Annotated in this window: 269 protein-coding genes, 7 tRNA genes, 1 other RNA gene and 15 pseudogenes (2 of these 292 running past the window's edge); 183 read left to right on the top strand and 109 right to left on the bottom strand. The window is 36.6% G+C overall.

Annotated elements, in window-relative coordinates; all coding sequences use genetic code 11:
* The 3 genes from recG to CVPH_RS07075 all read right to left on the bottom strand — a co-directional run.
* Window positions 1–420: the beginning of an ATP-dependent DNA helicase RecG gene (recG, locus tag CVPH_RS07085; RefSeq protein ID WP_201341076.1), read on the bottom strand. Its footprint begins 1,647 nt before the window's first position; 420 of the gene's 2,067 nt are visible here — the first part of the coding sequence; it begins with the start codon at window positions 418–420; its stop codon lies off the left edge, out of view.
* Window positions 421–497: 77 nt separating this feature from the next.
* Window positions 498–905 (bottom strand): RidA family protein, encoded by a 408-nt coding sequence (locus CVPH_RS07080; RefSeq protein WP_201341075.1) that lies wholly within the window; start codon window positions 903–905, stop codon window positions 498–500.
* A gap of 217 nt (window positions 906–1,122) precedes the next feature.
* A tRNA-Leu gene (locus tag CVPH_RS07075) sits at window positions 1,123–1,209 on the bottom strand.
* A gap of 85 nt (window positions 1,210–1,294) precedes the next feature.
* On the opposite strand from CVPH_RS07075, the gene CVPH_RS07070 reads away from it, so the two are divergent.
* The 5 genes from CVPH_RS07070 to CVPH_RS07050 are packed head-to-tail and all read left to right on the top strand — an operon-like array spanning window position 1,295 to window position 5,465.
* Window positions 1,295–1,504: a PP0621 family protein gene (locus tag CVPH_RS07070; protein ID WP_201341074.1), complete on the top strand. Its 210-nt coding sequence runs from the start codon at window positions 1,295–1,297 to the stop codon at window positions 1,502–1,504.
* 3 nt (window positions 1,505–1,507) lie between these two features.
* Entirely contained in the window at window positions 1,508–2,158 is a 651-nt protein-coding gene (locus CVPH_RS07065; RefSeq protein ID WP_201341073.1) for an inner membrane-spanning protein YciB, read from the top strand.
* Window positions 2,155–3,234: a glycine cleavage system aminomethyltransferase GcvT gene (gcvT, locus tag CVPH_RS07060; protein WP_425353131.1), complete on the top strand. Its 1,080-nt coding sequence runs from the start codon at window positions 2,155–2,157 to the stop codon at window positions 3,232–3,234. Before CVPH_RS07065 ends, gcvT begins: the two co-directional genes overlap by 4 nt.
* Before the next feature lie 42 nt (window positions 3,235–3,276).
* Window positions 3,277–3,651 (top strand): glycine cleavage system protein GcvH, encoded by a 375-nt coding sequence (gcvH, locus tag CVPH_RS07055; RefSeq protein ID WP_201341071.1) that lies wholly within the window; start codon window positions 3,277–3,279, stop codon window positions 3,649–3,651.
* A gap of 8 nt (window positions 3,652–3,659) precedes the next feature.
* A complete protein-coding gene (locus CVPH_RS07050) occupies window positions 3,660–5,465 on the top strand; it encodes an RNB domain-containing ribonuclease (RefSeq protein ID WP_201341070.1) in 1,806 nt (601 codons plus the stop codon).
* On the opposite strand, the gene CVPH_RS07045 is transcribed toward CVPH_RS07050, so the two are convergent.
* Together CVPH_RS07045 and CVPH_RS07040 are read right to left on the bottom strand one after the other, a co-directional pair.
* Window positions 5,430–6,146 carry a UDP-2,3-diacylglucosamine diphosphatase gene (locus tag CVPH_RS07045; protein ID WP_201341069.1) on the bottom strand — a complete coding sequence of 239 codons (717 nt, stop codon included), beginning with the start codon at window positions 6,144–6,146 and terminating at the stop codon, window positions 5,430–5,432. The genes CVPH_RS07050 and CVPH_RS07045 overlap by 36 nt on opposite strands.
* Complete coding sequence (locus CVPH_RS07040) at window positions 6,146–6,634, bottom strand: peptidylprolyl isomerase (protein WP_201341068.1); 489 nt, start codon at window positions 6,632–6,634, stop codon at window positions 6,146–6,148. Before CVPH_RS07040 ends, CVPH_RS07045 begins: the two co-directional genes overlap by 1 nt.
* 124 nt (window positions 6,635–6,758) lie before the next feature.
* Here CVPH_RS07040 and rplU point away from each other — a divergent pair, with 124 nt between their 5' ends.
* From rplU to fabG, 4 genes are all read left to right on the top strand, one after another.
* Complete coding sequence (gene rplU, locus CVPH_RS07035; protein ID WP_201341067.1) at window positions 6,759–7,070, top strand: 50S ribosomal protein L21; 312 nt, start codon at window positions 6,759–6,761, stop codon at window positions 7,068–7,070.
* A gap of 11 nt (window positions 7,071–7,081) precedes the next feature.
* Window positions 7,082–7,339 carry a 50S ribosomal protein L27 gene (gene rpmA / locus CVPH_RS07030; protein WP_201341066.1) on the top strand — a complete coding sequence of 86 codons (258 nt, stop codon included), beginning with the start codon at window positions 7,082–7,084 and terminating at the stop codon, window positions 7,337–7,339.
* A gap of 88 nt (window positions 7,340–7,427) precedes the next feature.
* Window positions 7,428–8,360, top strand: coding sequence for an ACP S-malonyltransferase (gene fabD, locus CVPH_RS07025; RefSeq protein WP_201341065.1), 933 nt, complete (start codon window positions 7,428–7,430; stop codon window positions 8,358–8,360).
* Window positions 8,357–9,103, top strand: a complete 747-nt coding sequence (gene fabG, locus CVPH_RS07020; protein ID WP_201341064.1) for a 3-oxoacyl-ACP reductase FabG — start codon at window positions 8,357–8,359, stop codon at window positions 9,101–9,103. The genes fabD and fabG overlap by 4 nt, the downstream gene beginning before the upstream one ends.
* Window positions 9,104–9,117: 14 nt before the next feature.
* Here fabG and tadA read toward each other — a convergent pair whose 3' ends face one another.
* Both tadA and guaA read right to left on the bottom strand, forming a co-directional pair.
* Window positions 9,118–9,591, bottom strand: a complete 474-nt coding sequence (tadA, locus tag CVPH_RS07015; protein WP_201341063.1) for a tRNA adenosine(34) deaminase TadA — start codon at window positions 9,589–9,591, stop codon at window positions 9,118–9,120.
* Window positions 9,582–11,156: a glutamine-hydrolyzing GMP synthase gene (gene guaA, locus CVPH_RS07010; protein WP_201342444.1), complete on the bottom strand. Its 1,575-nt coding sequence runs from the start codon at window positions 11,154–11,156 to the stop codon at window positions 9,582–9,584. The genes tadA and guaA overlap by 10 nt, the downstream gene beginning before the upstream one ends.
* 45 nt (window positions 11,157–11,201) lie before the next feature.
* Here guaA and lptG point away from each other — a divergent pair, with 45 nt between their 5' ends.
* From lptG to CVPH_RS10560, 7 genes are all read left to right on the top strand, one after another.
* On the top strand, window positions 11,202–12,284 hold the full coding sequence (gene lptG, locus CVPH_RS07005; protein WP_201341062.1) for an LPS export ABC transporter permease LptG: 1,083 nt from the start codon (window positions 11,202–11,204) through the stop codon (window positions 12,282–12,284).
* A gap of 1 nt (window position 12,285) precedes the next feature.
* On the top strand, window positions 12,286–12,585 hold the full coding sequence (gene clpS / locus CVPH_RS07000; protein ID WP_201341061.1) for an ATP-dependent Clp protease adapter ClpS: 300 nt from the start codon (window positions 12,286–12,288) through the stop codon (window positions 12,583–12,585).
* A 7-nt stretch (window positions 12,586–12,592) separates the two neighbouring features.
* Window positions 12,593–14,815 (top strand): ATP-dependent Clp protease ATP-binding subunit ClpA, encoded by a 2,223-nt coding sequence (gene clpA, locus CVPH_RS06995; RefSeq protein ID WP_201341060.1) that lies wholly within the window; start codon window positions 12,593–12,595, stop codon window positions 14,813–14,815.
* 24 nt (window positions 14,816–14,839) lie between these two features.
* Window positions 14,840–15,583: a 5'/3'-nucleotidase SurE gene (surE, locus tag CVPH_RS06990; RefSeq protein ID WP_201341059.1), complete on the top strand. Its 744-nt coding sequence runs from the start codon at window positions 14,840–14,842 to the stop codon at window positions 15,581–15,583.
* Window positions 15,562–15,846 carry a hypothetical protein gene (locus CVPH_RS06985; protein WP_201341058.1) on the top strand — a complete coding sequence of 95 codons (285 nt, stop codon included), beginning with the start codon at window positions 15,562–15,564 and terminating at the stop codon, window positions 15,844–15,846. Before surE ends, CVPH_RS06985 begins: the two co-directional genes overlap by 22 nt.
* Before the next feature lie 71 nt (window positions 15,847–15,917).
* Complete coding sequence (locus CVPH_RS10565) at window positions 15,918–16,553, top strand: sulfatase-like hydrolase/transferase (RefSeq protein WP_201341057.1); 636 nt, start codon at window positions 15,918–15,920, stop codon at window positions 16,551–16,553.
* Window positions 16,504–17,178, top strand: coding sequence for a sulfatase-like hydrolase/transferase (locus CVPH_RS10560; RefSeq protein WP_201341056.1), 675 nt, complete (start codon window positions 16,504–16,506; stop codon window positions 17,176–17,178). The genes CVPH_RS10565 and CVPH_RS10560 overlap by 50 nt, the downstream gene beginning before the upstream one ends.
* Before the next feature lie 353 nt (window positions 17,179–17,531).
* Here CVPH_RS10560 and CVPH_RS06970 read toward each other — a convergent pair whose 3' ends face one another.
* Both CVPH_RS06970 and CVPH_RS06965 read right to left on the bottom strand, forming a co-directional pair.
* A complete protein-coding gene (locus CVPH_RS06970) occupies window positions 17,532–17,894 on the bottom strand; it encodes a hypothetical protein (RefSeq protein ID WP_201341055.1) in 363 nt (120 codons plus the stop codon).
* Between the two features lie 15 nt (window positions 17,895–17,909).
* Entirely contained in the window at window positions 17,910–18,224 is a 315-nt protein-coding gene (locus CVPH_RS06965) for a hypothetical protein (RefSeq protein ID WP_201341054.1), read from the bottom strand.
* Window position 18,225: 1 nt separating this feature from the next.
* Here CVPH_RS06965 and CVPH_RS06960 point away from each other — a divergent pair, with 1 nt between their 5' ends.
* Entirely contained in the window at window positions 18,226–18,393 is a 168-nt protein-coding gene (locus CVPH_RS06960; RefSeq protein ID WP_201341053.1) for a hypothetical protein, read from the top strand.
* Here CVPH_RS06960 and CVPH_RS06955 read toward each other — a convergent pair.
* Window positions 18,390–19,190 (bottom strand): O-antigen ligase family protein, encoded by an 801-nt coding sequence (locus CVPH_RS06955; RefSeq protein WP_201341052.1) that lies wholly within the window; start codon window positions 19,188–19,190, stop codon window positions 18,390–18,392. The genes CVPH_RS06960 and CVPH_RS06955 overlap by 4 nt on opposite strands.
* A 171-nt stretch (window positions 19,191–19,361) precedes the next feature.
* Complete coding sequence (locus CVPH_RS06950; RefSeq protein WP_201341051.1) at window positions 19,362–21,020, bottom strand: glutamine--tRNA ligase/YqeY domain fusion protein; 1,659 nt, start codon at window positions 21,018–21,020, stop codon at window positions 19,362–19,364.
* 369 nt (window positions 21,021–21,389) lie between these two features.
* Between CVPH_RS06950 and CVPH_RS06945 the strand changes: the two genes are divergently transcribed.
* Together CVPH_RS06945 and CVPH_RS06940 are read left to right on the top strand one after the other, a co-directional pair.
* A complete protein-coding gene (locus CVPH_RS06945; RefSeq protein ID WP_201341050.1) occupies window positions 21,390–22,184 on the top strand; it encodes an O-antigen ligase family protein in 795 nt (264 codons plus the stop codon).
* Between the two features lie 349 nt (window positions 22,185–22,533).
* Window positions 22,534–22,935, top strand: a complete 402-nt coding sequence (locus CVPH_RS06940; protein WP_201341049.1) for a hypothetical protein — start codon at window positions 22,534–22,536, stop codon at window positions 22,933–22,935.
* A gap of 16 nt (window positions 22,936–22,951) precedes the next feature.
* Here CVPH_RS06940 and CVPH_RS06935 read toward each other — a convergent pair whose 3' ends face one another.
* From CVPH_RS06935 to CVPH_RS06915, 6 genes are all read right to left on the bottom strand, one after another.
* A complete protein-coding gene (locus CVPH_RS06935; RefSeq protein ID WP_201341048.1) occupies window positions 22,952–23,998 on the bottom strand; it encodes a glycosyltransferase in 1,047 nt (348 codons plus the stop codon).
* A complete protein-coding gene (locus CVPH_RS06930) occupies window positions 23,998–24,798 on the bottom strand; it encodes a glycosyltransferase family 25 protein (protein ID WP_201341047.1) in 801 nt (266 codons plus the stop codon). Before CVPH_RS06930 ends, CVPH_RS06935 begins: the two co-directional genes overlap by 1 nt.
* 1 nt (window position 24,799) lies before the next feature.
* Window positions 24,800–25,540: a hypothetical protein gene (locus tag CVPH_RS06925; protein WP_201341046.1), complete on the bottom strand. Its 741-nt coding sequence runs from the start codon at window positions 25,538–25,540 to the stop codon at window positions 24,800–24,802.
* A gap of 85 nt (window positions 25,541–25,625) precedes the next feature.
* A complete protein-coding gene (locus CVPH_RS10810) occupies window positions 25,626–25,760 on the bottom strand; it encodes a hypothetical protein (RefSeq protein ID WP_281064627.1) in 135 nt (44 codons plus the stop codon).
* A gap of 57 nt (window positions 25,761–25,817) precedes the next feature.
* Window positions 25,818–26,150: a glycosyltransferase family 25 protein gene (locus CVPH_RS06920; protein WP_201341045.1), complete on the bottom strand. Its 333-nt coding sequence runs from the start codon at window positions 26,148–26,150 to the stop codon at window positions 25,818–25,820.
* Window positions 26,150–26,878 (bottom strand): glycosyltransferase, encoded by a 729-nt coding sequence (locus CVPH_RS06915; RefSeq protein WP_201341044.1) that lies wholly within the window; start codon window positions 26,876–26,878, stop codon window positions 26,150–26,152. The genes CVPH_RS06920 and CVPH_RS06915 overlap by 1 nt, the downstream gene beginning before the upstream one ends.
* Before the next feature lie 392 nt (window positions 26,879–27,270).
* Between CVPH_RS06915 and CVPH_RS06910 the strand changes: the two are divergent.
* Together CVPH_RS06910 and CVPH_RS06905 are read left to right on the top strand one after the other, a co-directional pair.
* A pseudogene (locus tag CVPH_RS06910) lies at window positions 27,271–27,438 on the top strand (sugar phosphate nucleotidyltransferase); the annotation flags it as partial.
* Window positions 27,428–28,190 (top strand): annotated as a pseudogene (locus tag CVPH_RS06905) (polysaccharide biosynthesis protein); the annotation flags it as partial. The pseudogenes CVPH_RS06910 and CVPH_RS06905, both read left to right, overlap by 11 nt.
* Window positions 28,191–28,256: 66 nt before the next feature.
* On the opposite strand, the gene galU reads toward CVPH_RS06905, so the two are convergent.
* Genes galU through glmS form a run of 3 tightly spaced genes read right to left on the bottom strand, consistent with a single transcriptional unit; the run spans window position 28,257 to window position 32,176 of the window.
* Window positions 28,257–29,087 carry a UTP--glucose-1-phosphate uridylyltransferase GalU gene (gene galU, locus CVPH_RS06900; protein ID WP_201341043.1) on the bottom strand — a complete coding sequence of 277 codons (831 nt, stop codon included), beginning with the start codon at window positions 29,085–29,087 and terminating at the stop codon, window positions 28,257–28,259.
* Window positions 29,084–30,319 carry a glucose-6-phosphate isomerase gene (locus CVPH_RS06895; protein WP_201341042.1) on the bottom strand — a complete coding sequence of 412 codons (1,236 nt, stop codon included), beginning with the start codon at window positions 30,317–30,319 and terminating at the stop codon, window positions 29,084–29,086. The genes galU and CVPH_RS06895 overlap by 4 nt, the downstream gene beginning before the upstream one ends.
* A 9-nt stretch (window positions 30,320–30,328) precedes the next feature.
* Window positions 30,329–32,176, bottom strand: coding sequence for a glutamine--fructose-6-phosphate transaminase (isomerizing) (gene glmS / locus CVPH_RS06890; protein WP_201341041.1), 1,848 nt, complete (start codon window positions 32,174–32,176; stop codon window positions 30,329–30,331).
* Window positions 32,177–32,257: 81 nt separating this feature from the next.
* On the opposite strand from glmS, the gene CVPH_RS10260 reads away from it, so the two are divergent.
* Genes CVPH_RS10260 through alaS form a run of 4 tightly spaced genes read left to right on the top strand, consistent with a single transcriptional unit; the run spans window position 32,258 to window position 36,345 of the window.
* Window positions 32,258–32,770 carry a PHP domain-containing protein gene (locus tag CVPH_RS10260; protein ID WP_225879672.1) on the top strand — a complete coding sequence of 171 codons (513 nt, stop codon included), beginning with the start codon at window positions 32,258–32,260 and terminating at the stop codon, window positions 32,768–32,770.
* A gap of 9 nt (window positions 32,771–32,779) precedes the next feature.
* Entirely contained in the window at window positions 32,780–33,100 is a 321-nt protein-coding gene (locus CVPH_RS10255) for a PHP domain-containing protein (protein WP_225879671.1), read from the top strand.
* Window positions 33,085–33,699 (top strand): L-threonylcarbamoyladenylate synthase, encoded by a 615-nt coding sequence (locus CVPH_RS06880; protein ID WP_201341040.1) that lies wholly within the window; start codon window positions 33,085–33,087, stop codon window positions 33,697–33,699. The genes CVPH_RS10255 and CVPH_RS06880 overlap by 16 nt, the downstream gene beginning before the upstream one ends.
* Window positions 33,700–33,747: 48 nt before the next feature.
* A complete protein-coding gene (gene alaS, locus CVPH_RS06875; protein ID WP_201341035.1) occupies window positions 33,748–36,345 on the top strand; it encodes an alanine--tRNA ligase in 2,598 nt (865 codons plus the stop codon).
* A gap of 18 nt (window positions 36,346–36,363) precedes the next feature.
* Here alaS and CVPH_RS06870 read toward each other — a convergent pair whose 3' ends face one another.
* Window positions 36,364–36,654 (bottom strand): TusE/DsrC/DsvC family sulfur relay protein, encoded by a 291-nt coding sequence (locus CVPH_RS06870; RefSeq protein WP_201341033.1) that lies wholly within the window; start codon window positions 36,652–36,654, stop codon window positions 36,364–36,366.
* Between the two features lie 151 nt (window positions 36,655–36,805).
* On the opposite strand from CVPH_RS06870, the gene prmA reads away from it, so the two are divergent.
* The 7 genes from prmA to CVPH_RS06845 all read left to right on the top strand — a co-directional run bounded on the left by prmA (window position 36,806) and on the right by CVPH_RS06845 (window position 41,148).
* A complete protein-coding gene (prmA, locus tag CVPH_RS06865) occupies window positions 36,806–37,684 on the top strand; it encodes a 50S ribosomal protein L11 methyltransferase (protein ID WP_201341025.1) in 879 nt (292 codons plus the stop codon).
* A 2-nt stretch (window positions 37,685–37,686) separates the two neighbouring features.
* Window positions 37,687–38,733, top strand: a complete 1,047-nt coding sequence (locus CVPH_RS06860) for a tRNA (5-methylaminomethyl-2-thiouridylate)-methyltransferase (protein ID WP_201341023.1) — start codon at window positions 37,687–37,689, stop codon at window positions 38,731–38,733.
* Between the two features lie 469 nt (window positions 38,734–39,202).
* On the top strand, window positions 39,203–39,586 hold the full coding sequence (locus CVPH_RS06855) for a hypothetical protein (RefSeq protein ID WP_201341021.1): 384 nt from the start codon (window positions 39,203–39,205) through the stop codon (window positions 39,584–39,586).
* Window positions 39,587–40,011: 425 nt separating this feature from the next.
* Window positions 40,012–40,170, top strand: coding sequence for a hypothetical protein (locus CVPH_RS10250; RefSeq protein WP_225879670.1), 159 nt, complete (start codon window positions 40,012–40,014; stop codon window positions 40,168–40,170).
* A 107-nt stretch (window positions 40,171–40,277) separates the two neighbouring features.
* Window positions 40,278–40,625 (top strand): hypothetical protein, encoded by a 348-nt coding sequence (locus CVPH_RS06850; RefSeq protein WP_201341020.1) that lies wholly within the window; start codon window positions 40,278–40,280, stop codon window positions 40,623–40,625.
* Window positions 40,626–40,818: 193 nt separating this feature from the next.
* Window positions 40,819–40,950 carry a hypothetical protein gene (locus CVPH_RS10805; protein ID WP_281064626.1) on the top strand — a complete coding sequence of 44 codons (132 nt, stop codon included), beginning with the start codon at window positions 40,819–40,821 and terminating at the stop codon, window positions 40,948–40,950.
* 9 nt (window positions 40,951–40,959) lie between these two features.
* Entirely contained in the window at window positions 40,960–41,148 is a 189-nt protein-coding gene (locus tag CVPH_RS06845) for a hypothetical protein (RefSeq protein ID WP_201341018.1), read from the top strand.
* Between the two features lie 69 nt (window positions 41,149–41,217).
* Here CVPH_RS06845 and thiS read toward each other — a convergent pair whose 3' ends face one another.
* Both thiS and CVPH_RS06835 read right to left on the bottom strand, forming a co-directional pair.
* Window positions 41,218–41,418, bottom strand: coding sequence for a sulfur carrier protein ThiS (gene thiS, locus CVPH_RS06840; protein ID WP_201341016.1), 201 nt, complete (start codon window positions 41,416–41,418; stop codon window positions 41,218–41,220).
* Window positions 41,415–41,684 (bottom strand): heavy-metal-associated domain-containing protein, encoded by a 270-nt coding sequence (locus CVPH_RS06835; RefSeq protein WP_201341014.1) that lies wholly within the window; start codon window positions 41,682–41,684, stop codon window positions 41,415–41,417. The genes thiS and CVPH_RS06835 overlap by 4 nt, the downstream gene beginning before the upstream one ends.
* A 118-nt stretch (window positions 41,685–41,802) precedes the next feature.
* Here CVPH_RS06835 and carA point away from each other — a divergent pair, with 118 nt between their 5' ends.
* From carA to CVPH_RS06805, 6 genes are read left to right on the top strand one after another with little or no spacing between them, the layout of a single operon-like run.
* The gene (gene carA, locus CVPH_RS06830; protein WP_201341012.1) at window positions 41,803–42,924 is read left to right on the top strand and encodes a glutamine-hydrolyzing carbamoyl-phosphate synthase small subunit; all 1,122 of its coding nucleotides are present in this window, start codon (window positions 41,803–41,805) and stop codon (window positions 42,922–42,924) included.
* Entirely contained in the window at window positions 42,921–43,607 is a 687-nt protein-coding gene (locus tag CVPH_RS06825) for an MlaA family lipoprotein (protein WP_201341003.1), read from the top strand. Before carA ends, CVPH_RS06825 begins: the two co-directional genes overlap by 4 nt.
* A 22-nt stretch (window positions 43,608–43,629) precedes the next feature.
* A complete protein-coding gene (gene carB / locus CVPH_RS06820; protein WP_201341001.1) occupies window positions 43,630–46,839 on the top strand; it encodes a carbamoyl-phosphate synthase large subunit in 3,210 nt (1,069 codons plus the stop codon).
* A complete protein-coding gene (gene greA, locus CVPH_RS06815) occupies window positions 46,839–47,315 on the top strand; it encodes a transcription elongation factor GreA (RefSeq protein ID WP_201340994.1) in 477 nt (158 codons plus the stop codon). Before carB ends, greA begins: the two co-directional genes overlap by 1 nt.
* Before the next feature lie 60 nt (window positions 47,316–47,375).
* Window positions 47,376–48,110, top strand: coding sequence for a phosphocholine cytidylyltransferase family protein (locus CVPH_RS06810; RefSeq protein WP_201340993.1), 735 nt, complete (start codon window positions 47,376–47,378; stop codon window positions 48,108–48,110).
* A complete protein-coding gene (locus CVPH_RS06805; RefSeq protein ID WP_201340992.1) occupies window positions 48,110–48,760 on the top strand; it encodes a CDP-alcohol phosphatidyltransferase family protein in 651 nt (216 codons plus the stop codon). The genes CVPH_RS06810 and CVPH_RS06805 overlap by 1 nt, the downstream gene beginning before the upstream one ends.
* A 230-nt stretch (window positions 48,761–48,990) precedes the next feature.
* Here the strand turns inward: CVPH_RS06805 and CVPH_RS11280 are convergent, their stop codons facing one another.
* The 4 genes from CVPH_RS11280 to rplS form a co-directional block, all read right to left on the bottom strand.
* Window positions 48,991–49,167, bottom strand: coding sequence for a M15 family metallopeptidase (locus tag CVPH_RS11280; RefSeq protein ID WP_201340991.1), 177 nt, complete (start codon window positions 49,165–49,167; stop codon window positions 48,991–48,993).
* 68 nt (window positions 49,168–49,235) lie between these two features.
* Window positions 49,236–49,961: a hypothetical protein gene (locus tag CVPH_RS06795; protein WP_201340990.1), complete on the bottom strand. Its 726-nt coding sequence runs from the start codon at window positions 49,959–49,961 to the stop codon at window positions 49,236–49,238.
* A 734-nt stretch (window positions 49,962–50,695) separates the two neighbouring features.
* A complete protein-coding gene (gene xerD, locus CVPH_RS06790; protein WP_201340989.1) occupies window positions 50,696–51,577 on the bottom strand; it encodes a site-specific tyrosine recombinase XerD in 882 nt (293 codons plus the stop codon).
* Window positions 51,578–51,651: 74 nt separating this feature from the next.
* Entirely contained in the window at window positions 51,652–52,005 is a 354-nt protein-coding gene (gene rplS / locus CVPH_RS06785) for a 50S ribosomal protein L19 (RefSeq protein ID WP_201340988.1), read from the bottom strand.
* 168 nt (window positions 52,006–52,173) lie between these two features.
* On the opposite strand from rplS, the gene CVPH_RS06780 reads away from it, so the two are divergent.
* The 16 genes from CVPH_RS06780 (at window position 52,174) to CVPH_RS06710 (ending at window position 66,337) form a co-directional block, all read left to right on the top strand.
* Complete coding sequence (locus CVPH_RS06780) at window positions 52,174–53,607, top strand: glutamate synthase subunit beta (RefSeq protein WP_201340987.1); 1,434 nt, start codon at window positions 52,174–52,176, stop codon at window positions 53,605–53,607.
* Window positions 53,604–53,735, top strand: coding sequence for a hypothetical protein (locus tag CVPH_RS10800; protein WP_281064624.1), 132 nt, complete (start codon window positions 53,604–53,606; stop codon window positions 53,733–53,735). Before CVPH_RS06780 ends, CVPH_RS10800 begins: the two co-directional genes overlap by 4 nt.
* Before the next feature lie 143 nt (window positions 53,736–53,878).
* Window positions 53,879–55,180 carry a dissimilatory-type sulfite reductase subunit alpha gene (gene dsrA / locus CVPH_RS06775; RefSeq protein WP_201340985.1) on the top strand — a complete coding sequence of 434 codons (1,302 nt, stop codon included), beginning with the start codon at window positions 53,879–53,881 and terminating at the stop codon, window positions 55,178–55,180.
* A 72-nt stretch (window positions 55,181–55,252) separates the two neighbouring features.
* Window positions 55,253–56,326 carry a dissimilatory-type sulfite reductase subunit beta gene (gene dsrB / locus CVPH_RS06770; RefSeq protein ID WP_201340977.1) on the top strand — a complete coding sequence of 358 codons (1,074 nt, stop codon included), beginning with the start codon at window positions 55,253–55,255 and terminating at the stop codon, window positions 56,324–56,326.
* A 12-nt stretch (window positions 56,327–56,338) separates the two neighbouring features.
* Window positions 56,339–56,740 (top strand): sulfurtransferase complex subunit TusD, encoded by a 402-nt coding sequence (tusD, locus tag CVPH_RS06765; RefSeq protein WP_201340974.1) that lies wholly within the window; start codon window positions 56,339–56,341, stop codon window positions 56,738–56,740.
* Window position 56,741: 1 nt separating this feature from the next.
* Window positions 56,742–57,146, top strand: coding sequence for a sulfurtransferase complex subunit TusC (gene tusC / locus CVPH_RS06760; RefSeq protein ID WP_201340966.1), 405 nt, complete (start codon window positions 56,742–56,744; stop codon window positions 57,144–57,146).
* A 12-nt stretch (window positions 57,147–57,158) separates the two neighbouring features.
* Window positions 57,159–57,455, top strand: a complete 297-nt coding sequence (gene tusB, locus CVPH_RS06755; RefSeq protein WP_201340959.1) for a sulfurtransferase complex subunit TusB — start codon at window positions 57,159–57,161, stop codon at window positions 57,453–57,455.
* A 26-nt stretch (window positions 57,456–57,481) separates the two neighbouring features.
* The gene (locus tag CVPH_RS06750; protein ID WP_201340097.1) at window positions 57,482–57,805 is read left to right on the top strand and encodes a TusE/DsrC/DsvC family sulfur relay protein; all 324 of its coding nucleotides are present in this window, start codon (window positions 57,482–57,484) and stop codon (window positions 57,803–57,805) included.
* A gap of 74 nt (window positions 57,806–57,879) precedes the next feature.
* The gene (locus tag CVPH_RS06745; RefSeq protein WP_201340951.1) at window positions 57,880–58,653 is read left to right on the top strand and encodes a respiratory nitrate reductase subunit gamma; all 774 of its coding nucleotides are present in this window, start codon (window positions 57,880–57,882) and stop codon (window positions 58,651–58,653) included.
* 1 nt (window position 58,654) lies between these two features.
* Complete coding sequence (gene dsrK, locus CVPH_RS06740) at window positions 58,655–60,256, top strand: sulfate reduction electron transfer complex DsrMKJOP subunit DsrK (RefSeq protein ID WP_201340948.1); 1,602 nt, start codon at window positions 58,655–58,657, stop codon at window positions 60,254–60,256.
* A 21-nt stretch (window positions 60,257–60,277) separates the two neighbouring features.
* Window positions 60,278–62,242 (top strand): NAD(P)-binding protein, encoded by a 1,965-nt coding sequence (locus CVPH_RS06735; RefSeq protein ID WP_201340946.1) that lies wholly within the window; start codon window positions 60,278–60,280, stop codon window positions 62,240–62,242.
* Between the two features lie 28 nt (window positions 62,243–62,270).
* Window positions 62,271–62,654 carry a sulfur reduction protein DsrJ gene (locus tag CVPH_RS06730; RefSeq protein WP_201340944.1) on the top strand — a complete coding sequence of 128 codons (384 nt, stop codon included), beginning with the start codon at window positions 62,271–62,273 and terminating at the stop codon, window positions 62,652–62,654.
* Window positions 62,651–63,382: a sulfate reduction electron transfer complex DsrMKJOP subunit DsrO gene (gene dsrO, locus CVPH_RS06725; protein WP_201340942.1), complete on the top strand. Its 732-nt coding sequence runs from the start codon at window positions 62,651–62,653 to the stop codon at window positions 63,380–63,382. The genes CVPH_RS06730 and dsrO overlap by 4 nt, the downstream gene beginning before the upstream one ends.
* A gap of 25 nt (window positions 63,383–63,407) precedes the next feature.
* Window positions 63,408–64,610, top strand: a complete 1,203-nt coding sequence (nrfD, locus tag CVPH_RS06720; RefSeq protein ID WP_201340941.1) for an NrfD/PsrC family molybdoenzyme membrane anchor subunit — start codon at window positions 63,408–63,410, stop codon at window positions 64,608–64,610.
* A gap of 12 nt (window positions 64,611–64,622) precedes the next feature.
* Window positions 64,623–65,999, top strand: a complete 1,377-nt coding sequence (locus CVPH_RS06715; RefSeq protein ID WP_201340940.1) for a cobyrinic acid a,c-diamide synthase CobB — start codon at window positions 64,623–64,625, stop codon at window positions 65,997–65,999.
* Window positions 65,996–66,337, top strand: coding sequence for a HesB/IscA family protein (locus CVPH_RS06710; RefSeq protein ID WP_201340939.1), 342 nt, complete (start codon window positions 65,996–65,998; stop codon window positions 66,335–66,337). Before CVPH_RS06715 ends, CVPH_RS06710 begins: the two co-directional genes overlap by 4 nt.
* Before the next feature lie 10 nt (window positions 66,338–66,347).
* Here CVPH_RS06710 and CVPH_RS06705 read toward each other — a convergent pair whose 3' ends face one another.
* The 3 genes from CVPH_RS06705 to CVPH_RS06695 all read right to left on the bottom strand — a co-directional run bounded on the left by CVPH_RS06705 (window position 66,348) and on the right by CVPH_RS06695 (window position 68,949).
* Window positions 66,348–67,475, bottom strand: a complete 1,128-nt coding sequence (locus tag CVPH_RS06705) for an N-acetylmuramoyl-L-alanine amidase (RefSeq protein ID WP_201340938.1) — start codon at window positions 67,473–67,475, stop codon at window positions 66,348–66,350.
* 65 nt (window positions 67,476–67,540) lie between these two features.
* A complete protein-coding gene (gene tsaE, locus CVPH_RS06700) occupies window positions 67,541–68,011 on the bottom strand; it encodes a tRNA (adenosine(37)-N6)-threonylcarbamoyltransferase complex ATPase subunit type 1 TsaE (RefSeq protein ID WP_201340937.1) in 471 nt (156 codons plus the stop codon).
* A complete protein-coding gene (locus CVPH_RS06695) occupies window positions 67,996–68,949 on the bottom strand; it encodes a calcium/sodium antiporter (RefSeq protein WP_201340936.1) in 954 nt (317 codons plus the stop codon). The genes tsaE and CVPH_RS06695 overlap by 16 nt, the downstream gene beginning before the upstream one ends.
* Window positions 68,950–69,008: 59 nt before the next feature.
* On the opposite strand from CVPH_RS06695, the gene CVPH_RS06690 reads away from it, so the two are divergent.
* From CVPH_RS06690 to CVPH_RS06680, 3 genes are read left to right on the top strand one after another with little or no spacing between them, the layout of a single operon-like run.
* On the top strand, window positions 69,009–69,602 hold the full coding sequence (locus tag CVPH_RS06690; protein WP_201340935.1) for a hypothetical protein: 594 nt from the start codon (window positions 69,009–69,011) through the stop codon (window positions 69,600–69,602).
* A 3-nt stretch (window positions 69,603–69,605) separates the two neighbouring features.
* Window positions 69,606–70,352 carry a uroporphyrinogen-III synthase gene (locus CVPH_RS06685; RefSeq protein ID WP_201340934.1) on the top strand — a complete coding sequence of 249 codons (747 nt, stop codon included), beginning with the start codon at window positions 69,606–69,608 and terminating at the stop codon, window positions 70,350–70,352.
* 36 nt (window positions 70,353–70,388) lie between these two features.
* Window positions 70,389–70,832: a hypothetical protein gene (locus CVPH_RS06680; protein WP_201340933.1), complete on the top strand. Its 444-nt coding sequence runs from the start codon at window positions 70,389–70,391 to the stop codon at window positions 70,830–70,832.
* A gap of 28 nt (window positions 70,833–70,860) precedes the next feature.
* Here the strand turns inward: CVPH_RS06680 and metF are convergent, their stop codons facing one another.
* On the bottom strand, window positions 70,861–71,682 hold the full coding sequence (metF, locus tag CVPH_RS06675) for a methylenetetrahydrofolate reductase [NAD(P)H] (protein WP_201340932.1): 822 nt from the start codon (window positions 71,680–71,682) through the stop codon (window positions 70,861–70,863).
* 170 nt (window positions 71,683–71,852) lie between these two features.
* Between metF and infA the strand changes: the two genes are divergently transcribed.
* The 10 genes from infA to CVPH_RS06625 all read left to right on the top strand — a co-directional run bounded on the left by infA (window position 71,853) and on the right by CVPH_RS06625 (window position 78,179).
* Entirely contained in the window at window positions 71,853–72,071 is a 219-nt protein-coding gene (gene infA / locus CVPH_RS06670) for a translation initiation factor IF-1 (protein ID WP_201340931.1), read from the top strand.
* 7 nt (window positions 72,072–72,078) lie between these two features.
* Window positions 72,079–72,163, top strand: a tRNA-Leu gene (locus tag CVPH_RS06665).
* Between the two features lie 24 nt (window positions 72,164–72,187).
* On the top strand, window positions 72,188–72,430 hold the full coding sequence (locus tag CVPH_RS06660) for an OadG family protein (protein ID WP_201340930.1): 243 nt from the start codon (window positions 72,188–72,190) through the stop codon (window positions 72,428–72,430).
* A gap of 6 nt (window positions 72,431–72,436) precedes the next feature.
* Complete coding sequence (oadA, locus tag CVPH_RS06655) at window positions 72,437–74,266, top strand: sodium-extruding oxaloacetate decarboxylase subunit alpha (RefSeq protein WP_201340929.1); 1,830 nt, start codon at window positions 72,437–72,439, stop codon at window positions 74,264–74,266.
* 15 nt (window positions 74,267–74,281) lie between these two features.
* Window positions 74,282–75,412 carry a sodium ion-translocating decarboxylase subunit beta gene (locus tag CVPH_RS06650; protein ID WP_201340928.1) on the top strand — a complete coding sequence of 377 codons (1,131 nt, stop codon included), beginning with the start codon at window positions 74,282–74,284 and terminating at the stop codon, window positions 75,410–75,412.
* A 9-nt stretch (window positions 75,413–75,421) separates the two neighbouring features.
* Window positions 75,422–75,793, top strand: coding sequence for an aspartate 1-decarboxylase (panD, locus tag CVPH_RS06645; RefSeq protein ID WP_201340927.1), 372 nt, complete (start codon window positions 75,422–75,424; stop codon window positions 75,791–75,793).
* Window positions 75,794–76,061: 268 nt separating this feature from the next.
* On the top strand, window positions 76,062–76,442 hold the full coding sequence (locus tag CVPH_RS06640) for a hypothetical protein (protein WP_201340926.1): 381 nt from the start codon (window positions 76,062–76,064) through the stop codon (window positions 76,440–76,442).
* Window positions 76,414–77,457, top strand: coding sequence for an AMP-binding protein (locus CVPH_RS06635; RefSeq protein ID WP_201340925.1), 1,044 nt, complete (start codon window positions 76,414–76,416; stop codon window positions 77,455–77,457). Before CVPH_RS06640 ends, CVPH_RS06635 begins: the two co-directional genes overlap by 29 nt.
* Before the next feature lies 1 nt (window position 77,458).
* Window positions 77,459–77,806, top strand: coding sequence for a hypothetical protein (locus tag CVPH_RS06630; RefSeq protein WP_201340924.1), 348 nt, complete (start codon window positions 77,459–77,461; stop codon window positions 77,804–77,806).
* Window positions 77,757–78,179, top strand: a complete 423-nt coding sequence (locus CVPH_RS06625) for a hypothetical protein (RefSeq protein ID WP_201340923.1) — start codon at window positions 77,757–77,759, stop codon at window positions 78,177–78,179. The genes CVPH_RS06630 and CVPH_RS06625 overlap by 50 nt, the downstream gene beginning before the upstream one ends.
* Before the next feature lie 145 nt (window positions 78,180–78,324).
* Here CVPH_RS06625 and CVPH_RS06620 read toward each other — a convergent pair whose 3' ends face one another.
* From CVPH_RS06620 to CVPH_RS06610, 3 genes are read right to left on the bottom strand one after another with little or no spacing between them, the layout of a single operon-like run.
* The gene (locus CVPH_RS06620) at window positions 78,325–78,858 is read right to left on the bottom strand and encodes a hypothetical protein (RefSeq protein WP_201340922.1); all 534 of its coding nucleotides are present in this window, start codon (window positions 78,856–78,858) and stop codon (window positions 78,325–78,327) included.
* Window positions 78,859–78,868: 10 nt separating this feature from the next.
* The gene (lolD, locus tag CVPH_RS06615; RefSeq protein WP_201340921.1) at window positions 78,869–79,549 is read right to left on the bottom strand and encodes a lipoprotein-releasing ABC transporter ATP-binding protein LolD; all 681 of its coding nucleotides are present in this window, start codon (window positions 79,547–79,549) and stop codon (window positions 78,869–78,871) included.
* On the bottom strand, window positions 79,542–80,777 hold the full coding sequence (locus CVPH_RS06610; protein WP_201340920.1) for a lipoprotein-releasing ABC transporter permease subunit: 1,236 nt from the start codon (window positions 80,775–80,777) through the stop codon (window positions 79,542–79,544). The genes lolD and CVPH_RS06610 overlap by 8 nt, the downstream gene beginning before the upstream one ends.
* Window positions 80,778–80,861: 84 nt before the next feature.
* On the opposite strand from CVPH_RS06610, the gene CVPH_RS06605 reads away from it, so the two are divergent.
* The 7 genes from CVPH_RS06605 to CVPH_RS06575 are packed head-to-tail and all read left to right on the top strand — an operon-like array spanning window position 80,862 to window position 84,328.
* Window positions 80,862–81,023, top strand: a complete 162-nt coding sequence (locus CVPH_RS06605) for a hypothetical protein (RefSeq protein ID WP_201340919.1) — start codon at window positions 80,862–80,864, stop codon at window positions 81,021–81,023.
* A gap of 11 nt (window positions 81,024–81,034) precedes the next feature.
* Window positions 81,035–81,256, top strand: coding sequence for a phosphate-starvation-inducible PsiE family protein (locus tag CVPH_RS06600; protein WP_201340918.1), 222 nt, complete (start codon window positions 81,035–81,037; stop codon window positions 81,254–81,256).
* Between the two features lie 6 nt (window positions 81,257–81,262).
* Entirely contained in the window at window positions 81,263–82,210 is a 948-nt protein-coding gene (gene lpxK, locus CVPH_RS06595) for a tetraacyldisaccharide 4'-kinase (RefSeq protein ID WP_201340917.1), read from the top strand.
* Window positions 82,207–82,386 (top strand): Trm112 family protein, encoded by a 180-nt coding sequence (locus CVPH_RS06590; protein WP_201340916.1) that lies wholly within the window; start codon window positions 82,207–82,209, stop codon window positions 82,384–82,386. The genes lpxK and CVPH_RS06590 overlap by 4 nt, the downstream gene beginning before the upstream one ends.
* Window positions 82,386–83,120 (top strand): 3-deoxy-manno-octulosonate cytidylyltransferase, encoded by a 735-nt coding sequence (gene kdsB / locus CVPH_RS06585; RefSeq protein ID WP_201340915.1) that lies wholly within the window; start codon window positions 82,386–82,388, stop codon window positions 83,118–83,120. Before CVPH_RS06590 ends, kdsB begins: the two co-directional genes overlap by 1 nt.
* Window positions 83,121–83,123: 3 nt before the next feature.
* Window positions 83,124–83,957, top strand: coding sequence for a bifunctional methylenetetrahydrofolate dehydrogenase/methenyltetrahydrofolate cyclohydrolase FolD (gene folD / locus CVPH_RS06580; protein ID WP_201340914.1), 834 nt, complete (start codon window positions 83,124–83,126; stop codon window positions 83,955–83,957).
* Complete coding sequence (locus CVPH_RS06575; RefSeq protein WP_201340913.1) at window positions 83,954–84,328, top strand: glutaredoxin domain-containing protein; 375 nt, start codon at window positions 83,954–83,956, stop codon at window positions 84,326–84,328. The genes folD and CVPH_RS06575 overlap by 4 nt, the downstream gene beginning before the upstream one ends.
* 3 nt (window positions 84,329–84,331) lie before the next feature.
* Here CVPH_RS06575 and CVPH_RS06570 read toward each other — a convergent pair whose 3' ends face one another.
* From CVPH_RS06570 to CVPH_RS06555, 4 genes are read right to left on the bottom strand one after another with little or no spacing between them, the layout of a single operon-like run.
* Entirely contained in the window at window positions 84,332–85,423 is a 1,092-nt protein-coding gene (locus CVPH_RS06570; protein WP_201340912.1) for a 5-(carboxyamino)imidazole ribonucleotide synthase, read from the bottom strand.
* Window positions 85,424–85,426: 3 nt separating this feature from the next.
* Window positions 85,427–85,915, bottom strand: coding sequence for a 5-(carboxyamino)imidazole ribonucleotide mutase (gene purE, locus CVPH_RS06565; RefSeq protein WP_201340911.1), 489 nt, complete (start codon window positions 85,913–85,915; stop codon window positions 85,427–85,429).
* Window positions 85,830–86,666, bottom strand: a complete 837-nt coding sequence (locus CVPH_RS06560; protein ID WP_225879667.1) for an alpha/beta fold hydrolase — start codon at window positions 86,664–86,666, stop codon at window positions 85,830–85,832. The genes purE and CVPH_RS06560 overlap by 86 nt, the downstream gene beginning before the upstream one ends.
* Entirely contained in the window at window positions 86,653–87,762 is a 1,110-nt protein-coding gene (locus CVPH_RS06555; RefSeq protein ID WP_201340910.1) for an aminotransferase class I/II-fold pyridoxal phosphate-dependent enzyme, read from the bottom strand. The genes CVPH_RS06560 and CVPH_RS06555 overlap by 14 nt, the downstream gene beginning before the upstream one ends.
* Window positions 87,763–87,836: 74 nt before the next feature.
* Here CVPH_RS06555 and CVPH_RS06550 point away from each other — a divergent pair, with 74 nt between their 5' ends.
* The 5 genes from CVPH_RS06550 (at window position 87,837) to CVPH_RS06530 (ending at window position 89,953) form a co-directional block, all read left to right on the top strand.
* Window positions 87,837–88,157 (top strand): DUF6172 family protein, encoded by a 321-nt coding sequence (locus CVPH_RS06550; protein WP_201340909.1) that lies wholly within the window; start codon window positions 87,837–87,839, stop codon window positions 88,155–88,157.
* A gap of 328 nt (window positions 88,158–88,485) precedes the next feature.
* Entirely contained in the window at window positions 88,486–88,686 is a 201-nt protein-coding gene (locus CVPH_RS06545; protein WP_201340908.1) for a hypothetical protein, read from the top strand.
* 34 nt (window positions 88,687–88,720) lie between these two features.
* Entirely contained in the window at window positions 88,721–89,356 is a 636-nt protein-coding gene (locus CVPH_RS06540; RefSeq protein ID WP_201342443.1) for a beta-propeller domain-containing protein, read from the top strand.
* The gene (locus tag CVPH_RS06535; protein WP_201340907.1) at window positions 89,357–89,734 is read left to right on the top strand and encodes a hypothetical protein; all 378 of its coding nucleotides are present in this window, start codon (window positions 89,357–89,359) and stop codon (window positions 89,732–89,734) included. It begins immediately after the preceding gene.
* A gap of 3 nt (window positions 89,735–89,737) precedes the next feature.
* Entirely contained in the window at window positions 89,738–89,953 is a 216-nt protein-coding gene (locus CVPH_RS06530) for a prolyl oligopeptidase family serine peptidase (RefSeq protein ID WP_281064680.1), read from the top strand.
* Window positions 89,954–90,524: 571 nt separating this feature from the next.
* Here CVPH_RS06530 and CVPH_RS06525 read toward each other — a convergent pair.
* The 6 genes from CVPH_RS06525 to trpC all read right to left on the bottom strand — a co-directional run bounded on the left by CVPH_RS06525 (window position 90,525) and on the right by trpC (window position 93,280).
* Window positions 90,525–91,307, bottom strand: a complete 783-nt coding sequence (locus CVPH_RS06525; protein WP_281064679.1) for a thiazole synthase — start codon at window positions 91,305–91,307, stop codon at window positions 90,525–90,527.
* 20 nt (window positions 91,308–91,327) lie between these two features.
* Window positions 91,328–91,419 (bottom strand) — tRNA-Ser (locus CVPH_RS06520).
* A gap of 47 nt (window positions 91,420–91,466) precedes the next feature.
* Window positions 91,467–91,871, bottom strand: coding sequence for a hypothetical protein (locus CVPH_RS06515; RefSeq protein WP_201340905.1), 405 nt, complete (start codon window positions 91,869–91,871; stop codon window positions 91,467–91,469).
* On the bottom strand, window positions 91,859–92,080 hold the full coding sequence (locus tag CVPH_RS06510; RefSeq protein ID WP_201340904.1) for a hypothetical protein: 222 nt from the start codon (window positions 92,078–92,080) through the stop codon (window positions 91,859–91,861). The genes CVPH_RS06515 and CVPH_RS06510 overlap by 13 nt, the downstream gene beginning before the upstream one ends.
* Window positions 92,073–92,486, bottom strand: coding sequence for an OsmC family protein (locus CVPH_RS06505; protein WP_201340903.1), 414 nt, complete (start codon window positions 92,484–92,486; stop codon window positions 92,073–92,075). The genes CVPH_RS06510 and CVPH_RS06505 overlap by 8 nt, the downstream gene beginning before the upstream one ends.
* Entirely contained in the window at window positions 92,483–93,280 is a 798-nt protein-coding gene (gene trpC, locus CVPH_RS06500) for an indole-3-glycerol phosphate synthase TrpC (protein WP_201340902.1), read from the bottom strand. Before trpC ends, CVPH_RS06505 begins: the two co-directional genes overlap by 4 nt.
* A gap of 68 nt (window positions 93,281–93,348) precedes the next feature.
* Between trpC and kdsA the strand changes: the two genes are divergently transcribed.
* Entirely contained in the window at window positions 93,349–94,182 is an 834-nt protein-coding gene (kdsA, locus tag CVPH_RS06495) for a 3-deoxy-8-phosphooctulonate synthase (RefSeq protein ID WP_201340901.1), read from the top strand.
* 270 nt (window positions 94,183–94,452) lie between these two features.
* Here kdsA and CVPH_RS06490 read toward each other — a convergent pair whose 3' ends face one another.
* Complete coding sequence (locus CVPH_RS06490; RefSeq protein WP_201340900.1) at window positions 94,453–94,683, bottom strand: RNA polymerase sigma factor; 231 nt, start codon at window positions 94,681–94,683, stop codon at window positions 94,453–94,455.
* A gap of 440 nt (window positions 94,684–95,123) precedes the next feature.
* Window positions 95,124–95,507 carry a cytochrome b gene (locus tag CVPH_RS06485; protein ID WP_225879666.1) on the bottom strand — a complete coding sequence of 128 codons (384 nt, stop codon included), beginning with the start codon at window positions 95,505–95,507 and terminating at the stop codon, window positions 95,124–95,126.
* Window positions 95,508–95,831: 324 nt separating this feature from the next.
* On the opposite strand from CVPH_RS06485, the gene CVPH_RS11045 reads away from it, so the two are divergent.
* The 21 genes and pseudogenes from CVPH_RS11045 to CVPH_RS06405 all read left to right on the top strand — a co-directional run bounded on the left by CVPH_RS11045 (window position 95,832) and on the right by CVPH_RS06405 (window position 105,423).
* Complete coding sequence (locus tag CVPH_RS11045; protein ID WP_342590432.1) at window positions 95,832–96,173, top strand: DEAD/DEAH box helicase; 342 nt, start codon at window positions 95,832–95,834, stop codon at window positions 96,171–96,173.
* 199 nt (window positions 96,174–96,372) lie between these two features.
* Window positions 96,373–97,251 carry a RecQ family ATP-dependent DNA helicase gene (locus CVPH_RS11040; protein ID WP_342590431.1) on the top strand — a complete coding sequence of 293 codons (879 nt, stop codon included), beginning with the start codon at window positions 96,373–96,375 and terminating at the stop codon, window positions 97,249–97,251.
* Entirely contained in the window at window positions 97,245–97,628 is a 384-nt protein-coding gene (locus CVPH_RS11035) for an HRDC domain-containing protein (protein ID WP_342590430.1), read from the top strand. Before CVPH_RS11040 ends, CVPH_RS11035 begins: the two co-directional genes overlap by 7 nt.
* Window positions 97,612–97,803, top strand: a complete 192-nt coding sequence (locus CVPH_RS06475; RefSeq protein ID WP_201340899.1) for a hypothetical protein — start codon at window positions 97,612–97,614, stop codon at window positions 97,801–97,803. Before CVPH_RS11035 ends, CVPH_RS06475 begins: the two co-directional genes overlap by 17 nt.
* Before the next feature lie 516 nt (window positions 97,804–98,319).
* Window positions 98,320–98,634: a hypothetical protein gene (locus CVPH_RS10245; protein WP_225879665.1), complete on the top strand. Its 315-nt coding sequence runs from the start codon at window positions 98,320–98,322 to the stop codon at window positions 98,632–98,634.
* 48 nt (window positions 98,635–98,682) lie between these two features.
* A complete protein-coding gene (locus tag CVPH_RS06465; RefSeq protein ID WP_201340898.1) occupies window positions 98,683–98,871 on the top strand; it encodes a type II toxin-antitoxin system Phd/YefM family antitoxin in 189 nt (62 codons plus the stop codon).
* Window positions 98,872–98,900: 29 nt separating this feature from the next.
* Window positions 98,901–99,035 (top strand): PIN domain-containing protein, encoded by a 135-nt coding sequence (locus tag CVPH_RS10795; protein WP_281064623.1) that lies wholly within the window; start codon window positions 98,901–98,903, stop codon window positions 99,033–99,035.
* A gap of 58 nt (window positions 99,036–99,093) precedes the next feature.
* A complete protein-coding gene (locus CVPH_RS10240; RefSeq protein WP_225879664.1) occupies window positions 99,094–99,270 on the top strand; it encodes a PIN domain-containing protein in 177 nt (58 codons plus the stop codon).
* Window positions 99,271–99,274: 4 nt separating this feature from the next.
* On the top strand, window positions 99,275–100,018 hold the full coding sequence (gene dapB, locus CVPH_RS06455) for a 4-hydroxy-tetrahydrodipicolinate reductase (protein WP_201340896.1): 744 nt from the start codon (window positions 99,275–99,277) through the stop codon (window positions 100,016–100,018).
* Window positions 100,019–100,023: 5 nt separating this feature from the next.
* Window positions 100,024–100,182 (top strand): hypothetical protein, encoded by a 159-nt coding sequence (locus tag CVPH_RS10235; RefSeq protein WP_225879663.1) that lies wholly within the window; start codon window positions 100,024–100,026, stop codon window positions 100,180–100,182.
* A 92-nt stretch (window positions 100,183–100,274) separates the two neighbouring features.
* Complete coding sequence (locus tag CVPH_RS10790) at window positions 100,275–100,463, top strand: DUF2238 domain-containing protein (RefSeq protein ID WP_281064622.1); 189 nt, start codon at window positions 100,275–100,277, stop codon at window positions 100,461–100,463.
* Window positions 100,445–100,660 (top strand): DUF2238 domain-containing protein, encoded by a 216-nt coding sequence (locus CVPH_RS10230; RefSeq protein WP_281064621.1) that lies wholly within the window; start codon window positions 100,445–100,447, stop codon window positions 100,658–100,660. The genes CVPH_RS10790 and CVPH_RS10230 overlap by 19 nt, the downstream gene beginning before the upstream one ends.
* Window positions 100,661–100,667: 7 nt before the next feature.
* Window positions 100,668–100,967 (top strand): YciI family protein, encoded by a 300-nt coding sequence (locus tag CVPH_RS06445; RefSeq protein ID WP_201340895.1) that lies wholly within the window; start codon window positions 100,668–100,670, stop codon window positions 100,965–100,967.
* Entirely contained in the window at window positions 100,964–101,215 is a 252-nt protein-coding gene (locus tag CVPH_RS11030) for a hypothetical protein (protein ID WP_342590429.1), read from the top strand. The genes CVPH_RS06445 and CVPH_RS11030 overlap by 4 nt, the downstream gene beginning before the upstream one ends.
* Window positions 101,167–101,607: an MBL fold metallo-hydrolase gene (locus CVPH_RS11025; RefSeq protein ID WP_342590428.1), complete on the top strand. Its 441-nt coding sequence runs from the start codon at window positions 101,167–101,169 to the stop codon at window positions 101,605–101,607. Before CVPH_RS11030 ends, CVPH_RS11025 begins: the two co-directional genes overlap by 49 nt.
* A 63-nt stretch (window positions 101,608–101,670) precedes the next feature.
* On the top strand, window positions 101,671–101,919 hold the full coding sequence (locus CVPH_RS06435; RefSeq protein ID WP_201340894.1) for a hypothetical protein: 249 nt from the start codon (window positions 101,671–101,673) through the stop codon (window positions 101,917–101,919).
* Window positions 101,919–103,163, top strand: a complete 1,245-nt coding sequence (locus CVPH_RS06430) for a TlpA family protein disulfide reductase (RefSeq protein WP_201340893.1) — start codon at window positions 101,919–101,921, stop codon at window positions 103,161–103,163. Before CVPH_RS06435 ends, CVPH_RS06430 begins: the two co-directional genes overlap by 1 nt.
* Complete coding sequence (locus tag CVPH_RS06425; protein ID WP_225879825.1) at window positions 103,157–104,350, top strand: BaiN/RdsA family NAD(P)/FAD-dependent oxidoreductase; 1,194 nt, start codon at window positions 103,157–103,159, stop codon at window positions 104,348–104,350. The genes CVPH_RS06430 and CVPH_RS06425 overlap by 7 nt, the downstream gene beginning before the upstream one ends.
* Window positions 104,351–104,371: 21 nt before the next feature.
* A complete protein-coding gene (locus CVPH_RS06420) occupies window positions 104,372–104,569 on the top strand; it encodes a hypothetical protein (protein ID WP_201342478.1) in 198 nt (65 codons plus the stop codon).
* 310 nt (window positions 104,570–104,879) lie between these two features.
* On the top strand, window positions 104,880–105,104 hold the full coding sequence (locus CVPH_RS06410; RefSeq protein WP_201340890.1) for a hypothetical protein: 225 nt from the start codon (window positions 104,880–104,882) through the stop codon (window positions 105,102–105,104).
* Between the two features lie 20 nt (window positions 105,105–105,124).
* Window positions 105,125–105,423, top strand: a pseudogene (locus CVPH_RS06405) (DMT family transporter).
* Between the two features lie 638 nt (window positions 105,424–106,061).
* Here the strand turns inward: CVPH_RS06405 and CVPH_RS06400 are convergent.
* Complete coding sequence (locus CVPH_RS06400; protein WP_201340889.1) at window positions 106,062–106,643, bottom strand: malonic semialdehyde reductase; 582 nt, start codon at window positions 106,641–106,643, stop codon at window positions 106,062–106,064.
* A 32-nt stretch (window positions 106,644–106,675) separates the two neighbouring features.
* Between CVPH_RS06400 and CVPH_RS06395 the strand changes: the two genes are divergently transcribed.
* The 5 genes and pseudogenes from CVPH_RS06395 to CVPH_RS06375 all read left to right on the top strand — a co-directional run bounded on the left by CVPH_RS06395 (window position 106,676) and on the right by CVPH_RS06375 (window position 110,303).
* On the top strand, window positions 106,676–107,095 hold the full coding sequence (locus CVPH_RS06395) for a hypothetical protein (protein WP_201340888.1): 420 nt from the start codon (window positions 106,676–106,678) through the stop codon (window positions 107,093–107,095).
* A 9-nt stretch (window positions 107,096–107,104) separates the two neighbouring features.
* Window positions 107,105–107,407 carry a hypothetical protein gene (locus CVPH_RS06390; RefSeq protein WP_201340887.1) on the top strand — a complete coding sequence of 101 codons (303 nt, stop codon included), beginning with the start codon at window positions 107,105–107,107 and terminating at the stop codon, window positions 107,405–107,407.
* Between the two features lie 2 nt (window positions 107,408–107,409).
* Window positions 107,410–108,537, top strand: coding sequence for an NAD(P)/FAD-dependent oxidoreductase (locus tag CVPH_RS06385; RefSeq protein WP_201340886.1), 1,128 nt, complete (start codon window positions 107,410–107,412; stop codon window positions 108,535–108,537).
* A gap of 135 nt (window positions 108,538–108,672) precedes the next feature.
* Window positions 108,673–109,056 (top strand): AraC family ligand binding domain-containing protein, encoded by a 384-nt coding sequence (locus CVPH_RS06380; protein ID WP_342590477.1) that lies wholly within the window; start codon window positions 108,673–108,675, stop codon window positions 109,054–109,056.
* 415 nt (window positions 109,057–109,471) lie between these two features.
* A pseudogene (locus tag CVPH_RS06375) lies at window positions 109,472–110,303 on the top strand (nuclear transport factor 2 family protein).
* A gap of 72 nt (window positions 110,304–110,375) precedes the next feature.
* On the opposite strand, the pseudogene CVPH_RS06370 reads toward CVPH_RS06375, so the two are convergent.
* The 3 pseudogenes from CVPH_RS06370 to CVPH_RS06360 form a co-directional block, all read right to left on the bottom strand.
* Window positions 110,376–111,348: pseudogene (locus CVPH_RS06370) on the bottom strand (dimethyl sulfoxide reductase anchor subunit family protein).
* Between the two features lie 12 nt (window positions 111,349–111,360).
* Window positions 111,361–111,766 (bottom strand): annotated as a pseudogene (locus CVPH_RS06365) (hypothetical protein).
* Window positions 111,766–113,726 (bottom strand): annotated as a pseudogene (locus CVPH_RS06360) (molybdopterin oxidoreductase family protein). Before CVPH_RS06360 ends, CVPH_RS06365 begins: the two co-directional pseudogenes overlap by 1 nt.
* Before the next feature lie 244 nt (window positions 113,727–113,970).
* Between CVPH_RS06360 and CVPH_RS06355 the strand changes: the two are divergent.
* From CVPH_RS06355 to dnaE, 27 genes are all read left to right on the top strand, one after another.
* The gene (locus CVPH_RS06355) at window positions 113,971–114,309 is read left to right on the top strand and encodes a histidine triad nucleotide-binding protein (protein WP_201340884.1); all 339 of its coding nucleotides are present in this window, start codon (window positions 113,971–113,973) and stop codon (window positions 114,307–114,309) included.
* A gap of 108 nt (window positions 114,310–114,417) precedes the next feature.
* Entirely contained in the window at window positions 114,418–117,231 is a 2,814-nt protein-coding gene (gcvP, locus tag CVPH_RS06350; RefSeq protein WP_201340883.1) for an aminomethyl-transferring glycine dehydrogenase, read from the top strand.
* A 309-nt stretch (window positions 117,232–117,540) separates the two neighbouring features.
* The gene (locus tag CVPH_RS10225) at window positions 117,541–117,735 is read left to right on the top strand and encodes a hypothetical protein (RefSeq protein WP_225879662.1); all 195 of its coding nucleotides are present in this window, start codon (window positions 117,541–117,543) and stop codon (window positions 117,733–117,735) included.
* A complete protein-coding gene (locus CVPH_RS10220; protein ID WP_225879661.1) occupies window positions 117,722–118,033 on the top strand; it encodes a hypothetical protein in 312 nt (103 codons plus the stop codon). The genes CVPH_RS10225 and CVPH_RS10220 overlap by 14 nt, the downstream gene beginning before the upstream one ends.
* Before the next feature lie 24 nt (window positions 118,034–118,057).
* Window positions 118,058–118,267 (top strand): hypothetical protein, encoded by a 210-nt coding sequence (locus tag CVPH_RS06340; RefSeq protein WP_201342477.1) that lies wholly within the window; start codon window positions 118,058–118,060, stop codon window positions 118,265–118,267.
* A gap of 131 nt (window positions 118,268–118,398) precedes the next feature.
* Window positions 118,399–118,674 carry a hypothetical protein gene (locus CVPH_RS06335; RefSeq protein ID WP_201340882.1) on the top strand — a complete coding sequence of 92 codons (276 nt, stop codon included), beginning with the start codon at window positions 118,399–118,401 and terminating at the stop codon, window positions 118,672–118,674.
* A 35-nt stretch (window positions 118,675–118,709) separates the two neighbouring features.
* Window positions 118,710–119,930, top strand: a complete 1,221-nt coding sequence (locus tag CVPH_RS06330) for a malic enzyme-like NAD(P)-binding protein (protein WP_201340881.1) — start codon at window positions 118,710–118,712, stop codon at window positions 119,928–119,930.
* A gap of 95 nt (window positions 119,931–120,025) precedes the next feature.
* Window positions 120,026–120,110: transfer RNA gene (locus tag CVPH_RS06325), tRNA-Tyr, on the top strand.
* Window positions 120,111–120,127: 17 nt separating this feature from the next.
* Window positions 120,128–120,201: transfer RNA gene (locus CVPH_RS06320), tRNA-Gly, on the top strand.
* 15 nt (window positions 120,202–120,216) lie between these two features.
* Window positions 120,217–120,292 (top strand) — tRNA-Thr (locus CVPH_RS06315).
* 39 nt (window positions 120,293–120,331) lie between these two features.
* The gene (gene tuf, locus CVPH_RS06310) at window positions 120,332–121,522 is read left to right on the top strand and encodes an elongation factor Tu (protein WP_201340880.1); all 1,191 of its coding nucleotides are present in this window, start codon (window positions 120,332–120,334) and stop codon (window positions 121,520–121,522) included.
* A 75-nt stretch (window positions 121,523–121,597) separates the two neighbouring features.
* Window positions 121,598–121,673 (top strand) — tRNA-Trp (locus CVPH_RS06305).
* 16 nt (window positions 121,674–121,689) lie between these two features.
* A complete protein-coding gene (secE, locus tag CVPH_RS06300) occupies window positions 121,690–122,061 on the top strand; it encodes a preprotein translocase subunit SecE (protein WP_201340879.1) in 372 nt (123 codons plus the stop codon).
* Between the two features lie 10 nt (window positions 122,062–122,071).
* The gene (nusG, locus tag CVPH_RS06295; protein ID WP_201340878.1) at window positions 122,072–122,605 is read left to right on the top strand and encodes a transcription termination/antitermination protein NusG; all 534 of its coding nucleotides are present in this window, start codon (window positions 122,072–122,074) and stop codon (window positions 122,603–122,605) included.
* Window positions 122,606–122,712: 107 nt separating this feature from the next.
* Window positions 122,713–123,141: a 50S ribosomal protein L11 gene (rplK, locus tag CVPH_RS06290; RefSeq protein WP_201340877.1), complete on the top strand. Its 429-nt coding sequence runs from the start codon at window positions 122,713–122,715 to the stop codon at window positions 123,139–123,141.
* Between the two features lie 4 nt (window positions 123,142–123,145).
* The gene (gene rplA / locus CVPH_RS06285; protein ID WP_201340876.1) at window positions 123,146–123,841 is read left to right on the top strand and encodes a 50S ribosomal protein L1; all 696 of its coding nucleotides are present in this window, start codon (window positions 123,146–123,148) and stop codon (window positions 123,839–123,841) included.
* A 231-nt stretch (window positions 123,842–124,072) separates the two neighbouring features.
* Window positions 124,073–124,597 (top strand): 50S ribosomal protein L10, encoded by a 525-nt coding sequence (rplJ, locus tag CVPH_RS06280; protein WP_201340875.1) that lies wholly within the window; start codon window positions 124,073–124,075, stop codon window positions 124,595–124,597.
* Window positions 124,598–124,619: 22 nt separating this feature from the next.
* On the top strand, window positions 124,620–124,997 hold the full coding sequence (gene rplL / locus CVPH_RS06275; RefSeq protein WP_201340874.1) for a 50S ribosomal protein L7/L12: 378 nt from the start codon (window positions 124,620–124,622) through the stop codon (window positions 124,995–124,997).
* Window positions 124,998–125,166: 169 nt separating this feature from the next.
* Entirely contained in the window at window positions 125,167–129,249 is a 4,083-nt protein-coding gene (gene rpoB / locus CVPH_RS06270; protein ID WP_201340873.1) for a DNA-directed RNA polymerase subunit beta, read from the top strand.
* 13 nt (window positions 129,250–129,262) lie between these two features.
* Window positions 129,263–133,456, top strand: a complete 4,194-nt coding sequence (gene rpoC, locus CVPH_RS06265; protein ID WP_201340872.1) for a DNA-directed RNA polymerase subunit beta' — start codon at window positions 129,263–129,265, stop codon at window positions 133,454–133,456.
* A gap of 99 nt (window positions 133,457–133,555) precedes the next feature.
* Window positions 133,556–135,010, top strand: coding sequence for an anthranilate synthase component I (trpE, locus tag CVPH_RS06260; protein WP_201340871.1), 1,455 nt, complete (start codon window positions 133,556–133,558; stop codon window positions 135,008–135,010).
* A 363-nt stretch (window positions 135,011–135,373) separates the two neighbouring features.
* A complete protein-coding gene (soxX, locus tag CVPH_RS06255; RefSeq protein ID WP_201340870.1) occupies window positions 135,374–135,721 on the top strand; it encodes a sulfur oxidation c-type cytochrome SoxX in 348 nt (115 codons plus the stop codon).
* 10 nt (window positions 135,722–135,731) lie between these two features.
* Window positions 135,732–136,175: a thiosulfate oxidation carrier protein SoxY gene (soxY, locus tag CVPH_RS06250; RefSeq protein WP_201340869.1), complete on the top strand. Its 444-nt coding sequence runs from the start codon at window positions 135,732–135,734 to the stop codon at window positions 136,173–136,175.
* Window positions 136,176–136,207: 32 nt separating this feature from the next.
* Window positions 136,208–136,510, top strand: coding sequence for a thiosulfate oxidation carrier complex protein SoxZ (gene soxZ, locus CVPH_RS06245; protein ID WP_201340868.1), 303 nt, complete (start codon window positions 136,208–136,210; stop codon window positions 136,508–136,510).
* 27 nt (window positions 136,511–136,537) lie between these two features.
* Entirely contained in the window at window positions 136,538–137,353 is an 816-nt protein-coding gene (soxA, locus tag CVPH_RS06240) for a sulfur oxidation c-type cytochrome SoxA (RefSeq protein ID WP_201340867.1), read from the top strand.
* Between the two features lie 9 nt (window positions 137,354–137,362).
* Entirely contained in the window at window positions 137,363–137,683 is a 321-nt protein-coding gene (locus CVPH_RS06235; protein ID WP_201340866.1) for a hypothetical protein, read from the top strand.
* Window positions 137,684–137,914: 231 nt separating this feature from the next.
* On the top strand, window positions 137,915–141,349 hold the full coding sequence (gene dnaE, locus CVPH_RS06230) for a DNA polymerase III subunit alpha (protein ID WP_201340865.1): 3,435 nt from the start codon (window positions 137,915–137,917) through the stop codon (window positions 141,347–141,349).
* On the opposite strand, the gene CVPH_RS06225 is transcribed toward dnaE, so the two are convergent.
* The 5 genes from CVPH_RS06225 to ribD form a co-directional block, all read right to left on the bottom strand.
* Window positions 141,346–141,516 (bottom strand): hypothetical protein, encoded by a 171-nt coding sequence (locus CVPH_RS06225; RefSeq protein ID WP_201340864.1) that lies wholly within the window; start codon window positions 141,514–141,516, stop codon window positions 141,346–141,348. The genes dnaE and CVPH_RS06225 overlap by 4 nt on opposite strands.
* Before the next feature lie 209 nt (window positions 141,517–141,725).
* Complete coding sequence (locus CVPH_RS06220) at window positions 141,726–142,652, bottom strand: ComEC/Rec2 family competence protein (RefSeq protein ID WP_201340863.1); 927 nt, start codon at window positions 142,650–142,652, stop codon at window positions 141,726–141,728.
* A 59-nt stretch (window positions 142,653–142,711) separates the two neighbouring features.
* Complete coding sequence (locus CVPH_RS06215) at window positions 142,712–142,936, bottom strand: hypothetical protein (RefSeq protein ID WP_201340862.1); 225 nt, start codon at window positions 142,934–142,936, stop codon at window positions 142,712–142,714.
* A 499-nt stretch (window positions 142,937–143,435) separates the two neighbouring features.
* On the bottom strand, window positions 143,436–144,629 hold the full coding sequence (coaBC, locus tag CVPH_RS06210; RefSeq protein ID WP_201340861.1) for a bifunctional phosphopantothenoylcysteine decarboxylase/phosphopantothenate--cysteine ligase CoaBC: 1,194 nt from the start codon (window positions 144,627–144,629) through the stop codon (window positions 143,436–143,438).
* The gene (gene ribD, locus CVPH_RS06205; protein WP_201340860.1) at window positions 144,626–145,675 is read right to left on the bottom strand and encodes a bifunctional diaminohydroxyphosphoribosylaminopyrimidine deaminase/5-amino-6-(5-phosphoribosylamino)uracil reductase RibD; all 1,050 of its coding nucleotides are present in this window, start codon (window positions 145,673–145,675) and stop codon (window positions 144,626–144,628) included. Before ribD ends, coaBC begins: the two co-directional genes overlap by 4 nt.
* Before the next feature lie 66 nt (window positions 145,676–145,741).
* Between ribD and recA the strand changes: the two genes are divergently transcribed.
* The 6 genes from recA to CVPH_RS06175 are packed head-to-tail and all read left to right on the top strand — an operon-like array spanning window position 145,742 to window position 150,751.
* Entirely contained in the window at window positions 145,742–146,776 is a 1,035-nt protein-coding gene (recA, locus tag CVPH_RS06200) for a recombinase RecA (protein ID WP_201340859.1), read from the top strand.
* Window positions 146,742–147,188 carry a regulatory protein RecX gene (locus tag CVPH_RS06195; protein WP_225879660.1) on the top strand — a complete coding sequence of 149 codons (447 nt, stop codon included), beginning with the start codon at window positions 146,742–146,744 and terminating at the stop codon, window positions 147,186–147,188. The genes recA and CVPH_RS06195 overlap by 35 nt, the downstream gene beginning before the upstream one ends.
* Window positions 147,181–147,555, top strand: coding sequence for a hypothetical protein (locus CVPH_RS06190; RefSeq protein WP_201340858.1), 375 nt, complete (start codon window positions 147,181–147,183; stop codon window positions 147,553–147,555). The genes CVPH_RS06195 and CVPH_RS06190 overlap by 8 nt, the downstream gene beginning before the upstream one ends.
* Window positions 147,545–149,338 (top strand): ABCB family ABC transporter ATP-binding protein/permease, encoded by a 1,794-nt coding sequence (locus CVPH_RS06185; RefSeq protein WP_201342440.1) that lies wholly within the window; start codon window positions 147,545–147,547, stop codon window positions 149,336–149,338. Before CVPH_RS06190 ends, CVPH_RS06185 begins: the two co-directional genes overlap by 11 nt.
* Window positions 149,328–150,437: a tRNA guanosine(34) transglycosylase Tgt gene (tgt, locus tag CVPH_RS06180; protein WP_201340857.1), complete on the top strand. Its 1,110-nt coding sequence runs from the start codon at window positions 149,328–149,330 to the stop codon at window positions 150,435–150,437. The genes CVPH_RS06185 and tgt overlap by 11 nt, the downstream gene beginning before the upstream one ends.
* Window positions 150,434–150,751: a hypothetical protein gene (locus CVPH_RS06175; protein ID WP_201340856.1), complete on the top strand. Its 318-nt coding sequence runs from the start codon at window positions 150,434–150,436 to the stop codon at window positions 150,749–150,751. The genes tgt and CVPH_RS06175 overlap by 4 nt, the downstream gene beginning before the upstream one ends.
* Here CVPH_RS06175 and mrdA read toward each other — a convergent pair.
* From mrdA to CVPH_RS06155, 4 genes are read right to left on the bottom strand one after another with little or no spacing between them, the layout of a single operon-like run.
* Complete coding sequence (gene mrdA, locus CVPH_RS06170) at window positions 150,731–152,578, bottom strand: penicillin-binding protein 2 (RefSeq protein ID WP_201340855.1); 1,848 nt, start codon at window positions 152,576–152,578, stop codon at window positions 150,731–150,733. The two genes, CVPH_RS06175 and mrdA, sit on opposite strands and share 21 nt — an antisense overlap.
* Window positions 152,566–153,033: a rod shape-determining protein MreD gene (gene mreD / locus CVPH_RS06165; RefSeq protein WP_201340854.1), complete on the bottom strand. Its 468-nt coding sequence runs from the start codon at window positions 153,031–153,033 to the stop codon at window positions 152,566–152,568. Before mreD ends, mrdA begins: the two co-directional genes overlap by 13 nt.
* 2 nt (window positions 153,034–153,035) lie before the next feature.
* Window positions 153,036–153,830 (bottom strand): rod shape-determining protein MreC, encoded by a 795-nt coding sequence (gene mreC, locus CVPH_RS06160; RefSeq protein WP_201340853.1) that lies wholly within the window; start codon window positions 153,828–153,830, stop codon window positions 153,036–153,038.
* 35 nt (window positions 153,831–153,865) lie between these two features.
* The gene (locus tag CVPH_RS06155) at window positions 153,866–154,897 is read right to left on the bottom strand and encodes a rod shape-determining protein (RefSeq protein ID WP_201340852.1); all 1,032 of its coding nucleotides are present in this window, start codon (window positions 154,895–154,897) and stop codon (window positions 153,866–153,868) included.
* A 79-nt stretch (window positions 154,898–154,976) separates the two neighbouring features.
* Here CVPH_RS06155 and CVPH_RS06150 point away from each other — a divergent pair, with 79 nt between their 5' ends.
* Together CVPH_RS06150 and rnpB are read left to right on the top strand one after the other, a co-directional pair.
* Complete coding sequence (locus tag CVPH_RS06150; RefSeq protein ID WP_201340851.1) at window positions 154,977–156,467, top strand: fumarate hydratase; 1,491 nt, start codon at window positions 154,977–154,979, stop codon at window positions 156,465–156,467.
* A gap of 85 nt (window positions 156,468–156,552) precedes the next feature.
* Window positions 156,553–156,892: RNase P RNA component class A (gene rnpB, locus CVPH_RS06145), an RNA gene on the top strand.
* A gap of 300 nt (window positions 156,893–157,192) precedes the next feature.
* On the opposite strand, the pseudogene CVPH_RS11275 reads toward rnpB, so the two are convergent.
* From CVPH_RS11275 to CVPH_RS11260, 8 genes and pseudogenes are all read right to left on the bottom strand, one after another.
* Window positions 157,193–157,512, bottom strand: a pseudogene (locus CVPH_RS11275) (TRAP transporter large permease subunit); the annotation flags it as partial.
* A 140-nt stretch (window positions 157,513–157,652) separates the two neighbouring features.
* A pseudogene (locus tag CVPH_RS11270) lies at window positions 157,653–158,042 on the bottom strand (TRAP transporter large permease subunit).
* A gap of 5 nt (window positions 158,043–158,047) precedes the next feature.
* Window positions 158,048–158,542, bottom strand: a complete 495-nt coding sequence (locus CVPH_RS11265; protein ID WP_425353111.1) for a TRAP transporter small permease subunit — start codon at window positions 158,540–158,542, stop codon at window positions 158,048–158,050.
* Window positions 158,543–158,668: 126 nt separating this feature from the next.
* Window positions 158,669–159,703: pseudogene (locus CVPH_RS06130) on the bottom strand (TRAP transporter substrate-binding protein).
* Between the two features lie 62 nt (window positions 159,704–159,765).
* Window positions 159,766–160,557, bottom strand: coding sequence for a peptide chain release factor N(5)-glutamine methyltransferase (gene prmC / locus CVPH_RS06125; protein WP_201340850.1), 792 nt, complete (start codon window positions 160,555–160,557; stop codon window positions 159,766–159,768).
* 3 nt (window positions 160,558–160,560) lie between these two features.
* Window positions 160,561–161,094, bottom strand: a complete 534-nt coding sequence (locus tag CVPH_RS06120) for a rhodanese-like domain-containing protein (protein WP_201340849.1) — start codon at window positions 161,092–161,094, stop codon at window positions 160,561–160,563.
* Between the two features lie 89 nt (window positions 161,095–161,183).
* Window positions 161,184–161,825: an electron transport complex subunit E gene (locus CVPH_RS06115; RefSeq protein ID WP_201340848.1), complete on the bottom strand. Its 642-nt coding sequence runs from the start codon at window positions 161,823–161,825 to the stop codon at window positions 161,184–161,186.
* Window positions 161,826–161,842: 17 nt separating this feature from the next.
* Entirely contained in the window at window positions 161,843–162,007 is a 165-nt protein-coding gene (locus tag CVPH_RS11260) for a hypothetical protein (RefSeq protein ID WP_425353110.1), read from the bottom strand.
* A gap of 230 nt (window positions 162,008–162,237) precedes the next feature.
* On the opposite strand from CVPH_RS11260, the gene CVPH_RS06105 reads away from it, so the two are divergent.
* On the top strand, window positions 162,238–162,411 hold the full coding sequence (locus CVPH_RS06105) for a hypothetical protein (protein ID WP_201340846.1): 174 nt from the start codon (window positions 162,238–162,240) through the stop codon (window positions 162,409–162,411).
* Window positions 162,412–162,444: 33 nt separating this feature from the next.
* Here CVPH_RS06105 and CVPH_RS06100 read toward each other — a convergent pair whose 3' ends face one another.
* Window positions 162,445–162,657, bottom strand: a complete 213-nt coding sequence (locus CVPH_RS06100) for a helix-turn-helix domain-containing protein (protein WP_201340845.1) — start codon at window positions 162,655–162,657, stop codon at window positions 162,445–162,447.
* A gap of 249 nt (window positions 162,658–162,906) precedes the next feature.
* Window positions 162,907–165,465 carry an ATP-dependent chaperone ClpB gene (clpB, locus tag CVPH_RS06095; protein ID WP_201340844.1) on the bottom strand — a complete coding sequence of 853 codons (2,559 nt, stop codon included), beginning with the start codon at window positions 165,463–165,465 and terminating at the stop codon, window positions 162,907–162,909.
* Between the two features lie 80 nt (window positions 165,466–165,545).
* On the opposite strand from clpB, the gene CVPH_RS06090 reads away from it, so the two are divergent.
* Complete coding sequence (locus CVPH_RS06090; RefSeq protein WP_201340843.1) at window positions 165,546–166,007, top strand: tRNA (cytidine(34)-2'-O)-methyltransferase; 462 nt, start codon at window positions 165,546–165,548, stop codon at window positions 166,005–166,007.
* Entirely contained in the window at window positions 166,000–166,149 is a 150-nt protein-coding gene (locus tag CVPH_RS06085) for a hypothetical protein (RefSeq protein ID WP_201340842.1), read from the top strand. The genes CVPH_RS06090 and CVPH_RS06085 overlap by 8 nt, the downstream gene beginning before the upstream one ends.
* Here the strand turns inward: CVPH_RS06085 and CVPH_RS06080 are convergent.
* Window positions 166,143–166,313 carry a hypothetical protein gene (locus CVPH_RS06080; RefSeq protein WP_201340841.1) on the bottom strand — a complete coding sequence of 57 codons (171 nt, stop codon included), beginning with the start codon at window positions 166,311–166,313 and terminating at the stop codon, window positions 166,143–166,145. The two genes, CVPH_RS06085 and CVPH_RS06080, sit on opposite strands and share 7 nt — an antisense overlap.
* A gap of 29 nt (window positions 166,314–166,342) precedes the next feature.
* Between CVPH_RS06080 and CVPH_RS06075 the strand changes: the two genes are divergently transcribed.
* Together CVPH_RS06075 and CVPH_RS06070 are read left to right on the top strand one after the other, a co-directional pair.
* A complete protein-coding gene (locus CVPH_RS06075) occupies window positions 166,343–166,834 on the top strand; it encodes a polysaccharide deacetylase family protein (RefSeq protein WP_425353109.1) in 492 nt (163 codons plus the stop codon).
* A 402-nt stretch (window positions 166,835–167,236) separates the two neighbouring features.
* Window positions 167,237–167,542, top strand: a complete 306-nt coding sequence (locus tag CVPH_RS06070; protein ID WP_201340839.1) for a hypothetical protein — start codon at window positions 167,237–167,239, stop codon at window positions 167,540–167,542.
* A gap of 14 nt (window positions 167,543–167,556) precedes the next feature.
* Here the strand turns inward: CVPH_RS06070 and fmt are convergent, their stop codons facing one another.
* The 4 genes from fmt to CVPH_RS06050 are packed head-to-tail and all read right to left on the bottom strand — an operon-like array spanning window position 167,557 to window position 170,400.
* A complete protein-coding gene (fmt, locus tag CVPH_RS06065) occupies window positions 167,557–168,513 on the bottom strand; it encodes a methionyl-tRNA formyltransferase (RefSeq protein ID WP_201340838.1) in 957 nt (318 codons plus the stop codon).
* Entirely contained in the window at window positions 168,513–169,955 is a 1,443-nt protein-coding gene (argH, locus tag CVPH_RS06060; protein WP_201340837.1) for an argininosuccinate lyase, read from the bottom strand. The genes fmt and argH overlap by 1 nt, the downstream gene beginning before the upstream one ends.
* Entirely contained in the window at window positions 169,952–170,155 is a 204-nt protein-coding gene (locus CVPH_RS06055; protein WP_201340836.1) for a hypothetical protein, read from the bottom strand. The genes argH and CVPH_RS06055 overlap by 4 nt, the downstream gene beginning before the upstream one ends.
* Window positions 170,152–170,400: a thioredoxin domain-containing protein gene (locus tag CVPH_RS06050; protein ID WP_225879658.1), complete on the bottom strand. Its 249-nt coding sequence runs from the start codon at window positions 170,398–170,400 to the stop codon at window positions 170,152–170,154. Before CVPH_RS06050 ends, CVPH_RS06055 begins: the two co-directional genes overlap by 4 nt.
* A gap of 57 nt (window positions 170,401–170,457) precedes the next feature.
* On the opposite strand from CVPH_RS06050, the gene hemC reads away from it, so the two are divergent.
* From hemC to CVPH_RS06035, 3 genes are read left to right on the top strand one after another with little or no spacing between them, the layout of a single operon-like run.
* A complete protein-coding gene (gene hemC, locus CVPH_RS06045) occupies window positions 170,458–171,372 on the top strand; it encodes a hydroxymethylbilane synthase (protein ID WP_201340834.1) in 915 nt (304 codons plus the stop codon).
* Window positions 171,373–171,375: 3 nt separating this feature from the next.
* Complete coding sequence (locus tag CVPH_RS06040) at window positions 171,376–171,660, top strand: 4a-hydroxytetrahydrobiopterin dehydratase (protein ID WP_201340833.1); 285 nt, start codon at window positions 171,376–171,378, stop codon at window positions 171,658–171,660.
* A gap of 2 nt (window positions 171,661–171,662) precedes the next feature.
* Window positions 171,663–172,340, top strand: a complete 678-nt coding sequence (locus CVPH_RS06035) for a hypothetical protein (protein ID WP_201340832.1) — start codon at window positions 171,663–171,665, stop codon at window positions 172,338–172,340.
* A gap of 9 nt (window positions 172,341–172,349) precedes the next feature.
* Here the strand turns inward: CVPH_RS06035 and CVPH_RS06030 are convergent, their stop codons facing one another.
* The 5 genes and pseudogenes from CVPH_RS06030 to ftsY form a co-directional block, all read right to left on the bottom strand.
* Window positions 172,350–172,523 carry a hypothetical protein gene (locus CVPH_RS06030; protein WP_201340831.1) on the bottom strand — a complete coding sequence of 58 codons (174 nt, stop codon included), beginning with the start codon at window positions 172,521–172,523 and terminating at the stop codon, window positions 172,350–172,352.
* A 141-nt stretch (window positions 172,524–172,664) separates the two neighbouring features.
* Window positions 172,665–172,820 (bottom strand): hypothetical protein, encoded by a 156-nt coding sequence (locus CVPH_RS06025; protein WP_201340830.1) that lies wholly within the window; start codon window positions 172,818–172,820, stop codon window positions 172,665–172,667.
* Window positions 172,817–173,470, bottom strand: a complete 654-nt coding sequence (locus tag CVPH_RS06020) for a TolC family protein (protein WP_201340829.1) — start codon at window positions 173,468–173,470, stop codon at window positions 172,817–172,819. The genes CVPH_RS06025 and CVPH_RS06020 overlap by 4 nt, the downstream gene beginning before the upstream one ends.
* Before the next feature lie 36 nt (window positions 173,471–173,506).
* A pseudogene (locus tag CVPH_RS06015) lies at window positions 173,507–173,728 on the bottom strand (thioredoxin domain-containing protein); the annotation flags it as partial.
* Between the two features lie 179 nt (window positions 173,729–173,907).
* Window positions 173,908–174,864, bottom strand: a complete 957-nt coding sequence (gene ftsY, locus CVPH_RS06010; RefSeq protein ID WP_201340827.1) for a signal recognition particle-docking protein FtsY — start codon at window positions 174,862–174,864, stop codon at window positions 173,908–173,910.
* A gap of 108 nt (window positions 174,865–174,972) precedes the next feature.
* Here ftsY and msrP point away from each other — a divergent pair, with 108 nt between their 5' ends.
* From msrP to CVPH_RS05970, 8 genes are read left to right on the top strand one after another with little or no spacing between them, the layout of a single operon-like run.
* Window positions 174,973–175,929: a protein-methionine-sulfoxide reductase catalytic subunit MsrP gene (gene msrP, locus CVPH_RS06005; protein WP_201340826.1), complete on the top strand. Its 957-nt coding sequence runs from the start codon at window positions 174,973–174,975 to the stop codon at window positions 175,927–175,929.
* 5 nt (window positions 175,930–175,934) lie between these two features.
* Window positions 175,935–176,510, top strand: a complete 576-nt coding sequence (msrQ, locus tag CVPH_RS06000) for a protein-methionine-sulfoxide reductase heme-binding subunit MsrQ (protein WP_201340825.1) — start codon at window positions 175,935–175,937, stop codon at window positions 176,508–176,510.
* Window positions 176,495–177,820 carry a M16 family metallopeptidase gene (locus CVPH_RS05995; protein WP_201340824.1) on the top strand — a complete coding sequence of 442 codons (1,326 nt, stop codon included), beginning with the start codon at window positions 176,495–176,497 and terminating at the stop codon, window positions 177,818–177,820. The genes msrQ and CVPH_RS05995 overlap by 16 nt, the downstream gene beginning before the upstream one ends.
* Window positions 177,817–179,106 (top strand): M16 family metallopeptidase, encoded by a 1,290-nt coding sequence (locus CVPH_RS05990; protein ID WP_201340823.1) that lies wholly within the window; start codon window positions 177,817–177,819, stop codon window positions 179,104–179,106. The genes CVPH_RS05995 and CVPH_RS05990 overlap by 4 nt, the downstream gene beginning before the upstream one ends.
* 11 nt (window positions 179,107–179,117) lie before the next feature.
* Complete coding sequence (locus CVPH_RS05985) at window positions 179,118–179,453, top strand: gamma-glutamylcyclotransferase family protein (protein WP_201340822.1); 336 nt, start codon at window positions 179,118–179,120, stop codon at window positions 179,451–179,453.
* A 38-nt stretch (window positions 179,454–179,491) separates the two neighbouring features.
* Complete coding sequence (locus tag CVPH_RS05980; protein ID WP_201342439.1) at window positions 179,492–179,830, top strand: SLC5/6 family protein; 339 nt, start codon at window positions 179,492–179,494, stop codon at window positions 179,828–179,830.
* A gap of 32 nt (window positions 179,831–179,862) precedes the next feature.
* Window positions 179,863–180,228 carry an SLC5/6 family protein gene (locus CVPH_RS05975; RefSeq protein ID WP_201340821.1) on the top strand — a complete coding sequence of 122 codons (366 nt, stop codon included), beginning with the start codon at window positions 179,863–179,865 and terminating at the stop codon, window positions 180,226–180,228.
* 10 nt (window positions 180,229–180,238) lie between these two features.
* Window positions 180,239–180,769, top strand: a complete 531-nt coding sequence (locus tag CVPH_RS05970; protein WP_201340820.1) for an SLC5/6 family protein — start codon at window positions 180,239–180,241, stop codon at window positions 180,767–180,769.
* A 74-nt stretch (window positions 180,770–180,843) separates the two neighbouring features.
* Here the strand turns inward: CVPH_RS05970 and CVPH_RS10785 are convergent.
* Window positions 180,844–184,439, bottom strand: a pseudogene (locus tag CVPH_RS10785) (DUF3683 domain-containing protein).
* 84 nt (window positions 184,440–184,523) lie between these two features.
* Here CVPH_RS10785 and hemJ point away from each other — a divergent pair.
* Window positions 184,524–184,946: a protoporphyrinogen oxidase HemJ gene (gene hemJ, locus CVPH_RS05960; RefSeq protein ID WP_201340819.1), complete on the top strand. Its 423-nt coding sequence runs from the start codon at window positions 184,524–184,526 to the stop codon at window positions 184,944–184,946.
* On the opposite strand, the gene CVPH_RS05955 is transcribed toward hemJ, so the two are convergent.
* The 6 genes and pseudogenes from CVPH_RS05955 to CVPH_RS05930 form a co-directional block, all read right to left on the bottom strand.
* Entirely contained in the window at window positions 184,947–186,218 is a 1,272-nt protein-coding gene (locus CVPH_RS05955) for a chloride channel protein (RefSeq protein ID WP_201340818.1), read from the bottom strand.
* Entirely contained in the window at window positions 186,215–187,102 is an 888-nt protein-coding gene (gene cysM / locus CVPH_RS05950) for a cysteine synthase CysM (protein ID WP_201340817.1), read from the bottom strand. The genes CVPH_RS05955 and cysM overlap by 4 nt, the downstream gene beginning before the upstream one ends.
* 16 nt (window positions 187,103–187,118) lie before the next feature.
* Window positions 187,119–188,183: a threonine synthase gene (gene thrC / locus CVPH_RS05945; RefSeq protein ID WP_201340816.1), complete on the bottom strand. Its 1,065-nt coding sequence runs from the start codon at window positions 188,181–188,183 to the stop codon at window positions 187,119–187,121.
* A gap of 9 nt (window positions 188,184–188,192) precedes the next feature.
* Complete coding sequence (locus tag CVPH_RS05940) at window positions 188,193–189,470, bottom strand: homoserine dehydrogenase (RefSeq protein ID WP_425353108.1); 1,278 nt, start codon at window positions 189,468–189,470, stop codon at window positions 188,193–188,195.
* 174 nt (window positions 189,471–189,644) lie between these two features.
* A pseudogene (locus CVPH_RS05935) lies at window positions 189,645–190,082 on the bottom strand (RNA pyrophosphohydrolase).
* 19 nt (window positions 190,083–190,101) lie between these two features.
* Window positions 190,102–190,761, bottom strand: a complete 660-nt coding sequence (locus tag CVPH_RS05930; RefSeq protein WP_201340815.1) for a Bax inhibitor-1/YccA family protein — start codon at window positions 190,759–190,761, stop codon at window positions 190,102–190,104.
* Window positions 190,762–190,820: 59 nt separating this feature from the next.
* Between CVPH_RS05930 and murD the strand changes: the two genes are divergently transcribed.
* The 17 genes and pseudogenes from murD (at window position 190,821) to CVPH_RS05870 (ending at window position 201,845) form a co-directional block, all read left to right on the top strand.
* Window positions 190,821–192,122 (top strand): UDP-N-acetylmuramoyl-L-alanine--D-glutamate ligase, encoded by a 1,302-nt coding sequence (murD, locus tag CVPH_RS05925; protein WP_201340814.1) that lies wholly within the window; start codon window positions 190,821–190,823, stop codon window positions 192,120–192,122.
* 82 nt (window positions 192,123–192,204) lie between these two features.
* On the top strand, window positions 192,205–192,672 hold the full coding sequence (locus CVPH_RS05920) for a restriction endonuclease subunit S (RefSeq protein ID WP_201340813.1): 468 nt from the start codon (window positions 192,205–192,207) through the stop codon (window positions 192,670–192,672).
* 117 nt (window positions 192,673–192,789) lie between these two features.
* Window positions 192,790–193,679 (top strand): annotated as a pseudogene (locus tag CVPH_RS11255) (class I SAM-dependent DNA methyltransferase).
* Window positions 193,661–193,942, top strand: a complete 282-nt coding sequence (locus CVPH_RS11250; RefSeq protein ID WP_425353107.1) for an HsdM family class I SAM-dependent methyltransferase — start codon at window positions 193,661–193,663, stop codon at window positions 193,940–193,942. The pseudogene CVPH_RS11255 and the gene CVPH_RS11250 overlap by 19 nt, the downstream one beginning before the upstream one ends.
* The gene (locus CVPH_RS11245) at window positions 193,827–194,114 is read left to right on the top strand and encodes an N-6 DNA methylase (RefSeq protein WP_425353106.1); all 288 of its coding nucleotides are present in this window, start codon (window positions 193,827–193,829) and stop codon (window positions 194,112–194,114) included. Before CVPH_RS11250 ends, CVPH_RS11245 begins: the two co-directional genes overlap by 116 nt.
* 235 nt (window positions 194,115–194,349) lie before the next feature.
* A complete protein-coding gene (locus CVPH_RS05910; RefSeq protein ID WP_425353105.1) occupies window positions 194,350–194,853 on the top strand; it encodes a BRO family protein in 504 nt (167 codons plus the stop codon).
* 292 nt (window positions 194,854–195,145) lie between these two features.
* A complete protein-coding gene (locus CVPH_RS05905; RefSeq protein ID WP_281064678.1) occupies window positions 195,146–195,691 on the top strand; it encodes a restriction endonuclease subunit S in 546 nt (181 codons plus the stop codon).
* A gap of 17 nt (window positions 195,692–195,708) precedes the next feature.
* A complete protein-coding gene (locus CVPH_RS05900; RefSeq protein ID WP_201340811.1) occupies window positions 195,709–196,353 on the top strand; it encodes a restriction endonuclease subunit S in 645 nt (214 codons plus the stop codon).
* 357 nt (window positions 196,354–196,710) lie between these two features.
* Window positions 196,711–196,947 carry a hypothetical protein gene (locus CVPH_RS05895; RefSeq protein WP_201340810.1) on the top strand — a complete coding sequence of 79 codons (237 nt, stop codon included), beginning with the start codon at window positions 196,711–196,713 and terminating at the stop codon, window positions 196,945–196,947.
* Complete coding sequence (locus CVPH_RS05890) at window positions 196,913–197,779, top strand: P-loop NTPase fold protein (RefSeq protein WP_201342437.1); 867 nt, start codon at window positions 196,913–196,915, stop codon at window positions 197,777–197,779. Before CVPH_RS05895 ends, CVPH_RS05890 begins: the two co-directional genes overlap by 35 nt.
* Window positions 197,780–197,815: 36 nt before the next feature.
* Window positions 197,816–197,971 carry a DUF3800 domain-containing protein gene (locus CVPH_RS05885; RefSeq protein WP_201340809.1) on the top strand — a complete coding sequence of 52 codons (156 nt, stop codon included), beginning with the start codon at window positions 197,816–197,818 and terminating at the stop codon, window positions 197,969–197,971.
* A 19-nt stretch (window positions 197,972–197,990) separates the two neighbouring features.
* Complete coding sequence (locus CVPH_RS05880; protein ID WP_201340808.1) at window positions 197,991–198,134, top strand: hypothetical protein; 144 nt, start codon at window positions 197,991–197,993, stop codon at window positions 198,132–198,134.
* Between the two features lie 192 nt (window positions 198,135–198,326).
* Complete coding sequence (locus CVPH_RS10200) at window positions 198,327–198,758, top strand: type I restriction endonuclease (protein WP_425353130.1); 432 nt, start codon at window positions 198,327–198,329, stop codon at window positions 198,756–198,758.
* Window positions 198,759–198,794: 36 nt separating this feature from the next.
* The gene (locus tag CVPH_RS10195) at window positions 198,795–199,625 is read left to right on the top strand and encodes a DEAD/DEAH box helicase family protein (RefSeq protein ID WP_225879656.1); all 831 of its coding nucleotides are present in this window, start codon (window positions 198,795–198,797) and stop codon (window positions 199,623–199,625) included.
* Window positions 199,626–199,694: 69 nt separating this feature from the next.
* Entirely contained in the window at window positions 199,695–200,108 is a 414-nt protein-coding gene (locus CVPH_RS10190) for a type I restriction enzyme subunit R domain-containing protein (protein WP_225879655.1), read from the top strand.
* Between the two features lie 40 nt (window positions 200,109–200,148).
* Window positions 200,149–201,192, top strand: a complete 1,044-nt coding sequence (locus CVPH_RS10185; protein ID WP_225879654.1) for an HsdR family type I site-specific deoxyribonuclease — start codon at window positions 200,149–200,151, stop codon at window positions 201,190–201,192.
* Complete coding sequence (locus CVPH_RS05870) at window positions 201,189–201,845, top strand: M48 family metallopeptidase (protein WP_201340807.1); 657 nt, start codon at window positions 201,189–201,191, stop codon at window positions 201,843–201,845. The genes CVPH_RS10185 and CVPH_RS05870 overlap by 4 nt, the downstream gene beginning before the upstream one ends.
* Window positions 201,846–201,891: 46 nt before the next feature.
* Here the strand turns inward: CVPH_RS05870 and miaA are convergent, their stop codons facing one another.
* Window positions 201,892–202,809 (bottom strand): tRNA (adenosine(37)-N6)-dimethylallyltransferase MiaA, encoded by a 918-nt coding sequence (gene miaA, locus CVPH_RS05865; RefSeq protein WP_201340806.1) that lies wholly within the window; start codon window positions 202,807–202,809, stop codon window positions 201,892–201,894.
* Between the two features lie 80 nt (window positions 202,810–202,889).
* Here miaA and CVPH_RS05860 point away from each other — a divergent pair, with 80 nt between their 5' ends.
* The 4 genes from CVPH_RS05860 to CVPH_RS05845 are packed head-to-tail and all read left to right on the top strand — an operon-like array spanning window position 202,890 to window position 206,455.
* The gene (locus tag CVPH_RS05860) at window positions 202,890–203,903 is read left to right on the top strand and encodes a CDP-6-deoxy-delta-3,4-glucoseen reductase (RefSeq protein ID WP_201340805.1); all 1,014 of its coding nucleotides are present in this window, start codon (window positions 202,890–202,892) and stop codon (window positions 203,901–203,903) included.
* Complete coding sequence (locus tag CVPH_RS05855) at window positions 203,900–204,208, top strand: BolA family protein (protein ID WP_201340804.1); 309 nt, start codon at window positions 203,900–203,902, stop codon at window positions 204,206–204,208. Before CVPH_RS05860 ends, CVPH_RS05855 begins: the two co-directional genes overlap by 4 nt.
* Window positions 204,209–204,240: 32 nt before the next feature.
* Window positions 204,241–205,758 (top strand): lytic transglycosylase, encoded by a 1,518-nt coding sequence (locus CVPH_RS05850; RefSeq protein ID WP_225879653.1) that lies wholly within the window; start codon window positions 204,241–204,243, stop codon window positions 205,756–205,758.
* Window positions 205,759–205,762: 4 nt separating this feature from the next.
* A complete protein-coding gene (locus tag CVPH_RS05845; RefSeq protein ID WP_201340802.1) occupies window positions 205,763–206,455 on the top strand; it encodes a hypothetical protein in 693 nt (230 codons plus the stop codon).
* Here CVPH_RS05845 and CVPH_RS05840 read toward each other — a convergent pair.
* The 6 genes and pseudogenes from CVPH_RS05840 to ispF all read right to left on the bottom strand — a co-directional run bounded on the left by CVPH_RS05840 (window position 206,445) and on the right by ispF (window position 210,785).
* Window positions 206,445–207,194: a cell division protein FtsQ/DivIB gene (locus CVPH_RS05840; protein WP_201340801.1), complete on the bottom strand. Its 750-nt coding sequence runs from the start codon at window positions 207,192–207,194 to the stop codon at window positions 206,445–206,447. The two genes, CVPH_RS05845 and CVPH_RS05840, sit on opposite strands and share 11 nt — an antisense overlap.
* On the bottom strand, window positions 207,184–208,065 hold the full coding sequence (locus tag CVPH_RS05835; RefSeq protein WP_201340800.1) for a D-alanine--D-alanine ligase: 882 nt from the start codon (window positions 208,063–208,065) through the stop codon (window positions 207,184–207,186). Before CVPH_RS05835 ends, CVPH_RS05840 begins: the two co-directional genes overlap by 11 nt.
* Window positions 208,062–208,607 (bottom strand): annotated as a pseudogene (gene murB, locus CVPH_RS05830) (UDP-N-acetylmuramate dehydrogenase); the annotation flags it as partial. The gene CVPH_RS05835 and the pseudogene murB, both read right to left, overlap by 4 nt.
* A 26-nt stretch (window positions 208,608–208,633) precedes the next feature.
* The gene (locus CVPH_RS11020) at window positions 208,634–208,894 is read right to left on the bottom strand and encodes a hypothetical protein (RefSeq protein WP_342590427.1); all 261 of its coding nucleotides are present in this window, start codon (window positions 208,892–208,894) and stop codon (window positions 208,634–208,636) included.
* 11 nt (window positions 208,895–208,905) lie between these two features.
* On the bottom strand, window positions 208,906–210,315 hold the full coding sequence (gene murC / locus CVPH_RS05825; protein ID WP_201340799.1) for a UDP-N-acetylmuramate--L-alanine ligase: 1,410 nt from the start codon (window positions 210,313–210,315) through the stop codon (window positions 208,906–208,908).
* On the bottom strand, window positions 210,315–210,785 hold the full coding sequence (gene ispF / locus CVPH_RS05820) for a 2-C-methyl-D-erythritol 2,4-cyclodiphosphate synthase (RefSeq protein ID WP_201340798.1): 471 nt from the start codon (window positions 210,783–210,785) through the stop codon (window positions 210,315–210,317). The genes murC and ispF overlap by 1 nt, the downstream gene beginning before the upstream one ends.
* Before the next feature lie 1,016 nt (window positions 210,786–211,801).
* Here ispF and CVPH_RS05815 point away from each other — a divergent pair.
* Together CVPH_RS05815 and CVPH_RS05810 are read left to right on the top strand one after the other, a co-directional pair.
* Entirely contained in the window at window positions 211,802–212,023 is a 222-nt protein-coding gene (locus CVPH_RS05815) for a hypothetical protein (RefSeq protein WP_201340797.1), read from the top strand.
* A 107-nt stretch (window positions 212,024–212,130) separates the two neighbouring features.
* On the top strand, window positions 212,131–212,268 hold the full coding sequence (locus CVPH_RS05810; RefSeq protein ID WP_201340796.1) for a hypothetical protein: 138 nt from the start codon (window positions 212,131–212,133) through the stop codon (window positions 212,266–212,268).
* Between the two features lie 420 nt (window positions 212,269–212,688).
* Here CVPH_RS05810 and ispD read toward each other — a convergent pair whose 3' ends face one another.
* The 11 genes from ispD to CVPH_RS05755 form a co-directional block, all read right to left on the bottom strand.
* Window positions 212,689–213,420: a 2-C-methyl-D-erythritol 4-phosphate cytidylyltransferase gene (gene ispD, locus CVPH_RS05805; protein WP_201340795.1), complete on the bottom strand. Its 732-nt coding sequence runs from the start codon at window positions 213,418–213,420 to the stop codon at window positions 212,689–212,691.
* Between the two features lie 7 nt (window positions 213,421–213,427).
* On the bottom strand, window positions 213,428–213,799 hold the full coding sequence (locus CVPH_RS05800) for an FtsB/FtsL family cell division protein (protein ID WP_201340794.1): 372 nt from the start codon (window positions 213,797–213,799) through the stop codon (window positions 213,428–213,430).
* Window positions 213,800–213,816: 17 nt separating this feature from the next.
* Window positions 213,817–214,056, bottom strand: a complete 240-nt coding sequence (locus CVPH_RS05795; protein ID WP_201340793.1) for a hypothetical protein — start codon at window positions 214,054–214,056, stop codon at window positions 213,817–213,819.
* Between the two features lie 77 nt (window positions 214,057–214,133).
* Window positions 214,134–214,541, bottom strand: a complete 408-nt coding sequence (locus CVPH_RS05790) for an RDD family protein (protein WP_201340792.1) — start codon at window positions 214,539–214,541, stop codon at window positions 214,134–214,136.
* The gene (locus CVPH_RS05785; protein ID WP_225879652.1) at window positions 214,531–215,361 is read right to left on the bottom strand and encodes a M23 family metallopeptidase; all 831 of its coding nucleotides are present in this window, start codon (window positions 215,359–215,361) and stop codon (window positions 214,531–214,533) included. The genes CVPH_RS05790 and CVPH_RS05785 overlap by 11 nt, the downstream gene beginning before the upstream one ends.
* Complete coding sequence (gene xseA / locus CVPH_RS05780; RefSeq protein WP_201340790.1) at window positions 215,348–216,748, bottom strand: exodeoxyribonuclease VII large subunit; 1,401 nt, start codon at window positions 216,746–216,748, stop codon at window positions 215,348–215,350. The genes CVPH_RS05785 and xseA overlap by 14 nt, the downstream gene beginning before the upstream one ends.
* 3 nt (window positions 216,749–216,751) lie before the next feature.
* Window positions 216,752–217,234, bottom strand: a complete 483-nt coding sequence (locus tag CVPH_RS05775) for a Smr/MutS family protein (RefSeq protein ID WP_201340789.1) — start codon at window positions 217,232–217,234, stop codon at window positions 216,752–216,754.
* A 150-nt stretch (window positions 217,235–217,384) separates the two neighbouring features.
* Window positions 217,385–217,645, bottom strand: a complete 261-nt coding sequence (rpsT, locus tag CVPH_RS05770; protein WP_201340788.1) for a 30S ribosomal protein S20 — start codon at window positions 217,643–217,645, stop codon at window positions 217,385–217,387.
* Window positions 217,646–217,721: 76 nt separating this feature from the next.
* Window positions 217,722–218,336: a high frequency lysogenization protein HflD gene (hflD, locus tag CVPH_RS05765; RefSeq protein ID WP_201340787.1), complete on the bottom strand. Its 615-nt coding sequence runs from the start codon at window positions 218,334–218,336 to the stop codon at window positions 217,722–217,724.
* Window positions 218,336–219,427, bottom strand: coding sequence for a tRNA 2-thiouridine(34) synthase MnmA (gene mnmA / locus CVPH_RS05760; RefSeq protein ID WP_201340786.1), 1,092 nt, complete (start codon window positions 219,425–219,427; stop codon window positions 218,336–218,338). The genes hflD and mnmA overlap by 1 nt, the downstream gene beginning before the upstream one ends.
* Window positions 219,411–220,328, bottom strand: coding sequence for a PhoH family protein (locus CVPH_RS05755; protein ID WP_201340785.1), 918 nt, complete (start codon window positions 220,326–220,328; stop codon window positions 219,411–219,413). Before CVPH_RS05755 ends, mnmA begins: the two co-directional genes overlap by 17 nt.
* Window positions 220,329–220,438: 110 nt before the next feature.
* Here CVPH_RS05755 and CVPH_RS05750 point away from each other — a divergent pair, with 110 nt between their 5' ends.
* Both CVPH_RS05750 and CVPH_RS05745 read left to right on the top strand, forming a co-directional pair.
* Window positions 220,439–220,909 carry a copper chaperone PCu(A)C gene (locus tag CVPH_RS05750; protein ID WP_201340784.1) on the top strand — a complete coding sequence of 157 codons (471 nt, stop codon included), beginning with the start codon at window positions 220,439–220,441 and terminating at the stop codon, window positions 220,907–220,909.
* Window positions 220,910–221,587, top strand: coding sequence for an SCO family protein (locus CVPH_RS05745; RefSeq protein WP_201340783.1), 678 nt, complete (start codon window positions 220,910–220,912; stop codon window positions 221,585–221,587).
* 75 nt (window positions 221,588–221,662) lie between these two features.
* On the opposite strand, the gene miaB is transcribed toward CVPH_RS05745, so the two are convergent.
* The 5 genes in view from miaB to glyQ are tightly spaced (at most 29 nt apart) and all read right to left on the bottom strand, a layout consistent with a single transcriptional unit that may run on beyond the window.
* On the bottom strand, window positions 221,663–222,982 hold the full coding sequence (gene miaB, locus CVPH_RS05740) for a tRNA (N6-isopentenyl adenosine(37)-C2)-methylthiotransferase MiaB (RefSeq protein WP_201340782.1): 1,320 nt from the start codon (window positions 222,980–222,982) through the stop codon (window positions 221,663–221,665).
* Between the two features lie 6 nt (window positions 222,983–222,988).
* Complete coding sequence (locus CVPH_RS05735) at window positions 222,989–224,014, bottom strand: mechanosensitive ion channel family protein (protein ID WP_201340781.1); 1,026 nt, start codon at window positions 224,012–224,014, stop codon at window positions 222,989–222,991.
* Window positions 224,015–224,043: 29 nt separating this feature from the next.
* The gene (locus CVPH_RS05730; protein ID WP_201340780.1) at window positions 224,044–224,568 is read right to left on the bottom strand and encodes a murein hydrolase activator EnvC family protein; all 525 of its coding nucleotides are present in this window, start codon (window positions 224,566–224,568) and stop codon (window positions 224,044–224,046) included.
* The gene (locus tag CVPH_RS05725) at window positions 224,558–225,130 is read right to left on the bottom strand and encodes a YqaA family protein (protein ID WP_201340779.1); all 573 of its coding nucleotides are present in this window, start codon (window positions 225,128–225,130) and stop codon (window positions 224,558–224,560) included. Before CVPH_RS05725 ends, CVPH_RS05730 begins: the two co-directional genes overlap by 11 nt.
* 1 nt (window position 225,131) lies before the next feature.
* A protein-coding gene (gene glyQ, locus CVPH_RS05720) for a glycine--tRNA ligase subunit alpha (RefSeq protein WP_201340778.1) crosses the window boundary here: on the bottom strand, window positions 225,132–226,000 show its 3' portion. Its footprint extends 55 nt past the window's final position; 869 of the gene's 924 nt are visible here — the last part of the coding sequence; its start codon lies off the right edge, out of view; it ends in the stop codon at window positions 225,132–225,134.

Raw genomic sequence — 226,000 nt, 5'->3', positions numbered from 1 at the left:
ATTATCCTGACCTTTGGAAATTAATCGATATTCAGGATGATGCATTTCTAGGCCATTTCTGCTAATTTTTACTTCACCAAAACATTGAACAATATCGCCACGAATAAAGTTTTGTTTTTGGTATTGATTAAAATGAAAAAATCGAAGCAATAAATTTTGATGATTAGAATCAGACAAGTAGCATAATAATTGTCGTTGACGGGTTGATGTTTCTTCGATACGTTCGATATTCAGTTGAACTAACACTTCATCGCCTACTCGAGCTTGATTTAGTTTAATTAGTTTGGTCTTATCTTGATAACGTATTGGCAGGTGAAACAGTAAATGTTCCAAATTAAAAACACCAATGGCATTTAGTTTTTGTTGTGCTTTTGGACCTAAGCCATTCAATGCAATGATTGGTTCAGATAACTGATACATAGATGGGCGAAGTTTTATCTAAACAAACCATTAAGATTGCATTAAGTTATTTGAAGAGATTGCATTTTATGCTACATTTAGTAGGTGTAGTCACAGGGCTCTATTACCATAATGCCATCCATTTCTACCATTGAGCCTTTGGGCAGTTCACTAACACCAACTACTGCACGTGCAGGATAGGGCTCATCAAAATAGGTGGACATAACTTCATTAACTTTTGGGAAATTATTAAGGTCAGTGAGATAGACATTAAGCTTAACAATATCTTTTAAGTTACCATTGGATTTTTGACAAACAGCCGCTAGATTTTTAAAAACTTGATTAATTTGTTCGTCAATACCGCCACTGATTATTTTCATTGTTTCTGGTATTAGAGAGATTTGCCCGGATAAATAAACGCTAGAGCCACCAGTAATGCACACTGCTTGAGAGTAAGTGCCAATTGCTTTAGGGGCTTTACTAGTTGAAATAATACGTTTTTGCATGATAAAGTACCTAAGTTAGAATATATTAATTATACGAAATCTTTAATGGATTAAGGCGGATTTTTTTGATAAGTACTAAGGTTTATAAGATTCTAATTATATGATTAATCTGACCAGTAAGTGGAGTTGAATATTTTTTTAGTAAAAACACTATTCAAATACATTGAAAGGCAGTTGTGTGACTATTTTAAATTGCTATAAGAGGCGAATTTAAGGATGGTGCCCGGGGCCGGAATCGAACCGGCACAGCCGTGAAGCCGCAGGATTTTAAGTCCTGTGTGTCTACCAATTTCACCACCCGGGCAGTTTTGTGAATTATAGACACATAAAAAGAGGCAATTATATACTAAGCATTGGTAAAATTTCATTTTTTGTCAGAGTTGAATTGTATGGGGATTGTTAAGTTAATTATTATTGTTTTGCTTGTTTGGGCGGGCTTTTGGCTTTTAAAAAAGTTTAGAAAGCCAGTTGACCGTATTGATCAAAAATCATCAGCTAATAAAATGCTGGCTTGTAGTGTTTGTAAGGTTCATATTCCTGAAAATGAGGCAATCATTCAAAATAATAAGGTGTATTGCTCAAAAGAGCATTTGGAGTAAGTGATGAAGTTTTTACTTGATTTTTTTCCTATTGCCCTATTTTTTGTTGTTTATAAGACGATGGGTTTATACATGGCAATTTATGCCATGATTGGTGCAACTTTTTTGCAGATGATGATTGCACGTTACCGAACGGGTAAGTTTGAAAACATCCATCTAGTAACATTTGGTTTATTGGTGATTTTAGGTGGTGTAACACTTACCCTTAGAGATCCTGTATTTTTAATGTGGAAAGTTAGTGTGTTGTATGTGGTATTTGCTTTTTCGCTAGTGTTGAGTATGTGGATTGGCAAGAAAACTTTATTGCAAAGGATGTTGGGTAAAGAATTAGAATTGCCAGAAAATGTGTGGCATCAACTTAGTTGGTTGTGGGGGCTTGGTTTTACGGGCATTGCTGTTGTTAATGCTTATTATGTTAATCTTGCTTTGAACGCTAGAGAGGCGTTATTTACTGCTACTGAACTTGATTCTAAAATTGAATTGACAGAGCTAGATTGTGTAAATACAACGATGGAGCAACTTTGTATTATTGCCCAACAGACTGAAGAATCTTGGGTTAACTTCAAGCTATTTGGCACCATGGGGCTAACATTTATATTGATTGTTGTCATGATAATTTTTATTAAGAAATACATTAAAGAGGATAAAAAATAATGAAACAAACACCTTTGTATCAAATGCACATAGAGTCGCAAGGAAAGATGGTTGATTTTGGAGGTTGGGAAATGCCGCTTAATTATGGTTTACAAATTAAAGAACATCATCAAGTGCGCCGTGATGCAGGTATGTTTGATGTCTCACACATGAGTGTGGTTGATTTTAAAGGTGCTGAAGCAAAAGCATTTTTGCAAGTTTTGATTGCGAATGATGTTGACAAGCTAAAAACACAAGGCAAGGCGTTATATAGTTGCATGCTCAATGAGTCAGGCGGGGTAGTGGATGATTTGATTGTTTATTACCAAAATGACGAATATTATCGCATGGTAATTAATGCGGGCACTACTGAAAAGGACATGGTCTGGATTAACGCCCAAGCCAATGGTTTTGATGTATCAGTTGAGCGGATGTCTGATCTAGCAATGATTGCTGTACAAGGTCCAAATGCAAGGGCGAAAGTATTTGCAGCTATGCCAGGGATTGAAGAGGTTTGTGGTGAGTTGAAGTCATTTAATTCGGTTAGTTTAGGCGGGTTATTCATTGCATGTACAGGCTATACAGGCGAAGATGGGTTTGAGATTATGCTGCCTTCAAGTTCAGCAAAATTTACTTGGCAAATGTTACTTGAGGCTGGTGTTAAGCCTTGTGGCTTGGGCGCGCGTGATACTTTGCGCCTAGAAGCAGGTATGAGTTTATATGGTTCAGAGATGAGTGATGAGGTTTCACCGCTTGAAGCAGCACTTACTTGGACGGTTGATCTGACTAATGAAAATCGTGCGTTTATAGGGCGTGATGCATTAGAAGTATTAAAAGAAAAAGGCGTTGAAAAGACTATTGTTGGGCTAGTTTTAGAAGACAAGGGTGTGATTCGTGACCATCAAAAAGTAATGACTAATTTAGGTGAAGGCGAAGTGACATCAGGCACGTTTTCACCCACTATGGGAAAGGCAATTGCACTGGCAAGTGTGCCTATGGGCAGCCTCGGCATATGTGAAATTGAGATGCGAAAAAAGCAAGTTTACGCTAAAATAGTCAAACCGCCATTCGTACTCAATGGTAAAGTATTGGTTTAAATAAGTAGGTAAGTCCTGCTTGAGAAAATTTAGGAGAACAACATGAGTGAAATAAGAGACGATAGACAATACACACAAACCCACGAGTGGATTTTAGATCATGGCGACGGTACTTATACCATGGGTATTACTAATCATGCACAAGCATTATTAGGTGATATGGTATTTGTAGAATTACCCAACGTTGATGATAAAGTCTCTATTGAGGATGAATTTTGTGTGGTTGAATCTGTCAAAGCGGCTAGTGGCATTTACGCACCTGCTGATTTGCAAATTATTAAAGCCAACGAAGCGCTTGATGACGAACCAGAACTGGTTAATTCTAGTTGTTATGATGATGGCTGGTTGGTTAAGTTTAAGTCTCATTCAGTTGATGACTTAATGAATGCTGCTACTTATGCGCAAACACTAGATTAGAATTTAAATTGATTAACGCTTTAGTTGCCTACAAAGGTAAACCTGCGCGTATTGTTAGTCAAACGATGCATAAATTTGCATTAGAGTTTGCTGATGGTTCTTTGCGCTCGGTACGGGAAAAAGATTTCCGTTTTATTCACCCTGAATTTGTTCAAGTAGATGATGCTTGTGCACATGCAGATATTGCTGTTCTTGAAGATTTCCAAGAAGAGATACTAACATTAGAAGAAATAACGCAATGGTTGTTTGACGAATACAGTGCCAAAAACGCTTGGTGTAGTTGTATTTTAATTGAAGATGGTTTGTATTTTTATTGGCAAAAAGATAAAGTTTTTATACGCTTAACTGCTCAAGTTAAAAGCATCCAAACTAAGCGTGATGCCCAAATTATTGAGGCTAAAAATCTTAAACACTGTGTGGATAATCTTGTCAATAATACCTTTGATGAGCAAGATCTGCCCTATATTGAAGAGATTGAAAAAGTTGCACTAAACCAATCTAAGTACGCTAAGATTTTGGCCAATATTGGTATAGAAAATACACCTGAGTCTGCTTATAAATTATTATTAAGACTTGACTATTTCAAGCCAAGCTTTAATCCCTATCCAGCGCGTCATGACATTTCTAAGGATGAGAAAATTGATGTTAGCATGGCACAAGTTGAACGCGTTGATTTAACGCATTTATTCAGTTATGCAATAGACAATGCTGATTCAAACGATGCTGATGACGCAATTAGTATTGATGGCGATAAGATTTGGGTTCATGTTGCCGATGTATCTTTGATTGCTACTGCTGGCTCTGAGTTGGATGCTTACGCACAAGAGCGTGCTTCTAATTTATATTTGCCTGAGCAAATTATTCATATGTTGCCTGTTTCTGCAACAAAAATGTACGCATTGGGGTTGGCTGAAACATCAAGTGCTTTATCGATAGGGTTTACTTTAGAATCAGGTGAGATTAATAATATTGAAGTGCTTCATAGTTTGATCAAAGTGACTAATATCAGCTATGATGATGCAGATGGGATGTTAGTGTCTAATGAACATTTATCCAGATTACAAGGTATTACAAAGGCGCACAAACAATATAGAGACAATTGTGGTGCAATCAGTTTAAACCTGCCAAACGTTGATGTTAGCTTTAAGCAAGGCCAAGTGTCAATTACGCCACAAAGCTCAAGTCAAAGTCGTGAATTGGTGGCTGAAATGATGGTAATGGCGGGTCGTGTTGTTGCACAATTTGCTGCTGATAATGACATTGTTGTGCCTTATGCGATTCAAGATGAAGGCGAGTTTCCACAAGAAACACTGGATAATAAAGATGCATTGTCTTTATCTGAGTCATTTAAAGCCACAAAGTTTTTTAAACGCTCAGCTACATCTACCAAGTATTTACCACATTTTGGCCTAGGTCTTAAAGCGTATTTACGTATTACCAGTCCACTTAGAAGGTATCTTGATTTACTCGCACATCAGCAGCTTAGCTGTTTTATCAAAGGTGAAGACATACTAGGCAAGGAAGATGTTAAAAAGATTATCGGTATTTATAATGCCAACATGTCCAGTGTTGGCAGAACAGTGCGTTCTAGTAATGACCATTATAAATGCGTCTATCTGCTTGATAATCCATCATGGCAAGGTGAAGGTATTGTGGTAGACACACGTGGTGATAAAGCGTTGTTTATGATTCCTGAATTGGGTATGATGACGCAGATTAAATTTAAAATTTTGCCTAAGCTAGATGAAAAGATAGCACTAAAGGTAACAACCGTTAATTTAGTTGACTACCGTGCTAATTTCAAGGCGATTTAGTTGATGACTAATTTCAATTGCATTGCCTTGGTTATTTGACCAGTCTCCCAATACGTATCTAGTAAAGTCATCATTCACATGAGTATCTAATCGGTGTGTGTGTCCGTGAATAAGATTTGCACTAGGATATTTTTGCATTAATTGATTGACGGTTGTTATATTGACATCCATAATCTCGTATGATTTATGTTGTTGAGCTTTGATACTCTTTTGGCGCAATTGAGCGCTAATCTTTAAGCGTAGTTTTACTCCTAAATTCAGAAAAATAAATTTTGTGATTGGGTGTTGTAGTATGCCCTTTAAACGCTGGTAGCCTTTGTCGTCAGTGCATAACTCATCGCCATGTGTGAGCACATATTGCTGGTTATTGACTTCAAGTAAATAAGGCGCATCAATCAAAATACAATTAGTTTGTTTGGCAAAGTTATCACCTAATAAAAAATCACGATTGCCAGTCATGATAAAAATTTTAGTTTTAAGACTCAGTGTTTTTAGTGCTAAGACAACTTTTTGATAATAATCAATTGACAAGTCATCACCCAACCAAACATTAAACAAATCTCCAAGAATAAAAAGCTGATCAGTCATAACCGCCTGCTCTTGGCAAAACTTAATAAAAAGATGGGTTTTGGCCTCATCAGTAGCAAGGTGTAAATCTGCTATGATGAGCGTTTGGCTCATTATGAAGCGCTATATGCCTTGTTGACAATAACAGAGTTATTTGGCATATCATCATGTCCACCTTTATTGCCAGTAGAAACTTGGTTGATTTTGTGAACTATCTCAAAGCCTTCAACAACTTCACCAAATACGCAATAGCCCCAACCATCTTGCCCGGGAAAATCTAAGAATGAATTATCAGATGTGTTGATAAAGAATTGTGAGCTGGCAGAGTGTGGTGCAGAAGTTCTAGCCATGGCCAGTGAATATTTGGTATTTTTTAAGCCATTTTTGGCTTCATTTTCAATGTTAGCTTTGGTAGTTTTTTCACTCATATTTTTTGTAAAACTACCACCTTGAATCATAAAATTTTTAATCACACGATGAAAAATAGTATCATCATAAAAGCCATCATTTACGTAATCAATAAAGTTTTGCGCGTTGGTCGGTGCGTTTTTAGTGTCAACGTGAATGTGAATATTGCCCATGTTGGTTTCAAAAATAATCATGTATTGAAATCCATTTGAAGAAAAAATGTAATTATACGTTAGAATTTCATTAAACAAACTTTACAAACCTAAACGTTCAAGTATAATTACGTCCTTTTTTAGCCGAGCATATTTAGGATTAGTTATGTACGCAGTTATCAAGACAGGTGGTCAACAATTTAGAGTTGAGCAAGGCACAACTTTAAAGATTGAAAAATTAGAAGTTGAGCCAGGCAAGACAGTCACTTTTGAAGAAGTATTAATGGTTGCCGATGGCGACAATGTTCAAGTGGGCACACCTTTTGTACCTAAAGCGACTGTTGAGGCGAAAATTATTTCACAAGGCAAAGGAAAAAAAGTACATATTCTTAAATTCCGTCGTCGTAAACATTCAATGAAACAACAAGGTCATCGCCAGTTGTTTACTGAAATTGAAATTGTTAAAATTAAGGCATAAAGGAGTAATTTATGGCACATAAAAAAGCAGGTGGTAGTACTAATAACGATAGAGACTCCGTATCAAAACGTCTAGGTGTTAAAAGATTTGGCGGTCAAGCTGTATTAGCTGGTAATATTTTAGTACGTCAAAGAGGTACTAAATTTCATCCGGGTACTAACGTTCGCAAGGGTAAGGACGACACATTATTTGCCACAATGGATGGCAGAGTTGTCTTTGCTAAAAAAGGTAAATTTATGCGCCAATATGTTTCGATTGAAATTGCATAATTTTAAGCATCAATATTATTTTTAAAAAGCGCTTTTCAAGCGCTTTTTTATTAATTAAAATATGGCTATTTCGTTTGTTTAAAATTTTATGAAATACGCCATCATATTCCCAGGTCAGGGATCACAATCTTTGGGCATGTTGTCAGAACTTGCTAATCATTATCCCATTGTAAAAGAAACATTTACTGAGGCAAGTGACACGTTGGGCTTTGATCTTTGGGCATTAACACAACAAGACCAAGATGCCCTTAATCAAACACAAAATACCCAACCAGCTATATTGGCCGCAGGTTATGCAACTTATTTGGCACTTACCCATCAACATGATTTATCACCTGTTTGCATGGCAGGTCATAGTTTAGGCGAATATACGGCATTAGTAGCATCGGGTGCTTTGGGATTTAGTGATGGCATTAAGCTGGTTAGAAAGCGCGCAGAATTGATGCAATCAGCAGTGCCTGAAGGAGTGGGTGCAATGGCGGCTATTTTGGGCTTAGAGGATAGTGCTGTGGTTAAATTATGTGCAGATTATTCAGGTTGGGGCATTGTTGAAGCAGTTAACTTTAATTCATTAGGGCAGGTGGTTATTGCAGGCAATAAAGAGGCTGTAGAAGCCACTTGTCAATTGATAAAAACTGAAGGTGCTAAGCGTGCGGTGATATTACCAGTGAGTGTACCATCACATTGTTCACTGATGAATGATGCAGCAATGGAGTTTAAAAACGCTGTAGATGTCGTTCAATTTAATCAAAGTAATGTTGACGTACTACATAACTTTGATGCACTTAAAGCAACTGATGTTGATGATATAAAAGCCAAATTAGTCGCACAACTACATAAACCAGTATTATGGACAAGCACCGTTCAGGCGATGCATAATATGGGCGTTGAAAAATTAATTGAATCTGGCCCGGGCAAGGTGCTTACAGGCTTAACAAGAAGAATTGAAAAATCATTAACGACTAATGCTATATTAGATTCAGCCAGCATAGAAACAACTTTAGAGGATATCTTATCATGAACAATTTGAAAGGAAAGATCGTATTAGTAACAGGTGCAAGTCGCGGTATTGGCCAAGCAATTGCTTTGGTTTTAGGTGCAGCAGGTGTAACCGTCATTGGCACAGCAACTAGCGATAAAGGCGCAAGTGCAATTAGTACCACATTAAAAGACAATGGGATGACAGGTGTAGGCATGACACTTAATGTGACTAATAATAATCAAATTGCTGGGGTAATAAAGTCTATTGTTGACACTTATGGTGCTATTGATATCTTAGTTAATAATGCAGGTATTACCCGTGATAATCTACTCATGCGTATGAAAGAAGATGAATGGGATGATATTATGAGTACTAACTTGACTTCTGTTTATAAAATGTCAAAAGCTGTATTGCGTGGTATGATGAAGAAAAAAGCAGGTCGTATTATTTCTATTGCTTCTGTTGTGGGCGCTATGGGTAATGCAGGTCAAACTAACTATGCTGCTGCCAAGGCAGGTATCATGGGCTTTACCAAGTCATTGGCTCGTGAAGTGGGTTCTCGTGGTATTACCGTTAATGCAGTTGCTCCTGGTTTTATTGAAACAGATATGACCAATGCACTACCTGAAGAACAAAGAATAGCCTTATCCCAGCAAATTCCAATGAATCGTTTAGGCACAGTTGATGAAGTTGCTAATGCAGTATTATTTTTAGCAGGTGATGATGGTGCCTATATCACAGCACAGACATTGCATGTAAATGGCGGCATGTACACAGTCTAAAATTTAGGTTATTTTTAATGGTTATTTTTCCGTTTATTTTTAAAAAATTGCTGCAACAGCTCTTTGCATTGGTTAGCCAGAATACCACCTTGAATATTAATTGAATGGTTAAAACACTGACTGTTTGGTAAATCTATACACGACCCACAAACTCCTGATTTTTGATCATAAGCACCAAATACTACACGTGATATTCGTGCATGAATCATAGCACCTAGACACATAACGCAAGGCTCTAAAGTGACATATAAGACTGTGTCAGACAGTCGATAGTTGTTTAATTGTTTACCTGCAGCGCGTAATAACTGTATTTCTGCATGTGCAGTTGGGTCATTGTTTGAGATGGGTTGATTGTGTGCACTGCTAATTAGTTGATTATTTTGCATCAAAATTGCACCAACAGGCACTTCACCTACCTCTTGTGCTTGTTTGGCTTGTTCAATGGCAAGCGCCATCCACTTTTTATCAATTAAGGGATTTACTCCCATTCAATGGTTGCTGGTGGCTTACCAGAAACATCATAAACAACACGTGAAATACGAGAGATTTCATTCATGATTCGATTAGACACCAAATCTAGAAAATCATACGGTAATCTTGCCCAGCGAGCTGTCATAAAGTCAATGGTTTCAACAGCACGTAGTGCAATAACGTAGTCATAACGACGCTCATCACCTGTAACACCGACTGATTTAATGGGTAAAAATACAGCAAAGGCTTGGTTGACTGTGTCATATAAATCGTTTTTATGCAATTCATCCATAAAGATGGCATCGGCTTGTCTGAGAATATCAGCATATTCTTGTTTGACTTGGCCTAAAATGCGCACACCTAGCCCAGGGCCTGGAAAGGGGTGGCGATACAGCATGTGTGCTGAAATGCCAAGTTTTACACCGATTTGACGAACCTCGTCTTTAAATAATTCTTTCAAGGGCTCTACCAGTTTAAACTTTAAATCTTCTGGCAATCCACCTACATTGTGATGTGATTTAATTACTTTGGCTTTGCCTGATTTAGCGCCTGCCGATTCAATCACATCAGGATAAATTGTGCCTTGGGCTAGAAATTGAATATTGTTGAGTTTTTTAGCCTCTTCTTCAAATACTTCGATAAAGGTATGACCGATAATTTTGCGTTTTTTCTCAGGATCGGCTTCGTCAGCCAGCGCATCATAGAATTTTTGTTGTGCATCAGTGCGGATAACTATCACACCCATATTTTGCGCAAAGGCTTGCATGACTTCATCACTTTCATTTAAGCGTAAAAGACCATTATCAACAAACACACAGGTGAGTTGTTTGCCGATAGCTTGGTGTAATAACACAGCTACGACTGATGAGTCAACACCTCCTGAAAGTCCAAGTAATACATTGCTATCACCAATTTGGTTCTTAAGATTTTGTACTAACTCAGTGATGATATTATCCGTGGTCCAGTTTTTTTCGCATTGACAAATGCCACTAATAAAACGATCTAGAATATGTTTTCCCTGTTTAGTATGAGTCACTTCTGGATGAAATTGCAAGCCGTAATAATGCTTTTCCACATTGGCAAATCCAGCTATATCACAGTTGTCTGTAGAGGCAATCAGTTTAAATCCATCTGGTAATTGCTCTACCTCAATGCCATGACTCATCCATACATCTAATAAACCATGACCTTCGTGATTAATTTCGTCACTAATATCACTAAGTAGTGGTGAGTGATTGCGGGCACGAACTTTAGCAAAACCGTACTCATGCTTGTCGGCCGAAGTAGCACGGCCACCAAGCTGTATGGCCATGGTTTGCATGCCATAACAAATGCCCAGTATTGGCACATTAAGATCAAATATAATACTTGGTGCTCTAGCAGCATTATCAAGTGTTACGGTGTCAGGCCCACCTGAGAGGATGATGCCTTTAGGATTAAAATTTTTAATAAAAGCACTATCTACATCATAGGGAAATAATTCACAATAAACACCAATTTCACGCACACGGCGAGCAATAAGTTGGGTATATTGAGAGCCGAAATCAAGAATAATGATTTTATCAAGGTGAATATTTTTCATCATGGTGCCAAAGTTAAATAATTCTATTTTAAGACTCATATTTTAATGAAAATTTTAGACCGCTACATTGTTAAAACCATGGCCTTTTACACATTAGCTGTTATGTTAGTTTGGTTAGGTATTTATGCATTTTTTAACTTTCTTGAAGAGGTTAAATTTATAGGGCAAGCTGATTACACGGTATTTGAAGCAACAAAATATGTAATCTCAGATATTCCTGCAGTTATGTATTCGCACTCATCGGTGATTATTTTATTAGGCTCGCTTTTGGCATTGGGTCATTTAGCGTCTACATCTCAGCTGGTTGTTATTAGAAGTTCAGGTGTTTCAATTATGCAAATTTCACATATTGTTGTTAGAACTGCGCTTATGTTTATTGCGATTGTTATTTTTATAGGTGAATTGATTGCACCAATAACCACCGAGTATGCAGAAGGTTCGCGCGCTAGTGCGTTAGGACAAAATATGACATTTAAGAATCAACAAGGTTTTTGGCTTAAAGATAGTGGACTTTTTATTCATGTTAAAAAGAATTTTAATGGTAAATCATTTCAAGACGTCACTCTTATTAAGTTGCGAGAATCAAATAGATTAGATTCTATAACGCATTCTGATAGTGCTATTTTCAATGGGGATAATTTAGAGCTTGGTCAGTCAATCCATTATCAGTTAGGTAAGAATGGTCAGTTGACAACGTTTTCTGAAAATAATCTTGAGAAATACAGTGTCCAAGTGTCGTTTAATCAAAAACTGATAGAAAGCCTTAAAAAAGACCCGCGTGAACTATCCACTTGGCATCTTTATCAACAAATACGTTTTTTAACAATTAATCATCTTGCCGCCGATGTTTTTGAGGTAGAAATGTATAAGCGTCTTATGAGGCCCATTACCTTGATTACGATGATATTATTTTCAATGCTATTTGTTTTTGGTTCACTTCGTGATGCATCACTTGGTAAGAAGATTTTCTTAGGTTTGATGATGAGCTTGTTTTTTGAGTTAGCCTCGCGTATTGGCGGTGTATTATCACTTAGATTTGATTATAATCACTTCTTGAGTGCCTCAATACCAACATTAGTGGTATTGGTTTTTGTGTGGGCATTGTTAAAGAAAAAATCAGCGACTTAGCATGACAAAGATACTAACACAAACTTCAAAACCAAAGCTAAAAAAACCAAATAAATTTCAAGTATTATTGCTAAACGATGATTACACAACCATGGAATTTGTGATTAATGTGCTTGTGCACTTTTTTTCCAAAAGTGAAGAGGCAGCTCAAGCAATTATGTTTAAAATTCACATAGAAGGAGAGGGAATTTGTGGTATTTTTTCGCATGATATTGCACAAACTAAAGTAACACAGGTGATAGAATTTGCACGTAAAAATGAACAACCATTAATGTGCGTATTGCGCGAGTTGGAGATATAATAAAACCATGATTGAAACAGGATTACAACAAGAGATTAATTGTGTTATGACTCAAGCGCGTAATAATCGTTTGGAATTTATAACGGTTGAGCATTTGCTTTTAGCACTACTTAATATTGATGAAGTGGTCACTTTTTTAAGAAATAAGCGGGTTGATATTGATGAATTTCAAAATGAATTAGAAGGCTATATTGATTCGCATACACCACTCATTGCGCTTGATTCTAATGTCGATATCGTACCAACAGTAGGCTTTCAACGTGTTTTACAGCGTAGTGTTTATCAGGCACAATCTGCACAAAGAAATACGGTATATGCAATGAATGTGCTGGTGAGTATTTTTTCTGAAAAGGAGTCCCATGCGGTTTATTTACTAAAACTTAATAATATTTCACGCCTAGATGCCATGGAAGGCATTTTAAATAGAGTGCCAGAATCTATTACAAGTGAGCCAAAAATTGAACTAGACAAGAAAAAATTCAAACAATCCTCATTGGCAACTTATACAATAAACCTATGTGAAAAAGCTAAATCTGGGCAAATAGACCCCTTATTTGGTAGAGAGGAGGAGGTTGTTCGCACAGTGCAAGTATTGTCTAGGCGTCGTAAAAACAATCCGCTATTTGTTGGTCTTGCTGGCGTTGGTAAAACAGCCATTGCACAAGGCATCGCCTTGAAAATTGTTGAGGGAAAAGTACCAGAGGTTTTAAAGAAAGCCAGTATTTATTCATTAGATATTGGCGTGCTTATTGCGGGTACAAAATATAGAGGTGATTTTGAGAAACGCCTTAAAGCAGTATTAACAGATTTGGAAAAAATCCCGCAAGCTATTTTGTTTATTGATGAAATTCACACATTAATTGGTGCAGGTAGTGTTTCTGGCGGCTCATTAGACGCTTCTAATTTATTAAAACCTGCATTGGCTGATGGCACTCTTAGGTGTATGGGTTCAACTACTTATGAAGAATATCGAAAAGTGTTTGAAAAAGATCATGCGTTGTCGCGTCGTTTTCAAAAAATTGATATTGATGAGCCTTCGGTAGCAGATACGGTCAAAATTTTGCAAGGCCTTAAAAAATATTACCAAAAACATCATAAGGTTAAATATTCAGCGGCGGCATTAAGCTCTGCTGCTGAGTTGTCCCATCGTTATATGCATGATCGTCGCTTGCCAGATAAAGCCATTGATGTGATTGACGAAGCAGGTGCTTATCAGCAGATTCAGCCTAAACCAAAACGTAAGATTAATATTGGCGTGGGTGATATTGAAAATATTATTGCCAAATTAGCACGTATTCCATCTAAACAAGTGACTAATAATGACAAATCTTTACTTAAAAACTTAGAATCAGAACTTAAATTGGGTGTGTTTGGGCAAGATCGTGCACTAAGTAGTTTATCCACAGCGATTAAATTATCACGTTCAGGTTTGGCACAAACTGATAAGCCGATGGGATCATTCTTATTTGCAGGCCCAACAGGCGTGGGTAAAACAGAAATTTGCAAGCAACTGGCTCGAATTATGGGGGTTAAGTTGTTACGTTTTGATATGAGTGAGTACGGAGAACGTCACTCAATTTCAAAGCTCATTGGTTCACCACCAGGCTATGTGGGTTATGATGAAGGTGGCTTGCTGACTGAAGCAGTTAATGCCAGTCCGTATGCTGTGTTATTGCTTGATGAAATTGAGAGGGCTCATCCTGATATCTTTAATTTATTGCTACAAGTTATGGATAACGGCAAGATGACTGATGCCAATGGTCGAGAGGTTGACTTTAGAAATGTAATTTTGGTAATGACATCAAATGCTGGCGCACAAAGTATTCAACGTACGTCAATTGGATTTAGTGAACAAGATCACTCGTTGGATTATGAAACTGAATTGAAGAAATTATTCACACCAGAATTTAGAAACCGCCTATCAGAGGTTATTTATTTTAATGCACTTAACGAGCAAACTATTGTTTACGTGGTGAACAAATTCTTATTTGAATTGGAAGAAGCATTAGAAAATAAACAGGTTTCGCTAATTGTATCTGACACCGCTCGAAAATGGTTTGCAAAGCATGGTTATGATGCTAAGATGGGTGCACGACCTATGGCGCGCCTGATTGAAAAAGAAGTTCGTAAACCACTAGCAGATGAGTTATTATTTGGTAAATTAATCAATGGTGGATTGGTGAAAGTTGGTGTTAAAAAAGATAAAATTATCCTTGCAATACAATCGTGATGCAAAATATTTTCTAATTTAAAGATGAAGATTTTAATTAGCAATGATGATGGCTATCAAGCTCCAGGTATTGTGCAACTCGCCCAATCTTTAGCGCGGGAGCATGACGTTATCGTGGTTGCACCCAGTGAAAATAAATCAGCTGCCAGTAGTTCGCTTACACTTGATAAACCTTTAAGGCCAATTCAAATATCAAATAATATTTATAGCATTGACGCAACGCCAAGTGATTGTGTGCATTTGGCCCTATGTGGCTTCTTAAATGAAAAAATTGATTTGGTAGTAACAGGTATTAACTTTGGTGCTAATTTAGGTGATGATGTGATTTATTCAGGTACCGTTGCTGGTGCGATAGAAGGACGATTTTTAGGCTTACCATCGGTGGCAATATCACTGGCAAGCCGGGAAGGTCATAATTTTGAAACAGCGGGCATGGTTGCTAAGCAACTGATTAGTCAAATATCTCATGCTCAGTTGTCACACGATACTGTGTTGAATGTTAATGTGCCAGATGTGCCTTTTAGAGATATTAAAGGATTTCAAACAACACGCTTAGGAAAGCGTCATATGTCGGAGCAAAGTGTTACTGATAAAGACGACCCAAGCCTTTATTGGATTGGTGAAAATGGTAAAGAGGTTGATAATGGCGTAGGGACAGACTTCCATGCTATTGCCAATCATTATGTATCAGTCACCCCTTTGCAAATTGATTTAACCAAATATAACGAGATTGATACAGTGTCAACATGGCTAAATCAACTCAAATAATGACAACCTTATTTGTTTGGTTGATTTTAGTATTACTAGATCTTTTTGTTGTTCGTGATTATTCATGGGTGATGGATAATTGGGACATTAAGCGTGTTGTGGTTAATTTTGGCTTGTCGTCTTTGACGATTCTATTGTTGTTGTTTACTTTGAAACCCATCTTAACAAAATCTAGCGTTAGTAAAAATATTGTTTTTTGTGTTAATAGTATTGCCGATATTGGTCCATTAATCTGTTATCAAACACTCAAAAAAAGACAGTAAAGTGGCGTTATAGTTTGAATGCGCTTGGTTTTATTTTGTTGTATTTACTTACAACTTTTAGTTGGTATGGTGTGAGTAATTTTCAGCATTCAGCCATGGCTTTTTACTCAATATTATTGCAAATAACCAAGGAGCAAGCGTTAGAGTTTAAATACGACAAAGCTTTTGTTGTTAAAAGCCAACTTCCAGCTCATGATTTGCCTAATATTGTTTACATTGTTGGCGAGTCTCTAGTATTGTCACATATGGGTGTTTATGGTTACGTGCGTGACACTACACCAAAACTGCAACAAAATAAACAACTTATTGCTTACGACAATGCACTGAGTATTAGTACCCATACTCGTTTAAGTGTTCCTTATATGTTGGTTGGCATGGAAGGTATAGATCCATTGGGTAAATTTTACCAAACACCATCAATATTTAATTATGCCAAGGCTCGTGGTTACAATACTGCTTTTATCAGTGCGCAAGACACCAGCTGGGGTCATATTAAAGAATTACTTGTTGATAATGATGTGGATTATTTTTGGGACGGTGTTAGTATGAACAAAAATACCTCTGTCCATAAAGGTGCAGATGATATGCGTGTGCTAAAAGAAGTTGCTTTGCCTTATATAAAACAGCAAACCAAGCCGTTTTTTATTAGTATTGCAAATGGATGGTTCGCATTATCCTTATTCAATACATTCAACCAAACAGCATAAGAAGTTCTTATCAGAAGGGGATGAAAATTCAATGAACGCTTATGATAATACGGTTGTTAAAACTGATGACTATATTGCGACTTTAATCAATCATATGCGCAAGCAATATCCCAGCAGTTGGGTGTTTTATTCAGCAGACCACGGCCCAAGGCAAGGTCTAGGCAGAAAATCTGGTATGTTTAATCAAGGTTTTAATAAAAACACCATTCATAATCCGTTATTAATTTCACCACCACTAGGATATTACTCACAGCTTAAAATGAACACAAATAGGCCAATCTCACAAGCAGATATTGTGCTAACTATTCTTGATATTATTGATATGAAGCCCCATGAGAATATTAATGGCAAGTCACTACTTGATATTCAGGATTCAAATCGATTGAGAGTAGTCAGTAAATACATGCCGACTCAGCATAATGAGCAAAAAGCAGTATTGGTTAATCCAGATTTAAGTTATTATTTTATTGATTTTTACAAAATGAGTGTAACCATGCCAAATGGCAAAAAACTATTCATTTTAAAAGTTGGGATAAACAGTATCAACAGATATTTATTGACAAACATCCAATTTTGTCAGATTAAATTCTCGATGCCAATCAACCAAAAGCTGTTGATAACCTGAATAGATTCAAATAATATACAAATTCTTCTTCTACTGTATTAGTACGTTTCTTGCTTCGAGCAATCAGTGTAAGCGTGTAATTGATATTTTGTATAACTCGTTTCAAAGATTATTAGACCATTGCAAGTTCTAAAAGTTGATTAAAGAAAGAAATTGGGTTTAATAAGGTTATGGAAAAATATGAACGGTAATTAAGAGTAGAGATGATTTAGACAACCTAATTTATGCTCTCTATGCCCATAAAAATCAAGTATTTTTTCTCAAATTGGTTGTCATGGCCATGATATTTTTTGTACATTATTGGCGTGTATTTATACAAGCTTGTGTGGCGCATAGAAAATTGAGTTAGATGTTTATAGCTGCATTGGTTTAATGCCAAAAGCCTCTCCGGTTGATTGGCAAATTCTTGATAGGCGGTAAGATATTTTTTCAACATTATTTAATGCAGCGTATATCTCCAATTTCAATGCGTAGTCAATAAACAATCCGTCATTAATTACTTTTGAAAGTTTGCTAATTTTTGTCAATGCTTTATCAAACTGTTTGATTTTTATTAATGCGTGAATATGGGCATAAAGTGTCAAATTATCATTTGATAAATGTTGCAATATTTTCTTTGAAAACTGCAAAGATTTATCAAAATCTACAGCGTTTATATAATGGCGGTTAAATTTTCTTAACCCGTAATACACATGATAAGAATAAACATAAGGCATGATAGCACGTAGCTGTTATACGTTTTTATAATGTCTGGTATTTAATTCATTATAAAACCTTATCCAGTCAATATAAATACTATAAACTATCAAAAACGACATAACACTAAGACTCATTAATATGTTTTTTATCGGCTTAATACACAGTATTTTTCTTGGTTCAATAAAACATTTTGATTGTTTGGCAATCAATCCAACATATAACCCGAATAAAAGTGGCGGCATTGCCATTTGATAAGGAAAACTAAATTGCATATTGACAAATGAGCCACCAAGTGCCATCAATAATAAAAAATAGAACAATTCATTTTGAGCTTCTGATTGCTGCATAATGTTTAGAACTGTTCTAATAATTAAGAACATTAACCATAACAAAGCAGCTACGCCAACCAATCTAATCTCAACAGTCAGCTCTCTAAGATGTCATTATGTGCCTTATCTATTGGATGATGAGTATGCCACAAGTGCTTATATCCAGCTTGAACCTCATTATGACTAACTGCCCAAACCTGTACCAAACAGTGGCATATTTTTAATCATATTGATAGAAATTTGATAAATTTCATAACGAATGTCATTCTTATTGCTGGTACTTTGTACCATGCTTGATATCTCGTTAGTTGCTGCTTGCCAAACGGGTGTAAAACTATCGGCAGATAAATTAATTTTTATAAAAATCAACAACACAGACAATGATAAGGAAATGGTTTTAGTTCGATTCCAGTAAATGTAATTGTTTATTTTTTTACGCTTTAATCGTAAAAATAGAGCAACAAATAACAATTCAATAGAAATAGCAAGCCATGCTGATTTGGTGGCGGTATAAAAAATATAAATAACAATAACTGCTATCAAAAATCCAGCCAAAAAGGTTTGCATTGTATTGATTTTATTAGAAAAAATAATAAATAAAATCACTGGGAATATCAACACAAGTGAATGTGCTGCCATATTTTTGTTGCCAAATGTGGAAGATGGTGGTGCTGATTGTAATAAAAATTCAGTATCGGGTGATAAATATTGGAATATACCGATGATGGCAATAAACCTGCCTGCAATAGTCAAACCAAAAGCAAGTTTTAAGAGATTGATATGTGTTTGTTTAATACAATAAGCAACAAAAAATGTATAAAAGATAATTAACCATAGCAGCCATTTACCGATAAAAAAACCAACATTAGCACTCCAAAAAATACTACCAGTGCCTAGTAAAAACAGTATCAATAAAGATATTTTTAAATCACTAAAGTGATAAGAAAAATGCTGATGATTTGCCCATAATATATAAATAAACAAAAAACCATAAGACCCAGCCTAAGGTGCTTGTAATGCAACACCGATAAGTACAACACTAAGCCAAATAATTAAACCGTTGTTCACCAATTTCATAAATTCATATTACAATCCATTGGGTTTATTTTCTTTTTTCATTGTCATGCCATAAAACATTAACTGTGTTTGTAAAAATTAAGCACACCAAGTGTCACGTAAACCCGTCGTTTTGTTAAATACCAGTTCATCGCTTGATTGATTGTCTCGACAAAAATACCCTTCACGTTCAAACTGATAAGCGAATTCAGACCTGCTATTAGCCATACTAGGTTCTACCACGCCATAAGTGGTGACTAGTGATTGCGGGTTAAGCAATTGTTCAAAGTGATCATTTTTGCCAGGATTTTCAAGTGTGAATAATCGATCATATAGTCTAAATTCTGCCTTGAGTGCTTTGGTGGCCTCAACAAAGTGAATCACGCCTTTGACTTTACGACCATCTGCAGGATTTTTACCTAATGTATCAGGGTCGTATGTTGCGTATACGGTGGTAATATTGCCATCAAAATCGGTATCAAAAGTAGTGGCATTAATGACATAAGCAGATCGCAGGCGCACCTCTTTATTGATTGCCAGGCGTTTAAATTTTTTATTAGGCGCCACTTCTTTAAAGTCCGCCCTATCAATATATAATTCACGAGAAAAGAATATATTACGCTTTCCCATTGCTTCATTTTGTGGGTGAATAGGGGCTTTCAAGGTTTCAATTTTATCTTCAGGATAATTTTCAATAATAACGCGTATTGGATCAATCACACCCATTGTGCGTGGTGCTTTGATATTCAAATCATCACGCACAGCGGCTTCTAAAATTGCTATATTGGTCATACTGTCCACTTTAGAAATGCCAATTCGACTGGTAAAATCACGAATACTAGTCGCAGTATAGCCACGACGACGAAGCCCTGAAAGCGTAGGCATACGTGGATCATCCCAGCCAGATACCAACTCATCTTCGACTAATTTTTGTAATTTACGTTTTGACATAACGGTATATTCTAAATTCAGCCGTGAAAATTCATATTGATGTGGGCGATTAGGCTTATTAAAATCATTTAAGTTTTCTAGTATCCAATCATATAGGCGACGATTGTCTTGGAATTCTAACGTGCATAAGGAGTGAGTTACTTTTTCAATTGCATCACTAATACAATGGGCAAAATCATACATGGGATAAATACGCCACTGATTGCCAGTTTGGTGATGTTTATCAAAGCGAATGCGGTATAGAGTTGGGTCGCGCATACACATAAATGAACTGCTCATATCAATTTTTCCACGTAGCACACACTCACCTTTTACAAATTTACCTGCCTTCATTTTTGCAAGTAATTCTAGGTTTTTTGCAATTGATGTATCTCGATAAGGGCTATTTTTTCCAGCCTCTTTTAAAGTGCCTCGGTAAGCATGAGTTTCATCTGCATCTAAAAAACAAACGTAAGCCAAACTTTTATTAATAAGTTCAATGGCATACTCATAAAACTGGTCAAAATAATGAGAGCTGTACTTAATGTCACCATCCCACGTAAACCCAAGCCATTTAATATCTGCTTTGATGGCATCTATAAATTCAATATCTTCTTTAGCGGGATTAGTGTCATCAAATCGCAAATTACATTGCCCCTTGTAATCTTTTGCTAAACCAAAATTTAGACAAATTGATTTAGCATGTCCAATATGCAAATAACCATTAGGTTCAGGTGGAAAACGCGTTTGAATAGAAATATGCAATTTTTGTTCTAAATCGTTATCAATTTGATTGCGGATAAAGTTGGTGTAAGTGTCCTTGTTCATAAGTATCAGATTATAGTCAGTATAAATGTAAAATGCGCTCCATGAGATTGCCAATTACTTATTCAAATATTGTTAATACACTGCTATTTTTATTTCCAATTTGAATTTTAAATCTCAAGATATCAGGCGACTTGATTTTATTATTATTGATACCAATGGGTATTTATACCGTCTTCACGGATAAAATTAAAGTTACTCTCACGACTCTGTGTTGCTTATTTTAGCGTCGTTATCTTGTCTATCGTAGTTTCCCATAAAGGGCTTGGATTATTACATTTTTCTAGCAGAGTTGCATATTTTTTATTTGCCCCTTTAATCGCATTGGCAATTTACAAAGCTAATATTAATTTTAATCGATTAATTTTTTCGATGAAATTAAGTTTAATTTTGGTAGGTGTTGTTATTTATTATCAGTACTTAACAAAAGACTACAATGAAATAGATTGGATTCTATCTAGAGGCATTCTCCCAATTTTAACCACGATCATGCTAACTTTTTCATGGGTTAACATCAATCATGAAAATAAATACAACTTCTCACTAACTTTAGTTAGTTCTATATTGGCACTTAATATCATCACCCTTGGTGATGGGTGTAGCGCATTCTTGAGTCTTATTATATTAAGTGTGTTGTTTATCTTTTTAAACGCTAAATCTCTAGTCAATAAATACAGATATAAAATTCTTATTTCAGTATTAATTCTAACTTGTACATCGTTTTTGTTGACCCATTCCAATTTGACAAATAGATTTTCTACAGCCATTGAATTTTTAAGCTTACTTTCTGAAAATGGATATTCTACTGAAGATTTACACACACCAATTAAGGGCAAGTCTGATGAAATAACTAACATAAGGTTAGCAATGTATAAGGGTGGATTGTTGGCGGCAAAAGACAGACTAATATTTGGCCATGGCTATCGAAATACAACAGCGCCCGCTTCAAAATTTGTTGGTAATAAAAAATTAGCCACTCAAATAGCTAAGCATAGTCATTTACATAATACTTTTATCAACTCCTTGGTTTATGGAGGCGCTATTGCATTATTGACAACATTAGCTTTATTATTATTTCCTTTGAAAAAGTTTTGGCAATCATTACGAGCAAAAAACAATACTAAATATGCAATTTTAGGCACCTTATTGATGAGTAGTTATGCTTAGTGGTACTCTCGAAAACTCTTTCTTTGTGTTTTTCTTGTCCATATTTTTGCCAAAGGTTATAAAATAATAGTTTTAAGAAACAGTAATAAAGAATGCAAAAAGTGAATATTTTATTCAACAAGATAAAGTCTTTGTATAGTGGAAAAGCAAGAAGACAAATTCAAAATAAAAAAATGCTTAGCATAGAAAATGCCAGCGAAAGATTTGAACACATATACAAAAAAAGACTTTGGAGTAGTAAAGATTCAATCAGCGGTACGGGCTCAATATTAGACTCCACCTTCCAAAAATATTTGCTAAATTTAATATTTCTAGCATTCTAGACACACCTTGTGGAGATTTTAATTGGATGCAGCATGTTTTAAAAAAGCATAATGAGATTGACTACATTGGCGGGGATATTGTTAATGCACTAATCCTTGAAAACAATAAAAAATATGCATCAAAGCATACTTCATTTATAACACTCGATATCACCCAAGATGTACTGCCAGATGCAGATTTAATAATTGTAAGAGATTGTTTGTTTCATCTGAGTTATGCTGATATTTCTTTTTTCTTAAAAAACTTGTCCAAATCAAAAATCAAATACATTCTAACAACTGGTCATATTGAAGTAAAAAATACTGATATTGTTACTGGGGATTTTCGTAAAATAAATTTATTTACAGCACCTTTTAATTGGGATAAAGAGTCTTTATACAACATAAAGGAAGAGGGGAAGGTGTTATATTTGTTTGAGTGTGCTTAGCTATCTTCTAATATTATCAAATTAAATCAATATATTTTTTGGCGGCAAGACTAAGGTGAAATTTTTCATCAAGTGGCTGGATGAAAGCTAGTGGATTATTAGTCGCCTGTTTTATTAATTGAGCTAATTTTTCAATGTTTTCAACTGGACATAAGTTTTTACTGGGCAATATCTCAGATGGTCCTGATGGGCAATTGGTGCTAATAACAGCTGTATTTAGCGCTAATGCCTCTAAAATTACCATGCCAAGCCCTTCAAAATCAGAAGACAAGACCATTAGCTTGGCATTTTTAATGAGAGGATAGGGATTAGATTGGAATCCCAAAAAAATAACTTTGCTCTCTAAATTAAGTTCTTGAACCAGTGCCCTTATATTACTCTCAAGATAACCTTGTCCGATTAATACTAAGGGTGTTTTTATGTTGCTTTTTTTGTAAGCCTTAATTAAAACATCATGTCTTTTTTGGTGGGCAAATTTCCCAACATGAATAATATAATCATTAAGGTTTATTAAATTATCATCTTGCGCCATTCTTTGAGTAAATCTAATATCAATCGGATTGTGTATTGTTTGAACTTTTTTTTCTGGTTTAAATAGTTTTATAAAATCACTTTGCACACCCTTTGAAACGCAAATTACTGGTTTTTGAGTGTAGATTTTTTTTAATTCTTTAAAGTTTCTAGCATAAAATTTTGCCTCTAAGCTCATTGTGTTGTGTATGACAAGATAACTATTTAATTTACTATAAGCAAACAACCGGTCAATTGGTAGCAAATTAGACAGTACTAAATCAGGCTTACCACAATGGCGTATGATAAATTTATCTAAAATAGGGGATAAAACCAATCCTCTTACGCTCCTAGGAGTCCAGCGGTAGTGTTTTTTAAAGACGTGTATATTGATATTGCCATTATATTCTAATTCAATTATTTCTTTAAAAATAACAATATGGACATCGCAGTTATTTTGTTGTAAACCAGTTGCTAAACTTAACATAACTCGTTCAGCACCATTCCCCTTTAAATCTGGGATAACTATGACGATTGTTTTTTTATTTTCCATTATTTAGTGTTGTTAATAGCAAAAAAATCTTTTTTTCTTGTTTTGATATAACGCCTGTCTGATTTTGTTATTAACAGAAATTGGTATAATCCTAGTTTTAATTGGAAGTAGGCTCTTTTAATTCGGAATGAAAAACTACCTTTTGGGTTGTTGCAATTATTAATGGTTGAGGTGGATATTTCATCCGAACAGGTGTTGCTTAACCCGTAATAAGTACATTGATCCAGTTGAATAATAGGTGCTGGTTCTACTTGATAGGTACGAATACTATGGCAAGCGGTAATATGTGCATCAGCTAGTGCAATGCCTTTTCTTTTTTCGCATTGAATAAGTTTTTTGGCGCCCTCTGGCCAAAGTATGTATCCTGCTGCACCTGTCCTATCTTGATAAAGACGAAGAAGTTTCGAGTTGCATTCAAGAGCCATGCTAGATTTTGAAATGAATTTTTTTCTACCTCTATTTTCAAGATTGACTAAGTCCATGCCTTTTTTGCCAGAGAGGTCTGCAAGTAATTTTGGTACGCATTTTGATAGCAATGCATCGTCTTCTAATATTAGAGCCGGTTGATTTTTTTTGATAATCTTATGCCATGTTAATTTATGTGAATAATAGCAGGCAACTTCAGTATTTTTTAGCGGTCTTTGCCAGTCGTAGTAATGCTTTTTGTAGGTATTATTACCAATATCTTTGGTAGACATGGCATGGATTATTTGGTAATCTAGTTTTAATGATGACAATTGTTTTTCTTGAAACTCTCGTCGTTTAATCGAACTTGTTAGATTAATAACAAAAATATCCATTTTACCACCAACCAGTTTTTTCTCTTGCGTGCTTATCTTTTAGGCGCTTATAGACGGTATCAAATTTTTGTAATCTTATAAACACCTCAAGTAATACTTGACCTGCAATATTAATTTTTGCCGCTTTATCAATACGCCAGCGCATATTTCTAAGCGTGTCATCAGTGCCAACTTTAAATACCGAGATGCCATCAAAAAGCGCTACTCTCTCTTCATTACTTAGCTCGATGATTTTTTCTTTATCATCTTTGTGGTTTTGAGTATTGGCAATGAAGCGCTCACTTTCTTGTATTTTGACAGTATTTAGCAGGCATGAACAAGCTATGGATAAGCCCCTAAGCGCATCGTCATTAGAGTAATCTGTAAAGGTATCAGCTGCAGAAATTAACCACCGTGTGTTTAAATTCTTGAGTAAAAATTTTGTCTCTTTATACCAAAGATTCTCAAAAATAGCAAAATACTTGCTTGATTCAAAGTCCCGTCTCATTAAAACAATAATCTTTGCATGGGTATAGCAAAGTTCACTTTGCCCAGAAAACTCATTTTTTAAAGCAGTAAAGTGTTTTTCAATATTGTTGAAACTGCCGTGTGTGTATATGATTTTATCATTGGCAATTAATTTTTTTTTTTGGCTTCTAAAATTTGTATCAATCTGATTGGACAGATTTTTTGCGTTAAGTCGCCTTTGATGACGACTTAACGAAAACCACTTCTCAAATTTACTTTTATCTCTGCGCCCCATTTTTTTTAGTTAATTCGGCAAAAAATTTCTAGTAAAAATCCACGTCTTTCATAAAGAGGGCGGCCTAGTTCATTTTTTATTTTTGCTAATAATTTCTTTTTTTGTTTAAAAAAACTTGAGCAGCTAACTTGCCATAAATAGCACCCTGATTTTTAAGTGGCGGTGTTTGATAACGAATAAGCACAGTGCCATTAATATTTTTTCTTTCTTTTTCTACCATACCTTTTTGCCAGACAAATCAATCACAATATTTTAATCTAAATGTTAGAATAAAATTTCAATTACATTTCTTAATGTTGTCATGTATTTTAACATCATTCTCTAATACAACACATGCCTTGGAATTGTGGCTTGATACTGTCCGCCAAGCATGGTGCCAATTAAAGGCGTAGCCGATTTCTCCTGCAGATAAAGCTGCATAATGAATCCATGAACGTTTTGATTGTTGTTGGTAAGATTGTAATATTTGGGGTTGAATTTGGTGACCATCAATTGCGACTATTCTTTCAAATGGCATTTTTAATTTAGATAACTGTTTGTCCATATAAGATAGTCTGTTAGGGCTTCTATCTAAATTGATAATATAAATAGGAATTTTTGTAGTGCTCATTAGATTTTCCAATATTTTTCAATCCAAGGTGATGGCTGGATGTGTCGATACCATTTTCCACTACGCCCAATAATTGCTTCGGGTGGATTAGGCAAACCATGGAATAAAATAACTTTTGCACCTTTGGGTATAAAAGGCGCTTGAAACCAAGACTTTATCCAAGAAGGACAACAGCGATACTTAAAACTTGGTACCCATTCATCTGGCCAATATCTCAATTTGTCTTGTTGGCGCATTTCGCGTGATAAGTACGCTTGTTCGTGGCGCACTTCGCTTTTTACCAGTTCAGGGTTTTGTTCAAAAAAACTTAAAATTTCTGGGTGTTGACCAATTTCGAACCTAAATATTGATGAGTTACCTTCTATTTTTTTTGGATTTTTCTTATCATGAGCAATTAGAAAATCACCAGGATGAGTGAAAAATTCATTTAAATTTCCAACTACCACTATGTCTAAATCTAGAAATAAAGTAGGCCCAGATAAACCACTAAAGTCTTTTTTAAATACAGTTAATTTTCGCCAACCCCTTTCTGGTAATCCAGATGGTAAATCTAATTCTGGTAAATCTTGTATTTCTATCTCATCCCGTATACCTACATTATTTTCAGTGAAACATACAAATCGAAATGGTATAGAAAGATGACGAGAAACCATGCCGAAGAGTCGATTAACATATTCAACAGGAAATTTATCACCCCATTTCATGCATATAATATTAACTTTATTCATTTGTATAAAATTACTGGCTTATTACAAATAGACATTAATTGTTCAGAATTATATCCCTAAATTAGGTAAAACTCTAGTTTGAGTCTAGCGACTTATGCTGTTTATAATGCCATAACTAATAGAATATTTTATATTAATGAAGAGCATATAGGGTATATTACTTAGGACACTTTTTAGTAGTAATTATTTCTGAACGTAGGGTTGATTATGTTGGATTATCCAATATTATGTTTTTTTTAAAAAAGCATTAAATGATTATATTTAGCGTTATGCGTTATTAAAATAGCATGGCGTAATAACAGATTCTTACCAACTTATATGTGTGATTTATTTAGGAACGATTAGGCGGTGAGTATGATTAGTCCCAACTCATTTATTCAAGGATATTATTTATGAATATAGTGCCAGTTATCTTATCTGGTGGTTTTGGCACGAGATTATGGCCACTATCTCGCAAGCAATATCCTAAACATAAACAGTACCTACCTTTAGTAAGTGATAAAAGCATGTTGCAAGAAACAATTTTGCGTCTAAATGGGTTGGATAATTTTGTTTGCAATATTGAGTTCGGTGGTTAATCAAGACAGAGTAGAAAGGGCGTGTAAGCAATTCAAGGTGCAGACAATTTATCATGCAGCAGCTTATAAGCACGTACCTATGGTGGAATTTAATCATACTGAAGGCGTGATGAACAACATTTTTGGTACGCTCAATTGTGCACAAGCCGCTATTAGTAGCAAGGTTGAAACGTTTGTACTAATATCCCCCGATATAAAGCGGTTCGTCCAACAAATACTATGGGTGCTACTAAACGTAGTGCTGAAATGGTATTGCAAGCATTGTCAAAGCATCAAAGCGGTACAAGATTTAACATGGTGAGATTTGGCAATGTACTAGATTCTAGTGGCTTAGTAATTCCTTTGTTTAAAAAACAAATTAAAGCAGGTGCTATGGGCGCAAGCCTGTTAGGATTTACGATTTAGCTTTAAAGATGATTCATTTAACTGGGTTAGAGCTTAAAGACAGTACTAATTTAAATGGAGATATTGAGATTGAAATCATAGGTCTTCGCCCAGGGGAGAAGCTTTTTGAAGAGTTATTAATTGACGATAATGCATTAGGCACTAATCATTCAATGATTATGAAAGCCCAAGAAAACATGTTTTCTTGGGCTGAATTAAAGTTGGTATTGGTCAGTATGGAGCTTGCTATTACTAATTATGACCAAGATAAACTACGCTCATTATTGATACAACTTGTACCAGGCTTTAAGCCACAGTGCGACATTAGTGATTTGTTATTCAATGGTTAAATGAAACGCTTGCAAGACACATTCAAAGGAACGAACAGCGTTCGTTTCAAGAATATGCAAAAGTTTTTAAATAATACCTTGTTGTTCGGCAAAGTAGTTTGTTGCTTTAACGTAGCCCTGAATACTACCACAATCAAACCGTTTACCTTTAAATTTATAAGCAATCACGCGACCTTGTTTTACTTGGGTGAGTAGTGCATCGGTGATTTGAATTTCACCACCTTTACCCGGTTTGGTTTGTTTGAGGGTATTAAAAATATCTGGTGTTAAGATATAACGACCTATAATGGCCATATTGGTGGGTGTATCTTTTGGCGCTGGCTTTTCAACCATATCAGTAACATGATATGTATCATTAGTATTATCAACTAAATCACCAGCAATCACGCCATACTTGTGGGTTTGATCCATAGGCACTTCTTCGATAGCTACGATTGAGCATTGATATTTGTTGTACACTTGAATCATTTGAGCCAGTACACTATCGTTTTCTGATGTGCATAAATCATCGGCTAGATGAACAGCAAATGGCTCATTGCCAATTAGCGGTTCGCCAGTGAGAATGGCATGCCCCAATCCCAACATTTGCTTTTGTCTAACGTAAGTAAAAGTGGCATTGTTGCAAACAGCATTGATTTCTTTTAGTAGTACTTCTTTTTGTGTGCCTTGAATTTGCGTTTCCAGTTCTAAAGCTCGATCAAAATGGTCTTCAATGGCTCGTTTACCTTTGCCAGTGACAATGGCCATATTGCTCATGCCAGCATCAAGCGCTTCCTCTACAGCGTATTGTAATAATGGTTTGGTTAGAATAGGTAGCATTTCTTTAGGTACTGCTTTTGTAGCGGGCAAGAATCTAGTGCCAAGGCCTGCTGCTGGGAAAAGACATTTTTTAATCATAATTGTTGTAATTTTTTAAGGAGGATGTTTTTGCCAGATTCTACACCTGGCTGGTTATAGGTATTAATATTAAGCAAATCCCCAACGAGTGATGTTAGTAATTCATAATAATAAATAAGCTGACCGATACTGAATTCATCTTGTTTTTGTAAAGTAATTTCATCAAGCGGAATTCTTGTATGTTCTTTTAAGGATTCTATAATGGCATCAGCTTGCATATTAATTAAGGTTGAAAATTCAACTTGATTAATTAGGTCTAGCGTTTCTAATTTTTCCAAAGTCATGTCAGGTACTTTTTGATGGTTATCAAAAGTTTTAAGTTTAATAAAGGTAACACTTTTATCTCTTGTTCCTTCAGATAATAATTGTAAAAAAGAGTGCTGATCTTTAGGCCCAGTTAGGCCAATAGGCGTTAATCCAACATTAAAAGCTGAGTTTTTTTGTTTTTTTCCTAAGCTTTCCCCCCATAATTGCACGTACCAATCATTAAAATATTTCAGTGAATCAGTGTAAGAAAATAAAGCATTAATATTATAGTTTGAAGAGTTTTTTGCATAAAAAGTTGCTTTTTTAAGTAATACATTTTGCATGTAGCCTTGATTAAAAAAACTATCTTTAATCTTTGCGGCACCCTTTAGCAAGCAATCAATTTTTATCCCTGTTAATGCCAATGGCATGATGCCCGCACTGCTTAGGAGTGAAAATCTACCGCCAACATTTTGTTGGATATTAATAATTAAGCCGCCAACTTTTTGAGCATGTTGCTCTAGTAGTGAGTCTTGGTCGGTAATAAATGTAAAGGGAAAATACGAAAGTTGAGCGCTTTTAGTGATTGCAAGAATGTGCTTATAAGCCGCAATTGTTTCAATGGTTGTGCCTGATTTAGAGATAACAATAAAATGTGTTGATTCCATGTTTAGACTATTGCAAATATTGGCAATAGTAACAGGGTCGGTGCTATCCATAAAATACAAGTTTCGTTTTAATTGCCTGATGGGTTTAATAAAATGATAAACCGCTTTAGCGCCTAAGCTTGACCCGCCAATGCCGATAACAACAACATCACTAATGCTGTTTAAATTTTGCCTTTTGTCTAATTGCTTTAAATAATAATGAATATAAGTGGTATCTTGATTAGGTAAATTGTAATAGCCAACCTGTTTTCTTTCATTGAAAATGCGACCCAAAAGAGAAGGGTCAAAATCAGAATCAAAGCCTAGTGTGTTAATCATAATATGACGTTATTCTACGGTGATTGATTTAGCCAAATTACGAGGTTTATCAACATCAGTGCCTTTGATTAGTGCGACGTGATAACTAAGTAATTGCAAAGGAATAGTAAAAATAATGGGCGCTGTAATTCTACCAAGATTATGCGTGATTGACATGACAGTCATATTTTTCATCGGAGGCACATTGGACATTTCATCTTCAAAGACAATCATTTGTGAGCCACGAGATTTAACCTCTTGCAAGTTTGACTTGAGCTTGTCTAATAGTTGGTCATTAGGTGCAATTGCAATAACAGGCGTGTCTTTATCAATCAAAGCAATAGGCCCATGTTTAAGTTCACCTGCTGGAAAGGCTTCTGAATGAATATAGCTAATTTCTTTAAGTTTGAGCGCACCCTCCATAGCAATAGCATGCATTGTGCCTCTTCCTAAGAAAATAGCATTAAACTTGTCTTTAAAGGATTGTGCGAGTTCAATAATTTGATTTTCTTGTTCGAGTGTTTTTTTAATCAAACCCGGTAAGCGATTTAGACCATCTACAATAGAGGCTTCTTGTTGTTTATTCACTTGTTTATGGCATTTACCAATGGCAACTGACAGCAATGCTAAAGACACCAATTGTGTGGTAAAGGCTTTAGTAGAAGCTACACTAATTTCAGGGCCAGCATGGGTTAACAAGGTAAGTTCGGACTCACGTGTTAGGGAAGATTCCGCACAATTACAAATGGTTAATGTGTGAATATTCTTGTGACGTTTTTTGATAGATTTTAGCGCCTCTAAAGTATCAGCAGTTTCCCCACTTTGGGAAATAGTAATCAACAAGGTGTTATCAAGCACAATCGGATTACGGTAGCGATACTCACTAGCCACTTCAATATTAGTTGGCATTTTTGCAATGTCTTCAAGCCAGTATTTAGCGACTAAGCCTGCGTTATAACTAGTGCCACAAGCAATAATTTGAATGTGTTTCGTATTTTTGAAGATGGTTTCAGCATGATGACCAAAAGCAGAAAGCAACACAGTGTCTTTGGTAATGCGCGATTCTAGCGTGTCACGAATTGCTTGCGGTTGTTCAAAAATCTCTTTTTGCATGTAATGTTTATAACCATTTAGGTCAATTTGTTTACTGTTAAGATTTGAAGTTTTAATGGTTCTATTAACTTGTTTGCCATCTTTATTGTAAATAGTAATTGAGTCAAGCGTAATATCGGCAATATCTCCTTCTTCTAAAAAAATAAATTTCTTGGTGATGTCCAGTAAAGCCACCTGATCTGAGGCAATAAAATTACCTTCATTGCTAATGCCTATAATGAGTGGCGAGCCACTTCTAGCAACAACGATATGCCCTAGGTATTCTGATGATATCACCCCTAAACCATAAGCCCCTTCAAAGGTTTTAATGGCTTTTTGAGTGGCTTTAAGTAAATTTTTTGAGGTTTTCAGAGCCTGGTGAATACTATGAACAATCACCTCAGTATCGGTATCTGAAGTAAAAGCATAGCCCTGTGTTTTTTGTTCTTGCTTGAGTTTAAGGAAGTTTTCGATAATGCCGTTATGTACAACACTAACCGTGCCAAAACAAATATGAGGGTGCGCATTTTGTGTTGATGGTTCGCCATGGGTCGCCCAGCGAGTGTGTGCAATGCCAACACTACCTTGTATTTTCGGACTTTGTTTTTGAATGCTAGTTTCAAGGTTAACCACCTTGCCTACTGCGCGCACACGACTTAGTTTATTGTCATTTGACAAAACCACAACACCCGCTGAATCATACCCGCGATATTCTAAGCGTTTTAACCCACTAAGTAGAATTGGGGTAATATTGTCTTTACAGATGCCGCCAACGATTCCGCACATGGTGTTGATTGTATTAAATAGTTATGTTTGAGATTATAGCCAATTACGCTTGTAAAATAGATAGATTATAATAAACAACTTATGGTCATTGACTTACACAATCACTCGTATTATTCAGATGGGGTTTTATCGCCTACTGAAGTGGTGGTGTGCTTGGCTAAAAAACAAAACTGTGATGTATTTGCACTAACAGACCATGATACGATTGACGGACTTTCTGAGGCTAGTCTTGAGGCGAATAAATTAAATTTACAATTTGTATTTGGTACTGAAATATCAGCCATATGGAACAACATGACAATCCACATTCTTGGGCTAAAAATCGATCTAAATAACAAAATATTACAGGCTGGACTTAAAAAGCACCAGCAGCTCCGAGAAATTCGCAGCGAAAAAATAGCGCGTAGTTTGGGTGGGGCTGGCATTATTGGCGCCATGGAAAAAACCAAAGCGTTTGCTAAAACAAGAATGATTACTCGTATACATTTTTCCCAAATGCTGATTCAAGAAGGCATTTGTAAGGACATGAAATCAGTATTCAGACGTTTTTTAGTGGGCAAAAAGCCAGGTGGTGTGGGCGTCAAGTGGGCGTAATTTGATGAGGTGATTGGGTGGATACGCGACGCAGGTGGTGTGGCAGTGTTGGCACATCCTTTTCGTTATAGAATGACGTATACTAAAATTAAACGCATGATGAGTGATTTAGCTGTTAATGGTTGTGGCGGGATTGAAGTGGTAACAGCCACAAGTAGTGTTGATGAAATCAGACTTGCCAGTCAATGGGCGAGTGAACTAGGGTTGTTAGCGTCAAGCGGTTCTGATTATCACGGCTGGCCAAATCAACGAATAAAAATGGGTTGTTTGCAAGATTTGCCTCATTTTGAACAAGCAATATGGAGAAATTGGACATGGCAAAATTATTAGAAATTCACTCGAAAAACCCACAGCTACGTTTGATTAAGCAGGTGGTTGATGGGTTGCGTTGTGGTGCAGTGATTGCCTATCCAACAGATTCTGGCTATGCGTTAGGAACAACACTGGGTAATAAAAATGGATTAGAGCGTATTAGGCGCATTCGCAATCTTTCAAAACAACATCACTTTACCTTGATGATGCGTGATTTAGCGCATATTGGTGAATATGCCAAGCTAGATAATACTTCTTTTAGGTTACTCAAGAAAATCCTGCCTGGTGCATACACATTTATCTTGCAAGGTGCACGTGACGTGCCTAATCGCTTGTTATATGCTAAGAAAAAAACCATTGGTCTTAGAGTATCTAATCATGGCGTGGTGCAGGCTTTATTAGATGCATTAAATGAGCCAATGATGAGCGTGTCATTAATTATCAAAGATTGCGAATTTTTTGATATTGATGATGTACGCGGTGCATTAGAAAAGCATGTAGATGTGATTATTGATGGGGGCTATTGTCCGCCAGAACCAACCACTGTGATTGATTTATCTTCAGGTGGTGCTGATATTATTCGCCAAGGCGCAGGAGACACTTCCCTTATTATATAGGCTTTTACGGCGTATAATGCGCATTTTTTATCAAGCACTTTTGGCAAAATGAAAACCGCACAAATTAGACAAAAATTCTTAGATTATTTTGAGTCAAAAGGCCATACGATTGAGTCTAGTGCATCGCTTATTCCTCATAATGATAAAACTTTATTGTTTGTTAATTCAGGCATGGTGCCGTTTAAGGATGTATTTAGTGGTGTGGAAAAGCGTCCATATACGCGCGCTGTATCGGTTCAGCGTTGCGTGCGCGCTGGTGGTAAGCACAATGACCTTGAAAATGTTGGTTATACAGCACGTCACCATACTTTTTTTGAAATGCTGGGTAATTTTAGTTTTGGCGATTACTTTAAGCGTGAAGCCATTCATTATGCTTGGGAATTTCTAACAAAAGAGTTAAACTTACCTAAGGAAAAGCTTTGGGTGAGTGTGTTTGAGCAGGACGATGAAGCAGAAAATATTTGGGTCAATGAAATTGGTTTTCCTAAAAATCGAATCTCTCGTTGTGGCGCTAAAGATAATTTTTGGCAAATGGGTAGTACAGGCCCGTGTGGTCCATCAAGTGAGATTTTTTATGACCATGGTGAGCATATTGCCGGTGGTCCACCAGGGCAAGCTGATGAAGATGGTGACCGATATATTGAAATCTGGAACTTGGTATTTACACAATTTGACAAACAAGAAGATGGCCATTTAAAACCATTGGTCGCACCTTGTGTAGATACAGGCATGGGCTTGGAACGTTTAGCCGCTGTGCTACAACACAAGAATAACAATTACGATACAGATGGTTTTCAAAGTCTTGTTAAGGCCATCGTGAACCTAACACCTAAATCCAATAATATTAAAAATGATAATGCTTCGGTGCGTGTGATTGCTGACCATATTCGTTCTACTGCTTTTATGATTGTTGACGGTGTCATTCCTTCAAATGAAGGCAGGGGTTACGTACTTCGTCGTATTATTCGTCGCGGTATTCGTCATGGGCATAAGATGAGTATTGATAAAGTATTTTTCTATCGCTTAGCGCCAGTACTAGCATTGGAATTTAAAGATGCTTATCCAGAATTAAAACAAGCTTTACCCAAAGTTGAAAAGATACTAAAGCGTGAAGAACAACGTTTTGCACAAACGCTAGACCAAGGCATAAACCTCTTAGAAGAGGCAATCACCAATCTTAAAGGTAGTGAGATTAATGGTAAAACAGTTTTTAAACTTTACGATACTTATGGCTTTCCAGTGGACTTAACAGCAGACATTGCTCGTGAGCGTCATTTAACCATTGATATGTCAGGCTTTGAGCTTGAGATGACCAAACAAAGAGACCGTGCCCGACAAGCAGGCGATTTTAAAACATCGAAAAAAGAAGTTGATATTAGTGAGGTAACTGAGTTTCTAGGTTATGAACAATTGGAAAATGTTTCTTCAATTCTGGCACTTGTTAAAGATGGCAAATTGGTTGAAAAAATTGAAGTAGGAGAGCACGGTATTGTTGTTTTAACCCAGTCAAGTTTTTATGCTGAATCAGGTGGCCAAATTGGCGATAGCGGCGTGCTGTTTAATGCACAAGTTGAGTTTAGAGTGAGTCATACAAATAAGCAAAAATCAGGCGCATTTGAGCATCATGGTGTTTTAAACAAAGGTGTTTTAAAAGTGGGCGACACAGTACAAGCCAATGTTGATAAAAAATCTCGTAAATGCATTGCTAGAAACCACTCGGCAACACATTTATTACACGCCACACTTCGTATTGTGTTGGGTGAGACAGTAACACAAAAAGGTTCTTTGGTTGATAGTGAAAAACTGCGTTTCGACTTTTCGCATGATGAGGTGATTACCAAGTTAGACTTGGAAAAAATTGAAAGCATGGTTAATCGTAAGATTTTAGGAAACACAAAAGTACATACCGATATTACTAATATTGAAAATGCAAAAAAGAAAGGCGCAATGGCGCTATTTGGCGAAAAATATGGCGACACTGTGCGCGTTTTAACCATGGGTAAAGATGATTTTTCAGTGGAATTGTGCGGCGGCACCCACGTGCGCCAACTTGGTGATATTGGACTTTTTAGAATCACCTCAGAAGGCGGTGTTTCTGCTGGTGTGCGTCGTATTGAAGCGCTAACAGGCTATGATGCATATCAATTTGACAATCAAACACAAAACAGCTTGAATGAAATTGCACAAATGACTAAGTCAAGCAATGCACAAGTAGTAGAAAAAGTTATGCAATTGATTAAACAGCAAAAAGAATTGGAAAAACAAATTGCCACTTTTCAAAAAAAATTAGCCAGCAATCAAGGCAATGATTTGGTTGGACAGGCTCAAGAAGTAAAGGGTATTAAATTACTGTCAACTGTCGTAGAAGGGGTGAGTGGCAAAGATTTGCGTGATATTGCTGATAAACTCAAAGATAAACTAGGTTCAGCTATTATCGTATTAGCAGTAGTAAGTAATGATAAGGTGTCGTTAGTTGCAGGCGTAACAAAAGACTTAACTAAGCAGTATCAAGCTGGAAAGATTCTTAACCATGTTGCAGAACAAATTGGTGGAAAAGGCGGGGGCCGTCTAGATATGGCACAAGGCGGGGGCACTCAGCCTGAGCATTTAACCAAGGCACTTGCCTCAGTTAAATCATTAATTTAATTTATGTTAAGTTAATGATTAAACACAACCTGTTGGTTGGGGCATGCCGCCGTATTTGGTAATAGGTTTCATCGGGCCAGTTAGCCATTCTTTAAATAGGATTTTTTTATCAATGCCGACAACTTTGGCAAAGGTTCTAATGGGCGGTACTGATGAATTTTCTTCAAAATACTCTTTGGCTACAAGAATTTGATTAACCATACTTTCAGTTAATTCAATGTCATCTTCTTTAGCCATTTCATGCATAATGTCTTGCGTCCAAATTGTTGGATCAACTAAGTAGCCATTGCCTGTTCTTTCTAGTCCCATTTTATTACCTTGTTATTTTGTTAAAATAAATAACCCATTATACCTAATACCTTAATTTTTTACTTGGTTTTTATAAAAATATCCATCAAAGCTGTAAAGAGGGTGTGTGACGAGGCATTAGCAGTATTCTGTAGGGTATAATTTGTACGCTATGGATTGGATGCAACTCATTATTAGAACAAACAAAGACCAAGCAGATTTTATCTCTGAGGTGCTGATGGGTTTGGATGCTTTGTCTATTACTTTTAGCGACTCATTTGATGATGCTATTTTTGAGCCACCTGTAGGTGAAACGCCTTTATGGCAAGATACGACAATCAGTGCTTTATTTAATGTAGATGTCGAACAAACGCATGTGCAAATGATGCTAAAGCAAACTTGTAATATTGAACAAAGCTCTTTTGAGCTACTAAAAAATTGTATTTGGGAAGATGAATGCAAAAAATATTTTCACAAAATGCAATTTGGGAAAAATATTTGGATTTTCCCTTCCTGGGAAGACGCATCCACTTTGTCAAAAGAAGCTGTTATTATTGACATGGATTCTGGCTTGGCATTTGGTACAGGCACGCATCAAACGACAGATTTATGCTTGCAATATTTAGATCAAAACCCACCCAAAGATTTAACTGTGATTGATTATGGTACAGGTACTGGTGTTTTGGCAATTGCTGCAGCCAAGTTAGGCGCAAAAGAAGTTATCGCCATTGATAACGACCCACAAGCAGTGCTTGTTACTACGAATAACATTCAAACTAACTATGTTGACTCTAAAATAACTGTATTACATAGTGACGAAGAAGGCGAATTAAATCAAGTTGACTTATTGATTGCTAATATCTTGGCTAATCCTTTGGTTGGTTTGTGTGAGCACTTTTCTAGGCGAATTAAATCAGGCGGAAAAATTGTACTATCTGGTATTTTTCAAGACCAAGTAGAGGTGATTTTAGACACATATGGTCATTATTTTTCAACATTAAGCGTTAAACAAAAAGGTGATTGGTGTTGTGTAGATGGCATTAGGAAATAAGCATGACAAACAAACAAATTAAAGCTATATCGTTAATTTCAGGCGGACTAGACTCGCTATTAAGCACTAAACTAATGCTCGACCAAGGCATTCATGTAGAAGGCATTAATTTTTTTACTGGCTTTTGTGTGGAGGGGCATACACACGCCATTCGCAAGCAAAAAAAAGACAAGCCAAAACGTAACAATGCTTTATGGGTGGCAGAGCAGCTAGGTATTAAGTTACACATTATTGATGTGATTGAAGAATATCGTGATGTGCTTTTAAACCCTAAGCATGGTTATGGTAAAAACATGAACCCATGCCTAGATTGCAAAGGCTTTATGGTCAAAAAAGCCAAACAGTGGATGATTGAGCATGAGTTTGATTTTATTATTACAGGTGAAGTCATGGGTCAACGTCCTATGTCACAGCGTAAAGAGACCATGCCTATTGTCCAAGCAGAATCAGGTGCGAATGATTTACTCCTAAGACCCTTATGCGCAAAACATCTGCCAGTCACCAAAGCAGAACTTGAAGGCTGGGTGGACAGAGAGAAATTATTAGATTTTTCAGGGCGTACGCGCAAGCCACAAACGGCTTTAGCAAAAGAATATGGCTTTGATGATTATGCCACCCCAGCAGGTGGTTGTTGTTTTCTAACCGATAAACAATATTCTGATAAATTGGTTGATATGTGGCAATCACGTGGTAATCGTGATTATCAATTGGATGATTTAATGATGCTCAAAGTTGGCAGACACATTCGCCCAAATCCACGTTTTAAAATGATTGTTGCTCGTGAAGAAGGTGAAGTTAAATTCCTAGAAGGCTATCGTAACCAATATGCAAATCTATATCCAACCAGTTGTAATGGTCCGTTAGCATTGATTGATGGTGAGCCAAATCAAGAAGATTTGAAAATTGCTGCTAAAATATTAGCACGCTATTCTCAAGGTAGAGAAGAAGACTCGGTTGATGTAGAAGTTAAACTCAATGTTGGCGTGGTACAACAATTAAGCATTAAGCCGTTTTCTGCTGATGAAATCAAAAAAGAGTGGATGGTTTAAATTGAATAAGGACCCAGATATTTTATGTACGAATTCAGGGCTTTAGATATTAAAAAAATCATTCTTAAATAGGTTAATCAAACTTAGCCGTTATGAAATGGAGCAAGTTGAAGAAAAACTTGAGTGGATATTAGGTTTTCGCGACTAGTCAGTTTTTTTGGCTAATTTATCGCAAATAAGAGACACCCTAGAACGCCCTCTTTGTACCTTCCATTTGGTAGTATATACAATCATTTTTTCAAGGAAAAGACTATAAAATTATTTAAAAGTTTGGTTTTGATTAGTTTATCAATATTTACCATTCACACACTATAAATGCAGTTGAATAAACCAATTCGCCAAACAATATAGAGCTTTACGCCCTCAATACGGACGCTGTTAAGAATACCGGCGGTAATTTGGTGTTAAATTCAACTCTGAGGAGTTAAAACTAAAATTAGAACTCAGTAAGAATTTTATTAAAACGGGCATGGTGGTAAAACTCAACCCACAAAACTCTAAATTCTATTTTAAAACAGGGCTTAATTTATCTAATCAAAAACTTTTTGGCGGTGATAATGCTTACGCAAGGGTTAATCAACACTCTGTAGCTTTGGCGGGTGGATACTTGCTTAAAGATGATTTATATGCAGAAGTTGGGCTTTCTAATACTAAACTAAATGGCAAAAATATTGGCAGTACTTATTTAATCGCAGATGAGATTACCAAGTTGGGTTATGTTGAACTTGCCAAAAGAATGAAAACAGATATTGGTACAGTTGATACTAACGTTAATGCAGGTAAAAGTTTTTATGAATTTAAAGACAATGAAAAATCTTATGGTATTTGCGCTAGATTATTACCCAAGTATTAATACAAAACTAAGCGTATAAAGCTGGTTTGAGTGTGGTAATAATATTAATAGGCTGGGCGTTAAACACAAACATTGGTTTGCAAATTATCAGTGTAATACCTCTCAAAACATTAATAAAATTGAACTAGGTCTGAACTTTGCCTTTGACAACACCTTTGATTTTAGCACTTACTCATCACAGCAAACCCTGCCGCATCTATCAGAACTCCACAGTTTTGAAGACATTGTGCTTACTCATAATATGAGTATTCAAAGCACAAAAGGCGTAAACAGGATCACGCCATTTTCTCAACCGAGTATATCAATAGCAGACTAAAGTATTGATGATAATGGTGGTGGGGCGATTTCCTTGGATTTAACACTACCCATTGTGAGCAATATACAGGCAGGCGCTGTTTATACATTTACAGAGCCAGCTGGGAGGGTTGCTTGGAAGGCTTGCTATTAATGCAAATACAGGGTTACTCACTTACCATGGGGATGAGGTTGGAGATGATTTTTATGTTATTACTATAAAAGTAATCAATCCTGAAAGTGGATTTGCAACGACCACTTTCAATTTAGCCGTTAATGATAATGGTTGATAGTGTTATTTTTTTAGTAATTTAAGTTTATTGTCATTAGGCTTCACACAATGTTTTTCCCTAGCCTTTTGGTGAATGTGTATTTTTTATTTTTTTAAAGGAGGGTTATGAAAAAGTTAATAACAATGAGTGGTGTTTTAATAGTTGGAGTTATGTTGAGTAGTTGTCAAATGGAGGATAACATTCGTAGCAATAAAATTAAATTAAAAACAGCGCAATCAAAAGCCAATTCTATTTCTAGTGATTTAACAGTATTAAATAATAATCAAAAGAAATTAGAAAGCACTGTTGCTAATAACGAAAAGAATTATAAGAGTGTTTTGGCTGAGATAACAAAAGAAAACAAAAAATTAAAGAGTAGCAGCGACAATGCAACCAAAAAATTTACCAAGTATAACCAAGAATTTAATAAAAGAATCAATCAATCAATTAAATCAACTACCCTCTATTATTAAGCATTTGGCAATAAATTACCAAAGGCATTCAAAGATAACTAATTATAGAAATAATACTAAGCCAGTTACAGTAATAAAAAATACAAATAGTGAAGTGAAAAGTATTTGTACTAGTTTTAAGGGGAGGTTTCCAGCGTTTATCGAATCAGGGTATAAATAAATGTTTAATTTTATAAAAAAAATATGGAAACAGATGAATGTTGTTTATGCTATTTATGTTGCATTTGGCTTTGTATCGGGAATGTCTTTTGAGTATAAAACTAAAATTCTTGAAACTCTTTATGTCGCATATTTATATGATGAAAAAGACTATAAAGCCTCATGACTTGCGCCTATGGAATCCCCAGTAATTACAGAGAATAAGTGCAGTGAAAAATACTCAATTATGGAAGGTAAGGTGCCTTCTATTTTAGAATACGTGGGAGAAATTAAAAATACCATTAATGGTGAATGTGATTTAAGAATAGAAAATGCTAAACAATCAACTATGGAAGATTTTAGAGCAGGAATGACAGTAAATTAAGCGACGAAATCAAACACTCAGAGTAATTGATTTACTTTTTCTGGTATTAAAATAGTTAGGTTAAAAATATTAACCACCACCAACCGCCTTAATAATCTCACAAATATCGCCTTCGTTTAGGGTAAATTCAGCATGTTTGGATTTAGGAATAATGACTTCATTGACTTCTAGTGCAATGCGCTGATTTTTATAACCCAGTTGAACAATCAAATCATGTGCGTTTAAGCCATTAGCCATTTCTAGCGACTCGCCATTTAGGGTGAGTGTCATGTATCTATTTTGCCAATAGCACAAGAAACAAAGGATTTTGCTTTGGCTTTGGCAGAATTAAAGCCATGGACTGAATCAATTTCAGGGTAGCCAAGATTGAGTAGAACTTTGATAATTTCGGCTTTTTTAGCGTCGTCTACGTCAAGATCTATAATGCCTTGTTCAATGTCAATATCAATATTTTCGGTATCAAAAGTTGAGGTTAATTTTTTAGTAATGGTGCCTGCACAACCACCACATTTGATATTGTCAACGATTATCTTCATAATGCCTTTTGTTTGGTTTTTAAAGGCGTCATTATATCACTTTGATTTGTGCATTTGGATGTCAGAGTAGTGCGATAATATGGTAAAATTCTCAAAGTTTTTCATTTGGGAGTATTTGGTGTCACAAGTTGCCTTATTAGCATTAGAAGATGGGAAGATTTTTCATGGAAAATCTATTGGCGCTAATGGTGAAACTTTAGGCGAAGTGGTGTTTAATACCTCAATGACAGGTTATCAAGAAATTTTAACCGACCCATCATATGCACAACAAATCATTGCACTAACTTATCCACATATTGGCAATACAGGCACCAATTCAGTTGACGAAGAATCAGACAAAGTTCATGCAGCAGGTTTAATTATCCGAGATTTGCCTTTGATGGTAAGCAATTGGCGTTCAGATAGGCCTCTAGGTGAGTATTTAAAACTAAATCATATTGTTGCTATTAGTGATATTGATACCCGCGCATTAACACGCCACCTACGAACACAGGGTGCACTTAAAGGGTGTATTATTGCAGGTGATGACATTGACCAAGAGGCAGCTATTGCCAAGGCTCAATCATTTGCTGGTCTTAAAAATACGGATTTAGCAAAAGTGGTTTCAACTGCTCAGTCGTATGAATTTAATCAAGGCTCTTATTCGTTGGAAGAGACTAAATTTAACAAATTAGATGCTAAATTTAAAGTCGTGGTTTATGATTATGGCGTTAAGAAAAATATTTTAAGGATGTTGGTAGACAGAGGCTGTGATTTAACTATTGTTAATGCACAAACACCAGTAGAAACAATATTAGCGATGAACCCTGACGGTATATTTTTATCCAATGGACCGGGTGATCCTGAGCCATGCGGCTATGCTATTAAAAGCATCCAAACCTTGTTAGAAAAAGATGTGCCGTTATTTGGTATTTGTTTGGGTCATCAATTGTTATCTTTAGCAGTTGGCGCAACAACGCAAAAGATGAAATTTGGCCATCATGGTGCTAACCATCCTGTGCAAAATTTACACACCAAGCAAGTGATGATTACTTCTCAAAATCATGGATTTTCAGTGTCAGAGGAAAATATACCAAACAATTTAGAAGTGACACACCGCTCATTATTTGACAACTCTATTCAGGGCATTAGCGTTGTTAATAAAAAAGCATTTGGCTTTCAAGGACATCCTGAGGCCTCACCAGGGCCACATGATATGAGTGGTTTATTTGATACATTTATTAAGGAGATGAGCGAATGAAAAATTTATTAATGAGTTTTTTATTATTGGCATTCGGTACAATTACTACGGCTGAAGATGTTGATCCATTTGAAGAATCAAATAGAGCAGTTTTTGAGTTTAATCAAACCTTAGATGAAAATGTTTTTGAGCCTGCAGCTAGAACTTATAAAGAATCTGTGCCTGAAACAGCGCAAAACCGAGTCAGTGATTTTTCTTCTAATTTGGACGATATCTCCACACTGGGTAATGAAATTTTGCAGTTTGAATTATTTGATAGTGTGAGCACGTTTGGCAGGATTTTAGTGAATAGTACCATAGGATTGGCTGGTTTATTTGATGTTGCTAGTGATATTGGGCTAGAAAAAACCAATGAAGATTTTGGTCAAACGATGGCAGTGTGGGGTGTGCCAAGCGGTCCTTATGTGGTTTTGCCGATTTTGGGTCCATCAACCATGCGTGATTCAGCAGGTACTTATATTGATATTACTGAAAATGTAGATGTAACCAAGGGGTTAAACACCACTGAAGAAACCGTTTTATTACTCACTAGAACTGTTGACACTAGAGTTAAATTATTACCAGCAACAGATTTACTTAAAAATTCAGACGATGTTTACATTGCAACACGCTCTTCTTATTTACAAAAGAGACAATTTGATATTTTTGATGGCAATCCACCTATTGAAGATGATGATTTCTGACCTAATTTAAAGCACAACACTAATGCCAAAAAGACAAGACCTTAAAAGTATTTTAATTATCGGCGCTGGACCTATTGTGATTGGTCAGGCTTGCGAGTTTGATTATTCTGGTGCGCAAGCCTGCAGTGCATTGCGCGAAGAGGGGTATCGTGTTATTTTGGTTAATTCCAATCCAGCCACCATCATGACTGACCCAAAAATGGCAGATGCAACTTATATTGAGCCAATTGAGTGGCGTACGGTTGAAAAAATTATTGAAAAAGAAAAACCCGATGCGTTGTTGCCGACTATGGGCGGGCAAACCGCACTTAATTGTGCACTAGATTTAGAGCGTCATGGTGTGCTTAAAAAACATAATGTGGAAATGATTGGCGCTAAAAAAGAAGCCATTGATAAAGCTGAGGATCGTGATTTATTCCGTGAGGCGATGTTAAAAATTGGCCTTGATATGCCTAAAGCAGCTGTGGCTCATAATATGGAGCAAGCGCACGCTGTACAAGAAACAGTCGGCTTTCCAACCGTTATTCGCCCTTCATTTACCATGGGTGGTAGTGGTGGTGGCATTGCTTATAACGTCGAGGAATTTGTTGAAATTTGCGAACGAGGTTTGGATCTTTCGCCGACTAATGAGCTTTTAATTGAAGAGTCGATTCTTGGTTGGAAAGAGTTTGAGATGGAAGTGGTGCGTGATAGCAAAGATAATTGTATTATTATTTGTTCGATTGAAAATCTTGATCCTATGGGTATTCATACAGGCGACTCAATTACTGTTGTACCTGCACAAACACTAACTGATAAAGAATACCAAGTAATGCGTGATGCTTCATTGGCAGTACTTCGTGAAATTGGGGTTGATACAGGCGGCTCAAATGTGCAATTTGCGCTTAATCCAAAAGATGGCCGTTTAACCATTATTGAGATGAACCCACGTGTGTCTCGCTCGTCCGCACTGGCATCAAAAGCAACAGGTTTTCCTATCGCTAGAGTGGCCGCAAAACTAGCCATAGGTTACACTTTAGATGAACTTGACAATGACATTACAGGCGGTAAAACACCAGCCTCTTTTGAGCCAAGTATTGATTATGTAGTCACTAAAATTCCAAGATTTGCCTTTGAAAAATTTCCTAAAGCGGATGATCGTTTAACCACGCAAATGAAATCTGTGGGCGAAGTAATGGCTATTGGCTCAACCTTTCAAGAATCTTTACAAAAGGCATTAAGAGGACTAGAGACCGACAAGGTCGGATTAGATCCTATTGTTGATTTGAACGCTGACGATGCGCGCAATAAAATACGCTCTGAATGTATTTCAGCCCGAGGTGAACGCATTTTTTATTTAGCTGATGCTTTTAGACTAGGCATGAGTATCGATGAAGTGTTTGATTTGTCTAAAGTTGACCCTTGGTTTTTAGCGCAAATACAAGACATTGTTTCAACTGAGTTACAAATTAACGGCACGAATGTGACCGATGTTGATGCTGATAAAATGTTTACTTTGAAGCGTAAAGGCTTCTCTGATGCACGTTTGGCGCAATTATTTTGCTGTAGCGAATCTTCAGTGCGTGAACGTCGCCGTGCACTTAACATTAAACCTGTGTTTAAGCGAGTGGACAGTTGTGCGGCAGAATTTAAGACTCAGACTGCTTATTTATATTCAACTTATCAGTTTGAGTGTGAAGCCAACCCAACTGATAAGAAAAAAATTATGATTTTGGGTGGTGGGCCTAATCGTATTGGGCAAGGTATTGAGTTTGATTATTGCTGTGTGCATGCATCACTTGCTTTACGAGAAGATGGGTTTGAGACGATTATGGTAAATTGTAATCCTGAAACGGTCTCAACTGATTATGATATTTCAGATCGTTTGTATTTTGAGCCATTAACTTTAGAAGATGTTTTAGCGGTTATTGATGTTGAAAATCCAGATGGTATTATTGTACATTATGGCGGTCAAACACCACTTAAACTGGCTGAAGCATTGGAAAAAAGTGGTGCCAATATTATTGGCACAACCCCAGATGCTATTGATTTAGCTGAAGATAGAGAGCGTTTTTCTAAAATGTTGCAAGAATTAGGGCTTAAGCAGCCGCTAAATGGTACAGCGCGTTCATTAGAGCAAGCGCAAGATATTGCAGATGCAATTGGTTTTCCATTGGTGGTTAGACCCTCTTATGTGCTTGGTGGTCGAGCAATGGAAATTGTTTATGACAAAGACAGCCTTGAGCATTACATGCACACAGCAGTTCAAGTATCAAACGATTCCCCTGTTTTGCTAGATTCATTTTTAGACCATGCCATTGAGGTTGATATTGATGCAATTTGTGATGGTGAAGATGTGGTGATTGGCGGTATTATGCAACATATTGAGCAAGCAGGTATTCATTCAGGTGATTCCGCTTGTTCACTACCACCTTATTCATTGATCAATGAGGTATTAGATAAAATGCGTGCTCAAGTTGTCGCCATGGCTAAAAAATTAAACGTGGTTGGTTTAATGAATACCCAATTAGCTTATCAAGATGGTGAGATTTATATTATTGAAGTTAATCCACGTGCCTCACGCACAGTACCTTTTGTTTCTAAAGCAATTGGCGTGCCACTGGCTAATATTGCTGCACGTGTGATGTTAGGTGTGTCGCTTAAAGCGCAGAATTTTACCAAAGAAATTATTCCCAAGCACTTTAGTGTCAAAGAGGCCGTATTCCCATTTAATAAATTTTTAGGTGTGGACCCAATTTTAGGTCCTGAAATGCGTTCAACAGGCGAAGTAATGGGTATTGGTAAAGATTTTGCCTCAGCTTTTGATAAGGCCCAATTAGCAGCAGGCAGTCGTGCGCCAGAAAATGGCAAGGTGTTTGTTAGTTTGCGCAAGCTTGACCGTAACGAGTTGATTGATTTGGGTAAAAAATTATCAGCACAAGGCTTTAGCTTGGTTTCAACACGTAGTAATAGAGATATGTTAAATGAAGCTGGGCTTGAATGCGAAGTGGTTAATAAGGTATCAGAAGGTTCACCACATATTGTCGATATGATTAAAAATGATGATATTGATTTGATTATTAACTCAACTGAAGACACCCAAGGCGTGACCGATGCTGCAGCGATTCGTTGTCAAGCATTAGTACATAAAGTACCATTTACCACCACAGTAGCAGCTGCATTTGCTATGTTGGATGGCTTGAAAGCCAATAATAAACTTACCATAACTAAACTTCAATCACTACACTCATAATGGAAAATATACCAATGACCGTTTTTGGTGCAAAAGCATTAGAAGCAGAACTACTTAAACTTAAAGATGTTAGCCGTCCACGCATTATTGAAGATATTGCCACAGCACGTGCTCACGGTGATCTTAAAGAAAACGCTGAATATCACGCCGCTAAAGAAGAACAAAGCTTTATTGAGGGTCGAATTAAAGAAGTTGAATCAAAACTTTCTCGTATGCAAGTGATTGATGTTGCTAAACTTAACCAAAACAGTCGTTGTGTTTTTGGCACTACCATCACCCTAATGAACATTGAAGATGATAGTGAAACTACGTATCAAATTGTGGGCGAAGATGAAGCTGATATTGCACTCGGTAAGATTTCGTGTCATTCACCAATTGCTAGTGCATTAATGGGCAACGAAGAAGGTGATGAAGTAACAGTGAAAGCACCTAAGGGCGATATTGTTTATGAGATATTAAACGTTAAGTATATTTGAGTTTTTTGGATTGTGTTACAACGGTCCTAAATATTAAGCTGAATAACGAAGAGGAATACCATGAAAGACAATCAACGAATTACAACTGTTGTTTTATTAGCTGCTGGTACAGGGTCTCGCCTACGACCACTCACTTTGGATGCGCCAAAATGTCTTACCATTATTAATGGCGAGCCTATTCTACAACATTTATTAGACACATTTCGTATTCAAGGTATTAAAAAAATAATTATAGCAACGGGCTATTTAGAGCACCGTATTCGTGAATATTTAGACCAACATGCTGGTGATATAAAAATAGAATATATATTCAATGCTGATTATCAAACAACCAATAATATTTATTCTTTGTGGCTGACTAGACAAGCCATTAAAGAAGATTTTATATTGGTGGAAAGCGATTTGGTATTCGATTCTAATCTTTTAGATAACATGATGTATCCAAATCGTATTGCATTATCAAATATTCTACCATGGATGAATGGCACAACAGTGTCATTAGATGATGATGATAAAGTGAATATATTTCATATGTCTGCTAATATTTCAAATAACCCACATTATAAAACCGTTAATATTTGTAGTTTATCTTTAGATAGTTGGTATAAGGTGCTAGATAGATTGGATAATTATATTTCTGCAAAGAATCTCAACACTTATTATGAGGCTGTTTTTGCGGATTTAGTAGTAAAAAAGACCCTGTCCTTTGAAGCCATTATGTTTGATGAGAAAAAATGGTATGAGATTGATACCATTGAAGATTTAGAAGCGGCAGAAAAGCTCCTTAATAACTAATGAGGCGTTTCTTATTTAAAAATATAGCTAATGTTGTTTCAATCTTAGGCGTTTTGCCTTTGGCTTTATTGTATCTAGATGATGGATATCAATATTTACTTCCGCTGATTGTTTTTAACAATGTTATGGATGATCTTGACGGTATTTTAGCAACAAAACTAAATATTAAAAGTCGCTTTGGTGCTGATTTAGATAATGTTTGTGATGCAGTTGCTCATGTCGCCATAACGTTTGCATTAGGAGTACATTTTGGCGGGGTAGTGCTTATTGCAAGTATAGTCGCCTCAGGTGCAGTTATTCTTCGGGCAACTTTTAGATTAAATCCTGACATCCTTGGCGGTGGCTCACCTACGAATGAGCTAATGCGTCATTTATTATTTGTATTACTGTTGGCTAATATTTTTCATATCAATCCTGATTATCTTTTGGTTGTTGTGTTACTTTTTAACACAATCTCCATGTCATCATCAAAGAAAATGACAGCGATGATCCGTAGCCAAGCTAAAACAGCATCATCAGTCATATTGATTAACATCTCACTAATAATATCTTTATTGTTGCCAATTTTAACACCTTATATTGCCATTGTTTTTTTTACAACTTATTTGTATGCTTTTTTTACAAGCAAGAGCGTTAGCAATGATGCATAATAAACTCACTTAACCAAAGTAGTCATTGTGTGTTTAGTATTACGATGACGTTAATGAACATTGGATGATAGTGAAATTGCGTACTAAATTGTGGTCAAAAATAAGACCGACATTGTACTAGATAATATTTTGTGCCATCCACCAATGAAGTAACAGTGAAAGCACCCAAAGGTGATATTTCTTATGAAATATTAAGTGTTGAGATATTTACGTTTTATAATAATTCAGGTCTATATGCAAAGTGCAAAGTGCATGGTGTCGTGGTGATACCACTTTTCACCCCAAATAAAACCATATTTCTCAAAAGTATCAATAATAATTTGTGGGATTTTATTAACATGTGGAGCAAGAATTTGGTGTTCATCGCTACATTTGCAATTCCATTCCCAGTAAACTAGATTCAGCAATATTAAGGTCAATTGCAATACCAAAGCTATGTAGGCTTAATCGATTAGTGCCTTTGACTTTACGCCACTTATAGCTTTCCTGCAATATTGTGGATGAATGGTTCGAGTTTTGGATAGTTATCCAACTCTTCACCAATGGCTTTTATTTTGCTTGCCACGCCATTGATTTTAGTTACTTTAATTTTACGCTCATCAAGTTTTGGTGCCCAAATAATTTCAGTAAGGTTTTGCTCAACTTTTTCTTGAGTATTGCCATACGTGGTTTTGAAAAAATCTTGATTGGTAATTCTTTCCGGATCAAAACGAGGTTTGGGCGGTGTTGTAACCACACCTTTTTGATAAGGATAATGAAATTGATCTTTAATGTCTGGATTAGTGAGTAATTCATCAGGTGTTTTAGTTTTATTATCATTAAATAATAAACGCTTGCTATCTTTAAAGATGATGTGATTGTCATTAAAAGTAGCAATTATATTTGGGTAGCTTCTTAGTAATTTTCGTACATTGCCTGGATATTTCTTATGTTGATTAATAATTTCAATATCAACTAATTTAATAACTTCTACATCTTCATCTAGGAAATTTCTATCTACTAAAAATGTGCCAACATCATTTCTACCACCAGAAAAACTAGTATTGCCACCTATGGTAAGCATATCGCCATTTTTTTCATTTAAAATTTGATAAATAATTTCCGTGTGATGAGCGTGACCATCCTTAGTGGATATGTACAGCACAATGTCGCCCTCTTGGGGTGCGTATGTTTTATCTTTGAGTTGCTGATGGGTCGCCAATAATTTTTTAGTGCGTGTTTTTTGCGCATAACTTCAACTGCCCAAGTATCGGCGCAGTATTCACTAAAATATTCGCCAATAGTGCTAAAAGTTTGGTCTAAAATAGTATATACAAAACCTTGACACCAGTACGCCCAATCACCATCATGGTCATTCATATAAGCCCTAATTCATGGTCCAATATTCCTCTCTACTAATTCAGACGCCCTATATTGCAAGTGTTTAGTGGCAGAACATTTCATTTTTTCACGCAAGATTCTATTGGAAAAAACCCGAATGTTAAATGCTTTAGTCATCAGTGAAGCTAGGGCTTTCCAAGCCGTATTATCAGGTATACCTGTAGCGGTCAGGTTGAGAAATTGTTGCACTTGTTTGGTCAAACACTATGTGGGGTTTAAGCCTAATAATGTTGCTAGTGAAGTTTTCATTAAGCTGCCATAGCATTAGCCACTCTTTAATTTTAAGAATATCGTGCCCACTACGCCAATTTTGTAGTCCTTTTAAAGGGGCGCTATTTCTTTAAGATAATCTGTTTTTAACAATAATTGGGACGGCTGTTGTTTCATTTTTTTTAATATAGAATATGGGCTTGCATGTGCGATTGTTGAAATAAAAATAAATAAAATAATATGGATAGTAATAAGGCTATTGCTTATTTTTTATACAAAATATTAATAGTCTTAAAGGGGAGGTTGTGCTGTACTTATTGATATAAGATTATGATTTATTTATTGCTATCCTCTAGGGTGGTGCTTACTATGTTGTGATTTAAGTTGGGTGTTTTGAATGTGGGTGTAGATTTGTGTGCTAGAAATATCACTATGCCCGAGCATTAATTGTACACTGCGTAAGTCTGCCCCTTTTTGTACAAGGTGTGTGGCAAAAGCATGGCGCAGTGTATGTGGTGATAAAGGTTTATTAATACCTGCTTTGATGGCGTAGCCTTTGATGATGTAAAAGAAATTTTGTCGGCTCATATTGGTGCCACGATTGCTTAGAAAATAACCATTAGTTTGTCCATTTTTTAATAAAAATGGTCTTGCGTTTTTTTCGTAACTTGTTAAACAATCCATTACCATTTCACCCATAGGTAAAAGGCGCTCTTTATTGCCCTTACCATGAATGCGAATATATTCATCAGCCAGATTAATATGATGATAACTCAGATTAATCAATTCCGAGACACGCAGTCCACAAGCGTATAAAAGCTCTAACATGGCCTGGTCACGCAGGCCAAAAATAGTGTTATGATCGGGTGCATTAAGTAGTCTTTCAACTTCATCAATATTTAAAAAAACGGGTAGTTTTTGCGCTTGTTTAGGATGGTGTAATTTATCGGTTGGATTTTTTTTTATGACTTTTTGCTTCATTAAGTATTGGTAGAAAATACGTAAACAGGTGAGTATTCTAGCTTGTGTGGCAGTACTCATGGATATTGATTGGCGCTCATTAAAGTACTGATTAATATGTGTATCGTTAATATCAGTGAGTGATTTATTGACCCATTTTGAAAATAAATTAAGATCAGAACGATAAGCCGATAGCGTATTTTTGCTAGCGCCTGATGAAAGCCAGTAGTTGTCTAAAAATTGGTCAATGAGTATTGAATTATCCATTAATAAATTATGACAGATAATGGCTTATAAAAAATGTCGGTAAAAACCGACATTTTTTATCAAAAGAAATTTGTTTATTTTTTAAGCTGAAGTTTTTCTTTAATTCTAGCTTTCTTGCCAGTAAGACCACGAAGATAATAAAGTTTGGCTTGACGAACTTTACCGCGACGCTTTACTTCAATTGAATCAATCATTTTTGAATGAGTTTGAAAAACTCTTTCAACACCTTCGCCATGAGAAATCTTTCTGACTGTGAATGCTGAACCGATACCTCGGTTCTTCTTAGCAATAACAACACCTTCAAATGCTTGCAATCTTTCACGATCGCCTTCACGTACTTTTACTTGTACAATAATAGTATCGCCTGATGCGAATGAAGGCAGGTCTGATCTTAGTTGTTCGCTCTCAATTTGATCAATTAAATTCATTTGAGTGTTCCCTGAATAAACTTTCATAAAAAAAGAAACAATTATACCGTTATTTTAAGCAGTGAATAAGATAAGAATGTCATATAATTTTATCTAGTTTTTGAGTGGTGCAATTTTATGAGAAATATGGCATAATCTTTTAGATTTATATTTGAGTGTTTGTTTGTCATGGGAAAGGTAACTGGCTTTAAAGAATTTGATAGAAAAACCGAGGCTTATCGCCCTGTGGATTTGCGCATTAAAGATTATGGTGAGATTTTTACGGGCCATCATGATAAGGTTCATCTTCAAGAGCAAGGCGCAAGGTGTATGGATTGTGGCGTGCCTTTTTGCCAGTCAGAAAATGGTTGTCCAGTTGATAATCTAATTCCAGAATTTAATGATTTGATTTATCACAATAGATGGCAAGAAGCACTAATATGTTTATTGAAAACCAATAATTTTCCAGAATTTACAGGTCGGGTTTGTCCAGCGCCTTGCGAAGGTTCTTGCGTATTGGGTATTAATAATCCTGCAGTCGCGATTAAAAATATTGAGCAAGCTATTATTGACAAAGGTTTTGATGAAGGTTGGGTTAAGCCCTACACAGTTGAGTATAGAACGGGTAAAAAAATTGCTATTATTGGCTCTGGTCCTGCAGGTTTAGCAGCAGCAGATGAGTTAAATAAAATCGGCCATAGTGTCACTATATTTGAGCGCGATGACCGCATTGGCGGCTTATTAATGTATGGCATTCCAAATATGAAACTTGGTAAAGATGTGGTTGATCGCCGTGTTAAATTAATGCAAGACTCGGGGGTTGAATTTATAACCAATGTCGATGTCGGCAAAGACATTACCACCACACAATTACAACAAGATTTTGATGTACTTGTGTTAACCACAGGTGCAAGTAAAGCACGTGATTTATTGGTGGATAATCGCCAAGCACAAGGTGTGCATTTAGCGATGGAATACCTAGCTAAAAACACCAAAAGTTTGCTAGATACTGGACGTGAAGATGAGTCAGATTTATCCGCCAAAGGCAAAGATGTGATTGTGATTGGTGGTGGCGATACGGGCACAGATTGTATCGGCACAGCACTACGTCAAGGTGCAAAATCGATTGTGAATTTTGAATTAATGGGCAAACCGCCAGTTGAACGTGCGTCAGACAATCCTTGGCCATTATGGCCACTGGTTTATCGGGTGGATTATGGCCATGCCGAAGTGGCGGAAATATTTGGCAAAGATCCAAGGCAATATCATTTAATGACTCAATCATTTATTAAAGATGATCAAGGTGCTGTCATTGGTTTAAAAACGGTTAATGTTGATTTTAAAGATGGGCAGTTAATCCAAATTGATGGTAGTGAAAGAACTTGGCATACACAATTAGTTTTACTGTCAATGGGTTTTGTATCTCCTGAGTATTACCTAAGTGATGATGCTAACATTAAGCTTGATGAGTGTGGTAATTATAAGGCTAAATACGGTCAATACACAACATCACAAAAAGGAATTTTTACCGCTGGAGACTGTCGTCGTGGACAATCGTTGGTTGTGTGGGCTATTAATGAAGGTCGTGGTGTTGCTGCTAAAGTTAATGAATATCTAGTATGAAATACTTGCTTATATTACTTTTAATAGTTGCGATTAGCATGATTGCGATTGGCATTATTAACGTTATTATTGCCCCTGCATTAACAGGCCTTGGCTTTATTATTATTATTTTAATTCTCAAAAAATAAAACTAATCTACCCCCTAAGGGATAGTAGTTAATACCACTAATAAACGCTGGTATTTTCTTTCATTTAAGTATAATTTATTTCGTTCACATCTCCTTTTTGGAAAAAGCTAAGGGGATTTACTTAAATATACTGGAGAGATAAAATGGCAGAGTTATATAACACGCCCAACCTTGATGAGTTGGAAAATGGTCCATGGCCTTCGTTCGTTACAGGTCTTAAAAGATTAGCAAGTGACAGTCATGCTGGCGCTGAAATGGCACGTGACGTATTAGGCACACTAGAAACTTCATATGTAACCAAAAAAGGTTACTGGAAAGGCGGTACAGTTGGCGTTATTGGTTATGGTGGTGGTATTATTCCACGTTTTAACGAATTAAAAAACGAAGACGGTACTTATAAGTTCCCTGCAGCAGGCGAGTTTCATACTTTACGCATTCAACCACCAGCAGGCATGCACTACACATCAACTTTATTAAGAGATATGTGTGATATGTTTGTAGATAACGGCGGTTCTGGTTTGATTGCACTTCATGGTCAATCAGGCGATATCATGTTACAAGGTGCGACTGAAGAAACAACACAGACTATTTTTAATACATTTAATGACTATGGTTTTGATTTAGGCGGCGCTGGCCCTGCAGTGCGTACAGGTATGTCTTGTGTTGGTGCTTCACGTTGTGAGATGTCAAATGTTAATGAGCAAGCAGTTTTGCGTACTTTGGTTAATGCATTCTTAGATGATATGCATCGTCCAGCATTACCATACAAAATGAAATTCAAAGTATCAGGCTGTGCAAACGATTGTATGAATACAGTTCAGCGTGCTGACTTTGCGGTTATTGGCACCTGGAGAGACGACATTAAAGTTAACCAAGACCTATGGAAAGCAATGGTTGCAGACAAAGGTCGTAGTTATGTTATTGATAACATTACTTCTCGTTGCCCTACCAGTGCGATGACACTTAATGAAGATGATTCAATTACAATTGATAACAAGAATTGCGTTAAATGTATGCACTGTTTAAATGTTACCAGTCCTTTAACTCATAAATATATTGCTAAAGGCGATGTAGAACCTATCTTAGCAACAGGTGATGATAAAGGTGTGATGATTATCATGGGCGGTAAGCGCACACTTAAGATTGGTGATTTATTCGGTTCAGTGATTGTACCATTTATGAAAATGGACACAGCAGATGATTTTGAAGCGATTGAAGATTTAGCAGGTGAAGTGATTGATTTCTTTGCTGAAAATGCACTAGAACATGAAAGAACGGGCGAAATGATTGAGCGCATTGGTGTGGTTAACTTCCTTGAAGGAATTGGCCTTAATGTAGACCCTAATATGGTTAATTCTACACGTACTTCATCTTATGTTCGTATGGACACATGGGACGAAGAGGCTGTTAAGTGGTTTGAAAATAAAGCCGAGGCAAGCGCATAAGCACCTCGTTTAAATAACAATTTTTAAGGTGAGCGTAAATCTCATCTAACTTTATATACTAGGAGAAATAAAATGGCTGAAGCACCAAGAATGCCTATCGAATCAGGTTGCCCTGATCCTATTCAATACATGCACCCGACGATGCGTCGTAATTACGGACAATGGGCTTATCATGACCGTCCTCGTCCAGGTGTATTGCACCACACTTCAAAAAATAATGAAGAAGTTTGGACAGTTCGCTGTGGTACCGCGCGTCAAATGGATGTTTATACCATTAGAAAATTAGCTGATATTGCTGATGAATTTGCGGATGGCTTTGTTCGTTTTACCATGCGCTCTAATGTTGAGTACATGGTGGCTGATGGCGCAAAAGTTGAACCGCTAATTGCAGCGTTAACTGAAGCAGGTTTTCCTGTAGGTGGTACAGGCCCGTCGGTAACCATGATTTCACACACCCAAGGTTGGTTGCATTGTGATATTCCAGGTACAGATGCCTCGGGTATTGTAAAGTCACTCATGGATGAACTGCATGAGGAATTTACGCGTGAAGAAATGCCTAACCGTGTACATATGACCACTTCTTGTTGTCAGATTAATTGTGGTGGTCAAGGCGATATCGCACTTAATATTCAACACACTAAACCACCTAAAATTAACCATGATTTAGTGGCTAATGTGTGCGAGCGTCCAACTGTTGTTGCACGTTGTCCAGTTGCTGCGATTCGTCCTGCAATGGTTAATGGCAAGCCAACATTGGAAGTTGATGAGAAGAAATGTATTTGCTGTGGTGCGTGTTTTCCGCCATGTCCGCCGATGCAAATTAATGATCCTGAGCATTCTAAGATTGCGTTGTGGATTGGCGGCAAGAACTCAAATGCGAGATCTAAGCCTTCATTCCATAAATTAGTTGCTTCTAATCTACCCAACAATCCACCAAGATGGCCAGAAGTTGGTGCTGTGGTTAAAAATATCTTATCTGTTTATAAAGACGATGCCCGTGATTGGGAAAGAATGGGCGAATGGGTTGATCGTATTGGTTGGCCATCATTCTTTGAAAAGACAGGCTTACCGTTCACTAAATTCCACATCAATGATTGGAAAGGTGCGCGTCATGAGTTGAATTCTTCTGCACATATTCGTTTCTAAAAATCGATTATTATGAAGATTTCTATTCAAGTTAATGAAGGGCCGTACCAGCATCAAGCATCTGATACGGCGTACCAATTTGCCAAAGCGGCAATTGAAAAAGGCCATGAAATTTTTCGTGTCTTTTTCTATCATGATGGTGTGAATAATGCATCACGTTTTACATTACCACCACAAGATGATCGCAATGTTATTAACCAGTGGGCAGAGTTAGGTATTAAGAATGCCGATGGTGAGCCTGAACTTGTTGTGTGTATAGCAGCAGCGCTTCGTCGCGGTATGCTAGATGAATCTGAGGCAAATAAGAACGGTATTGATGGTAATAACCTTCACCCAGCATTTCGTATTTCTGGCTTGGGTCAGTTGATTGAAGCGGGCATTCAGTCCGATCGTTTAGTGGTATTTGGAGATTAAGATGGCAACTAAGAAATTTATGTATTTAAATCGCCGTTCTTCATTTGGTACGGTGTATGCAGTTGAGTCGCTAGAAGTGGTGTTAATTGCTGCAGCATTTGAACAAGATGTTTCTTTGGCTTTTATTGATGATGGTGTATATCAGATTGTTGAAGGGCAAAATGCTGATGGTATTGGTATGAAGAATTTTTCTAAAACGTTCCATGCATTGGGTGATTATGACATTAATAAGCTTTATGTATCAGCAGAATCTTTAGAAGAAAGAGGGTTGAGTGCAGATGATTTAATGCCTTTAGTGTATGAAGATGAAGACGATGATTGGGCAGAAAAGCCGAGCGTTAAAGTAGTTTCTAATGTCGAGCTTTCAAAAATTATGTCTGAACAAGACGTATGTCTAAGTTTCTAAGGGAGATTAAATATGCTACATACTATTAATAAATCATCTTTCGAGCGAAATTCACTTAAATCTTGTCTTAATACAATTGATGACACAAGTGTTGTTTTATTAATTGAAGATGGTGTTATTTCTGCTGCGAAAAATACCAACGCACCAATGATTGCTGATCTTGCCGCTCAAGGCAGAGTTTATGCGCTTCAGGGTGATGTTGAAGCAAGAGGAATTTCTTCAAAACTTGCTGATAATATCAAATTAGTTGATTATGCAGGTTTTGTTGATTTGGTTGTTGAACATGGAACCGCGGTTTCTTGGGTTTAACTTAAATTTTTATATAGGAGTAAAAAATGGCTGATATTTTAGGCGCAGAAGTAGATGAAGAAGGTTTTTTGGTAGATTTGGGTGATTGGACCAAAGAAATTGCTGAGCAAATGGCAAAAGATGACGATGTTGATTTAAGTGACGAGCATTGGGATGTGATTAATTTCTTACGTGATTATTTTGAAGAGTACCAAATTGCACCTGCAGTGCGCGTATTAACCAAAGCAATCGCTAAAAGAATGGGTAAAGACAAAGGTAACTCTAAGTATTTGTACTCTTTGTTCCCATATGGTCCTGGTAAGCAAGGTTGTCGTTTCGCTGGATTGCCAAAACCAACTGGCTGTATTTAAGTCAATACAAGCAATAAAAACACCTGCTTCGGTGGGTGTTTTTTAATATTTCAACCATTGAATTTGAGAGCAATATGTCTGTAATAAGCATTTTTTTTACCGCTTTATTTTATATTTCATTAATTGTATTCCTTGTTGGAATGGCGAGAAAAATCCATCAATTTTGGATAACGCCAGCTCCCCTTAAAATTCCTACTGCACCAACCCCATTAACACAAACAGGTGTGGTTATGCGCATGATGCGTGAAGTGGTCTTATTTGAAAGCCTGTTTAAAGCAAACAAATGGATTTGGTTATTTGGCTGGTTGTTTCATTTCGGCCTATTATTGGTTTTAATTCGCCATATACGTTATTTTTGGCCAGGTGACTTGCCCGATATCTTTTTATTAACCCAGCCATTTAAGTATGCTGCTTTTGCCATGGTGATTGGTCTTGTTGGGCTTATGTTACGCCGTATTTTTGTTGAGCGTATTCGTTATATTTCAGCACCGAGTGATCATTTAATGTTAATCATGTTACTCATTATTGGCGTGAGTGGCGCTGTAATGACATTTACCAGCAATCATACAGACATTATTATGGTCAAGGAATTTGCCTCAGGTTTAGTCAGTTTTAATTGGGCAAACCTACCAACAGAAGTGCATTTTTTAGTACACATTTTCTTGGTATTTGTGTTGATGGCAGTTTTCCCAATTTCTAAATTATTACACGTGCCAGGTATTTTCTTTAGTCCAACACTAAACCAGGTGGACGATGCTCGCTCAAAGCGCCATATTTCACCTTGGGCACTCAAGCAAGAACAAGAACATGCAACACGACTAGAACAAACTTTAGGTAAGGATGAATAATATGGCAAAAGAATTTGACATTCCAGTATTACCCACTTATCTTGAAATTCCTGAGTTAAAAGAAGGTATTATGGATGGCGAGGGTCCGTTCAAATCCGTACAAGAATTTCAAAACCCATTAGGCTTTCCTGGTGAGAAAGTAGATAATTGGCAGCAAGTTGCTATTGATAAAATGGGTGAACTTAAGTCTAAATATCGCTCCGTACAAGTGTTTTTAGACTCGTGTGTTAAATGCGGTGCTTGTACTGATAAGTGTCATTATTTTTTAGGCTCTTCAGATCCAAAAAATATGCCAGTTGCACGTCAAGATTTATTTAGAAGTGTGTATCGTCGCCATTTTACCTTTGCAGGTAAATACTTTCCTAAATTGGTAGGCGCTAAAGAGTTAGATGATGATATGCTGGATGATTGGTATAACTATTTTCATCAGTGTTCACAATGTCGTCGCTGTTCAGTATTCTGCCCATACGGCATTGATACAGCTGAAATTTCAATGGCAGCTCGTGAAGTGCTGGATGCGGTTGGCATAGGTCAAAAATATTGTAATCAAATTTTAGGCAAGGCTTTAACAATTGGTAATAACTTAGGTTTGCCTGAGCCCGCTTTGCGTGATACATTGCTTGACCTTGAAGAAGAAATTGAAGAAGAAACAGGCGGGGTTGCTGTCAAATACCCCTTAGACCAAAAAGGGGCAGAAATTTTATTAATTACCCCATCGGCAGACTTTTTTGCTGAACCTCATATTGATGGTTTAATTGGTTATGGTAAGGTATTTCACCAAGACGGTGTTAGTTGGACGCTAAGTTCATATGCCTCTGAAGGTGCAAACTTTGGTATGTTTATTGGCTCTTATGATGTGATGCGCAAGGCTGCTTTGCGTATTCGCAAGGCTGCACTTGATTTAGAAGTGTCACGGGTTATGGTGGGTGAGTGTGGACATGCCTGGCGTGTTGCTTATAGTTTTTGGAATACTTTATCGGGCGCAGGCGCAGGGGCTACTGATGAATTTGCTCAAAAATTACAAGATCAATTAGATCATCGTTATCCGCAACCACAACATATTATTGAATACACCCATGACTTAATTCAAAGAGGTAAATTATCTTTTGACAAGTCTGCCAATGATGATCGCATAGTTACTTTTCATGATTCGTGCAATGTTGCCCGTGCAACTAATATGGGCGGCATTCCAAGCGGTCAATTTATTTTGCCACGTGATGTTATTAAAGCTGTGTGTAATAATTATGTTGATATGGAACGTAGCACAATTAAGGAGGCTACTTTTTGTTGCGGTGGTGGTGGTGGCTTATTAACAGACGATTTAATGGAAATTCGTGTGAAAGGTGCAATGCCAAGAATGCAAGCACTGAAAGCGGTTGAGAGAGATAACGGCGTTAATACACTGGCTGCTATTTGTGCCATTTGTAAGTCGCAATTTTCTAAAGTATTACCTAAATTTGATTTTGACCCATACATGATTGTGAGTGTTCACCAGTTAGTGAGTGAAGCAATTATTATGGACAAGCCACAAACAGCAGTCCAGAAGGACGAACCACAAACTGATACTGATGATGTCACATCGACAGAAACAGCAGAAACTTAAACGAATATAAGGAGATTTGATATGCAAAAGAACCCATACGGCGTACCAACTAAGGGCGACAATCACACATTCAGATTATACACCGATGATGGTGATGAGCTAAAAACAGTGCCGTGGAGCCAAAAGATTTTTAAAGAAGACACTTCTCATAAGTGTCCTACTTATGTTACTCAAACACCACCTTGTCAAGGCTCGTGCCCTTCAGGGCATAATATTCGTGGCTGGTTAGACATTGTTCGCGGTATGGAAAAGCCTTCTGGTGACCTATCTTGGCAGGAGTATGCATTTCAACGTTCTACAGATTCAAACCCATTTCCATCGGTGATGGGTCGTGTTTGTCCAGCGCCTTGTGAAGATGGTTGTAATCGTAATGAAATTGAAGACACGGTTGGTATTAATGCGGTTGAGCAATTTATTGGCGACAATGCAAAAGTTGAAGGTTACACATTTAAAGTTGATACTAAAGATACAGGCAAAAAAGTTGCCATTATTGGTGGTGGTTGTGGTGGTTTAGCAGCAGCACTTAAATTACGTCGTCAGGGGCACAGCGTCACTGTATTTGAAAAATATGATCAATTAGGTGGCATGATGATGTACGGTATTCCTGATTATCGTGTGCCACGCGATGTATTGTCTTATGAAATTGATCGTATTATCAATACAGGCGTTGAAACTAGAATGAACACTAAGGTTGGGGTTGACGTTACTATTGATGAATTAGAAAAAGAATTTGATGCAGTTTTATTTGCAATGGGTGCTATGAGCGGTCGTACGTTGCCTGTCCCAGGCGGTGAAGCAACAAATTGCGTCTCTGGTGTTGCTTTTCTTGAGGCGTACAACCAAGGCCGTTTAAAGCACATTACAGGCAAGGTAATTTGTATTGGCGGTGGTGATACTTCAATTGATGTTGTATCAGTTGCACGTCGTTTGGGCAACATTAGTAATATTGCTGAAAAAGATCGTCCTGAACATATTATTTTTAGTGATACAGCGCATGATGTGGTTGATACTTCTAAGCGTTTAGGCGCAGATGTATTATTAACAACACGCTCTACTGTTGAAAACATGCCAGCAGCGCAAGAAGAAATTGATGATGCAACTCGCGAAGGTGTTGAAATTCAAGGTCAATTACAACCTATTGAAGTAATTACAGGAAAAGATGGTCGTGCAACTGCACTACGTATGATTCGTTTAGAAGAAGATGGAAACACACCAATTGAAGGCTCTGAGTTTGATATTGAATGTGAGTTGATTGTTTCTGCCATTGGTCAAGGTGTTGATTCTGAAGGCATGGACACTTCCTTCTTTAATGAACATGGATTTATTGACGCAGATAAGAACTATCAAGTGCCTAATAAACCAGGTTTCTTTGTTTGTGGTGATGTAGTTCGTCCACACTTATTAACGACTGCCATTGGTCAAGCGTCAATTGTTGCTGAAAGTATTGGTGATTATTTGGCAGGCTCTGATCAACATACTCGCCCTAAGGTTGACGTTAGTTACTTTGATTTAATGGATAAGTTGAAAGAGTGGGATCTTTCTCCTGAGTCTTATGAGCAAGGTTCCGATGTTGCGGCCTCAACAGATACTGCCGATTTTGCGGTACATAATTATGAAGATCGTGCTTTTGCTTCCATTATTCCACATACGGAATTGTTTTTAGGTCATTTTGATCATGAACAACGCAATCAACGCAATCACAAATTGGTGGATATTGACAACGTATTGGGTAACTTTGATGAACGTTTAATTGGCTATACTGAAGAGGAAGTGCAAAAAGAAGCGGCCCGTTGTATGTCTTGTGGCTTATGTTTTGAGTGTGATAACTGTGTGATGTATTGTCCTCAAGACGCAGTCTTTAAAGTTAAGAAAGATAAGGCGACGTTAGGCAGATATGTTGATACTGATTACAACAAGTGTATTGGTTGCCATATTTGTGCTGATGTTTGCCCGACTGGTTATATTCAAATGGGTCTTGGTGAGTAGCTCAATTTAATCTAAGCGGAATAAAATTATGAATCGTTTGTTGGTTATTTTTTTAACTTTGTTGGTAAGCAGTGTGTTTGCGCATACTAACGAGCATGCTAGTCTTGGTGAGCAGGCTAGTTCTATCAAGGCATCTGGCAAAGTATTTCATGAAAGTGTTTCGATTATTCGGAAAATGCATCCTGAATTTTTACGCCATAAGCGTGATAAAACTTTACGCCAAGGCGTGCGAACGGATGAATATTCTTTAAAAGGCTGTGTGTCATGTCATGCCAATAAAGATAAGACAAACAACCAGTATCATTCAGTTGATAAGAAGGGTCAATTTTGTTCAGATTGTCATGAACAAGTCAGTGTTAGTCTTGATTGCTTCAGTTGTCACCGCACGACACCAAAGGAAGACTCCTTATGAATAAAACATTAAATCGTCGTGATTTTATCAAAACCACGAGTGCAACAACGATTGGTGTTGTCACAGTTGCTAGTGGCATTACACTTACAACATTCGCTAGTACTAACAAGGTGCCAGTGACCAATGAAAAACGTTGGGGTATGTTGATTGATACCAATAAGTTAACCGAGGCTGATATTGATGGTATGGTTAGTGCTTGTCAAAAAGAACAAGGTTGGGGTTCAGAGCTACATTCAACAGGCAGTCAAAAACCAGGCTGGATTAAAAAAGTTAAAGTTAAAGATAAAGCGACTGGTAAAGTAAGTAATCTTGCACTCATGTGTCAGCATTGCGAAGAGCCACCTTGCGTTGATGTTTGTCCAACAAATGCTTCTATGAAACGTGAAGACGGCATTGTATTGGTAGATAAACATTTATGTATTGGTTGTCGTTATTGCATGATGGCTTGTCCGTATGATGCTCGCTCGTTTGTACATGAGACACTAAGCAATCAAAAAGAACACATGCCTCGCGGTAAAGGCACTGTTGAGTCTTGCACGATGTGTGTACACAAGGTTGATAAAGGTGAAGTGCCTGCTTGTGTTACAAGTGTAAACAGTGATGCTGTTATTTTTGGTGATTTGTATGATGCATCAAGCAAAATTAATCAAACCTTAAAAACAGTTCAATCTGCACAAATCAGAGCAGACCTTAATCTAAATACTGGCGTACGCTATAGTGGTATTTAAATAATAAATTTAATTTGGGAATTTTATGAGCAATATTCGTTTTGAACAAATTGAAGGAAAAAGCCTAGGGTTTTATATATTGGTTGCAGGGCTGGGAATTTTAGTTTTGGCTGCACTAGGTAGTGTGTACTATATGGAACATCATGGTCATTTTGTGACTGGTATGAGTAATCGTATTGTGTGGGGTATGCCACATGTGTTTGCTTTGTTTTTGATAGTGGCGGCGAGTGGTGCGCTAAACGTGGCTTCAATTTCTTCTGTGTTTAATAAAAAACTATATAAGCCTTTATCACGCTTATCTGGTTTGGTTGCGTTGTCATTATTGGCCGGCGGTTTAATGGTATTGGTACTTGATTTAGGTCGCCCAGATCGTTTGATTGTTGCCATGACTGAATATAATTTTAAATCAATCTTTGCTTGGAATATTATTTTATATAATGGTTTTTTTGTCGTGGTCGCTGTTTATTTGTGGATGATGTTTGAACGTCGTATGAATAAATTTAGCCGTAAAGCTGGTTTGGTTGCTTTTGGTTGGCGTTTAATTTTAACCACAGGTACTGGTTCTATTTTTGGATTTTTAGTCGTTAGACAGGCTTATGACGCCGTTATTATGGCACCGATGTTTATCATTATGTCCTTTGCGTTTGGTTTGGCATTTTTTATACTCATTTTAATGGCAAGTTATCAGTGGACTAACAGGCCTTTAGGGGATGCTATGGTTAATCGTTTGAGTAGCCTTTTGGGTGTGTTTGTAGCGGCGGTTATGTATTTTGTGGCTGTGCATCATTTGGGTAATTTGTACTTAGCGGAAAACACTGGCGTTGAAAACTTCATTCTTTTTGATGGCGGTATTTATACAAAATTATTTTGGTATGGGCAAATTATTTTAGGTGGGCTTATTCCAATGGCATTGATTTATCATCCTGTGACTAAGGGCAATCGCTCAATGTTAGGTCTGGCTTCTGTGTTGATTATTATTGGTGGACTTATTCAATTGTACGTTATCATCATCGGTGGTCAGGCTTATCCAATGGAATTATTCCCAGGTAAGGAAATTTTAGAAGGTTATGGCGGTGTTGCTCAGTATTCAGCTTCACTGCCAGAGATTTCTCTTGGTATTGGTGGCGTTGCTTTGGCAATCATTGCGGTGACATTCTTGGTTAAATTCTTAGCATTCTTGCCAGAAAGTTTGGCAGATGATGTGACTGGTCCACACCATAAAAGCTAATTTTAATTTATAATGAGGCAGATAACGCCTTCATCATTTTACCTATCTGCTGCTCATAAATCTTCAGGCAAAACTGTTGTTAGTTTGGGGTTATGCGCTGCGTTTAAACAACAGTCTTTAAAAGTTCAAGCCTTTAAAAAAGGGCCTGATTATATTGACCCTATTTGGCTTGCTCAAGCCAGTGGCAACCCTTGTTATAACCTAGATTTTTACAACATGACTGATGATGAAATCATCCAATTGTATAACAATCAAAGTGTCAATAGTGACCTTACTATTATTGAAGGCAATAAAGGTTTGTTTGATGGCATGAGTGTTACTGGTGGTGATGCCAATGCTGATCTTGCTAAATTGTTAAACATCCCTGTAGTATTAGTAATTGACAGCACAGGCATTACTCGTGGTGTTGCACCACTACTTAGTGGCTATCAGGTGTTTGATAAAAATATAGATATTGCTGGCGTTATCCTTAATAAAGTAGCCAGTGAGCGCCATCAGTCAAAATTAATTCAAGCGATTGAACATTATACTGATATTCCTGTATTAGGCTGTGTGCGTCGCTCTAAAGCATTGGTGATTGATGAGCGTCATCTGGGTTTAATGCCTGCCAATGAAACGCCACAATCGCAAACTTTTATCAACAAAATTGCCAATATTATTGCCGATCAAGTTGACCTTAATGCATTAATGAATCTGACTTGTATTAAACCTAATAAGCAAATTATTAACACTGGTATAATTAAGGAAAAAACCACGGTTGCTATTGCTAAAGATAGTGCATTTGGTTTTTATTACCAAGATGATTTGGATAAATTTGAATCATTAAGTGTTAACATAAAATATTTTGACACACTTAAAGAAAATAATTTACCAGTATGCGATGGGTTGTTTATCGGCGGCGGGTTTCCAGAAATGCAACTTAAGGCGTTAAATGCCAATCAACGCTTATTAGAAGATATTAAAACTAAAATAGAACAAGGTCTGCCAACGTACGTGGAATGTGGTGGCTTGATGTATTTAACCAACAGTATTACCTATAATAAACAAACCTATCCAATGGTAGGTGTGATTGATGCAGATACGCATATGACACCGAAACCTATTGGTAGGGGCTATGTTGAGTTGGAACCAACCGATGAGCATTGTTGGTCTGGCGTGTCTAAGCGTATTTATGCACACGAGTTTCACTATTCAAAGCTTAAAAATCTTAACTCCAATACACGTTATGCTTTTAAGGTTTTGCGTGGTGTGGGTGTGGATAATAAGTTCGATGGCATTATTAAGCACAACCTTTTAGCTTCGTATACACACTTGCGCAACGTGGCAGGCAATGCGTGGGTTGTGCAATTTGTTAACTTTATAAGTAAGATTAAAAATCAAAAATTATGATTACAATTACAAAAAAAGCAGCAGATGAAATTATTTTATCAACCCATAATCCAGAAACACAGGGGCTGTTCATTCGCTTTGCTGTTGATAAAACTGACAATGGCTTTCAGTATTTAATGGGTTTTGATGATCGCAATGATAGTGATATCCATCTTGAATCTAATGGTGTTGAGTACGTTCTTGCTTATGAGCAAAAAGCACTACTTAAAGGCATGGTAGTGGATTTTGACCAAATAGACAAAGACAGCGATTATCACTTTGTATTTATGAACCCAAATGACCCAAACTACGAGCCACCAAAAGAGGAACACGCGCCTGATAAATCAGATAAAAAATAACCCACTTGGACTATTTGTAATAATCTAAAATTCCTTGATAAATTGCATTGGCAATCTTATTCTGTTCTTTTGAATTGTTAAGTCGTTTTTCCTCCTCAGGGCTAGAAATAAACGCAGTTTCAACTAGTATAGAAGGAATAGAAGGTGTTTTTAAGACAACAAAGTTTGCCTTTTGTGGTGTTTTTTTATGCAAATAACCAATTCTACCCATTCGTTTGAGAATTTTTGACCCTAGTTTTTGGCTTTGAATGTCTCGGTCTTTTCTAGAAAAATCCCATAAAATTTTATTCAAGTATTGATCTTCTTTAATTAACGCCTCCTTAATGCCAAATTGGTCAACTGTGTTTTGTGATTTTTCTAAATCTCTAGCAAATTTGGTTGAACCGCCACGTTCTGACAAGGTATAAACTGAAGCGCCTCTAGCGCCTGTACGTTTGACTGAATCAGCATGAATTGAAATAAATAACGAAGCATAATTGGCTTGGGCGATACGAATACGCTTAGTCAAACCGACATAGTAATCCCCTTGTCTAGTAAGGATGGCTTTCATGCCTCGGGTTCGATTGATTTTTTTTGCTAATTTTTTAGCAATTTTCAAGGTAATGTGTTTTTCTTTTGAGAGCTGATAACCCACCGCACCTGAGTCTTCGCCACCATGACCTGCGTCAATTAAAACGATTTTGGTTTTATTTTTAGCCTTATTTGGTTGTTTGATTGCCTGTTTATTGAGCTTTGCGCGTGATTTAATCGTTGCGGATTTTTTATCTGTTAAATCCACAACCAGGCGATGGTGTCGATAGCGATTATTTGGTTTTAGGGTATAACTTTTAACATGATAATTCTTAGTGGTTTTAAACGTAAATATCAATGTATTTTTATCACGCTTAATGCGTGTTTTTTTAATGCGTTGATCTTGATAAAAAAGCTTTTTGTAAGTTCGACTAAGTAGTTTTGCATTCTTAATTTTTAAAACAACTTGATTTTTTTGATCATTAATCGAGAACCTGACGTTTGGTTCAATGTCAATGACAATTCTAGTTCGCTCAGGCGATGTCCAAAAACGAAAGTCAAACAGCGTGGTTTTATTGTCTGCATAAACATTGCCTAATAATAAAGAGAATAAGACGAATAAATGCATCTTTCCAATAAACAAAGAAGGCTTTGTTTGTTTATTGAATTGAAAGAAGTTGTATTTGATATTTTTTATAAATTGATACATGTGAGTAGCTGACTTCCAATTTGTGTATGTGTGATAATTTCTAGTTCACGCTTATCAAAATCATCAGTAATTTTAATCACCATGTCTGCTGGCGAAATCATGCCTTTACCTAGGTCTGCCCACTCAATCAGTTGAATATGACCGGGTGCTAAATATTCGCGAATACCAATATATTCTAACTCTTGTGCATCGCTTAATCGATAACAGTCAAAGTGGTGGATATTGACCTTATCATTAACATAGCTTTCTACTAGAGAGTAGGTAGGGCTTTTAACTCGATCAAATCCATAAAATTGAATAAACCCTCTAGCTAATGTGGTTTTTCCAACGCCTAAATCACCCTCTAAATAAATAATAATAGAGTTATCAATCAACTGAGTACACTGAGCTAATTGATGCGCAAAATCATAAGTCTCAGACTCGCTGTGAAGGGTTAATTTCAAAATAATTGCCACATATAAAGACCAAATACCCCAATAAGCACAAACCCTTCAAAACGATTAATAATGTATTTTTTGTTAAATTTATAAGAGACAACAAACAGTAAAATAGTCAATAATAACATGACTGGGTAGTCTCTACTAATAACCTCTACTGGCACATCTGATGGGTGGATTAATCCTGGTATGGCCAATACGGCAATAGTGTTAAATAGATTAGAGCCAATTATATTACCTACCACCATTGCATGTTGCTTCTTCAGAACGCTTGCGATTGATACTGCCAATTCTGGTAGACTGGTACCTAGTGCTACTACGCTAAGCCCAATAATTAAATCTGAAACACCAAATACTTTGGCCACTTCCACACCACCCCAAACCACAAGTTTTGCACTAGAGACTAAAACCACCAAACCCACAATCAACATTACCCAAGTTTTTTTAACCTGAGCTTTGCTCACATTATGTTCAAGTTTGTCAAATTCATGATGCGTTTTATTTTTTGCTTGCTTAAAGGTATAAGCAAAAAATAAAATCAGTAAAGATAATAAAACCATGCCGTCTGTAAAATCAAGACGATAATCCCACAACAGTAGCCCTGCATAAAGTGTGGCAATCATTAAAAACAGCCATTCTTTTTTAAAAATATCCCCTTGCACTTCAATTGGAGCAATAATTGCACTAATGCCTAATACAAGCGCAATATTAAAAATATTAGAACCAATCGCATTACCAATACTAAGTCCTGTATTGCCCTCCATGGCAGCAAGTGCTGATACTAACATTTCAGGTACGCTGGTGCCAAATCCAAAGATAATTAATCCAATAATGAGTGGCGATACTTTAAAGATATTGGCAATTTTTGCCCCATTTTCAGTAAATTCATCCGCACTCCAAATTAAAAGTACAAAACCTGATAATAAGGCAATAATTGGTAGTAGAATATCCGGCATAATTAATAAAGAGATCTTTGTATAAAACTTTCACTTATTATAAAGACATATAAAACCAAATGAACAAAACAGAATTTTTAATTGGCCGCAGTGGCTTAGATTTACTTGACGATTTTTACCCTGATGATTTGCCTAATGAATGGCGTTTTGATTATTACTCAACCTTATTCAAAGCCTTGGCTTTAAAAATTGACACTGAAGAAGATCTTGAGCAAATATTTACAGAATTAGAAGACTCTGATGAGGTGTTTGAATTGGTTATATCTATTGATCAGACTCAATTATTAGATGCAACTCAACTTGCATCAAAACTTAAACCAATCCACCAATATCAATCTCAATTTATCTTATTTTGTGAACTTGATGAGCAGCTAAATGCTGAAATAATGGCGGTATTAAATGGCTATCAATTGTGCTTCCAATCTGACAAAAAATTTAAATTTGATTTAAATACTAAGTTAATAGCAAACAAGCATTTGTATTTTAATCAATTGCCCATTCTTTACACTTCTAATGTTTGGGATGAAAAGCAAATTCGGGATTTTTTACAAGACATATCGCTTATTAACACAAAAACTGTACTTATTTGCAAGCATGCAGAAAGTGAAACGTTGAATAAAATACGAATTATTGCCGAAATACTAGGATTTTAGTTGGTGAATGTATTACTAACTAGACCACTTTTACAAGTAAAAGAACTACAATCTATGGTGCTTAAAAGTGGCAATAAGCCACTTTTGTTTCCAACGTTAAGGCTTAATCCTATTGATGCCAAGGCAGAAAAAAGTCATTATGATGTGGTTATTTTTATTAGTGCCAATGCTGTTGAACACGGCTTAAAAATTCTTAAAATAATGAGTTATCATCAGATTTTTGCAGTGGGTAGTGCTACCGCCAGAAAACTAAGCGAGAATGACACAAAGATTGACGACTTTCCTAGAGAAAACACTTCCAGTGAAGCGCTTTTAGCGCTTGATAGTGTGAAGTACTTGCATCATAAAACGATTTTAATTTTTAGAGGTAGAGGCGGTAGAGAAACCTTAAAGCAAGGCCTAATTAAGCAAGATAATCAAGTTGAATACGTTGAAGTGTATGAGCGTGTGAGTCATGATATTAACGCTCTACATCGTCAATCACTTGATGAACTGTTATCAAGCAATGAAGGTATTATTAGCATTACCAGCATAGACAGCATGAAATCACTAGTAGAAATATCCAGCCAAATTCTTGATATTAGTAAGCTTAAAAAATATTTATTAGTGGTTTTAAGTGACAGAATAAAAACTTATGTTAATTCAATCGGGTTTGATAAAGTATTGGTCACGCCGAATACTAATGATAATGGTATTATTTCAGTTTTAACAAATCTTAATACACTTGACAAACCAGTAAAACCTAGTTAATTTATCAGCTATCTTTGATGGCTTTTGGAGGATGATGTGATTAAATTAAGCGTTTCACAAGCAGCACGTAAACTTGGGGTGAGTCGCACTCAAATTCAAGCACAAATCAATTCGGGCAAGCTGCAAACCCATGAGGGCTACGTAACAACGGATAGCATTAGACTGGCTTATCCTAAAATAAGTTTACATTCAGAGCAAGATAAACACATACAAAAAATGCAACAAATCAAAGCTAATGCCATGTTTAAAGCTGGTGCGGCTGATACTGTTAAACAAGAAAATGAGCAAAAATTAATCAGCATCATCACCTCGCTTAAATCCAAGCTTTATAAAGAAGAGTTACGGAATGAGTATTATGAAATGGTGTTTGAAGAATTGGGCAATCGTTTAAATGTGCTTGAGCAGTGTTGCCATGCTCAAGACAAAGAGCCTTTACATAAACTTCAGTATTGGATTAAAAACCAATCTAATCTAAATTAGATTGGGCAAAATGCTGGCGTTGTGTAGGCTATATTATGTTTTTTGCTAGTTTAAGAGAAGGCTCTGTACGATTCATTGAATAAAAATGAAAACTACTCACACCTTGGCTTTTGAGTGTTTGGCATAAGTTGGAGACAACATCAAAGCCAAAATTACCAAGTGATTCTAGGTCATTTTCATAAAGTTTGAGCCGCTCTAAAATCCATTTTGGAATTTGCGCGCCACACATTTTAGAAAAGTTAAGTAGTTGAGTGTAGTTGGTAATTGACATAATACCCGGTGTGATTGGGATATCTACACCCAGTTTTTGCACATCATCTCTAAACCTAAAATAGGCATCAGCATTATAGAAGTATTGTGTAATTGCGCCATTAGCGCCTGCTTTAATCTTGTTAACAAAGTGTGCTAAATCACTTGTAATATTCTTGGCTTGCGGGTGCATTTCAGGATAGGCTGCCACCTGAATATGGAAGTAGTCATTATATTCAGATCGGATAAATTCAACCAATTCATTGGCATAATGAAAATCGCCAATATCACATACACCTGAAGGAATATCACCTCTTAGCGCAATAATACGATTGATATTTGCAGATTTGTATTTATCTAATAATTCAATAATGTTGGACTTTTCTGAGCCAATACAAGATAGATGTGGCGCAGCTGGAATGTTGTCGTTTTTTTGAATATCTAACACCGCCTCTAAGGTTGCATCTTGTGTTGTACCACCTGCGCCAAAAGTGGTTGAAAAATATTCAGGCGATATCATACTTAAACTTTGCCTAACTCGGGTTAGTTTTTCTTTGCCTTGATTTGTTCTAGGTGGAAAAAACTCAAAACTGATTTTCATTAATGCAATACATCTATAATAAAAGTGCCCTTATTATAACTGATTCAGTTAAGATTGACGCGTTTCCAATTTCTATAGAAGCTAGATTTTGGATTTATGATTTTTTAACTATCCTCTAACAATCGGGTAAAATAGGCGAATTTATTTAGATTGGAAATTTATAGCGATTTATGTCAAAAAGCGATTACATTGAGTTAGAAGGCGTTGTTAAAGAAAAATTACCGAATACGACTTTTACGGTTGAATTAGAAAATAGTCATCGTATTTTGGCACATATTTCTGGCAAAATGCGCAAGCACTATATTCGCATTCTTCCAGGTGATAAAGTAACCGTTGAGATGACGCCTTATGATTTAACCAAAGGAAGGATTACTTTTAGACACAAATAAAAATATTGCCGATGTGGTGGAATTGGTAGACGCGCCGGATTCAAAATCCGGTTCCTTCGGGAGTGACGGTTCGATTCCGTCCATCGGTACCAAATTAATATAAAAAAAATCATAATATGGAACAAACAGATTTTATAGCTCAAGCACTTAATTTAACCTTGTTTGGTATGGGGTTCGTATTCTTGTTTTTAACTTTGTTGGTTGGCGTTACTAAATTAATGTCTATGATGATTCAAAAATTTCAAAGTAAAGTTCATGATCAGCAAGATTTTAATAACAATTCTGAACTTAAAGACGAGATGGATGAGGAGACTAAATTTGTCATTGAACAAGCAATCAAAATGCATAGGGGAGCATAAGGGACCATGCTAAATTTTTTTAAAAAACTAACTAAAAAACCTGATAGTGCACAAGGTAAAAAGGTAGAAATTACCGAGCTTGTTTTTAGAGATGCACATCAATCCTTATTTGCAACACGCATGCGTATTGACGATATGTTGCCGATTGCCGACAAATTAGATAAAATTGGCTATTGGTCAATGGAATCATGGGGTGGGGCGACTTTTGATTCGTGTATTCGTTATTTAGGGGAAGATCCTTGGGATAGAATCCGAGAGATTAAAAAAGTAATGCCTAATACGCCTCAGCAAATGTTACTTAGGGGTCAAAATTTATTAGGCTATCGCCACTATAGTGATGACGTGGTGCGTAAATTTGTAGACCAAAGTGTTGAAAATGGCGTAAGTGTATTTCGGATTTTTGATGCGATGAATGATATCCGAAATCTGAAAACGGCAACAGACCAAACTGTTAAATTAGGCATGCATGCTCAAGGCACTATTTCTTATACAGTCAGTCCAGTGCACAATACTCAAACTTGGCTAGACATGGCTAGAGAAATTGAAGACATGGGCGCACATTCTCTTTGTATTAAAGATATGGCGGGTTTATTGCAACCGTATGTGGCTTATGATTTGGTTAAAGCATTAAAGGCAGTTGTTGATATTCCTATTCAATTACACGCTCATGCGACAACTGGATTGTCTACTGCTACCATTGTTAAAGCTGTTGAAGCTGGCATTGATCGTGTTGATACTGCCATTGGTTCTATGAGTATGACTTATGGCCATAGTGCGACCAATTCTGTGGTTTCTATTTTAGAAAATAGCCCAAGAAAAACAGGGCTAGATTTGAAAAAATTAGAAGAAATTGATGCTTACTTTAGGCCAGTGCGTTGTAAATATGTACAGTTTGAAGGCTCACTTAGAGGGGTAGATTCAAGAATTTTATTATCCCAAGTGCCAGGCGGTATGCTAACCAATATGGAAAGCCAACTACGTGAACAAGGCGCACTTGATAAGATGGATGAAGTATTGGCTGAAATTCCACGTGTGCGTAAGGATTTGGGCTATATCCCATTGGTAACTCCCACTTCTCAAATTGTAGGTACACAATCTGTACTTAATGTACTCACTGGGGAGCGCTATAAGACGATTACTAAAGAATCTGCTGGTGTGCTCAAAGGTGAATATGGTGCAACACCCGCACCTGTTGACCAAGCCTTGCAAGTTAAAGTTTTGGATGGTGGTGAGCCGATTACTTGCAGACCTGCTGATAACATTGCACCAGAGATGCATATTCTTGAGCAAGAGTTTGATAAAATCATTGCTGAGAAAGGAATTTCTTTGTCTAAAGACAAGGTTGATGATTTATTAACTTACGCATTATTCCCGCAAGTGGGTATCTTGTTTTTACAAAATAGAGACAATCCTGATTTCTTTGAGCCAGTGCCACAAGCAGGCGATAATTGCCAAAAGCCTGACAAAGAAGAAGGGACTTATACCATTTCATTTAAAGGTAATTCCTATACTGTTGACGTTTCAGCAGGGGGTAATATTACCTCAATGAAGGCCTCTTCTTATCAAGAAAAAGCATCAACGCCAGCAGAAAAAGAAATACTTAGCACAGCACCAACAACAGAAGCCGAGACCATTGATGCGCCATTATCGGGGACTATTTGGAAAGTAATGGTTGAGGTGAATCAAAAAATTAATCAAGGCGATGTTTTGGTTATTCTTGAAGCTATGAAAATGGAAACTGAAATTAAGGCCGCTAGAAGTGGTGTTGTGACTAACATCGAGATTAAGGAAGGCGATACAGTTGATGTAGGTCAAACCTTATTAACACTCGCATAATTTGTAAATCTTAACATGGAACAATTAAACACACTTTGGATTAACACAGGCCTTTATCAGATGTCTTGGGGGCAAGGCTTAATGCTATTAGTTGGGATGCTACTTCTATATTTAGCAATTATTAAAAATTTTGAGCCATTGTTATTACTACCCATTGGTTTTGGTGCAATTTTGGCCAATATTCCAGGTGCAGGCATTGCTGAAAGCAGCGGTATTTTGCACGTATTCTATGTAGTAGGTATTGAGTCTGGTGCATTTCCATTGATTATTTTCATGGGTGTAGGCGCCTTGACTGACTTTGGCCCGTTATTAGCTAACCCTAAGACATTATTACTCGGTGCAGCAGCGCAATTTGGTATTTTTGCGACTTTATTAGGCGCTATCGGCTTAACAGCGCTAGGGGTTTTTGATTTTAGTCTGACTGATGCTGCTGCTATTGGTATTATTGGTGGTGCTGATGGGCCAACCAGTATTTATGTTGCTTCAAAACTTGCGCCTGATTTGTTAGGTGCAATTGCAGTTGCCTCTTATTCTTATATGGCGTTAGTGCCACTTATTCAACCGCCAATTATGCGCGCTCTAACGACTGAAAAAGAACGTCAAATTGAAATGGTGCAATTACGCAAAGTGTCGAAAGCCGAAAAGATTATTTTTCCCATCATGTTGTTAATGTTAGTGGCTTTATTATTACCTGATGCAGCACCACTGCTGGGTATGTTTGCCTTTGGTAATTTAATGAAAGAGTCTGGCGTGGTTGACCGTTTGAGCGATACAACGCAAAATTCTTTGATTAATATTGTGACTATTTTCTTAGGCTTGGCAGTGGGTTCAAAACTAATGGCGGATAAATTCTTACAATTAGACACCTTGGGTATTTTGCTTTTAGGCATGGTAGCTTTTGCTATTGGTACGGCTTGTGGGTTATTAATGGCAAAATTTATGAATGTATTTAGTAAAAATAAAATCAACCCTTTGATTGGTTCTGCTGGTGTTTCTGCAGTACCTATGGCGGCCCGTGTTTCTAATAAAGTGGGTTTAGAGGCTAATCCACATAACTTTTTATTAATGCATGCAATGGGTCCTAATGTTGCTGGTGTGATTGGTTCGGCAATTGCAGCAGGTATCATGATTCAGTTTTTAGGCTAGTTCATTTTCATGCAAAGAACTTTTTTGAGTGCTAAATTGCACAGGGTAACAACAACCGCGGTTGAGTTGGATTATGAGGGCTCTTGTGAGATTGATGGTGTGCTATTAGATGCGGCAGATATTGGCGCATTTGAACAAATTCAAATTTACAATATTAACAATGGTAATCGCTTTACAACTTACACGATTCGTGGCAAAGACAATTCTGGCGTTATTTCGGTTAATGGCGCTGCTGCCCATAAAGTGAATGTGGGTGATGTGTTAATTATTGCTGCGTATGGCATGTACACCGAAAAAGAACTTGAGAGTTATGCGCCTAGGCTGTGTTATGTTAATGATCAAAACGTTTTAACTAAGATAAGTGCCAATATAAGCTTATGAAAGAGGTTATTCCAAACATCATCTAAGGATTAGTTCTTAAAAAACTAGATGGGGATGATGCGCTGATTTTGTCAGGCCTGATTGATTCTATTATTATTGTTGAGTTAATACTTGAAATAGAGCAAAAAATTAGGCTTATTGGTTGCTTTGGATGAAGTAACTGAACAAAATTTCGACAGTATTAACAGATTACACCAATATTTATCACACAAATCACAACCATAATTTAAATGTTTTTTTTGTTTCGACAAGCGATCTTTTTTATCACTTGAAAAGTGACGGTAATAAGTTGGCTATTGCTGGGTCAGATATAGATGTTAGCTGGTCTGTATTAAAGAAAAAAGTTGATTGTCAAGTTGACAAATTACACCAAGAAACTAATGGGCTGACTGCGCCAATTATCTTATATGGGCATAAAGAGGTTGATTTTATAGCACTAATACTTGCCTGTTTAATACTTAAAATCCCTTTTGTTCCTATTGATATTAGCTATCCTAAAAAGCGTATTGATAAAGTAAAACAACAATTAGGAAAAGGCTTGTTGGTTAATGTGGCATCTGGTTCAATAACACTATTTGGCAAGGGTGAATGTACTAAGCCAAAAAAACCAAGACGACCCTTTGACCTATATTATTTTCACTTCTGGTAGTGCGGGTGAACCAAAAGGCGTGCAAATTAGTGCTTTAAATTTAAACAATTTTATTGCGTGGTCACAGTTGAGTTTTTCCTTGTCTGCCAATCAAGTGTTTATGAATCAAGCGTTGTTGAGTTTTGATTTATCTATATTTGAACTGGTTAATGCACTAAGTTTGAGCGCTAGTTTGGTTTTAATGGATAACAAAACCATGTTATTTCAAACTATATTTTTAGCATATCGCTGTAATGTCTGGGTTTCAACACCTTCTTTTGCCTTTGCGTTTGGTTTTGATAAAGCGTTTAATAGTGAAAATTTTCCTTGTTTAATTTTGATGATTTTGTGTGGTGGAGTGTTACCGACTAAATTAGCTGGCTTATTACTTTCCCATTTTACTAATCTGCAATTATTTAATACTTATGGACCAACAGAGGTAACTGTTATGGTGAGTAGTATTCAAATTAATCAAAAAATATTAAATACTTACAATCAATTCCCTATTGGCAATATCAACACCACTTGCCATATTGACACTCAAAATAGTGGTATTTTTGAGAAAAATGTCACAGGTGAATTATTGATTAGTGGACAGAGTGTTTCTATTGGGTATTTGAACGCTAATAATGATAGCTTTACCACTAATAAAGAAGGATGTGCGTTGCTATGCTACTGGAGACATGGTTTATCAAAAAGACAACAAATTGTTTTTTTCTGGACCCCCGTTCAAGACGATATGATTAAATATAATGGACATCGTATTGATTTAGGTGAAATAAACCATGTTATTGGGCAATTAACCGATATTTTTAATGTAAGAACTTTACCATCAGAATACAATAGACGTATCATTCGTCTAGTTGCTTTTATACAAACAAGTGATTGCAATGTGGATGTGGTTAATGCTTATCTTGAGCCTAGATTGCCTAAATATATGATTCCTAATGAGTATGTTTTTCATGCTGATTTTCTGCTGACACGTAATTTAAAAGTAGACAATCAATTGCTATTAAAGCAATATATGGATTTTTAAAATGGTGCAACGAATTTTATTGGCATTTTTATGGTGGCTACTAAATGCGCCTAGTTTTATCCACTTAACATTTATTAAGCTTTTTGTTTGGCTCTCATTACGTGCTAAATTAGTGCGTATTTGCGAAGATATGAAAATTATTTTCCATGATTTTTCAGAACAAAAAATCAACACTTTGGTGCGCCTCTCTATTGCTAATGTTGTTGCTAATATGATTAATATCCTTGATATTAAAAAACACAGTTATAGAATCAACTCCCCAATTCCCGTGGGGCAATTGACCGATAGTGGCGCTGTATTTGCATCAATACATATGGGTAAGACTGGATGGTACGGCTTATGCACTTAAACAGAGCGGTGTTAAGGTTTGTACGATGATAGGTGCAGGAAATCAAGCACCAAGCTTGCATCAACTCGGGTTGAGAACTCTGCAATATCTGGACATTCCTTATGTTAAAAAGTCTAAAAATACTTTTTTTCAATTGGCGCACGTACTTAATCAAGGACAAAGCGTTTTTATTCATAGTGATTTAAAGAACGAAGGGTTAGAAGTATCATTTTTAGGCTTTCAGACCACCATTCCTAAAACTGCCGCCTCTTTGTCTATATTAGCTAAAAAACCCTTGTATTTTATTTATTTATTACCAGTTAAAAATAACAATGAATACGTGGTTAATATTGAATTAGTGAATGGTTTGTTTGAATCAGAGTCCAACAAGTAGCCAAAAAAATAGAGCAACTAGCACAGGCATTAATGCTCAAAATGGAAAAAACTATTTTACAAAATCCAGCGCAGTGGTTTTCGAGTTTACAATCATTTTAAAAATTGTCAGAGAAAATAAAACTTTTGCGTAAAGCCTTGGCTTATTAATGCAATACTGATTTGGTTTTATTTTCAATAAAAGCAGTATTTGTCGCACCTTCCAATACAAGTCCCCAATTTGTGCTAGGCAATACTTTAGCAATGAGCTCATATAAATTGTGCACCAATTCTTGATTGAGGTTAAGGTTAATATTTTTACCATCAGCACTTGAAAAGACAAACAAAGTCATATTGCTATCATTTGTGTTAATGCTTATTTTTGTTGTTAGCATGGGTGTTTGCCCAACTGGAGACTCTTTTCCCTTATTAAAAGGCGTGATGTAATCACTTTTTTCAATAATTTGTTGGTGTTGTATTTCTTGTTTGATTTTTTTAACTTCTGGTATTTCTGACGTTTTTTGCATGTCGTTGAGCATTGGCTCAGATTGTTTCATTGCTGGAACAAGAATTGTCCAAAAATCATTAACCAGCCGACGAGTGAGAAATAAGCAAATTTCCTCATCTGTGGTGCTACCAACACGCAAAATAATACGATCTTCTTCGGGCGAATAACTCATTTGTAATTGGTGTATTTGCATGGTTTTATGTCTAGATTAGAGGGATTAATACACCATGATTTAAGACAAGCGCTTTATCCATTTTTGCAGCGATTTTTTCATCATGAGTAACAACAATTAGCGCACAGTTTTGGGCGCGATTAAGTGTTAGCATTAGATTGAGCACTTCATAAGCATTTTCAACATCCAAATTTCCAGTGGGCTCATCTGCTAAAATACAACTAGGGTTTGTAATTACAGCTCTGGCGATAGCAACGCGTTGGCGCTCGCCACCAGAAAGCTCACTTGGTAAGTGGTTAAGGCGGTGTTCAAGCCCAATTTTTGAGAGTATTTTTTTGGCATTGGTTTGGGCAGATTGTTGATTTTTCCCTTGTATTCGCTCAGGCATTGCAACGTTATCAAGTGCGCTAAAATCATTTAATAGATGGTGAAATTGATATACAAAGCCTAAGTATTTACCACGCAATAATGTGGTGTCGTTTTCATTTAATAAGTCTAGATTGTTGCCATTGATGAGCACTTCACCTTGAGTGGGTTTGTCGATACCACCTAGTAGATTAAGTAAAGTAGATTTGCCACAGCCTGATTGTCCTAAGATCGCAATTGATTCACCTTGCTTAACGTTTAAGTTGAGGTTGTTAAGTATCGGTGTTTTTTGCTTGCCATCAAGGTAGCTGTAACTAAGATTATTACACTCAATAATTTTATTCATGATTTAATGCCTTGGCAATATCAACTTTTCCTGCGCGTTTGGCTGGGTAAATAGAGGCGATTGTGACTAAAATAAAACTGCCCAAGGCAACTTTTGCGATATCTGTCATATGTATTTCAGAAGGAAATCGAGTAATATAAAACACATCTTTTGGAAAGAACTGAAAGTCTAAAAGGGACTCAATGCCACTAACAACCATTTCAATATTAAGCGAGAGCAAGATACCTAAAATGCTACCAATGGTAATACCAACCAGACCAATTGTCAGCCCTTGGTAAAAAAATATTTTTACAATACGATTGGGCGTCATGCCAAGGGTTCTTAAAATAGCAATGTCGGCTTTTTTATCAGTCACCACCATAACCATCATAGAAACAATATTAAAAGCAGCCACTACAATAATGAGTAATAATATTATACCAATCATCTGCTTTTCAAGGTTAAGTGCTTTAATAAAGTTGGCTTTTTGCTCAGTCCAATCAACGCCATAATATTGATTGCTTTGTAAGCTAGCAACAACCTCACGAGTGATTTTCTTAGCATTAAACAAATCATCAACCTTGAGTCGAATGCCAGAGACTTGGCCTTTCATAGAGTACAACTTTTGAGCTTGCTCTAAGTTAATAAATGCTAAATTATTGTCATACTCGCCAATACCGGCATCAAAAATACCACTAATGGTAAAGCGTTTAAATCTGGGTTGAATGCCTATAATATTAGAAGATAATTTGGGTGTCAGTAATGTAATTTTATCATTAATAATCACACCTAATTGTGCTGCCAGCCCCGCACCAATTAAAATGTCTGATTTAAGTAAGTTGACACTACCAGACTTAATTTTATCTAACAAAATAGAAGTTTTTTTCTCCAAATCAGGTTTAATACCGCGCACACTAATGCCTTGGGCGCCATTTTTTGTACTGAGTAAAGCATATTTTTCAATATAGGGTGAAGTGCTAATAATGTTAGGATGTTGGTTGATTTTGGTTTGTAAATCTTGCCAATTATCAACCAGACCATTATATTGAGTAATATATGAATGAGAAATAGCATTTAACACCCTGTCTCTAAGCTCTTTGTGAAATCCATTCATAACAGATAGCACCGTAATCAAGGTAACGACAGATAAAATCAAACCCATCATAGAAACCCCAGAAATAAAGGAAACAAAGCCTTTTTTCCGACTAGAGCGTAAATATTGATTAGAAATTGTAAATTCGATACTCATTAGGGTGATATTTTGTCATAATTAGCACTTTATAAATGGCTAAATAAAGGGGATATATGGCTAATTCAACAATGAAAGATAAAATTGATCAAACTGGGTGATATTCTTATTGAAACATTCCATGTTGTAGGGTTATTTGTGGTGGGTGCAACAATTGTTTGGTCAGCTGCTCATGAGTATTTGATTATTATGCAGCATGAGTCGGGCTTTGCATCACTTAAAGATATTTTACTTTTATTTATTTAGAGTTAGGCGCGATGACGGGTATTTATTTTAAAACCCATAAAATGCCAGTGATTTTTTTGATATTTATTGCCATTATGGCTATTACTCGTTTCTTAGTCATTGATATGAAATCTTTGATGGCGAATGATAAGTTTAATTTACTCATTATGGTTGTCTCGATTTTGATATTATCTACTGCTGCAGGAGTATTGAAATTCACCGAGAAAAAATATCAAACTCAAAATGAGTATTAGACCATAATGAATTTAAACACCCGAGGTATTATTAATTATTTGCTGTTGCCAATCTCAGGTGTTTTTTATTTGGTATCAGTGCTTAGAAAATGGCTTTATCGAGTTAATTTTTTTCAGGTTCAAAAATTTAAATATCCTGTGATTGTGGTGGGTAATATTACAGTGGGCGGTACAGGGAAAACGCCAATCGTGATTGCATTGGCGCAGTATTTTAAACTACAAGGTAGGCAAGTAGGTATAGTATCGCGTGGTTATGGTGGTGTGCATCATCAGGGCAGTTTATTAGTGAATAAGGACACCAACGCCCATTTATCGGGCGACGAGCCGTTACTGATTGCCTTGCAAACAGATTTGCCAGTGATGGTCAATAAGAACAGAGCGAAGGCGGTTAAGGATTTAATCAATCAATGTCAGGTTGATTTAATCATCAGTGATGATGGTTTGCAGCATTACAAAATGGATAGAGATGTAGAAATTGCTGTAGTTGACGGCACTCGGTGTTTTGGCAATGGGTTTTTCCTACCATCAGGCCCTTTAAGAGAATCAACTGCCAGACTTAAAAGTGTTGATTTTGTGATAAATAATGCCGGCTTATGTGTAGGTGAATTTAGCACTGAACTAGCATTAAAAATGTTTGTTAATGTTAAAACAGGTGAGGAAAAACCACTGGATTATTTTAAAGGTAAATACTGTCATGGTGTTGCTGGCATTGGCTATCCTCAACGTTTTTTTGATGTATTAATCGGATTGGGTATTAATTTAGAGCCCCATATATTTGCTGACCATCATGCTTATCAACAAAATGATTTAGCGTTTGAAGACAATCATCCAATTCTTATGACTGCTAAGGATTGTGTAAAATGTAGACAATTCGTAAACAATCAAATGTGGTACTTGCAAGTTGAGGTTGATTTGAGCGATGATTTTTTAAAAAAACTAGACGCTAAATTATGATTGACGACGCCTTATTAAAATTATTAGTATGCCCTAAAAGCAAGGCCCCACTTAAGCAAGTAGGCAATGAGCTTATTTGTGAAGTGAGTGACTTAGCCTATCCAATTGAAGACGGCATTCCAATTTTGCTAGTTGAAGAGGCGCGTCAATTAGAGCAAGGCTTTGATAAAAAGTAATGGATTTTTCTGTTATTATCCCTGCTAGGTATGCATCAAGCAGATTGCCAGCCAAACTACTTAAAGATATTCATGGCAAGCCTTTGATTCAATTAACTTATGAAAATGTAATCAATAGTGGTGCAAATCGTGTCATTATTGCAACTGATGATAAGCGCATTGAGGCAGTTGCTAATGATTTTGGAGCTTTAACTTGCATGACTGACGAATATCATACTTCTGGCACTTCAAGAATTGCACAAGTGTTGGAGGTATTAGACATTGATGATGATGAAATTATCGTTAATGTGCAGGGTGATGAGCCAATGCTAAACCCAAGTGTGATCGACCAAGTGGCTAATAACTTAGAAACCAGTCCTATGCAAATGGCAACTTTGTGTGAGCAAATTACTAATAAGGCGCAATATTTTGACCCTAATTGCGTTAAAGTGGTTTTTGATAAAGTTGGCAAGGCTTTGTATTTTTCACGCGCCGCCATTCCTTTTTTTAGAGAAGCAAAGGATTTTGATTTAAAATTGTGTTTTAAACACGTTGGTATATACGCTTATCGAGCAAGATTTATCAAACAATACTTAACCATGGACAGTTCTTCATATGAGCAAGTTGAAAAATTGGAACAATTAATCGTGCTTAACGAAGGGTTTGATATTCATGTGGCGTTGGTTTGCGCTAGCATTGGACATAGTGTTGATACGCAACGTGATTTAGATAAAGTAAGAAAAGAGTTGAGCTGAACTATGAACATTATTGATGGCAAACAAATTGCACAGAATTTACGAGCAAGCATTAAATTAAAAGTTGACACGCTTGATAGAAAACCAGGACTGGCAGTTATTTTAGTTGGCAACGACCCTGCCTCAGCAGTTTATATTCGCAATAAAAACAACGCCTGTAAAGAGGTGGGTTTTTATTCAGAAAAAATTAACAAGCCTGCCAATACCACTCAAGTAGAATTATTATCTGAAATTGAGCGTTTGAACAATAGTGATAAAATTGATGGCATTTTGGTGCAATTACCACTACCTAAACATTTAGATACTAATCTAGTGATTGAAGCCATCTCACCTAAAAAGGATGTAGACGGTTTTCACAGTGAAAATATTGGCAAACTGATGCAAAATAAGCCTTTTTTACGTCCATGTACGCCTAAGGGTGTGATGACAATGCTTGAGACTACTAGGGTGGATTTAGTGGGTAAAAATTGCGTGGTAGTAGGTGCATCTAATATTGTTGGTCGTCCGATGGCGTGCGAGTTGTTAAATGCTCAAGCAACAGTTACCATTTGCAATAGCAAAACCAAAAATATTTCTAGTAAGTTAAAGCAAGCAGATATTGTTGTTGTTGCAGTTGGCATTGCTAAGATGATTCAAGGTGACTGGATTAAACCAGGCGCCATTGTGATTGACGTAGGTATTAATCGATTGGATAATGGTCACTTAGTTGGCGATGTTGATTTTGAGTTTGTTAAGCGAGTTGCCGGTTGGATTACACCAGTACCAGGCGGTGTCGGGCCAATGACCATTGCTACCTTATTAGAGAATACATTAACCGCATATGAGGCAAAAATATGAAATTTTTATTAAAAGGATTGAGAAACGGCTTAGGCGCTATTATTGCTTTTATTAGTTGGCTAATTCCAGTTAGCAAGATTAAGCGTACTAGTGAACAGCAGCAAAAAGTGGATAAGAAAACTACCAGTATTGAGTTGTATCAGTTTTTTGGTTGTCCATTTTGCATCAAAACCCGTCGAGCGATTAGACGATTAAACCTAAACATTGTTACGCGTAATGCACAAACCATTGGTAGTGAGTTTCGAGATGAAATGCAACAAGAAACAGGTAAAGTTCAAGTGCCTTGCTTAAAGATTACTAATGGTAATGAAATTCAGTGGATGTTTGAATCTGATGAGATTAGTGCCTACTTAAATAAGCATTTTGGCTAATACTTATTGAGGTAAAAAGTCTTTTAATTTTGCAATGCTCTCATCTAACTCAACTTGAGAATTGGCAATAATATTAATATGACCGAGTTTTCGGTTTTTGCGTTCAGATTTGTTGTATAAATGCAGGTGTGCATTTGGCATTTTAAGCACAGTATCAATATCGCCAAGTTCACCAATGATATTAATCATTGCACAAAATGGATGTCTTGGCATGGTGTTGCCAAGTGGCATACCAGTGATGGCACGGATGTGATTTTCAAATTGTGAGGTATTAGCCCCTTCAATACTCCAATGTCCAGAATTGTGTACCCTTGGTGCCATTTCATTAACCACCAAGCCAGTTTCAGTTTCAAACAGTTCAATAGTAAGCACACCAACGTAATTCATCCCATCAAGCAAAGTTTGCATGTAATGTTGCGCTGTTTCTTGAACCTGTTTATTAATATTTTGAGCAGGTGCAATGGTTAGCCTTAAAATACCCTGATGATGTGTGTTTTCAACCAGTGGGTAGTATTTATGGCTATTATCAATACCACGAACAGCAATTAAAGACAGCTCACGTTTGAAATTTATAAACCCTTCCAAAATTGATTCAACACCCTTCATGCTTTTCCAAGCGTCATTAATTTGGCCTTGATGATGTATTAAAAATTGACCTTTGCCATCATAGCCTTCCATGGAAGTTTTTAAAATAGCGGGTAGACCAATTGTGTCAATTGCTGTTTTTAAATCTTTAAGAGTGTTTATTATTTGGTAGGGTGCACAAGGAATGTTTAATTGGTTAAATAAGACTTTTTCCCGACCACGGTGCTGTGTAATAAATAAGGATTTTTCATTAGGATAAACAGGTATTTTTTTGTTAATGTTTTTAACAATTTCAACCTTAGTGTTCTCACTTTCAAAAGTAATAACATCAGCAAAATTCACTAAAGAGTCAATATTATTAGTGCTGTCTTGCTGCGCGAACATATGCCCTAGTAAAGAGGACGGCTCATCATGTGTATTACCAGAAAAACCAAACTGATGATTTAGCGGATAGCCAGAAATAGCCAGCATTCTACCCAACTGACCTGCACCTAATATGCCAACTTTCATCCGTTAATCCCGTGGGTTGGGATTGTCTAAAACATCCTGAGTTTGTTCGGCTCTAAAAGCAGCCACTGCATCTCTGATGGTTTGGTTTTCATTACCAATAATTTGCGCCGCTAAAATACCTGCATTTTTAGCACCCGCTTCACCAATAGCTAATGTACCAACAGGAATACCGCCAGGCATTTGAGCAATGGACAGCAAAGAGTCTTGACCACTAAGTGCATGTGATTGAACAGGCACGCCTAACACTGGCACAATGGTTTTGGCTGCGACCATACCTGGCAAATGTGCAGCACCGCCAGCACCTGCAATAATGACTTTAAGCCCGCGCTCAAGCGCACTGGATGCATACTCAAACATTAAATCAGGAGTGCGATGTGCAGAAACCACCTTAACCTCATGTGGTACGTCAAGTTCTTTGAGAATATCCACTGCATTTTTCATGGTTGGCCAATCTGATTTTGACCCCATAATAACACCCACTAGTGCACTCATCAGTTTCTCCGAAGTTAAGTATTGCTCGGATTATACTTAACTTTAAGCATTGGGGCAGGGCAAAATCTTGATGTAAAAAAGGCAAATGTCCAGCATCTAACACATAAGTTTTGATGTTGTTTTGATGATACCAATGGCTGATTTTAACGGGCACTAAGGTGTCATATTTACCCAGTATTACTTCTATTGGTATGGCTAGTTTTTTAAATTGATTATTTAAATCTGTATTGAGTAAGATTTCCAAGCCCTGATTAAGTGCTTGTGTTGTTGCTGGGTATTGTTCAATGGCTTTATTCAGCGCTTTAAGCTTTGACTTGTCTTTAGTTTGTAGGCTAATAAAGCGTTTTAAACCTTTAGATAAATTCAATTGTAAAGCACTTGAAAATTGCTCAAAATTATCCGCATCTATACCAAATTCCCAGCTGCTTGTTTGGATAAAACTAGGTGTTGACGCAATAAGAATAAGCCTTGATATGGTTATTTTACTGGCAATTTTAATCGCAAGCAATCCACCCAATGACCAGCCCAATAAAATAGGATTTTTTGGTAAAATTTTGATAATTTCATCACACCATTCATCAAGTCCGCCATCAACATTAGCACTCCTGCCATGTCCAGGTAAATCAATTTTTGTAATACGGTATTGATTTTTGTAATCATCAATCAAAGCGTTAAACAACTCTGAATTAAACCCCCAGCCATGAAGTACCACCAAGTCAACCCCAATACCTTGTGTGTTATTGTATAGCATGTTTAAGTTGGGTGAGCAGTTGTTTAATTTGGCTTTGTGTATGGTTGGCACTTAGTGTTATTCTTAAACGCGCTGTGTCTTTTGGTACAGTCGGTGGGCGAATGGCACTGACATAAAAGCCTGCACTTAGTAATTCTTTTGAAAGGTGAATTGCCTTTTCGCTACTACCCACAATAAATGTCTGAATGGCACTATTAGAATTTGTCATGGGTAGATTTAACGTTTTAAAAAGGTTCTGAAAATAACGAATATTGGCTAATAATTTAGCGTTTTGCTCACCCTCTTTAATCAGTTCTAAGCTTTTTAGCGTGGCAACACACAAAGCGGGTGCAATTGCTGTGGTATAAATATAAGGGCGTGATTTTTGGATTAAAAAATCAATCAAATCCTCGCCACTAGTTACAAATGCTCCCATCGTGCCTGCAGCCTTGCCTAGTGTTGCCATGTAAATCGAATTTTTTGGAATGGTTGGCTTGAACACACCAAATCCATGTGCATCATCCTGCATTAAAAGCGCACTAGATTTTTTCACAATTCTTTCAAGGCCTTTAATATCAGCCCGATCACCATCCATACTAAAGACGTTATCAGTCGCAATTAATCCACATCCAGTTTGTTTGCCTATTTTTTTCTTCAATGATTCAACATCATTATGCAAATAGCGCTGAAGTGGCAAGCCAATTAAATGATTAGCATCAATGAGTGAGGCATGGTTAAGCTTGTCTTGCAAGACCCAATCAAGCTCATCTTTAAGTGCAGAAAATACCCCAATATTTGCCATATAGCCTGTTGAAAACAATAGGGCTTTTTTCTGCCCCGTATAATCAGCTAATGCCTCTTCTAGCGCCTGATGTGCCGATGTATGCCCGCTAATCAAGTGTGATGCGCCAGCACCAACGCCAAATTTATCAACCCCTTGTTTGAACGCCTCTTTAACTTGTGGATGGCTGGCAAGCGATAGATAATCATTTGAACAAAAATTCATTAACGATTTTCCATTAATAATCATCTGAGTATTTTGTGTATTTTCAGATATTTTTCTTGAGCGATAAAGATGGCTTTGCTTAAGATTTGATAATTTTTGTGAAAAATCCATGAATCTATTTTATAGTTTGTAAGACAACTTGATAATACAATATAATCAACCTCTTGCTATTATCTAGACACGTCATGAAAAAAACATTCAGCTTTTCACACCCTAAAAAACAAAGACCCAGAGTGGTTGAAGCCATTAAATACGAGCTTAAAAAATATATTAAGCGTGAGCGTAATAAAAAACGACCTGAAGAGGTAGATTTTTGGGATTTTGATTGCCGCTATGGTGCTGATGAGACCTCTTGTAGCGTGATTCATGTTTCTGAAATTAACAAAGTAATTTCAGAGGCTGATGTAGAGGGTTTGAATTCTTTTTTCTTAGAAGTTCTGTCCAAGCCTGGTGTACGAACTAAAAAACTTGAAGAGGAAAAAGAGGAAGAAAACTTTCTAGATTAAGTTCTGAATTTATCAGACATCAAATTAAATACAGTTGTTAAAACAACAAGAGTTACATTTTTATTATTAACTCCAGTTTGCACATGCAACATGTAAAAAAGCTAGTGCCAATTAAACAAAAAGCTTTGGGTTATGGATTGTCTCAGTTAAGATCAAGAATATCTATGATTGGTTTTAAAAATGATAACTATTTCATAAAACAAAATGGTTATAAGTACCTCCTAGAAGTGTATTGTACTCAAGGAGATTATTAAGTAGCAATCGTGGCAACACGGTAGATTAATTTATTATCAAGTATCTAAAAAATACATCAAATAAGGAGCGGGGAATGAAATATTATTTCAGTAAAACAATGTCAATTTTTATTGCAATATCTATTGTCATATTTTATGGCCAGAGTCTACAGGCTAATGAAAAATACGATATTTGGGCATATGACAAGGTAGACATAATTACCATGTTGTTTAGTCAAGACGGAAAATTAGTTTTTTTAGCAAAAAAGCTTTTGATGGTAAGCGAAGCGTTGTGAGAATTAACCTTACAACAAAAAAGAAGCAAAACTCATAGATATCGAAGGTAAATTTTCAGAGTTAGATGTAAGTCCTAATGGGAGGTATATTGCTTACAACGTTGATAATGTTGGCAACGAGCTCAATAAATTACATATTTTCGATACAAAAACTCAAAAAGAGCAGGTTGTAACTCCTGAAGGGTATTTTGATGACGGTATTGTCTTTTCTCAAGATGAAAAGTCGATATATAGTTCAAGAAGCTTGGTTATTTGGGGTCCAGCAAGTATTTTTATCACAGATTTAAAAACAGGAAAATCAAAAGCATTCTTTAGAACAACAGACAAAGACATTATTACAACTCATGGTAAGAGTCAAAACAAAAAATGGATGGATATTGTAAAAATTGTTAGTAATGATGAACAATATTTAGGAATGCTTAATCTAGAAACAAGAAAATTTAAGTGGCTACTCAAAGAAAAAGATGTAATTGTAGACAGTGCCATTTGGCTTGGAAATACTTTGTATTTTATATCAAATTACAAAAGTGATATTTTTCAAGTCTGGAAAACAACGCCACATGGTAAATTAGAACATGTCGGGCTTGGCATAACAAAAAATATATCAGAATTATCTCTCACTTCAGATGGATTGATGTCGATACTATATAGAGAAGATTTAGGACCCTAAATGGCATTATATCAATTGTCTAAAAATGGATGGAGTAATATAAAAATTAAGTCTAAAAAACCCATAACTCACATTGTTTTATCAGAGCGAACAGATAAGGCGATTTTGGTTGCAAGAGAAGATGGCAAGCCAGCCGAGTGGAGTCTATATAAAAATAGAAAAATGAATATATTTTATAATACAGATAAAACAGGATTGCCAGATGGTGCATTCGCAAGATACAGCTCTTTTTTTGTAACAAGTTTTGATGGTACAAAAATACCAACCCATATTTTAAGACCAAAAAATGCCACAAAGGAACATCCACTTCTCATGCTTGTTTGGGCGCATGTTGGCCCACAAGATCATGATGATGCAAGATATTCTGGATTAAAATAACAAATTACCAATCAAGGTTTTGTGGTGGTTACTCCGAATACTCGCGGCTCTAGTGGTTTTGGTAAAAAATTTATGGATAATGGAGACTGGGGTGGTGCCCATATCAAAGATATTTTAGCTGTTGCTGATTACACAGCCATATTGGATTTTATACAAAAAAGACCCAAGCTATTACTTGGCGGGTCATTCAGAGGCTTTTCCGTTCTATTCACTGTGTGAAGCAATATCCAGAAGAATTTGATGCTGTAATTGATATATTTGGCTCTACAGAAAGGAGAGATTTTATAAACAGCATGCCCCATAGCAAAAAATTATTTCATAACAGAGCTTGGCTTTGACCCAGAAAAGAGCATAGGAAAAAACAAGAAAGTATCACCTTTGTATCATGTTGATAAAATTTCCATACCCATTCAAGCTCATCAGGGAGTACATGACCCAAGAGTACATGTAGAACAATCAAGAAAATTAGTCTAAAAATTAGAAAAGAATGGTGTTTGATATAGAATATTATGAATATGACGAAGGTCATGGTTTTGCAAAGAAGGCCAATGACTTGTTATTTAGAAAGAGATTATTTAGTTTTATAAAAAAACATTCATCCAATCGGATAAGGGAGCGTTACCCTTATATTTTATAAATTCATTTAAAAGTAATAACTTATAGTTATAAAAAACCTTCTATTTTGACCGTATTTTTTCAAAAATAAAATGACACAAGTATTAAATTTTTTTAATTAAGATATTTTATTTTCGTTGGCTTGTATGTTGTTTTCTCTCAGTTATTAAGCAACTTAAATTAAATTTTCTATGGGGGATGAGGCTGAGGCGTAAGCCTTTTTCATCATCCTGCCTGCAAGGAAAGATTCACGCCCTGCAATGATGGCGTGTTTCATAGCACTTGCCATTAGAATTGGGTTGGCGGCATTGGCAATGGCTGAGTTCATGAGTACACCATCGCAACCTAGTTCCATGGCCTTGGCGGCATCTGAGGCGCAACCAATGCCTGCATCAACCAGTACGGGTATGTTGGCGTGTTCTTTGATGAGTTTAATGTTTGCTGGGTTGGCAATGCCTTGGCCTGAGCCGATGAGTGAGGCAAGCGGCATGATGGCGCAACAGCCGATGCGTTCTAATTCTTTGGCAATGATTGGGTCATCACTGGTATAAACCATGACATCAAAACCATCATTAACCAAGGTTTGTGCAGCAGATAGGGTTTCAACAATATTAGGATAGAGTGTTTTTTCATCGCCTAATACTTCTAATTTAACCAAATTATGTCCGCCCAAAAGTTCACGTGCTAATTGGCATGTGCGTACGGCATCTTTGGCGCTATAGCAACCTGCAGTGTTGGGTAAAATGGTGTATTTATCTGGTGAGATAACATCTAATAAATTTGGCTCGTTCTTATCCTGTCCGATGTTGGTTCGACGAATGGCAATGGTAATAATATCAGCTTCAGCAGCTTCAGTTGCTAGTTTTGTTTGTGTTAAATCTTTGTATTTTCCTGAGCCAACCAGCAAGCGAGAGTGGTAAGTTTTTCCTGCAATTACCAGTGGTGTGTCAGTCATCATCATAAGGATTTTTTAAGTAATGGCGGAGAGTGAGGGATTTGAACCCTCGATAGGGAATAAACCCTATACACCCTTAGCAGGGGCGCGCCTTCAGCCACTCGGCCAACTCTCCGTGAAAAAATATTATACGCTAAGTTGTTAAAATTTAAATGCCGAGTTTTAGAAACCGTATTGGTATTTTAGGTTGATTTTTCGGTAGCGTTCTTTGGAGTCAAGTTTGAGTCGTATTTTGCCCCAGTCGCCTTCGAATTTGACTTTTTTTTCTAATGCTTTGAGCTTCATCTTGACATTGAGAATGGCTTGTTCTGACTTGCTCCATTGCTCGTCATAACTGATGGGTGTGCCTAGTTGGTATTCATGATAAAGCAGTTGGCTTTTGATGTCGTCTGCTTTATTTTTAATATCAAAGACGTTTTCGCCTAACTCGTAACTAATTTCAAGGTTAAGCACTTTAACATCTAATGCTTTGACTGTTTGGGTAATGTTTGTTGTTTGCGCCAAACTGTGATTGACTAGAGCGCTAAAGCTAAAGGTTAAGATGAGTAATAATTTTAGGAAAACCAATGGTAAATCCCTAATGTATTAACGCAAACAAAGACCGTATTCAGCAGTACTAGAGAATTGTCATTATTTTTAGCGCCTTGGACAATCCAACTAATGGCCGATGCCATAAAAAAAAGATAGCCAAATTTAGACCATTCAAAGTTAAGCGCTACCAATAAGCCACCTGTAATGCCAGTAACCGTGCCAAACCACCCCCAAGTGTTATTCATGAACTTTAAAATCGTGTGTAACGATGGCAGTTTTCCCTAGCATGATGGAGGCAGAGCAATATTTATCTGCAGATAAACTGACTGCTTTGGCTACTTTTTTTCCATTTAGGTTGTTTCCCTTAATAACAAGGTGAATATGAATATCAGTAAATACTTTTGGGTGTTCGTCTGCACGTTTGGCGGTAATTTCTGCATGGCAATCTTGCACTTCTTCACGCATTTTTTTTAAAGTTGAAATAACATCAATAGTCGTGCAACCACCCATGCCAAGTAGCAGCATTTCCATGGGGCGAATGCCTAAATTTTTGCCGCCCAATTCTTCAGGACCATCCATAACCACAGCATGACCACTGGCTGATTCACCGACCATCATCATATTATCAATCCATTTAACGGTTGTTTTCATGCAAAAATCTCCTGTAATGCTTGGCCTGGGTTGGGTTGGCGCATAAAGGCTTCGCCCACTAAGTAGCCATAGATGTTGTTTGTGTTCATAAGTGTTACATCTTCAGCATTTAAAATGCCACTTTCGGTAATTACCAAAGTATCCTCTTTTATTTCTTCTAATAAATCTATTGTCGTTTGTAAAGACACATCAAATGTACGTAGATTTCGATTGTTAATGCCTATCATTGGTAAGTTAAGTTTGAGTGTGCGTTTAAGTTCTTTTAAGTTGTGCACTTCAATTAATACATCCATATTTAGAGAGATTGCTAATGATGAAAGCTCATTCATTTGCGCATCAGTTAAACAAGCAGCGATGAGTAAAATACAGTCTGAACCCATTGTGCGCGCTTCATAAACTTGATAAGCATCAATAATAAATTCTTTGCGTAAAATGGGTAGTGACACGGCTGCTCTTGCGTCAATTAAGTACTGATTATCACCTTGGAAAAAATCTTTATCAGTTAGAATAGATAAGCAAGTAGCGTCTCCTAGCTCATAACTTTTGGCGATTTCAACCGGGTTAAAATCTTTGCGTAAAACGCCTTTTGAAGGGGAGGCTTTTTTAATCTCAGCAATCACAGCATTTTGTTTGGCATCTATTTTGGTTTTAAGCGCTTGGTAAAAGCCACGTGTTTTTGATGCGTTTTTTGATTGCTCGATAAGCTCTGTTAAAGGCATGGTTTTTATACATTGCGCAATTTCTTGTTGCTTTCTAGCAATAATTTTTTTTAAAATATCAGGAGTGTTTGTCATGATTAAGTATTTTAAATGAATTGTATAACTTATAATTAAAGCTTAAACTTTTAAGCAAGACTTAAGCCATGAAATTACTAGATTTTGAAGCAGGTATTGATCAACCATTTTTTTTAATAGCAGGTCCTTGCGTTATTGAATCTGAAGCCTTGGCGATGGAAACAGCGATTTATTTGGTAAAAGTCACCAGTGATTTGGGCATCAACTTTATTTATAAGTCATCCTATGATAAGGCAAATCGAACCAGTGCTAATAGTTTTAGAGGCTTGGGGTTGGAGCAAGGCCTAAGAATTTTGCAAAAGGTTAAAGATGAGGTTGGTGTGCCTGTTTTAACCGATGTTCATGAAGACACGCTACTTGATGAAGTGGCGAGTGTGGTTGATATGATGCAAACGCCTGCTTTTTTGGTGCGCCAAACTAATTTTATTCAAAATGTTTGCAAACAAGGCTTGCCTGTTAATATTAAAAAAGGCCAATTCCAAGCCCCTTGGGATATGAACAATGTAGTTGAAAAAGCCCATGCTACAGGTAATCAACAAATTATTGTGTGCGATCGTGGTACTTCGTTTGGCTATAACACTTTGGTTTCTGATATGCGCGGCTTGGCAAGTATGCGCAGCACAAATTGTCCCGTGGTGTTTGATGCTACGCATTCAGTACAACAGCCTGGTGGACAAGGCACAACCTCAGGTGGTCAGCGAGAAATGGTGCCAGTTCTGGCAAGAGCAGCCGTTGCTGTTGGTATTAGTGGTATTTTTATGGAAACCCATCCAAACCCTGAGAATGCCAAGAGCGATGGTCCTAATTCTATGCCGATTGATAAAATAGAAGAATTACTTAAAACCTTGCAAGAATTAGACAATATAACTAAGAAAAATGGTTTTTTAGAAAATAGTTTGTAAAAACATTTAGTTGTTTGTGTAACTAATGTCTATTGCTTTTTCTTAAGGCACGAAACAATCTTTTGTGTTGTTGTTGGTCCAATGATAGCGCTGTTTCTTTAATAAAGTTTTTTATTAATTTATCCTTTTGTTGTTTTAATTGCGCTTGTTCTTGTTCTAAATTTTCCTCCAAATCGGATATGGATCTGCGACATGGTCAATATGTTCAATTAATTGTGTTTTAATCTTTTTCTTATAATCTAGACACAAATTAGCAATCACTTTATAAAATCAAGTGGTAAAAAGACTTTTTTCAGATTGATAACTATTAGGATTGTCCCAAAGGTTTAAAAAGGCTTCTTGGACAATATTTTGAGCATCGTTTCGATTAAGCAACATACGATAAGACATGGCATAAAAACGCTGATGATGTCTTTGAACCAAAATATCAAATGCCTGATGACGGTGTTTTTGAATCAAAATCATCAAGCATTCGTCATTTTTCTTACTAATAACGTTCATTAGGTTGTTAGAGGGTTATTTTTAGTAAGCGTAATTAAAACATCCTTCTTGTTGGTTGATGTTGATTTCGTCTATGATTCTTCATTTCATTTTGTGTTAATACGCCATCACCATTCGTATCCATTTGAGAGAATTTTGCTTTTTAAGTGTGATAAATTCATCCAAGGTAATTTTTTTATCAGCGTTACTCAATTATGCCTTTCAAACTTATGATTTTTATTAGTATAGTGTGACGCGTGGTGTTGATTGTATGATTGATATCTATGGTTATCTCAATCACATGCTTTGCCATTATCGCTAAAAGCATAACTACTTGTTGTTAGGGCGCTGTTTTTTCATAGTTGTTTTCTTATATTTTAGTTAGGTCAATAAAATATCTTATTGACACTAATTGATACGAGATATTAACTTAAAGTCTTCGGTTGTAAAGCCTCAAATATTTACTTTTTACCAAGCATTCTATGCAAGGTACTGTCTTTATCGATAAAATGGTGTTTTAACGCACCGATGATATGCAATGTAATAGAAAATATCATTATTTTTCCACCCAATCCATGCAAGGTATTACCCAAACCTGCAAGAGATTTACTAAGCGGTATCGCTTTTCCTGGATTCCATTCATCCGGATTGATTGCTAGCAACTCCAAGCCAAAGACAGATAAGCCATGTCCACCTGAACCTGACATTAACATACCAGAGATTGGCATCATCACTGTGCCAATAATTAACATCCAGTGAATGATTTTTGCGCCTATTTGCTCAATTCTTTTATATTGACTGAGGCAGGTACAGGCTAGCCATTTTGAATGCGCTAAATTACCCATATTAAAATAACGCTAAAGAGTAGAATGCCAATTGACTTGTGCATTGAGTATAGAAAAAAACTTTGTTTTCCTCCATGTGTATACCCACTACAATTAATGCAATAAAAACAATGGCAATAATCTAATGTAGTGAAATAGTAATTAAAGAGAGTTTTTGCTTATTGTTTTTTGTCATTTTGTATGCCTTTAAATCAGTTAAAAAATAATATCTAACTTACATGGTACGAACCATATATTAAAAACCTTCGTTTTTTCGTAATTTTTTTATAAATGGCATTATTTGAAGATTGTACGATATTGTTTTAAACACCTAGATAGTAATCCATGCCTAAAAGTAAGCATCAAATTTTACAAAATACTTTCGGGTTTAATGAGTTTCGCCCATTGCAAGAAACAGTGGTGGATAAAATTTTGAATCATGAAGATGTGTTGCTAATTTTGCCAACAGGCGGCGGTAAATCGTTGTGCTATCAGTTGCTAGCATTGTTGATGGAAGGGGTTGTGGTTTCGCCTTTATTAGCATTGATGCAAGATCAGGTACATGGCTTGGCAGCAAAAGGAATTCATGCCGTTATGATGTCATCCATGCAGGATATGGAACAAATCATACAGGCGCAAAATGATTTGCAAAATGGCGTAGTGAAACTTGTTTTTTGTTGCACCTGAGCGTTTGCAAAATGATTAATTTTTGCATTTTTTGACCACGCTTAACATGGCATTTTGCCATTGATGAGGCGCATTGCGTGAGTGAATGGGGGCATGAGTTTCGAGCAGATTATCGTCAATTGGGTTTATTAAAGTCTCATTTTCCTGAAGTGGGCATTGCCGCCTTTACGGCAATGGACATCAACAATTGCTAGACTTTTTGCAAAACAATGCTCATGAACAAGGCATTATTTATACACTATCACGTAAAAATACCGAGTCATTAAGTGCGTTTTTAAACACCCAAGGTCTAAAGGCGCGTGCTTATCATGCTGGCTTGTCAACTCAAGAGCGTCGCCAAGCGTTTAGTGAATTTGTGAATGATGAGATTGATATTATGGCTGCCACCATTGCATTTGGCATGGGGATTAATAAAAGCAACATTTGTTTTGTGGTGCACATGTCCATTCCTAAAACCATGGAAGCTTATTATCAAGAAATGGGTAGAGCGGGTAGGGAGGGATTAAAAAGTGAGGTTTTGTTGCTTTACTCTACGCAAGATTTGGTTTTACTGGGGCGTTTTATTGCTGATATTGAGAACGAATCTTATCGAAATCTAGCCTATCAAAAACTCAGCTTAATTAAAAAATACGCGTTTTCTGAAGGTTGTCGGCATCAAGCACTCAGTCATTATTTTGATGACGAAATGTCCAAATGCCAAACCCAATGTGACAATTGTCTTAATCCTGATGTTGAACGTAGCGATATTAGCGAGCAAGCAAAGATGTTTTTATCAGCCATTTATCGCACTGATCAGCGTTTTGGGCAAGGGCATATTGTTGATGTTTTACTAGGCTCAAAAAATCAAAAAGTATTAAACAGTGGGCATCAAAATTTATCTGTATATGGCATTGGTAGCGCTACCAGTCGAATTTTGTGGAAAATTATTGGCGACCGTTTATTGGAGATAGACGCCCTAATGGCGGGTGAATTCAAGGTTTTGAAATTGACTAGTATTGCCAAGAAAATTTTAAAATCAGAGCAAACAGTTGATATTCGCCAAAGTAATTTACAAACACAAATCAAGAATATTTGGTAGATGAGAAAATTTTAGAAGCATTACAAGCACTAAGACGAGAAATTGCCAAAGAAGAAGCCACGCCAGCTTATATTGTCTTTGACAATAAGGCGCTAACAGAAATGGCGCATTTTTTACCTAATAATGAAGAAAAGCTGCTACAAATTAATGGTGTGGGACAGGTTAAGCTTGAAAAATATGGTGCTCGTTTTTTAGCATTATTAGCCACATTAAGAGCAAATGATTTTCAAGATCCTATTGTTGAAACTCAGCCAGTAGTTGTTAAAAAACTACACACTACTTACCAAGCTACTTTGGCATTAATCGACCAAAACTCATCCATAGAAAACATCTGTCACCAACGCGATTTAGCATTAACCTGTGCTAAGCCATATTAACAAACTGGCAAATAGTGGCAAAATTGAACATTTAAAAAGACAACAATTATTTGCCACAATTCACACTGATGAGGCAATTAATCATTGGATTTTACAAGGTCTTGAGCAAATAGATTCGATTGAAAAAATGCAACACCATTTAGCAATTTTTAAGCAGCTTAATCAAATGGATTAGAGAATTAAGAATAAATTATTATTTATATTAATTCTACCTTGCTTAATTCTTGCAAACAAGCCTAATTTATTTTTACTTAAAACGTATGATAAACATCTTGATGTGATTGATTGGGTTATGAGTGAAAATTAGACGGCATCAGAGGATTTTGGGACGGGAAAAAACTAATCAGCCGAGGCGGAAAAACACTTAATCCGCCAAAGTTTTGGACGATGAATTTTCCAGATTTTGAAATTGATGGCGAACTTTGGACAAAGCGTGGTGATTTTGAACGCATTTCTTCAATTGTGAGATGAAAAATTCCTAATAATCGTTGGAAGGCTGTGAGTTTTAATATTTTTGAAGTGCCTAATCAAAAAGGCGGCTTATTTAAAATGTTTAGAGGTTTTTTAAGTTCATCTTAGGCAATACCCTAGTAAAATTTTAAGAATTATCAAACAAACATCCATTAAATCCAAGCAACAATTAGATAATTTCCTAGGTAAAGTAGTTAATAATAAGGGCGAAGGTGTTGTGGTGCGTAACCCTAAAACACATTATCAAACTATGTGTTTATCGAGTGCTTTAAAGGTTAAAAAGTATCACGATGAGGAATGTATCGTCATTGAGATATTGAGTGGAAAAGGCAAATATAAAAACAAAATGGGCTCGGTTAAATGCAAAACTAAAAAAGGACTGGTTGTTAAAATCGGCTCAGGGTTTACAGACATTGAGCGATCACATCCACCTGCTATTGGCAGTGAGATTACCTTTAAATATTACGGGCTAACTAAAAATAAAAAGCATAAATACCCAGTATTTCTAAGAATCAGACCAAAATTGACTAACTAAACCAGTTTTGGTATAATTTGACCAGTTTTTATTAAAAAGGTGAATGTCATGTTGGTAAATGTATCAGAAGCAAAAACAAAATTATCCGATTTAATAAATCACGCTTATCAAGGCGAAACAATTACCATTGCTAAACACAATCTACTGATGGTAGATTTGGTTATACACAAACCTGAGAATAAGAAAAAAATCAAACAGGCATTTGTCCTTTACAAAGACTTGAAAATTGACGGATAGGTATTTCAAAAAACAATCAAAGGTGAGTGGTGATTGCTGTTTTTGATACCAATATCTTGATTGATTATTTAAATAGCGAAGCCAAAGCAAAAAATACAATTGAGCAATATGACCAGATTGCAATTAGTGTTATTACCTATATAGGAAGTAATGGTTGGCGTTAAAGATGTGCATAAAAAAACGTTAAAGATTTTTTAAAAAGTTTTCAAATATTGAATTTCGATGAAAAAAATGACAGAGGATATTGTCAAAGTTAGAAATACATTAAGGGTAAAGTTGCTAGATACGATTATTTTGGCAACAGCAAGACAAAATAAGGCTGTTTTAGTCATCCGAACTTCTAAATATTTCTCAAAAAATCAGCAAGATATCGTTATCCCCTATAAATTGGAGAACTGAAAAGATGATAAAAATTGCAGTTACTGGTGTGTCAGGGCGCATGGGTCAAGCCATTATTGAAGCAATCAATCAAAATGATAGTGTTGAGTTAGGTGTTGAGTTAGATAGGAGCGATGATTTAAATGTTGTATTAAACCAGTTTGATGTGCTCATTGATTTCACTTGTCCAATAGCTACACTTGGCTATTTAGCAATTTGTGCTAAGGCAGGCAAGAAAATGGTTATTGGTACGACAGGTTTTAATGATAATGAACTAAATCAATTAACCGCTCTTGTACAGAATACACCTATTGTGTTTGCACCTAATATGAGCGTAGGTGTTAATTTATCTTTAAAGCTTTTGGAAATGGCGGCAAAAGTAGTGGGAGAAGAGAGCGATATTGAAATTATTGAGACGCATCACCGCTTTAAGGTGGATGCCCCTAGTGGCACTGCATTAAAGATGGGCGAGGTGATTGCTGATACACTAGGTAGGGATTTAAAAACGTGTGCCATTTATGGGCGAGAAGGTATTGAGCAGGTGAGAGATAAAAACACAATTGGGTTCTCTACAATTCGTGGTGGTGATGTGGTGGGTGAACATACAGTGAGTTTTTTTATGCAAGGCGAGCGTGTAGAAATTACTCATAAGGCTTCATCAAGAATGACCTTTGCACTTGGGGCGCTCCGTGCAGCAATTTGGTTGGATAAAGTGCCTTCTGGCAAAGGCTGTGTTTATTCGATGAAAGATGTATTGGAGATTACTTAAAAAAAATGCGACCACATACGCATAAAGCACCACTCATTTTATTGGTAACTTATATAACTTTGTTTACTGTGTTGGCAATTAGCCCTTATGATAGAGCTACTTGGTGGGCGGAAAATATCCTAGTTTTGATTGTTGTTGGTATTTTAGTGCTTACCTTATGCTAGTTTCAAGTTTTTAAATTTTTCTTATATACTTATGAGTTTGTTTTTGTGTTACAATGCCATTGGCGGGTACTTTACTTTTGAAGTAGTACCATTTGATTGCCCCCAATCATCTATTATCAACATTGGGTTTTGATTTTGTTATCCCTGAAGGGCGTAATAATTTTGATCGCTTAGGACATTTTTTGGTTGGTGTTTTCTCCTATGCTGTGGTTGAGACTAGTGTGCGTAAAAAATGGGCGAGCAATAACTTTATGGTTGGCTATTGGGTGTATTTGTCTTAGGTTTTTTGGCAGCAAGTTATGAAATTATTGAAATGGTTTATGCGATTACCGAAGGTGGAGAATCGGGAGCAGCTTTTTTAGGCTCTCAAGGTGATATTTGGGATGCTCAAAAAGATATGTTGCTTGATATATTAGGCGCTTGTATATTTGGGTTATTGGCGCTGTTTAATCAGCGTAATTGGCGGGAGAGATATTAAAAAAATTATGCTATACGCTATTATTTCACAAGATGTTGACGATTCACTAGAAAAAAGAATGCTAGCACGTCCAGCACATATTAAGCGATTAGAGGTTTTAAAAAATCAAGGGCGTTTAATTTTGGCAGGGCCTCATCCTGCTATTGATACTAATGAGCCAGGTAGCACCGGCTTTACAGGTTCGTTAGTGGTGGCAGAATTTGATTCTTTAGAAGTTGCAAAAGTTTGGGCAAATGCAGACCCTTATATTAAGTCTGGTGCTTATGCTAGCGTTTTTGTTAAACCATTTAAAAAGGTATTGCCATGAGTTTATTACTACGCCCTTTATTTGAAAAAATCAGTTCAACTTATACCTATCTTTTGGCAGATATGCAAATTTTGGATGCTATTATCATTGATGCAGTAGATGAAACTAAGCAGCATGATATTGGCTTGATTGAAGAATTGAATTTGAATTTTAAATATATTCTTGAAACACACGTGTATGCCGACCATATTACTAGTTCTTGTCCATTAAAGCAGTATTTAGTCAGGCTAAAATTGTGTTGGGTGTAGCTAATGTGGTTACTTGTACAGATATTTTGCTTAATGATGGCGATACTTTATCATTTGGCGCTTATACTTTGGGTGCTATGACAACCCCTGGGCATACAGATGGTTGCATGTCTTATGTGGTGGATAATCAAATCTTTACAGGCGACGCCTTATTGATTAGAAGTTGTGGTAGGTGTGATTTTCAAGGTGGTTCGGCGGAAAAATTGTTTGATTCTACTCAAAAAATATTCACCTTACCTGATGAGACTTTGGTCTATCCTGCCCATGATTATGGCGGTAGAAGAGTGAGTTCAATTTGGGAAGAAAAGCAATTTAACGAAATGATTGGTGCGAATGTAGACAAACAAACGTTTATCCATCAAGGTCAATGCAATGGAACTAGATTTGCCTAAAAAAATCCATGTTACAGTACCTGCTAATCAAGTTTTTGGTGCAAAAATTATGATTAAAACGCCATGAGAAGTTATTCGCTAGATCCGCATCCAAGCATTAGCGTTGTTAAAGAGACATTTGCTGTGGTTAGAATTCCAAGAATTAAGCGTGAACGTGTACCGGCTAATAATGTAGAAGTGGTTGAAGATTTAGATATCGCTATGGAAAAATCAGACCCTAGTAATCATTTATACGCTGCCAAAGTACTGGGTCCATCCAGGTCATCTGAAGGCATGACGCTGTATTATATTTTAGAAATGTATAACGTTTAATGAAGTGGTTTAGTTTACTGTTGATTTTATTAGTGCCACTTGTTCATGGCGGGCAAAGCACTGAGTTTGAATTAACATCAGGCGATACAATTAGTGCTGATGTTTATTCAGCAGACACACAGGTGCTATTTTTATATTTGCCTTCTGAGCGTGGTTTTGGCAAGGGCTATGTACCTACAGTACAACAATTGGCGTTTTTTGGTGTTGATGTGTGGGTGCTTGATCTTCATAGTAGCTATATGGTGCCAAAGCATCGCAGTAGTATCAATCGGTTTAAGGTTGAAGATGTGTTGGAAATTGTATCAATTGCTAAACGTAAAGGATTTGAAAAAATATTTTTTTTAACCTCAGGTAGAGGCGCACAATTGGCACTTAAAACTGCACATCAGTGGCAATTAAAAAACCCAAAATCTAATTTAATTAAAGGCCATATCTTTCATTCGCCATACCTTATTCATGGCAAACCAGAATTGGGCGCTAAAGCTGAATATGTTGATATTTCAACGGTTAGTAACTTGCCTATTTATTTATTATTACCGCAGTTTGGTACTAAATATTTTAGAGCGGATGAAATTTTTGAGCAATTAAAAATAGGGGGTAGCTCCATATTTACACATCGATTAAAAGGGGCACATGGTGGGTTTCATATGCGCAACGAAAAAGACTTAAAACCCATGGATTTAAAAGTCAAAAAAGGCTTGAGTGATACTTATGTACTTGCTATGAATTTGATGAATACTGTTGATATCCCTAAAGTGATGGCGCTAAAAAAACAAACCAAGAATGCTCAAAGCCTTTCATTTGGTGAGCCTATATTAAAGCCTTATAAAGGTAAATCAAACATAAGCCTTAAGCTGAAATCAATTGATGGGCAAATATTAAATATTAAAGATTTTGATAATCAAGTGATATTAATTAATTTTTGGGCAAGTTGGTGCAAACCTTGTGTGACAGAAATCCCATCATTGGTTAGATTGCAAACCATACTGAAAGATAAGCCATTTAAAATTCTTACAGTTAATGTTGGCGAGTCAAAACAAGAGATAGATGCATTCATGAAAAAAGTAAAGTTTGACTTGCCAATCATGCTTGACCATTCTGGACAGGCGGTAAGAGATTGGGGTGTTTATGCTTATCCGTCTAATTTTTTGCTGGATAAAAATGGCAACATTAGATACACTTACCGTGGCGCGCTAGAGTGGGATGCTAGACCAATTGTTAAAACCATTCAGTCGTTATTTTAGCGCCTTATGAAATTGTTATTGTTGGCGCAGGTGCAGCAGGGCTTATGTGTGCAATTGAGGCGGGCAAACGGCATAAAAAAGTTTTAGTTATTGATAAAGCCAATAAAGCAGGTAAAAAAATTCTTATCTCAGGTGGTGGTCGTTGTAATTTTACTAATTTATGGATTGAACCAGAGGCTTATTTATCAAACAATCCACATTTTCATAAATCTGCATTAGCGCGTTATACGCAGTGGGATTTTATAAAATTAATGGATAAGCACAATTTGAGTTGGTATGAAAAAACACAAGGTCAGTTATTTTGCGAGCAAAAATCAGGTGCAATTTTACAAATGCTATTGGATGAGTGCGCTCAAGTAGGGGTTGATTTTGTTTTTAACGCTTCAGTAACAAGCCTAGAGTTTGATACTAAATACACCCTTCAAACCAGCCAAGGTGGTTATCAAACAAATACCTTAGTCGTTGCGACTGGTGGCGCCTCTATTCCTAAAATGGGTGCGACTGATTTTGGCTTGCAAGTTGCTAAGCAATTTAATATTAACACGATTGATTTTACGCCAGCACTTGTGCCGTTGACTTTCCATATTAACGATATTAATCGCTACTTAAAGGGCTTATCAGGCTTGTCACTAGAGGTAGTGGTTGAGTGCAATGGGCAATCCTTTCGAGATTTTATTTTAATAACGCACAAAGGCATTAGCGGGCCTGCTATTTTACAAATCTCTTTATTTTGGTGTCCTGGCAATAAATTAAGCATTAATTTATTGCCAGATATTAATGCAACTGATTGGCTGATTACACAACAACAAATGCGAGGTAAGACAACCTTAAAGACTGTTTTATCAACACACTTTCCTAAACGATTTGCACAGCGACTGGCAAATGTATTATTACCAAACTCATTGGAAAATAAACCACTGAGTCAAATTAATAAAAGTGAGCTTTCTCTTTTTGGACACGCACTCAACAATTGGCAACTTTACCCAAATGCCACTGAGGGCTTGCGTGTCGCTGAGGTGTGTTTAGGGGGGGTTGATACCAATGAATTGTCCTCCAAAATCATGCAAGTTAAAAAGCAACCCAGTCTATATTTTATTGGTGAAACTGTTGACGTGACAGGTCAATTAGGCGGTTATAATTTCCAATGGGCTTGGTCATCTGGCTGGGTGGCTGGGCAAGTGGTTTAGTTTAATGAGTGCGAGGTAAGAGTGGCAGCAGGCATTGTATTTTTGTTTGATTTGTTTATTCGAATTTTTTTAAACCCTAAATACGTTCCATCTATAGTTATGGGTCGTTGGATGGTTAATAACCAAACACCAGAATATGTTGGTGCACTACAAAAAAGATGGGTTTTGGGTTTTGGGTTTTGTTTTGGTAGCCATTATGTTTTATCTGGCGGTGCTTAATAATGTTTGCAGAACGATTAATATTCGTGTTCGTGTTTGTGCTTCGTGTTTGGGGTTATTACTCTTTGGAGCAGTGTTTGGTATTTGTGGGGGTTGTAAAATTTATAATCTATGTCACAAGCAAGAGGTTCAATATTGTCCAGGAGAATCATGCGATTTAAACAAAAGGCGAGTCCCATCCAAAATCTAGATTTAGTACATAAAGTTATATTTACTTTATCAATACTAGTACTTTTTTATTTAGCATTTGGCAATGTTATTAAATTTTTAATCAATCATAAGGAAAAACCTAAAAACACCATCAAGTTCGTTGATTTTAATATTAAGTGCTAGTTTGTTGTCATTTTCTGCTTTTGGTGCTGATAACAACAACGTTGTTAAAAAAGAAAATGCAACAACAAGATTAGCCAAGGAATGTCAAGCATCAAGCTGGGCAATTGCCATTGGTCATGAACAAAAATGGAAGTTGCACAATGGTTGCTCTACTGAGCAAGAATCTCAGCAAGAAAAGAAAAACAGTTCTAGTTCTAAATAATGGTGTATTAGTATTTAGCAATAGCAATTATCGCGAAAGTCGTTGCAACCAGTGCGCTCAAAGCTTCAACTGAGTTTACAAAACTACTATCAAGTTTAATTGTTATTGTAGGATATGCCATTTTATTTTATGATCTTAACTTTAAGAACAATATCGGTGGGTATTACCTATGCGATTTGGTCAGGCGCCGGTATTGTTTTAGCCACTATTGCAGGTGTATTTTTATATAAACAAATACCAAATATTCCTACTATTATTGGGTATGTGCCTAATTATATTAGGCGTTATTATTATTCATATTTTTTTCAAAATCAACTAATTAAGGTTTTTCTTCAATATTTAATTGTTGAGCCATATTTCCAACTATTTTTAATAAATAATGTTTAACAAATTATATTCTCTAGTTTTGATATTGTTGATAAGTTCTTGTTCTAGTACAGGTATTGGCGAAAGATTTGCAGATTCTGTAACAAGTTTTTTGCTAAAAATTTATGTAGGTAAAGATTACAATACAGTTGCTACTAATACTAGATTTACTAATGACTTAATTCCTAAGAGGGTTAAAATTATTGGTAGCCAGCTCAGTGAAAAAACTTTACCCGGTGGTAACACATCCATATTCATTTACTTCCTCAAGGTTCATCAAGTTTAGGAGGTAGTTCATTTGGCTCAATTCCAGGGCTAGGTAGTATATTTTCCACTGGTGTAAAGAAAAAGCAAAGATTTGATATTTATGCCTTTTGGTTAACAAAAGCGACACAATCATTGATTATGGACATGGAAGGTATAACACAACAAAGACTTATGGCGGACCTGTTATTTTTGGAAGCTATAATTGTAGTACTGCTGAAATAACTGGGATATCATCTGAGGTTGAAGGCATAATCATTTTTTCTAAAAATTTACCGATTTCCTCTTGAAAGTAATATAAATTGTTTTTGCATAAAACAAAGGTGCCTAAATAATTTTGCAAGCCTCATCAAAACTTAAACGTGGCGATCTTGGAAAAATTTTACTATGGTCGCCATGGCCAATGCCACATAAGAAAATAGATTTGGTTTTGCCATCTGGGAAAAATTCATTATCTAAGGTTTTGTTGTTAAATCCACCCATTGGTCCACAATCTAGCCCGACAGCACGGGTCGCCATGATGAAATAAGCACCTTGTAAAGTGGCGTTCATTTCTCCTGCTGATTTTATTTTTTCAGGTTTGCCTTGGTACCAACTTTTGGCATCAGTATGGGGAAATAAAAGCGGCAATTTTTCGTAAAATTCCGTGTCATAGCTAATAATAGCAACAACTGGTGCGTTCATACTTTTGTCAATATTACCTTCATCAAGATGTGGTTTTAAACGTTGTTTAGCAGCATCTGATTTAATAAAAGTAATACGTGCAGGGCAATTGTTAGCTGCAGTAGGGGCAAATTTCATCAGTTCATAAATTTGATGAATTTGCGTCTCAGATATGTCTTGCTTCAACCAGCCATTGTGACTTCTTGCATGACAAAATAAAGTATCTAGTGTGTCCTTACCAAGCATTAAAATACCCTCAACTATTCATAAATAATAATATGCTAGATTATATATTTTTTGATGCTAAATTATCAAATAAATTTAAAGACCATTTAACAAAGGTAGACATAGAATTTAAATGCGAACAAGACAGTGCGTTTGGCTCTGTGCAAGGTGAAATTGTTTCAATTGCTGATGAAACCAGTGAGGGCTTATTGAATGAATTGCAAAAGTTATACGATGAATTACAGGGCGAGCTAGAAAAATTATTAGAACAAAGTAATGAAGGCTTAACTATGAGTGCAGCAGGCATGGAAGTGAAGCTAAAAGATGGTAAATTATGCACACTTAGGGTTACACCAGATATTGTAGCGCGTATATTAACTGTATTAGAGTTTAACGAACTACAAGCGTTTGTTGACAATATTGTAAAAAGCGTAGAAGAGCCAGACAGCAGGCATTTTTGTCATAACAAATAGGAGAATAAAATGAGTGAATATTTTGTAATTATGTCATTTGAGTTAACCAATCAAGATTTAATGAATGATTGGAAGACTTTATCAAAAGAAATTGATGAGGATATTGCTAAAGCTGATGGGTTTATTTCACGTGATTCTGGGATTGATAAAGATGGACGCGTGTATTGTTTGGTTAAATGGCAAAGTAAAGTGCATCACGTAAACTTTACCAAACTACTTGAAGCCAGAGAGCAGTGGCCACAAATGATGGCGTATTTTTGCAATATTGCCAACATGGAAACAAGCACAACTCAAATATTGGAGATTTTTTAAGAATGAAAAAAATTACCATTATTGGGTCGGGCTTTGCAGGATTAACAGCTGTTAGAACCCTTATAAAAAGCGACAAGCACGCACAAATCACTTTAATATCACCGAAGGCAGAGCTGGTTTATATGCCAAGTTTAATTTGGGTGCCATCAGGTATAGCCAGTAAAAAAGACATTGTTATTCCACTTGAGCGTTTTTTTAAGCGTATGAATGTTCGCCATATCGCTAGTGAAGTTACAGGCTTGGAAAATCATGCTAGAACTGTAATCACTTCAGCAGGTGAGTATGAAAATGATGTGCTTATTATTGCCTCAGGTGGGCGGTTTCTTAAGAAACCGCCTGGCATTGAGCACGCTATTACCCCGTGTGAGGGATTGAGTGCTGTTGAGCAGATACGTGATAGAATTCAGGCTATGGATAGTGGTAATATTGCCATTGGTTTTGCGAGTAATCCCAAGGAGCCAAGTGCCATGCGTGGTGGTCCAATGTTTGAGTTTTTGTTTGGCTTGGATACACAATTACGACAAGAAGGTCGGCGTGATAAATTTAATCTGACTTTTTTTACCCCTGCAAAAAAACCAGGTGCTCGCTTAGGTGAAAAGGCGGTTAAGGGTTTATTAAGTGAAATGAAAAAGCGCAATATTAACACGCATCTTGGGCATAAGATGAAAGCTTTTGAAGCTGATAAAGTCATTACTGAGGGTGGTGAGTTTGCCACAGATTTGATTTTGTTCATGCCAGGCATGACAGGAAATCAGTGGTTTGATAACACTGAACTTGAGCGTAGTGAAGGCGGCTTACTTAAAGCGGATAAATTTTGTCAAGTTCAGGGTGCTGAGAGGGTGTTTGTGGCAGGTGACTCAGGTTCTTTCTCAGGGCCAGAGTGGATGCCAAAGCAAGCACATATGGCAGATTTACAAGCTGCTGCCGCTGCTAAAAATGTGCTAGATGTTCTGGATAATAAGCCTGCCAGTCATACTTTTAAGATTGAATTGATGTGTATTGTTGATTCAAATAATAAAGGTATGTACATATCACGCACACTCAAAGGCGGATTAATGTTACCAAATTGTCGTTTGATGCATTATGCCAAGCAAGTTTTTGGTTGGTGGTATTTGCGTCAATATCGTTAAATTATTTAAAAAAACTTTGTGAGGTTTTTTGTAAAATTACTAGACATTTTTCCATAATAAAGAATGATAGAGTTAAAACAAGTCACTCGATAGGTTTTTAGAAATGTTTTTGATTTGGTAATTATGTGAAAATGAATATATCCAGATATAAAATTTAAATGTTTAACTCTTGATTCGGAAGGTATTGAAATTATAGAGCTTGATGAACTCTATCGTCGTAGGTCGACAATGGGTCATAATCCAAACAAACCACATCGAGTTCATTTTTACTTGATGTTATATATTGAACAAGGAGAAGGTGCACAATTTATTGATTTTAAGCATTACCCTTTTACAAAAGGTAGTTTTATTTTTATCAATAAAAATCAAATTCAGGCATTTTCATTAAATAATAAAATACAAGGAAAAGTGATTCTTTTCACTCAAACATGTATTGAGCAGATTCAAATAAACATGAATGTGTCGATATTTTCACTTAACCATTTGAATATTTCTTATTACCCCCATTTTTACACCTAGTCTGTTTTTTAAACAAACAGTTGTATATCACTATTTTTTGAAATAGAAAAAGAAATGATGCATGAGACTAAAAATAGTCTGATAATCATGTTTTTATTTTCTTCATTATTCATAATGTTATGAACGTGAAAAAACCCATTCTTATACAAACAAGTTGAGTAGATCTTAAGTAAAACAATTTAATTGTTTTACTTTATTGTTAGAGAAAAAATTTAAAAAGGAAAGAGGAACTTCTTACTATTCAACAGAATCACATGTCACCTATAAAACCTTAAATAATTTATGCAAACTAGCCATTAATCAAATCGTAAAACAATTAATTGATGCGCATACAATAATAGAAGTTAAACGGCGTTTAATCTTGGAAAACAAACAAGTATAAGAAATGGCTTACGATTTTGGCGATGGATTAAAAATGAAACATATAACAATTTTGTTGGATACATTTTTTTTACTTGTAGCTTGCAATCAAAACAATAAAAAAGGAGAACAAATAAATTTATCAAATAAAGAAAAAGTCGTTGCTTTACTAAATAGTATTGAAACGGGTAATCAAACAGCTGTAAGTTATATCAATGCTAAAGAATATACTCAGCATAATTTATCTATTAGTGATGGCTTGGAAGGTTTTGGGGCAATGCTAAAGTTAATGTTGTACGCAGCTTTGAAGAAGGTGATTATGTGTTTACACACACGAATTATAATTTCTTTGGTCTTCTAAGGTAGGTTTTGATTTGTTTCGATTCAAGGATGGTTTAATTGTTGAGCATTGGGATAATCTTGATGTAAAAACGGATAAACCCAACTCAAGTGGACACACTCAGCTTGATGGAACAACAAATATTTCTGATATTAATAAAACCGAAGAAAATAAAACGTTAGTAAAAAGTTTCATTGAAACTATATTGATGAAAGGTGAAATGGATAAAATTGCCAGCTTTTTTGATGGTGATAACTATATTCAACACAACACAGCAGTTGCAGATGGGTTATCTGGTTTGAGTCAAGCTCTAGAGGCGATGGCAAAACAAGGAATAAAAATGAGCTACACAAAAAACTATAAAATACTGGGCGAAGGAAACTTTGTACTAAGCATTAGTGAAGGTCAATTTGGTGGTGTAGATACATCGTTTTACGATTTATTTAGAGTTGAAAATGGTAAAATTATTGAACATTGGAATATTATTGAGTCAATAATTTCGAAAGACCAGTGGAAAAATACTAACGGGAAATTTGGTAATTTGTGACAAGTTTCTTTTTCTTGATGGAGAATGTCTTTATCAAGAATTTTCCACTACCAAAGAATTCATCAGAGTGAATTAAGTAACTTGGTAGTAAATGTTTTGCTTGTGCAAAAAAAAGAACCAACGTTCAGCGATGAGACTGATGTATTGGCTGATTGCGCAGATGAAGAGCAATTCATAGTCATCATATTAATCATTGCATTGCTTAGTAGGGATAATGGTACAACAAAAACCATCAGTATAAAAATCCATTTGACACTTTTTAGGAAAATAGCACTTTTGCCGTGAAAATACTCCTGTGTATTATACGAGCCATCCATGGGCACCCATTGATACTTGTTTAATTTTATCATGACGTATGCCAATGGCGCTTTGTGGGGTTGATTTCGGTTTGAGTTTTGCGCTTCTAATTAATGAGATAAGACGCATAATAGCAGTAAGCAGGGTAAATATAATTGCCCAGCCTATGAATAATTTAACCGAATTTTCAGCTTGATAATGGGTGAATACAGTAGCAATAGAAAATCCAGACGCCATACCGAATAAAGTATAGTTAATCACAGTAAGTGGTGATGCCCACTCTTGAATAAATTTAATGCAAGCATAAATCATACCTGTACAGACAAATAAAATCAGCGATAGTAAGACACCTACGCTACCAACAACAAGGCTTAGTGTGATTGAAATTTTGTCGTTAATGTCAAATAGCACAGTGTCAATATTTAGATAGTGAATGAGTCCATAAACAAAGATAATCCCTAATTACACTTGGTAGTGCAATAACTTCTCTAGAAAGCCAAGAAGTTCGCCACATGGTAGCACTACACCAAGTTCGCTCAGGATGACCTAGATGGAAAATTGACGCTATCAGTCCTAATAATAATAAACCCAGTGCAATCAATGCACCTAGATCATAAAATTGGATTGGATCATTAATGGGGACAATTTCAACGACTGAATAGGTTTGTGCTATCATGAGCGCCATGAATAGCCCTTGTCCAGCGCCAATAAGCGTTGTTAGAAAAATAACTGAAAATGCTGGGTGCATAAAATCTCCTTACTAACTGGTGACATCATCAAGTGATGGTGCGTTTTTATCCATGTTAAAGTGTTCTTTTTAAGCAGATTATCAGACCTTTTAAGCTCATCTTGGTGAATGGTGAATGGTGAATGGTGAATGGTGAGTTTTGATTTGCGTCGTGGCAAGTAATGATTGGCTAGCTTGGCGCCCCATTCTGGCATCAGTTGATAGCTGCCTTCTTCGCGGATGATTTGTGACACTTCAGAGGTGTCATCATGCACATCACTAAAAAGCTTTGCGCCTGTTGGGTTTTCATCGTAGGCATTAAAATCTACCATCGGTCCTGCTTGTCCTGAGTTATTCCATTCTTTGCAACTGAACTGATCACACAATCGGAGCAACCAACGCAAACGTTCAAATCAATTTGCAGTGCAAGTTGTGCCATTATTTACCCCCTTTTAATAATTTAGAAAACAAATCCTTGCCGCTCACATAAGCCATAAATTTAGTTTGACGTTTACGCACACCAGGTAGTGGTGTTTGCGCATTAAATTGTGGCAAAGTTATTTTTGCTTCATTCTTTGTGCATTTATAAACTTTAACACGCACATCAAACCAGCCAGTTTGGCCTGTTACTGGGCTAGAGTTGGAAATGCGTCTGCCATTTTGCTCTTTGTTGCTAAAGGGTAAATCTTCAGCAATTAGGTGGTTCATTAAAAAGCCTTGATTGGATTCATTGGCTTTGTTTGATAAATTCCAAGCGCCTTTTGATTTGCCAATTGCATTTCAAGTCCATACAGTTCCTGGTTCTACAGCTTCACTAAAGCGACACATACAGCGAACTTTTCCGTGTGGAGATTCTATCCACACCCAATCACCATCATCAAAACCACCTGCTTTACCAACACTTTTGTGCATAATTAAATGATTGTATGCGTGAATTTGTCTAAGCCAAGCATTTTGCGAATCCCACGAGTGATACATTGCCATAGGGCGTTGAGTAATTGCATTTAAAGGAAATTCATTAATGCCTGTATGTTGAGATTCAATTGGGTCGTGATATAAAGGCAAGGGGTCAAAAAATTCTTGTATGCGAGCGCGGAGCTCTTCTGGCGGTTGTTTGCCTTTGCGCTTACCTTGTGCGGCTAATTTTAATTTTTGCAATACTTCTGAGTACAAATGGATTTGCACAGGTTCGGCGTAGCGAGTCAGCCCGTTGTGCTTTGCTCATTGAAGATAACCCAAATTCTAGTTACGCATATATTGGTATGATTTTGGCAATTTATAATGGAAGAAACAATCATTATCAACGTATTTTTTTCATTGGTTTTTGTTAGGCTCGCCTTTCATCTGCTTTTCGCTATTTTTACCACACCAACCTGCCAGACAAGCAATGCCTGAGTCTTTGGCAGTTTTGTAATTGATGATAAAGTCGGGGTAATATTTGTATTTTAGATTGCCATTTTCATCAACAAAAGCAGGGGATTTAAGCTTTGATGCTAATTCTATCAGCACTTCTTGGAAGGGTTTGCAATCGCCTGTCACTGGCAATACTGGCATACGTAGAGAATCTACCGGGCCGTAAAATTCTGAAATGGGTCGATTCAGCATGCTCATCACATCGTGGCGTTCTACGTTCTAAGTAGGTGGTGTCAGGTAGGATTAAATCATCACTGTCTCCATTTATATTGACTAACTCGGCAGCGATTTGGTATATTTAATTAAAAATTCACGATCAAACAAACCTTGCTTGATTAATTCATGATTAATTGCCATAACATTAGTGCCTGGTTTGATAGGTATTCACTCATCAGAAATGGCAGAATAGCCAGTGCGCACTGGGTTGATTGAAATAAATTTACCGCCATTGCGTTTAAATTTACTCATCTCAATCTTCATTGGATTGGAGTGGTGATCCTCAGCTGTACTAATCATAATAAAGAGTTTTGCCCTTTCCAAATCTGGACCACCGAACTCCCAAACGAACCACTAATGGTATAAATCATGCCAGCTGCCATATTGACCAAGCAAGATCCACCGTGGGTGGCATAATTTGGCGTGTCATATTGTTTGGCAAATAGCCCTGTTAAGGCCTGCATTTGGTCACAACCTGTAAATAAAGTAAACTTTTTAGGGTCTGTTGTGCGAATGTGGGACAGGCGTTTTTCCATAATCTCACAAGCCTCATCCCATTCAATTGCTTCAAATTGTGACTCGCCACGTTGCGCACCTTCTTTTCTTTTAAGTGGCTTGGTTAAGCGCGCAGGCGAGTATTGTTTCATAATGCCAGCTGAACCTTTGGTACAAATCACACCTTTGTTTAAAGGGTGGTTTGGGTTACCTTCAATATAGCGAATTTCACCATTTTCAATCGTAACATTAATGCCGCAACGACAAGCGCACATATAATAAGTAGTGCTTTGAATCTCTTTATTTGTCGGCTTATTTTGTTTTGATATGTTTTGTGCTTATCAAAAAAAATTATTTGAAGATGTGTATTTTAAAGTATTTAATTCAACTGATTTATATTAATATTTATTAATATAGATTACTAAGAAAAGCGGTTTGTGCATTTGTTAAATGAGGATAAAATAAAATTTACTTTTTACTTTTTACTTTTTACTTTTTACTTTTTACTTTTTACTTTTTATGACTGATTGTTTATTTTGTAAAATGGTTAATGGTGACATTCCAGTCAATAAAATCTATGAAGATGAAGATGTTCTTGCTTTTCATGATATGAATCCACAAGCACCCCATCATTTTTTAGTCATTCCAAAAACACACATTAAAACTTTAAATAATGCTGATGATGCGCAGTTGTTAGGCAAACTAACATTAACAGCAAGTTGTATTGCTAAAAAGTTAGGTTTTGCTGATGAGGGTTATCGTGTGGTGATGAATTGTAATGAACAAGGCGGGCAAACGGTTTATCATATTCATCTTCATTGTCTAGGTGGGCGAGCACTGACTTGGCCGCCAGGGTAATAAGCGTCTTTTTGAAAAGGTGTTTATAAGCCTTATTTTTTACAAGGAAAACAAACCTCTAATCAGATAAAATTTAGCCCTTAAATTTATTGAAATATTTTATCCATTATGAGTAATGAATTTTTAGCCAGACATCTTGGCCCAAGTAAAAGTGATATTGAGACTATGCTAAGCAGTATTGGTTGCTTATCTGTTGATGAGGTGATATCAAAAACAGTGCCTAAAAATATTTTATTTGGCAATCGAATGGCACTTGATGAAGGCATGACTGAGCGGGATACTTTGGCATTAGCCTCAAGCCTTGCTGCTAAAAATATCTTAGCAACTAACTTTATCGGTCAAGGTTATTATGGCACGCTAATGCCGAGCGTCATTCAACGTAATATTTTAGAAAACCCAGGTTGGTACACAGCTTATACACCTTATCAGGCTGAGATTTCTCAAGGTCGTTTGGAAATGCTGCTTAATTTTCAGCAAATGATTATCGATTTAACGGGCATGGATATCTCCAATGCGTCATTATTAGATGAGCCAACTGCTTGTGCTGAAGCGATGATGATGGCCAAGCGCGCTAATAGGAAAAACAAATCTAATTGTTTTTTGATTAATATTAACACCCATCCACAAACCATTACCATTTTGCAAACTCGTGCCAAGCCGTTAGGCATTGAGTTGATTATTAAAGACATTCAACACGATGATTTTAGTAGTTGTTTTGCTTGTTTGATGCAATATCCAGGCACAAATGGCGATGTTCGAGATTTAACTGCTGACATTACTAGAGCAAAAAATAATAATGTATTAACCATTGTTGCTTGTGACCTTTTAGCATTGACACTCCTTAAAACCCCTGCAGAAATGGGGGCTGATATTGCAGTGGGCAGCTCGCAACGCTTTGGCGTGCCTATGGGCTTTGGTGGGCCACATGCGGCATTTTTAAGTGCGCGTGATACGTTTAAACGCATGATACCAGGTCGGCTTATTGGTATGTCTCAAGATGTTTTAGGCAATCCAGCAATGCGCATGTCATTACAAACTCGTGAGCAACACATTCGTCGAGATAAAGCCACTAGTAATATTTGCACTGCTCAAGTTTTATTAGCAGTGCTTGCTGCCGCTTATGGTATTTATCATGGCGCTAAAGGCTTGAAAAAAATTGCGTTAAGTGTGCATGCTAAGGCCAATAATCTTGCCAAAAGCCTGCTTGATGCGGGCTTTGAATTAGCCGCAGAGCAATTTTTTGACACAATCACTATTAATACGACTAATGCTGTTAGTTTGTTTAATACAGCACAATCAAACAACATTAATTTACGTTTAATTAATGACAACCAATTAAGCATTGCACTTGATGAAACTACAACAGTTGATGAATTATCACGCCTTGTGTCAATCCTATCAACAGATAAAACTGTTTATTATCAGTCAGAAAATTTTCTTTTGAATATTACTAAAAATAATTTACGTACTTCAGATTATTTGACTCACCCTGTGTTTAGCAACTACCACTGTGAGACTGAAATGATGCGCTATTTGAAGCGTTTGGAAAATAAAGACATTGCGCTTAATCATTCAATGATTGCACTAGGCTCTTGCACTATGAAGCTTAATGCTGCGACGCAGATGTATCCAATTACACTGACTGGTTTTTCTGATTTGCATCCATATGCACCAGAAAATCAAACCAAAGGTTATCAGCAATTGTTTAAAGATTTAGAGCAGGCATTAGTAGAAGTTACAGGCTACGATGCAGTTTCTCTACAACCCAATGCAGGCTCCCAAGGTGAGTTTGCAGGTCTTCTAGCAATTAAGTCGTATCATCAATCCAAAGGCGAAGAAGGACGTAATATTTGCCTAATCCCTCAATCAGCACATGGTACTAATCCTGCCAGTGCAGTTATGGCAGGCATGAAAGTGGTGATTGTCAAATGTGACGAATCTGGCAATATTGACATCCAAGATTTAACAACAAAGGCTGAGAAATACGCAGATGAGTTATCAGCCATTATGGTGACTTATCCTTCTACCCACGGTGTATTCGAGGTTGAAATTAAACAAATATGTGAGATTATTCACACCCATGGTGCTCAAGTATATTTAGATGGTGCTAATCTAAATGCCATGGTTGGTATTACTCGTATGGGTGAATTTGGTGCAGATGTGTCACATATTAATTTACACAAAACATTTGCCATTCCACATGGTGGTGGTGGTCCAGGTATGGGGCCGATTGGCGTTAAAGTACACTTGAAAGAGTTTTTACCTGGCAATCCACTGATTAAAGATTCTAACGCCGTATCCGCTGCCATGTATGGCAGCGCTTCAATTTTGCCAATTTCTTGGTCATATATTAAGCTATTAGGTAAATACGGCATGCAAAGGTCTACCGAAGTTGCCATTGTGAGTGCTAACTATATTGCCAACGAACTGAAAGATTATTTTCCAATCTTGTATCAAGGTGAGCACAATATGGTCGCGCATGAGTGCATTATTGATATTCGCCCTTTAAAAGAACAAAGTGGCATCTCTGAAGAAGACATTGCCAAGCGTTTGATGGACTATGGTTTTCACTCGCCAACCATGTCATTTCCAGTGGCAGGCACACTCATGATTGAGCCTACAGAAAGTGAATCGCTATGTGAAATTAATCGTTTTATTAAGGCAATGATTAGTATTTATGTCGAGATTCAAAAAGTAATTAAAGGCGAGTGGGATAAGGACAACAACCCCCTTAAAAACGCCCCACATACAGCAATTGAAATGGCTGGACAATGGCAATATCCTTACTCACGAGAGGAGGCGTTATATCCAGTAGACTCACTGAAACAAAATAAATATTTTCCACCCGTTAAGCGAATCGATAATATGTATGGCGATCGAAATTTATTCTGCTCGTGCCCAGACATTAATGATTTTGAGTGAACAGTTTTTACATTTTTCTTGTGTGTTTTATTTGGTTATTCTAATAGGTTAAAGTTGCGTCTAGTTATTTTGATTAAGCAATATTATCTTAAATTATCCTATAAATTTATCAAATAGCCTGTCAACCTTGATGAAGAAGCCAAAGTTAATCAAGTAGTTAGTTTTGCAAGGTTGCCTTTTGCTAAAATTGATGTTGGTTAGATGATTTTTTAGATTAGCCACAGAAATTTTATATTATGATTTTTTATCTTAGTAAGAGGTAAGTAAGTGTAGAGTATTTTGAAAAAAAATAACTAAAAATTTTCGTCTATGAACTATCACTTAATTCATCAAGATTCAATTAGTACTGTGCTAGATAAAGCGTGTCAATATCAAGCTTTACGTGAACCAGATTTGGCAATTAGTATTTGTATTGATGTGTTTGCGGTTGATTCGGACAATCAAGATGCTTTAGTGGTCTATATTTTGGCTTTAACAGACCAGTGCTCACATGGCGGCACTTAAAGTAAAAGATAAGAAAATTATCCAAACCATTGCTAAATTAGACTCAGAATTTCATCAATATTATTACACAGGGATTTTTCTTGAGCGAAAAGCTAGGGCATGGCTTAAAAACCCAATGTCACAATCTTTTGCTTATGAGGGGTTAATAGAGGCAATTGGTCAGTATGAAATGGCTGAAAAAATGGCACCATCGCATTGTTCAGACCCTGTTTTGCGCTATAACAGTTGTCTAGAACCATTGAGAAGGAGCGCTTGCAGTTTAGAGTGGAGTTTACTAGTGTTACTTTTAAAAAACTGATGGTTTTCTTACGTTATTTTTCACATGCTGAGCTTGCTAAATTTTCACTTTGGTCAAAGTGCTTTTAATGGTTTTTATGATTGGTTTAACCAGTTGTTTGCTTACTGTTTAATGGTGCTGATATTGATTGTGTTGCTTGGTTTTCACGTTGTTGTGGTATTGTCTCGTCAACTTATTAATAATATTGGCAAAGGGCAAGCTTATCAAAAAATCTTATCCTTAGGACGTTCCTAGATTTTTTGCTTGGGCCGGTGCCGGTACATTATTTGTGTTTATCGAATTATCCAATCAGGTGGCTGCATATCCATGCATACAGGTAGCGCTCTAGAAGCGAATAATACCTTGGTACAAAAAACATGCTTCTGATGAGGCGTTTAATTCTGCAGCTTGTATTGGCTGTGGTGCTTGTGTGGCGGGTTTGCTCAAATGCGAGTGCAACATTATTTGTGGCAGCAAAAATAACCCATTTGGCATTATTACCCCAAGGCAAAATTGAATCCAAAGACAGGGTAAAAAAACTCATTTTAAAAATGCAATCTGAAGGCTTTGGTAGTTGTTCAAATCACAGGCATTGTATGCGTGCTTGTCCTAAAGATGTATCATTAAAAAATATTACAAGGATGAATAAGATTCTTGGATAATAATATTAACTTTTAACTTAACATAAAAACCACTAATGAGCTCAAAACTTCATCAATCAGCACTAGAATATCACCAAGGCGACCGTCCAGGAAAGATCATTGTTTCATCACACAAGCCACTAGCAACACGTGAAGATCTTAGTTTAGCATACACCCCTGGAGTTGCCGCACCTGTTTGTGAGATTGCACAAGATGCAAACAAAGTTTATGACTTTACCATTAAGCGTAATTTGGTTGCTGTTATTTCTGATGGTTCGGCAGTCTTAGGGCTTGGCAATGTGGGGCCACTAGCATCTAAACCTGTGATGGAGGGCAAGGCAGTATTGTTTAAACATTTTGCAGATATTGATGTCTTTGATATTGAGGTTGACACTCAAGATGTTGATGAATTTGTACAAACGGTTAAAAATATTGCACCAACGTTTGGTGGTATTAATCTTGAGGACATTTCAGCGCCTCGTTGTTTTGAAATTGAAAAACGTTTAATTGAAATGCTTGATATTCCTGTTTTCCACGATGACCAGCACGGAACAGCCATTATTATCGCAGCAGGGTTGTTAAATTCGCTTGAAATCCAAGGTAAGCATATTGAAACTGCCAAGTTGGTTTGTTTGGGTGCTGGCTCAGCAGGTATTGCCACTTTAAACTTATTGTGTGAATTAGGACTGTCAAAGGATAATATTTTATTGGTTGATAGAGAAGGTGTTATTTCTCAAGACATGAAAAATGTTAGTCAAATTAAAGCGCAATATAGTGTGAAAACGGATAAAAAAACCTTGGCAGATGCCATGCAAGGTGCAGATGTGTTTATTGGTGTTGCTGCTGCTAACTTGGTGTCAAAACAGATGATTAAATCAATGGCAGGTAAGCCTATTGTGTTCGCTTTGTCAAATCCAGACCCTGAAATTTCACCCAAAGATACTAATTCAGTACGTGATGATTTAATCATGGCAACAGGTCGAAGTGATTATCCAAATCAAGTTAACAATGTATTGGGTTTTCCTTTTATTTTCAGAGGTGCGCTAGATGCAAAAGCTAGTGAAATCAATTCAAAAATGAAAATAGCAGCGGTTCATGCGCTTAAGGACTTAGCAAAACTTGAAGTACCAGACAGTGTCTTAAAAGCTTATAGTGTAAAGTCCATGGTGTTTGGTAAAGATTATATCATTCCCAAACCTTTTGACCCAAGGTTGATAGATATAGTGCCAAAAGCGGTATTTGATGCTGCTGTTTCAAGTGGTGTTTCACGTTTGTAATTAGCAAGAATACAAACTTTTAAAAAACAATAAAAAACGTTAAATTAACGCTTGCGCTCTAAAGATAGCTATGGGATAATACCTGATTGTTTTTTGGAGGGGTTCCCGAGTGGTCAAAGGGAACAGACTGTAAATCTGTCGGCTCTGCCTTCGAAGGTTCAAATCCTTCCCCCTCCACCATAAAGCATAATAGGTTTGCGGGTATCGTATATTGGTATTACCTTGGCCTTCCAAACCAATGAGACGAGTTCGATTCTCGTTACCCGCTCCAAGATGGGGGAGTTGTGCTCACCTAGCTCAGTTGGTAGAGCACTTCCTTGGTAAGGAAGAGGTCGGTGGTTCAAATCCGCTGGTGAGCTCCAAAAAATTTAAAATTTAATTGTTAAACGTAGGAGCATAAAATGTCAAAAGAAAAATTCGAAAGAACCAAACCACACGTCAACGTCGGCACAATCGGTCACGTTGACCACGGCAAAACCACACTCACAGCCGCCATCACTAAAGTCATGGCAGAAGCGCGCGGTGGCGAATTCAAAGATTACGCAGATATTGATAATGCCCCTGAAGAAAGAGAACGTGGTATTACTATTTCAACAGCCCACGTAGAATATGAAAGTGAAGCTCGTCACTATGCACACGTTGACTGCCCAGGACACGCTGACTACGTTAAGAACATGATCACAGGCGCTGCTCAAATGGATGGCGCTATTATTGTCATCGCTGCTACAGACGGTCCAATGGCTCAAACCCGTGAGCACATTCTATTATCTAAGCAAGTAGGTGTACCTTACATCGTTGTTTACATGAACAAAGCCGATATGGTTGATGATGAAGAATTGGTTGAATTGGTTGAAATGGAAATCCGTGAGCTATTAGACGAATACGATTTTCCAGGTGACGACACCCCAGTTATCTTCGGTTCAGCACTGAAAGCTTTAGAAGGCGATATGTCAGAGATTGGCGTACCTTCAATCATCAAATTAGTAGAAGCACTAGACACCTACATTCCAACGCCTAAGCGTGACACAGATAAATCCTTCATCATGCCAATTGAGGACGTGTTCTCAATTTCAGGTCGTGGTACTGTGGTAACAGGTCGTATTGAAGCAGGCATTGTTAATGTCGGTGATGAGTTAGAAATCGTGGGTATTAAAGACACACAAACCACCACTTGTACAGGTGTTGAAATGTTTAGAAAGTTACTTGATTCAGGCGAAGCAGGCGACAATGTTGGTGTGCTACTTCGTGGTACTAAGCGTGAAGAAGTTGAGCGCGGTCAAGTATTGGCTAAGCCAGGTTCAATCAAGCCACATTCAAAGTTTGAAGCTGAAGTTTATATTTTAAGCAAAGATGAAGGTGGTCGCCATACCCCATTCTTTAACAACTACCGTCCACAGTTCTATTTTAGAACAACAGACGTGACAGGTGCTTGTCAGCTACCTGATGGTGTAGAGATGGTAATGCCTGGTGACAACGTGAAAATGCAAGTAGAATTATTGTCACCAATCGCTATGGAAGATGGTTTAAGGTTTGCTATTAGAGAAGGTGGTCGTACGGTGGGTGCGGGTGTGGTTTCTAAGGTGACGGATTAATCAAAAAAGTTAAAACTTAAACAGATTTAAAAAATAGAGTTGGCTTGGACAATAGTCCAAGCCTTTAAGGTTTATAGGCAAGTGGCTCAATTGGTAGAGTAATGGTCTCCAAAACCATTGGTTGGGGGTTCGAGTCCCTCCTTGCCTGCCATGTTAAAGGATGTAATGTGACTAAAGCAGTAGAAAGACAAGCAAAAGAGTCGCCACTAGGAATGATTGTATCAGTTCTAATTGTGATAGTATCTCTTGTGTTGTTTTATTTAGACCCATTAGGGTTAAATACAACGCTATACAAAGTATTGGTTTTATTGGTTGGTCTTGTGTTGGCAGGTTTTGTGTTCTTTAAATCACCCCAAGGCGTGCGTTTTAGTTTATTTTTAATTGAGACAAAAATTGAATTACGCAAAGTTGTGTGGCCCACGCGCGATGAAACTATTAAAACCACAGGTATGATTATGGTTGCTGTTGTGATTGTGGCTATTTTCTTGTGGATAGTTGATGCACTGCTCTCGTGGATGGTGCAGTTGTTAACAAATTAAGAGGGCTAAGATGTCTAAAAGATGGTATGTGCTTCATGCAAGAAGTGGTTTTGAAGCGAAAGTTAAGATTGCAATTGAAGAGTCTGTTATTAGAGAAGGACTTGAAGACTTGGTAGGTGAGGTTTTGGTGCCAACTGAGCAAGTTGTTGAGTTAAAAAATGGGCAGAAAAAAACAGCAGAACGTAAGTTTTTTCCAGGTTATATGCTGGTGAATATGAAACTTACTGAACCCAGTTGGTTGCTAGTTAAAAACACCAATAATGTGATTGGTTTTATTGGTGGTTCATCAGGTAAACCCTCTCCAATTACGCAACGTGAAGTTGATAAAATTCTTGCACGTGTGCAAGAAGGTGCTGACAAGCCTAAGCCTAAAGTGGCTTATCAACCAGGCGAAGAAATTTTAGTTATTGATGGACCATTTAATGAATTTAATGGCTTGGTTCAGGCAGTTGATTATGAAAAGAATTTATTGAAAGTAGAGGTGCTAATTTTTGGTCGTTCTACTTCAGTAGAATTGGAATTCTCACAAGTAGATAAGACTTAAACGACAAACAACTTTAAAAGTTGTGATTTAACAGGGGAGCTTAATCGGCGTTTGCACCCATAACGGGCATAAATACCCAAAATGAGGCAAAGCCTCAAGGAAGAAAAATGGCTAAAAAAATTGAATCCTATATTAAACTTCAAGTGGCTGCACAAGAAGCAAATCCATCACCACCTGTAGGTCCTGCATTGGGCCAGCATGGTGTTAATATTATGGAATTTTGTAAAGCATTTAACGCAAAAACTCAAGATATTGACAAAGGCATGAAAGTGCCCGTTGTAATCACTGTTTATAGTGATCGTAGTTTTACTTTTGTAACTAAAACACCAGCAGCAGCCTTGTTAATTCTAAAAATAACTGGCATTAAAAAAGGTAGCGGCGTTCCTCATCTAGATAAAGTGGGCAATATTACTCGTGCTCAGTTAGAAGAAGTGGCTAGTATGAAGATGAAGGATTTGAATGCCAATGACATGGATGCAGCAGTTAATATTATTGCTGGCACGGCTAGGTCAATGGGTATTACAGTGGAGGGTTGAGCAAGTGGCTAAATTAACAAAAAAACAAAAAGACATTTCAGCCAAGGTTGAGTCTAATAAGCGTTATTCAATTAATGATGCTTTGAATCTATTAAAAGAATGTGCAACAGCAAAATTTGATGAGTCTATTGATGTGAGTATCAATTTAGGTATTGATGCTAAGAAATCTGACCAAAATGTTCGTGGTGCAGTTGTACTTCCAAATGGTACGGGCAAAACAGTCCGTGTTGCTGTATTTACTCAAGGTGACAATGTGGCTAAAGCACAAGATGCTGGTGCAGATGTTGTTGGTATGGAAGATTTAATGAAATCTATGCAAGACGGTGATTTAAACTATGACGTGGTAATTGCGTCTCCAGACGCCATGGGTGTTGTGGGTCGCCTAGGTCAAGTGTTAGGTCCTCGTGGTTTAATGCCTAACCCTAAAGTCGGTACAGTAACGCCAGATGTTGCAACTGCTGTTAATAATGCTAAAGCAGGTCAAGTGCGTTATCGCGCTGACAAAGCTGGCATTGTTCATGGCTGTGTTGGCAGAGCGTCATTTGATGTAAGTGCACTAGCACAAAATATTAATGCTTTAATGGAGGCACTTAAAAAAGTAAAACCCAGTTCAACCAAGGGTATTTTTTTTAAAAAATTAAGTATTTCTTCGACTATGGGGCCAGGACTTAGCGTTGATTTAGCAAGTGTGGATATTTAAATTTTATTAAAAGAAGCCTTTGTATGATGATGTAAAGGACTTTAAAAGAATTCTTTGGGTCGCAAGATTTGTCTTGCATGGCCTCAAAGACCATAGGTGCAAGTATATCTTCTGGTATGTTTGTTTAATTGATTGATTTTTTCGATCTGCCTATGTAGAGGGTATGCAAATACTCTGTGGCGAAAGTTATCAAAAGATGGCTTTCTTTTTTAAATTGTTCAGGAGGGGTAAATGGCTCTAAATCTGATGGCAAAAAAGGCAGTTGTCGAACAAGTAAACTCACTCGCAAAAGTGTCAATTTCTGTTGGCGTTGCTGAGTATCGTGGATTGACAGTTGAGCAAATGACTAATTTACGTTCAAGTGCGACTGATGCTAATGTGACTTTACGTGTTGTAAGGAACTCACTAGCAAAAAGAGCATTGGTAGAGACAGAATGTGAATGTGTATTGCCGGTTCTTAGTGGACCTGTTATTTTGGGTTTTTCACAACAAGATCCAGGTGCAGTAGCACGAGTATTCAAAAATTTTATCAAAGATAATGAAGATTTAGTCGTTAAAGGTTTGGGCGTTTCAGGTGAATTTGTAGAATCAAATCAACTTCAACGCATTGCAAACTTACCAACTAAAGATCAAGCAATTGGTATCACAATGGCGTTAATGTTAGCACCAGTTGAGAAGCTAGTTAGAACCTTAATTGAGGTACCAACTAAGGCGACTCGAGTAGTGGCAGCAGTTCGTGATCAAAAACAATCATAAATAAATAAAAGGAGTAACTATCATGGCTAAATTAACCAATGAAGATATTTTAAATGCAATTGCTGATATGTCGGTAATGGATGTTGTTGAATTAGTATCAGCAATGGAAGAAAAGTTTGGTGTAAGTGCAGCAGCAGTTACAGCAGCGCCAGTGGCAGCAGTAGATGCAGGTGACGCAGCAGTTGAGAAAGATGAGTTTGACGTTATGTTAACCTCATTTGGTGAGAAAAAAGTTGCTGTTATTAAGGCGGTTCGTAGCATTACTGGGCTGGGTCTTAAGGAAGCTAAAGACATGGTTGAGTCTGCGCCAGTAGCAATCAAAGAGGGTGCATCTAAGGCAGAAGCTGAGGATATCCAAAAACAGCTTGAAGAGGCTGGTGCTAGCGTAGAACTAAAATAATTAGTTAAACGCAAAAACCTAGAATCCTCGACAAGGGGATTTTGGCGTTTTATTTGTACACTAAATTAAAGTACAGACTCAATGAGATGTTTTTTAAAGATATCAATTGAAGTTTGTTGATTAAGAAGAAATTTTTTATATAACACGATCGATTCAATACGAGGTATTCATGGCTTATTCATTCACCGAAAAAAAGCGAATTAGAAATAACTTTGGTTCTAGGGAATCAATTTTGACCGAACCAGATTTACTAGCAATCCAAATTGACTCATTTAACAGTTTTATCCAAGCAGGTAGCAAAACCAAACAAGATGTTGGTTTACATGCTGTTTTTCAATCGGTGTTCCCGATTACTGCGGTTAATGGCTATGCACAAATTGAGTATGTTGATTATGGATTACAAGAACCTAAATTTAATGTTGAAGAATGTAAATTACGTGGCGTAACGTTTGCATCAACATTGCGTGTTAAATTAAATCTGGTTCTATTTGATAAGAATGGCTCAACCTTGAAGAAAAAACGCAAAGTTAAGCAAATTATTGAAGAAGATGTTTATTTAGGGCAATTGCCACTAATGACTGAAACGGGTACCTTTGTTATTAATGGCACTGAACGTGTTGTTGTGTCTCAACTACACAGGTCTCCCGGCGTTATTTTTGAGCATGATAAGGGTAAAACCCACTCTTCAGGTAAGATTTTGTTCTCTTCACGCATTATTCCTTATCGTGGTTCATGGTTGGATTTTGAATATGACCATCATGAACATTTGTATGTTCGAATTGACAGGCGTAGAAAATTACCAGTCACCACATTATTACGCGCCATGGGTCTAAGTAGTGAAGGTATTCTTGAAACCTTTTTTGAAAAGATTACTGTTAAATTAAAAGCTAAATCATGCAATTTAAGCATGGCGCCGATTCGCCTGCAACGCACAATTGCAGAATTTGATATTGTTGCCAATCAAAACGTGGTGGTTGAAAAAGGTCGTAGAATTACTGCTAAGCATGTTAAGTTATTGGAAAAAGCAGGTATTAAATCAATCAACGCGCCATTAGAGTATTTGCTTGATAAGGTAATCTCTGCTGATATTATTGATAAAGACACGGGTGAAATTTTAATATCAGCCAATACTGTTACTTCTGAAGAAGTATTAGAGTTATTAAACACCAATAAAGTTAAAAAAATAGAAATCCTTTATATTAATGCCTCTGAGACAGGTGCTTATATTTCAGATACATTACGCTTAGATGAAACACAAACCGAGATTGAAGCTCGTATGTCCATCTATCATGTAATGCGTCCGGGTGAGCCCGCCACTGAAGATGCGGTTAATCTATTATTTAACAATTTATTTTTTAAAAACGATCGCTATGATTTATCAAAAGTCGGCCGTATGAAGCTTAATCGTCGTTTAGGCATTGGGTCTGAAACAGGTGAACATGTATTAACCAATGATGACATTATTAGTGTTATTAAGTTACTCATTAATATTAAAGACGGTAATGATTTTGTTGATGATGTTGATACACTAGCCAACAGGCGCGTAAGAGCAATTGGTGAGATGATTGAAAATCAGTTCAGAATTGGCCTTGTTAGGGTTGAAAAAGCAGTCAGAGAGGGTTTGAATTTAGCTGAAACAGACGAATTAACGCCACAAGATTTAATTAATTCTAAGCCTGTATCTGCAGCAGTTAGAGAGTTTTTTGGCTCTTCTCAGCTGTCTCAATTTATGGATCAAGTGAATCCTTTGTCAGGAGTGACTCATAAGCGTCGTATTTCTGCGCTAGGTCCTGGCGGACTAACTCGTGAACGCGCTGGTTTTGAAGTGCGTGATGTACATCCTTCGCACTATGGTCGTTTGTGCCCAATTGAAACGCCAGAAGGCCCTAATATTGGTTTGATTAATACATTGGCTGTTTATGCCAAAACAAACAGTTATGGATTTTTAGAAACACCTTATCAAGTAGTTAAAAATGGTAAAGTGACTAAAGAGGTGATTTATGTCTCAGCCATTGATGAAATCACGCATACAATTGCACAAGCAAATGCAATAGTGAATGATAAAGGCAAGTTAATGGATGATCTTATTTCTTGTCGCCATAAGAATGAGTTTGTTTTGGTAAATTCATCAGAAGTGACGTTAATCGATATTGATTCTAAGCAAATTGCATCGGTGGCAGCAGCACTCATTCCTTTCTTAGAGCATGACGATGCGAACCGTGCGCTGATGGGCTCAAATATGCAACGCCAAGCTGTTCCTGTGTTAAAGGCTGAAAAACCATTGGTTGGCACAGGTATTGAGCGTGTTGTAGCAACGGACTCTCGTGTTTGCGTGACTGCTAAACATAGTGGTGTGGTTGAGGCGGTAGATGCATCACGTATTGTTATTCGCGTAGATTCTAAGCAAACTAAAGCAAGTGAGCTGGGTGTTGATATTTACAATTTGACCAAGTATTCGCGCTCCAATCAGAATACTTGTATTAACCAAAAGCCATTAGTTAAAGCTGGTGATAAAATTGCTGCTGGCGATGTTTTAGCAGATGGTCCATCAACTGATATGGGCGAGTTAGCATTGGGTCAAAATATGAAGATTGCCTTTATGCCTTGGAACGGCTATAACTTTGAAGATTCAATTTTAATTTCAGAAAAGGTTGTGCAAGAAGATCGTTATACAACTATTCATATTGAAGAGTTAACTGCTTATTCACGTGATACTAAATTAGGTCCTGAAGAGATTACCGCAGACATTCCAAATGTTAGCGAGTCAGCACTGGCTAAGTTAGATGAAGTGGGTGTTGTTTATGTAGGTGCTCGTGTTAAAGGCGGTGATATTTTAGTAGGTAAGGTAACCCCTAAGAGTGAAACAGTGCTTTCTCCTGAGGAAAAGTTACTCAGAGCTATTTTTGGCGAAAAAGCCAACAATGTTAAAGATTCATCATTACGTGTTGGCGCCTCTAAATTAGGTGTTGTTATTGATGTTCAAGTATTTACACGTGATCGTGTGGAAAAAGATGCCAGAGCATTAAGTATTGATGCAGAACGTTTAGAGAGAATTAAAAAAGACATTGACGATGAATTTGGCATTATTGATGGTGACATCTTCCGTCGCGTACGTTTAAAACTTTCTAGCAATGTACTGAGTAAGACTGTTGGTGATATTAAAGCAGGTGAGAAGCTAAGTGCCAAATTGATGAAAAAACTTGACAATAAAGACATTGCTAAGCTTAAAGTTGAAGATGCGACTGTTAATAAAGAAGTAGCAGCATTGGTCAAACAAGCTAAAACCAAGCAAGTTGAGTTTGAGAAATTTTTTGAAGAAGAAAGAGCTAAAATTAACGAAGGTGCAGAATTACCACCAGGGGTTATGAAAATGGTTAAGGTTTACGTGGCAACCCGTAAAACACTCCAAGTAGGTGACAAAATGGCCGGACGTCATGGTAATAAAGGTGTGATTTCACGTGTATCTCCAGTTGAAGATATGCCTTATCTTGCAGACGGTTCTACCATAGATGTTGTGCTTAATCCACTAGGCGTACCATCACGTATGAATGTGGGCCAAGTGTTAGAAGTTCACTTAGGTTATGCTGCCAAAGGTTTGGGACATAAAATTGCTGCCATATTAGATGAAAAACGCACTGAGATGGTTAAACAGATTAGAGACTTCTTAGACAAGGTTTATAACTCCCATGGCAAGCAAGAAGATTTAGCATCATTTAATGATGAAGAAATTATTGAACTGGCAAATAATCTTCGTGAAGGCGTGCCAATGGCAACACCAGTATTTGATGGCATTAAAGAAGAAGACATTAAATCATTACTTAGGTTGGCTGATTTGCCAGAGTCTGGACAAGAACAATTGTACGATGGTCGTACAGGCGAGCCATTTGATCGCCACGTGACCGTCGGCTATATGCACATGTTAAAACTGAACCATTTGGTTGATGACAAGATGCATGCGCGTTCTACTGGCCCTTATTCACTAGTGACACAACAACCACTTAGTGGCAAGGCTCAGTTTGGCGGTCAAAGATTTGGTGAGATGGAGGTGTGGGCATTAGAAGCTTATGGTGCAGCACACACATTGCGCGAAATGTTAACCGTAAAATCTGATGACGTTGCAGGACGAGCAAAAATCTATAAGAGCATTGTTGATGGTAAGAATTTAACAGAGTCGGTCATGCCAGAATCATTTAACGTTTTGGTAAAAGAGATTCGTTCGTTAGGTATTGATGTTGAGTTAGAGCAACACTAATTAGGAGAATTCAATGAGAGATTTATTAAAAATTCATAAGTTAGAGCAAAAAGAGCAAGATTTTGACGCAATTAGAGTTGGACTGGCTTCTCCTGAGAAGATTCGTTCATGGTCATATGGCGAGGTTAAAAAGCCTGAAACTATTAATTATCGTACCTTTAAGCCTGAAAGAGAAGGTTTGTTTTGTGCCAAAATATTTGGTCCCATGAAAGATTTTGAGTGTTTGTGCGGTAAGTATAAACGCATGAAGTTTCGCAACGTTGTGTGTGAAAAATGTGGGGTTGAGGTAACGTATTCAAAGGTTCGCCGTGAGCGTATGGGCCATATCGAATTAGCAGCACCAGTTGCGCATATTTGGTATTTAAAATCTTTGCCTTCGCGTCTGGGATTATTGATGGATATGACACTCAAGGATATTGAGCGTGTGCTTTATTTTGAAGCATTCTTAGTGACTGATCCAGGTTCAACACCACTCGTGCATAAACAGTTATTAACTGAAGAGATGTATTTTGATGCACTAGACGAATATGGTGATGACGAGTTTGAAGCAAAAATGGGTGCAGAGGCTATTCAAGATGTTTTATCCGACATGAAACTTGAGGTTGAGGCGGCTAATTTACGTGAAGATAGTCTGAATACAAAAAGTCAAACTAAACTTAAAAAATACAATAAACGCCTTAAATTGGTTAATTCATTAATCCAATCTGGCAATAAGCCTGAATGGATGGTGTTAAAAGTATTGCCAATTCTTCCACCTGACTTACGTCCTTTAGTGCCATTAGATGGCGGTCGTTTTGCGACTTCAGATCTTAACGACTTATATCGTCGCGTAATTAACCGCAATAATCGTTTAGCACGTTTACTAGAACTTGATGCGCCTGAAATCATTGTTCGCAATGAAAAGCGTATGTTACAGGAAGCAGTAGACTCACTCATTGATAATGGTCGTCGTGGCCGTGCTGTGATGGGTAATAATCGTCGTCCTTTGAAATCTATATCAGATATGATTAAAGGCAAGCAAGGGCGTTTCCGCCAAAACTTATTAGGTAAGCGAGTTGACTATTCAGGTCGTTCGGTGATTGTTTGTGGACCATATCTTAAGTTGCACCAGTGTGGTTTGCCTAAGAAAATGGCATTAGAATTATTTAAGCCATTTGTTTATAATAGATTGCAAGCCAAAGGCTTGGCTTCAACCATTAAAGCCGCTAAGAAAATGGTTGAAAACGAATCACCAGAAGTGTGGGATATTTTAGAAAAAGTCGTGCATCAGCACCCGGTGCTACTAAACCGTGCACCAACATTGCACCGTTTAGGTATCCAAGCGTTTGAGCCGCTACTAATTGAAGGCAAAGCCATTCAGTTACATCCACTTGTCTGTGGTGCATTCAATGCTGACTTTGATGGCGACCAAATGGCAGTACATGTGCCTTTATCTGAAGAGGCACAATTAGAGGCAAGAACCTTGATGTTGGCGTCTAATAATGTATTGCACCTTGCTAGTGGTGAGCCTATTATTGTGCCTTCGCAAGATGTTATTTTGGGTCTTTATTATATGACTCGTGAGATGATTAATCAAAAAGGTGAGGGACTAATTTTTGCAAATGCAACCGAAGCGCTTAACGCTTATGAGTCTGGCAATGTCACCTTGCATGCTAAGGTTAAATTACGCATTCAGGATTATCAAAAAATTGATGGTAAATTTGAGCCTAGCACTAAACGTATCGTTGATACCACGGTGGGTCGTTCGATTTTTTCAAGAATTTTGCCGAATGGCTTGTCATTTGATTTAATCAATGAGGCCATTAGTAAAAAAGTAGTTTCTAATTTAATTCATGTTTGCTACCGCACGCAAGAATTAAAGCAAACGGTTATGTTTGCTGATCAAATGATGTATATGGGTTTCCAATATTCAACCAAATCAGGTATTTCATTTTGTTCAAATGATATGATTATTCCAGACTCTAAAGCCATGATGATTGAACAGGCAGAGGTTCAAGTTAAAGATATTCAGGAGCAATTTTCTAAAGGTGTTGTGACCGATGGTGAGCGCTATAACAAGGTGATTGATATTTGGTCACGTACTTCTGAAAAAGTGGCAAAAGCCATGATGGACGAGATTGGTTTTGAAGATTTTACTGACGCTGATGGCAAGACTCAAAAACTTGCCTCATTTAACTCGGTTTATATGATGGCTGATTCAGGTGCAAGAGGCTCTCCTGCGCAAATGCGTCAGTTATCAGGCATGCGTGGATTGATGGCAAAGCCAGATGGGTCAATTATTGAAACCCCAATTACGTCAAACTTCCGTGAAGGTTTGAACAACATGCAGTATTTTATTTCTACACATGGCGCACGTAAAGGTTTGGCTGATATAGCACTGAAAACAGCAAACTCTGGTTATTTAACCAGGCGTTTGGTGGATGTTGGACAAGACTTGGTTATTACTGAAGATGATTGTGGTACCGATAATGGCTTAATTATGAAAGCAGTGATTGACGGTGGTAATATTGTACAAACCTTAGGTGCAGCAACATTAGGTCGAGTGACAGCAGAAGCCGTATTAATGCCAGATTCAACGAATGTATTTTTAGAAAAAAGTCATTTAGTATCCTTGGATGATTCAGACAAGATTAATGAATTAGGCATTGAGTCGATGAAAGTGCGCTCAGCCATCACTTGCGATACACGTTATGGCGTGTGCTCATCATGCTATGGTAATGATATGGCACGTGGCCATAAAATTGGTGTTGGTTGGGCAATTGGTGTTATTGCAGCACAATCCATTGGTGAGCCAGGTACGCAGTTAACCATGCGTACTTTCCATATTGGTGGCGCTGCATCCGCTTCTACTGCAGTCAGTAGTATCAATGTTAATACGGATGGTGTTGCACATTTTGAAAATTTAAAATCAATCACCAATGAAAATAATGATTTAGTGGTCATTTCTCGTTCTTCTGAGGTGACTATTCGTAATAACAAAGGTCAAGAGGTTGAACGTTATAAAATTCCTTATGGCGCGATTGTACATGTGCAAGAAGGAGGTACGGTTAAAGCAAAAGATAAGATTGCTGACTGGGATCCGCATACACATCCTATTATTTCTGAACAAGCAGGTCGCGTTATTTTTGTAGATTTTGTTGAGGGTTTGACCGTTGATAAAAATACCGATCCATTGACAGGCTTAACTTTTTTTGAGATGATTGATGAAGCCGAAAGATCAACAGCAGCAAAAGGACTAAAGCCGCTAATTAAAATGGTTGAGGAGAGTGATTCTGAGGTTGTGCTATCAACACATTATTTGCCATCAACTGTTAAGATTAATTTAGACGACAATCAAGTGATTGCAGCAGGTGAAGTATTGGCTAAAATTCCTAAAGATTTGTCTAAAACAAGTGATATTACGGGCGGTCTACCACGTGTTGCTGATTTATTTGAAGCGCGCAAGGCTAAAGATCATTCAATTCTTGCAGAAGCAACTGGCGTTATTAGTTTTGGTAGTTCTACCAAATCTAAAGACCGTCTAATTATTACTAGTGCAGAAGGTGAAGCCATTGAAATGATGATTCACAAATGGCGTCAAATTAACGTATTTGATGGTGAAACGATTGAAAAAGGCGATGTAATTTCAGATGGTCCATCTAACCCACATGATATCTTACGTCTATTGGGTGTTGAGGCGTTGGCTAATTATGTTGTTAGAGAAGTTCAAAATGTTTATCGCTTACAAGGTGTTAATATTTCTGATAAACATATTGAAGTAATTGTTAAACAAATGCTACGTAAAGTTGAGGTTCTTGATGCGGGCGATTCATTATTTGTTAATGGCGAAACTGCTGAATATGGTCGAGTGATTGAAATCAATAAACAATTGGAAGCGCAGGGTAAAGACTTAATCATCTATCAAAGGTTGTTAATGGGTATCACCAAAGCGTCTTTGGCAACTGAGTCATTTATTTCTGCTGCCTCGTTCCAAGAAACAACTCGTGTGTTAACAGAAGCTTCAACAACAGGACGTGTGGACACACTCCAAGGTTTGAAAGAAAACGTGATTGTGGGTCGATTGATTCCAGCAGGTACAGGTTTTAAACATCATCAAAAACGTCGTGCTCAATATGTTGCAAGCATTACGCAAACAGTTGATGCGCAGCAGGCACTGGCTGATCAATTAAACGAAGCAGAGGAGCAAGCACAAGAAGGGCGATATTAACTTTTGCTTAAAAATAAAAAACCGCATTAATCAAAATTGATGCGGTTTTTTTATTAGAAGGTTTAAAATACTTGGAATTTCTATATAAATACTGTTTATATGAATCAATCTAGTTTCAATCAATTTGTTGAACAAGGCTATAACCATATTCCCGTTTTTAAGGAGATGGTTATAGATACTGATACCGCATTAAGTTTGTATTTAAAACTGGCAGATACGCCTTATTCTTATCTTTTTGAATCCGTACAAGGTGGAGAAAAATGGGGTCGCTATTCAATGATTGGCTTGAGTGCACAAACCATTATTAAAGTGTTTGGTTATGAGGTTTGTATTGAGAAAAATTCACAGCAATCTGAGCCATTCATTGTAGAAGACCCATTGCTGTGGATTGAACAATATCAACAGCAATACAAGGTGCCAAAAATTGATAATTTGCCGGAGTTTAATGGCGGTTTGGTGGGCTATTTCGGCTATGAAATTATTCACTATATTGAACCAAAATTAACACATGCCAAGCAAAAAGATGAGCTTAATATTGCGGATATTATGCTTATGGTGTCTAATGATTTGGTGGTATTTGATAATTTAGCCAATAAAGCTTTTTTAATGACACATATTAATCCTGCCAAGCAAAGTTTTAAAGATGCGCAATCAAGGTTAAGTGAAATCGAACATCAGATTAACCAGCCTTTAATTAAAAAAGATTATCAATCTGATCATCTTAGTAGTGCAGATTTTATCTCTAGCTTTGGCGAGCAAAACTATAAAGCCGCAGTTGATACCATTCAGCAATATATCAAGGCTGGTGATGTCATGCAGGTGGTGCCTTCACAAAGACTTAGTGCAGTATTCAAAGCACCACCAATTGAGTTATATCGGCAACTTAGACGCCTCAATCCATCACCTTATATGTATTATCTTAACTTGGATGATATTATGATTATTGGCTCTTCACCAGAGATTCTCACTCGTGTGGATAGCAATAGACGTGCAACCGTCAGACCTATGGCGGGCACTCGTGCGCGCAGTAAGAACCACGCCCAAGATTTGGCATTAGAGCAAGACTTACTAAATGATGAAAAAGAAATTGCAGAACATTTAATGTTAATTGACTTGGGTCGTAATGATTTAGGCCGTATTGCAAAAACTGGCACAGTTAAGTTGACTGATAAAATGTTTGTTGAGCGCTATTCGCATGTGATGCATATTGTGTCAAACGTTGAATGTGAGCTTAAAGACGATGTAAGTGTGATTGATGTTTTAAAAGCAACTTTTCCAGCAGGTACACTCAGTGGTGCGCCTAAAGTACGAGCAATGGAGATTATCAATGAGATTGAGCCTTTAAAACGCAATATTTATTCAGGTGCAATTGGCTATTTATCTTGGCATGGATGTATGGATATGGCAATTGCTATTCGTACTGCTGTGATTAAAGACCAAATGCTTTATGTTCAAGCTGGAGCGGGCATTGTTTATGACTCTATAGCACAATCAGAGTGGGATGAGACTATGCATAAAGCCCAAGCACTTATCAAGGCTGCACAGCGGGTTTAAGTGGAAAAAATTAACTAAATAATTTCTTCTTGTTTGGTTATTTTTTTACTTCTTCTTGAAGAATAACTTAGTTTTTTTCTGTAAATACATGTGTTTTAAGCTTAAACAAGTAATATTTATTTTTTTATAAACGGCATTATTTACAATTGGTATGAAAAGCTATTTTGAAATAAGGTTATAAAACATAGACATTACGTGATATTATTTTTAGAAGTTTAGAATATTATAATATAACGCTTTAATAAAAGGGTTGCAAAGTATTTTTAAGTGCTATATCATTCCTCTCGTCAAGAATCGTCAAGAATCGTCAAGGCTTAATGCCTTGTTGAAGGATTTATTTTTTTATATAAAGAGGAGAGAAATATGAAAAAAACCATTTCTTCTATCTCAGTAGTTGTGACATTGGCATCATTATTTATGATGCCAACACAAGCAGGTGCTAAAGAGATGACGGGCGAAGAGGTAACTTTCGGTCGTAAGTTAGGCAATTGTCTAGCATGTCACATGATTCCAGGTGGTAGTTTGCCAGGAACAATTGGACCACCACTACTTGCAATGAAAGCAAGATTTCCAAATAAGGCTGATTTAAGAGAGCAAATTTGGGATGCAACTATTAAGAATCCACATTCAATTATGCCTCCATTTGGTAAGCACCAAGCGTTAAGCGAGAAGCAAATTGATCAAATTACAGATTTCATTTATTCAAAATAAGGAGAGCAAGATGAAAAGAAGGTTATTTCTAAAAAGTGCAATGGCAGGTTCTGCAGTTGCTACAGCAGTAGGTGCAGGCTTACTAACACCAGGCATGGTTTTTGCTAATTCTGCAAGTTTTAAGGTTAAATCAGATGCAGCAACTGCTTTGGTTGCAAGTGTTGGTCAAGGTTCATTCAAATTCAAAGCACCTAAGATTGCTGAGAATGGTGCGGTAGTGCCAATGACAGTGGATGCTTCTAAGATTAAAGGCGTAACAAATATTTCTTTTTATATTAAGAATAACTCCACCCCTTTAGCAGCTTCATTTAATTTATCTGGCGCTCAGGGTCATGTTTCTACTCGTGTTAAGATGGGTAAAACTTCTCTAGTTATAGCGTTAGTAACAGCAGGTGGCACAACAACTTCTAAAACTCAAGAAGTCAAAGTAACGATTGGCGGCTGTGGCGGTTAATTAACTAATTATATTAAAAGGAGGATATAAAAATGGCAAGTATTAAATTAAAGCCCAAGGCTAGAAAAGGTGTTATTGGTATTAAGTGTTTAATTAAGCACCCTATGGAGACAGGCTTACGTAAGAAAAAAGGTAAAATCGTACCAGCTAACTATATTGAAAATATGGTTATATTACATAATGGCAACAAAGTTGTAGACGCTGATATCGGTAGTTCAATTTCTAAAAACCCATATTTTAAGTTTAACGTTCCTGGTAAGAAGGGCGACACAATTGAACTTAAGTATAAAGACAATAAAGGTAAAACAGGTTCTGCAACTGCAAAGTCTAAATAACTGTTTATAATTATTGAGGAGGGATTAATGAAAAAACTAATAGCCACAGTGGCTGGTTTAGGTTTGTTGGTTAGCGTGGCATCAGCTGATGTTGCATCCGATCAAAAGGCCTTTATTAACCACTTTAAAACAATTCTTCCGGGTGTTGAATTTGCAGACTACACCAATGGTGTATATGCGATTGATCAAGGCTCAAGAGAACAATTTGAAGAAATCCTAGATGGCATTCCTCCTTATGAGGAAGCGGTAGAGAAGGGCGGTAAGGAGTATTTGAAGTTCGGTCTTAATAAGTGTGCTTCACTTAAAGATCCTGCAGCAGCTCGTGTTAAACATCCGTACTTTGATGAAGCGACCCAGCAAGTGGTTACACTTGAAAGTACGATTAAAAAGTGTTATCAACAACAAACTGGCAAAAAGCTAGGTTCTAAGAAAGGTAAAATTGCGCGTATTAGTGCTTGGATTTCAGATCAAGCAGCTGGACAAAAGATTAATGTAAAGGTTGAGTCTACTGGTGCTAAGGCGGCTTATGAGAAAGGTAAAGCTTTCTTTTATGCTAAGCGTGGTCAGTTCAACATGTCTTGTGCAGATTGTCATGTGTATAACGCAGGCAAAAAAGCACGCGCTGATATTTTATCACCTGCGTTAGGTCATACTACTCACCTACCTATGTATCGTGCAAAATGGGCTGGTATGGGTACACTACACTGTCGTTATGGTGGTTGTTTGAAGAACATGCGTGCCAAGCCATTAAAAGCTCAGACAGAAGCGTTTCGTAATATGGAATTCTTTCATCAAGCAATGAGCAACGGTCTTGAAATTACTGCTGATAGATACAGAAAATAGGAGACATTAATGAAAAAAGTATTATTAACAACTTTGACACTATTTGCTTTAACAGTTCAGGCTGATTCCTTGGACGGTTCGCATAACTGGAATAATGGTTCTTCTGATTCATTTAAGTCTGCCATTAAAGCGGCGCAGACTGGTTATAAAGCCAATCTTGCTGTAAATATGGCATGGCGTGATACTGGAAAAATGATCAAAAAAGCTAAAAAATTGTATAAAGCAGGTAACAATGCTGCGGCAATTGCTTTGGCGAATAAAGCTCATAAGCAAACAATTAATGCAACAGCACAAACTGCATTGGCAAAAACAGCCGGACCTAGGTTCTAAGGGGTCTAGTGAGTTAGAAAAAATACCCCAATGTTGGGGTGTGTTTTTGTCTATTGTTTGTTGTAAAAAAAGCCTGTATTAATTTTTTTTAATCAACAATAAGAAATTCTCAATAATTTTTATTCTATCTGACATATATTTTGAAAACTTTCAGCACTTTTAAAATAAAAAAAGTTCTTTAGACTTGTAAAATAGATAAGTATTTCATCAAATTTATTTTAATCATTCTTAATGGCTAATTCTGGTTTTGTGCATCTACATTGTCAAAGTGAATTCTCAGTTGAGAACTCTTTGGTGCGTATTCCAAAATTGATTGAAAAAGCACAAGAAATTGGTATGGATTCAATTGCACTAACGGATGAGTCCAATCTTTTTGCTGCCGTTAAATTTTATCAAAAAGCCACTGCCGCCAATATCAAGCCAATATTTGGTGCTAGAATTAATGTCAAAGATAAAGAGGGTGAGTTTTATTCGGTTTTATTATTGTGTCAAGATCGCCAAGGCTACCTTAATCTTTCTGAATTGATTTCTTTGTCTTATACTCAAGGACGATCGTTTGAGTGTGTTAGTGTAACGCAGCAACAACTAATTAATTATAACCAAGGTTTGATTATGATTGCAACACCTATTTATAGCGATGTAGCTAAGCACTTAATATCAAATCAAATGATTGAGGCCAAGCAAAAAGCTGAATTTTGGCAGACTGTTTTTGTTGAACGTTATTATTTAGGTGTACAGAGAACTTCAAGGGAGTTTGATGAAAAACACTTACATCTTTGTGTTGAATTGGCGCTCGGGCTTAGTATTGCTGTTGTGGCAACAAACGATGTGCAGTTTTTAAATGAAAGTGATTTTGATGCACATGAGGCCAGAATTTGTATTGCTCAGGGTGGTCTTTTAGATGATACACGGCGTGAGCGACATTTTTCTAACCAGCAATTTTTAAAATCATCTGAGAAAATGCATGAACTGTTTGCTGATTTACCAGAAATTTTAGAAAATACATTAGAAATTGCCAAACGTTGTAATGTACATTTTGAGCTATTTAAAAAAAATTATTTGCCAGATTTTCCTGTGCCAGAAGGCTTAACCATAGAGCAGTTTTTTTTTGAAGAGTCGGAGCGTGGTTTGGTTCAGCGCTTACAAAACTTAAAAGTTGATGCGCAGGTTTATCACCAGCGCTTAAAATTTGAGCTTGATGTTATTATTCAAATGGGATTTTCAGGTTATTTTTTAATTGTGGCAGATTTTATTAGATGGTCAAAAGAAAATGACATTCCAGTAGGTCCTGGTCGTGGTTCTGGTGCTGGTTCTTTAGTGGCTTATGTTTTGGGAATTACTAATATTGATCCGATTAAGCATGAATTGTTATTTGAGCGTTTTTTAAATCCAGAGCGGGTTTCAATGCCAGATTTTGATATTGATTTTTGCACTGATCGTCGAGATGAAGTGATTGATTATGTGTCCAAAAAGTACGGTCATGAAAAGGTTTCACAAATTATTACTTATGGTACGATGGCGGCTAAAGGCGTGGTGCGTGATGCGGGGCGTGTTTTGGGCCATCCTTATGGGTTTAGTGATAAAATATCAAAGATGATTCCTAATGATTTGAAAATGACACTTGAAAAAGCCTTGAGTGCGCCTGAAGAAGGAGGCTCGGAGGAATTGCGAGCTCGTTATGATTCGGAAGAAAGCGTAACCGCATTAATTGATCTTTCTAAGCAGTTAGAAGGCTTAGTGCGAAATGTTGGTACACATGCAGGCGGTGTGGTGATTGCACCAAGCAAGATTAGTGATTTTTGTCCAGTATATAAAGGTTATGGTGAGAATGATGGCGTAGTTTCTCAGTTTGATAAAGATGATGTTGAAGCGGTTGGTTTGGTTAAATTTGACTTTTTAGGATTGTCTAATTTAACGGTTATTCACAAGGCTGTTAAACTGATTAGTGCTAAAGGTTTGTCAGATGAGCCGATTGATTTAGATGCTTTACCACTGGATGACAAAAAAGTTTATGAGTTGCTTCAACGTTGTGACACAACAGGTATTTTTCAATTAGAGTCTGAAGGTATGCGTAGTTATCTAAAGAAACTGCAAGCGGATAATTTTGAAGATATTGTTGCCATGTTAGCGCTGTATCGCCCAGGCCCATTGGATGCAGGCATGGTAGATGATTATATTAATGTAAAACATGGCGCACAGGTTAAATACCCACACCCAATGCTAGAGCAAATCCTTAAGCCAACTAATGGTGTGTTTTTGTACCAAGAGCAAGTAATGAAAACAGCACAAGTAATGGCAGGCTACTCTTTAGGTGGCGCAGATTTACTTAGGCGTGCGATGGGTAAGAAAAAAGCCAGCGAGATGAGTCGTCAGCGTAGTGTGTTTGTTAAAGGTGCTGCTGAAAAAGGCATTGACGAGAAAAAAGCCAATGAAATTTTCGATTTGATTGATAAATTTTCAGGCTATGGTTTTAATAAATCTCACTCGGTGGCATATGCCTATGTGTCTTATCATACTGCTTGGCTTAAGTCTCACTATCCTGCGCCTTTTATGGCGGCAGTTTTATCCGGCATGATGGACGATACAGAGAGAATCTCATTTACCATTAGTGAAGTGCGCCAAATGGGCTTGATGGTTAATGGACCAAACGTATGTGAATCTAATTATGAATTTAGCATTAATGATGTAAAAACAGTTGTATATGGTCTTGGCGCAATTAAAGGCGTGGGTGGGGCGTTGGTTGATGCGCTCGTATTTGAGCGTAATGCTAATGGCGCTTATAAAGATTTATTTGAGTTTTGTTCTAGAATTGAAAAGCGTTATTTAAACAAGCGTGCTATTGAAGCATTGATTTATAGTGGTGCTTTTGATGTGTTAGGCGTGGATAGAGCAAGTTTAATCAAAACCTACCCTACAGCCGTTAGACAAGCAGAACAGAAGCAAAATGATCATTCTAGTGGTCAGAACGGGTTGTTTTCCAATGTTGAACAACATAATGAATATGAGGCACATTATCTTTCAGCGCCAAGTTTTTCGTTTAAAGAGAGGCTGCAACTAGAAAAAAGCGTGCTGGGTTATTATTTTGATGACCATCCTACTGATGAATATAAAGCCGATTTAAAGCATATTGGTGCAACATTGCCTTCTAAAATTGTCTTTAGAAATAATAAAGATGTGCGTGTATTGGTATTGATTTCAGAGCTACGTTATCGTGCTACTAAGAGTGGTGGGCAAATTGCTCTGGTCACGGTTGAAGATGGTGCTAAGCTATTAAATGCTGTGGTATTTACTAAAACCCTAGGTTTAGTAAGTGATAAACTTATTGTTGATGAAGTGGTGGTGATTTCAGGCAAGATTAATAAAGATTCCAGAGATCAGTGGCAAGTAGTGGTTGATAAAATTGAAAATATTGGGCAAGTGAAAATGAGTTACGCTAAGGGCTTTGAAGTATTATTAAATACTAAACACCAGTCAATTTTTGACAAACTTGTCAAAGTGCTACTTGAGCATAAAGGCAATTGCCCTGTTAAAATCTCTTATATGACTGATAATTTAAGAGGTGGCATGCTGCTAAACAAAGCCTATTTGGTGGCGCCCAATCAACAACTAATTGACGCTGTTAACACCTTGGCTCAAGACCAAGTTAGCAAGATTTATTATCATTAGTTGCATTGGCGCTGATAGTAGTGTGTATAATCTAGCCTGTATTGATTAATTGCAATGTCTTTATCTAGAAAAATTTCAATTTGTCCAGCACAACTGGTATTAAGAATCTTAATGTTATGATTTTTGTATCTATTTACAACGACCTTAGCAGGGCAGGGGGTGATCAAATCTATTTTTATAGCCGCTAGAAATAACAACCCATTTGGGTGAAACTACGTCTAAGAATTTATCACTTGATAAAGTTTTACTACCATGATGTGGGCTAATGAGTATACTGCTAGGAAGTTTGTTTTTTTTTGATTAGAGATTAAATATTTTTCAGCTTTTTTCTCAGTATCGCCGCTGAGCAGTATTGAGTGTGAATGGGTTGATATTTTCAAAACACATGAGGCATTATTGCCTTTGAAATTATCATCAGGATTGAGTATTTCAAACAGCACATCATCCCAAACCCAATGCTGTCCTTTTTTGCACAAGGTTGTGGTTGCTTTAATTTTATCCAAATATTGAATTTGTTTTGAGCACAAGTAAGGAATGACGACCGCATCACCCATGTTAAATCCAGAAGGGTAACCCCACTGCCTGTATCAAATAATAGAGTGTGATTTTGGGTGTGAATTACATTTGCAAGCCCTTGTCCAACATCAAGCATTGTGACAACAGCCGATCCCTTAGTTATTTTTTCAAAAGGGTGAAATACAATTAGTAATAATAAAACCAGTGCTATCTTACGAAGTTTAAGCGCTGAAGGTAGTATTGCGATGATTAATAGCAACATTTCAACGCTTGATGCTTGGGTGTAATACCACTGATTAAAATTAAGGCTTTGTAGATATTCAAGTAAAATTGATAGAATAATCAAGGATTGATTGGCAATATCAAAACTCAGTGTGGCTAGCCAAGAAAGTTGTAAATGAGCAAATATTGCACCTATAAGTGCAAATGGCGTACTGATAAAACTAAATATTGGAATGGCAACTAGATTGGCAATAGGTGAAAGAATTGACCCAGAATTAAAAAACCAAGTAACCAAAGGCATTGTGGTGATGCTAATCAGTAATTGAATATAGATAAGTCGAACAATCCAGTGCCTGTTTTTGTGTTGACTAGTACCGTAAATAATAATAGCAACTACATAAAAAGACAACCAAAAGCCCACGCTAAAAATACTGACTGGATTAATGACAAGCACCAATAACAAGCGCATTAAGCACACACCACCAAATTGTAATTTATTTAAAAATTTAGACAAGGTTTGTTTAATGTTTTGCCTAAATTTGTTTGTAAAATAACCACTGTTCATAGTCAAAAACCACCTAAATTTTGATAGCCATTATTGCGTTTTAGTGTTACCTACAAATACTATTGATCATTGGCTTGCAATACTGGTAAATTTTTGCCATACCAAGACAATTTGACTTTGGCATTAAAGGGCTGTTCAACTTTGAAAATAAAAGTTGTTTTATGGCTTGATATTTTTCCAATAATATTGATTGGCGTATTTAGATAAACAGCGTCAATTTTAGATTTTAAAATATGGGTAGAAAACACTCTCATCCAAGCAAAACCCAGCAGCAGAATCATCATGTTGATTGATTGATTGATTGATTGATTGATTGTGTTTTGTATTGCTTAAAAGTGACGAAAATAGCAAAGAATAGGGCAAAGATTACATCCCATTCAAAGTTTGATATTTTTAAGTGAAAATACTAAGCAAGAAACTTAGGCCATAAACTAGCATAAATAGTTGACACTAATCAAGGGTTTTTGTAAAGCATGTCATTATTGATTTATCATTACTAAATATATCGTGAAACCCTTGGTTTAACAGGTGAAACCAGTTAAGTTTTCCTCTGAAGTGTTTTCAAATCAATTGATAGACATTTTCTCAGCTGTTGGTTTTTTATAAATTTATATAAGTTATTGATTTTTAATTAAAAATTATAACTGATTAATTTTTAATTAAAACCATAAAAAGGTGCAATATATCAACGTTTTGAGCGCTTTTCAATGAAATATTAACATGTTTATCCACAGTTTTGTGAGTAAGTCTATTGGGTATTGATCTAACAGCATTTTTTGGTGTTTATAAGTATTCTTTAATAAAGATTGCAAGGATTTTTTTTGCCACTTTTTGTTTGCTATTTTTGGCAATTTTTTTGTTTAAGTTTTGACTTAAAAAAACCACCTCATTTTCATCCACATTGAAGCCAAAATCAGCATTTGAAACGTCATTAAGGATAATGACATCACAGCCTTTATTTTTGAGCTTTTTTTGAGCTTTTTTTAACGTATTTTGCGTTTCTGCAGCAAAACCCATACAAATAGGTTTTTCTCCTAATTTGCAGACATCTGCCAATATATCTTTGTTTGGAATGAGCTCAAGTATTAGGTTTTTTCCATCTTTTTTGATTTTCTGATTTTTTGAATTTTTAACAGAAAAATCACTTACAGCCGCACAAGCAATAAAAATATCTTGACCAACAATGTTATTCATAACTTTAGTATACATCTGTTGCGCACTAATGATGGGCATATTGTTAGATTTTGCATTTAGAGTTGTGGTGATATTGCCATAAATACAAGTCACTGATGCGCCCATTTCAATACAAGCATTAACTAATGCCATGCCCATTTTTCCACTACTGTGATTAGAAATAAACCTAACTGGGTCAATGGCTTCAATAGTGGCACCCAAAGTAATCAACACCTTTTTACCAGTAAGTTTTGTACTAATGAACTGCTTAGCTACTTGTTTTGCAATACTTAATGGCTCTGCAAGTCTGCCTATACCAATATCACCACAGGCCTGTTCACCAGATTCTGGCTTAATGATGATTGCATGACGACTAATGAGCGTTAATAAGTTGTCTTGAAGTGCATGAGACTGATACATTTTTAGGTTCATAGCAGGTGCAATGAGTAGTGTTGCATCATTTGCTAAAATAACACTACTTAATAAGTCATTAGCTTTTCCTAGAGCGATATTGGCGATGGTATTGGCACTGGCAGGCGCGATTAAAACGGCATCTGCCCATTTCGCAAGTTCAATATGTCCCATGCTAAGTTCAGCATCCTTATCCCATAAATTGTAATGAACTTTATTTTTTGAGATTGATTGTAAGGATAATTCAGTAATAAATTTAGCACCTCCCTCAGTAAGAATCACTTTTACCTGAGCACCTAAATCTTGTAATCGGCGTACAATATCAGGTGCTTTATAAGCCGAAATAGAGCCACTAACGCCAAGGATGATATTTTTATTAGTCAAGCTGTTCATTTCAAAGTGGCAGTTATTTTGATGTCATCACCCACCATTTTAATATCGATAATATTTAGTTTAATTTTATGAGTCATATCTTTAATAATTAGATTAAGCATTGAATTGGCATCACTACCCATCAATACAGGCGCCATATAAATAACAAACTCATCAATTAAGTTACTTTTAATCATAGCACTAATCAGCTTAGGCCCCGCCTCAAGTAGGACATTGTTAATGCCTTGATTGCCTAATTGGGTTAAGACATCATTAAGGTGCAATTCGCCAGAGTCAAACGTTTTAGTGTTAGTTGGGTTTAGGATTAGTGTTGGTGCATCGGTGTTAAATATATTAAGCGAGGTATCTGTTATTTGGTTTTTACTATCAACCACAACACGTAGTGGCGTTGAATTGACATCATCAAGACGTACCGTCATTAAAGGATTGTCATTAATAATTGTGCCTGAACCAGTCATAATTGCCTGGTGATTGGCACGTAGTTTTTGCACGTCCAATCTTGCGATTTCTGAGGTAATCCATTTGCTTTCACCTGAGCTCATTGAGGTTTTACCATCAAGACTCATAGCTATTTTGCAGCGCACAAAGGGCTGATTGGTTTTCATGCGTTTGATGAATCCTTGATTAAGAGTTAATGCATTATTTTCTAACAAGCCAATCTTAACCTCAATACCTGCATTTTCAAGCATAACGACACCTTTACCATTGACCAATGGATTAGGGTCAAGCATAGCAATAACAACTTTTTTAGCACCTGAGTCAATAATGGCTTGTGTGCAAGACGGGGTTTTACCTTGGTGTGAGCAAGGTTCTAAGGTGATGTAAAACGTGGCGTCCTGAGCTTGATGGTTAATTTGTTGTAAGGCGTTAATTTCCCCGTGCGCTTTGCCAAAGGTTTGGTGATAGCCTTTGGCAATAATTTTTGCATGTTTTACAATCACACAACCGACCATAGGATTAGACTTTACACCGTATATTCCTTGACTGGCAAGTTTGAGTGCGATTGCCATATTTTGAGTGTCATTTATTGAAAAAGTTGCCGGCATATTTCAGATATAATTGTGAAAATATTTTTCATAAGAAAAAACAACATTTTACCTAGGAGAAACAACGTGGATGAACAGAAAAAACAAGCCTTAAAAGCAACCCTTGCACAGATTGATAAACAGTTTGGCAAGGGTTCAGTTATGTTTTTGGGCGATGACCAGGCTCAAAGTGATATTGAGGCAGTGTTTACAGGTAGTTTAAGCCTAGATATTGCCCTAGGTATTGGTGGTTTACCTAGGGGGAGAGTGATCGAAATTTATGGTCCTGAGTCATCAGGTAAAACAACCTTGACATTGCACGTGATTGCTGAGGTACAAAAACTAGGTGGTACAGCGGCCTTTATTGATGCTGAGCATGCGCTTGATCCTAGATACGCTAAACGTTTGGGTGTTAACACGGATGATTTGTTAATTTCACAACCCGATACAGGTGAGCAAGCATTAGAGATTACGGATATGTTAGTGCGCTCAGGTAGCGTGGATATTGTGGTGATTGACTCTGTTGCAGCACTAACACCCAAGGCAGAAATAGAAGGTGAAATGGGCGCTTCACATATGGGACTTCAAGCCCGACTTATGTCTCAAGCACTTAGAAAACTCACCTCAAACATTAAGCGAACCAATACCATGGTCATTTTTATCAACCAATTACGTATGAAAATTGGTGTTATGTTTGGCAATCCTGAAACCACAACTGGTGGTAACGCGTTGAAATTTTACGCCTCAGTACGCTTAGATATTCGCCGCATTGGCACGATTAAAAAAGGCGATGAGATTTTAGGCAATGAAACACGCGTTAAGGTTTTAAAAAATAAAGTTGCACCGCCCTTCAAACAAGCAGAATTTCAAATCCTTTACAATGAGGGTATTTCACTTGAAAGTGAAATAATTGATTTAGGCGTGAAGCACGGGTTTGTTGAAAAAGCAGGTGCTTGGTATAGTGTTGAAGGGGAACGAATTGGCCAAGGTAAAGACAACGCTCGTGAATATTTAAAATTAAACCCTAAGCTCAGTCAAAAAATAGAGACACAAATCCGTGAAAAATTACTAACTAAAGAAGCAGATATTGAAAAGGACGTTAGCAATCAAGACGTCGATTAACCAAGCTTACCACCAGGTGTTAAGCTTACTGGTTCAGCGTGAGCATTCTGCTTTAGAGTTGACACGAAAACTAAGCGCCAAAGGTTATGTCGTCGAAGAAATAGAGCCAGTCTTAGCGCAACTAGCACAAAATAATTATCAAAGCGATGAGCGCTTTGCTGAGGCATTTGTACTTATGCGCACTAATCAAGGCAAGGGCGGTGTGCTAATCAGCCAACAACTCAAACAAAAAGGCATTGAAGATTTTGATTTATCAACCATTGATTTTTTTGAACTTGCTAAAAGCGTTAGACTAAAAAAATATGGCGAGCAATTGCCTAAAAATTATAAAGAAAAAGCCAAACAACAGCGTTTTTTACAATCACGTGGGTTTGGTTTTGAACAAATTAACCAAGTATTTAGTTGTGAATAAACTATTTACTATGTGCTCACCTTTGTATATTAAATACCCTAATGGCGAAACAAGAGTAATAGAGGCTTTGTTTGAATATCTAAAGGGTGTTTTATATTTTGAATTTTTTTTAGAAAAAGACCTAACTTATAGTATTAATATTATTAAAGGCGAGGTAATGGGCGAAGGGCCTTGGAAAGTTGGCCAGTGCTCGTTACACGTATTGGGTTGTAATCATACGCATCCACAGTTGTGTGAGATGCATGCGTTCTGGCAACAAGAATTATTGCAAAATCTAGCTCAGTTTAGAGCTAGTGATGTGGTTAAAATTGCTTGTGAAAAAGGTGCCTTTTTACCTGATAACCGCCCAATTAATGATGCGCGGTAATGATAAACAAACCCAAGCCTATGATTTTAAAACCAGAGATGTTAAGGTTTTAAAAAAGCTTTTGCCTTATTTATTAAAAATGCGTGTGCGCGTTGTTTTGGCAACAATGTTTTTAATTTTCGCAAAGCTTGCCAATGTTACAGTACCCGTTGTTTTAAAAGAAATTGTTGATTCTTTAGATCAAACTAACCTTTTACTAATTTTGCCATTAGGGCTACTTTTTGCTTATGGCGTACTTAGGCTTGCTAGTTCGTTGTTTAACGAGCTTCGTGATGCGATTTTTGCACGCGTTCGTTATCATGCGATGCATTTGATTGCACTTGGTGTATTTAAGCATTTACACACATTGGACTTGTCTTTTCATTTGGATCGCCGTATTGGCGGTATTACTCGTGATATTGACCGTGGCACTCAAAGTGTATCCACCTTATTATCGATTTTTGTGTTTAACATTATTCCTTCATTTTTTGAGATATGTTTAGTGATTGGTATTTTGTGGCTGAATTATGATATTTTCTTTGCTGGTATTTCATTATTGACTGTGGTTTTTTATGTCGGGTTTACACTGGCCATTACAACTTGGCGGATGAAGTATCGTTATCAAATGAATGATATGCAGTCTGAGGCTAATACCAACGCAGTGGACAGTTTGATTAACTATGAGACGGTTAAATATTTTAACCAAGAAGACTTTGAGATTAATCGTTACGATGAGACTATGACCCGCTGGGAAAATGTTGCCACCAAAAGTTTTACCTCAATGACGGCACTTAACTTTGTCCAGGGCGCTATTATTGCGGCAGGCGTGACCATTATTTTAATGTCGGCATCTCAAGGCGTGGTTGACAAAAGTTTGAGTCTTGGTGATATGATTATGATCCAAGCATTGTTACTACAGTTGTTTATGCCTTTAGGTTCTTTGGGGATTGTGTATCGGCAGATTAAGCATAATTTTATTGACATGAATAATATGTTTGATTTGCTTGATCGTCAATCGGAAGTGAGCAGCTCTAAAGAAGCACCAAAAATACAAGTCAGTCAAGGAAAGGTTGAATTTAAGTGTATCTCTTTTGCTTACAAAGGTAAAGATAAAGTATTAGAAGATGTTAGTTTTGTCATTGAATCTGGGCAAAAAGTAGCCATTGTAGGTCAATCTGGGTCTGGAAAGTCGACATTGGCTAAATTATTATTCAGATTTTATGACGTGATTAGCGGTGAAATCTTAATTGATGGGCAAAATATCAAAGCCCTTAATCAGCGTTCAGTACAATCAGTCATTGGCGTTGTGCCGCAAGATACAGTGATGTTTAATGAAAGTATTTATTACAATATTGCTTATGGAAAACAAGATGCAAGCCGACAAGAAGTAGAAAAAGTAGCCAAACTCAGCTTTATTGACAAATTTATTGATAAGCTTCCTCAAGGTTATGATACGTTGGTTGGTGAGCGTGGCTTGAAGCTTTCTGGTGGTGAAAAGCAGCGCTTGGCGATTGCCAGAGTGCTTTTAAAAAACCCACCTATTTTAATTTTTGATGAGGCAACATCGGCGCTAGATTCCTATTCAGAAAAAATGGTGCAAAAGGCATTAAAAGAACTGGCTAGTAAGCACACCATTTTAGTAATTGCGCACCGACTCTCTACCATTGTTGACGCTGATAAAATTATCGTTCTTGGAGATGGTAGGGTGCAAGAAAGTGGCACACATGCTCAGTTGTTAGAGTCTAATGGTGAATATGCTAAATTATGGCAGTTACAAGTTAATGAGAAAAGTGATGAAATTTGAATTAAAAAATACAGATAAGACAGCACGTCGTGGCAAAATGATTTTTGATAGAGGCGAGGTTGAGACGCCAGCGTTTATGCCAGTTGGTACCTATGGTACAGTTAAAGCCATGACACCAGAAGAAGTGAGCGGTCTGGGTGCACAAATCATTTTAGGGAATACCTTTCATCTGGCAATTACACCAGGTATAGATGTTATTGAGGCACATGGAGATTTACACGATTTCATGCACTGGCAAGGTCTGATACTAACGGATTCTGGCGGTTTTCAGGTATTTAGCCTAGGAAAAACAAGAAAAATTAGTGAAAAAGGTGTGGATTTTCGCTCACCCAAAGATGGGGCAAAGATTTTTATGGGTCCAGAAGAATCCATGCAAATTCAGTACAAACTTGGTTCAGATATTGTTATGATTTTTGATGAGTGCACACCTTATCCTGCTAACAAAACAACAGCCGATCAATCCATGCAATTGTCTTTACGCTGGGCGCAGCGCTCAAAAAGTGAGCATAATCGTTTAAATAATAAAAATGCCTTATTTGGTATTGTACAAGGTGGTATGTATGAGGATTTGCGTACGCAGTCGGCAGCTACTTTGGTTGAAATAGGGTTTAATGGGTTTGCAATTGGAGGCTTGAGCGTGGGCGAGCCTAAGGAAGAAATGATAAAGATATTAGATTATCTATCAATCCAGCTGCCTAGTGACAAGCCAAGATATTTAATGGGTGTTGGCACGCCAAAAGACTTAGTGGAGGCGGTTGAGCGCGGCATCGATATGTTTGATTGTGTTATGCCAACACGCAATGCTCGTAATGGTTATTTGTTTACCTCGGTTGGTATTGTTAAAATTCGTAATGCACAGTACAAACTTGATACTAACCAGTTAGATACAAATTGTAGTTGTTACACTTGTCAAAATTACTCCAAGTCTTATTTGCATCACTTGCAAAGGGAAAATGAAATTTTAGGCGCAAGGCTTAATACCATTCACAACCTTTATTATTATCAAGACTTAATGTCACAGATACGTAGCGCCATTGAAAATAATAAATTCTCAGACTTTAAACAAACGTTTTACCAACAACAAGAGCATGACTCATGAGTAATAATTTATTATTTTTTGTTGATGAGGATGGTTTTGAAGACTCTCAAAGAAAGGCAAGCAAACTTACTAAGAAAAATACCTACCAAGTGTTGGTGGCTGAATTTGGTTACAATCCAGAGTTTCGAGACCGAGTCAGTAATATTGAGTCTTTGCTAACAACCTTAGAAGGAAACTCGCCTGAGGCTAAAATCATTATTTTATACGATGAAATTAACCAACTACAATTAGACCAACTTAAAGCACGTTACCGCATGGATGCAACCTTAACATTCCCAATTGAGCAAGATTTATTAAGGCGAAGTATTGTTTAGTTGCTTGTCAAAATATACATCAAGCACTTGACGTGCAATTGGTGCTGCTTTTGAACTGCCATTGCCTGCATTTTCAACAATAATAGCGATGGCTATTTCTGGATTCTCAATAGGGGCAAAGCCAGTAAATAAAGCATGATCCCTTAATTTTTCATCAAGTTTTTCTGCAATATATTGCTCTTCAGTGTCAAGACCAAACACTTGTGCAGTACCAGTTTTTCCAGCCAATGTATAAGTTAAACCTTTATTGAGTCTTCTAGCAGTGCCTTTAGGGCTGTAAATAGCTTGTTTCATACCGTCAATCACATCTTCCCAATTTTGAATATTTTTAATTGGAATTTGTACATGATGCCCTTTCTTAGATTTAATAATTATATTGCCAGGCACCTGCGTATTTTTAAGTAAGGTTGGCTGAAACAAAAGCCCCTTGTTGGCAATCGCTGCTGTGGCAACTGCAAGCTGCAAGGGAGTAACAGCCATAAATCCTTGACCAATGCCTGTAATTAAGGTCTCTCCTCGATACCAAGGCTCATTTTTATTAATTTTTTTCCAAGTTTTAGAGGGTAGAACGCCAGCGCTTTCTCCGGGAATATCAATGCCTGTTTTTCGGCCAAAATTAAATAAGTCTAAATTATCGTGTAATTTGTCAATACCCAGTTTATCTGCCAAATCATAGAAAAATACATCACACGATTGCGCGATTGAGTCTTTGACATTTACGTGTCCATGCCCTGTTTTTTTCCAGTCGTTAAATTTGCGTTTAACGTTGGGTAATTTGTAATAACCTGGGCAGAAGGCGCTACTTTTATTAGTAATAATATTTTCTTCCAAGCCTGCTAGAGCCACCATGGGTTTAATTGTAGACCCTGGTGGATATAACCCTTGAACGGCGCGGTTAAGCTGAGGGATGTTTGTTGAAGTTTGTAACTGGTTATAGTTAGTATGTGATATGCCATTAACAAACCAGTTTGGATTATAGATGGGCATACTAACTAGCGTTAATATTTCCCCATTTCTGACATTTATAACTACAATTGAACCACGTTTACCTTGAAGTAATGTTTCTGCTTTTTTTTGCATATCTAAGTCAATGCTTAAATATAAATTTTCACCAGCAATAGCAGGTTTAATAACTTGGGTGTCGATAACTTTGCCACTTACATTTCGTTCAATTTGTTGTAAGCCATTAGTGCCATGCAATCGTGTTTCGTATTGTTTTTCAATGCCGGTTTTGCCTACAAATAAGGTTCCTGAATAGTTTTTCTTATCATAAAAAAGCTTGTCTTTCTTAGTCATTCTTGAAACATAACCAATGACATGAACGCCGGAATCCTGGTTAGGATAAATTCGATGAAAATAAGGTTCTATATTTACACCAATAAAAGCATTGCTAATTAAGAATTTTGCAACCTGGGTCTCATTAAGATTATATTTGATTGGGATGCTATGAAATTTTTGATAACGCCTTGCATTTTTATTAAAGCTTTTGATGTCATTATCGTTGATAAAGCCAGATTGTTTGAGTTGTTGTAGTGTTTTAGCAATATTTTTAGTTTTTTCTTGTGTTAAGGTCAACCGAAATGCTAACTTATTAGTGGCTAAAACATTACCATGGCGATCAAATATTTTTCCTCTACTAGGTGTTATGGGTAGAGTGCGCATTTGGTTGCCCAAAGCTTCTTCTAAGTAATATTCATGATTTACTATTTGTAAATTGTAAATTGTAACCATTAACAAAGTAGTTAGTAAAAAAATAAAAATAAGCGCCAACCTCAGCCTAGAAAAGAGCGCTTTGTTTTCAAATTGAGTATTGTTTATGCTTTGCATTTTGATAATAAAAACCGAACGACTGGCCAAACTAATGCGCCAGTAAATGGTGCTAAAAATAAGTAATAGTTGATAACAAAACCTTGTGTTAATACAAAAGTTAGTAAGAAAAATGCTAGATAAATACTGCTAGATATAAACACATAGATTTGTTGAGTGCTTAGGTTGGATACAAAAAATGATTGTTTGACATTATTAATAAATAGGCTACTCAATATGAGTGCCAAGGCATTTTGTCCCAAAATGTCACCATGTAAGACATCAATAAGTAAGCCAAGAATGAGTGCAATAAAAAATTTGGCTTTGGTTGGAAAATATACCAACCAATAGGTATAAAAAAGCAATAACCAAAATGCAGATGCATCTAACAACATATCATTTAAGGGTACTACACTTAGAATTAATGCAAAAAAAGTAATCTTAATGAGAAATATGTAAGGGCGCTGTACATTCATGGTTAATCGGTCGCAATAATGACAAATTCTAGTTGCTCTAGTGTTTGAGCAGGTTTTAATTGGATGTGCAAGAAAGGCTCATTTTGGTGTTCTTCTACGCGAATTACTGTTCCTAGTGGATATCCATCTGGAAATTTTGAGCCAATGGCGCTACTTAGAAATACATCACCTACTTTAACGTCTAAATTTGATTCGATAAATTCAACATCTAATAGATGATTATTCTCAGCAACACCCCTGCTGATGCCACGAATACCATTACGTTCATTTTTAACAGGCACATGTTGCGTAGGGTCACTAGCCATTAATATGGTTGAATATAGTGGTGTTGTTCGCGATATTTGCCCAATAATGCCTTTAGCGCTTAAGGCAACCTGCCCAACCTTGATACCGCTATTACTACCTTTGTTAATAATAATTTGTTTTTTTAGTCTAGATTGGCTGAGTGCACTTATTCTTGCCAAGGTAAAGTTTTGTTGCTTGATGGCATAACTTGAACCTAAAAGCGCTTGGAGTTTTTTATTCTCAAGCGTTAAAGCGTTGTAGGTTTGTAATTTAGCCTTGAGTTTTAATAATTCACGATGTAAATTATTATTATTTCTGATTAATTGACCTTTGCTGGTACCTTGCTCATCAATCCAAATATAAATCTGTGAAGGTAGGTTTACTATCATATAGATGGGTGATATTAAGGTTGCAATTGGTTGTCTTAGATGATTAAGATATGAGAACTTATAATCAGAGAGTATAAGTAGTATAGCGATAATGACAGGGATAAAAAGTTTAAGAAACTTCATGTTGGCAACCCTATAAATCGTTAATCAGTATTTAACTACTCAGCAGCTAAAAACCCTATATTATGTTCGGATATCATACTAAGTGCGACACCACCACCACGAGCAACACAAGTGAGTGGATCGTCAGCAATACGTACTGGTAGATTGGTTTCTTGACCAATAAGCTTATCAAGACCGTCCAAAAGCGCACCGCCACCTGTGAGAACTAAGCCATTTTCAGCAATGTCAGAGCTTAACTCTGGAGGTGTTTTCTCTAGCGCAGTTCTAATAGCACTAACAATCATTTTAAGTGGTTCTTGTAAGGCTTGTAGAATTTCAGTATTGGTTATATTAAAACTCACTGGAATGCCTTTAGCAACATCACGACCTCTAAATTGCATTTCTTTAATAGCATTTGATTTAAAGGCAGAACCAACTTCTTCTTTGATTTGTTCAGCAGTAGAGTAACCAATAATAATGCCGTGTTCACGACGTACGAATTTAACAATCATGTCATCAAACACATCGCCACCTACGCGCAGTGAGTCAGAATATACAATGCCACTTAGTGACATGATTGCAATTTCAGTTGTGCCACCGCCAATATCAATAACCATAGCGCCTGAAGCTTCTTCAATCGCCATACCTGCACCTAGTGCAGCCGCCATTGGTTCCTCAATTAAATAAACATCACGTGCACCTGCACTAACAGCACTTTCTTTAATAGCGCGACGCTCAACTTGAGTTGCACCGCAAGGCACGCAAATAAGCACTTTAGGGCTGGGTGAAAAAAAGCCAGAATGTAGAACCTTGCGAATAAAATGCTGTAGCATTTTCTCAGTAATTTTAAAATCAGCAATCACACCATCTTTCATGGGTCTGATGGCTTCAATAGAACCAGGCGTCCTGCCCAGCATATTTTTAGCATCTTGACCTACAGCAATAACAGTTGACTCTAGTGACCTTCTGTCGTTATGAATGGCAACTACTGATGGTTCATTAAGTACCACAGCACCATCCATATAAATTAATGTATTAGCCGTGCCTAAGTCGATAGAAAGACTTTGACCTTTTAAAAAATCAAACATAAAAATTCCCAGTTAAGTATTCGTAAAATAAAGAGATATAATACTATAAATAATCAGTAATAATTAACACCTTATAAACATGAAAATTCAGCAAAAACATGTCATAGAAAGCATTTTTGATGCTTTGCAATATATTTCTTATTATCACAGTCCTGATTTTATTCAGGCCATGACCAATGCTTATGAAAAAGAAACTCACAAAGCTGCAAAAAATGCTATTGCACAAATTCTTATTAATTCAAAAATGGCAGTTTTAGGTAAGCGCCCAATGTGCCAAGATACTGGTATTGTGAATGTATTTGTTGAAGTGGGTATGGATGTCACTTGGGCGGCTGATTTGTCATTAGAAGACATGATTAATGAAGGCGTTCGTCAGGCATTTACCTATGCAAATAATCCTCTCAGGGCTTCGATTGTAAAAGACCCGCTATTTACTAGGGTTAACACCAAAGACAATACACCTGCAGTTATTCATATGAAAGTTGTTAAGGGCAATCAACTTAATTTTATTGTGGCAGCTAAAGGCTGTGGCTCTGAAAATAAGGCAAAATTTAGCGTACTTGCACCAGATGATAATATTGTTGATTGGGTGCTAAAAACCATACCAACTATGGGTGCTGGTTGGTGTCCGCCAGGTATGATTGGTATTGGTGTTGGTGGTACAGCTGAAAAAGCTATGTTAATGGCAAAAGAAAGTTTGATGGAGCCTATTGATATTCAAGATATTACACAAAAACCAAACCCTAGTAACCTTGGAAAACTACGTCTGGAGTTATTTAATAAAATTAATCATTTGGGTATTGGTGCACAAGGTTTGGGCGGTTTGACAACGGTATTAGATGTCAAAATTAAAGATTATCCAACTCATGCCGCCTCTCAAGCAGTGGCGATGATTCCTAATTGTGCAGCAACGCGCCATTTACACTTTTCACTTGACGGTTCGGGTGTGGCTCAATTGCCAGAAGTAGATATGGATAGCTACCCTCAATTAGAGATGGATTATTCTCAGTATAAAAAAATTGATTTAAACAGCTTAACCCGCAAGCAAATGGCTCAGTGGAATATTGGCGATACCTTATTGTTAACAGGTACAATTATTACCGGACGAGATGCGGCACATAAGCGCCTTAAGCAAATGCTTGATAATGGCGAAGGCTTACCAGATGGTGTAGATTTTGACAATAAATTTATTTATTATGTTGGTCCAGTGGATGCCGTTGGTGATGAAGTCATTGGCCCAGCGGGCCCCACGACTGCCACACGTATGGATAAGTTTACCGATATGATGTTAGATAATACTAACATTTTAGGCATGATTGGCAAGGCAGAGCGTGGCGAAGATAGTACACGGGCTATTAAAAAACACAAGGCTACGTATCTTATTGCAGTAGGTGGTGCGGCTTATTTAATCTCTAAGTCTATTAAAAAGGCTAAAAAAATTGCATTTGAAGAGATGGGTATGGAAGCAATTTATGAATTTGAAGTTAAAGATATGCCAGTTACAGTTGCAGTTGATACTCAAGGTCATAATATTCATAGCATTTTTCAAGATATTCAGATAACCCACTAAGTGAGTTGCTAGCGTTTAAGTAGAGCCATCTTTTTTAAGACAACTCAAGCGCTTTAGAAAAATAGTCTTGGCGTATAATAACGCCGAAGTTGGTCGGATGGTCGCTGGAGGTTGACCTTTCAGAGGAAAGTCCGGGCTCCATAGAGCAAAGTGCTAGCTAACAGCTAGGTATGGTGACATAACGGAAAGTGCTGCAGAGATTTAGACCGCCTATTTTTAGGTAAGGGTGAGAAGGTGCGGTAAGAGCGCACCGTGCGATTGGTGACAACCGTGGCAAGGTAAACCCCACTTGGAGCAAGCTCAAATAGGCTAATGATGACGCTGCTCGCGGAGTTGGCGGGTAGAGTGCTAAAGCGTTTTGGCAACAAAACACGTAGATGAACGACCATCTATTACAGAACCCGGCTTATAGACCGACTTCTTTTTACTTCGTCTTTTTGCTTTCTACTACATTGAATATCAAACAATACTCATAAAAACTTGTTTTGTTGTACAATCCGATTATGAAAAGTAATATTCAATTAATAGTGATATTGTTGAATATATCGGCTAATGGGTACGCGGATAATACCATTGCACCTGAATATCCTTACTATCCACCGTCTAGCATTTGGGTTGAGGAAGATTATTTTACTTAGCAGGAAAAATACTGTGAGGTGGATTCAATCTATGGCAGGCAACTTGAGCATGCATCGGATAAACAACAAAGTGAGGATTAATGGACTTTAAAAGTCAGAAAAATCATACCAAGTTGGCAACAAAATAAGACTCATTAAAACCATGATTTGGATAGCAATAAAAAGGGCATAACACCTTTGTAGATATCCATTGTTTGGATTGATTTAGGCGCAACATCTTTGAGATAGAACAAACTAAAACTAAAAGGTGGTGTGAGAAAGGAAGTTTGCAAGTTCATAGCAATTAAGATGGCAAACCAAGTCATATCAATGCCGAGTGATTGGGCGATTGGGTAGAAGATAGGGACGATAATCAGTGGTATTTCTACAAAATCGATGAAGAAGCCAAGGATGAGAATGATGAGCATAGATAGTAGAATAAAACTCATTTCTTTGGCAACAAGTAAATATTGTGTGGATTTTTTTAAATCATGATTTTTGCCTTTAAAGGCAGGGGCAGCTTGTTTGTCAAATTGGGCAATAATCAGCACATATAAGATATAACTACCTATCCAGTATTAAAGACGGCATCACTGCACCTTTGAATAAATCTCCCACAAGCATGCCAAGGACATCTGCTAGGATGATTAAAACAATTGAAGGGGGGAATGATTTGTCCTAGTATGCCTGGGGAGGCGCTGGCGAGGGTTTTTTGTAATGGTGTTTGAACATTACGGGTAGTGAGATAACCCCCCATCGCCACTACGCTTGCACCAACAACACCTGTAGAGGCGGCGAGTAATGAGCTGACCAGAATTGTGGAGACAGCAAGGCCATCTCGCACATTGCCAAATAACTCGCCGATGGCTTCTAAAAGCTACTCGGCAAGTTTGGTTTTTTGCAAGACAATACCCATGAAAATAAACAAAGGCACTGCTATTAAAATTGTATTTTGCATCACGCTCATGATGCGATAAGGCATAAAGGCAAATAAATCCACGCCTTTGGGTTAGCACGCCAAAAATAACTGCCACGCCTGTAAAGGTAAATGCCACAGGAAAGCCAACCATTAATAGCATTAGGGTGACTAAAAACATAATAAGTCCTATTATATGGTTTAAGCTTTTTAAGGTTATTACGTGCGAAGATAAGTCCAGATATGACAAGCAAAATAAAACTGAGTGGGATGACACCTTTAATGATAAAGCGATAAGGCAGACTACCAGGGTCGCCACTTTGCTTACTTAGTAAAAAGGCTTGATAGGAAAAATCCACACTGTTGTAAATAATTAAAACACTAATGGGTAGGATGAAGATAACAAAGCCAATAAGATTAATCCATGCCTGTCTTTTAACATTAAGATTGGCATAAAAAATATCAACCCTGACATGGGCATCGTTTTTTAATGTATAAGAAGTGCCGAGTAAAAACATGGCTGAAAATAAATGCCAGCCCATTTCTTGAATGGCGATTGATGAATTGTTAAAGGCTTATCTTAGAACAACATCTGTAAAAATGGTAAATAAAAGCAGTCCAATGTTTAGATTTTCTAACCATTTTGTGTATTTACTCACCATAGTTAATTATTGTGTTTGAGAGCTCAAATAGGCTTGATCTGAGATTGCTGTCCAAGCCCGCGCTTTTTTAAGTAATTCTTTTGTGATTCAATAATTTCTTTGGACAGTAGGTTGTTGGCGGCTAATTTGGCAAGGAGTTTTTTATTAGCAACTCTAAGTTTGTCAAATACTAGCTTTGGAAAAGTTTTGATTTTGATATTGGGATAATCTTTTTTCATGCTCGCCCAGTTTTTGGCGCTTTCATGATTGGAGCGTGCCAGTATGTCATAAGCAGCTAATTTCATCGAGGTGATTAAGATGGTTTTCAGGTCTTCAGGCAGTGCGTTAAATTTTTTCAAGTTAATTAAGAACTGCATTTCAGAGCCAGGTTCATGCCAACCAGTGTAGTAATAAGGGGCAATTTTATGAAAACCCATTCTTAAATCCAGCGAAGGACCTACCCATTCTAAGGCATCAATCGTGCTACGATCTAGTGCAGTATACAATTCACCTGCTGGAATATTGGTAGGTTTAGCACCCACCTCTGCCATGATTTCACCTGCAAATCCAGGGATGCGCATTTTTAACCCTTACAAGTCTTCAATTGAGTTAATTTCTTTTTGAAATCAACCGTCCATTTGACTGCCAGTGTTGCCACCGATAATAGATTTAGTCTATGCTTGGCATAGACTTTATCAATCAATTCTTAACCGCCACCATATTCAAACCAAGCATGTTGCTCGTTTGCTGTCATGCCAAAGGGCGTAGAGGTAAAAAATAAAGTATTGATGTCTTTGCCTTTCCAATAATACGAGCCAGAATGACCCAAGGTCATATTGACCAGATTTAACCATATCAAAAATACCAAGCGGGGCTTTGTGTTTGTTTTTAGAGTCAATTTTAATAATCAGACGACCATTTGACATATCAAGCGCTAATTTAGCGGCAGTTTTTAACTGCATCACCAAAAATAGGGAAGTTGCTTGGCCAAGTTTCGGCTAACTTTAAGGTTTTGTTGCTTAGTTTGATTTTGATTATCGTTATTATTAAACCTGCCAGCAGCAGCGGTGATAAAAGTAGTTAGCATTAATATGGTGAGTGTTTGTGTTATTTTTTTTTCATGATTAACTTTCTTTAATTTGTGCTAAAATAGCGCGATTTTGTTGATTATAGTCTTTAAATTTTTTAATTTTGAAAAAATCATGACTTAATAACCACATGATTTCTTGTTGTTGGTCAAAGCCGTGCTCCAATAAAAGATAGCCCTTTTTATTAAGGTGTTGTGGTGCGTTGTCAATAATGGTGCGGATGTCATCTAAGCCATTTTTGCCAGATACAAGTGCACTCTGTGGCTCAAAACCTAAATCATTAAGATGGGGGTCGCCTTGTTTGATATAAGGCGGATTGGAGATAATTAAATCAAATGTTTGATTAGGCGTGGCTTTAAACCAACTGCCCAGTTGAAAGTTAATATTTGTTTTTGCATTTTGTCGGGCAATGTTAAGCGCATCCATTGAAAAATCAGTTGCAGTTAGGCGCCACTGCGGGTTTTTATCGCTTATCGTTACGGCAATAATACCGCTACCAGTGCCTAAATCAAGTATTTCATAGGTTTGATTTTCATCAAATAAGTCTAAGACAATGTCAATTAAGAGCTCGGTTTCGGGTCTGGGAATTAACGTGCTAGGGGTGACTTTAAAATTAAGATGATAAAACCCTTTTGTGCCGCTCAAATAAGCAAAAGGTGTGCCAGATTGTCTTTGTTTGATAAGTTGATTGAGTTGAGTTTTTTCTTCATTATTGGGCTGATAATCATAATGAGTAATAAGTTGAGCGTGGCTTTTATTAAGGGCTAAAGATAATAGTAGTGCAATATCAATTATACCACTGTTAAAATAATCCTGAATGGTAACCAAGATTTATAAATTAACGGTTGTTAATCCCAGTGCTTTCCAATTTTGCATACCACCTCGAAAGTATTTAATTTTGGCAGCAGGGGTGCCATACTTAAGCAACGCCGTTACAGCAGTTGGTGTTTGACCGTACCAGACGCTATTGCAATACATGACTAAAGCTTTGGTATAAGAAAAATCAGGTAATTCGTCAATTTGAACGCCTAACAAGCCTTCCATAATTTCTAGAGCTTTTTCTTTATTTTTAAAACACGTATAAGGAATGTTAATGGCAGTGGGAATAACACCCGTAATGGTTGGCCAATTAGGCGTACGTGTATCAATAATCAAGATGGTGTCATCACCTGCTGATTTTTGTTTAACGTAGCTAATCATAGTCAACTCGCCAATCGTCTCTACAGCGTATGGCGCAAAAGGGTGCATGGGTTGAATCTTACCACGGGTAGTTTTGAGATAAAAACTAGAGATTTTATTGTCTTTGTTTTGGTTGCGTTGCAGTCTGATGGTTTTGCCATCATGAACAACCTCAACAAAAACCACATGAGGTGAAATAAAAACTTATTTGGCGGCTTTTTCTTATGCATAAGCGCTTAGTGTTTATAAACTGATTAATAATAATGTTAATTTTTTCATGATTTTCTCCCTCTTAAATCGTATCTATTTTTTATTGCCACAATAAGCCCCAAGCCAATAAACGCCCCTGGCGGCAAGATTGCTAGTAAAGTGCCTTGATAGTTTCCAAATACAGTAACACTAAGCGTGTTGCCTAAATTGCCTAGTAATAACGCAGATTGGTCAAACAAAGTGCCACTGCCAATCAATTCACGCATTGCGCCTAATACAATAAGCACAATAGAAAAACCAACGCCCATCATCAGCCCATCCAGTGCTGATTTCCCCCAGGTATTTTTACTAGCAAATGCTTCGGCACGCCCTAAAATAGCGCAGTTGGTTACAATCAGTGGTACAAAAATACCCAATATCAAGTACAAATCATAAAAGTATGACTGCATCAGCAACTCAACAATTGTTACAAATGAAGCAATTAGTAGGACAAAAATAGGAATACGAACTTCTTTTGAAATTTGATGGCGAAAAATAGAAACAGTTACATTAGACGCCACTAAAACAAACGTGGTTGCCAGTCCAAGTCCGATTGCATTCACAATATTGTTGGTGACTGCCAATAAAGGACACAGACCCAAAAGTGCAACTAAGGCTTGGTTGTTATTCCACAGACCATTTTTTATAATTTTAGTATAATCACTCATGACACTTAATTATATACTTAATCACACGTTGATTTATTGACAACAAGGCTTTGATTTTGTAAGTCTTTTTCTATGATGCACATTAATTCTGTAGCACTTATTTCTAATGCCTTGGCAATACAGCAAATACTAGAAAGCAAAGGTTCTTGTTTACCACACTCAAATAATGAAATTGAGCGCATAGAAGGCCCTAATTTTTCTGCTAGAACTTCTTGGGATAGATTGAGTGTTCTGCGTTTTTTGTTTGAGCACTTTAGCAAATGACATTTTAATTGGCACTTAATTTACCTCAAAACATTAAATTTTGAAGGGTTATTGAAAATATTACCATGAAGTGCACTTCATGGTAATATTTTTTTATAAAGCTATAATTTTCCAATCAAAGTGGTTTTTTAAATAAAATAGGAGCGTTATGATGGCTGCTGGTTTAGCAGGAGTAGGTCAAATTGGGTTAAGTCAGAGTTTACTTCTTGAGGCACCTGAAGAAATAACAAGCGAAAAATTTAAAGAGATAATTAGCTCAAATAATTTTCGATATTTTGTTTTAAATGAAGGTAGATTACTTTTAGTAAAATTAAAGTTATAAATAAATTTTATGCCACACTATTAAGGTGGCTTTTTATTTAATCAGATCAATTAATTCACTGGGTGAAGTTTCAAGCGCACGTGCAATTTTAATGAAAGTAGTTAAGCTAGGTTGTTGCCTGTCACATTCCAATAAAGAAATATAACGCACTGAGAGACTTGCTTTTTCAGCAAGTTTTTCTTGTGACAATCCAACTTTAGAGCGTTGCTGTTTTAAAACATAGGAAAATGATTGTTTATTTACCACAAAGTTCTACTTTTTCTCAAAAGATTGTATTTTTGAGGAAATGGAATGATTGTTCCACGAATAATAATTCCATAGAATAATAGTTCCTGATATAATGACTTGCATTTATGATGCGTTGGAAGTGTAGTATGGCTGTTGGTTTGGCAGGAGCGGGGTCAGGTTAAATTGAAGTATGGCGTATTTTTTAATTAGCATTGTAATAAAAAAGGAGGGCATAGCCCTCCTGTGTGTTAATCAGATAAAAATTGATTAAGAGAAAATGATTTGTCCATCTTTAACATTGCCATGAATGGTTGAGCCTGATAAAAACTCTCCAGCAAGGATTTTTTGTGACAAAGGATTTTCTAACAACTGCTGTATGGTGCGCTTGAGCGGTCTGGCACCAAATACTGGGTCATAGCCTCTATCAACAATCATACTGATGGCTGTATCACTTAATGTTAGTTTGAGATTAAGTTTAGCCAGGCGTGCTGATAAGATTTCAATTTGCCTGAGTGCAATATCTTTGATTTGGGATTTTTCTAGTGTTTTAAAGGTCACGATTTCATCAATACGGTTGACAAACTCAGGTCTAAAGTGTTCGCTGACAATTTTAGAAAGTTCAGCGGATATATCCTTACCTGGGTTTTGTTGAATCAGGCGCGAACCTAGGTTTGAAGTCATAATAATAACAGTGTTTTTAAAATCAACCGTGCGACCTTGACCATCTGTTAGGCGGCCATCATCCAGTACTTGCAACAGGATGTTAAACACATCTGGATGGGCTTTTTCAATTTCATCCAGTAGAATGATTGAATAAGGTTTGCGACGCACAGCCTCAGTTAACATGCCGCCTTGCTCATAGCCAACATAACCTGGTGGTGCACCAATCAAGCGTGCAACTGAGTGTTTTTCCATAAACTCACTCATATCAACACGGACAATGGCTTGTTCAGTGTCGAACAAAAAGTCTGCTAAGGCTTTGGCGAGTTCGGTTTTACCTACACCAGTTGGACCCATAAATAAAAACGAACCATCAGGGCGATTAGGATCAGACAAGCCGCTACGTGCACGACGTACGGCGTCAGAAATTACTTTAACGGCTTTGTTTTGACCAACTAAGCGTTTGTGAATAATATCCTCCATTTGTAATAGTTTGTCTTTTTCGCCTGCCATCATTTTATCCACAGGAATGCCTGTCCAACGGGCGACAATATGGGCGATTTCATCCTCAGTCACTTTATTTCTAAGTAGGGTCATTTGCTGCGTATCAGCATTTTCAGTCACACTTATTTTTTGCTCTAACTCAGGGATGATGCCGTATTGAAGTTCGCTCATTTTGGCTAAATCGTTATTACGATGCGCGCTTTCTAAATCGATTTTTGCTTGCTCTAGTTCTTCTTTAAGATGGTGCGCACCTTGAACCACCAATTTTTCTTTTTTCCAAATTTCTTCTAAATCAGCGTACTCTTTTTCTAGTAATTTAATTAAATCAACCAATTCTTTTAGTCGAGCTTTAGAGGCTTTGTCTTTTTCTTTTTTAAGCGCCATACGTTCGATTTTAAGTTGTACCAGTTTACGGTCAAGTTTGTCCATTGATTCTGGTTTTGAATCAATCTCCATGCGAATTTGTGAGGCAGCCTCGTCAATTAAATCAATGGCTTTATCTGGCAGTTGCCTGTCAGTAATGTATCTGGTTGAATAGGTGACAGCAGCGATAATGGCAGGGTCGGTGATTTCCACGCCATGATGCACCTCGTACTTTTCTTTAAGGCCACGCAAAATAGCAATGGTGTCTTGTTCGGTTGGCTCGTCCACCAGCACTTTTTGGAACCTGCGTTCTAAAGCCGAGTCTTTTTCAATATATTGGCGATATTCATCTAGTGTGGTGGCGCCCATGCAGTGTAAATCACCACGGGCTAGGGCAGGCTTTAACATGTTGCCTGTATCCATAGCGCCATCAGATTTTCCAGCACCGACCATGGTGTGCAATTCATCAATAAACAAAATGACTTGACCTTGCTCGGCTTCTAACTCTTTGAGCACGGCTTTTAATCGCTCTTCAAATTCACCTCGATATTTAGCACCTGCCACCAGTGCAGCCATGTCTAATGACAAAACGCGCTTACCTTTAATGCCTTCGGGCACTTCGTTATTAATAATGCGTTGTGCCAAGCCTTCAACAATTGCAGTTTTACCCACGCCAGGCTCACCAATCAGCACTGGGTTGTTTTTAGTGCGGCGTTGCAATACTTGGATAGCACGACGAATTTCACCATCACGACCAATCACAGGGTCAAGCTTGCCGTCAATGGCTAATTGGGTTAAATCTTGGGTGTACTTATTCAGTGCATCCCTGTTATTTTCTGCATTCTGGTCGTTCACGTTTTCACCCCCTCTAAGGTTGTTAATTGCTTGGTTTAAACCATTCTCATTGGCACCAGCAGCTTTTAATAGTTTTGTGGTTGTATCATTGCCTTTGATGATAGCTAATAAAAATAGTTCGGTTGATAGATACGAATCTCCTTTGTCCAAAGTCAATTTATCTACTTGATTTAATAAGCGTAGCAGGTTTTGAGAAATATTAACATCACCACTTGGGGTGTTAATCACGGCTAAGGCGTTAATTTCTTTATCAGTTTCTTGTTTAAGTTGATGAGTGTTAATGTTAATGCTTGATAACAAATTACTAACACTACTATCGGTGTTTTGTAGCATGGCACTTAGAACATGTACTGCTTCTATGGCGCTATTATTTTTCGCAATAGCGATAGATTGTGCAGCGCCTAAGTCTTGTTGAAATTGGGTGGTTAGTTTATCAATATTCATAGGTTTGTTGTGTTTTTTATGATGTGTAATGGTTATCTATGGGATGATTAATACATTTCAAGTATCAAAAATAAAATATTATGTTAAATTTAGTGCTGTTTGAGCCTGAAATACCCAGCAATACTGGCGCTATTATTCGCCTGTGTACCAACATGGGTGCAAACCTACATCTTGTCAAACCTTATGGTTTTGAAATGGAGGATAAAAAATTACGCAGGGCGGGGTTGGATTATAAAGAACTTATGTGTATTAGTGAATATGACAATTTTGCTGATTATTTGGAAAAGACAAAACCTAAAAGATTATTTGCAGTTAGTTCAAAAGTTAAAACCATTTATACAGATGTTAAGTATCAAGTGGGCGACTCACTGTTTTTAGGTCCAGAAACCAGAGGGCCTCCACAAGACATATTAAACCAATATAAAGGCATTACTTTACCAATGCAAAATGGGTCTTGTAGTTTGAATTTGTCAAATTGTGCCTCTATTGTGGCATATGAAGCTTGGCGGAAAATCGATTTTAAAGGGGCTAAGAGTGCTTAAATTTATTGCATTGATGTTATTTTCATCATTGGCAGGTGCTAATAATTGTGTGGTTTTATTGTATCATCATTTTTCTGATGTCATGCCTAAATCAACCAGTATTAACCCTAAATTATTTGAACAGCACTTGGCAAGTCAATGATGTTGAAGTGCTAAGCTTAAAAATAATACTTGGGCGTTTGAATGGTCATAACTTGCTAAATAAATGCGTGGCTCTAATGGCTGATGATGCTTATCAATCAATTGTAGAAAATGCTTATCCGCTTTTGCAAAAATATCAAATGTAAATGAGTGTTTTTGTAGCAACAGATTCAATTGACCATAAATAAAAAGCAATGATGACTTGGCAAAAAATGCGAGATATTCAAGGTAAAATGATGACGATTTATAATCATGGCACCAGCCATGCACATTTTCTTGATTTGGACAAGGTCCAAATTCAGCAGGCACAAAACCGACTCAATCAAGAATTGGGCAAGGCTGATAAAATCTTCGCTTATCCTTATGGCGAGTCTAATTTAGATATTTTAGGACAAATAAAAAATATGGGTTATGTTGCTTTTGGTCAGCATTCTGGCGTTGTGTCAACGACTAGTAATTTACAAAATTTGCCACGCTTTCCTATGGCGGTAAACTACGCCAAAATGGATGCTTTTAAACTCAAAGTCAGTACCTTGTCAATGCCGATAGTGGAAAATAAAATAAACCCTATTGTTACTAACAAAAACCCACCTATACTTAGACTGACTTTTAAAAACCCATTGACAAAATCAGCAAAAGAAAAGTTAAATTGTTTTGCTGATAGTGAGGTAAAAATTCATTGGTAAAATGATAAATAGGTCTCTATTGTAGCGCAAAAACCGCTTATTAATAGGCGTTTAAAATACAATTGCACAATGTTTAACCAAGAAAAAAATAGCTACTAATTGGTATAGCATTCAGTAGATTAAACCTGAAGTTGACCAATGGCGTATTTGATATAATGATGCTTTTTAAACTTAGGAGAGGCAAATGAAATTGCCAATTGTTTTAGTCGTTTATTTAATATTTGTCAGTAGCGTTTATGCAAATATGAATAGTGATAGTATTGTTTCGATACATGCGGGCTCGTACGTACCTCAAACATATAGTACCTTCTAGAGACGATTTTACTGAAAAATTTGCCAATAATTATTTTGACGTAGAAATACGGGTTAATGATGATAGTGCTGCATTTCAAAAAGTAATCATTGGCACATTTAAAAATAGTGAAAATAATAGATGTATATTATTGGGCGTGCAAAAAAAATGGAATCACTTTGATAAAAGACTTACATTTGAAGGCGTTTATGCTTATGCTGGGGAGTTCTTTTTTTAGTGATTTTTCTCATTGCGGAGATGATGGGGTTTATGCAAAGATAAAAAAGGCAACAGGATTAGGCTTTGCGCCATATATCTATCATGGTCTAGAATATGATTTAAATAAAAATATTAGTATTGAGGGAGGGTTTATTCTTCCGTTAATACTTGTGGCAACTATTCAGTTTCATTTTTAACAGATTTTTGATTGCTAGTCTAATTTTGTTAAGTTGTAGGCGTTACTAAAATCTTTAATATTGAGCACTTTTTTGCCTGAAAGTTGTAAGGTTTCCAGGCTTAGTGCACCATCTCCAGTGGCAACAATACATGTCTCTTTGTTGTGCTTAATAATACTGCCTGGGTTGTGATTACTGCCTACCATTACTACAGAGGCGGATAAAATGCGTAGAACTTTAGTATCAAATCTATTACTTGATGCATGGGTTTGGGCAATGGGATAAGGGTTAAATGCTCTAATTTGTCGATTAATTTGTATTGCACTTTGAGTCCAATCAATCCAGGCTTCGTCTTTTTTGAGTTTTTTGGCATAAGTGATGTTGTTTTCACTTTGCACTGTTGACGATAAATTATCAAGATTATTCAAAGTTTCAATAATAGCATTAGAGCCAAGTTTGGCCAGTTTATTATGTAGAGATTGTGCCGTATCGGTGAGTGTGATTGGACAGGTTTTTTCAAGTAAGATATCACCCGTATCTAAACCCTCATTCATTTGCATAATGCCGATACCTGTGGTTTTATCACCTGCCAAAATTGCACGTTGAATAGGTGCTGCGCCACGCCAACGTGGTAATAATGAGCCGTGGATATTAAGGCAACCATATTTAGGTATATTAAGAATTTTAGTAGGCAATATTTGCCCATAAGCTACCACCACCATTACATTTGCATTAAGTTCGGCTAAGGTTTGTTGGATTTTTTCGTCTTTTAAGTTTTCAGGTTGAAAAACGTTTAAGTTATGTTCTAATGCTTTTATTTTAACAGGGCAAGCTGTTAACACTCTTCCACGACCCTTGGGGCGATCAGGTTGGCAAAATACGCTAACAATATCATGCTTGGCATTAATGAGCGCTTCTAATACACCTACCGAAAACTCAGGCGTGCCTGCAAAGACAATGCGCACCTTGAAAGAAGTGCTTTTGGCGTGCATTATTTTAAAGTTTCTCTTGCTATTTTGATGGCTTGTTTGACTTGGTTGGGGCTGGTTGCACCTAAGTGATTGTGTGCATTTAATGAGCCTTCTAGTGAGAGCATCTCAAATATATCGTTTTCAATGCAACTATCAAAGGTTTGTAATTCTTCCAAGCTAAGTTCGCTTAAATCTTTTTGGTGCTCAATGCCGTAAGCAACTGATTTTCCAACCACTTCGTGTGCATCTCTAAAGGGCAAACCTTTGTTAACTAAATAATCAGCCAAATCAGTGGCTGTGGTATAGCCTTGCTTGGTTGAGTTGTACATATTATCACGCTTGGTTTGAATAGTTGGCACCATGTCTGCAAATACACGTAAACAGGCTTTTAAAGTGTCAACCGTATCAAATAATGGTTCTTTGTCTTCTTGATTGTCTTTGTTATAAGCCAGTGGTTGAGATTTCATAATTGTGAGCAGAGAGGTTAAATTGCCATACACGCGGCCTGTTTTTCCGCGAACCAATTCAGGCACGTCTGGGTTTTTCTTTTGTGGCATAATGGACGAGCCTGTACAAAAACTATCAGGCAATTCGATAAAATTAAACTGTGCACTTGACCATAAAATCAACTCTTCTGAAAAGCGTGAAAGATGCATCATGATGATGCTTGCTGCGGATAAAAATTCAATGGCAAAATCTCGATCACTGACGCCATCAAGTGAATTAAGGCAAATGCGTTCAAAGCCTAATAACTCAGCGGTACGCGTGCGATTAATTGGATAAGTAGTGCCTGCCAGTGCCGCTGAACCTAGTGGCATTGAATTGATGCGTTTGCGACAATCAAGTAGACGTTCTACATCACGTGCTAACATTTCAAAATAAGCCATCATGTGATGGCCAAAACTGATGGGTTGTGCGGCTTGAAGATGAGTAAAGCCAGGCATAATCGTATTGGTTTCTTTTTCAGCTATATCAGTTAGTGTTAGTTGTAGACGCTTGGTTTCATTAATAATATCATCAATTTGGTCACGTAAATAAAGGCGAATATCGGTTGCTACTTGGTCATTGCGAGAACGCCCTGTGTGCAGTTTCTTGCCTGCATCGCCAATCATCTTAACCAAACGCGCCTCAATATTCATGTGTACATCTTCAAGTGTTACTGACCACTTAAATTTACCGGTTTTGATGTTGTTTAGAATTTTTTCAAGACCTTTAATAATTTGATTTTTTTCATTATTGGTGAGCAAGCCGACTTCTTGCAACATGGTGGCGTGTGCAATTGAGCCTTGAATGTCATAAGGCGCTAAAATTTTGTCAAAGAATATTGACGCGCCAAAAATTTTAACAAACTCATCTGTTGGCTCGCTAAAACGCCCACCCCAAGATTGGTTGGTTTGTGTTGTTTGCCTAGACGCCTCTTTGAGGATTGTTGTGTGTCGTTTATGTTGTGTGTCGTTCGTCATAATTCTGCCTTTAATTGTCGTTTAAGTTTAGTGATTGATTTGTCAATCACTTTGTCAAGCTCAGTCCAATAATAATCCATACTGGGTATGCCAACTATTTTGCCTAAGTTTGCACCATAATTGTCCATAAGAAATACTGAATACTGTGGGGTAAAAATTAATGCTATTTTGAAAGGCAAATCTACCATGATTGGTGTCATTTTTTGTAAAAATCCTTCATATCTTTTAGTGTGCTAGCATTAATGTAGCGAATGATGACTTTGTTTTTATATTCATCCAATCCATCCATTGGTGCAATGACTTCTTGACAATAAGGGCAGTTAGGAATGGAAAATATTATTAAAATAGGCGTTTCTTTTTTGCGTACTAACTGAGCATCTTCTAAGAGGTTTTTTGCCAGTGGTAGTGCTAAATCTTGCGACGTAGCAAAATTAGAAACAAGCACAAGTAGTGATAGATAAAATCGAAACACAGGCCTATTTTAATATAAACTCTTTTAACCATGAACAAAACCCTAAAAATTGCAACTCGACGATCTCCATTGGCATTATGGCAAGCTCAATATGTTAAAACTAGATTGGAAAAATTCTATCCTAATCTAACAGTTGTTTTGGTAGAAATGACCACCAAGGGCGATCAAATTCTAAACTCGCCTTTGCCAAAAATTGGTGGCAAGGGTTTGTTTATTAAAGAATTAGAAGTTAGTATGATGAAAGGCATGGCTGATATTGCCGTGCATTCTATGAAAGATGTGCCTTATGAAATACCACAAGGGTTTGAGTTAGGGGCAATTTTGAAACGTGAAAATCCCTTTGATGCCTTTGTTTCCAATGATTTTTCTAGTATTGATGATTTGCCACAAAATGCTAAAGTTGGTACTTGTTCAATGCGCCGTATTGTACAACTTAAAGCCACCCGACCTGATTTAAAAATCCTAGATTTGCGTGGCAATGTCAATACTCGATTAAAAAAATTAGATGAAGGTGAATTTGATGGCATTATTCTTGCTTGTGCAGGGCTTATTCGCCTAGGGCTTGAGGATAGAATCAAACAACAAATTTCTGACCAGCAAAGCTTGCCTGCCGTAGGGCAAGGTGCAGTAGGTATTGAAATTCGTGAAAACGATACAGCAATCCTAGATTTAATTAAGCCTTTGATTGATGTTGAAACCACCTATAGAGTAAGTGCAGAGCGAGCAATGAATGCACGCCTTGAAGGTGGTTGCTCGGTGCCGATTGCAGGCTTTGCTTTGGTTAATAATGAGCAAATAATGCTAACAGGCTTGGTGGGTAATGTTGATACTGGCGTGATATTAAAAGAGCAGGTTTTAGGTCATGTTTCTCAAGCAGAGACTTTGGGTGTTGAATTAGCAAACAAACTAATATCATTAGGTGCTAAAGATATTTTAAAAGGCTAAAGAATGAGCACACAACCTGATTTAAAGATGTTGTCTAAATTATCAGGCTGGGTAATGCTTGATGGTAAATTGCATCAAACCTTTATTTTTAATGATTTTACTCAGACTTTTGGCTTTATAACGCAAGTCGCTATTGAGGCCTCAAAGATGAATCATCACCCACATTGGTCAAATGTTTATCAAACCGTTGTGATTGATTTAATCACACATAGTGAAGGCTCAGTTACTCAATTGGATGTTGAATTGGCCACTAAAATTAGTGATATTTTTAACCATATGAGTAAGTAAACATGTTGAGATTTATTGAGAAGAATTTTTTTATTATCGTGCAACGCATTGGTTTGTTGTTTGCACTAGTTTCATTAATAGCCGTTATTGCACTAGGCGTGGTTAGTTATGAAAAAATTAACACACAAGTTAGTGACAAGATTGAAAATCCAGTGGTTGATTTTGACCAATATCAAAACTCACGCGCACCAACCAACAATATTAAGATTTATTTAGATGTTAATCAATCATTAAAGCAAGATGAACAAAATAGTTTTGAGCGTGAGTTTGATAAATACACTCAGCAAATTATTAACCATTTACAGCAGTTGCCTGATAAAATTATTAACAAAGCGGATATGCAGTACAGAATAAAAATCTTGCTTAAAATTAAGTCCAATCCTTATACAAAAACGTTGCAATTGGCTTATGTGCAATCTTTAGAAAAATTAATCAAACAAGCGCTTAACATTGAAAATAACCGAATTAATATTGAGGGTTTATTACACTGGCATGATCAGATGTTTGCTCAACAAGTCAACCAACAAACACAAGGCAATCTATTAAAAATGGGTGCGGTTAAAACTCAGCAAATGATAGGCTTTATTGCTCTAGGCATGGTCGTTGTCGCTTTGGGAATTTTTATTATGTTTGTGATGATGTTGGCTATGCTACGCATTGAGCAAAATACCAGGAAATAAGTTTCCGAGTTATTCTAAAATTATTAGCACTTTTGGTACGTTAGTATTAGTTGTATTTCTTAAATTAGGTGTGGCTTTAATGATGCCAGATATGGGCGTGTAAATTTGGTATTTTTTTAGTTCAATTTCAGCAATTTTGATATTGTGCGCTTCTAGCTCGCGTTTGGCTTTATTAAAAACCAATTGTATGATTTCTAAATCCCTATGTGAAGAAACTAGGCGGTCATATAATTCCTGTGTTTGTTGAAGATCTAACTGCTTGTCGTCAAAATTTTGCTGGTAAGTTTTTTGTAGTGCTTTTAAGTAGTCCAGTTCTAATTTTGCTTACGCATTGTCAATTTGTACCAGTAAATCACCTTGTTTAACAGAACTTCCAATAGATTTAATCAGGGTAACCTCATCAGAAATCAGTGGATATATTTCTAATGCTGATGTATTTATACTAATAAATAACAGCAAAATCATCAATTTAATCTTCATGGCATTTCTCCTGTAAGTAAGGCAAGTTTTTCAAAGGTAATCACAAAATCAAATTGGTTTTTGGCTAATTTGTATTCTGTATTAGTGAACTGAGTGAGTGCATCGCCAATGTCACTTTCCAGCTCCATTTCATAATGCGCCCTAGCGCGTTCAAGATACAAATCATGATAATCAAGTTCAGTAGTCAGTGCTTTTTGTATTTGATTTAACTCGTTAAGTGTGAGTACTTGCGAGGATAAATTTTGTTTAAATTGTTTAATATCTAGTTCGGTTTGCTTGGCTTGTATGCCAAGTTTTACAATGGTTTGTTGCTTAGTGTTGTCGTTGCCAAGTGGCATAGTTAAATTAATACCAAAGCGTAATTTGTTATTTTTCTCACGCAAGTAGGCTTGTTCACCTATTCTAATATTGCCTTTAATGACAACTCCATAATCATTTTTATGGCTGTTCATTTGATGCTTGATCGAAGATAAATCTCGGTGCATGATTTGTAGTATAGTGTTATTTTTAAATGTGTTTTTTCTTAATTCATCAAGCGATGCAAAAGATTTAGAAAAATAATATTTTAATTTAGGCTTGGTTAAATCGTCAGGACGGTCTTCATAGTTAATACCCAAAATATTTTTCCAGCAGTAAGAAATCTTTTTCATTGGCAAGCCCTGTGCGACGCACCATGCGCTTGCCGTTTAAATCAAAAAAGCAAGTACGGGCGTAGCACCCACTAGATTATGGCGTTTGGCAAAGATTTTTTCTAAGACGCCATTGCCATTAAAATCAGTCAAATTCACACTAGATTCTATGTCAACTTCGAAGTTTAAAAAATGTTGTTTAAAGTAGTCAACAGCAGGCTTTTGGCTAAGTGCATTGCGTCTTATTTTTTGGCAAAATGGATATTCTTCCATGTGAAAAAAATAAAAACTCCATCTTTTTTAGCGTCAATGGCATTGTCATAAATTATTCAGAATAGTCATCAAAATGCTGATCAAAAAAAAGTATGACCATCCGCTGCATATGTAGAATAAGAGCAAATAAATAAATAAATAATTTTTTTCATGAAACGTCCCTAAGCTTTCAATCATTGTATCATTTAATCAAACAAAGCGTTAATGAATTCTTTGGGTTGAAAGACTTTAAGATCATCAATCCCTTCACCTACGCCAATATAACGAATAGGCAGATTAAGTTCATCGGCAATCGCAAACAATACCCCGCCTTTGGCAGTGCCATCTAGCTTAGTGATGCTAATACCACTTAGAGTAATTGCTTTGTTAAATTCTTTAGCTTGGTTGATGGCGTTTTGCCCTGACCCACCATCAATAACCAACATGGTTTCATGCGGTGCATTTGCATTTTGTTTGGCAATGACGCGTTTAATTTTGGCCAGTTCTTGCATAAGGTTGTCTTGCGTGTGTAATCGTCCTGCCGTGTCGGCAATTAGGATGTCAATATTCTTAGTTTGTGCTGATTGGTAGGCATCAAAGATAACCGAAGCTGCATCGGCACCCGTTGTTTGTGCAACTACGGGTATTTGATTACGCTCACCCCATACTTTAAGTTGTTCAACAGCTGCAGCGCGGAAGGTATCACCTGCTGCTAGCATAACCGACTTACCTTGATTTTGAAAAGATTTTGCTAACTTGCCAATCAAGGTGGTTTTACCAGCGCCATTAACGCCCACGATTAGGATAACAAAAGTTTCATTAATATTAGTATTAAGCTGGTTGTCTTCAATCAATAATTTGTCCAACTCATCTTTTAAGAATTGATATAAGCTTTCAGCATCTTTTAAGGTTTTCCTAGAGGCATTTTTACGTACAGATTCTAGTATTTTATCCGTGGTATTAATGCCAACATCAGCAGTGATTAATAACGTCTCTAGTGCTTCTAATAAACCCTCATTAATTTCTTTTTTACCTAATAATAAAGAAGATAAGCTAGATCCTAACTTTTGTCTAGATTTATCTAAGCGTTGTCTTAATGAAGTTGGCTTGTCTGCGTCTAAACTTTCTGATTTGGGTTGATTTTTTTTTAAAAAATTAAACATAGCAATTCAAGTATAAAAAAAATTAATTTTACTATTCTTTATTTTTATCAAAGCGAAACTTTGCATATTTGACGACGTATAATAAAATTAACACTATTGAAAATATAAATGATGAAAAAAATTACTGAATACCATGTAACCGATGAGACTCACTATCTTAATCGCCGTAACTTTATTAAACAAAGTGCACGCTTAGGTGTAAGCTTGGTAACGTTTAGTGCTTTTTCAAGTTCAGCAGAAGGGGTACAAGGCGGTAGTTTGTCTGACAAGATGATATCAACTGATTATGGCAAGGAATTAACACCACATTCTTTCAAAGAAATTACCAATTATAATAATTTTTATGAATTTGGTACTGGTAAGCGCGATCCAGCAAAAAATGCCCATACTTTAAAACCCAAGCCTTGGCATATTAAAGTTTCTGGCGAATGCTTAAAGCAGGGTGATTACGATTTAGAGGATTTTATTGCACCTTATCAACTGGAAGAGCGTATTTATCGTTTTCGTTGTGTAGAGGCTTGGTCGATGGTTATCCCTTGGGTGGGTGTGCCATTGGCAAACGTGCTTAAAACTTTCCAGCCTACTTCAAAAGCAAAATATGTGGTGTTCAAAACCTTGTTTGATAAAACACAAATGCCATGGCAAAAACGACCTACTTTGGACTGGCCTTATATTGAAGGCCTAACAATTGCTGAAGTAATGAACCCTTTGGGTTTATTGGCAGTGGGCTTATATGGCAAAACATTGCCCAACCAAAACGGCGCACCACTACGTTTGGTTGTGCCTTGGAAGTACGGCTTTAAAAATATTAAATCGATTATTTCAATTCATTTTCAAGAAACCGCACCACTCAATACTTGGCAAGATCAAGCTTCTAGTGAATATGGATTTTATGCCAATGTTAACCCGGCAGTAGATCATCCGCGTTGGTCACAAGTGCGTGAACGTGTGATTGGCAGAGGCAGTTTTTTCTCACCAGAAAAACGCAAGACTGAATTGTTTAACGGTTATGGTAATGAGGTTGCTCATTTATACACAGGGCTTGATTTGGTTAAGAATTTTTAATTTATATGGTAATTTCTTGGCAAAAGCCATTGTTGTTTGTACTACTCTTAACGCCTTTTTTGTTATTGTTGTCTGATGTACTTTTAGGTCATTTAATTGACCCTATTGAGGAGATTACCAACCCAACAGGGCAATGGGCACTAAGGTTTTTGCTATTTAGTTTGTTGATAACACCGTTAAATGAAATACTATCTTTTTCATTGATTAAATATCGTCGAATGATTGGCGTGTTTAGCTTTTTTTATGCTTGTTTGCATTTGAGTATTTACTTAATTGATCAAAATTTTGAGTTTCAACTAGTGCTTGCAGATGTGATGAAGCAATCTTATACAGCCATTGGCTTTAGTGCCTTTATTTTGTTGTTTTTATTGGCAATTACCTCAACTAATAAAATGGTACGTCGTTTAGGCAAGCGTTGGAAAAAGTTACATAAATCCATTTATTTGATTATTATATTGGTTATTGTGCATTTTTATTGGCAGGCAAAATCGTCTATGGATATTGAGCCGATAATTTATGGCTTGATTGCATTGCTGTTGCTTGGTTTTAGGATTAATTGGAAAAGATGGTTAAATTTATAGCGTATATTGCCTTATTCATTCACCATTTGGCATTTTCTGAAGGATTGAACAGCTCAAATGTGAGCACGGCAGTGCTTGATAATGGCTTAAAAATTATTATTAAAACTGATCGTCGTGCGCCTGTGTTTATCTCTCAACTTTGGTATAAAGTGGGCGCTAGTGATGAATATCAACCCATAACGGGTATCTCGCACATGCTTGAGCATATGATGTTTAAGGGTTCACGCGCATATAAATCAGGTGAGTTCTCGCGCATTATTGCACGTAATGGTGGGGATGAAAATGCTTTTACCTCGAAAGATTACACTGCTTATTATCAAAAAATGCATCAATCAAAACTAGAGCTTGCCATTAAGATGGAGGCGGATAGAATGCGTCATTTAAGTTTTTCTGATGTTGAGCTAACCAAAGAAAGACAGGTGGTGATTGAAGAGCGTAGGTTGCGTGTGGAGGACAATCCTAATGCAAAAGTATATGAAAATTTGAGACTTATTTCTTTTGACTCAAAAGGTGCTTATCATGCACCTATTATTGGGTTTCAAGCAGATATAGAAAATTATCATTTGTCTGATTTGCGCCATTGGTATGAAACCTATTATGCGCCTAACAATGCAATACTAGTTGTGGTGGGCGATATTGACCCAAAGTGTGTGATTGAATACGCAACTCGGTATTTTGGTGGATATAAGGCCAATTCAAATATTGATGACAATAAAAACAGACCCTCTATTGCACTTAATAAACAATCACGAATGCTCAAACTTAAGGCCGAGCTGCCATTTTATGCAATGAGTTTTCACGTGCCAAGCTTGGCCACAACAAACAGTGAAAACAAAGCGTATCAACTAGAAATGTTGGCTTATATTTTAGACAATGGTTTATCAAAAGCATTGATGAGAAACCAACAAATAGTATCAGGCATTAGTGTGGGTTATCGATTGTATGATAAATTTGATACTTTATTTACCATTAGTTTTGTTCCTGCACAAGGAATTAGTAGCCAAAGTATCCTTCAAATGATAAAGATTCGAGTAAGGGGGTTGATTGAAAAGCCATATTTAATTGAAGCTGAATTAAGGCGTACTAAGGTGCAACTGGAGGCTGATTTTATTTTTGAACAAGACCAAATCTCTACTCAATCATACTACTTGGGTATGCTTTCTAGTGTAGGACTGAAGATTGATAAGTTGTTAAATTATGTGGACAGAATGAATCAAGTAAGCACTCAAGATATGGCTAATGTTGCTAGACAGTATTTAGATTTTGATACGCTTAATTATGTTGAACTAATACCACAAGGCATTAAATGAATTTTTTAATCATTTTGTTGTTATTGACAACTCAAGCACAAGCTAGGTTGAATATTATGCACTGGACAACGCCTGAAGGTGCTAAAGTGTTGTTTGCACAAGCCAAAGGCTTGCCCATGCTTGATATTGCCTTAAATTTTGATGCGGCCAGCTCTAGAGATGGTGCTAAATTTGGTTTGGCAACTTTAACCAATAGTTTACTGGGTACAATGAGTAAATATCATTCACAGGAGCAAATTATTGAGTTGTTTGAATCAGTAGGCGCGCAATTCTCCACATATTCTTTAAAAGATATGGCAATTGTTTCGTTACGTACGTTAACACGTCAAGATAATTTGCAAGTAGCGTTAAACACATTCACTGAAGTTGTTACTCAACCTGTGTTTAAGCACAAATACTTAAACCGTGAAAAGAAACAAACCTTACGTTCAATTAAAGCAATTAAACAATCGCCTGCTTCAATAGCATCACTTGCTTTCGATAAGGCAGTTTTTGCTGGACATCCTTACGAGCATACGAAAATTGGCACCAAGGCATCACTTGCTAATATTTCTACCCTTGATTTGACTCAACACTACCAGACATATTATGTGGCCAAAAATTTGACCATTGCTTTGGTGGGTGATATTAGTAAAACTAAAGCCAAGCAAATTGCCAGACAAATATCCCATGGTTTAAATAGTGGCAAGAAAGCTCCAAGTAATCCACTTGTTAAGATGCTTAAAAAATCACAAAATATCCATATTGAATTTCCATCTAAGCAAACGCATTTGTTAATAGGACAAACTGGCATTAATCGAGCACATCCTGATTATTATTCTCTATATTTAGGCAATCATATTTTGGGTGGCAGTGGATTAACTTCTATTTTAAGTGATGACATTCGTGAGCAAAAAGGCTTGGTATATTCGGTGGTGAGTTATTTTGCCAAGATGAAGTCAAATGGATTTTTTTTAGTAAAATTGCAAACCAAAAATGACCAAGCCGACCAAGCCCAAAAAATTGCCATTAAGGCACTGAAAAGCTTTCTAAACCATCCAATTAGTAGTCAACATCTACAAGATGGTAAGGACAATATTATTGGTGGTTTCGCTCTAGAAACGGCGAGCAATGCAAGTATTTTAACGTACTTGTCAATCATTGGTTTTTACGATTTGCCTTTTGATTATTTAAGTCGTTTTACTGATAAAATCAGAAATATTAGCGCCAAAGATATTCAAATGGCTTTTAGCCGATTAATCGATATGGATAAACTTATTATTTTAAGTGTTGGGCAAGCTCAATAGAAAAAAGTGTAATGAGCACAAGTGAATTACTTTTTTCTTATGGAACGTTGCAAAATACACCGGTGCAATTAAAAACATTTGGGCGTGTGTTAGAGGGTTATGCAGACCAATTATTGGATTATCAATTACGTCATATAAAAATTGAAGATGCATCGGTTGTTGAATTAAGTGGGAAAACCCGCCATCCAATTGCTGTTTCTAGTGAGGGCGATTATATTGAGGGTGTGGTGTTTAAAATAACGCAAACAGAGTTACTCAGATCCGATCAATATGAAGTAGATGCTTATCAGCGTATTAAAGGCAAGTTTCAATCTGGGCAAGATGCTTGGGTGTATGTTGAGGCTTAGAAACAATGAAAGGACTTTTTAACACTGAAAAATAAAAGATAACAGGCCATTCTCAATGGTCAAATCAAGGTGTTTTTTTACTGGCTGCAATTGGCTCGGCTGTAGGATTGGGCAATATTTGGAAGTTCCCTTATATCGTAGGTGAAAATGGTGGCGGGGCGTTTGTATTGGTGTATTTGCTTTGTATTGTTTTGGTGGGTATGCCTGTGTTAATTGCTGAGATAGCATTAGGAAAAAGTGCACAAAGCAATCCAGTGTCAGCATTTTCAAATTTGGCAGTGGGGGCTTGCAAGGCAGATTGTTTTTGGGCGTTATTTGGCTATGTGGGGATTGTTTCTGAGTTTTTAACTTTATCGTTTTATTCAGTGGTTGCCTAGAGTATTTGCGCGTGTTTATTTAAAATGATTTATTGGGTAGTGATGCCAAGGTAGTAGAAGAATACTTTACGCAATTATTGGCCAGTCCTAATACGCTACTATTGTGGCACAGTGTTTTTATGTTATTAACTGTTGCTATTGTTGCCCGTGGCATTCGTAAGGGGATTGAAAAAATCATTACTTGGTTAATGCCAATTTTATTTGTTATTTTGGTTATTTTGGCGCTATATGCCACTCAATTAGAAGGCTTTTCTAAAGCCTTTGATTATTTGTTTGTTGCTAATTTTTCTAAATTAACCACTGATGGAGTTTTAATTGCATTGGGACATCTTATCTTTAGGCATGGGAGTGATGACGGTATACGGTTCTTATTTGTAAAAAGACACGTCAGTTGTTAAATTATCATTTGTGATTGCCATTGCTGATACTCTAGTGGCGCTGATGGCTGGATTGGCGATTTTCCCACTGATTTTTACTTATGGATTGGAAAGTGCTTCTGGCCCTTCTTTGCTATTTATTTCATTGCCTAATGTGTTATTAAATTTGCCATTCGGGCAGTTTTTTGGCATTGCTTTTTTCTTCTTATTGTTAATTGCTGCCTTGTCTTCTGCGATTTCAATCTTAGAGCCAGTGGTTTCTTTTGTGCGGCAAAAAACACGCTTATCTAGATATTTTGTTACTTATTTGATTGGTAGTATTGTTTGGCTAATTAGTGTTGGTGCTTTATTGGCATTCAATGATTGGTCTGATGTTCGTCCACTAAGGGAAAGGAATATTTTTGATAGTCTGGATTATGTAGCCACTAATATTGGAGGTTTTGGTATTAGTATTATTGCTGTGTGGGTTGTTTCTAAACAGGCTAATACTAGGCAATTACTTGGTATTTCAGACTCAAAGTATCCAATATGGCGTATTAGTGCTTGGTATGGTTTGAGTTAAAAGCAGTGCTATTTTTGAAAATAGCATCACAAAAGAACTTTTTCAATATGCACTGATTTTATAAAATCTTTCTGCTAATGTTTACCAAGTTCTTGTTCAGTAATCAGTTCAACTGGATAAATAGACTCAATATTGGCTGAGGATTTATAGCGTGATAAGCCTTGTCGACAAACGGGGCAGGTGGTGAGCATTTTCACGGGGTTGTTTGACTTAATACCAACCAAGTCTTTTTAAATTTAACTTGCTTGGCGATGTCTGCTCGTGCGACAGCAAATGTGCCTGCCTCGCCACAACAACGATCATTACTAATAACGTTTTGATTAACCAATTCAGAGATGACTTTTTTAGAATCGTCCAATTTGATTGGATCATGACAAGGCGCATGATAAAGGTATTGCTCATTTGTTGCGTTTAATTTAATATTGTGCTCTAGTAGGTATTCGTGAATATCCGTTAAGGTAGAATCTTTAAAAATATCATTCAGTTCATAGCTGAGTAACTGGTCAATACAAGTACCACAAGAGGTTAAAACATGCTTAATGTCTAAATTTAAGTGTATTTGCCATACGGTGGAACAAAACACGGTTATCAGTAGAGATGGCTTTGCCTTTAGCCTCGTCCCCGCTCGCTCTTTGAGGGTAACCACAACATAGATAACTTGGTGGTAAAACCACCTTAATGCCTTGATGATAAAGCAGTACAATTGTTGCTAGGCTAATTTGAGAGTAAAGACGCTCAGAGCCATAACCGGGAAAATAAAAAACGCTAGGCGAATCGGCGTTGGATTTTTCTGGATGTGAAAGAATGGGCACGGTATTAGCATCATTAATATTGAGCAGTTCACGCATAGGTGCAAGCCCAGTGTCCATGGGCAATGGTTTATCCAACAAAGTAACAAGTTCAACTTTAAAACTGGGTTTGCCCACGGTTTTATTAGGCTTTTTATACAAAAAAGGTTGCGCCATTCTTGAGGCAATATTTTGCACTTTATAGCTAAAATTAATCAACACTTTTTTTGGTTAATTTAATCTGCCAAGGCTGGGTCATGTTGAGATAAGCCATTGAGGCTTTTGAAGCGATATTAGTACGATGTTTATTTTGCTTGATTAAGACGGGACCTCATCTTAATAGAGACATCACCAAAATCAATATTAACTGGACAAGGGCTTGCACACTTATGGCAAATAGTGCAATGATCATCAAACTCATCAAACTCATCAAAATGGTTAACAGAGATACCACGCTTGGTTTGCTCTTCGTATAAAAAAGCCTCAGAGATAAGATTATTGGCACTAATCTTATCACGTGGTGAGTATAAAAGATTGGCTTCTGGGTACATGCGTGGTGCAAACATCTTTGCACTTGCCACAACGTAGGCATGATTTAACCATGTTATTAATTTTACCAATTTCACTACTCTCAAGGATTAATACCTCTTGTTCAACAAGGCGCAATGATGGGGTAAAGGCATTATCCAACCCACTACCGGGCATTAATTTTCCTTTGTTGAAGTGATTGTTTGGGTCAATTTTTGCTTTATATTGGGTAAAAGCTTGTTTGAATTCATCGGATAAATATTGGTATTTAGTCAAGCCAATGCCATGTTCGCCAGAGATAACCGCACCAAGGCTTGATGCCAAATGCATAATCTCATCCACCACAGATTCAGCTTTATGTAGCATTTTTGTATTGTGAGAATGTACTGGAATATTGGTATGTACATTGCCATCGCCAGCGTGCATATGTGTGGCAACAAATAAACGCACTTCACGATATTCTTGATGAATGACTTTGACTTGGTTGCGAATATCAATAAAGACATCACTCATGAGCAAATCATCAAGTGGGTGAGCGAATTCATTAATGTAGGAAATTACAAGCTGTGCTGTTTGTATCTGTTTGAAGACTTTTTGCTCATTAAGACGATTAAGTAAATCTAGCCATTGATTGCTGATTTGATTCAACTGCGTTAAGGCAGAAATAATTTTGTCTTTAATAAGATTGCTTTCTGGTTTGAGATTTTCAAAATAGGCTTTAATTTCAGCTAAAGTGTCAATTTTATTGCCAATAGACAAGCGGATATTAATATGCTCAATGCCGTCGTTATAGTCTGCTAGTTTGTCCAGTGGAATAACCACATCTTCATTGATTTTAAAAGCGTTAGTGTGGGCGGTATTGGCACGGTCTTTCCAAAATATTTTTCTTTTATTGGATGATTTAGCAACAAAACATTCACCATTGCGTTGCAAAGTAATGGTTTTTATTTTTTCAATTTGCGTGTCGAGTGAGGGCTGATTGTTAGCACTAATATCGATTAGTAGTATCATTTTTGGCAACTGTGGCTTATTGGCTTTGGTGGTGTAATGCACGGCTTTAATATAGCGTGCATCTAGGTGCTCCATGCTAATAAGGTCAACATCAGTATTGCTATCAACACTATTTTTAATATCAACAATGGTTGATACTGCCGATTTTAAATCATGACCAAAGAATTCCAAGCATAGCGTGTTAATATGTTCTAAAGGTTGATGCAAGATAAATTCAGCAGAAGTGATGAACCCATCACAACCTTCTTTTTGAATACCAGGCAGTCCATCTAAAAATTTATTAGTAACATCTTTGCCCAGCCCGATTTTACGTATATGATTAGTATTGATGGTCAAGGTTTTGGTTTTGATGATGGTTTGTGCATCATCTTTGAGTGTGTGTATTTCAAAACTCACTTTATCAAGCAGTTGGATTTTGTCTTGATTGTGATTAAGGCGTTTTACTTGCAACCAAGAGCTACCTGGCATCACCATTTTCCAAGACAGCAAGTTATCAATTGTCGTGCCCCATCTTAGGGATTTTTTCCCGCCTGCATTCATAGCAATATTGCCACCAATTGTGCAAGCATCTTGAGAGGTTGGGTCAACTGCAAATACTAAGTTGTGTTGATTGGCCAATTCACTAACACGTTTGGTAACCATGCCCGCACCAACATTAATACTGTGCATATCGTCAGTGGTATTTATATTGTCGATAAAGCTGAGTTTTTCAGTATTAATAACAGCAGTTTGTGTGTTTAGTGGGATGACGCCACCCGTATAGCCCGTGCCACCACCACGAGGAATGATGGTCAAACCTAGGTGGATGCAGGTTTTAACAATGTGTAATATTTCTTGTTCGGTATCTGGCGTGATGACCACGCTGGGATATTCCATTCGCCAATCGGTTGCATCAGTTGAATGTGAGACGCGTGATAAAGCATCAAAACGAATGTTATTATTATGTGTTACCTTAAGCAGGACATTTTTAATGCGTTGTTTGTTGTTTTTAAAATCGCTGAAACAATGCTTGAAATGACTCACTGCAATATCTGCCTGATTAAGAAGTTCGATGACTTGTGCGTTATTATCAGTTCGTGCTTTGATTGATTCTAAGCGTGAATATAGCGCTTGTATGAGCGCTCGCCAACGACGCTTGTTTTTAATTAAATCTTCCAGGTAAATAAGGGTTTCGATTAATCACCCACATATCGCCAAGCACTTCGACCTGTATTACGATTTTGGCGCAGTTAGTTTAGTAAATCCCAAGCATCAACGCCTAAAAAACGACACATAATCTCTTTGTCAAAAAAAGAGGTATAGTTGTAAGGAATTTCGCGATATTGTTTCAATTGAAAATTAATTAAAGTGGATTATATTTTACTATAATGGGTGCTTTGAATGCTGTATGTTTGCCCCAAAGGGGCTTTTAAAAAAGTGGAGATTATATGTTATGGATAAAAGCTTTTCATATTATTAGTGTGATTACTTGGTTTGCAGCGCTGTTTTATTTACCACGCATTTTTGTTTATCATGCAATGAGCAAAGATAAACCTAGTATTGAACGTTTTAAAGTGATGGAGCGTAAGCTTTATAAAGGTATTATGATGCCAAGTTTCATCCTAGCTAGTGTATTAGGATTATGGATGACTATTGATGGTTGGGCATATTATTCAACTCAATATTGGCTATATGTTAAGTTATTTTTAGTAATATTGTTGATTACATACCACTTTTATTGTGGCTATTTAGTGGGCATTTTTAAGTCTGATAAAAACACCCACTCTCATGTATTTTATCGTTGGTTTAATGAGTTTCCTGTGCTGATATTAGTGGGCGTTGTTATCCTAGTTGTGGTTAAGCCGTTTTAGTTATTTTTGCGTTAACTTTAAGTAACTCTCAGCCAATGCCTCATAGATTGGTGGCGTGGATATTTGTTTAGACATCCAATTAGCGATAAAGGCAATAATCAGCGCTGGAATGAGTAAATTAAGTGTATTTGTCATCTCTAAAATAACAAAGGCACTGGTCAGTGGCGCTCTAATAACAGCACTTAAATAAGTAACCATTGCCATAATGATAATAATTTGCGGGCTGATTTGTGAATAATAATGCCCCACTTCACTACCAATACCAGCACCAATAGAAATACTAGGCATGAATAAACCACCAGGAATGGTGGAGGCTAGAGAACTTAGCGTTGATAGATATTTCATCACAACAAAGTCACTACCCAGCTGATGCCCGGCTAACATTAATAACACTTCTTCACGACCAGAGCCTGCAATTTGACCTTTAGAAAGGTAGTTAAATAACGCAATAATTAAACCTAACATTAAGGCAACTACGACAACTTTAGTTTTGGTGTGCGCAATGAATTTCTTAATTAAGTAAAGAATGGTTTTTGAGAATAAACCACCTAAAATACCAGAAAATATCGCTAATGGCAGTAATTGCCAAATTAATGTCAAATCAATAAAATAAGCTGACATATCACTTAAGTAGACATCATTACCACGATATATAACTGCCAATAAGTAAACCAAGCCACTCATGATGGCGATTAAAACCAGTGCTTGTTTTTTGAGTTGACGACCTGTCTCTTCAAAGCTAAATAAAAAACCCGCAATTGGTGCATTAAAGGCGACGATAAGCCCAGCACTACCACCAATCGCAATAAGTGAATGGATAAGCAGTTTGCGTTTGAATTTAATGAATTGATTAAAGCCAAAAAATATTGAACCACCAATATGAATACTAGGCCCTTCAATGCCAATAGGTGCACCACCAAGCATGCCCATAAAAATAAGTACAATTTTTCCAATTGCCACCCTAAATGACAAGAGTTTTTCACGTATGGATTTATTACGAGAATCATTAGCAGCGATTAATTGTGGAATGCCACTGCCTTGAACATAATGGCAAAAATACTTAGCAATATAAACAATCAATACAAAAACAATGGGTGTAATGGCAAAACTTAAATAAGGCTTTGAGGCAATTAAATGCTTGAATGTGTGTTGAGCATAATCACTAGAAGCAAGAAAAAAATCAATAGCAATCACAGTAATAATACTGCTCAGTATTAAGGATGTATAAGTTTTTAGCCTACTAGGAAGTTGATGCGAAAGATATCTTTTCAACTAAACAATCCAGTTGATAAGTAACGGTCTCCTCGGTCACAAGCAATAGTAACAATAATGGCATTATTAGCTTGTTTGGACAATTCAATGGCTGCCGATACAGCACCACCAGAAGATACACCAGCAAAAATACCCTCTATTGTCGCCAAGTCTCGTGTAGTTTGTTCTGCTGAAGTTTGTGAAATATCCATAATGGTATCCACCTTGGAACGGTCAAATATTTTTGGCAAGTATGCTTTTGGCCAACGGCGAATGCCAGCAATTTGCGCGCCATCTTCGGGTTGTACGCCAATAATTTGAATGGCTGGGTTTTTTGCCTTCAAACTGTCTGACACGCCCATAATCGTGCCAGTCGTTCCCATGGCAGAGACAAAATGGGTGATTGATCCTTGTGTATCTTGCCAAATTTCTTGTGCAGTTGTATTAATATGAGCATTTGGATTGTCTGAGTTAGAGAATTGATCAAGCTGTTTACCCTTGCCTTGCTTTTCCATTTTATCAGCCAAATCTCTAGCACCCTCCATGCCTTCATCTTTAGTTACTAAGATAAGTTGAGCGCCATAAGCACTCATGGCATCACGCCTTTCTTGTGAAAGATGATTAGGCATAATTAAAATCATTTTATAACCCTTGATGGCTGCTACCATAGCGAGCGCAATACCAGTATTGCCGCTAGTGGCTTCAATCAAGGTGTCACCAGGGGATATTTCACCTCGTTTTTCACTATTCAACACCATGTTAAGTGCAGCTCTATCTTTAACCGAACCCGCGGGGTTGTTGCCTTCTAGTTTGAGTAAGATGGTGTTTGATGAATTAGGGTTGAGCCGCTTAAGTTTGACTAAAGGTGTATTGCCAATGGTCTGCTCTATGGTTTTGAATGTCATCACTTTTTAGTTAAAATTACATGTTGTTTAAAATGGCGTCTTTGACTTCACTCATCACTGGGTTAATGTTAATCATTTGATTGGTGTATTGTGAAATTGCTGTATCAGGGTCTTTTAAGCCATGACCTGTTAAGGTGCAAACGATTTTAGAACCTTCAGGAATTCTACCACTCTTAATGTCATGCATTGCACCTGCTAATGAGGTCGCTGATGCAGGCTCACAAAAAATCCCTTCTTTTTCAGTGAGTAGTTTTTGTGCACTTAGAATTTCTTCATCGGTTAATGCATCAAACCAGCCACCTGATTCTTTCTCAACTTTGTGTGCCAAGCCCCAACTTTGGGGATGACCAATACGAATGGCAGTTGCAATGGTTTCGGGGTTGTCTACCATTGCGCCCTTAACAAAAGGCGCAGAGCCTGCTGCTTGATAGCCAACCATTCTAGGTGTATTGTTTACTTTACCTTCTTTATGATATTCTGTATATCCCATCCAATGGGCTGAAATATTCCCTGCATTGCCCACAGGCAGGCAGTGATAATCCGGTGCGTAGCCAAGCTCTTCTATAATTTCAAAGGCAGCAGTTTTTTGACCTTGTAGGCGAAATGGATTGATTGAATTAACAATGGATACTGACGTATGTTCAGCCACCTCTTTAACCAAACGCATGCCATCGTCAAAGTCACCTTTGATTTGTATAATAACCGCACTATGAATCATTGCTTGCGCTAATTTAGCCAGTGTAATTTTTCCTTCAGGAATCAGCACAAACGCTTTAATACCAGCACGCGCAGCGTAAGCCGCAGCAGATGCTGAGGTGTTACCTGTAGAGGCGCAAATAATTGCTTTAGAGCCAGATTCTACTGCTTTGGTAACTGCCATGGTCATGCCGCGGTCTTTAAATGAACCTGTGGGGTTTAGGCCTTCGTATTTGATATAAATATCAACATCTTTACCCAGTTCTTTAGGAATATTTTCTAGCCGAATGAGTGGCGTATTTCCCTCACCTAAACTAATAATTCGAGTACTGTCATCCACAGGGAGTCTGTCTTTATAGCGTTCAATTAAGCCGGTATATCTCATTTTTTTTCCTTAATTAAGTGTTTCAACAAAGATAATTTTAACATCTTCTTGAACGTAGTCATGGGTTTGAATTTCTGTCACTGCCTTATTCAGTTCACTGGTTTTGATAAGATTGGTAATGATGGCAATGTGTGCATTATTTTTTTGATCAATTTGCTTTTGTATAACAGCCTCTACACTAATGTTATGATTGGCCAAGGTTGCTGTAATGTCTGCCAAAACCCCTGGCTTGTCAGTGGCTAATAAACGCAAGTAGAAAACGCTTTCAATATCATCAGTTTTACACTTTGGAATGTTTATTAATGATTGCCAGCCCAAAATATCATGATTTATAGTGCCTTTGATAATATCAACCAAATCAGCAATAACACTACTTGCCGTTGCCTCAGCACCTGCACCTGCACCATAATAAAGCGTTTCACCAACTGCATTGCCTTTGACTAATACGCCATTCATAACACCATCAACATTGGACAGTAGATGAGTTTTAGGTACTAAAGTTGGGTGTACATGCATTTGTAACTTGCTATCTAGTTTTTTAGCAATACCTAGGTGTTTAATAATGTAACCCAATTCTGCTGAAAAAGCAATATCTTCACCACTGATTTTGCTAATACCTTGTGTTGAAACTTGATTAAATTGTAATTTACAGCCAAATGCCATTGAGGCGAGAATGACTAATTTATGCGCCGCATCAATACCTTCGACATCAAAAGTAGGGTCAGCTTCAGCGTAGCCCAGTGCTTGCGCCTCTTTAAGAACGTCTTCAAAATCTCTATCTTTGTTGCGCATTTCGGTTAGGATAAAGTTACTTGTGCCATTAATAATGCCAGCAACTAATTCAATTTGATTGGCACTTAAGCCTTGCTCTAAAGATTTTAAAATAGGAATACCGCCCGCAACAGCCGCTTCAAACAAAAGATACGTGTTATTATCTTTTGCCAAAGCTAGTAGTTCGTTACCATGTATGGCAATTAAAGCTTTGTTGGCAGTAACGACATGTTTGCTATTTTTAATGGCTTGCTCGACCAAATCTTTAGCCAAACCTGTACCACCCATTAATTCTAAAACGACATCAATATCATCATTATTAACAATCTCAAACGGGTCTTGAGTTAGTTTAATATGCTCAATAGGGCAAATGCGTGTTTGGGTTGTGTCTCTTACAGCTGCATGAGTGACGTTAATACTATCGCCAGATCGGCGCGTAATTTGTGCTTGGTTTTTGTTTAACACATTCACCACGCCACCACCGACAGTACCCAGCCCTAAAATTCCAATATTCACAAGAAAAATCCCTAAAAACTAAAAAGGCATTATACCAAATAGGATGTTTTTATATATAGAGTTATTGAACGGAGCGGTGGTTTATTTGTCTAAAACAATCGCTGAACATTTAAGTGGGCGTAAATCGTAAATATTGATTAGGAATTTTGTGTTGATTATTAAAAAGCACAGGTGCTAGAGCTTTAGCATATCTTCATAAATTGGCTTTTTAAAATCAATCACATCTTCAATAGGACGCCAATAATCTACCCATGCCCAATCATCAAATTCTACCTGTGTATGTGTGTCTAGCTTGATATTGTTTTTATCTGAGAAAAGACGCAGTAAAAACCAAACTTGTTTTTGACCAATGCATACAGGTTTTTGTTTGCGCTTAATGTGGTAATTGGGTAAACCATAACGTAGCCATTTAGGCGTTTTGGCAAGAACACTTACATGTTCAGAGGACAGGCCAATTTATTCATTAAGTTCTTGAAAAAGTGCATCCAACTCACTTTCACCTTGTGGTAATTGCCAAGAATCTTGTTTAAGGCGCTTGGCTAGAAGTACTTGTTGTTTGTCATTAGTAATAACAATGCCAACATTAGCCCGATAGTCCTCACTATCAATCATACTACTTTTACGTCAGTGGCTAATCTTCGCCAGAAAATACACCTAGCAACTGCAACAAACTTAAAAATAAGTTATAAATTGAAATAAACAGGGTTACTGTTGCCATGATGTAATTGGTCTCGCCACCACGGATAATATTTGAAGTTTCAAATAAAATCAAACCACTCATTAGTAAAATAAACGCTGCAGATACGGTTAATGATAATGCTGGCATGGCAAAGAAATAAGCAGCAATTCCTGCTAAAAATGCCACAATAATACCCGCCGTTAAGAAACCAGATAAAAAACTAAAATCTTTGCCCGAAGTAATGGCATAAAAAGACAGCGATAAAAAGATAAGTCCCGTGCCCGTCATTGCCATAGCAATCAGTTCAGAGCCATTTGAAAAGGCGGTTGTATAAGCACCAATAACAGGGCCTAATGTTAGCCCCATAAAGCCTGTTAATGCAAACACTGCTAAAATCCCGTAACTTGAACTCTTCAGTTTATTGGTTAAATACAGCAAGCCAAAATAACCACCAAGGGTGATTAAAAGGCCAAAATATGGCAGGTTTAAAGACATGGCAAAATAAGCCATTAGCCCACTAAATAATAAGGTTGCAGAAAGTAATTGATACGTGTTTTTTAAAACGCTACTGATGCTAATGCTACGTGCTTGAGTGTTGACGTTTGTATTCATGATTTATGCCTCGTATGTAAAAGTGTAAAATACTGCCATTTTACAGAGGAAATAAACACATGAAACTGGTTTTAGGCTTAGGAAAAACAGGTTTTTCAATCGCTCGTTTTATATCAGTACAAAATATTGATTATAAGATTGCTGATAGTCGCACTAACCCACCTTTGTTGTCCAAATACACCAATGAATTTTTAAAATCATCCCCCACTCTTGGAGCTTGGACATTGGATTTATTAACAGGTGTTGATGAAATTTTCATCTCTCCTGGTATTGCCCAAAACGAATCCATTGTCATCTGGGCAAAAAAGCAAAATATTCCTATTGTCAGCGATATAGAACTATTTTCAAGATTTGCAAAAGCACCCATTATTGGCATTACTGGCTCTAATGGTAAATCAACAGTCACCCAATTATTAACACAAATGATTGCTGATGCAGGCATACAAGTCGCGATGGGTGGCAATATTGGCACGCCTGCACTGGATTGTTTAAATGATAAAATAGAGTATTACGTATTAGAACTGTCCAGTTATCAACTAGATTACAGCCATCATTTGAATTTAATAGCAGGTGTTGTGCTTAACATTACCCCTGATCATCTTGATCGATACCAGAGTTTTAAACACTACACCAATTCTAAATTAAGCCTACATCAACACTGCCAGCACTTAGTGATTAATTTAGATGAACCACTTGCACCCAAAAAAGCTAATGCTAAGCACTTTGGCATTAGCATACCCGAACAAGCAGATGATTTTGGCACAGTCACTTGCCACGACACCTACTATCTACTCAAAGGTGACGATATACTAATGAGCATTAACGAAGCGCAACTGATTGGCGAACACAATACAAGAAATATACTTGCAGCCCTTGCTTTAGGCGACCAAATCAAACTGCCAATAACGTCCATGATACAAAGCATTAAAAACTTTAAAGGACTAGAACACCGACTTGAATGGGTAGCAAAAAAACAAAATATTGATTATTACAACGACTCAAAAGCAACCAACGCAATCTCCACCATAACAGCAATCCAAGCCTTAATGCACAAGCATCAAAATATCGTATTAATCCTAGGCGGTATTGCCAAACAAGAAGACTACACCCTATTATTTAAACTCATCAATAAAAGCATTACTAACGTCGTCCTCATAGGGCAAAGCATCCAACAATTTGAACAAGAAATTAATACGAACACCAATCACGCCAAAACCATGCAAGAGGCTGTTAATATTGCCCGTTCAATGATTAATAATGGCGCAATTCTATTATCTCCAGGGTGTGCTAGTTTTGATATGTTTGATAATTTTGAACAGCGTGGGCAGGAGTTTAAGGAGATTGTAAAAATTAAATATTAATTTTTTTGTATTATTTAAGTCATAGACATATTAAATTTTTTTTATATATATAATTTCTAAGATAGACATTAATGATGGAGTTATGAGATTAAAAGATATTGCCACAATCAAAACAGGCTTAGTGCTTTCACGTAAGAAAGCAGCGTGCTATGATGTGCAAAAAAAGTATCAAAAAATTACTTTAAAATCTTTTTCTAATTCAACAAAAATAAACCCAAACTCTTTAGATGAGTTTATTTCTAATAGCGAAATCAAGCCAGAATACTTAACCCGAACAAATGATATTATTATCAGATTAAGGGCGCTAAATATTGCCATTTGTATCGATAAAAATGCACAAGGGCTGGTTATTTCGTCATTAATGAGTGTCATTAAGCTAAACGATAAAAATATTAATAGTAGGTTTTTAGCGTATTACCTCAATTCAAAACAAAGTCAAAAAATATTCAATACAGCCGTTAAAGGTACAGCCATACCAATGATAAGAACGGGAGATGTTGCGGAACTGGATGTTTTTTTACCACCAATATCAGCAAAAAAAAGTAATTAAAACCATGGATTTACTTTATAAAGAACAGGCGTTACTGATGGAATTAACCAAGAAAAAACAAATTTTTACCCAAAATATGCTAGATGCAATAATGAAACAATTTCAAGGAGCAAAATAATGGCAAAGACAACAAAAGAAACGATTAACAATATTGTTTGGAAGGCTTGCGATACCTTTCGGGGCACACTAGATGGAACGCAGTATAAAGACTATGTTTTAACAATGTTATTTGTTAAATACTTGTCTGATTTTTATCGTGAAAAATTAGAATTATTACATAAAAAATATAACAATAATAAAGATAGAATTGCTAAAGCCATCAAACTTGAAAAATTTATTCTTGATGATAAATACACCTTTGAATACTTATTCACACAAAAGAGTCGAGTGAATTGGGGCAAGTCATTAATAAAGTATTGGAAAAAATTGAAGAAGACAATCCTGAGAAATTAGAAGGTATTTTTAGAAGTATTGATTTTAATAATGAGGTAAATTTAGGCCGCACTAAAGAAAGAAACGCCATACTTAAACATTTATTAGAAGATTTTGCTGATTCAAGATTGGATTTACTCCCATCAATGCTAGTAGGGGATGATGTTATTGGCGATGTTTATGAGTTTTTAATTGCCCATTTTGCCTCTGATGCGGGCAAAAAAGCCGGGAAGTTTTTCACCCCAAGTAGCGTATCAATCTTATTGGCTAAATTGGTAGGGGCTAAAGAGGGCGATAGAATTTACGACCCCGCTTGTGGTTCTGGTTCGTTACTTATTAAAGCCGCTAAAGAAATAGGCAATAACAATTTTGCCCTGTTCGGCCAAGAGAAAAACGGATAAACCCAAACCCTTAGCAAAATGAATATGTTTTTACATGAAATTAACGAGGCAGATATTTGCTGGAGTGACACACTCAGAAACCCCCTACATTTAGACAATAACCATTTAATGAAATTCGATATAGTCGTGGCAAACCCACCTTTTTCGTTGGATAAATGGGGCGTGATGATTTAGAGAATGATTTATATAAGCGTTTTGATTACGGTTTACCTCCTAAATCAAAAGGCGATTATGTGTTTGTTTTGCATATGCTGTCTAGTCTAAATGCAGAAGGCACAATGGGCGTAATACTACCACATGGTGTGTTATTTCGTGGGGCAAGTGAAGGCAGAATTAGAAAACAAATTTTGGATAATAATTTATTGGACTGCGTTATTGGCTTACCTGCCAATCTATTTTTTGGCACTTCTATTCCCTGCAACCATTTTAGTTTTTAAGAAAAACAGACAAAACACCGATGTCTTATTTATCGATGCAAGCAAAGAATTTACTAAGAATAAAAATCAAAATATACTCGAACCCTTACATATTGATAAAATCTTAACCACCTATAAAAACCGCAAAGAATTAGAAAAATACAGCCATTTAGCCACACTTAAAGAAATCTAAGAAAATGACCACAACCCCAACATTCCAAGATATGTCGATACTTTTGAAGAAGAGGCAATTGTGGATATTGCCCAAACCAAAAAAGATATTAGCAAAATAGAAAAAGAACTTGTGAGCATTAAAAAACAAATGGAAGGCTATTTACAAGAGTTAGGGGTATGACTAAAGAAAATCAAACCATTAAACTGTTTAAAAATAAAAATATTAGAACACACTGGGATGGTGAAAAAGAACAATGGTTTTTTCTATTGTTGATGTGGCGGCAGTTTTAAGCGAAAGCAGCAATTCAACTGCTTATTGGAGAAAATTAAAACAAAGGTTAAAAGCAGAAGGTAATCAAAGCGTGATAATCTATCACGCTTTGAAAATGATAGCCGCAGATGGTAAAATGCAGCTAATTGATGTGGCAGATACTGAGCAATTATTACGCCTAATTCAATCCATCCCATCCAAAAAAGCAGAGCCTTATAAATTATGGCTTGCTAAAATTGGTAGTGAGCGTATTGCCGAGACAGAAGACCCAGAACTTGCTTTTGACAGGGCAATGCAAACTTATCTTGCTAAAAGCTATTCTAAATCGCGGATAAATCAACGCCTAAAAAGCATTGAAATCCGCAAAGACCTAACCGATGAATGGGAGCAAAGAGGCATAAAACAAGGTTTGGAATATGCAATATTAACTGATGAAATTACCAAAGCGTGGTCAGATAAAACTACCAAACAATATAAAAAATTTTAAAATTTAAAGCAGTAAAACTTCAGAGATAATATGTCAAATTTAGAACTGGTTTTAACCATGTTAGCCTAAGCCTAAACCGCTGAAATATCCAAAAAACAGCAACCAACAGGATTAAATAAAAATAAAATCGTTGCCCTAAAAGGCGGAAAAATTGCCAAACAAGCCAGATTAGAAATTGAAAAATAAACAGGCGAAGCAGTGATAAATAATAATAAGGCCAAACAATTGGATGATAAAAATGGATAAAGTATTGCAAATTCCAAAGGAGTATCAATAAACCGAAGTTGGGGTTATTCCAAAGGATTGGGGAGTGATGAGGTTGAGAGATATTGCTACTCTTGCCTCAAATAAAAGAATTTATTTATCAGAATACACAAAGTCAGGTATACCTTTTTATAGGGGCAAGGAAATATCTGAATTAAAAAACAATCAACTAATAATGGATTTATTGTATATCTCTAATCAAAAGTATGAAGATATTCAGAAAAAATATGGAGTATCACGACAAGGTAATTTATTGATAACTGCCGTAGGAACTCTTGGAAATATTTTTAGAGTAAAAGATGATACTAAGTTTTATTTTAAAGATGGAAATTTGATTTGGCTCAAGTTAATAAAAGCATGCCCTGAGTTTTTTGAATATTTACTTGAATACAATAAGAATAAATTATTAAAAAGTTCAATTGGATCAACTCAAAAAGCCTTGACAATTGTAGCATTAAATAAGATTAATTTTGGTTTGCCAGAAATAAAATCAGAACAACAAAAAATAGCGGGTGTTCTCACGACTTGGGACAGAGTCATTGACCAACAAACCGCCTTAATCCAACAAAAATAACAGCTAAAAAAGACTTAATGCAACAACTCCTCACAGCAAAAACCCGTTTTAGTGAGTTTAGCGATGATTGGAAGCTTGTTAAGTTGGGGGATATTGGTAAATTTAAAACAAATAGTGTTAATAAGAAAATAGTTAAAGGCGAGAAACTAATAAAATTAGTTAATTACATGAATGTGTATAAGCATGAAAACATCAACAATCTATCTGTTGAAAATTTGATGACAGTGTCAGCCAATAAGATACAACTTAATAGTAGCAACTTAAGAAAGAATGATATGTTATTTACGCCATCATGTGAAACACCAGATGATATTGGGCGCTCTATCGTAATTTTTGAAGACTTGGAAAATACTTTATATAGTTATCACTTGATGAGATTTGGGCTAAAATTAAAGCTTAACATTATTTATTCTCATTATTTTTGTAATACTTATTATATTTTAAAACAAATTTCTAGAGTTGCTACCGGTAGTACTAGATTTACTATTTCTATAAATGATTTCTCTCAAGTATTAGTTAAATTACCACCATCAACCAAAGAACAACAAAAGATCGCCCAAGTCCTAAGTCTTGCCGATGATGAAATAACAAAGTTACAAACCGAATCAGCCCTTTTTAAAACCCAGAAAAAAGGACTCATGCAAAAATTATTAACTGGGTAGATAAGGGTGAAAATATAATTACTATCAATAAACCAATAGAAATACCAGATAACAATATATTTGAAAATGATTTATTAGATAGAGAAGATATTATAGAGGATTTATCCCACTTAATTATTTCTGATACCCAGCCTTTTGTTTTTAGTGTTAATGCTGATTGTGGGGTGCAGGAAAAACTACTTTTATAAAATTATGGCAGGCTTATTTAACAAACACACAGTAAAGAGTATTTACTTTAGTGCGTGGGAGGATAATTTTACCAGTGTGACCCACTAATTGCAATATTAGGGGAGTTGAACGCTTATATTGAAGAAAATAATAGTGAATTAAAAGACAAGTTTTGAGGGTGTTAAAAAAATGGGTGGTAAGATTATTAGAAATAGCTTGCCAGTAGTATTAAAGGGGCGGTGGAAAAATTTATTGGAGGCGAGGCTGTTGCTCAAGTTGAGAACGATTTTACAGAAAATTCTACTAACCGTACTTATTGATAATTATCAAGAAGAAAAAACAACACTGGAAGATTTTAAAAATGCTATTTTTGAGATATTAAAGGCAATAGATAAGAGAGAACAAGCCTTTTGTTATTTTTATTGATGAATTAGACCAATGTAGACCGCTTTATACCATAGAGTACCTAGAGAGAATTAAGCATATATTTGGCATTGAACGCTTGGTTTTCGTGTTATCAATTGATAAGAAAAATTTAGCAAAATCTATTCAATCTCAATATGGCAATATAGATGCTAATAATTACTTAAGACGGTTTATAGACCTTGAATTCGATTTTAAAAATCCCGGTATTAATAAGTTTTGTGATGTTTTGTGTCAAAATTTTAAGTTAAACGATATTCTTGTGAGCAAAGAAATATCTGTTAATGAGGTACACGAAAGGGGTAGCTATTTATTTGCAATGAGAACACTTGCTACTGGATTTAACCTATCGCTAAGACAAGTGGAGCAAATTTTTATCAAATTACAAATTATTTTTAAAACTACCGAACATAGAATAGTTCCTAAACATCTTTTAGTATTGGCATTGTTTGGGTCTTTAAAATCTTATGATAATAATTTATACCTCGGCTTAATAAATAGAAGAGCAGAGGCTAAAAAGGCAATTAAAGCGTTAATAATAGCCATAAAAGATGATGAGTTTCGAGGTAATGAATTAGAGGATTTTAAAATTGAGATAAGTGCAATTATTGATACTACGACACTTAGTGATAATGAATTAGATGCTTTAATTAAACAAAAAGAAGATGAATTATTAACAATAGATAATAAAGATAGTCAAGAGTATTTAAAGCTTCGTTATTATATTGCAATATTAAAGTATTCACCTGGTGACTGGGACGATTATAGATACAATCAGATGACAAAAGCCGTAATAAAGAAAGTAGATTTTGCTGATAAATTTAATTTTGACTAATGCAAAATTACTAACTGAATAAATTGGAGTGAAAATATGAGTAATAAACACAGCGACTATATTATTTATGTTGATGAAAGTGGTGATCACGGGATGAGTAATATCAATAAATGCTATCCTGTTTTTGTGCTGGTATTTTGTATTTTTAAGAAAACAGATTATTTGCAAACAGTTATTAATATGCAATGGTGATAATTATTTTAAAAAGAGAATGGCGAACAAACAAAATAATGCAGTTGGCTTATCGGTATTAAAACTAGAGCAGAAAAATAAGGCTTTTGAAGTGATTAAAGATAAATTTAGAAAATATAAAGGACATTATAAAAGAGCAGGATTAAAGATTTTTCCAGATTAAAGCATAAGACAACAAAAAACCTTCGCAACCCTGCAAAGGTTTTTTGTTGAATACGAATTCGGCGTTCCTCAGGAAAAATTATAACATAAAGTAATAAAATGGTCGGCAATAATTTTATAGAGAGTAAAAAATGATTCCTAGAACAAACGAAAAACACCATTGCCTTATTAAAATCCATGGGTTGACTAGTTTATCACACCTAAAGAAATACACCACTATCGCGAGAATACCAATCAAGTGATATTAAAAGATATTTTGTTAGAACGATTGCAAGTTTTAAATAGTTTTGAGTATAAAAATAATCGCTATCTATTTTCAGCTAAAAATTTGGCAAAAGCGATTGGTAGTATTGATGTGCCTTTAAATGAGGGGCTGAGTCGTTCCAACCAAAAAATAACCGATCAGTTGCTTTTAGGTAATGCTTTTGAGGAGGTTTTGAGCGATGGTGTGCGTAAAAGTTTTAGTATTAACTATATTAATTTTGATAACTTTGATAATAATGTATTTCATTTTAGTGAAGAGTTTATTGTTGATAGAGTGGTTAAAAATCAGAGTAATAAAACCAGAAGACCTGATTTAGTCTTGTTTATCAATGGTATTCCTGTGGGCGTGGTTGAGCTTTAAAAATCAAGTGTTGATACGTCTCAAGGTGTTTCGAAAATGCTGAGAAATCAAAGAGAGACAGAAATACCGCAATTATTTAAATACGCCCAAATTACCTTGGCAGGTAATAATCACACGCCAAAATATGGCACGGTTGGCACTTCTAAAAAATTCTACGCATCGTGGATAGAGGAAGGCGGGCTAGATTTGACGCATTTGATTGAGGGCAGAATGCCAAGTGAATTGGACAAGGCTATTTTTTCCTTGTTTGCAAAACAGCGATTGATTAAGTTAATCCATTCGTTTACTTTGTTTGATGGTAGGGTGAAAAAAATTATCCGTTATCAACAATTTTTTGCGATTAAAAGTGCGATGAATAAAATCTCTAAATCCGATAATACTGGTAGGCGTGCTGGTGGTTTGATTTGGCATACCCAAGGTAGTGGAAAATCACTGACGATGGTGATGCTTGCTAAAGAGGTTAAAAGATTGATTGTGAATGCAAAAATTATTATCGTTACGGACAGGAAAGATTTAGACAGGCAAATTCACGATACGTTTAAAAATAGCGAGATACCTGCTAAAAAAGCCACCTCAGGTAAAAATTTAATTGAACTTTTGCAAAGTGGCGATATGAGCAGGGCGATGAATAATGTTTTGGTTAATAGTTGTTATATTGGCTTTACTGGCATGCCACTGATGAAAAAAGAGAAAAATTCTTTTGAAAAGTTTGGTGGGGAGATACATCGTTATACCATTGACCAAGCTGTTAAAGATAAGGCAATTTTGCCACTTTTATATGAAGGGCGGTTTGTTAATCAATGGATTACAGATAAAAAATATATGGACAGGCGTTTTGACAAAATAGCCAAGAATTTAAGTGATTAACAAAAATTAGATTTAAAAAAGAAGTGGGCAAGATTTCAACGTATTGCAGGTTCTGAGCGTCGTTTAGAGGTGATTGCAGATGATATTTATGAGCATTTTAAAGCGCAAATCCAAGGCACTGGATTTAAAGCAATGTTGGTGAGTAGTAGTAAATATGAAGCCATTAAATATCATCAATTATTTGCAGAGTCTTATCCTGATATTAAAACTGCGTTTGTTATTTCCAAGTCTGATGGTGTAGAAGGTAATGAGGAGGTAGATGAAACAGAAGACAACAAGGCTTTTGTGAATGAGCATTGGAACAGGCTGATGCGACAATATGGTGATGAAGATAAATATCTTGCCAAGGTAAAAGATGAATTTGTGCATGGAGATGAGATTGATTTACTCATTGTTGTTAATAAATTATTAACAGGGTTTGATGCGCCAAGAGCAGGGTATCTATATATTGATAAGGAGCTTAAAGAGCATAATTTATTGTAAGCCATAGCAAGGGTTAATCGTCTTTATGAGGGCAAGGATTTTGGATTTATTATCGATTATCGTGGGCTACTTGGTGAATTTAGACAAGGCATTAACGACTTATTCTGGATTAAGTGAATTTAATGAGGATGATATTACCTCGGTAGTGTTCGATATTAAAGGTGAGATTGCTAGGGTTAAGACTTACTATACTAATTTGAAAGAATTATTTACAGGTATGGGCAATCAATCAGACCAAGAGAGCTATAAGGTTTATTTAGAAAATGAATCAAAGCGAAAGCAATTTTATGATTTTCTTTCACAATATGCCAGAACATTAAAAATAGCACTATCTTCTGATAAGTTAGATGATGTATTTAGTGATGATGAAATACAGGAATTTAAAGCAAAAATGCGATTTTATGCTGAATTACGAAAGTCGGTAAAAATTCGTTATTTTGAGGTAGTAGATTTTTCACAACATGAAAAACAAATGCAAAAATTACTAGATACTTTTATCAGTAGAGATGAAGTTAATCAACTCACTAAAACTGTTAATATCTTTGATGACGGTTTTAACAAAGAGATGGAAAGACTACAAGGTAGTAATGCTAGGGCAGATGCTATTTTAAGTGCCAGTAGTGCCTTTATTAGTGAAAAAATGGATTCAAATCCTGCTCATTATGAAAGGTTACCACAAAAAATAAAGCAAATTATTGATGATTATCGAGATAAGAGGTTAAGCGAAGAGGAAATACAGCAAATGCTTTTAAAGACAAATGATGAAAAAGAAGCTATGAATTATCCAAAGGAAATTCAGAATAATACCTTTGCTAAGATTATTTACGCCAATAGTGCTGATTATTTTTCTGAGTTATCGGATGATGATTTGATGCAGGTTAATATTAATTTTTCTTTAAAAGTGATAAGTATTTTTAAGCAGTTTAGTAAAAGACCAGATTGGCAAAATAGCACAGACATTAAAAATAAAATAAACAGCGAGATTCAAGATTTATTATGGCAGGTTGAAGATGATTTTAATATGAGTTTTAATATAGAAGAAATACTTGATAAGGTTAGAAGTATTAGTCTTAATAATTTATGAAGCCAATTATTATCAGGAAAGATATTAAAAATATTAATTTAAGAGTAAAGCCTAATTTTGATGTTGTTTTAAGCGCACCACTGAAAACAACTGATGAGCATATTGAGCATGTTTTAGATAAAAGAAATGATTGGATTGAGTCTAAATTGGCTTTTTTTAGAAGTAAAAATATTGCAGTGTCACAAGAATATGTAAGTGGAGAGGATTGCAAGTTTTTAGGCCGCCATTATCGTTTAAAAGTAACTCAAAGCCATAAAGAATCAGTAAAGTTAAAAGGCAGGTATTTGAATTTATTTGTTAAAAATAAAGACAATTTTATAAGAAAGGAGACGCTTGTTAGGCAGTGGTATTACAACAAGGCAGAAAAATATTTTCAAAAGGTATTAATAAAATATCAACCAGTTGTCAACAAAGAAATCAAGCGGGTCAGAATTAGAAAAATGAAAACTAGGTGGGGTAGTTGCAATCCTTCTAAGTCTTATATTAACCTAAATTCTGAGTTGATTAAAGCACCTATCCAATGTGTAGAATATGTGATTTTCCATGAATTAACGCACCTAATTTATCCAAATCACGATAAGAATTTTTATACTTATTTAACAGCGCATATGCCAAATTGGAAGCAAGTAAAGAATAGACTTGAAAATAATTAGGCTTACAAAGTAACCTTGTGTTTTGTTAATAATTTCTAAATAAAAATTACAGTTGAATAAAATCTAATACTTGTTGTATATCTGTATTCTGTAGAAGCAGTGCATCAGTTTCACTTTTCAGCCAAGTGCTTTGGCGTTTGCATAGTTGGCGGGTAGCAATGATGGCTTTTTCTATTATTTCTGCTTTGCCTATTTCGCCGTTTAAATATTGCCATGCTTGGCGGTAGCCGACACAGCGGATGGCAGGTAGATTTTCGTGGAGGTTGGGGTTTTGTTTTAGGGTTTTTACTTCGCCTAAAAAACCGTTGCCCATCATTGATAAAAAACGTTTTTCAATGCGTTGATGTAGTTCGCTTCGTTCGGGCATGAGAATAATTTTTTTAATAGGGTGGTTAATAATGGATTTTTTGTTGCCTTGTAGTTCGCTGAGTGTTTTGCCACTTAAGTCAAATACTTCCAGTGCGCGTGTGATTCTTTGTGCATCGTTTGGGTGGATGCGATTGGCGGCTTGAGGATCAATTTTTTTAAGGTTTTGGTGTAGTGCAATTGTACCTTTACTTTTAAGTAGTTGGTTGAATTTTTTTTTGGATTTGGGGTTTGACTTTGGTAATTTAGATAATCCATATTCTAATGCGTGGAAATAGAATGATGTGCCACCTACCAAAATGGGCAACTCGTTATTGGCAAAAGCGGTTTTGATTTGTGCATTAGCATCGTGAGTAAAGTCAAAGGCTGAGTATGAATCTTCTGGATTACAAATATCAATTAAGTGATGAGGATATTTTTTTAAGATTACTTTGTCTGGTTTGGCAGTGCCAATGTCCATGCCTTTGTAAATAAGGGCGGAGTCAACGCTAATGAGTCGAGTTTTGAATTGTTGGCTTAATTGAATGGCTAAATCAGTTTTACCTGAGGTGGTAGGGCCCATTAAAAATATCACGGTTTTGTTGATTTGAATTGGCATAAAAAGCTTTTAATTACTGGGTATTAATAGAACGCAACCTACATTATAATGTCAGCACAAAATTTATTAGACACAAACACATGTTTACAATTGAAAATCAAGTCAGTGGTAGAGTTTTCCAAACTGAGGGTAAAGACAATATTCTAAATGATGCATTGGCTCATGGGTTAAATTTTCCTTATGGTTGTCAGAAAGGTTTTTGTGGCAAATGCAAGGCGACTATTATTGAAGGCGAGGTTGATTATGAAGGTGAGATACCTTCTGGCATCACTCCAGAAGAAGTGGCAGAAGGCATGGCTTTATTGTGCCAATGCAGAGCTAAATCTGATGTTGCTTTGGTGGTGGCTGAGTTAGACAGTGTTGCAGATATTGAAGTGAGAACCTTGCCTTGTAAGGTGCAAAGCATCAATCATCTTAACCATGATGTGGCACAAGTATTTTTAAAAATTCCTGGTTCTGAGTCGTTGCAATATTTAGCAGGGCAGTATATTGATTTAATCCATCCTGATTTTGAGCCCCGTGCTTTTTCCATTGCTAATGCACCTAGTAATACGAGCTTGATTGAGCTCCATGTACGTTTAATTGAAGATGGTAAATTTACCAACTTTGTCTTTAATGAGTTGCAAGAGAAGTCACTACTTAAAATTGAAGGACCAAAGGGAGATTTTTATTTTAGAGAGAAAAGCGAAAAACCCATTATTTTAGTGGCTGGTGGCACAGGTTTTGGTCCTGTAAAAGCCATGGTTGAGCATGCAATTGAAACCAAATCTAGGCGAGCTATCCATATTTATTGGGGCGCAAGAGATGAGAAGGATTTGTATACTGATTTGCCTGAACAGTGGGCTAAAAGCCATGAAAATATTAGTTTTATTCCTGTATTATCACAAGCGAACAGTGCTTGGAAAGGAAGAACAGGCTATGTGCACGAAAGCGTATTGGCTGATTTTGAGCATTTAGTCGATTATGAAGTTTATGCTTGTGGTCCGCCAGCAATGGTTAAGGCCACAGCAGATACATTTGTGAAGCGAGGCATGTTTAAAGAAGATTTCTTTTCTGATGCTTTTGAATTTGCTTTTGAGGGTAGTACGTTATGAGTAATATGCAACAACATTTGACCGAACAATTAAAAACAGCACTAAGCCCAAGTCATCTTGAGGTGATTAACGAGTCTCATAATCATTCTGGCCCTGCCAGGGAATCCCATTTTAAATTAATTGTCGTGAGTGATTATTTTAACGATTTAAAACTAATTGAAAGACATCGCTTTATTAACCGATTATTTAAAGAAGAGATGAGCCATATTCATGCATTGGCAATGCACACTTATACGCCTGATGAGTGGCAGATGAAAAATGGCGCACCAGATTCGCCTAAGTGTGCAGGCGGTTCAGAATCTTAAAGTTTTTTAAACGGTTTTTATATCTTTCATTTTTGCTGTTTACTGCTTGTGAGGGTACGACAGTTTCAACGATTGTTATAAAAGTAGCGCCAAAACCAGTTCAAATTAATACTAGCGACTTGGTTGTCGAAAAAGACCTCTGGCGTTATATTGCTAATCGCTATACGTTAAACGCACCTAGCCAAAAAGAATTGTTCTGGCATATTGACTGGTTTAAAAAAAATCCTGATTATTTAATTCGTGTTACCAAGCGTGCACAACCTTATTTGCATTTAGTGAAAACAGAAGTAGAGCGTGCTGGATTGCCCATTGAAATTGCCTTGTTGCCCATTGTTGAGTCGGCTTATTATCCATTTTCTTATTCGCATGGCACAGCTTCAGGTTTGTGGCAGTTTATTCCTTCGACTGGAAAGCTATACGGCTTGCAAAACAACTGGTGGTATGATGCACGTCGTGATGTGCTAGCTTCAACTAAGGCGGCTGTTAGGTATTTGAAAAACCTTAATAAACTATTTAAGGGAGATTGGCTATTGGCAATTGCTGCTTATAATTCAGGCCCTGGGCGCGTACAAAAAGCCATTGCTAAAAACAAACAACAAGGAAGGCCAACTGATTTTTGGCACCTAGACTTGCCAAAAGAAACCAGAGGCTATGTGCCAAGATTGTTGGCAGTGGCGCAACTCATTAAGCACCCTGAAAGATACGGGCAAATAATCACAACAGTTAGTAACACACCTCAAATACAAGCCATTAAGCTTGATTCGCAATTTGATTTGGCATTAATTTCTGAATGGGCACAATTAGATTTAGAACAATTGTATACTTTAAATCCAGGGCTCAAACGCTGGGCAACGCCAAGTAAGGGTAGTTATAATTTATTATTGCCGATTGATAAAATCGTAACTTTTAAGAAGAATTTAGCCAAACATCCCAAAGAGGCCAGAATGAAATGGGTGCGTCATCAAATTAACCAAGGCGATAGTTTAAGCAAGATTGCTCATCAATTCAATACCACAATAAGCCAAATTAAGAGTGTGAACAATTTGCATGGCAATGTGGTTAAAGTAGGTAAGTATTTGATTGTGCCAATTTCACAAAAAAATGCCCAGTATTATTCATTGTCAGAAGCACAAAGAGAAGTGCAAAGAATGAATGCGAAAAAAACAGGTATTAAAATAGTTCATACCGTTGTTAGTGGCGATAGTTTATGGCTTATCGCCAGACAGTACAATACTCATGTAGATAGCATCATAAAGTGGAACCATATTACCAAAACCAAACCACTTCAAGTGGGAAAAAAATTGGTATTATGGCAGCCCAATTCAACCAAACCTAAAGACTTATCAAAGCTAGTCAATGCGGGTATAAATATCGATAGAAAGGTTACCTATTACGTTAAAAGCGGTGATAATTTGTCAACCATTGCACATAAATTTGGGGTGCGTGTTAGTCAGATTAGGCAATGGAACCAATTGACAGCTAAAAAACCACTACAGCCCAAACAAAAATTAACTATCATTGTTAATGTTGTTAACTCTAATATGAAATAAAAATATGAACGCACTCCCAATTTATAAAATAATGCTAGCGAGCGTTGCTTTTGCATTCACCCATTGGAAAAAAATACTAGAAATTTCTATTCTGCCAGTACTAATTTCCATTCCTTTTTTAGCAATTTTGCCTGATATACTCAGCATAATGAACAGTGTTTTTAGCAAAAAGGAAGTTGCTGATATTCAGCTACCCGACAATATGATGATATATTTGTTGTTGTTTTTTTATGGCTATTTAACGCTTTCAATCAATATGTATCGCTTGGTTATTTTGGGTCAAAATAGCGTTTCTGGGATTGTGCCAGTGCTTAATTTTAATAAAATTATTCGTTTTGTTGGTTTAACATTGTTTATTGGCTTGGTAACCATGGCACCGGTGATTATCAGCGGTATTGCTTTTTTGCAGTTAATTATGTATTTTTTGGTGGTTCCAATCACCTTAAATTTTATTAACATTGCTACTGATCAGCCTTCAAAATACAAATGGAATTTGAATTTCATCTCTCAAGCTAACTTGTTCTTTTTGCAGATTTTTTTGCCAGCATTGGCGGGCATGATTTTTTCATTCCTTGTGTCACTAATTGGACTTCCTGACATGCTGGGGTGGATGGTTAAAGCCATTGTGTTTTATTGGACATTGATTAGCCTGGCATTGTGCTATCAACTTGTTGTTAAACAAAATGCTAAAGCTTGAGGCTAAATCCTTTAGCGTAGCGCATATCAAATGTAGCACGATTGAGTTTAGCGTGCGCAATTGATTGTCTTAATTTTTTATAGACTTTAACAAAGTTTTTGAGTCGTTTTTGCTGTTTTTGGTAGCCTAATACGACTTTAATATTAGGCTTAATAAAAAGAGTATCAATATTAGTTTTAAAGACGGATGTAATGACCATTGGCTTGATAATGGTTTGATAGGTTTGGTAATCATCAAATAGGGTTTTTGCAATGTCTTTATTATGTGCTGAAGTGGCAATAATGGCATCTGATTTGATTATTTTATCGGGTGTAAATAGCCCACCCTTGGTGGAGATATAACCTTGGCAGATTTGTGTTTTGGTATCATTCGGACAGTCTTTGTTTTTCCAGCGCATACTGATTTGTTGTGCACTGATTTTGATATTGATAAAATTCCAAAAAAGACGACTTACTTCTGCCTCTGCTACCCACGGATGGCGTTCTAATTCGTGTTTAATTTCGTGTAAATTTAGTTGGTACGTTTCAGTGATTAAGGGGAGTATGTGTTGTTTTAATGCCTGCTGTGTGACTGGAAGATTTTTATCAATCTCCCAATTAATATCAACTTTTAAGAACTCACTTAGGTGGGTATTTTGTATGCCCCATGTAATGAACCCTAATAAAACAATAATAGATATTAGTTTAAATACAGGTTGATAAATAGACTTTTTGCGTCTACTCCTACGCTTATATTTCATCAATAATTGCCACGACTAGTTGATCAAAGCTCATGTCCATTGCTTTTGCTGCCATGGGTACTAATGAGTTTGATGTCATGCCTGGGACGGTATTAATCTCTAATAAATAAGGTTTGTTGTGTTGATTAATAATGAAATCTACTCGCCCCCATCCTTTGGCACTAATAGCAAAAAATGCTTCAAGCGCAATGGCTTGTAATGCTTGCTCTTGGGATGGGTTTAAACCACAAGGACATGAGTATTGGGTCTCATTCGAGTGGTATTTTGATTCATAATCGTAAAAACCTTGGTCAGTCATAATTTTCACAACGGGCAAGGCTTTGTCGCCCAAAATTGCCACTGTGTATTCATCACCTTCAATCCATTGCTCAACTAAAGCATGTGGGTTGTATTGCCAAGCAAGTGTTAGTGCATCATCTAATTGTATTTGACTATCAACTTTACTAATGCCAATGCTAGAGCCTTCTAGGGTGGGTTTAACTGCCCAAGGTAGTGGAAAGTCAATAGATTCAATAGGTTGATTAATGCTTGCAACAATAGAGGGTGCAAGTGTAAGGTTGTGCTGCCTCCAGATCATTTTAGTACGTGCTTTATCCATGCCATTATGGCTAGCATTTGAGCCAGATCCTGTATAACGAATGCCTCGGCTTTCTAGTTGTTTTTGAATATATCCGTCTTCACCGCCACGACCATGCAAAACAATAAAGGCTTGGTCAAATTCTTGTTGCCAAAGTTTTGACAAGTTATCTTTGTACCAATCAAATTTAAAGCAATCAATATTTTGGCTGATTAGCGCTTGATAAACAGCCTCGCCACTTTTAAGAGAAACCGCTCTTTCTGCTGAATTTCCACCCATTAGCACTGCAATCATTTAATCACCACCTCTAATTCTAGATCAATATTAAAGTTTGATTTTACGGTTTGTTGAATGTGGGTAATTAAATTTATAATGTCAGTACTACTGGCTTTATTTTGGTTGATGATAAAATTAGCGTGCTTGTTTGATACGCAAGCACCACCTATACAAACGCCTTTTAATTGGCTTTGTTCAATCAGTTTTGCTGCAAAATTATTTTTTGGATTTTTAAACACACTGCCACAACTTGCTTTGCCAATTGGCTGGTGTTGATTGCGCTTATCCAGTAATTGCTTGATATTTTGTTGAGGTTCTTTTTGGTTAAATACCAAGGTTGCATTAACAAAGTATTCATTAGTATATTGAGCATGGATATGTCGATACCCAATATCAAAATCATTTTTGGTGCGTTTAGATATAACGCCTGATTGATTAATAGTAGTCACACTAATAACGTATTGCCAGAATTCAGACCCAAATGCACCTGCATTCATCATCAGTGCGCCACCAACAGTACCTGGAATGGCAGACAAGAACTCACCACCGTATAAATAGTTTGCACGGCATAATCTGGATAGTTTTGCTAGTGTTGTACCTGCCTCAACCCAAAGCGTATTTTTTTAATTTTTTTTTGTTTTAAGTTGCTTAATTTTATCACTACACCTTCAAAACCTTGGTCGCGCACAAGCAAATTGCTGCCTAATCCTAAAAATAACAATGGCTTGGTATTGGTTTTTAGAAAATTAGATAAGTCAGTGACATCATTGGGGATAAAAAAATCTTGTGCCAATCCACCTGTTTTGAATGAACAATGCAAACTTATAGGCTCGTTATGCAATAGCAAACCAGTTATCCTTAAGCATAGTTGGATTTTAGCAAATCAGGTAGAGTGTGAATATCACCCGCACCTAGAGTTAATAATACATCGTTATTATTAATAATGTTAGGTAGCACAGTTAAAATTTCTTGTGGATTTTTTATCACCACTGGTTCTAAGCCAGAACGCTTTCTAATTGCATCAGCCAAGGTGGAAGAATTAATACGGGCAATGGGTTTTTCTTGGGCTGGATATATGTCTAGCAATATGAGTGCATCGGCACTACTGAGTGTACGAGCAAAATCATCAAACAAATCACGCGTACGAGAATAGCGGTGTGGTTGGAAAATAACCACCAAACGTCTATCTTGATAAGTGTCTTTAATAGACTTGAACACAGCGCTAATTTCTTTTGGATGATGACCATAATCATCAAACAAAGATACTTGGGTATTGTTGATATTTAATTTTCCATGATGGTCAAGTCGTCTAGCAACACCAGAAAAATTAGCCAATGCTTTTTGAATAATATCAATATCAATATCAAGCTCACAGCAAATACCAATCGCTGCTAATGTATTAAGAATATTATGCCTGCCAATTAGATTTAGCTTGATAGGGAATGGCTTTGTATATTTATCATAAATAACATCAAAGTGCATTTGCATACTCACTTGTTCTACATTAATAGCTTGAATATCAGCACCATCCTTAAAACCATAAGTGATAATTGGACGATGAATATCATTCAATATTTCATTCACACCTTCATCATCTATACACATAACACAAGTGCCATAAAATGGTAAATTAGCACTAAAACTGACAAAGGCATCTTTTAGGTTTTGGTAGTCATTGCCATAAGTTGCCATATGGTCATAATCAACGTTGGTGATAACGCTTAACATGGGTTGTAAGTGCAAGAATGAAGCATCAGATTCATCCGCCTCAGCAATTAAATAATCGCTTTCACCTAGTTTGGCATTAATCCCGCTTGAATTTAATATCCCGCCAATAATATAGGTTGGGTCAAGTTCAGCCGTATTGAGTATGTGAGTGATAATACTGGTAGTTGTTGTCTTCCCATGAGTGCCTGCAATCGCGATGCCAAATCTAAAGCGCATTAATTCTGCTAGCATCTCTGCGCGAGGCACAATTGGAATGTTAAGTTGATGTGCCTTGATTACTTCTGGATTGTTATTCTTAATCGCACTAGATACAACGATTGCTTGTGCATTTTTTATATTATTTTGATGATGTTTATGATAAATTTTGCAACCCATTTCTTCTAATCTATCAGTGATTTTGTTAGGGTTAATGTCTGATCCAGACACGTTATAACCAAGGTTATGAAGCACTTCAGCAATGCCACTCATACCCGAACCACCAATACCAACAAAATGAATATTATGCATTCTAGACTTAAACACCATGCGCAAATCCTTCATTATTTTGTTACCGTAATAATACTAAAAACTTGAATACCATTACCTTTGCCAGACTCAGTTAGTCCTTCGCCAGTGGTAGCGGTAATACCCACATCTTCGGATACAATATCCAGTAATTTAGAAATACTAAACTTCATTTTTTCAATCATGGGTGAAATTTTAGGGTGTAAACACTCAATGGAAATAGCAATATGTTGAATTTTCCAATGCTTCAAATTATGAAACGCCAACTTTAAATACTCAGCACTATCAACCACACCTTGTTTGCATAAAGCATCTGCTTTAGCGCCCAATACGTTAACTCCAGTAATAGAAGAAATCGCATTCGTAATTGAATGAAAAACCACATCACCATCACTATTAGCATTAAGGCTTTTTGGATAATCGAACACAACACCCGCTAAAACAAGTGGTTTATTCGTATCACAAAATGTGTGGGAGTCTTGTCCTAGTCCAGTTTTGATTTTCATTACTAAATGAATGCTTTTTTGTTAAAACTTTATTTTAATGTTTTATGATTAAGATTTAACCTTTTAATTTTTAAAAGTTAATCAGCGGTATCAAATATTAAAAAAGCCATAATCAGGACTATTTTTTTAGGAAAAATGCCTAAAATTTATATACCCTATTTTTATTAAGGACACTCCTTGCTGAACCCGACATAAATTAGTATAGCCCACCACTAGTTTTAAAAAAATACTTTCAAACAAAGAAGTACCCAATGTCACAAAATCTAGCAACAAGCACATTCAAAAATACTCCACCCCCAGTTCTTTAGTTTCTAAACCGCTTTTAAGTACCCCTCCCCCGAGTTCTCTCTAAGTTCTAAAACCTTCAAACCCAGTGCACTTACACTGACTATATTCACCTTCTTACTTGCTGTTGAAGCGTAAGCCGTTAATACCTTTGATAAATCTGCTTACTTAGACTTAAACACCGAATACACCCACAATCTTAACAATCCAGCCATTGTTAAAAAAGACAACCAAGCCACCACCTTGCTCAAAGAAGTGACAGGCGCTGTCCGTGTAACGCCATAGGTTCTACAGACTCAGACAATGTTAACCAATTAGGCGACAAAATTACCACAGGATTAAGCAATCAATTAAAAAAATAAAGCCATTAGTAAAACCGAAGGTTTAATTAATGACAAAGCCAACCAGTTTTTTAATCAGTTTGGCTCTGGCCGTACTGAAATCAGTATTCATGGAGTTAACTCAAAAGAGTTAGATTACAGCATCAAAACGATTCAACCACCATCTGAGTTAAACGACAACAGCAAAGAACTCACTTTCTTCCAAGATCAAATCACCTCTCTGGTGACAACCAAGGAACGCACTATTTTTGGGATGCTAAAATTGGTAACAACATCAAAGGCAACATTCTCGGTATAGAGGTTGAACTCACGCCTTTAATCAGTTTTGAATTTGGACAAGAAGACACCACCACCACAAGCAGTAAAAGCTATGGCAAATTAAGTTTTAAGTTGTCATTTGATGACAAACAGCAACTCTCCAATTTTACCATTGCTGACACACCTTTTAAAGCCAGTAGTAAGATGAACTTAGGCGAATTTACTTGGGTAGAACATAGCAACAAAATTCGTACTGAAAAGGTAGATAGTAGTGGCAATGTTGTTGAAGGCATGGTCGCAAGGTGGTATTACCTACAGTATTGTCACCATTGGCAGCCAAACCTGGACTGTTGAAAACATGAGACACGCAGTCACTACTGGCAACGCTTGGAGTTATGACGATGATGTTAATAACGATGCCAATAGCTATGGCAAATTGTACGATTGGGCAGGTGCTATGAATGGTTCAACTACACCGGGAAGGAGTGCAAGGCATTTGTGTCACTGGTTGGCATATTCCTTCGGATGGCGATTGGACGACTTTAGAAGGTGCAGTGGGTAACCAACCCAGGCACGAAACTTCAGTCAGGAGGTGGTAGTGGATTTGAGGTGCGCTTAGCGGACGACCGAGACAAACTGGTGGCGGCTCTTTCAATCGAGACTCGGGTGCGTACTTGTGGAGCTCTACTGAGGTTGGGGCTAATGCTTAGTACCGTTATCTGTTTAGTAGCTTTGCCCAAGTGCTTCGTAATTTGGATAGTAAGGGTTTCGGCTTTAGTGTTCGGTGCCTAAAGGATTAAAGGTATAACTAATGACGCTTAAATAGCAGAAACTAAGTGAGTTTATTCATGTGCTGTGAGCTACTTGCTTGGTCTAAACTGGACGAGAGGTGAATATAAAAATGAATTTTTAATGTTTGGTAGTATATTGATTTTCTATTCTGCATTTCACAGAGGCAATAAAAAAACCGCATATAAATAAAGTTACTCTTTAATTTAAAAGATTTTACCTTCAAATGTTTATTTTTTTTGGTGCTGAGTTAAGTAAAAGTTTGCCAGTGCTAAATCTTCTGGATTGGTAATTTTGATATTGCTTTTACTAGACTTAACCAAAATTGACTTAAGCCCCAAGTGCTCAATGGCACTAGCCTCATCAGTGATATTAATACCAGCCTTGATGGCAGTATTTAAGGCTTTTAATAACACGCCAAAACGATATATTTGTGGCGTTTGGGCTTGCCAAAGATTTGATCTGTCAATAGTGATATTGACAATATTGTTGTTAGCTTGTTTAATGGTGTCAACAACCTTGGTTGCAAGTAGTCCACCAGTTACGTGGTGTTTGAGTTGGTTCATTAAATTGATTATTTCTGACGCCTTAACACAGGGGCGAGCACTATCGTGAACCAACACCCAATCATCGTCTTTGGCGAAGTTTGTGAGTGCTTTCAGCGCATTAAGAACAGAGTGTACACGCTCTTTACCACCAATGACTGTAGTTAATAACTTTGGGTGGTTGTTAAATGCTGATTTGTTAAACAGATGGTCTTTATCTGCAATGGCAATAACACAGCCTTTGATTTGATTAATACTAAGTAGGGTTTTTAATGTTTGGTCAAGTATGGTTAATCCATTGTCTAATTTTAGATATTGTTTGGGAATTTTGGCTTGCCAATCAAGACCGTCCTTTTCAGAGTGCATGCGTGCACCTACACCACTAGCAGGAATGATTAAATAATAATGGCTAGGCATTCCTTAACTAAGGCTTATTTTGATTGGGTGTTGATTGACTAATTTGATAGTACCTTTCACCTTCTTTAAGCAATCCAAATTTGTATCTAGCAATAGATTCCAAAATTTCCATATTGGCTTCTGATTCAGCTTTAAGCCCAATTGACAGCTGCTTATTTTTTTCATCAAGTGTTTGATTGACTGAAATATTTTGGTTAATGATTTGCTGTTTATCATACAGTACGAAAGGAAAATTATTAGCCAAAAAGCTTTGACGAATAAGGGTGATTAACAACACTAAAAGAATAATTGTTATTTGATAGTTATAAAAAAAGCCAAATAACTTATTTGGCTTTTTTTTCTGCCCTTTGGCAGACTGTATAAATGCTTTGATGCTCAAGTTTATGAGTGATAGTATTAGCCATCAAAGAGTTGCTCGTTATCTTTTGAATCTTGGCTGAACATCCAAATAGTGCCGCCAACAATGTAAATCGTAGATGTGATGACTGCAAATGCTGAGACGTACTCAGCCGTACCAGAGATAATACCAATGTAGGATAAGACGATTAATGCCAGTGGCAATACCAAAGTTACAACCAAAGTGCTTAGCATAAGAATATTGCCTCTTACGCCGCTGTTATCAACTGTTGAACTCATTTTCTTATCTCCAATACTTTAAATAATAAATTAGCGATATTATAGCACAGGTCTTTTATTGGTAATATTGATACAAATCAATTTTTTATTAAAATGGTGTTAGAAATTTTGTCGTGCATTGCTCTATTGTCTTTATCAAGTAGTTGACATAAAAACCCCAAGCCAAAAACGGCAAAAGAGAATGTTGCGCTAATGAGTCGAATAAATGCTTGCTTGTGGGTAATATTATTACCATTTATTTGTTTAATTTGAAACTTCCAAGCCTTCATGCCTAATGTTTGCCTACCTTTAACCCACGACCAAGTAAAGTATAGATAAGTCATTGGTATTGTTATTACATAAAAGAAAGCATCACCATTTGGCACTTCTTCGTTGAAAAAAATAATAATAACAACACCAGTAACAAAAAATACCAAAGAAAATGCTAAGAAAATATCATACGATATAGCACCGAGCCTACGCAATAAAGACACATCAGATTTCATCAGACACACCGAGTAATAAATTTGGATTAACCGTGGTTTGGTTAAGATAAACACCCCAGTGTAGATGAGCGCCTGTTGCGCGTCCAGTTTGACCAATGGTGCCAATTTTATCCCCTTGTTTAACCAGCTGACCTTGTTTAACTGAATATTTGTTCATGTGAATATAAACACTGATTAGTCCTTGTCCGTGGTCAATGAATACGGTATTGCCATTAAAGAAAAAATGCCCTATGAGTATCACTTTGCCATTTGCTGGTACGTGTATTGGTGTGCCTATATTGCCTGCAAAATCTAGCCCTGTGTGTGCTCGGCGTGGTTGCCCATTATAGAAACGCTTAAGCCCAAAGGGGCTGGTAATAACCCCTTTTACAGGTCGAATAAATTGACCATTAAATAAAGATTTCTCAGAAAATAGCTTTCTAGTTTTTGACAAAATAGGGTGTTCACGTTTAATTCGATCCATGTGTTTAAGGTTTGGATTGACGTATTTTCTCTTTTTGCCAGTGAGGGTGATGTGTTGTTCTTTATAGTGATGTTCATGTACTGTAAATGTGATTTTTTTGGCGGAAAGACCTTTAATAGTGATATATTTCTCTCCCACTTTTGAGAGTAATGGTATGCCTATCAATGCTTGCCAGTGTTGGCCTTTAATATGCTGAGTATAGACAGGAACAATGCCATAAAAAGCCTTTGGATTTGAATGGTTACTTTGAAAATCAATCACGGCAATGCCACCAGGTATGGGCGTGTTTTCAATGTTGATATTTGCCAATGCAATATTGGATAACAATAACAAAACGATAACGTTAATTTTTTTCAATTTTTTCAATATTAGAGTACAGTTTTCCATCAGTTAATTGAGTGATAATGGTTTGGTTGATTTTAATATTAGTTGTTGAGGATAATACTTGATTTTTTGTGTTAGTGGTAATGCTAAACCCTCTCGAAAGTGTATTAAGTGGTGATAAATGATGAAGCGAGTTGGTTTGAATGGATAATATGGTTTTGTGTTTATCGGTCAAAGCGGCCATTGCCTTTCGCAGTTTTTCGTTTGCTAAATGTAGGGCGCTATTATTGGTACTAATTATTTGCTTGATTTGGTATTTGAGCTGAGCAAAAGATACTTGGTTTAAAACTTTGGCATGTTTAATAGTTTCAATAGGGGAATGCTGTTTTAAGGTGGTAAATATCGAGTTAAGTTTTGCATTATTTAAGGCAAGTGCTGATTTTACATGGATGTTAAGATTGATGCTTGCATGGTCAAGCTTTTGACTAAAAAAAGCAATTTGCCTATTTGGGCTTGGTATTCTTAATTTAAGTTGATTAAGGTCAGATTGATAATCATACAAAGTTTGCTGATAAGATTGATGTAGTTGTGTGCATAACTTATCAGCATTGGCGAGTAATTCTAGCCGATCAGGTGTGACCAGCATGGCAGCAGCGCTTGGTGTGGGTGCGCGAATATCAGCAACAAAATCAGTAATTGTGGTATCTGTTTCATGACCAATTGCGCTAATAATTGGCGTGCTTGCTTTAAAGATTGCTCTTACCAATACTTCTTCATTAAACGCCCATAAGTCTTCTAATGAGCCACCACCTCTGGCAATAATAATAACGTCGCACTTGCCTGATTGGTCGGCCGCATTTAAAGCGTTTGTGAGTGTTTGCACTGAGCCTTGACCTTGAACCATTGAATTAAATAATAAAATATCAGCAAAGGGATAGCGCTTGTTCAGTACTTTAATAATATCCCGAATAACAGCACCTGTTGATGAAGAAATAACACCAATGGTATTAATAATATTAGGTAGTGGTTTTTTATGAATGTTGTCAAACAAACCTTCATCAGCAAGCTTGTTTTTTAGTTGCTCAAAGGCAAGGTTTAAATTACCAACACCTACAGGTTCAAGATGTTGGATGATGAGCTGAAAATCACCCCGTGCCTCGTACAAAGTAGGTGCGGCGTGAACTAAAACTTCCATGCCATTTTCAGGGCCAAACTTAATATGGCGCTGATTGAGCCGAAATAAAGCGCAGCGCACTTGAGTTTTACTGTCTTTGAGGGAAAAATACCAATGACCTGATGCTGGGCGTGCTAAATTGGATATCTCCCCTTGCAGCCAACAAGTAGGGATTTTATTTTCAATGGTTTTATTGCATAAGGACAAAAAACTAGAGATTGTGTAAATTTCATCAATATTGAACATGAGCTAGTTTTGCTTTAAGAGGGTAAATACTGCACCTGTGCCACCATCTTTGGGCGGGCAGGAATTAAAGGCCAGTACGTCAGGGTGTTGACGCAAAAAACTAACCACTTGGCTTTTTAAAATACTATTACCCTGATCAGAATTGTAACCCTTGCCATGAATAATATGGATAAATTGTTGATGTTGATGATAGTGCATAAACTCAGACAATGACTGGCAAGCTTTAATGGTAGTTTGGCCGTGTAAATCTAAGGTGGGCACACGACTGATGTTGCCTTGTTTCATTTTTTTGATAATTTTTGGTGAAACCCCATTTCGAGCATAACTGATTATATCTGAACCAGATAAACTGCCGTGAGTGATGTAAGTATAAGCTTTAAAGGCTTTTTTCTTGGTCGGTTCTTGAAACGTGGCTTTGTCTTTATTAATAGGAGTGCTATTTTCAATAACACTTCTAAATAATGCTTTGTCAGATTCGCTTATCATGCTGTTGTTTAAGAAAATAAATGATTATGAGAACTAGTATAACTAATCTGGTGAAAAACCATACTTTTTTTAAAAATCCTTGAATTGTTATAAAGGCGTGAATACAAAAAAACCCTCGAAAAAGGGTTTTTAATAATTTGAGTGCTAATTTTATAATGCTTTAATTTGTGCATTTAAGCGTGATTTTTTTCTAGCTGCTTGGCTTTTGTGCATTAAGCCCTTGTTAACTGCTTGGTCAATCATCTTTTGCATGACGGTAAAACCACCTTGCGCTTGTTCTTTATTGCCTGCTTCTAAAGCATAAGTAACTTTTTTAATAAAAGTGCGAACTTTAGCACGAATTTGTGAGTTGTGTTTGTTGCGTTTAACTGCTTGTCTTGCGCGTTTTCTAGAACCTGCTGAATTGGCCATTATTTAAGAGAAGTATAAAATAATTAAAGGCGTAATTATAAAGTCTTAAATGCCAAAAGTCTATAGGGTATTAGGATTATTTATTTAACCCTTCTAATGAACTAATCAAATTAAGTATCTTTTTCTTATTAAACAGTAAATGCCAAGTTTTACCACCTTGAGACTTCCATAAAGACACTGCCCGAATACCTGCTAGTAGTAACGCTCTAATGTGGTTTTTAGTATGTTTATTAGATAAGTAGATTTGTTCGCCATTGACCATAATTCTAGGGCTTAAACTACCTAAGGTTGATTTATAAAGTTGAGCCAAACGTGCTACTGAATTTGCATGAGAAACCTCAAAGAAGTCTTGATTTTTAATCAAGTCAATTTCCAAAGTGATTTGATTGAGTAGTGCTTGATTTTTCATCAATTTCTTTTCAAGGTTGATTAAAGCTAATGCATAAAGGATGATTTGTTGTATGCGTTTGGTTTTATTACCCAATACAACTTTTAACGCAGCAATGCCAACCAATAAATCATGCTTGGGATTAAACACCTCTTCAAGTTTGGTACTACTGGTAATAATGCTTTTTAAGCTAGCTTGATTGCTATTTGCATCACAAGTGCCTGTTGAAGCAAGTTGGTCAACCAATGTTGTGGTTTGTAATATACTGGCCAGTGCCAAGGTTTGGTCACGTAATCTATTCATTATAGTCTGCACTCAATAATTGCACCACCAAGACAAGTTTCATGATCATAAAAAACAATGGACTGCCCTGGGGTAATTGCACGTTGAGGTTGCTTAAAAACAACCTTTAATTGCTTGTTATCATGTTGGCTAATCATACAAGATTGTGATTGCTGGCGGTAGCGTATTTTGGCGCTACACGTCAGTGGCAATGTTGGCGGTGTGTTAATCCAATGAGGTTTGGCGGCATTTAAGGTTTGGTGGTATAACAGTACATGGTCACCTTGCACAACCATCAGTTCATTACGCTCAATACACTTATCTGCTACAAACCAAGGCTCACCTGAGTTACCAAAACTACCACCAATTTCTAAGCCTTTGCGCTGACCTATGGTATAAAAAGCCAAGCCTTGATGGTGTTTGATAAATTGTCTTTGTTCATCCACAATATCACCTTGTTGTTTTGGTAGATAGGTTGCCAAGAACTCAGAAAAATTGCGCTCACCAATAAAACAAATGCCTGTTGAGTCTTTTTTGTTAGCAGTGACAAAACCATTTTTTGTGGCAATATTACGCACGTCAATTTTATTAATCTCACCCAAGGGAAATAAGCTTTTTGAGAGTTGATGCTGGTTTAAAAGATGCAAAAAATAACTTTGGTCTTTGCTATCATCTAAACCTATTTTGAGTTGATAAGTGCCATTTTTTTCAGCAATACGAGCATAATGCCCCGTGGCAATTTTATCTGCACCTAATGATAGTGCATGTTCTAAAAACGCTCTAAATTTGATTTTTTGATTGCATAAAACATCGGGATTGGGCGTACGACCCTTTTTATGTTCTTTGAGAAAATGGACAAACACATCATCCCAATAGTCTGCTGAAAAGTTAACAGTGTGCAATTTTACGTCAAGTTTGTCAGCTACTTTTTGTGCATCAGATAAGTCTTGCTCAGCGCTACAATGCCCGCTTTTATCATCCTCTTCCCAATTTTTCATAAACAATGCTTCAACTTGATAGCCTTGTTTAAGTAATAATAGTGTGGCTACCGAGGAATCAACCCCGCCTGACAGTCCAACTATAATTCTAGTATTTTTATTCAAATTTTTCATACGCCAAAACAATATGTTGTACTAACTTGTGCCTGACAACATCTTTTGATTCGAAATGACAAAATGAAATTTTATGTTCATTTTTTAGCACTTTTATTGTATGTAATAAGCCTGACAGGTTGGGTTTGTGTAAATCAATTTGAGTGATATCACCAGTAATGACCATTTTTGAGCCAAACCCTAATCGGGTTAAAAACATTTTCATTTGCTCTATGGTGGTGTTTTGCGCCTCATCTAAAATAATAAATGCTTCATTTAAAGTCCTACCACGCATAAATGCCAGTGGCGCGACTTCAATTACATTTTTATCTAATAATTTGGTGACTTTCTCAAAGCCCATCATTTCATATAGTGCATCATAAATAGGGCGTAAATAAGGATCAACTTTTTCATTCATATCGCCAGGTAAAAACCCTAATTTTTCCCCTGCTTCAACTGCAGGACGCACTAAAACCAGTCGACGTACATCAGATCTTTCTAGCGCTTCAACAGCGCGCGCTACTGCAAGGTAGGTCTTGCCAGTGCCTGCAGGACCAATGCCAAAAGTACAATCTTGATTTTTAATAGCGTTAACGTAATGCTGTTGGTTGACGTTTCGCACATGGATAAATTTACGCTTAGTTTTAATACTAATAATTTTGCTCGATGAATCGAAATCAGTTTGTGTTTTGATGCCCAGCTCAACATCGTGAAGATTGATTGTTTGAGTTTTTGCTAGTATGGCTAGATCTTGAAGTAGCTTACTGGTTAAGGTTTTGTTGTCCCCAGTGATGTTAAAATCAACGCCTTTATTGCTAATTTCAACATCAAAACTTTTAGCAATGGTTTCTAAGTTTTTGTCCAATGAGCCGCAAATATTAGCCAGTTGTTCTGCATTATCAATATCAAGTGTGAATTTCATTAAGTTGTTTTATCAAAAAAAATCAATTAGATCATATTTGAGAATGTCAAAAATTTCCTCATTATGATATAATCATGTTTATTTTACCAATATAACTTAAGAGAAAAACAATGAATAAAATGATATCAAGTTTGATGCTGGTTTTATCCTTATTGGTTATTGCTCAAGCAGGTGCAATGAGTCATGACACAGCTGATATTACTATTCATAATCCATGGATACGTTCAGCGCCACCTAACGCACCTGCGTTAGGTGTATTTATGGAAATTCATAATAATTCTGATCATAATATTAAACTGTTATCTGCAAATGCTAGCGGATACAAACGACTTGAGTTGCATAAAACTGAGCACAAAAATGGCATGATGAAAATGATTAAGCAAGATTTTATGCCTATTCTCGCCCACAGTAAACTGACTTTAAAACCGGGTAGTTGGCATATTATGATGATTAGCCCTGAGTTGGTACCAAATGAAGGCGACTTTGTTATGATAGAGTTGGCATTTGACAATGGCTTATCAATAACATTACGCGCCAAAGTAAGAAAAGGAAATATGACAATGAAATATCAGCAATTTTAAATGTTTAAAAAAGTATTAATTATTACTGTTGTGGCGACAGTAATTGCTTTGTCTTTGTATGTCAATTTTGGCAACCATTACAAAGAGCTGGCAAAACAACTTAAAGTTTCTTTCATGCTTTACAATCCTGATAAAGAATTGTCTTCTTTTTCGCTGATTGATCATAATAATAATAAATTTGATAACAAAAACTTTAAGGGTAAGTGGACGTTATTGTCTTTTATTTATACACATTGTCCAGACGTATGCCCCACTGGATTGGTGGATATGTCAATACTCAAATCCACGCTTATTAAAAGAAGTGCCAGCATTGTGCCCAATCTTGTCACCATTACTTTTGATCCGATTAGAGATACGCCTAAAGTGTTAAAAACTTATGTAACCCATTTTGATACAAGTTTTTTAGGTGTGTCTGGAGATCAGAACCAGATTAATCAATTGGTGCAAGATTTTGGTGCTTATTATGAACGAGTAGTTTATGCAAAAAATGGCAAGCCAACAATTCTTAAAAATGACGAGCCATTGCCAGAAGGGGTGCTGGAATCCGGTTATTTAATTAATCATACTGCTTGGATTTATTTGGTCAATCCGGATGGGCAAATTTTTGCTGGCTTCCCATCGCCACACAATCCGCTCGAAATGGCTGATGATATTGAACTATTGGTTGAAAATTATTAAAGAAAATCTTTTGTTATTGTTAGGTGACCTGTAAGGGCTTATCTTAAATTGCTACTTTACCAAATCACAATATATTTAGGTAACCAAATCACCCAATAAAGAGTTGCCACGACCTTGGGTGATTTTTACATTGACAATTTGACCAATCAGGGATTTGTCACCTTTGAAGTGTGTATTACGCATATTTTCTGTACGTCCAAATAAGTGATTTCCTTTTTTGGCTACATTCTCTACCAATACTTTTTGCATATTACCGACCATTGATTTAGAAATGTGTTCAGTGTTTTTGTCTATTGCTTTTTGTACTAATGCCAGACGCTGTTTTTTAACATTCATATCGACATCATCAGGATAACTTGCAGCAAGTGTTCCAGGGCGAGCAGAATAGATAAAACTAAATGATTTATCAAAGCCAATATCATCAATCAGTGCCATGGTGGCAAGAAAATCTTGCTCATTTTCACCCGGAAAACCAATAATAAAATCACTTGATATAGAGATATCTGGGCGAATTTTACGTAATTTTCTAATTTTTGATTTATATTCAATGGTCATGTGTCCACGCTTCATTAGTCTGAGAATTTTGTCAGAACCGCTTTGAATGGGCAAGTGTAAGTGTGAAACCAATTCTGGCACCTCCATGTAAGCCTCAATTAAACTGTCGTTAAATTGGGTTGGATGTGAGGTAGTATAGCGAATGCGTTTAATACCATCAATTTGAGCCACAATGTTAATTAACAATGCTAAATCAGCCACCTCCTCATCATCCATCAAACCCTGATAGGAATTGACATTTTGTCCAAGTAAGTTAACTTCCCTAACACCTTGGTTGGCTAAAATTTTAACTTCATTGATGACATCATTAAATGGGCGTGATACTTCTTCACCACGTGTATAAGGCACAATACAAAATGTACAATATTTGCTACAACCTTCCATAATTGAGACAAAAGCTGTAACGGCGTTGGTTTCTGGTTTTGGCAGATGGTCAAACTTTTCAATTTCTGGAAATGAAATATCAATATTAGTTTGCTTCTTATTGAGTGCATCATTGAGCATATTTGGCAATCTATGTAAGGTTTGTGGACCAAAAATAATATCCACATAAGGGGCACGCTTAAGAATTAACTCACCTTCTTGTGAGGCAACACAGCCACCTACGCCAATGATTAAATTAGGATTTTTGTCTTTTAATTTGCGCCAACGACCGAGTTGATGGAATAGTTTTTCTTGGGCTTTTTCACGAATTGAGCAAGTATTAAGTAGCAGTACATCGGCACTAGTTGCATCATCAATTAGCACCAAACCATGGGAGTGTTTAAGCACATCAGCCATTTTATTAGAATCGTATTCATTCATCTGGCATCCAAAAGTACGAATGTATAATTTTTGCATAAATTTTTATTTCTGAATATACAAGGTTTGGGTAGGGTAGGCAATCTCAGCGTTGTGTTTGGTAATAATTTGTGCAATGCTTAATAGGATTTTCTCTTTTACTTTCTGATAGGTGGTTTTATTAATGGTGTTGGTAAAGGCATACACATTAAAATCAAGCGAGGAGGCATTAAAATGATTAAAATAAACTCTTAGTGATTGAGAATGGTCAATGTCTGCATGCTTTTTAAGCATTTGTTCTATTTCACTCATAATGACAGGGAGTTGTTCAATATCGTCATAACGAATGCCAATCACTTCTTTAATACGACGATTAGTCATGCGTGATGGTGTTTCAATGGGAATGGTGGCAAAAATTGAATTGGGAATGTAAACAGGATTTTTGCTAAAAGTGCGGATACGCGTCATACGCCAGCCAATTTTTTCAACCGTGCCTTCAAATTTATCAGAGCGAATCCAGTCGCCTGTTGAAAAAGGCTTATCCATTTGAATCATCAATCCGCCAAAAATATTTGACAACATATCTTTAGCAGCAAAGCCCATCACAATGCCACCAACACCACCAAATGTAAGCAAGCCAGAGATTGAAAAACCTAAGTATTGCGCCACACCTAAGGCAATAGCAATGATAATTAAAATTCTAGCTAGTCTTGAAAATAGTCTAACCGAATCATTATCAATCTGTGTATCTTTTTCAATTAAGTAAGCCTCAACGCCTGAGATCATTCGAACAGCGCCCCAAGTAATGATAAAGATGGGCATGGTATCAATATAGGCAATAACACTAGCTAAGATTTTAATTTGGTCTTTAAATACACTAATTGATAAAAATACCAAACCAAACCAAATTAACACTTTAAGTGGTGGTGACACTGCTTTGATTAAATGGTCATCTAGTTGGTTTTTTGTTTTGCTGGTATGTTTAGCGATGCTGTTTAAAATAAAGCTAAGTGTTAGGTGCGCAGTGAATGCAATAGCAAATAAAGCACCAATGGATTGATAGGGCGTTATGTTTTGTAAAAAGTCATTCATGAATTTTATTTTAACTAACTTTTGGTTTGTTATTTCAAATACTTAATCGGGTTAATCGGTTGTTTAAATTTTTTCATTTCAAAGTAGAATGGCACTTTACTAGTGATGGCAATTATTTGTCCTTTGGTGACAGTATCACCATTTTCCACTATTAAGTCTTTATTTTGTGTGTATGAACTGTAAAAGCCAAACAGGTGGCGAATGATAATCATTTTGCCATGGCTTTTCATTTTATTACCAACATATACCACTTTACCATTACGAATAGCGCGTACATTTTGCCCGGCTTTAGTGTCAAAAGTTAAGCCCAAATGTTTGTTTCTTGTTGAGAAAGTTTTACTGATGTTGCCTTTAACTGGAATAGACCACCTGTTGGTTTTTCTATTTTCCTTTCTAACAATTTTTTGTTTTGTTCTCTTGGCGTTGGTCAACTTGTGTTGACTAATATTTTGTAAGTTGATGGATTTTTCGACAATAATAACTTCTTGTTGAGAAGAAAAACAACCTGTCATTAATAGCAAAACAAGCCCAAGGGCTAAAAATTTAACTAGCATACCAAATACCCAGTGCAATAACCACAATTAGAACATAACCTAAACGGTCAATGTATTTTTGTAGCCACTGATCACACTGTGGGCCATAAGCTTTGACCAGAGAGGCAACTAAATAATATCTGGCTGCACGCGCAATGAGTGACATAATAATAAATGGCAATAATGCCATGGACATAGTGCCAGCAGTAATGGTGGCCAGTTTGTATGGAATAGGGCTAAATGCTGCAATGCCAACTACCCAGATGCCATAAGTATCAAAAAATGTTTTAATGTGTGCAACTGATTCTGGTTTGATGAGTTCAAAACCCAATAAAAATTGCAATAATACTTCGCCTAGAAAATACCCAACCAAGCCACCAAGCACTGAAAAAATAGTACAAATAAAAGCAAAATAGTAGGCTTTGTCAGGGCGTTTGAGCGCCATGGGTACTAATATTACATCAGGCGGTGGATAAGGCAAAATGCTAGATTCTAAAAAACTAATCACAGATAAATAATAAATGGCATATCTGCTTTCAGCCCAGTTAAGAATTCTTAAATAAATTTGGGAGAATATATCCATGTTATTTTTTACTTGCCTTAGTTTCTGTGTCTTGCTTGAGCATTAGAAAACCTAAAGCTTGACGTGAGGCATAGTAAGTTTGCGCCACCTTTTGACTCATAGCGTGTACTTTACGAATAAATCGTGCACGATCTGTCACGCTAATAGCGTGGCGCGCATCAAGTAAATTAAATAAGTGTGACGCTTTTATTACTTGTTCATAGGCAGGGTAAGGCAATGATGCTTTAATTAATTCTTTATGCATGGTTTCCGCCTCATTAAATTGCCTGAATAGTACCTCGGTATTGGAAATTTCAAAGTTATATTTTGATTGTTCAACTTCGTTTTGATGGAATACATCAAAATAACTAACGCCCTCAGCCCAGACCAAGTCAAATACACTATCAACGCCTTGTAGGTACATAGCTAAACGTTCTAAGCCGTAAGTAAGCTCACCCGATACAGGTTTGCAAACCAAGCCACCCACTTGCTGAAAATAGGTAAATTGAGAAACTTCCATGCCGTTTAACCAAACTTCCCAACCCAAGCCCCAAGCCCCTAAAGTTGGTGATTCCCAGTTGTCTTCCACAAAGCGTACATCATGTTTGGTTAAATCAATACCAATTTCAGTTAAAGACTCTAAATACAAATCTTGAATGTCTATAGGTGAAGGTTTTAGCAATACTTGGAACTGATAATAGTGTTGTAAACGATTTGGATTTTCGCCATAGCGACCATCGGTGGGGCGACGAGAAGGTTGCACATAAGCCACCTTCCAGGGTTCAGGACCAATGGCCCTTAGAAACGTAGCAGGATGAAAGGTGCCAGCACCCATTTCCATGTCAAAGGGCTGTAATAAAGCACATCCCTTTAAAGCCCAAAAAGTTTGCA

The organism is Abyssogena phaseoliformis symbiont OG214 (assembly GCF_016592595.1).
Taxonomy (GTDB): domain Bacteria; phylum Pseudomonadota; class Gammaproteobacteria; order PS1; family Pseudothioglobaceae; genus Ruthia.
The sequence above is the reverse complement of the archived record's forward strand: the minus strand, read 5'-3'. Positions and strand labels throughout refer to the sequence as shown.

Excerpts from the sequence above, each read along its gene's own strand:
- CVPH_RS07080 (WP_201341075.1), bottom strand. The coding sequence starts at position 905 with ATGCAAAAACGTATTATTTCAACTAGTAAAGCCCCTAAAGCAATTGGC.
- CVPH_RS07070 (WP_201341074.1), top strand. The coding sequence starts at position 1,295 with ATGGGGATTGTTAAGTTAATTATTATTGTTTTGCTTGTTTGGGCGGGC.
- CVPH_RS07065 (WP_201341073.1), top strand. The coding sequence starts at position 1,508 with ATGAAGTTTTTACTTGATTTTTTTCCTATTGCCCTATTTTTTGTTGTT.
- gcvH (WP_201341071.1), top strand. The coding sequence starts at position 3,277 with ATGAGTGAAATAAGAGACGATAGACAATACACACAAACCCACGAGTGG.
- CVPH_RS07045 (WP_201341069.1), bottom strand. The coding sequence starts at position 6,146 with ATGAGCCAAACGCTCATCATAGCAGATTTACACCTTGCTACTGATGAG.
- CVPH_RS07040 (WP_201341068.1), bottom strand. The coding sequence starts at position 6,634 with ATGATTATTTTTGAAACCAACATGGGCAATATTCACATTCACGTTGAC.
- rplU (WP_201341067.1), top strand. The coding sequence starts at position 6,759 with ATGTACGCAGTTATCAAGACAGGTGGTCAACAATTTAGAGTTGAGCAA.
- rpmA (WP_201341066.1), top strand. The coding sequence starts at position 7,082 with ATGGCACATAAAAAAGCAGGTGGTAGTACTAATAACGATAGAGACTCC.
- fabD (WP_201341065.1), top strand. The coding sequence starts at position 7,428 with ATGAAATACGCCATCATATTCCCAGGTCAGGGATCACAATCTTTGGGC.
- fabG (WP_201341064.1), top strand. The coding sequence starts at position 8,357 with ATGAACAATTTGAAAGGAAAGATCGTATTAGTAACAGGTGCAAGTCGC.
- tadA (WP_201341063.1), bottom strand. The coding sequence starts at position 9,591 with ATGGGAGTAAATCCCTTAATTGATAAAAAGTGGATGGCGCTTGCCATT.
- guaA (WP_201342444.1), bottom strand. The coding sequence starts at position 11,156 with ATGAAAAATATTCACCTTGATAAAATCATTATTCTTGATTTCGGCTCT.
- lptG (WP_201341062.1), top strand. The coding sequence starts at position 11,202 with ATGAAAATTTTAGACCGCTACATTGTTAAAACCATGGCCTTTTACACA.
- clpS (WP_201341061.1), top strand. The coding sequence starts at position 12,286 with ATGACAAAGATACTAACACAAACTTCAAAACCAAAGCTAAAAAAACCA.
- clpA (WP_201341060.1), top strand. The coding sequence starts at position 12,593 with ATGATTGAAACAGGATTACAACAAGAGATTAATTGTGTTATGACTCAA.
- surE (WP_201341059.1), top strand. The coding sequence starts at position 14,840 with ATGAAGATTTTAATTAGCAATGATGATGGCTATCAAGCTCCAGGTATT.
- CVPH_RS06985 (WP_201341058.1), top strand. The coding sequence starts at position 15,562 with ATGGCTAAATCAACTCAAATAATGACAACCTTATTTGTTTGGTTGATT.
- CVPH_RS10560 (WP_201341056.1), top strand. The coding sequence starts at position 16,504 with ATGGATGGTTCGCATTATCCTTATTCAATACATTCAACCAAACAGCAT.
- CVPH_RS06970 (WP_201341055.1), bottom strand. The coding sequence starts at position 17,894 with ATGCCTTATGTTTATTCTTATCATGTGTATTACGGGTTAAGAAAATTT.
- CVPH_RS06965 (WP_201341054.1), bottom strand. The coding sequence starts at position 18,224 with ATGCAGCAATCAGAAGCTCAAAATGAATTGTTCTATTTTTTATTATTG.
- CVPH_RS06960 (WP_201341053.1), top strand. The coding sequence starts at position 18,226 with ATGTTTAGAACTGTTCTAATAATTAAGAACATTAACCATAACAAAGCA.
- CVPH_RS06950 (WP_201341051.1), bottom strand. The coding sequence starts at position 21,020 with ATGAACAAGGACACTTACACCAACTTTATCCGCAATCAAATTGATAAC.
- CVPH_RS06945 (WP_201341050.1), top strand. The coding sequence starts at position 21,390 with ATGAAATTAAGTTTAATTTTGGTAGGTGTTGTTATTTATTATCAGTAC.
- CVPH_RS06940 (WP_201341049.1), top strand. The coding sequence starts at position 22,534 with ATGCAGCATGTTTTAAAAAAGCATAATGAGATTGACTACATTGGCGGG.
- CVPH_RS06935 (WP_201341048.1), bottom strand. The coding sequence starts at position 23,998 with ATGGAAAATAAAAAAACAATCGTCATAGTTATCCCAGATTTAAAGGGG.
- CVPH_RS06930 (WP_201341047.1), bottom strand. The coding sequence starts at position 24,798 with ATGGATATTTTTGTTATTAATCTAACAAGTTCGATTAAACGACGAGAG.
- CVPH_RS06925 (WP_201341046.1), bottom strand. The coding sequence starts at position 25,540 with ATGGGGCGCAGAGATAAAAGTAAATTTGAGAAGTGGTTTTCGTTAAGT.
- CVPH_RS10810 (WP_281064627.1), bottom strand. The coding sequence starts at position 25,760 with ATGGTAGAAAAAGAAAGAAAAAATATTAATGGCACTGTGCTTATTCGT.
- CVPH_RS06920 (WP_201341045.1), bottom strand. The coding sequence starts at position 26,150 with ATGAGCACTACAAAAATTCCTATTTATATTATCAATTTAGATAGAAGC.
- CVPH_RS06915 (WP_201341044.1), bottom strand. The coding sequence starts at position 26,878 with ATGAATAAAGTTAATATTATATGCATGAAATGGGGTGATAAATTTCCT.
- galU (WP_201341043.1), bottom strand. The coding sequence starts at position 29,087 with ATGATTAAAAAATGTCTTTTCCCAGCAGCAGGCCTTGGCACTAGATTC.
- CVPH_RS06895 (WP_201341042.1), bottom strand. The coding sequence starts at position 30,319 with ATGATTAACACACTAGGCTTTGATTCTGATTTTGACCCTTCTCTTTTG.
- glmS (WP_201341041.1), bottom strand. The coding sequence starts at position 32,176 with ATGTGCGGAATCGTTGGCGGCATCTGTAAAGACAATATTACCCCAATT.
- CVPH_RS10260 (WP_225879672.1), top strand. The coding sequence starts at position 32,258 with ATGGTCATTGACTTACACAATCACTCGTATTATTCAGATGGGGTTTTA.
- CVPH_RS06880 (WP_201341040.1), top strand. The coding sequence starts at position 33,085 with ATGGCAAAATTATTAGAAATTCACTCGAAAAACCCACAGCTACGTTTG.
- alaS (WP_201341035.1), top strand. The coding sequence starts at position 33,748 with ATGAAAACCGCACAAATTAGACAAAAATTCTTAGATTATTTTGAGTCA.
- CVPH_RS06870 (WP_201341033.1), bottom strand. The coding sequence starts at position 36,654 with ATGGGACTAGAAAGAACAGGCAATGGCTACTTAGTTGATCCAACAATT.
- prmA (WP_201341025.1), top strand. The coding sequence starts at position 36,806 with ATGGATTGGATGCAACTCATTATTAGAACAAACAAAGACCAAGCAGAT.
- CVPH_RS06860 (WP_201341023.1), top strand. The coding sequence starts at position 37,687 with ATGACAAACAAACAAATTAAAGCTATATCGTTAATTTCAGGCGGACTA.
- CVPH_RS06855 (WP_201341021.1), top strand. The coding sequence starts at position 39,203 with ATGGTGGTAAAACTCAACCCACAAAACTCTAAATTCTATTTTAAAACA.
- CVPH_RS06850 (WP_201341020.1), top strand. The coding sequence starts at position 40,278 with ATGAAAAAGTTAATAACAATGAGTGGTGTTTTAATAGTTGGAGTTATG.
- CVPH_RS10805 (WP_281064626.1), top strand. The coding sequence starts at position 40,819 with ATGAATGTTGTTTATGCTATTTATGTTGCATTTGGCTTTGTATCGGGA.
- CVPH_RS06845 (WP_201341018.1), top strand. The coding sequence starts at position 40,960 with ATGGAATCCCCAGTAATTACAGAGAATAAGTGCAGTGAAAAATACTCA.
- thiS (WP_201341016.1), bottom strand. The coding sequence starts at position 41,418 with ATGACACTCACCCTAAATGGCGAGTCGCTAGAAATGGCTAATGGCTTA.
- CVPH_RS06835 (WP_201341014.1), bottom strand. The coding sequence starts at position 41,684 with ATGAAGATAATCGTTGACAATATCAAATGTGGTGGTTGTGCAGGCACC.
- CVPH_RS06825 (WP_201341003.1), top strand. The coding sequence starts at position 42,921 with ATGAAAAATTTATTAATGAGTTTTTTATTATTGGCATTCGGTACAATT.
- carB (WP_201341001.1), top strand. The coding sequence starts at position 43,630 with ATGCCAAAAAGACAAGACCTTAAAAGTATTTTAATTATCGGCGCTGGA.
- greA (WP_201340994.1), top strand. The coding sequence starts at position 46,839 with ATGGAAAATATACCAATGACCGTTTTTGGTGCAAAAGCATTAGAAGCA.
- CVPH_RS06810 (WP_201340993.1), top strand. The coding sequence starts at position 47,376 with ATGAAAGACAATCAACGAATTACAACTGTTGTTTTATTAGCTGCTGGT.
- CVPH_RS06805 (WP_201340992.1), top strand. The coding sequence starts at position 48,110 with ATGAGGCGTTTCTTATTTAAAAATATAGCTAATGTTGTTTCAATCTTA.
- xerD (WP_201340989.1), bottom strand. The coding sequence starts at position 51,577 with ATGGATAATTCAATACTCATTGACCAATTTTTAGACAACTACTGGCTT.
- rplS (WP_201340988.1), bottom strand. The coding sequence starts at position 52,005 with ATGAATTTAATTGATCAAATTGAGAGCGAACAACTAAGATCAGACCTG.
- CVPH_RS06780 (WP_201340987.1), top strand. The coding sequence starts at position 52,174 with ATGGGAAAGGTAACTGGCTTTAAAGAATTTGATAGAAAAACCGAGGCT.
- CVPH_RS10800 (WP_281064624.1), top strand. The coding sequence starts at position 53,604 with ATGAAATACTTGCTTATATTACTTTTAATAGTTGCGATTAGCATGATT.
- dsrA (WP_201340985.1), top strand. The coding sequence starts at position 53,879 with ATGGCAGAGTTATATAACACGCCCAACCTTGATGAGTTGGAAAATGGT.
- dsrB (WP_201340977.1), top strand. The coding sequence starts at position 55,253 with ATGGCTGAAGCACCAAGAATGCCTATCGAATCAGGTTGCCCTGATCCT.
- tusD (WP_201340974.1), top strand. The coding sequence starts at position 56,339 with ATGAAGATTTCTATTCAAGTTAATGAAGGGCCGTACCAGCATCAAGCA.
- tusC (WP_201340966.1), top strand. The coding sequence starts at position 56,742 with ATGGCAACTAAGAAATTTATGTATTTAAATCGCCGTTCTTCATTTGGT.
- tusB (WP_201340959.1), top strand. The coding sequence starts at position 57,159 with ATGCTACATACTATTAATAAATCATCTTTCGAGCGAAATTCACTTAAA.
- CVPH_RS06750 (WP_201340097.1), top strand. The coding sequence starts at position 57,482 with ATGGCTGATATTTTAGGCGCAGAAGTAGATGAAGAAGGTTTTTTGGTA.
- CVPH_RS06745 (WP_201340951.1), top strand. The coding sequence starts at position 57,880 with ATGTCTGTAATAAGCATTTTTTTTACCGCTTTATTTTATATTTCATTA.
- dsrK (WP_201340948.1), top strand. The coding sequence starts at position 58,655 with ATGGCAAAAGAATTTGACATTCCAGTATTACCCACTTATCTTGAAATT.
- CVPH_RS06735 (WP_201340946.1), top strand. The coding sequence starts at position 60,278 with ATGCAAAAGAACCCATACGGCGTACCAACTAAGGGCGACAATCACACA.
- CVPH_RS06730 (WP_201340944.1), top strand. The coding sequence starts at position 62,271 with ATGAATCGTTTGTTGGTTATTTTTTTAACTTTGTTGGTAAGCAGTGTG.
- dsrO (WP_201340942.1), top strand. The coding sequence starts at position 62,651 with ATGAATAAAACATTAAATCGTCGTGATTTTATCAAAACCACGAGTGCA.
- nrfD (WP_201340941.1), top strand. The coding sequence starts at position 63,408 with ATGAGCAATATTCGTTTTGAACAAATTGAAGGAAAAAGCCTAGGGTTT.
- CVPH_RS06715 (WP_201340940.1), top strand. The coding sequence starts at position 64,623 with ATGAGGCAGATAACGCCTTCATCATTTTACCTATCTGCTGCTCATAAA.
- CVPH_RS06710 (WP_201340939.1), top strand. The coding sequence starts at position 65,996 with ATGATTACAATTACAAAAAAAGCAGCAGATGAAATTATTTTATCAACC.
- CVPH_RS06705 (WP_201340938.1), bottom strand. The coding sequence starts at position 67,475 with ATGCATTTATTCGTCTTATTCTCTTTATTATTAGGCAATGTTTATGCA.
- CVPH_RS06695 (WP_201340936.1), bottom strand. The coding sequence starts at position 68,949 with ATGCCGGATATTCTACTACCAATTATTGCCTTATTATCAGGTTTTGTA.
- CVPH_RS06690 (WP_201340935.1), top strand. The coding sequence starts at position 69,009 with ATGAACAAAACAGAATTTTTAATTGGCCGCAGTGGCTTAGATTTACTT.
- metF (WP_201340932.1), bottom strand. The coding sequence starts at position 71,682 with ATGAAAATCAGTTTTGAGTTTTTTCCACCTAGAACAAATCAAGGCAAA.
- infA (WP_201340931.1), top strand. The coding sequence starts at position 71,853 with ATGTCAAAAAGCGATTACATTGAGTTAGAAGGCGTTGTTAAAGAAAAA.
- CVPH_RS06660 (WP_201340930.1), top strand. The coding sequence starts at position 72,188 with ATGGAACAAACAGATTTTATAGCTCAAGCACTTAATTTAACCTTGTTT.
- oadA (WP_201340929.1), top strand. The coding sequence starts at position 72,437 with ATGCTAAATTTTTTTAAAAAACTAACTAAAAAACCTGATAGTGCACAA.
- CVPH_RS06650 (WP_201340928.1), top strand. The coding sequence starts at position 74,282 with ATGGAACAATTAAACACACTTTGGATTAACACAGGCCTTTATCAGATG.
- panD (WP_201340927.1), top strand. The coding sequence starts at position 75,422 with ATGCAAAGAACTTTTTTGAGTGCTAAATTGCACAGGGTAACAACAACC.
- CVPH_RS06630 (WP_201340924.1), top strand. The coding sequence starts at position 77,459 with ATGGTGCAACGAATTTTATTGGCATTTTTATGGTGGCTACTAAATGCG.
- CVPH_RS06620 (WP_201340922.1), bottom strand. The coding sequence starts at position 78,858 with ATGCAAATACACCAATTACAAATGAGTTATTCGCCCGAAGAAGATCGT.
- lolD (WP_201340921.1), bottom strand. The coding sequence starts at position 79,549 with ATGAATAAAATTATTGAGTGTAATAATCTTAGTTACAGCTACCTTGAT.
- CVPH_RS06610 (WP_201340920.1), bottom strand. The coding sequence starts at position 80,777 with ATGAGTATCGAATTTACAATTTCTAATCAATATTTACGCTCTAGTCGG.
- CVPH_RS06600 (WP_201340918.1), top strand. The coding sequence starts at position 81,035 with ATGACGGGTATTTATTTTAAAACCCATAAAATGCCAGTGATTTTTTTG.
- lpxK (WP_201340917.1), top strand. The coding sequence starts at position 81,263 with ATGAATTTAAACACCCGAGGTATTATTAATTATTTGCTGTTGCCAATC.
- CVPH_RS06590 (WP_201340916.1), top strand. The coding sequence starts at position 82,207 with ATGATTGACGACGCCTTATTAAAATTATTAGTATGCCCTAAAAGCAAG.
- kdsB (WP_201340915.1), top strand. The coding sequence starts at position 82,386 with ATGGATTTTTCTGTTATTATCCCTGCTAGGTATGCATCAAGCAGATTG.
- folD (WP_201340914.1), top strand. The coding sequence starts at position 83,124 with ATGAACATTATTGATGGCAAACAAATTGCACAGAATTTACGAGCAAGC.
- CVPH_RS06575 (WP_201340913.1), top strand. The coding sequence starts at position 83,954 with ATGAAATTTTTATTAAAAGGATTGAGAAACGGCTTAGGCGCTATTATT.
- CVPH_RS06570 (WP_201340912.1), bottom strand. The coding sequence starts at position 85,423 with ATGAAAGTTGGCATATTAGGTGCAGGTCAGTTGGGTAGAATGCTGGCT.
- purE (WP_201340911.1), bottom strand. The coding sequence starts at position 85,915 with ATGAGTGCACTAGTGGGTGTTATTATGGGGTCAAAATCAGATTGGCCA.
- CVPH_RS06560 (WP_225879667.1), bottom strand. The coding sequence starts at position 86,666 with ATGCTATACAATAACACACAAGGTATTGGGGTTGACTTGGTGGTACTT.
- CVPH_RS06555 (WP_201340910.1), bottom strand. The coding sequence starts at position 87,762 with ATGGATTTTTCACAAAAATTATCAAATCTTAAGCAAAGCCATCTTTAT.
- CVPH_RS06550 (WP_201340909.1), top strand. The coding sequence starts at position 87,837 with ATGAAAAAAACATTCAGCTTTTCACACCCTAAAAAACAAAGACCCAGA.
- CVPH_RS06545 (WP_201340908.1), top strand. The coding sequence starts at position 88,486 with ATGAAATATTATTTCAGTAAAACAATGTCAATTTTTATTGCAATATCT.
- CVPH_RS06535 (WP_201340907.1), top strand. The coding sequence starts at position 89,357 with ATGGCATTATATCAATTGTCTAAAAATGGATGGAGTAATATAAAAATT.
- CVPH_RS06525 (WP_281064679.1), bottom strand. The coding sequence starts at position 91,307 with ATGATGACTGACACACCACTGGTAATTGCAGGAAAAACTTACCACTCT.
- CVPH_RS06510 (WP_201340904.1), bottom strand. The coding sequence starts at position 92,080 with ATGAATAACACTTGGGGGTGGTTTGGCACGGTTACTGGCATTACAGGT.
- CVPH_RS06505 (WP_201340903.1), bottom strand. The coding sequence starts at position 92,486 with ATGAAAACAACCGTTAAATGGATTGATAATATGATGATGGTCGGTGAA.
- trpC (WP_201340902.1), bottom strand. The coding sequence starts at position 93,280 with ATGACAAACACTCCTGATATTTTAAAAAAAATTATTGCTAGAAAGCAA.
- kdsA (WP_201340901.1), top strand. The coding sequence starts at position 93,349 with ATGAAATTACTAGATTTTGAAGCAGGTATTGATCAACCATTTTTTTTA.
- CVPH_RS06490 (WP_201340900.1), bottom strand. The coding sequence starts at position 94,683 with ATGAACGTTATTAGTAAGAAAAATGACGAATGCTTGATGATTTTGATT.
- CVPH_RS06485 (WP_225879666.1), bottom strand. The coding sequence starts at position 95,507 with ATGGGTAATTTAGCGCATTCAAAATGGCTAGCCTGTACCTGCCTCAGT.
- CVPH_RS11045 (WP_342590432.1), top strand. The coding sequence starts at position 95,832 with ATGCCTAAAAGTAAGCATCAAATTTTACAAAATACTTTCGGGTTTAAT.
- CVPH_RS06465 (WP_201340898.1), top strand. The coding sequence starts at position 98,683 with ATGTTGGTAAATGTATCAGAAGCAAAAACAAAATTATCCGATTTAATA.
- CVPH_RS10240 (WP_225879664.1), top strand. The coding sequence starts at position 99,094 with ATGAAAAAAATGACAGAGGATATTGTCAAAGTTAGAAATACATTAAGG.
- dapB (WP_201340896.1), top strand. The coding sequence starts at position 99,275 with ATGATAAAAATTGCAGTTACTGGTGTGTCAGGGCGCATGGGTCAAGCC.
- CVPH_RS10235 (WP_225879663.1), top strand. The coding sequence starts at position 100,024 with ATGCGACCACATACGCATAAAGCACCACTCATTTTATTGGTAACTTAT.
- CVPH_RS06445 (WP_201340895.1), top strand. The coding sequence starts at position 100,668 with ATGCTATACGCTATTATTTCACAAGATGTTGACGATTCACTAGAAAAA.
- CVPH_RS11030 (WP_342590429.1), top strand. The coding sequence starts at position 100,964 with ATGAGTTTATTACTACGCCCTTTATTTGAAAAAATCAGTTCAACTTAT.
- CVPH_RS06435 (WP_201340894.1), top strand. The coding sequence starts at position 101,671 with ATGAGAAGTTATTCGCTAGATCCGCATCCAAGCATTAGCGTTGTTAAA.
- CVPH_RS06430 (WP_201340893.1), top strand. The coding sequence starts at position 101,919 with ATGAAGTGGTTTAGTTTACTGTTGATTTTATTAGTGCCACTTGTTCAT.
- CVPH_RS06400 (WP_201340889.1), bottom strand. The coding sequence starts at position 106,643 with ATGCTTGGTAAGGACACACTAGATACTTTATTTTGTCATGCAAGAAGT.
- CVPH_RS06395 (WP_201340888.1), top strand. The coding sequence starts at position 106,676 with ATGCTAGATTATATATTTTTTGATGCTAAATTATCAAATAAATTTAAA.
- CVPH_RS06390 (WP_201340887.1), top strand. The coding sequence starts at position 107,105 with ATGAGTGAATATTTTGTAATTATGTCATTTGAGTTAACCAATCAAGAT.
- CVPH_RS06385 (WP_201340886.1), top strand. The coding sequence starts at position 107,410 with ATGAAAAAAATTACCATTATTGGGTCGGGCTTTGCAGGATTAACAGCT.
- CVPH_RS06355 (WP_201340884.1), top strand. The coding sequence starts at position 113,971 with ATGACTGATTGTTTATTTTGTAAAATGGTTAATGGTGACATTCCAGTC.
- gcvP (WP_201340883.1), top strand. The coding sequence starts at position 114,418 with ATGAGTAATGAATTTTTAGCCAGACATCTTGGCCCAAGTAAAAGTGAT.
- CVPH_RS10225 (WP_225879662.1), top strand. The coding sequence starts at position 117,541 with ATGAACTATCACTTAATTCATCAAGATTCAATTAGTACTGTGCTAGAT.
- CVPH_RS10220 (WP_225879661.1), top strand. The coding sequence starts at position 117,722 with ATGGCGGCACTTAAAGTAAAAGATAAGAAAATTATCCAAACCATTGCT.
- CVPH_RS06340 (WP_201342477.1), top strand. The coding sequence starts at position 118,058 with ATGCTGAGCTTGCTAAATTTTCACTTTGGTCAAAGTGCTTTTAATGGT.
- CVPH_RS06335 (WP_201340882.1), top strand. The coding sequence starts at position 118,399 with ATGAGGCGTTTAATTCTGCAGCTTGTATTGGCTGTGGTGCTTGTGTGG.
- CVPH_RS06330 (WP_201340881.1), top strand. The coding sequence starts at position 118,710 with ATGAGCTCAAAACTTCATCAATCAGCACTAGAATATCACCAAGGCGAC.
- tuf (WP_201340880.1), top strand. The coding sequence starts at position 120,332 with ATGTCAAAAGAAAAATTCGAAAGAACCAAACCACACGTCAACGTCGGC.
- nusG (WP_201340878.1), top strand. The coding sequence starts at position 122,072 with ATGTCTAAAAGATGGTATGTGCTTCATGCAAGAAGTGGTTTTGAAGCG.
- rplK (WP_201340877.1), top strand. The coding sequence starts at position 122,713 with ATGGCTAAAAAAATTGAATCCTATATTAAACTTCAAGTGGCTGCACAA.
- rplJ (WP_201340875.1), top strand. The coding sequence starts at position 124,073 with ATGGCTCTAAATCTGATGGCAAAAAAGGCAGTTGTCGAACAAGTAAAC.
- rplL (WP_201340874.1), top strand. The coding sequence starts at position 124,620 with ATGGCTAAATTAACCAATGAAGATATTTTAAATGCAATTGCTGATATG.
- rpoB (WP_201340873.1), top strand. The coding sequence starts at position 125,167 with ATGGCTTATTCATTCACCGAAAAAAAGCGAATTAGAAATAACTTTGGT.
- rpoC (WP_201340872.1), top strand. The coding sequence starts at position 129,263 with ATGAGAGATTTATTAAAAATTCATAAGTTAGAGCAAAAAGAGCAAGAT.
- trpE (WP_201340871.1), top strand. The coding sequence starts at position 133,556 with ATGAATCAATCTAGTTTCAATCAATTTGTTGAACAAGGCTATAACCAT.
- soxX (WP_201340870.1), top strand. The coding sequence starts at position 135,374 with ATGAAAAAAACCATTTCTTCTATCTCAGTAGTTGTGACATTGGCATCA.
- soxY (WP_201340869.1), top strand. The coding sequence starts at position 135,732 with ATGAAAAGAAGGTTATTTCTAAAAAGTGCAATGGCAGGTTCTGCAGTT.
- soxZ (WP_201340868.1), top strand. The coding sequence starts at position 136,208 with ATGGCAAGTATTAAATTAAAGCCCAAGGCTAGAAAAGGTGTTATTGGT.
- soxA (WP_201340867.1), top strand. The coding sequence starts at position 136,538 with ATGAAAAAACTAATAGCCACAGTGGCTGGTTTAGGTTTGTTGGTTAGC.
- CVPH_RS06235 (WP_201340866.1), top strand. The coding sequence starts at position 137,363 with ATGAAAAAAGTATTATTAACAACTTTGACACTATTTGCTTTAACAGTT.
- dnaE (WP_201340865.1), top strand. The coding sequence starts at position 137,915 with ATGGCTAATTCTGGTTTTGTGCATCTACATTGTCAAAGTGAATTCTCA.
- CVPH_RS06220 (WP_201340863.1), bottom strand. The coding sequence starts at position 142,652 with ATGAACAGTGGTTATTTTACAAACAAATTTAGGCAAAACATTAAACAA.
- CVPH_RS06215 (WP_201340862.1), bottom strand. The coding sequence starts at position 142,936 with ATGATGATTCTGCTGCTGGGTTTTGCTTGGATGAGAGTGTTTTCTACC.
- coaBC (WP_201340861.1), bottom strand. The coding sequence starts at position 144,629 with ATGAACAGCTTGACTAATAAAAATATCATCCTTGGCGTTAGTGGCTCT.
- ribD (WP_201340860.1), bottom strand. The coding sequence starts at position 145,675 with ATGCCGGCAACTTTTTCAATAAATGACACTCAAAATATGGCAATCGCA.
- CVPH_RS06185 (WP_201342440.1), top strand. The coding sequence starts at position 147,545 with ATGCGCGGTAATGATAAACAAACCCAAGCCTATGATTTTAAAACCAGA.
- tgt (WP_201340857.1), top strand. The coding sequence starts at position 149,328 with ATGAAATTTGAATTAAAAAATACAGATAAGACAGCACGTCGTGGCAAA.
- CVPH_RS06175 (WP_201340856.1), top strand. The coding sequence starts at position 150,434 with ATGAGTAATAATTTATTATTTTTTGTTGATGAGGATGGTTTTGAAGAC.
- mrdA (WP_201340855.1), bottom strand. The coding sequence starts at position 152,578 with ATGCAAAGCATAAACAATACTCAATTTGAAAACAAAGCGCTCTTTTCT.
- mreD (WP_201340854.1), bottom strand. The coding sequence starts at position 153,033 with ATGAATGTACAGCGCCCTTACATATTTCTCATTAAGATTACTTTTTTT.
- mreC (WP_201340853.1), bottom strand. The coding sequence starts at position 153,830 with ATGAAGTTTCTTAAACTTTTTATCCCTGTCATTATCGCTATACTACTT.
- CVPH_RS06155 (WP_201340852.1), bottom strand. The coding sequence starts at position 154,897 with ATGTTTGATTTTTTAAAAGGTCAAAGTCTTTCTATCGACTTAGGCACG.
- CVPH_RS06150 (WP_201340851.1), top strand. The coding sequence starts at position 154,977 with ATGAAAATTCAGCAAAAACATGTCATAGAAAGCATTTTTGATGCTTTG.
- CVPH_RS11265 (WP_425353111.1), bottom strand. The coding sequence starts at position 158,542 with ATGGGCTGGCATTTATTTTCAGCCATGTTTTTACTCGGCACTTCTTAT.
- CVPH_RS06115 (WP_201340848.1), bottom strand. The coding sequence starts at position 161,825 with ATGAGTGATTATACTAAAATTATAAAAAATGGTCTGTGGAATAACAAC.
- CVPH_RS11260 (WP_425353110.1), bottom strand. The coding sequence starts at position 162,007 with ATGCGCTCAATTTCATTATTTGAGTGTGGTAAACAAGAACCTTTGCTT.
- CVPH_RS06105 (WP_201340846.1), top strand. The coding sequence starts at position 162,238 with ATGATGGCTGCTGGTTTAGCAGGAGTAGGTCAAATTGGGTTAAGTCAG.
- clpB (WP_201340844.1), bottom strand. The coding sequence starts at position 165,465 with ATGAATATTGATAAACTAACCACCCAATTTCAACAAGACTTAGGCGCT.
- CVPH_RS06090 (WP_201340843.1), top strand. The coding sequence starts at position 165,546 with ATGTTAAATTTAGTGCTGTTTGAGCCTGAAATACCCAGCAATACTGGC.
- CVPH_RS06075 (WP_425353109.1), top strand. The coding sequence starts at position 166,343 with ATGATGACTTGGCAAAAAATGCGAGATATTCAAGGTAAAATGATGACG.
- fmt (WP_201340838.1), bottom strand. The coding sequence starts at position 168,513 with ATGCACGCCAAAAGCACTTCTTTCAAGGTGCGCATTGTCTTTGCAGGC.
- argH (WP_201340837.1), bottom strand. The coding sequence starts at position 169,955 with ATGACGAACGACACACAACATAAACGACACACAACAATCCTCAAAGAG.
- CVPH_RS06055 (WP_201340836.1), bottom strand. The coding sequence starts at position 170,155 with ATGACACCAATCATGGTAGATTTGCCTTTCAAAATAGCATTAATTTTT.
- hemC (WP_201340834.1), top strand. The coding sequence starts at position 170,458 with ATGAACAAAACCCTAAAAATTGCAACTCGACGATCTCCATTGGCATTA.
- CVPH_RS06040 (WP_201340833.1), top strand. The coding sequence starts at position 171,376 with ATGAGCACACAACCTGATTTAAAGATGTTGTCTAAATTATCAGGCTGG.
- CVPH_RS06035 (WP_201340832.1), top strand. The coding sequence starts at position 171,663 with ATGTTGAGATTTATTGAGAAGAATTTTTTTATTATCGTGCAACGCATT.
- CVPH_RS06025 (WP_201340830.1), bottom strand. The coding sequence starts at position 172,820 with ATGAAGATTAAATTGATGATTTTGCTGTTATTTATTAGTATAAATACA.
- CVPH_RS06020 (WP_201340829.1), bottom strand. The coding sequence starts at position 173,470 with ATGAAAAAGATTTCTTACTGCTGGAAAAATATTTTGGGTATTAACTAT.
- ftsY (WP_201340827.1), bottom strand. The coding sequence starts at position 174,864 with ATGTTTAATTTTTTAAAAAAAAATCAACCCAAATCAGAAAGTTTAGAC.
- msrP (WP_201340826.1), top strand. The coding sequence starts at position 174,973 with ATGATGAAAAAAATTACTGAATACCATGTAACCGATGAGACTCACTAT.
- msrQ (WP_201340825.1), top strand. The coding sequence starts at position 175,935 with ATGGTAATTTCTTGGCAAAAGCCATTGTTGTTTGTACTACTCTTAACG.
- CVPH_RS05995 (WP_201340824.1), top strand. The coding sequence starts at position 176,495 with ATGGTTAAATTTATAGCGTATATTGCCTTATTCATTCACCATTTGGCA.
- CVPH_RS05990 (WP_201340823.1), top strand. The coding sequence starts at position 177,817 with ATGAATTTTTTAATCATTTTGTTGTTATTGACAACTCAAGCACAAGCT.
- CVPH_RS05985 (WP_201340822.1), top strand. The coding sequence starts at position 179,118 with ATGAGCACAAGTGAATTACTTTTTTCTTATGGAACGTTGCAAAATACA.
- hemJ (WP_201340819.1), top strand. The coding sequence starts at position 184,524 with ATGTTATGGATAAAAGCTTTTCATATTATTAGTGTGATTACTTGGTTT.
- cysM (WP_201340817.1), bottom strand. The coding sequence starts at position 187,102 with ATGACATTCAAAACCATAGAGCAGACCATTGGCAATACACCTTTAGTC.
- thrC (WP_201340816.1), bottom strand. The coding sequence starts at position 188,183 with ATGAGATATACCGGCTTAATTGAACGCTATAAAGACAGACTCCCTGTG.
- CVPH_RS05930 (WP_201340815.1), bottom strand. The coding sequence starts at position 190,761 with ATGAATACAAACGTCAACACTCAAGCACGTAGCATTAGCATCAGTAGC.
- murD (WP_201340814.1), top strand. The coding sequence starts at position 190,821 with ATGAAACTGGTTTTAGGCTTAGGAAAAACAGGTTTTTCAATCGCTCGT.
- CVPH_RS05920 (WP_201340813.1), top strand. The coding sequence starts at position 192,205 with ATGAGATTAAAAGATATTGCCACAATCAAAACAGGCTTAGTGCTTTCA.
- CVPH_RS11250 (WP_425353107.1), top strand. The coding sequence starts at position 193,661 with ATGGGGCGTGATGATTTAGAGAATGATTTATATAAGCGTTTTGATTAC.
- CVPH_RS05910 (WP_425353105.1), top strand. The coding sequence starts at position 194,350 with ATGGTTTTTTCTATTGTTGATGTGGCGGCAGTTTTAAGCGAAAGCAGC.
- CVPH_RS05900 (WP_201340811.1), top strand. The coding sequence starts at position 195,709 with ATGCAACAACTCCTCACAGCAAAAACCCGTTTTAGTGAGTTTAGCGAT.
- CVPH_RS05895 (WP_201340810.1), top strand. The coding sequence starts at position 196,711 with ATGGGTGGTAAGATTATTAGAAATAGCTTGCCAGTAGTATTAAAGGGG.
- CVPH_RS05885 (WP_201340809.1), top strand. The coding sequence starts at position 197,816 with ATGAGTAATAAACACAGCGACTATATTATTTATGTTGATGAAAGTGGT.
- CVPH_RS05880 (WP_201340808.1), top strand. The coding sequence starts at position 197,991 with ATGGCGAACAAACAAAATAATGCAGTTGGCTTATCGGTATTAAAACTA.
- CVPH_RS10195 (WP_225879656.1), top strand. The coding sequence starts at position 198,795 with ATGCTGAGAAATCAAAGAGAGACAGAAATACCGCAATTATTTAAATAC.
- CVPH_RS05870 (WP_201340807.1), top strand. The coding sequence starts at position 201,189 with ATGAAGCCAATTATTATCAGGAAAGATATTAAAAATATTAATTTAAGA.
- miaA (WP_201340806.1), bottom strand. The coding sequence starts at position 202,809 with ATGCCAATTCAAATCAACAAAACCGTGATATTTTTAATGGGCCCTACC.
- CVPH_RS05860 (WP_201340805.1), top strand. The coding sequence starts at position 202,890 with ATGTTTACAATTGAAAATCAAGTCAGTGGTAGAGTTTTCCAAACTGAG.
- CVPH_RS05855 (WP_201340804.1), top strand. The coding sequence starts at position 203,900 with ATGAGTAATATGCAACAACATTTGACCGAACAATTAAAAACAGCACTA.
- CVPH_RS05845 (WP_201340802.1), top strand. The coding sequence starts at position 205,763 with ATGAACGCACTCCCAATTTATAAAATAATGCTAGCGAGCGTTGCTTTT.
- CVPH_RS05840 (WP_201340801.1), bottom strand. The coding sequence starts at position 207,194 with ATGAAATATAAGCGTAGGAGTAGACGCAAAAAGTCTATTTATCAACCT.
- CVPH_RS05835 (WP_201340800.1), bottom strand. The coding sequence starts at position 208,065 with ATGATTGCAGTGCTAATGGGTGGAAATTCAGCAGAAAGAGCGGTTTCT.
- murC (WP_201340799.1), bottom strand. The coding sequence starts at position 210,315 with ATGAAGGATTTGCGCATGGTGTTTAAGTCTAGAATGCATAATATTCAT.
- ispF (WP_201340798.1), bottom strand. The coding sequence starts at position 210,785 with ATGAAAATCAAAACTGGACTAGGACAAGACTCCCACACATTTTGTGAT.
- CVPH_RS05810 (WP_201340796.1), top strand. The coding sequence starts at position 212,131 with ATGGTTCAACTACACCGGGAAGGAGTGCAAGGCATTTGTGTCACTGGT.
- ispD (WP_201340795.1), bottom strand. The coding sequence starts at position 213,420 with ATGCCTAGCCATTATTATTTAATCATTCCTGCTAGTGGTGTAGGTGCA.
- CVPH_RS05795 (WP_201340793.1), bottom strand. The coding sequence starts at position 214,056 with ATGAGTTCAACAGTTGATAACAGCGGCGTAAGAGGCAATATTCTTATG.
- CVPH_RS05790 (WP_201340792.1), bottom strand. The coding sequence starts at position 214,541 with ATGAAATCTGATGTGTCTTTATTGCGTAGGCTCGGTGCTATATCGTAT.
- xseA (WP_201340790.1), bottom strand. The coding sequence starts at position 216,748 with ATGTTCAATATTGATGAAATTTACACAATCTCTAGTTTTTTGTCCTTA.
- CVPH_RS05775 (WP_201340789.1), bottom strand. The coding sequence starts at position 217,234 with ATGATAAGCGAATCTGACAAAGCATTATTTAGAAGTGTTATTGAAAAT.
- rpsT (WP_201340788.1), bottom strand. The coding sequence starts at position 217,645 with ATGGCCAATTCAGCAGGTTCTAGAAAACGCGCAAGACAAGCAGTTAAA.
- hflD (WP_201340787.1), bottom strand. The coding sequence starts at position 218,336 with ATGAATAGATTACGTGACCAAACCTTGGCACTGGCCAGTATATTACAA.
- mnmA (WP_201340786.1), bottom strand. The coding sequence starts at position 219,427 with ATGAAAAATTTGAATAAAAATACTAGAATTATAGTTGGACTGTCAGGC.
- CVPH_RS05755 (WP_201340785.1), bottom strand. The coding sequence starts at position 220,328 with ATGAAATTCACACTTGATATTGATAATGCAGAACAACTGGCTAATATT.
- CVPH_RS05750 (WP_201340784.1), top strand. The coding sequence starts at position 220,439 with ATGAATAAAATGATATCAAGTTTGATGCTGGTTTTATCCTTATTGGTT.
- CVPH_RS05745 (WP_201340783.1), top strand. The coding sequence starts at position 220,910 with ATGTTTAAAAAAGTATTAATTATTACTGTTGTGGCGACAGTAATTGCT.
- miaB (WP_201340782.1), bottom strand. The coding sequence starts at position 222,982 with ATGCAAAAATTATACATTCGTACTTTTGGATGCCAGATGAATGAATAC.
- CVPH_RS05735 (WP_201340781.1), bottom strand. The coding sequence starts at position 224,014 with ATGAATGACTTTTTACAAAACATAACGCCCTATCAATCCATTGGTGCT.
- CVPH_RS05730 (WP_201340780.1), bottom strand. The coding sequence starts at position 224,568 with ATGCTAGTTAAATTTTTAGCCCTTGGGCTTGTTTTGCTATTAATGACA.
- CVPH_RS05725 (WP_201340779.1), bottom strand. The coding sequence starts at position 225,130 with ATGGATATATTCTCCCAAATTTATTTAAGAATTCTTAACTGGGCTGAA.